General features: G+C 63.6%; 205 protein-coding genes, 2 tRNA genes and 2 pseudogenes. 86 read left to right on the top strand and 123 right to left on the bottom strand.

The genetic code is table 11. From position 1 onward, the window contains the following. Positions 1-209: 209 nt before the first annotated feature. The 9 genes from NE591_RS01815 to NE591_RS01775 form a co-directional block, all read right to left on the bottom strand. Positions 210-569 (bottom strand): Fic family protein, encoded by a 360-nt coding sequence (locus NE591_RS01815; RefSeq protein WP_231699578.1) that lies wholly within the window; start codon positions 567-569, stop codon positions 210-212. 29 nt (positions 570-598) lie between these two features. Continuing rightward, positions 599-880: a hypothetical protein gene (locus NE591_RS01810; RefSeq protein WP_231699577.1), complete on the bottom strand. Its 282-nt coding sequence runs from the start codon at positions 878-880 to the stop codon at positions 599-601. Positions 881-1,758: 878 nt separating this feature from the next. Further along, positions 1,759-2,439: a DUF3800 domain-containing protein gene (locus NE591_RS01805; RefSeq protein ID WP_114549297.1), complete on the bottom strand. Its 681-nt coding sequence runs from the start codon at positions 2,437-2,439 to the stop codon at positions 1,759-1,761. 154 nt (positions 2,440-2,593) lie between these two features. After that, complete coding sequence (locus tag NE591_RS01800) at positions 2,594-2,983, bottom strand: hypothetical protein (RefSeq protein WP_147270670.1); 390 nt, start codon at positions 2,981-2,983, stop codon at positions 2,594-2,596. A 961-nt stretch (positions 2,984-3,944) separates the two neighbouring features. Continuing rightward, the gene (locus tag NE591_RS01795; RefSeq protein ID WP_114539525.1) at positions 3,945-4,220 is read right to left on the bottom strand and encodes a helix-turn-helix transcriptional regulator; all 276 of its coding nucleotides are present in this window, start codon (positions 4,218-4,220) and stop codon (positions 3,945-3,947) included. A gap of 97 nt (positions 4,221-4,317) precedes the next feature. Beyond that, entirely contained in the window at positions 4,318-4,680 is a 363-nt protein-coding gene (locus NE591_RS01790) for a thioredoxin family protein (RefSeq protein WP_197745987.1), read from the bottom strand. 51 nt (positions 4,681-4,731) lie between these two features. Beyond that, a complete protein-coding gene (locus NE591_RS01785; protein ID WP_157012438.1) occupies positions 4,732-5,676 on the bottom strand; it encodes a permease in 945 nt (314 codons plus the stop codon). A gap of 157 nt (positions 5,677-5,833) precedes the next feature. Further along, positions 5,834-6,838, bottom strand: coding sequence for a permease (locus NE591_RS01780; RefSeq protein ID WP_114539416.1), 1,005 nt, complete (start codon positions 6,836-6,838; stop codon positions 5,834-5,836). A 756-nt stretch (positions 6,839-7,594) separates the two neighbouring features. Then, positions 7,595-8,653 (bottom strand): helix-turn-helix domain-containing protein, encoded by a 1,059-nt coding sequence (locus NE591_RS01775; RefSeq protein ID WP_227070731.1) that lies wholly within the window; start codon positions 8,651-8,653, stop codon positions 7,595-7,597. Positions 8,654-8,849: 196 nt separating this feature from the next. Here NE591_RS01775 and NE591_RS01770 point away from each other — a divergent pair, with 196 nt between their 5' ends. The 30 genes from NE591_RS01770 (at position 8,850) to NE591_RS01625 (ending at position 40,630) form a co-directional block, all read left to right on the top strand. After that, complete coding sequence (locus tag NE591_RS01770) at positions 8,850-9,527, top strand: energy-coupling factor transporter transmembrane component T (protein ID WP_371130557.1); 678 nt, start codon at positions 8,850-8,852, stop codon at positions 9,525-9,527. After that, the gene (locus tag NE591_RS16180; RefSeq protein ID WP_227070729.1) at positions 9,524-10,939 is read left to right on the top strand and encodes an ABC transporter ATP-binding protein; all 1,416 of its coding nucleotides are present in this window, start codon (positions 9,524-9,526) and stop codon (positions 10,937-10,939) included. Before NE591_RS01770 ends, NE591_RS16180 begins: the two co-directional genes overlap by 4 nt. Positions 10,940-10,989: 50 nt before the next feature. Continuing rightward, the gene (locus NE591_RS01760; RefSeq protein ID WP_015760586.1) at positions 10,990-11,604 is read left to right on the top strand and encodes an MptD family putative ECF transporter S component; all 615 of its coding nucleotides are present in this window, start codon (positions 10,990-10,992) and stop codon (positions 11,602-11,604) included. A 38-nt stretch (positions 11,605-11,642) separates the two neighbouring features. Beyond that, positions 11,643-15,329 carry an ABC transporter ATP-binding protein gene (locus NE591_RS01755; RefSeq protein WP_227070728.1) on the top strand — a complete coding sequence of 1,229 codons (3,687 nt, stop codon included), beginning with the start codon at positions 11,643-11,645 and terminating at the stop codon, positions 15,327-15,329. A gap of 4 nt (positions 15,330-15,333) precedes the next feature. Beyond that, positions 15,334-15,717 carry a metal-dependent transcriptional regulator gene (locus NE591_RS01750; RefSeq protein ID WP_256156254.1) on the top strand — a complete coding sequence of 128 codons (384 nt, stop codon included), beginning with the start codon at positions 15,334-15,336 and terminating at the stop codon, positions 15,715-15,717. A gap of 184 nt (positions 15,718-15,901) precedes the next feature. Next, the gene (locus tag NE591_RS01745; RefSeq protein ID WP_227070726.1) at positions 15,902-16,132 is read left to right on the top strand and encodes a helix-turn-helix domain-containing protein; all 231 of its coding nucleotides are present in this window, start codon (positions 15,902-15,904) and stop codon (positions 16,130-16,132) included. 220 nt (positions 16,133-16,352) lie between these two features. Beyond that, complete coding sequence (locus tag NE591_RS01740) at positions 16,353-16,991, top strand: TetR/AcrR family transcriptional regulator (RefSeq protein ID WP_256156253.1); 639 nt, start codon at positions 16,353-16,355, stop codon at positions 16,989-16,991. A 163-nt stretch (positions 16,992-17,154) separates the two neighbouring features. Continuing rightward, complete coding sequence (locus NE591_RS01735) at positions 17,155-18,858, top strand: ABC transporter ATP-binding protein (RefSeq protein ID WP_227070724.1); 1,704 nt, start codon at positions 17,155-17,157, stop codon at positions 18,856-18,858. Continuing rightward, entirely contained in the window at positions 18,845-20,605 is a 1,761-nt protein-coding gene (locus NE591_RS01730; RefSeq protein ID WP_227070723.1) for an ABC transporter ATP-binding protein, read from the top strand. The genes NE591_RS01735 and NE591_RS01730 overlap by 14 nt, the downstream gene beginning before the upstream one ends. Before the next feature lie 24 nt (positions 20,606-20,629). After that, positions 20,630-21,211: an MptD family putative ECF transporter S component gene (locus NE591_RS01725; protein ID WP_013978977.1), complete on the top strand. Its 582-nt coding sequence runs from the start codon at positions 20,630-20,632 to the stop codon at positions 21,209-21,211. After that, the gene (locus NE591_RS01720; RefSeq protein ID WP_227070722.1) at positions 21,211-21,906 is read left to right on the top strand and encodes an energy-coupling factor transporter transmembrane protein EcfT; all 696 of its coding nucleotides are present in this window, start codon (positions 21,211-21,213) and stop codon (positions 21,904-21,906) included. The genes NE591_RS01725 and NE591_RS01720 overlap by 1 nt, the downstream gene beginning before the upstream one ends. Further along, complete coding sequence (locus NE591_RS01715; protein WP_227070721.1) at positions 21,897-23,345, top strand: ABC transporter ATP-binding protein; 1,449 nt, start codon at positions 21,897-21,899, stop codon at positions 23,343-23,345. The genes NE591_RS01720 and NE591_RS01715 overlap by 10 nt, the downstream gene beginning before the upstream one ends. Before the next feature lie 266 nt (positions 23,346-23,611). After that, positions 23,612-24,028 carry a metal-dependent transcriptional regulator gene (locus NE591_RS01710; RefSeq protein WP_227070720.1) on the top strand — a complete coding sequence of 139 codons (417 nt, stop codon included), beginning with the start codon at positions 23,612-23,614 and terminating at the stop codon, positions 24,026-24,028. A 446-nt stretch (positions 24,029-24,474) separates the two neighbouring features. Further along, complete coding sequence (locus NE591_RS01705; RefSeq protein ID WP_015760594.1) at positions 24,475-24,699, top strand: helix-turn-helix domain-containing protein; 225 nt, start codon at positions 24,475-24,477, stop codon at positions 24,697-24,699. A gap of 63 nt (positions 24,700-24,762) precedes the next feature. After that, positions 24,763-24,996, top strand: a complete 234-nt coding sequence (locus NE591_RS01700) for a helix-turn-helix domain-containing protein (protein ID WP_015760595.1) — start codon at positions 24,763-24,765, stop codon at positions 24,994-24,996. Between the two features lie 20 nt (positions 24,997-25,016). Then, a complete protein-coding gene (locus tag NE591_RS01695) occupies positions 25,017-25,478 on the top strand; it encodes a transcriptional regulator (RefSeq protein ID WP_227070719.1) in 462 nt (153 codons plus the stop codon). Between the two features lie 8 nt (positions 25,479-25,486). Next, a complete protein-coding gene (locus NE591_RS01690) occupies positions 25,487-26,230 on the top strand; it encodes an ATP-binding protein (protein WP_013978970.1) in 744 nt (247 codons plus the stop codon). Between the two features lie 133 nt (positions 26,231-26,363). Next, complete coding sequence (locus NE591_RS01685) at positions 26,364-26,882, top strand: peptide ABC transporter substrate-binding protein (protein ID WP_256156252.1); 519 nt, start codon at positions 26,364-26,366, stop codon at positions 26,880-26,882. 88 nt (positions 26,883-26,970) lie between these two features. Then, a complete protein-coding gene (locus NE591_RS01680) occupies positions 26,971-27,525 on the top strand; it encodes a hypothetical protein (protein ID WP_195443619.1) in 555 nt (184 codons plus the stop codon). Next, a complete protein-coding gene (locus NE591_RS01675; RefSeq protein WP_256156251.1) occupies positions 27,522-29,354 on the top strand; it encodes a VirD4-like conjugal transfer protein, CD1115 family in 1,833 nt (610 codons plus the stop codon). Before NE591_RS01680 ends, NE591_RS01675 begins: the two co-directional genes overlap by 4 nt. A gap of 192 nt (positions 29,355-29,546) precedes the next feature. Then, on the top strand, positions 29,547-29,762 hold the full coding sequence (locus tag NE591_RS01670) for a hypothetical protein (RefSeq protein ID WP_013978966.1): 216 nt from the start codon (positions 29,547-29,549) through the stop codon (positions 29,760-29,762). Positions 29,763-29,775: 13 nt separating this feature from the next. Beyond that, positions 29,776-30,183: a PrgI family protein gene (locus NE591_RS01665; protein WP_139912160.1), complete on the top strand. Its 408-nt coding sequence runs from the start codon at positions 29,776-29,778 to the stop codon at positions 30,181-30,183. Then, entirely contained in the window at positions 30,167-32,683 is a 2,517-nt protein-coding gene (locus NE591_RS01660; protein ID WP_227070794.1) for a VirB4-like conjugal transfer ATPase, CD1110 family, read from the top strand. Before NE591_RS01665 ends, NE591_RS01660 begins: the two co-directional genes overlap by 17 nt. Next, entirely contained in the window at positions 32,676-34,268 is a 1,593-nt protein-coding gene (locus tag NE591_RS01655) for an NlpC/P60 family protein (protein WP_256156250.1), read from the top strand. Before NE591_RS01660 ends, NE591_RS01655 begins: the two co-directional genes overlap by 8 nt. Before the next feature lie 15 nt (positions 34,269-34,283). Next, the gene (locus tag NE591_RS01650; RefSeq protein WP_227070804.1) at positions 34,284-34,991 is read left to right on the top strand and encodes a hypothetical protein; all 708 of its coding nucleotides are present in this window, start codon (positions 34,284-34,286) and stop codon (positions 34,989-34,991) included. Between the two features lie 14 nt (positions 34,992-35,005). Continuing rightward, the gene (locus NE591_RS01645) at positions 35,006-35,992 is read left to right on the top strand and encodes a conjugal transfer protein TrbL (RefSeq protein WP_227070803.1); all 987 of its coding nucleotides are present in this window, start codon (positions 35,006-35,008) and stop codon (positions 35,990-35,992) included. A gap of 128 nt (positions 35,993-36,120) precedes the next feature. Continuing rightward, positions 36,121-36,597 carry a DNA gyrase gene (locus NE591_RS01640; protein WP_227070802.1) on the top strand — a complete coding sequence of 159 codons (477 nt, stop codon included), beginning with the start codon at positions 36,121-36,123 and terminating at the stop codon, positions 36,595-36,597. A 16-nt stretch (positions 36,598-36,613) separates the two neighbouring features. Then, positions 36,614-39,691 carry a VaFE repeat-containing surface-anchored protein gene (locus NE591_RS01635; RefSeq protein ID WP_256156249.1) on the top strand — a complete coding sequence of 1,026 codons (3,078 nt, stop codon included), beginning with the start codon at positions 36,614-36,616 and terminating at the stop codon, positions 39,689-39,691. Between the two features lie 70 nt (positions 39,692-39,761). Beyond that, on the top strand, positions 39,762-40,499 hold the full coding sequence (locus NE591_RS01630) for a class B sortase (RefSeq protein WP_227070382.1): 738 nt from the start codon (positions 39,762-39,764) through the stop codon (positions 40,497-40,499). Next, entirely contained in the window at positions 40,499-40,630 is a 132-nt protein-coding gene (locus NE591_RS01625) for a DNA-binding protein (RefSeq protein WP_227070383.1), read from the top strand. Before NE591_RS01630 ends, NE591_RS01625 begins: the two co-directional genes overlap by 1 nt. Before the next feature lie 132 nt (positions 40,631-40,762). Here the strand turns inward: NE591_RS01625 and NE591_RS01620 are convergent, their stop codons facing one another. From NE591_RS01620 to NE591_RS01575, 10 genes are all read right to left on the bottom strand, one after another. Next, entirely contained in the window at positions 40,763-41,728 is a 966-nt protein-coding gene (locus NE591_RS01620) for an Abi family protein (RefSeq protein WP_256156248.1), read from the bottom strand. Between the two features lie 190 nt (positions 41,729-41,918). Beyond that, the gene (locus tag NE591_RS01615) at positions 41,919-42,491 is read right to left on the bottom strand and encodes a hypothetical protein (RefSeq protein WP_227070385.1); all 573 of its coding nucleotides are present in this window, start codon (positions 42,489-42,491) and stop codon (positions 41,919-41,921) included. Next, positions 42,488-43,738 carry a relaxase/mobilization nuclease domain-containing protein gene (locus NE591_RS01610; protein WP_227070386.1) on the bottom strand — a complete coding sequence of 417 codons (1,251 nt, stop codon included), beginning with the start codon at positions 43,736-43,738 and terminating at the stop codon, positions 42,488-42,490. The genes NE591_RS01615 and NE591_RS01610 overlap by 4 nt, the downstream gene beginning before the upstream one ends. Position 43,739: 1 nt before the next feature. Next, positions 43,740-44,159, bottom strand: a complete 420-nt coding sequence (locus tag NE591_RS01605) for a DNA-binding protein (RefSeq protein ID WP_227070387.1) — start codon at positions 44,157-44,159, stop codon at positions 43,740-43,742. A gap of 243 nt (positions 44,160-44,402) precedes the next feature. Next, entirely contained in the window at positions 44,403-45,335 is a 933-nt protein-coding gene (locus tag NE591_RS01600) for a ParB N-terminal domain-containing protein (protein WP_227070388.1), read from the bottom strand. Then, on the bottom strand, positions 45,328-46,089 hold the full coding sequence (locus NE591_RS01595; RefSeq protein ID WP_015760616.1) for a ParA family protein: 762 nt from the start codon (positions 46,087-46,089) through the stop codon (positions 45,328-45,330). The genes NE591_RS01600 and NE591_RS01595 overlap by 8 nt, the downstream gene beginning before the upstream one ends. A 172-nt stretch (positions 46,090-46,261) precedes the next feature. Further along, a complete protein-coding gene (locus NE591_RS01590; RefSeq protein ID WP_227070389.1) occupies positions 46,262-46,633 on the bottom strand; it encodes a YraN family protein in 372 nt (123 codons plus the stop codon). Positions 46,634-46,998: 365 nt separating this feature from the next. Next, positions 46,999-47,385, bottom strand: coding sequence for a mobilization protein (locus tag NE591_RS01585; RefSeq protein ID WP_227070390.1), 387 nt, complete (start codon positions 47,383-47,385; stop codon positions 46,999-47,001). Then, positions 47,385-48,458, bottom strand: a complete 1,074-nt coding sequence (locus tag NE591_RS01580; protein ID WP_013978947.1) for a site-specific integrase — start codon at positions 48,456-48,458, stop codon at positions 47,385-47,387. The genes NE591_RS01585 and NE591_RS01580 overlap by 1 nt, the downstream gene beginning before the upstream one ends. Further along, positions 48,458-48,670: a hypothetical protein gene (locus NE591_RS01575; protein WP_013978946.1), complete on the bottom strand. Its 213-nt coding sequence runs from the start codon at positions 48,668-48,670 to the stop codon at positions 48,458-48,460. Before NE591_RS01575 ends, NE591_RS01580 begins: the two co-directional genes overlap by 1 nt. A gap of 139 nt (positions 48,671-48,809) precedes the next feature. Between NE591_RS01575 and NE591_RS01570 the strand changes: the two genes are divergently transcribed. After that, positions 48,810-49,229 carry a helix-turn-helix domain-containing protein gene (locus NE591_RS01570; RefSeq protein WP_227070391.1) on the top strand — a complete coding sequence of 140 codons (420 nt, stop codon included), beginning with the start codon at positions 48,810-48,812 and terminating at the stop codon, positions 49,227-49,229. Continuing rightward, positions 49,223-50,473, top strand: a complete 1,251-nt coding sequence (locus NE591_RS01565) for an RNA-binding domain-containing protein (protein WP_227070392.1) — start codon at positions 49,223-49,225, stop codon at positions 50,471-50,473. Before NE591_RS01570 ends, NE591_RS01565 begins: the two co-directional genes overlap by 7 nt. A gap of 480 nt (positions 50,474-50,953) precedes the next feature. On the opposite strand, the gene guaA is transcribed toward NE591_RS01565, so the two are convergent. From guaA to NE591_RS01550, 3 genes are all read right to left on the bottom strand, one after another. Next, complete coding sequence (gene guaA / locus NE591_RS01560; RefSeq protein WP_114549293.1) at positions 50,954-52,558, bottom strand: glutamine-hydrolyzing GMP synthase; 1,605 nt, start codon at positions 52,556-52,558, stop codon at positions 50,954-50,956. A gap of 202 nt (positions 52,559-52,760) precedes the next feature. Further along, positions 52,761-53,636: a tyrosine-protein phosphatase gene (locus tag NE591_RS01555; RefSeq protein WP_114549292.1), complete on the bottom strand. Its 876-nt coding sequence runs from the start codon at positions 53,634-53,636 to the stop codon at positions 52,761-52,763. Positions 53,637-53,810: 174 nt separating this feature from the next. Beyond that, entirely contained in the window at positions 53,811-54,188 is a 378-nt protein-coding gene (locus NE591_RS01550; protein ID WP_117284334.1) for a sulfurtransferase, read from the bottom strand. A gap of 429 nt (positions 54,189-54,617) precedes the next feature. On the opposite strand from NE591_RS01550, the gene NE591_RS01545 reads away from it, so the two are divergent. The 5 genes from NE591_RS01545 to NE591_RS01525 all read left to right on the top strand — a co-directional run bounded on the left by NE591_RS01545 (position 54,618) and on the right by NE591_RS01525 (position 59,687). After that, the gene (locus NE591_RS01545; RefSeq protein ID WP_114549312.1) at positions 54,618-54,902 is read left to right on the top strand and encodes a helix-turn-helix transcriptional regulator; all 285 of its coding nucleotides are present in this window, start codon (positions 54,618-54,620) and stop codon (positions 54,900-54,902) included. 70 nt (positions 54,903-54,972) lie between these two features. Then, a complete protein-coding gene (locus NE591_RS01540; RefSeq protein WP_114539425.1) occupies positions 54,973-55,200 on the top strand; it encodes a cation transporter in 228 nt (75 codons plus the stop codon). Positions 55,201-55,208: 8 nt separating this feature from the next. Then, positions 55,209-57,236, top strand: coding sequence for a heavy metal translocating P-type ATPase (locus NE591_RS01535; RefSeq protein ID WP_173114206.1), 2,028 nt, complete (start codon positions 55,209-55,211; stop codon positions 57,234-57,236). A gap of 201 nt (positions 57,237-57,437) precedes the next feature. Then, the gene (locus tag NE591_RS01530) at positions 57,438-58,688 is read left to right on the top strand and encodes a hypothetical protein (RefSeq protein WP_256156247.1); all 1,251 of its coding nucleotides are present in this window, start codon (positions 57,438-57,440) and stop codon (positions 58,686-58,688) included. A gap of 81 nt (positions 58,689-58,769) precedes the next feature. Continuing rightward, positions 58,770-59,687, top strand: coding sequence for a patatin family protein (locus tag NE591_RS01525; protein WP_227070397.1), 918 nt, complete (start codon positions 58,770-58,772; stop codon positions 59,685-59,687). Between the two features lie 225 nt (positions 59,688-59,912). Here the strand turns inward: NE591_RS01525 and rplL are convergent, their stop codons facing one another. The 21 genes from rplL to NE591_RS01420 all read right to left on the bottom strand — a co-directional run bounded on the left by rplL (position 59,913) and on the right by NE591_RS01420 (position 83,505). After that, on the bottom strand, positions 59,913-60,290 hold the full coding sequence (gene rplL, locus NE591_RS01520; protein ID WP_022740627.1) for a 50S ribosomal protein L7/L12: 378 nt from the start codon (positions 60,288-60,290) through the stop codon (positions 59,913-59,915). Positions 60,291-60,381: 91 nt separating this feature from the next. Then, positions 60,382-60,903, bottom strand: coding sequence for a 50S ribosomal protein L10 (gene rplJ / locus NE591_RS01515; protein WP_114539434.1), 522 nt, complete (start codon positions 60,901-60,903; stop codon positions 60,382-60,384). Positions 60,904-61,324: 421 nt separating this feature from the next. Beyond that, positions 61,325-62,743, bottom strand: a complete 1,419-nt coding sequence (locus NE591_RS16175) for a helix-turn-helix transcriptional regulator (RefSeq protein ID WP_173114216.1) — start codon at positions 62,741-62,743, stop codon at positions 61,325-61,327. Positions 62,744-63,094: 351 nt separating this feature from the next. After that, positions 63,095-64,723: an FAD-binding protein gene (locus NE591_RS01505; protein ID WP_041714671.1), complete on the bottom strand. Its 1,629-nt coding sequence runs from the start codon at positions 64,721-64,723 to the stop codon at positions 63,095-63,097. A 290-nt stretch (positions 64,724-65,013) separates the two neighbouring features. Further along, the gene (locus NE591_RS01500) at positions 65,014-67,176 is read right to left on the bottom strand and encodes a Tat pathway signal sequence (RefSeq protein ID WP_256156246.1); all 2,163 of its coding nucleotides are present in this window, start codon (positions 67,174-67,176) and stop codon (positions 65,014-65,016) included. Positions 67,177-67,353: 177 nt separating this feature from the next. Continuing rightward, positions 67,354-67,761, bottom strand: a complete 408-nt coding sequence (locus NE591_RS01495) for a type II toxin-antitoxin system VapC family toxin (protein ID WP_256156245.1) — start codon at positions 67,759-67,761, stop codon at positions 67,354-67,356. 9 nt (positions 67,762-67,770) lie between these two features. Then, positions 67,771-68,004 (bottom strand): antitoxin, encoded by a 234-nt coding sequence (locus NE591_RS01490; protein WP_256156244.1) that lies wholly within the window; start codon positions 68,002-68,004, stop codon positions 67,771-67,773. 141 nt (positions 68,005-68,145) lie between these two features. Then, positions 68,146-69,462, bottom strand: a complete 1,317-nt coding sequence (gene hisS, locus NE591_RS01485; protein WP_256156243.1) for a histidine--tRNA ligase — start codon at positions 69,460-69,462, stop codon at positions 68,146-68,148. A 168-nt stretch (positions 69,463-69,630) separates the two neighbouring features. Next, positions 69,631-70,740, bottom strand: coding sequence for a 3-isopropylmalate dehydrogenase (gene leuB, locus NE591_RS01480; RefSeq protein ID WP_256156242.1), 1,110 nt, complete (start codon positions 70,738-70,740; stop codon positions 69,631-69,633). A 1-nt stretch (position 70,741) separates the two neighbouring features. Beyond that, positions 70,742-71,242 (bottom strand): 3-isopropylmalate dehydratase small subunit, encoded by a 501-nt coding sequence (locus NE591_RS01475; protein ID WP_114549277.1) that lies wholly within the window; start codon positions 71,240-71,242, stop codon positions 70,742-70,744. Positions 71,243-71,253: 11 nt separating this feature from the next. Then, positions 71,254-72,540, bottom strand: a complete 1,287-nt coding sequence (leuC, locus tag NE591_RS01470; RefSeq protein ID WP_256156241.1) for a 3-isopropylmalate dehydratase large subunit — start codon at positions 72,538-72,540, stop codon at positions 71,254-71,256. A gap of 403 nt (positions 72,541-72,943) precedes the next feature. Continuing rightward, positions 72,944-73,846, bottom strand: a complete 903-nt coding sequence (locus NE591_RS01465; protein ID WP_022740638.1) for a peptidoglycan-binding protein — start codon at positions 73,844-73,846, stop codon at positions 72,944-72,946. A 1-nt stretch (position 73,847) separates the two neighbouring features. Further along, on the bottom strand, positions 73,848-74,903 hold the full coding sequence (locus tag NE591_RS01460; protein WP_256156240.1) for a polyprenyl synthetase family protein: 1,056 nt from the start codon (positions 74,901-74,903) through the stop codon (positions 73,848-73,850). A 161-nt stretch (positions 74,904-75,064) separates the two neighbouring features. Continuing rightward, positions 75,065-75,370, bottom strand: coding sequence for a type II toxin-antitoxin system RelE/ParE family toxin (locus NE591_RS01455; protein WP_114549275.1), 306 nt, complete (start codon positions 75,368-75,370; stop codon positions 75,065-75,067). After that, positions 75,360-75,626: a type II toxin-antitoxin system Phd/YefM family antitoxin gene (locus NE591_RS01450; protein WP_147270668.1), complete on the bottom strand. Its 267-nt coding sequence runs from the start codon at positions 75,624-75,626 to the stop codon at positions 75,360-75,362. Before NE591_RS01450 ends, NE591_RS01455 begins: the two co-directional genes overlap by 11 nt. Positions 75,627-75,956: 330 nt before the next feature. Next, positions 75,957-76,676, bottom strand: a complete 720-nt coding sequence (locus NE591_RS01445) for a ferric reductase-like transmembrane domain-containing protein (protein ID WP_256156239.1) — start codon at positions 76,674-76,676, stop codon at positions 75,957-75,959. Between the two features lie 20 nt (positions 76,677-76,696). Continuing rightward, positions 76,697-77,431 carry a molecular chaperone TorD family protein gene (locus tag NE591_RS01440; protein ID WP_256156238.1) on the bottom strand — a complete coding sequence of 245 codons (735 nt, stop codon included), beginning with the start codon at positions 77,429-77,431 and terminating at the stop codon, positions 76,697-76,699. Between the two features lie 68 nt (positions 77,432-77,499). Continuing rightward, positions 77,500-78,162: a 4Fe-4S dicluster domain-containing protein gene (locus NE591_RS01435; protein ID WP_256156237.1), complete on the bottom strand. Its 663-nt coding sequence runs from the start codon at positions 78,160-78,162 to the stop codon at positions 77,500-77,502. Positions 78,163-78,176: 14 nt separating this feature from the next. Continuing rightward, positions 78,177-80,657: a molybdopterin-dependent oxidoreductase gene (locus NE591_RS01430; protein WP_256156236.1), complete on the bottom strand. Its 2,481-nt coding sequence runs from the start codon at positions 80,655-80,657 to the stop codon at positions 78,177-78,179. A 314-nt stretch (positions 80,658-80,971) separates the two neighbouring features. Then, positions 80,972-81,682, bottom strand: a complete 711-nt coding sequence (locus NE591_RS01425; protein ID WP_256156235.1) for a response regulator transcription factor — start codon at positions 81,680-81,682, stop codon at positions 80,972-80,974. A gap of 107 nt (positions 81,683-81,789) precedes the next feature. Then, complete coding sequence (locus tag NE591_RS01420) at positions 81,790-83,505, bottom strand: DUF3365 domain-containing protein (protein WP_256156234.1); 1,716 nt, start codon at positions 83,503-83,505, stop codon at positions 81,790-81,792. Positions 83,506-83,740: 235 nt separating this feature from the next. On the opposite strand from NE591_RS01420, the gene NE591_RS01415 reads away from it, so the two are divergent. Next, positions 83,741-84,412, top strand: coding sequence for a sortase (locus tag NE591_RS01415; protein WP_256156233.1), 672 nt, complete (start codon positions 83,741-83,743; stop codon positions 84,410-84,412). An 87-nt stretch (positions 84,413-84,499) separates the two neighbouring features. Further along, positions 84,500-84,582: transfer RNA gene (locus NE591_RS01410), tRNA-Leu, on the top strand. Here NE591_RS01410 and NE591_RS01405 read toward each other — a convergent pair. The 7 genes from NE591_RS01405 to NE591_RS01375 all read right to left on the bottom strand — a co-directional run bounded on the left by NE591_RS01405 (position 84,583) and on the right by NE591_RS01375 (position 90,547). Next, positions 84,583-85,533: a Ppx/GppA family phosphatase gene (locus NE591_RS01405; RefSeq protein WP_173114237.1), complete on the bottom strand. Its 951-nt coding sequence runs from the start codon at positions 85,531-85,533 to the stop codon at positions 84,583-84,585. 25 nt (positions 85,534-85,558) lie between these two features. Then, positions 85,559-86,497 (bottom strand): septum formation initiator family protein, encoded by a 939-nt coding sequence (locus NE591_RS16170; protein ID WP_173114240.1) that lies wholly within the window; start codon positions 86,495-86,497, stop codon positions 85,559-85,561. Positions 86,498-86,596: 99 nt separating this feature from the next. Next, entirely contained in the window at positions 86,597-86,977 is a 381-nt protein-coding gene (locus tag NE591_RS01395; protein WP_256156232.1) for a metal-dependent transcriptional regulator, read from the bottom strand. Positions 86,978-87,086: 109 nt separating this feature from the next. After that, positions 87,087-87,389 carry a hypothetical protein gene (locus NE591_RS01390; RefSeq protein ID WP_117284312.1) on the bottom strand — a complete coding sequence of 101 codons (303 nt, stop codon included), beginning with the start codon at positions 87,387-87,389 and terminating at the stop codon, positions 87,087-87,089. Positions 87,390-87,405: 16 nt separating this feature from the next. Then, positions 87,406-89,742, bottom strand: coding sequence for a ferrous iron transporter B (locus NE591_RS01385; protein ID WP_173114246.1), 2,337 nt, complete (start codon positions 89,740-89,742; stop codon positions 87,406-87,408). A 146-nt stretch (positions 89,743-89,888) separates the two neighbouring features. Then, entirely contained in the window at positions 89,889-90,119 is a 231-nt protein-coding gene (locus NE591_RS01380) for a ferrous iron transport protein A (protein ID WP_161127584.1), read from the bottom strand. Positions 90,120-90,265: 146 nt separating this feature from the next. Next, complete coding sequence (locus tag NE591_RS01375) at positions 90,266-90,547, bottom strand: FeoA family protein (protein WP_225885503.1); 282 nt, start codon at positions 90,545-90,547, stop codon at positions 90,266-90,268. A 197-nt stretch (positions 90,548-90,744) separates the two neighbouring features. On the opposite strand from NE591_RS01375, the gene thrC reads away from it, so the two are divergent. Together thrC and NE591_RS01365 are read left to right on the top strand one after the other, a co-directional pair. After that, positions 90,745-92,319 carry a threonine synthase gene (gene thrC, locus NE591_RS01370; protein WP_161127583.1) on the top strand — a complete coding sequence of 525 codons (1,575 nt, stop codon included), beginning with the start codon at positions 90,745-90,747 and terminating at the stop codon, positions 92,317-92,319. A 28-nt stretch (positions 92,320-92,347) separates the two neighbouring features. Next, positions 92,348-92,692: a winged helix-turn-helix domain-containing protein gene (locus NE591_RS01365; RefSeq protein WP_161127582.1), complete on the top strand. Its 345-nt coding sequence runs from the start codon at positions 92,348-92,350 to the stop codon at positions 92,690-92,692. Here NE591_RS01365 and NE591_RS01360 read toward each other — a convergent pair. The 17 genes from NE591_RS01360 to NE591_RS01280 all read right to left on the bottom strand — a co-directional run bounded on the left by NE591_RS01360 (position 92,689) and on the right by NE591_RS01280 (position 106,579). Continuing rightward, positions 92,689-92,982 (bottom strand): hypothetical protein, encoded by a 294-nt coding sequence (locus NE591_RS01360; RefSeq protein WP_022740659.1) that lies wholly within the window; start codon positions 92,980-92,982, stop codon positions 92,689-92,691. The two genes, NE591_RS01365 and NE591_RS01360, sit on opposite strands and share 4 nt — an antisense overlap. Next, positions 92,979-93,455 (bottom strand): DUF192 domain-containing protein, encoded by a 477-nt coding sequence (locus NE591_RS01355; RefSeq protein ID WP_084280629.1) that lies wholly within the window; start codon positions 93,453-93,455, stop codon positions 92,979-92,981. The genes NE591_RS01360 and NE591_RS01355 overlap by 4 nt, the downstream gene beginning before the upstream one ends. Continuing rightward, a complete protein-coding gene (locus NE591_RS01350; protein ID WP_256156231.1) occupies positions 93,452-93,796 on the bottom strand; it encodes a hypothetical protein in 345 nt (114 codons plus the stop codon). The genes NE591_RS01355 and NE591_RS01350 overlap by 4 nt, the downstream gene beginning before the upstream one ends. A 101-nt stretch (positions 93,797-93,897) precedes the next feature. Then, positions 93,898-94,338: a hypothetical protein gene (locus NE591_RS01345; RefSeq protein ID WP_022740661.1), complete on the bottom strand. Its 441-nt coding sequence runs from the start codon at positions 94,336-94,338 to the stop codon at positions 93,898-93,900. Positions 94,339-94,341: 3 nt separating this feature from the next. Then, positions 94,342-96,444, bottom strand: a complete 2,103-nt coding sequence (locus NE591_RS01340; protein WP_114539463.1) for a molybdenum cofactor biosynthesis enzyme — start codon at positions 96,442-96,444, stop codon at positions 94,342-94,344. Further along, a complete protein-coding gene (locus NE591_RS01335; RefSeq protein ID WP_232325605.1) occupies positions 96,434-96,949 on the bottom strand; it encodes a TadE/TadG family type IV pilus assembly protein in 516 nt (171 codons plus the stop codon). Before NE591_RS01335 ends, NE591_RS01340 begins: the two co-directional genes overlap by 11 nt. Positions 96,950-96,963: 14 nt before the next feature. Continuing rightward, entirely contained in the window at positions 96,964-97,128 is a 165-nt protein-coding gene (locus NE591_RS01330) for a hypothetical protein (protein WP_241520668.1), read from the bottom strand. A 23-nt stretch (positions 97,129-97,151) separates the two neighbouring features. Continuing rightward, entirely contained in the window at positions 97,152-97,394 is a 243-nt protein-coding gene (locus tag NE591_RS01325; protein WP_222705434.1) for a class III signal peptide-containing protein, read from the bottom strand. Between the two features lie 30 nt (positions 97,395-97,424). Beyond that, the gene (locus NE591_RS01320) at positions 97,425-98,375 is read right to left on the bottom strand and encodes a type II secretion system F family protein (protein WP_232325621.1); all 951 of its coding nucleotides are present in this window, start codon (positions 98,373-98,375) and stop codon (positions 97,425-97,427) included. Continuing rightward, positions 98,375-99,361, bottom strand: a complete 987-nt coding sequence (locus NE591_RS01315) for a type II secretion system F family protein (RefSeq protein ID WP_114539465.1) — start codon at positions 99,359-99,361, stop codon at positions 98,375-98,377. The genes NE591_RS01320 and NE591_RS01315 overlap by 1 nt, the downstream gene beginning before the upstream one ends. Then, complete coding sequence (locus NE591_RS01310) at positions 99,325-100,656, bottom strand: CpaF family protein (RefSeq protein WP_114539466.1); 1,332 nt, start codon at positions 100,654-100,656, stop codon at positions 99,325-99,327. The genes NE591_RS01315 and NE591_RS01310 overlap by 37 nt, the downstream gene beginning before the upstream one ends. 12 nt (positions 100,657-100,668) lie before the next feature. Beyond that, positions 100,669-101,985: a P-loop NTPase gene (locus NE591_RS01305; RefSeq protein ID WP_114539467.1), complete on the bottom strand. Its 1,317-nt coding sequence runs from the start codon at positions 101,983-101,985 to the stop codon at positions 100,669-100,671. Continuing rightward, on the bottom strand, positions 101,982-102,797 hold the full coding sequence (gene cpaB / locus NE591_RS01300) for a Flp pilus assembly protein CpaB (protein WP_114539468.1): 816 nt from the start codon (positions 102,795-102,797) through the stop codon (positions 101,982-101,984). The genes NE591_RS01305 and cpaB overlap by 4 nt, the downstream gene beginning before the upstream one ends. Positions 102,798-102,995: 198 nt before the next feature. Then, positions 102,996-103,070 (bottom strand) — tRNA-Val (locus tag NE591_RS01295). Between the two features lie 163 nt (positions 103,071-103,233). Next, positions 103,234-104,454, bottom strand: a complete 1,221-nt coding sequence (locus NE591_RS01290) for an ABC transporter permease (protein WP_114539469.1) — start codon at positions 104,452-104,454, stop codon at positions 103,234-103,236. After that, positions 104,441-105,628, bottom strand: coding sequence for an ABC transporter permease (locus NE591_RS01285; protein ID WP_114539470.1), 1,188 nt, complete (start codon positions 105,626-105,628; stop codon positions 104,441-104,443). Before NE591_RS01285 ends, NE591_RS01290 begins: the two co-directional genes overlap by 14 nt. 9 nt (positions 105,629-105,637) lie before the next feature. Then, on the bottom strand, positions 105,638-106,579 hold the full coding sequence (locus NE591_RS01280; protein WP_114548869.1) for an ABC transporter ATP-binding protein: 942 nt from the start codon (positions 106,577-106,579) through the stop codon (positions 105,638-105,640). A 238-nt stretch (positions 106,580-106,817) separates the two neighbouring features. On the opposite strand from NE591_RS01280, the gene NE591_RS01275 reads away from it, so the two are divergent. From NE591_RS01275 to NE591_RS01255, 5 genes are all read left to right on the top strand, one after another. Further along, positions 106,818-107,975: a sensor histidine kinase gene (locus tag NE591_RS01275; protein WP_114548846.1), complete on the top strand. Its 1,158-nt coding sequence runs from the start codon at positions 106,818-106,820 to the stop codon at positions 107,973-107,975. Continuing rightward, entirely contained in the window at positions 107,972-108,661 is a 690-nt protein-coding gene (locus tag NE591_RS01270) for a response regulator transcription factor (RefSeq protein WP_256156230.1), read from the top strand. Before NE591_RS01275 ends, NE591_RS01270 begins: the two co-directional genes overlap by 4 nt. 78 nt (positions 108,662-108,739) lie before the next feature. Then, entirely contained in the window at positions 108,740-109,147 is a 408-nt protein-coding gene (locus NE591_RS01265) for a helix-turn-helix domain-containing protein (protein WP_114548848.1), read from the top strand. Then, a complete protein-coding gene (locus NE591_RS01260) occupies positions 109,144-109,647 on the top strand; it encodes a DMT family transporter (RefSeq protein WP_157012423.1) in 504 nt (167 codons plus the stop codon). The genes NE591_RS01265 and NE591_RS01260 overlap by 4 nt, the downstream gene beginning before the upstream one ends. A 95-nt stretch (positions 109,648-109,742) precedes the next feature. Then, positions 109,743-110,438 (top strand): pentapeptide repeat-containing protein, encoded by a 696-nt coding sequence (locus NE591_RS01255; RefSeq protein ID WP_181815537.1) that lies wholly within the window; start codon positions 109,743-109,745, stop codon positions 110,436-110,438. A 1-nt stretch (position 110,439) separates the two neighbouring features. On the opposite strand, the gene NE591_RS01250 is transcribed toward NE591_RS01255, so the two are convergent. Further along, positions 110,440-111,423: a DMT family transporter gene (locus NE591_RS01250; RefSeq protein ID WP_114548851.1), complete on the bottom strand. Its 984-nt coding sequence runs from the start codon at positions 111,421-111,423 to the stop codon at positions 110,440-110,442. A gap of 243 nt (positions 111,424-111,666) precedes the next feature. Here NE591_RS01250 and NE591_RS01245 point away from each other — a divergent pair, with 243 nt between their 5' ends. Beyond that, on the top strand, positions 111,667-112,554 hold the full coding sequence (locus NE591_RS01245; protein WP_114548852.1) for a LysR family transcriptional regulator: 888 nt from the start codon (positions 111,667-111,669) through the stop codon (positions 112,552-112,554). Between the two features lie 87 nt (positions 112,555-112,641). Here NE591_RS01245 and NE591_RS01240 read toward each other — a convergent pair whose 3' ends face one another. Together NE591_RS01240 and NE591_RS16165 are read right to left on the bottom strand one after the other, a co-directional pair. Then, complete coding sequence (locus tag NE591_RS01240) at positions 112,642-114,114, bottom strand: FAD-dependent oxidoreductase (RefSeq protein ID WP_256156229.1); 1,473 nt, start codon at positions 114,112-114,114, stop codon at positions 112,642-112,644. A 63-nt stretch (positions 114,115-114,177) separates the two neighbouring features. Next, a pseudogene (locus NE591_RS16165) lies at positions 114,178-114,306 on the bottom strand (twin-arginine translocation signal domain-containing protein); the annotation flags it as partial. A gap of 178 nt (positions 114,307-114,484) precedes the next feature. Between NE591_RS16165 and NE591_RS01235 the strand changes: the two are divergent. Next, positions 114,485-115,969, top strand: a complete 1,485-nt coding sequence (locus tag NE591_RS01235; protein ID WP_181815538.1) for a LuxR C-terminal-related transcriptional regulator — start codon at positions 114,485-114,487, stop codon at positions 115,967-115,969. A 541-nt stretch (positions 115,970-116,510) separates the two neighbouring features. Here the strand turns inward: NE591_RS01235 and NE591_RS01230 are convergent. Genes NE591_RS01230 through NE591_RS01220 form a run of 3 tightly spaced genes read right to left on the bottom strand, consistent with a single transcriptional unit; the run spans position 116,511 to position 121,195 of the window. After that, a complete protein-coding gene (locus tag NE591_RS01230) occupies positions 116,511-117,383 on the bottom strand; it encodes a DmsC/YnfH family molybdoenzyme membrane anchor subunit (RefSeq protein ID WP_114539481.1) in 873 nt (290 codons plus the stop codon). Further along, positions 117,383-118,045, bottom strand: a complete 663-nt coding sequence (locus NE591_RS01225) for a 4Fe-4S dicluster domain-containing protein (RefSeq protein ID WP_022740684.1) — start codon at positions 118,043-118,045, stop codon at positions 117,383-117,385. The genes NE591_RS01230 and NE591_RS01225 overlap by 1 nt, the downstream gene beginning before the upstream one ends. A gap of 3 nt (positions 118,046-118,048) precedes the next feature. Beyond that, on the bottom strand, positions 118,049-121,195 hold the full coding sequence (locus NE591_RS01220; RefSeq protein WP_173114335.1) for a molybdopterin-dependent oxidoreductase: 3,147 nt from the start codon (positions 121,193-121,195) through the stop codon (positions 118,049-118,051). Positions 121,196-121,480: 285 nt separating this feature from the next. On the opposite strand from NE591_RS01220, the gene NE591_RS16160 reads away from it, so the two are divergent. The 10 genes from NE591_RS16160 to NE591_RS01170 all read left to right on the top strand — a co-directional run bounded on the left by NE591_RS16160 (position 121,481) and on the right by NE591_RS01170 (position 135,241). Further along, positions 121,481-122,998, top strand: a complete 1,518-nt coding sequence (locus NE591_RS16160; protein ID WP_173114338.1) for a LuxR family transcriptional regulator — start codon at positions 121,481-121,483, stop codon at positions 122,996-122,998. Positions 122,999-123,052: 54 nt separating this feature from the next. Continuing rightward, complete coding sequence (locus tag NE591_RS01210; protein ID WP_173114341.1) at positions 123,053-124,594, top strand: helix-turn-helix transcriptional regulator; 1,542 nt, start codon at positions 123,053-123,055, stop codon at positions 124,592-124,594. A 136-nt stretch (positions 124,595-124,730) separates the two neighbouring features. After that, a complete protein-coding gene (locus tag NE591_RS01205; RefSeq protein WP_173114344.1) occupies positions 124,731-127,007 on the top strand; it encodes an FAD-dependent oxidoreductase in 2,277 nt (758 codons plus the stop codon). 435 nt (positions 127,008-127,442) lie between these two features. Then, on the top strand, positions 127,443-128,315 hold the full coding sequence (locus tag NE591_RS01200) for a hypothetical protein (RefSeq protein ID WP_114539485.1): 873 nt from the start codon (positions 127,443-127,445) through the stop codon (positions 128,313-128,315). A 78-nt stretch (positions 128,316-128,393) separates the two neighbouring features. Beyond that, positions 128,394-129,134, top strand: a complete 741-nt coding sequence (locus NE591_RS01195) for a molecular chaperone (RefSeq protein ID WP_114539486.1) — start codon at positions 128,394-128,396, stop codon at positions 129,132-129,134. Between the two features lie 84 nt (positions 129,135-129,218). Next, on the top strand, positions 129,219-129,872 hold the full coding sequence (locus NE591_RS01190; protein WP_114539487.1) for a 4Fe-4S dicluster domain-containing protein: 654 nt from the start codon (positions 129,219-129,221) through the stop codon (positions 129,870-129,872). A 14-nt stretch (positions 129,873-129,886) separates the two neighbouring features. Next, positions 129,887-130,909 carry a 4Fe-4S binding protein gene (locus NE591_RS01185; protein ID WP_114539488.1) on the top strand — a complete coding sequence of 341 codons (1,023 nt, stop codon included), beginning with the start codon at positions 129,887-129,889 and terminating at the stop codon, positions 130,907-130,909. A 262-nt stretch (positions 130,910-131,171) separates the two neighbouring features. Next, positions 131,172-133,100 (top strand): UvrD-helicase domain-containing protein, encoded by a 1,929-nt coding sequence (locus tag NE591_RS01180; RefSeq protein WP_114539489.1) that lies wholly within the window; start codon positions 131,172-131,174, stop codon positions 133,098-133,100. 402 nt (positions 133,101-133,502) lie between these two features. Beyond that, positions 133,503-134,480, top strand: a complete 978-nt coding sequence (locus NE591_RS01175; RefSeq protein WP_114539490.1) for a helix-turn-helix domain-containing protein — start codon at positions 133,503-133,505, stop codon at positions 134,478-134,480. Next, positions 134,468-135,241: a hypothetical protein gene (locus tag NE591_RS01170; protein WP_114539491.1), complete on the top strand. Its 774-nt coding sequence runs from the start codon at positions 134,468-134,470 to the stop codon at positions 135,239-135,241. Before NE591_RS01175 ends, NE591_RS01170 begins: the two co-directional genes overlap by 13 nt. 154 nt (positions 135,242-135,395) lie before the next feature. Here NE591_RS01170 and NE591_RS01165 read toward each other — a convergent pair whose 3' ends face one another. From NE591_RS01165 to NE591_RS01155, 3 genes are all read right to left on the bottom strand, one after another. Then, positions 135,396-136,307, bottom strand: a complete 912-nt coding sequence (locus NE591_RS01165; RefSeq protein WP_114539492.1) for a hypothetical protein — start codon at positions 136,305-136,307, stop codon at positions 135,396-135,398. A gap of 87 nt (positions 136,308-136,394) precedes the next feature. Further along, the gene (locus NE591_RS01160; protein ID WP_114539493.1) at positions 136,395-137,081 is read right to left on the bottom strand and encodes a 4Fe-4S dicluster domain-containing protein; all 687 of its coding nucleotides are present in this window, start codon (positions 137,079-137,081) and stop codon (positions 136,395-136,397) included. After that, positions 137,081-140,059 carry a molybdopterin-dependent oxidoreductase gene (locus NE591_RS01155; RefSeq protein WP_114539494.1) on the bottom strand — a complete coding sequence of 993 codons (2,979 nt, stop codon included), beginning with the start codon at positions 140,057-140,059 and terminating at the stop codon, positions 137,081-137,083. The genes NE591_RS01160 and NE591_RS01155 overlap by 1 nt, the downstream gene beginning before the upstream one ends. A gap of 243 nt (positions 140,060-140,302) precedes the next feature. Between NE591_RS01155 and NE591_RS01150 the strand changes: the two genes are divergently transcribed. Beyond that, the gene (locus tag NE591_RS01150; RefSeq protein WP_227070428.1) at positions 140,303-141,790 is read left to right on the top strand and encodes a LuxR C-terminal-related transcriptional regulator; all 1,488 of its coding nucleotides are present in this window, start codon (positions 140,303-140,305) and stop codon (positions 141,788-141,790) included. 57 nt (positions 141,791-141,847) lie between these two features. Here the strand turns inward: NE591_RS01150 and NE591_RS01145 are convergent, their stop codons facing one another. Together NE591_RS01145 and NE591_RS01140 are read right to left on the bottom strand one after the other, a co-directional pair. Next, a complete protein-coding gene (locus NE591_RS01145) occupies positions 141,848-143,128 on the bottom strand; it encodes a 4Fe-4S binding protein (protein ID WP_114539496.1) in 1,281 nt (426 codons plus the stop codon). A 190-nt stretch (positions 143,129-143,318) separates the two neighbouring features. Then, positions 143,319-144,263: an ATP-binding cassette domain-containing protein gene (locus NE591_RS01140; RefSeq protein ID WP_227070429.1), complete on the bottom strand. Its 945-nt coding sequence runs from the start codon at positions 144,261-144,263 to the stop codon at positions 143,319-143,321. A 492-nt stretch (positions 144,264-144,755) separates the two neighbouring features. On the opposite strand from NE591_RS01140, the gene NE591_RS01135 reads away from it, so the two are divergent. The 5 genes from NE591_RS01135 to NE591_RS01115 all read left to right on the top strand — a co-directional run bounded on the left by NE591_RS01135 (position 144,756) and on the right by NE591_RS01115 (position 148,921). Then, on the top strand, positions 144,756-145,130 hold the full coding sequence (locus NE591_RS01135; protein ID WP_114539498.1) for a GntR family transcriptional regulator: 375 nt from the start codon (positions 144,756-144,758) through the stop codon (positions 145,128-145,130). A 13-nt stretch (positions 145,131-145,143) separates the two neighbouring features. Further along, positions 145,144-146,028 carry an ABC transporter ATP-binding protein gene (locus NE591_RS01130; RefSeq protein WP_114548857.1) on the top strand — a complete coding sequence of 295 codons (885 nt, stop codon included), beginning with the start codon at positions 145,144-145,146 and terminating at the stop codon, positions 146,026-146,028. Next, positions 146,025-146,726 (top strand): ABC-2 transporter permease, encoded by a 702-nt coding sequence (locus NE591_RS01125; protein ID WP_227070431.1) that lies wholly within the window; start codon positions 146,025-146,027, stop codon positions 146,724-146,726. The genes NE591_RS01130 and NE591_RS01125 overlap by 4 nt, the downstream gene beginning before the upstream one ends. 267 nt (positions 146,727-146,993) lie before the next feature. Then, the gene (locus tag NE591_RS01120) at positions 146,994-147,482 is read left to right on the top strand and encodes a MarR family winged helix-turn-helix transcriptional regulator (protein WP_227070432.1); all 489 of its coding nucleotides are present in this window, start codon (positions 146,994-146,996) and stop codon (positions 147,480-147,482) included. A 53-nt stretch (positions 147,483-147,535) separates the two neighbouring features. Next, positions 147,536-148,921 (top strand): MATE family efflux transporter, encoded by a 1,386-nt coding sequence (locus tag NE591_RS01115; RefSeq protein WP_227070433.1) that lies wholly within the window; start codon positions 147,536-147,538, stop codon positions 148,919-148,921. A gap of 131 nt (positions 148,922-149,052) precedes the next feature. Here the strand turns inward: NE591_RS01115 and NE591_RS01110 are convergent, their stop codons facing one another. From NE591_RS01110 to NE591_RS01080, 7 genes are all read right to left on the bottom strand, one after another. Continuing rightward, positions 149,053-152,112, bottom strand: a complete 3,060-nt coding sequence (locus NE591_RS01110; RefSeq protein WP_227070434.1) for an ABC transporter permease — start codon at positions 152,110-152,112, stop codon at positions 149,053-149,055. After that, positions 152,109-152,792, bottom strand: a complete 684-nt coding sequence (locus tag NE591_RS01105; protein ID WP_022740744.1) for an ABC transporter ATP-binding protein — start codon at positions 152,790-152,792, stop codon at positions 152,109-152,111. The genes NE591_RS01110 and NE591_RS01105 overlap by 4 nt, the downstream gene beginning before the upstream one ends. A gap of 173 nt (positions 152,793-152,965) precedes the next feature. Further along, complete coding sequence (locus tag NE591_RS01100) at positions 152,966-154,150, bottom strand: HAMP domain-containing sensor histidine kinase (protein ID WP_227070435.1); 1,185 nt, start codon at positions 154,148-154,150, stop codon at positions 152,966-152,968. A gap of 99 nt (positions 154,151-154,249) precedes the next feature. After that, a complete protein-coding gene (locus tag NE591_RS01095; protein WP_256156228.1) occupies positions 154,250-154,921 on the bottom strand; it encodes a response regulator transcription factor in 672 nt (223 codons plus the stop codon). A 434-nt stretch (positions 154,922-155,355) separates the two neighbouring features. After that, a complete protein-coding gene (locus NE591_RS01090; protein ID WP_256156227.1) occupies positions 155,356-156,744 on the bottom strand; it encodes a phosphopantothenate--cysteine ligase family flavoprotein in 1,389 nt (462 codons plus the stop codon). A gap of 283 nt (positions 156,745-157,027) precedes the next feature. After that, complete coding sequence (locus tag NE591_RS01085) at positions 157,028-157,945, bottom strand: 3-phosphoglycerate dehydrogenase (RefSeq protein ID WP_114539506.1); 918 nt, start codon at positions 157,943-157,945, stop codon at positions 157,028-157,030. 206 nt (positions 157,946-158,151) lie between these two features. Next, entirely contained in the window at positions 158,152-158,790 is a 639-nt protein-coding gene (locus NE591_RS01080; RefSeq protein ID WP_157012414.1) for a TetR/AcrR family transcriptional regulator, read from the bottom strand. 353 nt (positions 158,791-159,143) lie between these two features. On the opposite strand from NE591_RS01080, the gene NE591_RS01075 reads away from it, so the two are divergent. Further along, on the top strand, positions 159,144-159,584 hold the full coding sequence (locus NE591_RS01075; protein WP_161127552.1) for a plasmid pRiA4b ORF-3 family protein: 441 nt from the start codon (positions 159,144-159,146) through the stop codon (positions 159,582-159,584). On the opposite strand, the gene NE591_RS01070 is transcribed toward NE591_RS01075, so the two are convergent. Together NE591_RS01070 and NE591_RS01065 are read right to left on the bottom strand one after the other, a co-directional pair. Beyond that, entirely contained in the window at positions 159,573-160,418 is an 846-nt protein-coding gene (locus tag NE591_RS01070) for a hypothetical protein (RefSeq protein WP_256156226.1), read from the bottom strand. The two genes, NE591_RS01075 and NE591_RS01070, sit on opposite strands and share 12 nt — an antisense overlap. 10 nt (positions 160,419-160,428) lie before the next feature. Continuing rightward, positions 160,429-161,124 carry a vancomycin high temperature exclusion protein gene (locus tag NE591_RS01065; protein WP_223899881.1) on the bottom strand — a complete coding sequence of 232 codons (696 nt, stop codon included), beginning with the start codon at positions 161,122-161,124 and terminating at the stop codon, positions 160,429-160,431. A gap of 173 nt (positions 161,125-161,297) precedes the next feature. Between NE591_RS01065 and NE591_RS01060 the strand changes: the two genes are divergently transcribed. After that, entirely contained in the window at positions 161,298-164,048 is a 2,751-nt protein-coding gene (locus NE591_RS01060; protein ID WP_256156225.1) for a PAS domain-containing sensor histidine kinase, read from the top strand. A 224-nt stretch (positions 164,049-164,272) separates the two neighbouring features. Here NE591_RS01060 and leuS read toward each other — a convergent pair whose 3' ends face one another. Together leuS and NE591_RS01050 are read right to left on the bottom strand one after the other, a co-directional pair. Next, positions 164,273-166,846 (bottom strand): leucine--tRNA ligase, encoded by a 2,574-nt coding sequence (gene leuS / locus NE591_RS01055; protein WP_223899879.1) that lies wholly within the window; start codon positions 166,844-166,846, stop codon positions 164,273-164,275. A gap of 152 nt (positions 166,847-166,998) precedes the next feature. Further along, positions 166,999-167,232 carry a hypothetical protein gene (locus NE591_RS01050; protein WP_256156224.1) on the bottom strand — a complete coding sequence of 78 codons (234 nt, stop codon included), beginning with the start codon at positions 167,230-167,232 and terminating at the stop codon, positions 166,999-167,001. 83 nt (positions 167,233-167,315) lie between these two features. Between NE591_RS01050 and yihA the strand changes: the two genes are divergently transcribed. After that, the gene (gene yihA / locus NE591_RS01045; protein WP_022740782.1) at positions 167,316-167,900 is read left to right on the top strand and encodes a ribosome biogenesis GTP-binding protein YihA/YsxC; all 585 of its coding nucleotides are present in this window, start codon (positions 167,316-167,318) and stop codon (positions 167,898-167,900) included. Positions 167,901-168,099: 199 nt separating this feature from the next. Here the strand turns inward: yihA and NE591_RS01040 are convergent, their stop codons facing one another. Then, a complete protein-coding gene (locus NE591_RS01040) occupies positions 168,100-169,089 on the bottom strand; it encodes a TDT family transporter (protein WP_117284265.1) in 990 nt (329 codons plus the stop codon). A 210-nt stretch (positions 169,090-169,299) separates the two neighbouring features. Here NE591_RS01040 and NE591_RS01035 point away from each other — a divergent pair, with 210 nt between their 5' ends. Beyond that, positions 169,300-170,181: a LysR substrate-binding domain-containing protein gene (locus tag NE591_RS01035; RefSeq protein WP_117284264.1), complete on the top strand. Its 882-nt coding sequence runs from the start codon at positions 169,300-169,302 to the stop codon at positions 170,179-170,181. 300 nt (positions 170,182-170,481) lie between these two features. Here NE591_RS01035 and NE591_RS01030 read toward each other — a convergent pair whose 3' ends face one another. Both NE591_RS01030 and NE591_RS01025 read right to left on the bottom strand, forming a co-directional pair. Continuing rightward, positions 170,482-171,999, bottom strand: a complete 1,518-nt coding sequence (locus tag NE591_RS01030; protein WP_022740792.1) for an IMP dehydrogenase — start codon at positions 171,997-171,999, stop codon at positions 170,482-170,484. A gap of 192 nt (positions 172,000-172,191) precedes the next feature. After that, positions 172,192-173,652 carry a response regulator transcription factor gene (locus tag NE591_RS01025; RefSeq protein WP_223899877.1) on the bottom strand — a complete coding sequence of 487 codons (1,461 nt, stop codon included), beginning with the start codon at positions 173,650-173,652 and terminating at the stop codon, positions 172,192-172,194. Between the two features lie 215 nt (positions 173,653-173,867). Here NE591_RS01025 and NE591_RS01020 point away from each other — a divergent pair, with 215 nt between their 5' ends. After that, a complete protein-coding gene (locus NE591_RS01020; protein WP_237974452.1) occupies positions 173,868-175,595 on the top strand; it encodes an FAD-binding protein in 1,728 nt (575 codons plus the stop codon). A gap of 152 nt (positions 175,596-175,747) precedes the next feature. On the opposite strand, the gene NE591_RS01015 is transcribed toward NE591_RS01020, so the two are convergent. From NE591_RS01015 to NE591_RS00995, 5 genes are all read right to left on the bottom strand, one after another. Next, complete coding sequence (locus NE591_RS01015) at positions 175,748-177,481, bottom strand: ABC transporter ATP-binding protein (protein ID WP_256156223.1); 1,734 nt, start codon at positions 177,479-177,481, stop codon at positions 175,748-175,750. Then, a complete protein-coding gene (locus NE591_RS01010; RefSeq protein ID WP_223899874.1) occupies positions 177,471-179,300 on the bottom strand; it encodes an ABC transporter ATP-binding protein in 1,830 nt (609 codons plus the stop codon). The genes NE591_RS01015 and NE591_RS01010 overlap by 11 nt, the downstream gene beginning before the upstream one ends. Positions 179,301-179,309: 9 nt before the next feature. Next, positions 179,310-179,939, bottom strand: a complete 630-nt coding sequence (locus NE591_RS01005; protein WP_223899873.1) for an MptD family putative ECF transporter S component — start codon at positions 179,937-179,939, stop codon at positions 179,310-179,312. Between the two features lie 76 nt (positions 179,940-180,015). After that, on the bottom strand, positions 180,016-181,533 hold the full coding sequence (locus NE591_RS01000) for an ABC transporter ATP-binding protein (RefSeq protein WP_256156222.1): 1,518 nt from the start codon (positions 181,531-181,533) through the stop codon (positions 180,016-180,018). Next, complete coding sequence (locus NE591_RS00995) at positions 181,530-182,363, bottom strand: energy-coupling factor transporter transmembrane component T (RefSeq protein WP_223899871.1); 834 nt, start codon at positions 182,361-182,363, stop codon at positions 181,530-181,532. Before NE591_RS00995 ends, NE591_RS01000 begins: the two co-directional genes overlap by 4 nt. 180 nt (positions 182,364-182,543) lie before the next feature. Here NE591_RS00995 and NE591_RS00990 point away from each other — a divergent pair, with 180 nt between their 5' ends. Then, on the top strand, positions 182,544-183,518 hold the full coding sequence (locus NE591_RS00990; protein ID WP_223899870.1) for an AraC family transcriptional regulator: 975 nt from the start codon (positions 182,544-182,546) through the stop codon (positions 183,516-183,518). A 459-nt stretch (positions 183,519-183,977) separates the two neighbouring features. Here NE591_RS00990 and NE591_RS00985 read toward each other — a convergent pair whose 3' ends face one another. Both NE591_RS00985 and ngr read right to left on the bottom strand, forming a co-directional pair. Beyond that, entirely contained in the window at positions 183,978-184,787 is an 810-nt protein-coding gene (locus NE591_RS00985) for an alpha/beta fold hydrolase (protein WP_256156221.1), read from the bottom strand. 286 nt (positions 184,788-185,073) lie between these two features. Next, positions 185,074-185,682, bottom strand: a complete 609-nt coding sequence (gene ngr / locus NE591_RS00980) for a nigerythrin (RefSeq protein ID WP_114539518.1) — start codon at positions 185,680-185,682, stop codon at positions 185,074-185,076. Between the two features lie 165 nt (positions 185,683-185,847). Here ngr and NE591_RS00975 point away from each other — a divergent pair, with 165 nt between their 5' ends. Beyond that, entirely contained in the window at positions 185,848-187,278 is a 1,431-nt protein-coding gene (locus NE591_RS00975; protein WP_256156220.1) for an aminopeptidase, read from the top strand. Between the two features lie 257 nt (positions 187,279-187,535). Here NE591_RS00975 and arcC read toward each other — a convergent pair whose 3' ends face one another. The 4 genes from arcC to NE591_RS00955 form a co-directional block, all read right to left on the bottom strand. Beyond that, on the bottom strand, positions 187,536-188,492 hold the full coding sequence (gene arcC, locus NE591_RS00970; RefSeq protein ID WP_256156219.1) for a carbamate kinase: 957 nt from the start codon (positions 188,490-188,492) through the stop codon (positions 187,536-187,538). A gap of 264 nt (positions 188,493-188,756) precedes the next feature. Beyond that, positions 188,757-189,149: an arginine deiminase family protein gene (locus NE591_RS00965; RefSeq protein ID WP_173114433.1), complete on the bottom strand. Its 393-nt coding sequence runs from the start codon at positions 189,147-189,149 to the stop codon at positions 188,757-188,759. A 2-nt stretch (positions 189,150-189,151) separates the two neighbouring features. Beyond that, the gene (locus NE591_RS00960; RefSeq protein ID WP_173114437.1) at positions 189,152-189,388 is read right to left on the bottom strand and encodes an arginine deiminase family protein; all 237 of its coding nucleotides are present in this window, start codon (positions 189,386-189,388) and stop codon (positions 189,152-189,154) included. Beyond that, the gene (locus NE591_RS00955; RefSeq protein ID WP_256156218.1) at positions 189,348-189,770 is read right to left on the bottom strand and encodes an arginine deiminase family protein; all 423 of its coding nucleotides are present in this window, start codon (positions 189,768-189,770) and stop codon (positions 189,348-189,350) included. Before NE591_RS00955 ends, NE591_RS00960 begins: the two co-directional genes overlap by 41 nt. Positions 189,771-189,931: 161 nt before the next feature. Between NE591_RS00955 and NE591_RS00950 the strand changes: the two genes are divergently transcribed. Further along, positions 189,932-190,213, top strand: a complete 282-nt coding sequence (locus NE591_RS00950; protein ID WP_117284257.1) for a hypothetical protein — start codon at positions 189,932-189,934, stop codon at positions 190,211-190,213. A gap of 180 nt (positions 190,214-190,393) precedes the next feature. Here NE591_RS00950 and NE591_RS00945 read toward each other — a convergent pair whose 3' ends face one another. The 4 genes from NE591_RS00945 to ptcA form a co-directional block, all read right to left on the bottom strand. Continuing rightward, the gene (locus NE591_RS00945) at positions 190,394-192,064 is read right to left on the bottom strand and encodes a C45 family autoproteolytic acyltransferase/hydolase (protein ID WP_117284256.1); all 1,671 of its coding nucleotides are present in this window, start codon (positions 192,062-192,064) and stop codon (positions 190,394-190,396) included. Between the two features lie 125 nt (positions 192,065-192,189). Next, positions 192,190-193,395 carry an agmatine deiminase family protein gene (locus tag NE591_RS00940; RefSeq protein WP_114540327.1) on the bottom strand — a complete coding sequence of 402 codons (1,206 nt, stop codon included), beginning with the start codon at positions 193,393-193,395 and terminating at the stop codon, positions 192,190-192,192. 42 nt (positions 193,396-193,437) lie between these two features. Further along, positions 193,438-194,955 carry an APC family permease gene (locus NE591_RS00935; protein ID WP_117284254.1) on the bottom strand — a complete coding sequence of 506 codons (1,518 nt, stop codon included), beginning with the start codon at positions 194,953-194,955 and terminating at the stop codon, positions 193,438-193,440. 63 nt (positions 194,956-195,018) lie between these two features. Further along, positions 195,019-196,089, bottom strand: coding sequence for a putrescine carbamoyltransferase (ptcA, locus tag NE591_RS00930; RefSeq protein ID WP_114540329.1), 1,071 nt, complete (start codon positions 196,087-196,089; stop codon positions 195,019-195,021). A 412-nt stretch (positions 196,090-196,501) separates the two neighbouring features. Here ptcA and NE591_RS00925 point away from each other — a divergent pair, with 412 nt between their 5' ends. Beyond that, positions 196,502-197,470 (top strand): helix-turn-helix transcriptional regulator, encoded by a 969-nt coding sequence (locus tag NE591_RS00925; protein WP_256156217.1) that lies wholly within the window; start codon positions 196,502-196,504, stop codon positions 197,468-197,470. Between the two features lie 88 nt (positions 197,471-197,558). On the opposite strand, the gene NE591_RS16155 is transcribed toward NE591_RS00925, so the two are convergent. Further along, the gene (locus NE591_RS16155; RefSeq protein WP_114540331.1) at positions 197,559-198,470 is read right to left on the bottom strand and encodes a LuxR C-terminal-related transcriptional regulator; all 912 of its coding nucleotides are present in this window, start codon (positions 198,468-198,470) and stop codon (positions 197,559-197,561) included. Between the two features lie 241 nt (positions 198,471-198,711). On the opposite strand from NE591_RS16155, the gene NE591_RS00915 reads away from it, so the two are divergent. Next, positions 198,712-200,517, top strand: coding sequence for an amidohydrolase (locus tag NE591_RS00915; protein ID WP_114540332.1), 1,806 nt, complete (start codon positions 198,712-198,714; stop codon positions 200,515-200,517). A gap of 205 nt (positions 200,518-200,722) precedes the next feature. Beyond that, the gene (locus NE591_RS00910) at positions 200,723-201,922 is read left to right on the top strand and encodes an ATP-binding protein (RefSeq protein WP_256156216.1); all 1,200 of its coding nucleotides are present in this window, start codon (positions 200,723-200,725) and stop codon (positions 201,920-201,922) included. A 164-nt stretch (positions 201,923-202,086) separates the two neighbouring features. On the opposite strand, the pseudogene NE591_RS00905 reads toward NE591_RS00910, so the two are convergent. From NE591_RS00905 to NE591_RS00890, 4 genes and pseudogenes are all read right to left on the bottom strand, one after another. Beyond that, positions 202,087-202,359: pseudogene (locus NE591_RS00905) on the bottom strand (carbamate kinase); the annotation flags it as partial. A gap of 167 nt (positions 202,360-202,526) precedes the next feature. Beyond that, entirely contained in the window at positions 202,527-203,366 is an 840-nt protein-coding gene (locus tag NE591_RS00900) for a hypothetical protein (protein WP_256156215.1), read from the bottom strand. A gap of 897 nt (positions 203,367-204,263) precedes the next feature. Next, positions 204,264-204,554 carry a YerC/YecD family TrpR-related protein gene (locus tag NE591_RS00895; protein WP_114540336.1) on the bottom strand — a complete coding sequence of 97 codons (291 nt, stop codon included), beginning with the start codon at positions 204,552-204,554 and terminating at the stop codon, positions 204,264-204,266. After that, complete coding sequence (locus tag NE591_RS00890; protein WP_256156214.1) at positions 204,554-205,486, bottom strand: branched-chain amino acid transaminase; 933 nt, start codon at positions 205,484-205,486, stop codon at positions 204,554-204,556. Before NE591_RS00890 ends, NE591_RS00895 begins: the two co-directional genes overlap by 1 nt. A 300-nt stretch (positions 205,487-205,786) precedes the next feature. Between NE591_RS00890 and NE591_RS00885 the strand changes: the two genes are divergently transcribed. Beyond that, positions 205,787-207,112 (top strand): ATP-binding protein, encoded by a 1,326-nt coding sequence (locus NE591_RS00885; protein WP_173114464.1) that lies wholly within the window; start codon positions 205,787-205,789, stop codon positions 207,110-207,112. Between the two features lie 103 nt (positions 207,113-207,215). Here NE591_RS00885 and NE591_RS00880 read toward each other — a convergent pair whose 3' ends face one another. Continuing rightward, on the bottom strand, positions 207,216-207,428 hold the full coding sequence (locus NE591_RS00880; protein ID WP_173114467.1) for a hypothetical protein: 213 nt from the start codon (positions 207,426-207,428) through the stop codon (positions 207,216-207,218). 45 nt (positions 207,429-207,473) lie between these two features. Next, on the bottom strand, positions 207,474-208,253 hold the full coding sequence (locus NE591_RS15890; RefSeq protein ID WP_302011448.1) for an ATP-binding protein: 780 nt from the start codon (positions 208,251-208,253) through the stop codon (positions 207,474-207,476). Positions 208,254-208,408: 155 nt separating this feature from the next. On the opposite strand from NE591_RS15890, the gene NE591_RS00865 reads away from it, so the two are divergent. Together NE591_RS00865 and NE591_RS00860 are read left to right on the top strand one after the other, a co-directional pair. After that, the gene (locus NE591_RS00865; RefSeq protein ID WP_173114473.1) at positions 208,409-209,041 is read left to right on the top strand and encodes a DUF3990 domain-containing protein; all 633 of its coding nucleotides are present in this window, start codon (positions 208,409-208,411) and stop codon (positions 209,039-209,041) included. Further along, entirely contained in the window at positions 209,034-209,456 is a 423-nt protein-coding gene (locus NE591_RS00860; RefSeq protein ID WP_114540358.1) for a hypothetical protein, read from the top strand. Before NE591_RS00865 ends, NE591_RS00860 begins: the two co-directional genes overlap by 8 nt. Before the next feature lie 52 nt (positions 209,457-209,508). Here NE591_RS00860 and NE591_RS00855 read toward each other — a convergent pair whose 3' ends face one another. From NE591_RS00855 to NE591_RS00820, 8 genes are all read right to left on the bottom strand, one after another. Beyond that, positions 209,509-210,738, bottom strand: a complete 1,230-nt coding sequence (locus NE591_RS00855) for an MFS transporter (protein WP_256156213.1) — start codon at positions 210,736-210,738, stop codon at positions 209,509-209,511. Between the two features lie 16 nt (positions 210,739-210,754). Beyond that, the gene (locus NE591_RS00850; RefSeq protein WP_173114479.1) at positions 210,755-212,101 is read right to left on the bottom strand and encodes a uracil-xanthine permease family protein; all 1,347 of its coding nucleotides are present in this window, start codon (positions 212,099-212,101) and stop codon (positions 210,755-210,757) included. A gap of 96 nt (positions 212,102-212,197) precedes the next feature. Beyond that, on the bottom strand, positions 212,198-213,529 hold the full coding sequence (locus NE591_RS00845) for a uracil-xanthine permease family protein (protein WP_173114482.1): 1,332 nt from the start codon (positions 213,527-213,529) through the stop codon (positions 212,198-212,200). Positions 213,530-213,657: 128 nt separating this feature from the next. Beyond that, positions 213,658-214,581 (bottom strand): molecular chaperone TorD family protein, encoded by a 924-nt coding sequence (locus tag NE591_RS00840; protein ID WP_173114484.1) that lies wholly within the window; start codon positions 214,579-214,581, stop codon positions 213,658-213,660. Positions 214,582-214,644: 63 nt separating this feature from the next. Continuing rightward, entirely contained in the window at positions 214,645-215,505 is an 861-nt protein-coding gene (locus tag NE591_RS00835; RefSeq protein WP_173114487.1) for a DmsC/YnfH family molybdoenzyme membrane anchor subunit, read from the bottom strand. Next, positions 215,506-216,096 carry a 4Fe-4S dicluster domain-containing protein gene (locus tag NE591_RS00830; protein WP_173114490.1) on the bottom strand — a complete coding sequence of 197 codons (591 nt, stop codon included), beginning with the start codon at positions 216,094-216,096 and terminating at the stop codon, positions 215,506-215,508. After that, a complete protein-coding gene (locus NE591_RS00825) occupies positions 216,089-218,947 on the bottom strand; it encodes a molybdopterin-dependent oxidoreductase (RefSeq protein WP_173114493.1) in 2,859 nt (952 codons plus the stop codon). The genes NE591_RS00830 and NE591_RS00825 overlap by 8 nt, the downstream gene beginning before the upstream one ends. Next, positions 218,947-219,627 carry a hypothetical protein gene (locus tag NE591_RS00820; protein ID WP_173114496.1) on the bottom strand — a complete coding sequence of 227 codons (681 nt, stop codon included), beginning with the start codon at positions 219,625-219,627 and terminating at the stop codon, positions 218,947-218,949. Before NE591_RS00820 ends, NE591_RS00825 begins: the two co-directional genes overlap by 1 nt. Before the next feature lie 234 nt (positions 219,628-219,861). Between NE591_RS00820 and NE591_RS00815 the strand changes: the two genes are divergently transcribed. Then, positions 219,862-221,301: a helix-turn-helix transcriptional regulator gene (locus NE591_RS00815; RefSeq protein WP_173114499.1), complete on the top strand. Its 1,440-nt coding sequence runs from the start codon at positions 219,862-219,864 to the stop codon at positions 221,299-221,301. Between the two features lie 12 nt (positions 221,302-221,313). Here NE591_RS00815 and NE591_RS16150 read toward each other — a convergent pair whose 3' ends face one another. Beyond that, complete coding sequence (locus tag NE591_RS16150; protein ID WP_256156212.1) at positions 221,314-222,837, bottom strand: helix-turn-helix transcriptional regulator; 1,524 nt, start codon at positions 222,835-222,837, stop codon at positions 221,314-221,316. 259 nt (positions 222,838-223,096) lie between these two features. Here NE591_RS16150 and NE591_RS00805 point away from each other — a divergent pair, with 259 nt between their 5' ends. The 7 genes from NE591_RS00805 (at position 223,097) to NE591_RS00775 (ending at position 230,655) form a co-directional block, all read left to right on the top strand. Beyond that, positions 223,097-223,762, top strand: a complete 666-nt coding sequence (locus NE591_RS00805; protein ID WP_173114505.1) for a 4Fe-4S dicluster domain-containing protein — start codon at positions 223,097-223,099, stop codon at positions 223,760-223,762. Next, positions 223,755-224,747: a 4Fe-4S binding protein gene (locus tag NE591_RS00800; RefSeq protein WP_173114508.1), complete on the top strand. Its 993-nt coding sequence runs from the start codon at positions 223,755-223,757 to the stop codon at positions 224,745-224,747. The genes NE591_RS00805 and NE591_RS00800 overlap by 8 nt, the downstream gene beginning before the upstream one ends. Beyond that, positions 224,734-225,471 carry a hypothetical protein gene (locus NE591_RS00795; RefSeq protein ID WP_256156211.1) on the top strand — a complete coding sequence of 246 codons (738 nt, stop codon included), beginning with the start codon at positions 224,734-224,736 and terminating at the stop codon, positions 225,469-225,471. Before NE591_RS00800 ends, NE591_RS00795 begins: the two co-directional genes overlap by 14 nt. Positions 225,472-225,511: 40 nt before the next feature. Then, positions 225,512-228,400 (top strand): molybdopterin-dependent oxidoreductase, encoded by a 2,889-nt coding sequence (locus NE591_RS00790; RefSeq protein WP_256156210.1) that lies wholly within the window; start codon positions 225,512-225,514, stop codon positions 228,398-228,400. Next, a complete protein-coding gene (locus NE591_RS00785; protein ID WP_256156209.1) occupies positions 228,401-228,988 on the top strand; it encodes a 4Fe-4S dicluster domain-containing protein in 588 nt (195 codons plus the stop codon). A 2-nt stretch (positions 228,989-228,990) separates the two neighbouring features. Next, positions 228,991-229,860 carry a DmsC/YnfH family molybdoenzyme membrane anchor subunit gene (locus tag NE591_RS00780; protein ID WP_256156208.1) on the top strand — a complete coding sequence of 290 codons (870 nt, stop codon included), beginning with the start codon at positions 228,991-228,993 and terminating at the stop codon, positions 229,858-229,860. Positions 229,861-229,974: 114 nt separating this feature from the next. Then, the gene (locus tag NE591_RS00775) at positions 229,975-230,655 is read left to right on the top strand and encodes a molecular chaperone (protein ID WP_256156207.1); all 681 of its coding nucleotides are present in this window, start codon (positions 229,975-229,977) and stop codon (positions 230,653-230,655) included. Positions 230,656-230,686: the final 31 nt, after the last annotated feature.

The raw sequence follows: 230,686 nt of genomic DNA, 5'->3' as shown, positions 1-230,686 counted from the left end.
TCACTTCCTCGACGTGGATGTTCGGATGCCGCACGCCCAAGAGAAAACCCTATCCCGCAGGCTGTCTAAACATCCTCTACAATGAATTATAGGCGCTCACAAACCATCTTATTCGGTTCTGCAAGCCACCGAATAACCCAGTCCGGGCTGCGAGAAAGTCAAGGTGCAGCCCTGAGTCAAGGATGAACACCTACGGCCCTCGGGCACCATCATAGCTCGGCGAATCTCTCCATACGCTCGGTCTCCGCCTCGGACAGGCGGCGCAGCATGGCGGCCAGACCATCGTAGTCGCTGCGCGCCAGCAAGTCCATGTAGGCAGCGCGCTCTTCCACGAGAATCACTACTGGGGCGAGGCCGGCGCGCATGAGACCGCGATTTACGAGGATGCGACCTGTCCGACCGTTGCCATCTTCGAAGGGATGAACTCTCTCGAAGCGGACATGGAAGCGAGCCTCGCGCAGGAAGGGGTCCCCTCCCTCGTCGTGGTTGTACTCGTACACGAGCTGCATCATGAGCTGGTTCACTTGATTGGCGGCCGGCGGCAGGTGCTCCGCCCCGCGGATGATCACCTGGCCGTGACGATAGTCGTCGATGCCGCTTATGTTGCGGTTGAATCCCGCGCTATAGCCTTGACAAGCCGCTCCGAAAGAGGGTCGTCCATGTTTTCCGATGCCGTGGCCAGGGCGTACTTGTGGTTGATCGCCTCGTACAGCTCGCGAGCCGTGGCCGTCACCTTCATGGTGTTGTCGTTCCAGAGGATGGCATAGGTCTCGGCAAAGGACAGCGTGCTGCCCTCGATGGCGTTCGAGTGGTATGTGCTGCGTGTCACGTAGTCTTCGAAATAAGCCTGGTGATCGCGCGTGAATTGCAGGGCATCCACGGGGCGCTCCTCATAATGAAGCGGGTGCCCTCGTTACGGAGAGCACCCGCTAGGGTGATCAAGCGTCAAAGGAAAGAGGAGAACCCCTACTCCCACTCAATCGTAGTTTTTGCCGTCAGGCGTACAATACGTATCAAATCATGTTATGTCGTCCAACCTGCATCATGACGTCCACCTAGTTAAGCAAATCAACAGTATCGTTTTGTACTCACCTTAAATCCCGTTTTACACACCTCGGAAAGGGAATAAATACGGCGTTACAATAAAGCACCTGTGAACAGGTGCTTTCTCTTATTTCGAAAATGCTGAGTACAAAAATGCCGAGATCCCGATCGTTTACTCCGCGAATTTATTACCAGGAATAACTCAGGAATAAATTCAGCATAGGAGTGTAAAGGCCTGAACAGGCAGAACGTGAAACGCTGAGTACAAAGTGAGTTCCAAGTGAGTACAGGGTCTTTATGAGCCGGTTCGCAGAGCAAAATCGCCCCAAACCGCTTGGCAGCATGCATCGGCTGCCCATTTGCCGCCCAGATCCAGCATGCGGCGAAGAAGGGGCCCGCCAACTTACCTCTGCTCAACCGATAAAGGCTCGACCTCGTTGATGGGGACATGCTTGTGAAGCGTGCCGTCATCGGCTCTCACATCGCAGCTGGGGCAAATACCGAAACAAACGCCGCCACCCCTAGGGTCGACGACGAATACGGTACCGGAGATGAGGTTTCCGTCGAATTCGAATCGAACCCTGTCGCCCGCTTCTGGCAGGACCCTGGGTGACTCCATGGTAATTCTCCTATCTCAAGTACTCGTTTGCGAAGACGCGCGCTCCGGGTGGAGCTGCGGCGGTAATGCCACGAGAGGCTCGGTTCCCCCGTGAGCTAGCTCTTGGGAAACTCCAGTCCCTTCAGCGTCTTCAGGAACACTTTGCTGAGCCTTCGCCTGCTCTCGAAGAAGATGAGCTCGGACTTGCTCATGCCCGCGCCATTTTCAGATTTCTCCCTCATGAGCTCCAGCGTGCAGACCATGTCCGCCGCCTGGCTCAGCCTGTATTCGGAGGGAGCTATCTTGCGGACATCCACATTCGTCAGATACGCGCAAAGCACGGTGTTGATGAGGTCCGTGACAAGAGCCTGACCGTTGTCGTAGTACACGATGACCGACTCGAATCCCTGGAAGAAAGCGAGGTTGTCCCTCAGGAAAGAGCCCAGCTCGTTTGCGAGCCGCCCCCTCAGCGCGAACCGGTCGGCGCATTCCCTCTTCCTGACGGAAAACGTCTTGTAGCTGATAGGGCTAAGCCTCATGAACGAGAACATCTTGAAGAAGACCTTGCGGCGCTTTTCGAGATCGACGTCCTTCCATTCGTCCTCTTTGCGGACTATGGGACCGGAGTGGACTGCTTCTTCAGGATGCGCATCCAGAAGATCGAGCTCGTAGCAAAGCTTTTGTTCCTGCTGTTCGATGCTCGATGCTTGGTCATGGAGTATCATCGTGATCAGATAGAACTCGGAGTTCGACCCTACGTCTCCAGATTCGTCGATGAATATCCCAAGGTCAGACAAGGTATTGCTCCTAGATATAGAAATGGCGGGGAATATCCCCGCCGCAGGGTGGACCAAGATCTATTCGACCAGTCCGTTGCTGAATATTATAAGGCCTGCGAGCTCCTGCGACAACAGGCAATTCCGCCCTACACGAAATCGTGACCTCTCGTGGCTATACGCAGGCGTAGACCATGTCCCAGGTGATGGTCTTTCGAATCGCCCCGCATGCTCGGCGATAATCTCCGGCACCAACAGCAGCCTCATATGCAATCTTCACGGTAAGCTCGTCTATACCGACAGCCTCGGCGATCCAGAGGAGCGAGGCAGCGTTCATCAGGCTGTTGCAGCATCGTCTCGCGCTGGAGTTCGGAGTCTGCCTGCTGTACGAACCGCTTCCCTTGGTCTCGTTCGCGCGAAACCATTCGACCATGTGCTCGCGCTCGGTCCTTCCCGTCTTGGTGGACGAGTCGTGAACCTCGCTTATGTACCTGTCTGAATATGGGTAGTGATCCTCTTTGGTTCTGAGAATGTCCGAGAATCTCCTGCATCTGATGTCGGCCAAGCTGTTTCCCTCGTTTATGGTTCCTTCACATGTAATTATAACGGCAGGCACGGAGAGCCACTTTTGCACACCCTATGGCCTATCGCCTCTTTCCGAAGATCGCATCTATGATGCCGTAGACGATCGAAGACCCGAGCCATAGAGGAACAATCAGTATCGAGGCGACGAACAGACCGTAGAGTAGCGGGTGCAAGACAGCTCCTCCAACCAATCCGGCTATTGCCAACCCGATGACAAGTATCGCTATTATCCAGCCCATCAAAAGACCCTCCTGAACCACTGTGACAAATTGTCACAGTGGCCCTGAGCAGGCGACACTTCGAGAAAACTAGAACAGGCAGGCATCTATGGCCTCCTTGCCGCGAAGCTAGTGAAGCCAAATAGTGCCTCTGACCTGGTAATACTCACTCCCACTCGATAGTTTTAGGGGCGGATAATTGTTCGAGCAGAGTCATTTCGTATCACCTCATCATAGGATGTCCGACTAGTGTCGAGCATTCCTAGTACCAATTTGAACTCACTTATTTCGCAATCTCTAGTCTTAGCATGAGGGAGTAAATAAGAAAACTAGAAAACACTTTGTCTGACCAGCCGAAACTCTCTGCACATGTTTATGTTGAGTTCAACTACCCATTATACAGGACTCACATTTATACCCAGGAATAACGCAGGAATAAAAACAGACTATGGGTGTAAAGTCCTGAACTGCGCAAACGAAAAACCATGAGTTCAAAGTGAGTTCACGATGAGTTCAGTGTCTCCGAAGGCCAAATCACTGTAAAACATCACATCCAAGCCATTAGCCGCCATGCGAGAGCCATTGTTCTGCGGAGACTAGACTGACTTAGGTCAAGGCAGAGATAGCAGAGCATAAGAAAGGCCGAGGGATGCCCTCGGCCATTCAGCAGAAGAAAAGCCTCCAGCAGCTTCCATGAACTAGACTAGTCGCGAATTAGAGTGCCTATTCCGTTCGAAAACGCTGTAGGCACTCAACGCCCTTGTTGATTGCGTTCTCGCTGATCGAGTAGTGCATCCAGCGCCCTTGCTTCCTAGCGCTGATCAGACCGGCATCCTTCAATATCTTCATGTGATGAGACAAGGTGGGCTGGGTGATGTCGAGCTCGTCGAGAATACGACAGGCGCAGAGATCCTCTCCTTGGGATACAAGTTTTAGGATACGCAAGCGATTCTCGTCTCCGAGAGCCTTGAATAGCAGCGCTGTCTTCTCTGTCTCCATGATTCCAAACCTTAGAAATTGATGCTTATCTATATATTCAATCAGGATGTTACGGCTGTCAAGCGCAGAACGCACCCCGTCAGATAGCGGCTTCCGCCTACAGGAGCTCCTCGATCTCCGATTGCGCGAGCACCTTGCCCTGCGAGACGACCTTGCCGTTCACGAGAAGCGCAGGCGTAGCCATGATGCCCGCCTCGGCTATCGCTACCGGGTCGGTGACGTACTCCACGCTCACCGCGCCGCCCGCCTTCGATGCGGCGGCCTGCGCGTTATCGTTGAGCTGGTGGCAGCGCTTGCATCCCGGCCCCAGCACGGTCAGCACGACTGCATCCGCCCCAGATGAATCGCACTCGCATGCCGCAGGTGCCTCCTCGCCCTCGGGTACCTCCACGATCTCCATGTCGCAGCAGCAGCTATCTTTCTTGTCCTCTTTGCCGAACACCTTTCCGAACAGTCCCATCTTCCTATCCTTTCTCTAATGGGCCTTCATTGCTATATGCTTCTCATGCCGCTAGGGCATGACGAGTGTGAACGCGAAGCCTGTGCCTATGGCCACCAGCAGGATGCACAGCACGAACGTCACCACCATGGGCTTCTTGAATATGCTGTTCAAAAGCGACACCTCGGGGATGGAACAGCCCGCGCCGCCCAGGATGAGCGCGATGACGACGCCCGCTGACACGCCCTTCTCCATGAGGATCCCCGCGATGGGGATCATCGTCTCCACGCGGATGTACATGGGGATGCCGATCACGGCGGCAAGCGGGATGGCCCAGAGGTTGTCCGCCCCGGCAAGCCCTTCCAGAAGCTCGGTGGGAACAAATCCGTAGATGAAGGCTCCGATGCCCGCGCCGAGGAGCAGCCACCCGACGACCCCCTTGAACAGCCCTATGGCGTCCTTGAAGGCGTACTTGCATGCCTGAGCCTGCTTCTGCCAGAACGTCCCCTTCAGGTTCTCCCAGGTGACCTCGTCGCCTCCACAGCACCCGCCCTTGACGACGACGTTCTTGATGTAGCGGGAGAACCCGAGAGCGTCGAGCAGAAGCCCCACGCACACCGCGAACGTGAAGGTGATGACGGTGTAAACCAGCGTGGGAACGGGCCCGAAGAACACGAGCAAAAGCGCGATGATGGCCGGGTTGAGGATGGGCGATGTCATCAAAAACGATATGGCTCCCGAGAACGGAGCGCCGCTCTTGAAGAGCCCCACCAGCACGGGGATGGTGGAGCATGAGCAGAACGGCGTCACCGCCCCGAGCGCCGCGCCGAGCACGGCGTTGGTGACCTTGTGGGGACGAGAGAGGATGCGCTTGATGCGGTCCTTCGACACCCACACTTGCAACAGGGCCACGAAGAAGCTTATGGCGATGAAGAGCAGGAAGAGCTCCCCGAACAGGTAGGCGAACGTGCCCAGAACGTTGAGCAGGTTCTCCACGGTGAATAAGTTGTCGAACATCTATGCCTCCTTGGGTTCGCATGCCGATGGGAAGGGGTATGGCCCAAAGCCCATCGGCCGCAATCAATCGAATCAGCTATACGGTCGTCAATTGAAACCCGGGAGGCCTACACCGACCTGCATCTATGTCTTCTCTTGCACCTGCACATAAGAGCTCCTAAACGAACAATGGCTGCAGCCAGTTGAACACGTACCCGCTTATGATCATGCCGATAAGGCAGATGCCGACGAACGTGGCGAGCAGCTTCGGCTTCACCACGCGCGAGAGCATGGTGAGCGAGGGGATCGAGAGCACGGTGACGCTCATCATGAACGCGAGGATGGTGCCGAGTCCCACGCCCTTGCCGAAGAGCGCCTCGGCGATCGGGATGGTGCCGAAGATGTCGGCGTAGATGGGAGCGCCGATGAGCGTCGCGAGCACGACGGCAAACGGGTTGCCGTCGCCCAAGACCGCCTCGACGATGTCCTGCGGGATCCAGTTGTGGATGAGCGCGCCGATGGCGACGCCCAGGAGGATGAAGGGGAACACCTTCTTGAAAGTCTCCGCCGTCTGCCCGAGTGCGTAGGTCGCGCGCTCCTGCTTCGTCATCGTCTCGGCTTGCACGGCGTCCACCGCCTCGCCGCGCACGAAGTCGGCCACCTGGTCATCCATGTGGAGGTGCTGAATGACGGTACCCCCCGCCACTGCGATCACGAGTCCCACCACCGTGTAGATGAGGGCCACGTGCGGGCCGAAGATGCTCATGATGAGGATGATGGAGGCGATGTCCACCATGGGAGACGAGATGAGGAAGGAGAACGTCACCCCGAGCGGGAGCCCCGCGCGCGTGAACGCGATGAACAGCGGGATAGAAGAGCAGGCGCAGAACGGCGTCACCGTGCCAAGCAAAGCACCTACGATGTTGCCGCCGATGCCCTTGAACCGCCCCAGGATGCGCTTGCTGCGCTCGGGCGGGAAGTAGCTCTGAATGTAGCTGATGATGAAGATCATCACGCAGAGCAGAATGACTATCTTGACGGTGTCGTAGATGAGGAAATGTATCGTGCCTCCCCATTGGGAGTTGACGTCCAAACCGAATGCGCCCACGAGCATGGTCACAAGATCCGAAAGCCACTGCATCTTGAGCACCTGATCCATAAGGTACGAGCCGACCACTTCCATTATAAATCCTTTACATCGATAACCGTCTATGTAATACGCTTAGTATATTCATACATTGAAATGTGTCAATGTATAGTCTATGAATCGCTGGATTCTTAAAACAATTCAAAGTTATAAAGCTAAGGAATCTGAAATCTAAGCGCATATTTGAAACATTGTCTCTAGGCACAGCACTCCAGAAGCCGCCAATATACAGTATTGGAACCGGGAAAAGAAAGACCCGTCAAGGCTTTGACGGGTCATTTTCAATCAAATCGAAAGTGAGAGGATAATCGAGTGGCTTGCAAAATCCTTGTGGAGAATTACACAGTTTTACAAAGAATTAGAAAGTAATGGTGAAGCAAAATAGCGCCTCTGAACTGGTAAAACTCACTCCCACTCGATAAAACAATAGTGTTTCATTTTTACGATTTTGTCCTCGTTTTATCCGTGGTTTCTTCTCGTTGTCAGCTGTATTCGGTTAGCCTCTCTCAGAGAAAACTCATCCCAAACTCAGCTCTTTTCATTTTACCATTTCGTGAGTTTTACGCCTGAGTTTCGACGAAGGATGGATTTGGTGCGCGGCCTGCGAAAACCCGCTATCCCCGTTCGATTGAATCCTTCTCTTTCGAATGAAATCTCCACCGAGAACGCGACTACGACAAGAGTTCTTGATGCCCTTCATTTCGGGTCGGCTTGCCAAGCATCATTCTGATTGAAACTCAAGGGGAGCGAGTTCGCTGTTCAGAAGGATTTCGCTGTCATTTCAGGGCAAACTCACGACGTCTCCGAAGATAGGTAAAAATGAGATTCCGCCTCGCTGACGCAGGAGCGCCCGCTTGCGAGAACACCCAGTAATTTCGATTCCGGGTCGTCGTCGAAAGCGACCTTCGCGATCGATCTCCACTTGCGTGGGGACATGCCAACCGATTTCGCGAAGAGGGTGGAGAAACTTGTTGCTCGTGCATACCCGCAACGATGCGCTACCTCGTCTATGCTCATATCATGGTCGGTGAGCAGTCTTTTCGCCAGCTCGATTCTTTCCGAGGAGACGAACTCGGTCACTGTCAATCCCGTCACCTGCTTGAATGTCTTCTTGAATTTGGTTGACCCCATGTTCGCGGCCTCGAGCAGGTCCTTCTGCCTGATCGCACCGCCTAGGTTGTTCTCGATGTACGATACGGCTCTCGCGATCGAAAGGCGGTCCTGCTCGGCCACTCCCTCGCACAGGCTCTCTCCCATCCTGAGCAGCCTTGCCATCACCAAGTTCGCGATTCCGGAATACAGGAGGCCCGCTTCCGGCCCCGAGATCTCCCTTGGAGTTATCTCGCCGAGCATCTCTGCTATTTCCGGATCCCAGGAAGCCTGGTTCCTCAGACCCTTCAGGCTGGTCGCTAGCGGTTTTAGTGCCTTGTCGATTCTTTCCCCGAAGACGCTTTGACAGTATTCGTCGTAGTACTCGATCTCCGTGTAAGAGAATCTCGCTCCTTTTGGAAGCAGGATCGAGCTTGTCTTGGGCTTTGCTTCCAGAAAGGCGGAAACACTTGATTGCGGCATGAGGCCATGTCTTTCGCGGCGGACGGCGAAATAACCGCCAGAATCGAAACAGAAGGGCAGGGGTTCTTTCAAAGTGAAATCGCAGCAGACGACGGAGAAGGACCGCCGCGCCTCCCACGCCCAGTACCACCCCTCGCATCTGCGCCCGTCACCTTCGAAGAGGGACCCCTCTCCGTTCCACTCATCTGCCAAGACGAGGCCGATTGACTCAAGCGAGGCCTCAAAGGTCTCCGTCGCGGCTTGCGCAGCGTGGGAGAACATCGTTTCCCTGTCGTACATCTTCCGATCCTTTTATTCGCGTTCGGACGCAATTCTTGCGCGCTCGGACTTTTCCTTCCAGGTGCAATCTGATTCAGATTAACCAAGGCTAACATTTCTTTGTCAATTATAGCGACAAAAGAAAGGCTCTCTGGTTTTGCGAAGAAGAACACGGAAAACGCTCGCGGAGGACATCGATGTCAGAACGAAGGTGGCCATGCTCGTCGTGCTCATAGCGACCGGGGCTATCGTGAAGGATTACGTTCTGGGCTCGGTTCTCTTTGCCGTCGTCGTCCTCCTCTCCTTCGCAATCGGGCGCGGAAGGATGGCGGCGTCTTTCTCTTTCGCCTACCTCTTTCTCATGGGCATCTTCTGGGTCACGACGATGCTTCCGCCGAACGCCGCCGGAGCCCTCGGCTCGTTCGCCCTGGCCTGCCGCACCTGCATGCCCATCTGCTTGTTCGCGGCGGTCTTCGCGACCACTACCAAGATTGGCGACCTCACGGCCGCCCTCTACGCGATGAGGCTGCCGAAGGCGGTTGTCGTTCCGCTGGTGATAGCGGTGCGGTTCTTTCCGACGCTCAAGGAGGAGTCTTCTGCCGTAGCGGACGCGATGAGGGTGAGGGGGCTCGCCCTTTCGCTTAAGAATCTCGTTTCGAAGCCGGCGCTGATGTTCGAATCCGTGGTCGTGCCCGTGATGCTGCGCTGCGCCAAGATCGCAGACGAGCTCGCTGCTGCGGCGGTTGCGCGCGGCATCGACCGGCCTGGAAGGAAGACCTCCTACAACGCGCCCCGGTTCGGATGGGTCGATTTCCTGCCTCTCTCGATCCTTGCCGCCTGCTGCTTGCTTCTTGTGGTTGCTAAGGCCAATCAGGGGATCGGAGGGTTACTGTGACGAAAAACGCTGTCGAGCTCAGAAGCGTCTCCTTCACCTATGCGGGGTTCGATGCCCCGGCGGTCGACGACGTGAGCTTTGCCGTCGCGCCGGGCGAATGCATCGTTCTTTGCGGGGAATCTGGCTGCGGAAAGACCACCGCGACCCGGATCGTCAACGGGCTGGCGGGTGGGTTCTATGAGGGCAGTCGGACGGGAAAGATCCTCATAGCGGGCAGGGATGTCGACGACCTGGAGGATTGGGAGCTCTCGTCTTTGACGGGCAGCGTTTTCCAGAACCCTCGCACTCAGTTCTTCAACCTCGACACGACCGGCGAGATTGCGTTTGGCATGGAGAACCTCGGCGTTCCCAGGGAGGAGATGCACAGGCGAGTGCGCGACGTCGTGCGCGAGCTCGGCATAGAGTGCCTGATGGGCAGAGGCATCTTCGAGCTCTCCGGGGGCCAGATGCAATCGGTGGCCTTCGCGAGCGCATGGGCCTGCAAGCCGAGCGTCTATGTCCTCGACGAGCCTTCGAGCAATCTGGACCCTCCCTCCATGGAGAAGCTCGCCTCCTTCATCTCGAAAGCCAAGTCGAGCGGGTCTGCCGTGATCATCGCCGAGCACAGGCTCTCCTACCTCGCGAGCGTCGCCGACCGGTACTTGCTCTTCGAAGGCGGTTCCGTCGCCGCCGAATGGGACGCGCAGCGATTCCTGGGGCTGCCCGACTCCGAGCGAGAGTCTTGCGGGCTCAGATCCTCCGAGCCGCCGAAGCTCGCCGACCTGATGCAGCGCCTTTCCCGTCCCGTCTCCGCCTTTCCCGCCGTCGAGGCGAGGGGAATCTATGCGGGGTACGAGAAGGGTGTGCCGGTCCTCGAGGGGATTACCGTCTCGTTCGACCCCGGGAGGGTCGTCGGCGTGGTCGGGCGAAACGGGGCAGGCAAGTCAACCCTGCTCAAGTGCCTGGCGGGGATCAAAAAAGAAGAGCTCGGGCATGTCCGGTTCCAAGGCTCGGTGGTCCCTCCCAAGAGAAGACCCAATCATGCGTTTCTGGTCATGCAAGACCCCGACTACCAGCTCTTTCGCCCGAGCGTGCGCGACGAGTTGGCATCCGCGGCCCCGTCTCCTTCCGACGTCGACGAACTTCGTCTCGAAGCGGTCCTGGAGGAGTTTGGCCTGGGAGATGTCGCCGACCGCCATCCCGCATCGCTCTCGGGAGGGCAGAAGCAGCGGTGCGTCTGCGCCATCGCGTCGAAATCGGGAGCGCAGGCGCTTCTCCTCGACGAGCCCACGAGCGGCCTGGACTTCCGGAACATGGAGCGCCTCGCGCTCATCTTGCGCGAAGAGGCGTCTCGCGGGAAGACGGTGGCGGTCGTCAGCCACGACACGGAGTTCCTGTCTAAGGCCTGCGACCAGATCGTGCTCATCGAGTGAGCCGGCCTGCAAAGACTGAGAAGGATTCCTATGAAAGAAAGGATTTGGAAATGACAGCAAAAGCAAAACAGAAGGAAAGCGGCAGCCTCAGCTCCAGGGACCTCATAGCCCTCGGCGTCTTCTCTCTGCTGTTCATGGTGGTGAGCATGCTCGTCGTGGGAATCACCTCCATGAGCGTCGTGGCGTACTGCGGCTGCTGCGCCATCGCGGCGATACCCGCCGGGATCGTCTGGGTCTACATGCATGCGCGCGTGCCGCGCGCAGGAACCTCGCTGATCATGGCCCTCGTCTTCGCCGTGGTCATCTTCGTCATCGGGTCGGGATGGCCCGTGGCGCTCGGCCTCGCCGTCGGCGGCGCCGTCTCCGAGCTGGCGCGGAAAGCGCTCGGGTACGGGAGGTTCGCAGGCGTCGCCGTGGGGTACGCGCTTTTCGAGACCTGCTGGGCGGCGGGCCTTTTCGTTCCCATGTTCGCCTCCCAGGACTACTACCGCGAGCTGATGGGGTCCAACAGCATCGACCCGGCCTACATGGAAGCCCTTCTGTCCACGGTGACTCCCGAGACGTTCGCGATCATCGCGGTCGTGACCTTCGCGGGCGGCATCATCGGCTCGCTGGTCGGACGGGCGGTGTTCAAGAAGCACCTCGAGCGCGCGGGAATCGCCTAGCGCCCTTTTTCAAAGCAACATGAGAGAAGAGGTATTCAATGAGCAAGGAAAGCAAAGGAAGGAAGCCGGGGGCCCTTTCCCGCTGCCTGCGGTTCGCGGGGAGAAGAAAGCCCCTCGTGTTCGCCTCCATGGCGCTGGCGGTCCTATCCGCGGCGGCGTCCTTCGTCCCATACGTGGCGATCTACTTCATGATTAGGGATGCGGTCGGGGTCTATCCGAACCTGGCCGCCGTCGACGTTTCGGCGATGACGGGCTACGCGGGCTTGGCGGTGGCAGGCATAGTCGTTGACGTGGGGTGCTATCTTGCCGCGCTGCTGTGCTCTCACGCCGCGGCGTTCGACGCGCAGTACCGCACGAAGCTCGATATCGCCGCCCATCTCGGGAGGATCCCTCTTGGGCACATAGCGCGGCTCGGCACGGGTAGGATCTCGAAGGTCATGGACGAGAGCGTCGGCGGGATCGAGCAGTTCATCGGCCATTCCATCCCGGACCTGGCGGCCACCGCCGCCGCGCCCGTCGTTTTGGCGGCGCTGCTTTTCGTCTTCGACTGGCGCTTCGGCGTCGCCACGCTGGCGGCGGTCGCCGTCGCATGCGTCGTGCAGTTCTCCGGCTATGCCGACAAGCGCGTCATGGCGAGCATGGGGCGCTACCAGGAAGTCAAGGAGCAGATGGGCAACGCCTCCGTGGAGTACGTCCGCGGAATGCGCGTCGTGAAGGCTTTCGGCCAGACGGCGCGCTCGTTCAAGCGCCTCTCCGACGCGATAAAGGACTACACCGGCCTCTCCCTCGACGTCACGCTCTTCTTCAGGAACTCCATGCCGGGCTTCACGGCGGTCCTCAACAACGCGTACCTGTTCGTTCTGCCCGTCGGCATACTCCTCGCCCCGGGCGCGCAGGACTGGCCGACGTTCGTGCTCTCGCTCGTCTTCTACCTCCTGTTCGTGCATTCGATATCGAGCGTGTTCACGAAGATCCTCTACGTGAGCGAGGACGGGATGCTCGCCCAGGCAAACATCGACCGTATCGACTCCGTGCTCGGCATCGAAGAGCTCTCTTGTCCCGAGACGCCGAAAGCCCCGAAGGACGCCTCGGTGTCCCTTCGGGACGTGACTTTCTCCTACGAAGACGACGCGGAGCCGGCGTTGCGCAACGTCTCGCTGGAAATCCCCGCCGGCACGGTGTGCGCGGTCGTCGGGCCGAGCGGCTCGGGCAAATCGACCCTCGCGAACCTCGTCGCCCGCTTCTGGGACGTCGATTCGGGCCAGGTTCTCGTCGGCGGCGTCGACGTCCGCGAGATGGGCCAGGATGAGCTGATGGGCAGCCTCAGCCTGGTGTTCCAGGATTCCCACCTCTTTCGCGAGAGCGTCGCGGAGAACATCAGGCGCGGCAGGCCGGGGGCGACCGACGACGAGGTGGTCGAGGCCGCGAAGGCCGCCCAGGCGGACGCGTTCATCAGCAGCCTTCCCCATGGCTACGCCACGGTAATAGGCTCCGAAGGCGTGCACCTGTCCGGCGGCGAACAGCAGCGGATAGCCATCGCGCGCTCGATCATTTCGGACGCGCCCATCGTGGTGCTGGACGAGGCGACCGCGTTCTCCGATCCCGAGAACGAGCATTTGATCCAGAAGGCGTTCGAGAGGCTCATGGCCGGCAAGACCGTGATCATGGTCGCCCACAGGCTCTCCACGGTCGTCGGTGCCGACAAGATAGTCGTGCTCGACGGCGGGCGCAAAGTCGAGGAAGGCACCCATCAAGAGCTCCTCGCCGCATCGGGGACGTACGCGAAGATGTGGAAGCAGTACACGGAAGCGGTCGAATGGGGCATCGAAGCGGCCCCGCGCGACGACACCCGATCCTCCGAAGCGACCGCCCCGCATGCAACGCAGGGCGTCTCCGCCGAGGAGTGCGACCCTGCGGAGAAACCCGGCAAGCCGTCGAGCGGCAGGGCGCCTTGGCTTCAGAGGACGTTCAACCTTTCCGACGAGGGCTACGTCGGCCTCAAGCGCTCGGCCATTGCTTGCACCTTGAGCGATCTGGCGCTCATGATCCCCTTCGTCTGCACGGTCGCCGCGTTCGCGGCTCTCGTGGGGACCCTTGCGGGCGAGCCGTTCGACGCCGCCGTGCTCTGGTCAATCTTCGCCGTGGGGCTTGCGGGGATGGCGGTGGTCTTCGTCGCTTCGAGAAACGACTACAAGAAAACCTACGTGGCCGCGTACACCGAGTCCGAAGGCACCCGCCTGCGCCTCGCCGACCACCTGAGGAAGCTGCCCATGAGCTTCTTCAACCGCCGGGACACGACCGACGTGGCCGACCGCATCATGGGGGACGTGACGGCGCAGGAGTCCATGCTCTCGTCGACGCTCCCGCAGCTCATCGCCGGAATCGTGTCGACCGTGGTCATCTGCACGATGCTGGCATTCTTCGACTGGCGGCTCGCCTGCTGCGTTATGGTCACGCTTCCGCTTTCGGCAGGGGTCATCGCCTTGAGCCGCCGTCATCAGTCGCGCCTTTTCGAAAGGCAGAATCGAGTCCGCCTGGATGCGCTGGCGTGCGTGCAGGACTACCTCGAGGGCATCAAGGACATGAGGGCCTGCAGGGCGGTGGGCAAGGACTCCGCCGCCATGGAGCAGGCGATGCTCGAGCTCAAGAGGGTGACGATGCGGGTCGAGCTCGCCGTCGACGTCTCCGTCTCCCTCGCGAGCGCCATCCTCCGCTCGGGAGTCGGTTTGACCGCCTGCGTCGGGGCGGTGCTTCTCGCCTCCGGCGGCGTGGACTTCATGGTTCTGCTCATGTTCTTGCTCATCGTCTCCCGCGTCTACGGGCCCATCCTCGCCCTCGTCTCGCAGCTGCCCAACCTTCTCAACCTCTCGACGAAGACCGCCCGCATCAAGGCGGTCATGGACGAGCCCGAAGCGAGGGGGTCCGCCTCGGCGGATGTGCCCGGCCACGACCTGTCCTTCCAGGGCGTCCGGTTCGGGTACGGCGACGAAGAGGTGCTCCACGGCGTAAGCTTCGTCGCGCGCGAGGGGGAAGTCACCGCGCTCGTCGGGCCGAGCGGCTCGGGCAAGTCGACCTGCGCCCAGCTGGCGGCCAAATTCTGGGAGCCCGACAGCGGCAGGGTCCTCTGCTCTGGAAAGGACATCGCCGAGTTCTCCGAGGAATCGTGGCTCGCGCACGTCTCCATAGTCTTCCAGGACGTGGTCCTTTTCGACGACACGGTTGCGAACAATATTCGCATCGGCCGCGAAGGCGCCTCCGACGAAGAGGTGGCCGAGGCTGCAAGGGCGGCGCACTGCCTGGAGTTCATCGAGAGGCTTCCCCAGGGGTTCGACACGGTGCTGGGCGAGAACGGCGCCTCCCTCTCGGGCGGGGAGCGCCAGCGCCTCTCCATTGCGAGGGCTCTCCTGAAAGACGCGCCCGTGGTGCTCCTCGACGAGGCGACCGCCTCGCTCGACCCCGAGAACGAGACGCTTATCCAGAGAGCGGTCGGAACCCTGTGCGCAGGCAAAACGGTAATCGTCATCGCCCATCGACTGAGGACCGTCGCCAATGCGGACAAGATCGTCGTCCTAGACAGCGGGCGCGTGGCGGAGGAGGGGAACCACAAGACGCTGCTCGCCGAAGACGGGCTGTACGCGAGGCTGTGGAGGCTCCAGCAGGAAAGCTCGTCGTGGACCGTTCCCGCCGACAGGGGCGATGCCGCCGATGTCCCGACGGGCAGATGAGCGGATGGGCGGGCGAGAATCCTCCGAGGACTACCTCGAGGCCATCCTCGTGATCCGCCGCCTGCGCGGGTCGTGCCGCAACGTGGACATCGCCGAGCGCATGGGCGTCGCCAAGCCGAGCGTCACCAAGGCGCTCGGCAACCTGGCGCGCAGGGGCCTCGCCGAGGTGGTCGGCCGCGACGTGCGGCTGACCGAGGAGGGCGGGCGCCTCGCCGAGGCCACCCTCGACAAGCACCGCTTCTTCGAGCGGCTGCTCGTCGAGTCAGGCGTGGACGCCGAGACCGCCTCGGCGGAGGCCTGCCGCATGGAGCACTGCCTGTCAGAGGACTCCTACAGATGTTTCGCGGCCTATCTCGGGAGCCGACGAGACGAGGGCGATGGCGGGTAAACGGAGGGCGGCTTGCAGGCCAGACTGGGCGACTGGCTCAGTTTCGGATACCGCCCACTAGGCAACTCCTCGCTGAGCGAGGGGACGATATCGAGCGGCGGCGATGGCAACGAGCATCGCGCCATCGCCGCCAAGCCCCGCGACGCCGAGGTGCAGCGTCTGCCGCTCCGGAAGGAGCAGACGCATGGCAGTCGAATCAGCAGGATGCCCGTACGTCAAGATCCCCGTGCCGATACAGGACACGTACTCGGTGGCGGAGATAGCGATACTCTTACGTGTGAGCAGGAACGCGGTCTACGAATGGAGCCTTCTCGAGGACGACCCCCTGCCACTGAGGAGGATGATAGGCAGAAAGAGGGGGCGCTTCGCGTTCAGGGACGAGCTCCTCGAGTGGAGCAAACGGCACGCGACGTGATTGTAGTCAGACAGAACCTTTCAGGACGCCCCGCTTCGATTCGAGTAGAGATAGTTCCCGCCCAAATTAACTAGGCGGTTCATCGAGGCTCCTCCGTCTATCAAGCCAAGGCCGCTTCTACTGAGATATCATGAGCATAAGAGTTGACAGTGACTAACTTTGGTGGCAGAATTCCCAACACGAAAGATAGCTAAGTTATTTTTGGAGGGAGGTGACTGCAGTGAGCAACGGCAACTACCAGGAGACGCACGAGCGCATCCTGGAGAGCGGCCTTGCGGCGTTTCTGGAAGAGGGGTTCGAGAAGGCGAACCTGCGCAGGATCTGCAAGGCTGCCGGCGTGACCACCGGGGCGTTCTACAAGCACTTCAAGGACAAGGAGGCGCTCTTCTCGGAGCTGGTCGAGCCGCTGGCGAGCATGATTCGCAAAGCTTACGCCCAAGGCGAGGAGCGAGGTTTCGCCGGGTACGACGAAAGAAAGCCCGTGACCCCGGAGCAGGTGCGCGCCGCGCTCGAGGCCAAAGCGGCGGGGACGCTCGCGACCACGGCGATGCTGTACTCCCATCGCGACATCTACGAGCTCCTTGTGTTCCGCTCCTACGGCACTCCTTACGAGCATTTCCTGGATTGGCTCGTCGACGAGGAGGACAGAACGACCCTTCGTGCTCTTGAGCTAATCCACGGCGCAGAGAAGGCTCGAGCCGTTATCTCGAAGGAGTCTCTCCACATCGTCAATCACGCGTTCTACAGCGCTCTTTCCGAGAATATCATCCACGCGAAGAGCGTCGAGGAGCTCAACGCGACGACCGAGGTCATTTCAACGTTCTTCAATGCGGGCTGGGAGAAATATCGCACGCTTTGACGGCTCTTTCTTTTTTTGCCGTCAAAGATAACTAAGTCATTATTAACCGAGACTATAACTTGAGGTGGTGCCCATGGCAGAGACAAGCGAGCAAGACCGGCAACGGGACGAAGCGGGGCGAGAGGCTATCAGGCGCCTGTCTGGTCCCGTCAAGGGACGTGTCATGCTGGCACAGGTGTTTACGGTACTCTCGGCGCTTTTGTCCTTTGCCCCGTATTTGGCTTTGGTATGGCTGGGAGACCTATTCCTAGTGGGAGAAGGCCCGCTCGCGCAGGCCGATGCGTCCAAGGTATACGAAATTGCCCTCCTCCTCGTCATGGCGTTCCTCTCGCAGCTATTCTTTCGCGCTCTCGCGCTCATCATCACGCATTTTGCCGATATGAAGCTGCGCTACGTCATCCGCAAGGGTATCGTTGAGCGGTTGAGCCACGCGCCTCTTGCTTGGTTTAGCGCTACGGAATCCGGCAAGGTCAGAAGCGCTGTGCAGGATGACACGAAGACGGTCCACACCGTCATCGCGCACGGGCCGGTCGACCGTCTCAACGGCGTTTTGCAGCCGATGGTCCTTCTGGCTTTCATGCTCTGGGTCAATTGGCGTCTGGCGTTGATCGGCGTTGCCACAATCCCCCTCTATTTCCTGCTGCAGGCGCTCTCCATGAAGGATATGGGCCCGAAAACCGCCGAGATGAACGGGCATCTTGCACAAGTGTCCTCGACGATGGTCGAGCTCGTGTCCGGCATCAAGGTGGTCAAAGCGTTCGGGAAAACAGGAGAGGCGCATCGTAATTACGCGGACGCCGCATCGGCATTCTCCCAGTCGTACTGGGACTGGTGCGCCCCGCTCATCGGGCTTTGCTCGATTGCCGGCGAGCTCATCTCCTCTCCCTTGCTTCTGCTGATCAACCTCTGCGGCGGCGCAATCGTCATGGGGGCGGGGCTGGCCAGCCTCCCCCAAGTTCTCGCGTGCTCGCTGATAGCCATCGTTTTGCCGACCGCCATCAGCGCTGTCGCCAACAGCACATGGTCGTACCAGATGGCCGGCGCCGCCGCCGTCAGGCTGTGCGAGATCCTGGACACGCCGTCGATTCCCGAGTCGGGAGCCCCAATGAAGCCCGACGGGGTCGTCGTTGAGGTGAACGACGTATCATACTCCTACGGCGATAACCAGGCCTTGCGCGGCGTCAGCCTTGTCCTTAATCCCGGTACCACGACGGCGCTCATCGGCCCGTCAGGCTCGGGAAAATCGACGCTCGCCACGCTCATCGCGCGCTTCGACGACCCGGAAAGCGGCTCCGTCCGTCTCGGCGGCGTTGATTTGCGGGATATCTCCTCCCGTGACCTCTATAGCGCGGTTTCGTTCGTGCTCCAGGACCCCATGCTGATCAACGCCTCCATCGGGAGGAACATTTCTTTAGCGAAGCCGGAGGCTTCTCTGGAAGAGATTCGGGAGGCTGCCCGCACAGCGCAGATCGACGATTTCATCATGTCGCTGCCCAAGGGGTACGACAGCGTTTTGGGAACTGACTGCTCGCTCTCAGGCGGCGAGAGCCAGCGCGTGAGCATAGCGCGCGCCCTTTTGGCCGACACGCCGGTTCTCATCATGGATGAGGCCACCGCTTTTGCCGACCCGGATTCGGAGCTCGAGATCCAGAAAGCGCTAAGTTCCTTGGTCGAAGGCCGAACGGTTCTGGCCATCGCCCACCGGCTCAACGCAATCCTAGGCGCCGATCAAATTGCCGTGTTGGAAGAAGGCAGGATCGTAGCCCTTGGAACGCATGCGGAGATTCAAGTCAACGAGCATTACCGGGCGCTTCTCAAGCAGGGAGGCCTCTGCGGCAGTGAGGAAGAGGGCGATGCAGATGAGTAATTCCAAACGCTTCTTACCGAGGCTTCGTCGTTATATGGACGAGAGCGATAGGCGCCAGCACCGTCTGGGAACTCTGCTCTACGCCCTTTCCGGCGTGATGTGCGGCATCGGTCTCGCCATCATGATGCCGGCGGCCATGGCCCTCCAGTCCGGCGGCCCCCAATGGGGCCTGACGTTTTGGGGCTGGGCGGTCGCGCTTGCAGCTGTGGCGGTCGTCGGCTCGACAGCCTCGTTCTTCGGTACCAAGCTCAGCTATGCGGCAGGGTTGGGCTTCATGCGCAATATGCAGGTGGTCATCGGGAACAAGGTGTCGCGTTTGCCGCTCGGCTGGTTCAAGGCGGATAGCGCCGGAAGGCTTTCGCGCATGGTTACGCAGGAGATGATCTCGACCGGACAGGCCGCTGCTCTTTATGTTGGCCAGCTTATAAAAAACGCTGCCGCCGCAATCGTGTTCTGTGCTGCCGTGTGGCTTTGGAGCTGGCAAATTGGAATCATGCTGACGCTTTCCATCCCGATCCTTTTCCTTCTTCTGCGCGCTTCGCAGGCATGTGTCGGAAAAGGGAACGGGCTGGAGGATTCCGCCGAGCGAGACATCGCCGCAAGGATAGTAGAGTTCGCGCGATGCCAGGGAGCGCTGCGCGCTTGCCGTGCGGGCGCCGACTATGCGGAGCTTGAGGGCAGTTTCGCAGAAGGTAGAAGGCGGTCGGTCCGCGGCCTGTGGTGGAGCGCCCTCGGCGAAATCCTTTCCGGGGCGAGCGTGCAGGCGCTCGTTGTGAGCATGATCATCGCGGTGAGCTGCTTGGGTGCAAGCGGAAGCATCGGAGCACTTGAGACGGTGGTCATGATCGGCGTCGCATTAAGGTTCACCACCCTCCTCAACGAGGTCGCCTCAGCCCTATTCGGGATGGAGGACCGTCGGGCAATGCTCGACGGCATGGACGAGGTCGTCGAAGCGGCCGAGCTGCCGGTTGTGGGCGAGTCGAGGGCTTGTCCGACCGACGCAAGCGTCCGAATGGGAGGGGTTCGCTTCTCTTACATGAAGGAAAAGCCGATCCTTCGTGGAGTCGATCTCGACGTTCCGGAAGGCAGCATGGTCGCCATCGTGGGCCCGTCTGGCTGCGGCAAGACGACCTTGCTCAAGCTGATCGCGCGTTTTTACGACGTCGACGACGGAGCGGTCAGGATCGGCGGTGTAGACGTCCGCGATATGACGACAGAGGATCTTTTCGCTCGGGTGTCTTTCGTTTTCCAGGACGTCTATCTCTTTAACGACACGCTGCGAAACAACGTGCTTATGGCGAACCCGGATGCTTCGGAGGAGCAGCTTCGCGCGGTCGCCGACCTTGCCGGGATGACGGAGGTCGTCGAGCGCCTTTCCGAGGGCTGGGAGACGCTGTGCGGCGAAGGAGGTCGCTCGCTTTCCGGCGGCGAGCGGCAGCGCGTTTCCATCGCTCGAGCGCTTCTCAAACAGGCTCCCATCGTGCTTCTGGACGAGGCGACGTCGGCTCTCGATGCGGAAAACGAGAAGAACGTCGTCCGCTCAATAGAGACGCTCAAACGGTGCTCCACGCTCATCGTGGTCGCGCACAAGCTCGAAACCGTGCGCATGGCGGACAAGATCGTGGTCATGGACCGCTCGGGCAAGGTTGCGGAGACAGGGACGCACGACGAGCTGATCGCCCTCGAAGGAGAATACAAAGACTTCTGGGACAAGCGCAACGCGAGCTCCCAGTGGCAATTGGCATAGCAAACCGAGCAAAAGGAGGATCACATGAAACTGAAGGACATCGCGACAATAGCGGTACTGGGAGTGATCGGATTCGCCCTCGGGATGGGCGTCGGCATGATAACCGGCATGTTCGGCGCGCTTTCCATGTACGTCTCGGCGGGATTCGCGGCCTTCTTCGTCGGTCCCGTTTACACCATCATGGCGCGCAAGGTGCAAAAAAGAGGGACGGCTTTCTGCTTCTGGTTGATCTACGGCGTGCTCTACGCGATCATGGGCTTCGCCGTCGCGACGCCCCTGTGCCTGATCGCGGGCATCGTCGCAGAGATCATCGCCGGCGACTACGGAAACAAGAAGAGGGTGTGGCTGTCGTTTTCGGCATCGATGTTCATCTACTCGATGCACATGATAGTGTTCGTGCTCGTTCTGGGATCCGATGGGCTGGCGACTTTCGTCGAGAGCATCTCGCTTGAACAGGCGCAGCAGATGGTGGCGATGTACACGGTCGACATGATGGTCATCTGCGTGCTGATCAATATTGTGACCGAGCTTCTGGCCGGGCGTTTCGGAATGTTCATCAACGACAAGTTCTTCGAAAAGGGCGCAAAGGAAAGCAGGCTGGGTTGATGGGGCGAACGGATCTGCTCGACGGCGGGCGCGAGGGGCATCTGCACCCGCTGACGCTCTTCGCGCTGACGCTTCTGGCGCTCATCCAAGCGTTTCTCGCCAATCAGCTGGTATATGCCCTCGTGCTGGCGCTGTCGTTTCTCGTCCTTTTGGACGTCTCGCCGGCATCCTTCTTGAGGCAGCTTGTGCTCTTTGCGGTGGCGTGCGGGGTCGTGCAGCTGATCCTGCATGTCGACATCGGCTATGTCACGAGCATCTTCCTGGGCGTGGCGGTTTTGGTGGTGAGGGTCTTCCCCGTCGTCAACATCGGTTGCGCCCTCATGATGACGAGCTCCTCGAAGCTTCTGGCGAGCATGCGCAAGCTGCACGTTCCGAACAGAGCCGCAGTCGGCGCAGTCATAGGGTTGCGCTTCCTCGACGAGATGGGCGATCGCGTGAAGGAGATAAAGCGCGGGATGCGGGTTCGCGGGCTGCGCCCGAGCCCGCTTCGTCCTGTGCGCGCCTTCGAGCTCTACTTCGTTCCCCTTGTGTACAAGTGCCTGCACGTGAGCGAGACGCTCGTCTCCTCCGTGATTTCGAAAGGAATCGAAGCGGATTGCGAAAAGACGAGCTACCGAAGTCTCTCCTTCGGTCTGCTTGACGGAGCCGCCTTGGGCGCCGGAGTCGTTCTTTTGGGGGTCGCGGTATGGGTGTGATTGACGTCGACATTCGGTCTTTCTCATACAAGGGAGAAGATTTCGCGGCATTGAAGAACGTGCGGTTTTCGGTGGAGCGCGGCGAGCTCGTCGTACTCACTGGCAACTCCGGGTGCGGGAAGACCACTCTCATGCGCGCCATGAACGGCTTGATTCCCGATCAGTACGAAGGCGAGCTCGATGGGAGAATCGAGCTTCTCGGGAAAAGCCTGGGAGAGTTTTCCTCCGGCGAGCTTGCCCGTGCGATCGGCAACGTGTTCCAGAACCCGACCGACCAGTTCTTCACCCGCAAGGCGGCCGACGAGGTGGCCCTCGTCGGCGAGAATCTGGGCATGCCTCGCGAGGAGCTGGTCGAAAGGGTCGAGTCGGCTTTCGAGAGCATGAAAATCGCGCATCTGGCGGGCAAGGACCTCGTCGGCCTCTCGGGAGGAGAGAAGCAGCGCGTCGCCATAGCCTCGACGCTCGTCTACGACACCCAGGTGATTTTCTTCGACGAGCCGTCCGCCAGCCTCGACCACGGAGGGATAGAGGACTTTCGCCGAATCCTCGCCGATTTGAAGGCCCTCGGCAAGACCGTCGTCATCGCCGAGCACAGGCTTTACTTTCTGGCGGATCTCTACGACAGGCTCTACGTCATGGCGGGCGGCCAAATCATCGATTCGTTCGCAGCGGGTCGGCTTCGCGCGGAGGATTGCGCGCGCTATGGACTTCGCGCGCTCGATCTACACGGCCTGAACCCGGAAAACCATCGCCAGCTCGGGGCAGAGGCTGCCTCAATGAAAGGTGTGTCGGTCTCCGCAGGCGGGAAGGACCTGATCGGGCCTTTGACGCTCTCTTTGCGAGAAGGCGAGGTTATGGGCGTCCTTGGGGCGAACGGAGTCGGAAAGAGCACGCTCGCCCGAGCGATGTGCGGCCTTGCCGGCGGGCGGCAAGCCTTCTCGTGGGGGGTTGGACCGCGGCAGAGGCTTCGCCGCTCGTACTACATGATGCAAGACGTCGATTACCAGCTGTTTTTCGATACGGTGGAAAACGAGATCCTGACCGACTGGAAAGACATCGATAACGACCGCCTTGACGAGGCAGCGCGCATCGTCAAGGCCATCGACCTATGGGACAAGAGGACCGAGCATCCGCAAAACCTATCAGGAGGCCAGAAGCAGCGTTTGGCGCTGGCTTGCGCCTTTCTGAGCAGCAAGGAGATTGTCGTTCTGGATGAGCCGACATCGGGCCTCGACTTCATGCACATGGCGAGGATTGCCGAACTCATCGAGGAGCTTGCCAAAGGCCGTCCCGTGGCTGTCATCACCCATGACCTTGAGTTTTTGTTCAAGGTCTGTACTTCGGCTCTGATGGTGGGGCGAGACGGCTGCGAGAAGGTCGACCTGCGGGCGCCCGGATCCAGCAAAAGCGTCCTTAGGTTCATGGGGTGCGTTCGTTAGTTGCCTTCACTCGACGTAGCGGAAGCCGATTCCACGTCCCTTCCCGGATGGCAGAAGAGGCGTGCCGCATGGAGCAGTGCATCTACGGATTCTTTCGAGAACCCCTCCTCCTGCCTGGAGCGGATCGAGGATTCTCTTCGATGAGGGATCGGCATCGCCAATCGGCCGGCCCCATCGTCTTCGCCGATGCGGGGTCGGCTCGTGCGGCGGACTGTTCGCGAAGCCGTGTCGCCTGCAGGGACTAGGCGAACGAGAGGATGATTTGAATGAGGGATGAAGCCGATGCGAGCCGCGGCTCACGGAGCAGGGCGACAACCAAGTCGTCCGAAGACTACCTCGAGGCCATCCTCGTGATCCGCCGCCTGCGCGGGTCGTGCCGCAACGTGGACATCGCCGAGCGGCTGGGCGTCTCGAAGGCGAGCGTGACCAAGGCGCTCGGCAACCTGACGCGCAGGGGCCTCGCCGAGGTGGTCGGCCGCGACGTGCGGCTGACCGAGGAGGGCGGGCGCCTCGCCGAGGCCACCCTCGCCAAGCACCGCTTCTTCGAGCGTCTGCTCGCCAACGCCGGGGTGAATGCGGAAGTTGCCTCCAAAGAGGCATGCCGCATGGAGCACTGCATCTCCACGGATTCTTTCGAGAAGCTCTCCTCCCACCTAGGGCGGATTCAGGATTCCCTTCGATAAGGGATCAGCATCACCAAGCGACCGGCCTCATCGCCTTTGACAATGCTGTGCCGGCTCATATTCCAAAATAGCCACGATTCGTCTGGCGAGTTCCCCTACCAGCAAAGCGGCCCTCCGAATTGGACGGGGCCGCTTTGCTATGCCGTTCTCTTCTTCCTTGTCAGGTCCCCACCTCATCATCTCGATTATCTGCGGCCAAGGCCTTCAAGTTGCAGGACGCATCCCGAAAATCAAGGCACATAAAGCAAAACTACTACCTGGGTGGCGCTTGCGGCGGATTGCGCAGATTTCGTCAACGAATGACATGCAGGGACTTAGCGGGACAAGCCCGCTTTTCCCGTTTTGACCCCATTCGACTCCGGCTCGAACATGACCGAAAGGACTTTATTGGAGCTATCGGTGCTCGAAACGCTTTAAGAGCGCCTTGTGGAGACGAAAGGAAACCCATGGACGTATCGGAAGACGGCATCAGAGGCCTTCGGCGATTCGGAGGATCGAGCCAATCGCTGTCCGACCTCGTTGATGCGGAGGAAGTGTCCCGGCATCTCGGAATAACGCCCAGAAGGGTGCTGTCGATGGCCCGCAAGGGCTCGATTCCCTGCGTGAGGCTCAGCGCGAAGACCATTCGCTTCGATATCGAAGCTGTCGACCGGGCCCTTGGAAGGCGGTAGGCATGCTGACGGCGCTCTTGCGCGCGCTGCCGCGTTCCGCCGCCTTCGGAAGGAGCACTCGATATGATTTCTGATAGAAAAACATCTGGCGTCTTCGTCAAGACGCCCGTCCTTGTCCAGGACACGTATTCGGTCGAGGAGATTGCAATTCTGTTCCGCGTAAGCCGAAACAGCGTCTACGAGTGGCACAAGCGCGAGGACGACCCCCTGCCTTTGAGGCGCATGAACGGCAAGAAGCGCGGGTTCTTCGCCTATCGCGACGAGCTCCTCGAGTGGAGCAAGCGCAATGCGGTCTAGGGACGCGGGGAACGACCGACATGGCGGAGCGTAGCGACGAGGCTTTCATCATCGTAAGGGAGTTCATGACGAGGGGGCTCGGCCTCACAGGCCTCCCCCTCCTTGTGTACGCCCGGATCTACGGCTTCTGCGAAAGCGGATCCCCCTACTTCGAGAGCAAGGCGCATCTGGGCAAGATTCTCGGAGTCGACACGCGAAGCGTTGTCCGAGCGGTGAGGAAGCTCGAGGAGGCGGGCCTTGTGTTCGAGGTAGGCCGCCAAGAGCTTTCCAAAGGGAGGGAGACGAAGGTCTACCGCATAGACTTCGAGGCGGCCCGAAGGGCGAAGGGGGCAATCGAGGGGGCCGGCCAGTCGACGCATGGCGAAATGCCATCGGATGACCGCAGGCCGTGCCCGTGCCGCCTTCTGCATGACCAGACGCCATGCCGACCCCTGACGCCTTGCCAGCTAATAACAAAGACGGAAAACAAAGATTACAGATAGGACGTGCCATGGGCGAATCGAAGCCGACGCATTCGGAGGCTTGCTGCGAATACTGCGGGCGCCCCCTCGCTCCATGCGTGGTCGAGTTCGGCGCCAGGCGGATCGTCGCGGGGTTCCGCGAATGCGACTGCGAGGGCGCACGCGGGCAAAGGGCGCGAGCCGAGAGGATGGAAGCCGCGAAGAGGGAAGCGCGCCTGGCCGAGCGCCGCAAGCGCGCGGGGATCCCGAAGCGGTTCCTCGGCGCGACCGTCCAGCACCAGGACCTCATCGACTACCTCGAGTCGTTCGAGGGCAGCGCAGGGCGAGGCCTCTACATATACGGCTCGGTCGGAAGGGGGAAAAGCTATTCAGCCGCAGCCTTGGCGAACGCCTTCGTGGACGCCGGCTACCGCACGGTGTTCACAACGGCATCGGCGATGCTCGAGAGGATCAAGGCGAGCTTCTCGGGGAACGGGGAGACCGATTCGGTCATTTCCAGATACGCTGCATGCGACGTCCTCGTCCTCGACGACCTCGGCAAAGAGGATGCCAAGGAGTGGTCCTCGAACATGATGTTCCTTGTGATAAACGCCCGATACGAAAACATGAGGCCGACCATCTTCACCTCGAACTACTCGCCCCAGGCGCTATCGAAAAGGCTTGGAAGGAAGGGAGAGACGGAGACCGCCGAGGCTATCGCGAGCCGGCTCTCGGAGACCACCATCCCCATCCACCTCACGGGGCCGGATATGAGGATTGCGTCAAGGATGTGACCGACGGGACTTGCCGGGACGACGGCGCCTTCTCCCGCCGACGCCATCGGCGAGTCTGTGAGTAAATCGCGACAAGAATCGAGGGCAGTCGGCGTGCGGATGGCAGCCGACTCCGGAAGGCGATGGAGGAACGATGACGGACAGGTTGAAGGAAGCCGACGAGAGAACCAAGCGGGAGCTCGCCGACAAATGCCAGGAGAACGGCTGGCTCAGGCGGGGCGGATACCCCTGGCAAGACGACCCCTACCTCGAGGAATACCCCTACGAGTTCGCGAAGGCCGGCAGCGTGGAAGAGCTGCGCGGCTTCTTCGCGCACGGAAACTGGGCGCTGCGCCAGGGGATCGTGTACGAGGATCTCGCCTTCGTGCAGCAGGTCGACGGCGGCGACGAGTGGTGGACGCTGAAGCGCACCGACTCCGGCTGGCTCGCCTTCGAGAGTTGGTCCTTCGGCCGCATCGCGCAGGAGCCCGAGAGGTTCTCACATGCGATCGAGTGCATGCATCGCGCAACTCCAGAGCAGTGCAAGCGTCTCGACTACATGAGCGCTATTCCGAGCATCGAGGACGCGGCAAGACGCGCACGGGATTCCATCCCGCAATTGAATAAGACTGCGAACCCGCATTCGCGAAATGCGCGGGCGGAGGTTCGCTGATGCATCTGAGAAGGCGGGTTCATCCCGCCTTCTCTGTTTTGGGAAGGCGACTGGGACAGTTTGTCCCACTGGAAAGAAAGGAAAACCAATGACGAACGACTTCGGCGACGACTCCGGCGAGAAGCTCGTCGACTGGATGATCCGCATCGGCCAGGATGCCGGAGAGGCGGCGATGGTGGCGGGCGGCGAGCGATTGGCTTCGGCATTCAAGCGAGCCCGCGGCGATTGCGAAAACATATCCGGAGGGGAGATCGAGTCCTCTCCGGGTGTCGCGGAATGGGCGAAGCTCGACATGTCGGAGTTCGCGGCCCTGCCCGAATACGAGACCATCCGCCAGATCATCGACGAGAAGCTGTCCCGCGAGGGCATCCGCCACGAGTTCGCGCCCATGCCCGAAGGCGAGCACCTCGTCTTCATGGTCGAGGACGCGCCTGCGGTGAACGATGCCTTCAAGGACCTCGAAAAGGCCACTCGGGCCTCTGCCCCGCGTGCGGAAAAAGAGCTCTCGAAGATGCGCGAGCGCGCCAAGGACGAGCCTATAGCCGAGAAGGCCGCGCATGCCAGGGAGGCGTCCTCTCGTCTCGAGGCGGCCAAGGGCAAGGCACGCGATATCTCGCGCGGCGTCGAGACGAGGGCGAAATGAGGCCGCTTGCGCAGGCGCTCGTGGCGGGTGCCGCAAGCGCCGCCTGCTTCTGCGCCGGAGACGCGCTCGCGGCTGCGGCCGCCGCGTCGGGGTTCCCCGCATGCGACGCCCCAGTCCTGCTGTCGGCGATTCCCGAAACGGGGCTCGCGGCGGAGCCCATGGCGCTTGCCGTGGGCCTCATGGCCGCATGCATACCCTGGGCGGTCTGGGCGCGCAGCCTCGTGCGCGCGGGCACGTACCGCCAGGGCGAGGAGCACGGGTCCGCCCGCTGGGGGACCCTCAAGGAGGGGCGCGCGTTCATGGATTCGAAGGATCCCTCGAACAACATCCTGCTCTCGAGGGACTTCGCGCTCGCGCTCAAGCCGCGGCGCTTCGACCTCAAGCACGACCGCAACCGAAACGTGTGCGTGCTGGGCGGGCCCGGCTCCGGCAAGACGCGCTACTACGTCAAGCCCAACCTCATGCAGGCAAACGCCGACTTCCTCGTGACCGACCCCAAGGGGACTCTTCTCGGCGAGGTCGGCTGGATGCTCGAGGACGCCGGCTACGACATACGGACCTTCGACACGACCGACTTCTCCCGTTCGATGCACTACAACCCGCTTTCATACGTGAAGGACCAGGCCGACATCCTCGTCTTCGTGGAGTGCCTGATCAAGAACACCACGCCCGACGACCGCAAGGGGTCGGACCCCTTCTGGGAGAACTCCGAGCGCCTGCTCTACACGGCGCTGGTGGCCTACCTCGTCTACCACGCGCGACCCGAGGAGCGAAACCTCAACTCCCTCATGCTGCTACTGAGCCTCGCGGAGGCGCGCGAGGAGGACGAGTCCTACATGAGCCCGCTCGACCTCATATTCGAGGAGCTCGAGACGGGCATGCGCTTCATGGAGCGCGGGCGCGGGCGCGAGGCGCGGGAAGAGCGCCCCTTCGACGACGGGGGCGACTGGGGCTGGGTCCGCATCGCCGAGCCCCGCGACCCGGAGGAGGACTTCGCGCTGTCGAACTACCGCGCCTTCAAGGTGGCGGCCGGGAAGACCCTGAAGTCGATCATCATTAGCTGCAACGTGCGCTTGAAGCCCCTTTCGGTCGATGCGGTCTCCGATCTCGTCGCATACGACGAGATGGCGCTCGACTCTCTCGGCTCGGGAGAGGGCAGCCACGCCATCTTCGCGAGCATGTCGGACTCGGACTCGACTTTCGACTTCCTCTTCGCGCTGCTCATGTGGCAGGCCACGAGCGTGCTCTACAAGACGGCGCTCGATCGCTTCGGAGGGGCGCTCAAGCGCCCCGTGCACTTCCTGCTCGACGAGTTCGGCAACCTCGGCACGGTTCCCGACTTCGAGCGCGCCATCGCCACGGCGCGCTCCCGCAACGTGAGCTTCAGCATCATCCTGCAGTCGGCGAGCCAGCTCGAGCGCTCATACAAAAAGGAGGGGGCGAAGACCATCCTGGACTGCTGCGACACCGTGGTGTTTTTGGGCGGCAAGTCGACCGAGACCAACGAGATGGTCTCCAAGATGATCGGCAAGCAGACCGTGAAGGTGCTCACGGAAAGCGATTCGAGGGGAGCGAACCGTTCCACGACCCAGAACTACAACGTGATCGAACGCGACCTCATGACGCCCGACGAGGTGGGCAGGCTCCCGCGCGACGAGTCGATAGTGCTCATCAGCGGGACCTACCCCCTGAAGGGCGCGAAGTACCGCATCGAGGAGCACCCCTCCTATCCCGAGGTCGACCCCGGGCACGCGGGCGCGAGGCACGAGGCGCGCTTCGACTTCCTGGAATATCGGAAGAGGAAAGGCGGTGATGGCCCCATGAGATGAGAGACGGGACGGCGGGATCCGACGCTCCCTGGATAAGCGCGGCGAGGCCAGCTTCCACACAGGCCAGCCGCGCGCCGTCCCGGATGCAAAGGGGCGCGCGATGCGCTCCAAGACCAATTGTACCAACCGGGGCGGCCGCCTCAAACCCACCGGGCGCGGTCGTCCCACAGCAAGAAACGCAAAGGAGCCAAGATGCTCTCAAACATCATCGGACTCGTCTCCGGCTGCGTCACGTTCCTCGGCGGCTTCCTGGTCGTCTGGGGCGCGGTCTCTCTCGGACTCGCCATCCGGGAGCAGCAGGGCGGAGCCCAGATCGCAAGCGCGATCTCGACCATCGCGGGCGGGGCGATCATCATCGCCGCCGCCATCTACTTCGGGCAGCTCGACACGTCGTGGCTCCCCGCTTAGGAAGGGCCTGGCAATGCTGTCAGTCAGGGTCCAGAAGGACATCGGTGAATACACCGAAAAAATCGTCGGCAAGCTCTCGGCCCGCACGCTCGCGTGCCTCGTCGGGGGCCTCGCCTCCGCCGTCGGCGTCGCAGCCATCTGCCGACTCGTGTTCGGGATAGAGGTGCGCGATGCGGCGCTGCCCGTCATGTGCGCGTCCATGCCGTTTTGGCTCGCGGGGTTCTGGAGGCCCCATCACTTGAAATTCGAGAAGTTCGTCCCGCTCTGGCTCGACTTCCGGCTCGAGGACCAGAGGATACTCTACCGCTCCACCCCCGCGCTCGAGGGCGCGCAGGCATCGCCTGCGCCGGGACGCCCGACGCGCAAGGCAAAACGCAAGGCGAAGAGGAAGGGGGCGGAACTGCATGCTCCGGCTTGGTAAGAACAGAGAAAAGGCGAAGAGCACGAAGCGGAATGCCGTTCGGCCCAAGGGCGGCCCGCCCGTGCGCGGCGCGCATATCCGAACCGCAGGGCTCGAGAAAGAGGAGAAGAAGGTCGAGCAGGCGGCACGCCGCAAGAGGCGCGCACGCGCCGAGGCAAAAGACGTCCTCTCCGCGATCGGCTACGACGCCTTGTACGCCGACGGGACCGCCCAAGTCGAGGAGGGGCTGTTCAGCCAGACCATCGAGTTCGGCGACATCAGCTACCAGTCGGCGCGCGAGGAGAACCAGCAGTCGGTGTTCGCGGCGATGAGCGAGCTCTACGACTACTTCGGCGCGGAAACCTCCGTGCAGCTCACCATCACCAACACGCCCATCCCGGAGCGCGAGATCGGGCGCAAGCGTTTCTTCGAGAAGAGCGACCCGCGCATCGACGGATACGTCGAGGAGTACAACCGCATCCTCAACGACAAGATGCGCGAGGGGGTTTCGAATCTCGTGCGCCACCGCTACCTCACCTTCCTCGTGGGGGCGGACGACATCGACGCAGCTGCGCCCAGGCTCGCGCGCGCACGGGGCGACGTGCAGCAGACGCTCACGCGCATCCGCTGCGAGGCGCGCATGCTCGACGGGGCCGAGCGTCTCGAGCTCATCCAGTCGCAGCTGCGCCCGGGCATTGAGCCGGCGTTCTCGTGGGACAAACTGTCCCACGAAAGCGGCCTGCGCACCAAGGATCTCATCGCGCCGTCCGTCCTTGACTTCAAGCCGGAGGGGCGCGCTGACTGCTACCGCGCAGACGGAACCTGGTGCCGCGTGATGGTGTTCCGTGCGTTCGGCAGCGACCTGGAAGACGACTGCATCGCGAACATCGTCGACCTTCCCATGCCCTTGAACGTCACGCTGCACGTCCACCCCATGGGCAAGGCGGCAGCCGTTGCCTACGTGAAGAAGCGCATCGCCTGGATGGACAAGGAGGTCATCGACGAGCAGATGAGCGCGGTGAAGAAGGGCTACGACTTCTCCATCCTGCCGCCCGAGCTCTCCCATTCGAAAGAGGAGGCGGAGGAGCTCCTCGACCAGCTCCAGAACAAGAACCAGCGCCTGTTCACCTACACGGGGCTGGTGTTCACCTACGCGGATGCGGCCGATTCCCTCGACCACCAGACCCGCCAGATCATGGCGGCGGCACGCCAGCGCTCCATCGAGGTGGAGCCGCTCGCGTACCGCCAGCGACAGGGCATGAACTCGATCCTGCCGCTGGGCCTGAACCACGTGGAGGTGTCGCGCTACATGACGACCGCGCAGATCGCCATACAGATGCCCTTCGCCTCCCAGGAGCTCAACCAGGAAGGCGGCGGATACTACGGCCAGTCCAAGCAGTCGGGCAACCTCGTAATCTGCAACCGCAAGAAGCTCGCGAGCCCCATGGGGTTCGTCTGCGGCAAGCCGGGCTCCGGCAAGAGCTTCAGCGTCAAGCGCGAGATCATGAACACGATACTCGCGTATCCCGACGACGAGGTGATCGTCTTCGACCCGGCCGGGGAATACGCGCCGGTGGTGGAGCCCGCGGGCGGGACCTGCATACGCTTCTCTCCGGACACCGACACGTTCATGAACCCCTTCGACCTCTCCGACGTCGCCGATAAGGCCAACCAGGCGCAGCTCGCCTTTAAGATCGACGCGATACTGGCGCTCTCGAGCGCGACCATGGCGGAGGGGCGAGAGGGGCTTCCCGAGGCGGACAAGTCGATCATCAGCCGCTGTGTGGAGCTTTCCTACATGCGCTGCGAGGACAAGGGGCGGCTGCCCGTGCTCGGCGACTTCTACGAGCTGCTGCTCGAGCAGGAGGAGCCCGAGGCGCGCGACATCGCGCTCCGATACGAGCGCTACGTGAAGGGCGCGCTGTCGTTCTTTAACCACCAGAGCAACGTGGGCTTCGAGAACCGCATCACCAACGTCGACTTCAAGGACCTCTCGCAGAACATGAGGGTGTTCGGCATGCTCACCGCCCTCGAGGCGGTTCGAAACCGCATGTACGCGAACTTCGAGCGCGGCGTGACCACCTGGCTCTACATCGACGAGGTGCAGAGCCTCTTCGGGCATCCCGCGATCATCAGCTACTTCTCCAAGTTCTGGGCGGAGGGGCGCAAGTTCAACCTCATCTGCACGGGCATCACCCAGAACTCGACCTACATGCTCGAGCACGAGGACGCTCGCAACATGGTCCTCAACTCCGACTTCGTGCTCCTGCACAAGCAGAGCCACCTGGATCGCAAGAGCTGGGTGGACCTGCTGGCGCTCTCGGCGCAGGAGGAGGGCTACATCGACGACTCCATCAAAGCCGGCGAGGGCCTCCTGGTGGCAGGTGGCGTGCGCGTGCCGCTCAAGGACGACTTCCCGAAAGGCGCGCTCTACGACCTTTTCAACACCAAGCCCGAGGAGATAGCCCAGATAAAGCGCGCCCAGGCATTCGCGCGGGCCCGGGAGGGCGGCGATGCCTGAGAGCGTCGCGAAATACTCGGATGGCTCGATGCGCTCCGAGGCGACGGGGCGTGCCGAGCCCCGTGCGCTCGGCTCGGGCGAGCGGCCAGACGCCCTGTCGGCGGGAATCGTCAAAGGCGCCCGCGAGCGCGCCTCCGACGTCCTTGCGCCCGAAGGAGAAGCTCGAGGGCGGCGCGCGGCGGGCTCTTCCAAACCCTCCTCTGCCAGTGCGGGGAAGGCGAAGGCGGGATCAGGCCTCGCCGCCCAGGCCGGGGGAAACCTAAAGCGCGCGATCGCCGACGCCGCCGCATCCGAGGCCGACGACACCGAGGAGCTCTCCGGCGTTGGGCGCGCGAGTGAAACCGTTCGAGCGGCCCGTTCCGTGATCGCCCGGCGCGTAGCCTCGAAGAAGGCCTCCGCCGCCTCCGGGAAGAAGAAGCCCCCGAAGGGCGCCGGCAAGCATGCCAAGGCGGGGGCCTTCGGGCGCGTTGGCACCGCGAGGGCGCAGCGCGCAGCTGCCGCCCAGGCGGCCGCGGCATCCGCCAAGGCCTCAGCATCCGCCAAGGCTGCGGCATCCGTCGGCGGAAAAAGCGCGATCGTCGGCGCGGTGTCGTCCGCCGCCGTCCCCGTCGCGGGCGTGCTCGCGGCGATCTTGGCGTTCCTGCTCGCCGTGCTCGCGGTCTCCCAGATCGTGAGCGCCCTCTTCGGCTTCTGGGAAAACGAGGCCTCCAAGGCGTCCCTCGAGGGGCTGCCGCCCTACATCACCTACGAGATGGTCGAGGAGGCGCTCGCATGCCAGGAGGAGTACGGGCATCCCGCGGGGTGCACGATCGCGCAGATCATCGTCGAGTCGGGGCAGGGCGACCACCTCTCGGGGCTCGCCACGCAGGATCACAACCTCTTCGGCATGAAGTGGGCGAGTTCGTACGCGCTGTGCGAGGAGGTCGCGGGGAAGAGCTCGTGGAGGACCGGCGAGGAGTACGGCGGAGAGCAGGTCACCGTCACGGCGGACTTCATAAGCTTCGTCGGCGACGCGGAGTGCATCCGCTTCCGCAGCCGCGTCTTCCTGCAGGCCGATCGCTACGCGGGAAACGCGCTCATACGCGAGGCGATGGAGAGCCACGACTCGGACAAGATGGCCGAGGGGCTCAAGGACGCGGGATGGGCGACGAGCTCGAGCTACGTCGAGAGCCTGAAATCCGTCATGGAGACCTACGGCCTCTACCGCTTCGACGGCATGAGCCTGGAGGATTTCAGGTCCGGGGCGCTCTCGGCGGATGCGATCGTATCCGCCGCCTACAGCCAGCTCGGGGTCCCCTACGTGTGGGGCGGGACGACGCCGGGCGTCGGCCTGGACTGCAGCGGCCTCACCCAGTACTGCTACCGCCAGGCGGGGATCTCGATCCCGCGAAACACCGAGGCTCAGTACGCCCAGGGCAAGAAGATCGCGCTCTCGGAGGCGCAGCCTGGCGACATCCTCTACCGCACGGGGCACGTCGGCATCTACATAGGGGGCGACCGCTACATCCACGCGCCCCATCGGGGCGAGGTCGTGAAGATCGCGAGCGGGATCTCGAGCTTCACCTGCGCCCTGTCGTATCGATAGGCAAGGAGCAAGAAGATGGACAAGAAGACGAAGCTGATGGCAGTATGCGCTGCGGGCGCCGCGGCGATCCTGATAGGGGCAGGGCTCGCGCGTTGCGCGATAGAGCCGAGCGAACCCGAGGCCGTCGTTCCCGTAGAGGAGCGAAGCCAGAAGACAGAGAAGGCAGACGAGTCGCTCGCGGGCTATGCGGGCACCACCTGGGAAAGCGAGGACGGCGCTTGCACGCTCGCGCTTTCAGACTCGACGATCGTCGAGTCTGGAGAGGCCGGGGTGCAGGTGATGTACTACGAGGTGCTCTCAGAGGAGTCCGGCGACGCCGGCGTCTCGGCGCAGATATCCTTCACGCGCTCGGCGGGCGAGGCCGCCTCCCAGACGCTGCTCTCCATAAGCGATGCGGGAGGCCGAAAGAGCATCTCCTGTGACGCGTTCTCGCTGTCGAAGAGCTACCTCATCGCCGAAGGCTCCGATGCCGGGCTCGAGCTTGCCGCGCACCCCTCAGAGCTAAACGACCTCCTCGATGCCGAGGACCCCGAGATCGCCTCCGCCATCGCGCAGAGGGCGTCGATCGCATCCCCGACGGCGACGCTCGCCACCTGGGACGGCGAGGTCTACATCGACTGCAACGAGGACGTCCTCACGACGTCCTTCCACCTGAACGACGCGGCTTCGACTATCGTGCAGCTCTCCCTCGACCGCGGATCCGGGGAGCTGAGCGCGCTATGAGGCGGGTGGCGGCGATGATCTCAGGCAGGCGCTTCCGCATCGCGTTCGCCTCCACCTTGCTCTTCGCGACGCTCATGCTCGTCCCGGCGTCTCCCGCCTACGCGAGCATCGCCGACGACGTGAACGCATGGCTCGCCGGGCTTCTGCGGGATGCGTGCAACTGGATGTTCACCAACCAGGTGGCGGTGCTCTCGAGCATCGGCTACGAGGGCATCATCGGCGCGGATTTCTCGCAGATGCTCACGACCGCAGGAGATGTCTCCATGTACGACATCGCGCGAGGGGTCTGGGACGCCGCGGTGCTTCCCATCGGATGCGGGGTGCTCGGGCTGGTGTTCACGGTGAAGCTCATCCAGATAAGCCAGCGCATGGACGGCAACGCCTCCTTCCCCGGCGTGAAGGAGGTCGTCTTCCTGCTGGTCTTCTTCGCGGTGTTCCTGTTCCTCATACAGAACAGCTTCGAGCTCATGGAGGCGATCTACTCGGTGGTGGGGCTCGCCATCGACCGCACGATGGCGCTTTTCGGCGCGGGCGGCGCGATGGATCTCTCTGCCGTGAGCGTGGTGACCGAAGACGACGACGTTCCGGCCCTCATCGCGCTGCTCCTGGTATCCGTCATCAGCTGGGTCGTGGTGCTCGGGGCCTACATCGTGGCGCTCGTCGTGTGCTGGGCGCGCGCCATCCAGCTCTACGTCATGGCGGCGTTCGGCCCGATCCCGCTCTCGCTCATGGCGCTCGACGACACGCGCCAGATAGGCGTCGGCTACCTGAAGAACTTCACCGCGGTGTGCCTGGCGGGGCTCATCATCCTGATCCTGCTCATCGCCTTCCCGCTCATCCTGGGCGGGCTCACCGGGGCGAGCACCTCGACGGGAACCCCCATCGACGGCATCGCGACCGGACTCACCTACGCGCTCCAGTACCTGGCGATGTGCGTGCTTTTGATCCTGTCGCTCGTCAAGAGCGGCGCTTGGGCGCGCGACATCGTATCCGGGGTTTGATCTTGTCGGAAGGATCTCTGAAAGGGGGTGGTCGCCTTGGACGGCTGAGGGGCTTTCGACGGTACGGATAGGCAGGCGGGCTTCCACATCGACAACCGCCTGCGAGGATGCAAAGAAAGGGGCATGGAATGCCTGAGAAGAAGAACACCTACCTCACGCTCCACAAGAACTTCGTGCGGACCGACATCGAGTACACCGACCGGGAGACCGGAGAGGTACGCACCTTCAACTCCGTGACGCTGCCGAAGGGCACGGTAGTCGACGGGGTTGACGTAAGCTACTACCAGTTCAGCCCGATGTTCGTAAACGAATCCCGCTACCGCGGCGAGAACTACCGAGACATCCCGCTTCTGACGGATAGCGAGGTGTGGCTCAAGAAGAGCGTGCTCGACGAGGACGGCCAGCCGGTGCTCGACGAGCGAGGAAAGCCCGCCAAGAACATCGTGCGCGTCATGCCGGCGCAGATCAAGGAGGCGCTCGACCGCAACCGCAGCGAGTACCTGCAGAGCCTCTCCGAGAAGGCGCGCGGCGCGCGAGAAGGCTCCGAGCGCCTGGGAAACGGCGCTGAGCGCGCCGCCCAGAGCCGCGAGAGCATCGCGATGTAGGGGGAGGTCGCGAGAAATGAAAGAGAAAACGGTGGAGAGGATAACCTCCTCGAAGATCGTGCGCGTGGCCATGGTGATGGCGCTCGCGCTGTCCGTCGCCATCGTCCCCGCGCCCGCGTACGCCGCCGGAAACGTGAGCGTCTCGATCGGTCGCGACATCCCCTATGCGGGATACAACACCACGGACATGAGCGCGGACGGGCAGGTCGCCTACTGCATCGAGCCCATGCGCGGAACGCCGGCGGCAGGATCGTATGCCACGAGCCCGGCAGAGGACCTGGCCGCCGCCATGTGGTTCTCCTTCGGCGCCCCCGGATTCGACGAGTCCATGTGGCCCGACTCCTGGTACGACGGCAGCGGCATGGACAACGACAAATACCAGGTCGCGAGCCACATCCTGCTCTCCTACGCGAACCTCGGATCCGCAGCGCAGGCGACCTACGGCACGAACGCCGATTTCGCTTCCTGGGCGGAGCGCGAGGTGATCGGGGGCACTTGGAACAAGATCTGCTCGCGCGCAGACGAGGTCTCGACCGGGTTCTCCGCCTTCAGGATCGACACGGGCCCCGGCTCCCAGGAGCTTGCGAGCTTCTCCTGGCATCGCGGCGGCGTGAAGATCGCCAAGGTCGATGCGCAAGCCGGCGCAGGCGAGCAGGGCGACGCCTCGCTCGAAGGCGCCGAGTTCGCCATCGTCAACGCATCGGGGATGAGCTCCTACGTGGACGGCCGCAGCTACGCCGACGGCGAGACGGTCATGACCATCTCCACCTCCTGGGACGGATCGGCCTACACGGCGCAGACCGCAGCCGATGCGCTGCCGTGCGGCACCTACCGCATCGTGGAGGCGAACGCTCCGGAAGGCTACCTTCCCTGGGAAGGCGAGCTCGAGTTTGCCATCGAGAGCGACGGGCAGATCGTCGACCTTTCCGGCGACCCCGTGCAAGACGACGCGATACGCGGCGGCGTGCAGGTGACGAAGGCCGACGCGGAGCTCGGAGAGTCCGAGGCGGTAGGCGGAAACGGGCATGCGGCAGACGGCGTTGGCACGACGCTCTCCGGCATCGAGTTCACCATAACGAACGCCTCCGAAAACAAGGTCCTCGTAGGCGATGCCTGGTACGAGCCGGGCGAGGCCGTCGCCGCCATCGAGACCGAGTGGGACGAGGAAATCGGCTCCTACATCGCCAAGACCGCCCCCGACGCGCTGCCCTACGGCACCTACACCATCCAGGAGACCGCGACCAACGACTCCTACCTGCTCACCGACGGCGAGCCCAGGGCCTTCGAGATCCGAACCGACGGCCTCGTCGTGACGGCGGATGCCGAAGGCGGCGAGCTCGCCTTCTACAACCAGGTCGTCCGCAACGACCTCAAGCTCTCCAAGAAGGCCGCCGACACCAACGCGAGCCTGCAAGTTCCCTTCGCCATCACCAACGTGGCGACCGGCGAGACCCACGTGCTGGTGACCGACCGCAACGGCCAGGCATCGACCGAGGCGAGCTGGAACAAGCACACGCTCAACACCAACGGCAACGACCACCTGCTCGAGGCGGAGGCCATCACCTCCGAAATGATGGACCCGTCGGCCGGCATCTGGTTCGGGCTGGGCGAGGACGGCTCCACGGCTCCTGCCAACGACGCGCTCGCCGCGCTGCCTTTCGGCCAGTACATGCTCGAGGAGCTTCCCTGCGAGGCGAACGAGGGCTACGAGCTCGTGACCAAGACCTTCTGGATCGAGCGCGACTCCGGCGTGGCGGAGGCCGTCTGGATGACGCTCGACGACCAGGAAGGGCCGAAGATCGGAACGCAGGCGGCGGACGCGGCCGACGGCGACCAGATCGCCCAGGCGGACGAGCAGGTGACGATCGTCGATACCGTCTACTACGAGAACCTCGAGTTCGGCGGCACGTACACCCTCACAGGAACCCTCATGGTCAAGTCAACCGGCGAGCCCCTGCTCGACGCGGAGGGCAACACCGTGACCGCCACCAAGGAGTTCGCGGCCGACAACACGAACGGCTCGGTCAACATCGAGTTCACCTTCGACGCGAGCTTGCTCGCGGGCGAGGATGTCGTGGCTTTCGAGAGCCTGGTCAAGGACGGCATCGAGGTGGCAGTTCATGCCGACATCGAGGACGAGGGGCAGACGCTGCACTTTGTCGACATCGGCACCACGGCGACCGACGCCGCGGACGGCGACAAGCTCGTGACGGGCTCCGAGGTGGTAATCGCAGACGAGGTTGCCTTCGAGGGACTGACCCCGGGCGAGGCCTACACGCTCGAGGCGACGCTCATGGACGCCGAGACGGGCGAGCCGCTGCGAAGCGGCGAGGGGCTTCTCGCCGCCGATGTGACCTCGACCGTCGGGTTCGCACCTGAGGCCGCCGAAGGCACCCAGGTAGTCGAGCTCTCCTTCGACTCGACCAACCTCGGCGGGCACCGACTGGTGGTGTTCGAGAAGCTGCTCGATGCCGAAGGAACCGTCCTCGCGGTGCACGAGGACATCGAGGATGAAGGGCAGTCCGTCACGGTCGTCGAGATCGGGACCGCACTCGTCGACGCAGCCGATGGCGACCACGTGATCGAGAGCGGGACGGTCGCCGTCGTGGATACCGTCGAGTACAGGGGGCTCATCGCAGGCGAGACCTACACCGCCCACGGCACCATCATGGACAAGAAGACAGGTCTTCCCCTCGAGGACGCCGATGGCAACCCCGTGACCTCCACCGCCGAGTTCGCTGCGGAAGGCTCGGAGGGAACCGTCGAGGTCGCCTTCGAGTTCGATGCGTCCAAGCTCGAGGAAGGCGCTGCCCTCGTGGCGTTCGAGGAGATGCTCGACGTGAACGGAAACGTCATCGCAGTGCACCAGGACATCGACGACGAGGGCCAGACGGTCGTCGTGGACAATCCCGAGACCCCGGAGGTTCCCGGTTCTCCCTATGACAAGACGGGCGGCGACCTGCTTCCCGTATGGGCGGTGATCGGCGTTCTGATCGTCGGCGGCGCCGCTGCGGGCGCTTACGCGCTTCACGGTCGCATCCGTCATAACGCAGCAGATAGCGTCGGAGACGCAGACGGGGTTTCCGGGGAATAGCCGAGTTTCCGGTTGATCGAAGAGGGCGGGGCGGTGATGAGCCTCCCCGCCCGATTTTCTGGAGGTTCGCATGAGCACGAATATCAAACGGCGATTCGCGGTCCTTGTGGCCTTGACGGCGATTGTGGGGGCTGCGGCGCTGGGGTTGTGGCTTTTCGGCATTCACGACAGGGCGGCCGATGTAGACCCCTCTCCTATCTCGGGGGACGTCGCCGAACACGGGGAGGATGACGGTTTTCACGCAGTCGATTGGGAATACTGGCTGTCCGTGAACCCCGATATCGTGGCCTGGGTGAGCGTCCCCGGAACCAACGTCGACTATCCGGTGGTGCAGGCGAGCGCCGACGATCCGACCTTCTACCTCGACCACGACGTCTACCGCGGCTGGAACCCCTACGGATGCCCCTACCTCGACGCCGGCTGCGCGGAGCGGGGGATCGACAGCCCGCTCGCGCTAATGTTCGCCCACCACATGAACGACGGCAGCATGTTCTCGGCATTCGCAGGCTACTCCGACAGGGGGTTCGCAGAGGCCCACTACGAGATCCTCCTGCAGACGCCCGAGGGGGACATTCGCCTGAACGTCATCGCGGCGGACGTCGTGGACTCCAATGCCGAGCACAAGCGCTTGGAGTTCGCCGACGATGAGGAGCTCGACTCCTGGCTAGAGGAGCTTCTGGCCGAAGCGGACGTCGTGCTCGACGCCGACGTCGAGACGGATAGCGTCAAGGCGTTCTGCACCTGCAGCTACGGCAGGTGGAACGGGCACGAGAGGACGATAGTGTATGCGCGGGAGGAGGTGGAGTGATGCAGTCGACCATATGCTTCTTCATCGGAATGGCGATGATGGCGTGTGCGATCGTGGGGCACGTCTGCATTCGGGTGGGCGCCATGAGCGAGCATGAGGAGATGCTCGCCGAGGGCAAGCGGGAACCCTAGGCTGCTTTCGGCAAAAAAATAGGGCAGAAACGCTTTCGCGATCCCGCCCCGCAAACCCGAAGGTTTCTGTCTGGCTATAATTATCGTGATTGCGGCCCGTTTGTCAAATCGAGCATATAGGATTTACCAGTATCACCATTGGCTCAGCCATGCCTGGAAGACCTTTGACAGAAAGTCGTATGCCGAGATGATAGTCGTGTTCCCCCTGTACCAATCCGAGTTCTCCTCTGCACGTTGCCTAAATGCCAGGAATCCGTCGTATGCTCTCGCCTGCCTTTCTCGGGCGACGAAACGGTTGCAGGCATAGGCGAGCACCGTCGTCTGGAGCACTCGCGGATTGCGCATCTTGGATCGTCTCAGGCGCTTCGAGACACCTGCGTCGCCGAGCGCTTTCGCGACCGATGCGGGGTATCTCGTCGGCGTGGCCGAGGAGATACCCAAGCCGTTGATGATGGCGCTCGAATGGGCAGCGGCGTTCCTGAGCGAATTCGCTCGCCTGAGAAGGTAATGGTCGTCTCTCATTTCCGTATCGCCCCATCGATTTGCGCAGAAGAGGTAGAAGCTGGCAAACGCGCCGAACGACGACAGCTCCAGGAACACCCATGCCGGCATCTCGTCTAGCGGATAGCGCTCGACGAGCGGTCCGAGGTAGGCGTCGTTCTCCAAGCGCGAGATCTCGCCTTCGCGCCTGTTGCGCTCGGTGTGGTTGAGGTGCGTGAGGTAGTCGGCGAGGACGGAGTAGCCGTCCTCGTTGCGATTGTCGGTTATTTTCTCGACGAGTTTTGTCTTGGCGGCGTTCTCCACGTCGAGTGTGAGCGGCAGCAGGAACCTGCGCAGTTCCTGGTCTATCCCCGCGAGGTCGACCAGTTGCCCGAAGTCGAGGCCGGCGTACTCGCCGTCATGCGCTCCGCCGATGCGCTTTGGGAAGAGCACGCGGTACGCCGCAAGGCGGAAGTAGTGGTCCTGCTCGGAGAGGATGTGAGCGGCCTCTCCCTCGTCGCACAGCTCGAAGGTCACGCCCTTGGACTTCAGGTGCTCTATCTGCTCCTCGACGGTGAGCTTGGGCTTTCTTTTATTATCATCTGCGATTTCGTTCATAGCTTCGATCTTTCGTGCTTGGATAGGGATCGGTCTCAAGGGACGGAATGCGCGCCGTTTCTCAATTATCCTTCTTTTCGCATGCAATTGCGCGTGAAACGGCGATCGGAAGGTGCGCCTTGCCTACATGAACCGGAACACCGCCTTGAACATCCAGCGGACGAACGCCCCGATTCCTCTGAACACCGCTTTAATCATTTCCGTATCCTTCCATCCAATCGTCTTCCATGTTGCCTGCTGGCACCTCCTGTGCCGCTTCGGCCTCGATCGCCCTTTCGAGTGTAAGCGGAGTGATGCCGACCGCCTCGGCCATGAGCGCCTGGCTTGCCGCCAGCCTCTCGTCGGTGTTCGCCAGGTAGCCGCTCAGCCTCACGATGCGGCTGGCGAGCGACCCTCCGGGCCCGACGAAGAGGGCGCAAGCGCGATCTATCCTGGCGACGTCCACGAGCTCGCCGAAGAGCCTCGCGAGCACCGTCGAGCCGTCCAGGGTGACGCTCTCGATTCCGGCGGCCTCTCTCGGGGTGGCGAGCTGGAACCTCCAGCCCTTCTCGCGTCTTGCCTCGGGGGTCTCTCCGCCCTCTGTCCGGTAGGCCTCGTTCGCGGCGTAGCAGTGCGCCGTGAGCCAGAGGCCCTTCTTCTCGACGTCTGCGTAGTCGAGCGTGAGATCGGCGAGCATGCTCTTGCCCGAGAACGGCTGAGCCTCGGTGAAACGGTCGGTGTCGAACGCCTCGATGCGCCCGCGGTAGGCGACCTCCACCCTCATCGGAGCTCCCTCCTTTCTCGCCGCCGTTCCTGCTGCGCCTGCGTCTCGCGGCTGCGCGGTTTCGCGCCGCCGCGCCTGACGGGCGCTTCCTCGCCCTGCGGCTGCCTTTGCCGCCTCGTCTGCGCGGTTTCGGGCAGGAGCCTGTTCGCCGCCGCGTATGCGCGCACCTCGCGCAGCGCTTCCGCCCGTTCGGCGGAATCGCCGTCGGCGCGGCCTTCGAGCCTTTCGATCCTCCTGTCGAGGTCTGCCAGGCTGTGCGCGTTCGCGGACATGCACGCCTCTATCGCGCCGGCGAGACGTTCCAGCTCCGACAGGTCGTTCAGCTCGATGGCGCTTTCGGCTTCGGAGAGTATCCGTTGGGATGCCGCCGGGGCTGGGTGCCAGGCGGCGATCCTGTCGAAGCGCCGCCTGAGCGCCTCCTGGCCGAAGGAGAGCCCCAGCTTCTCGCCTCCGATGCGCCAGGTGGGGTGGTCGTAAAGCGAGTAGATCCAGTCGCGTCTCCAGGAGCGCTCCGAGTTCTGCGCGACTTCGACCTCGAGTGTTTTGAGCACCGCCATGAACTCGCCCTCGTTGCGGGCGAGCGCCTTTGCCACCGTGACCCGGTTGCGGATGTCGGCCACCCAGGAGTATCCTCCCTCTTTCTGGATCTCCCGCTCGGCGCGCCGCATGTATACGCTCTGCAGCGTCGCGGGCGTCGCCTTGCGCGCCGGCCCCTTGTCGGCCTCCCTCACGGTGTCGTCGCGCATGAAGCGCAAGCCCTGTTCCTCGGCGAGTTCCTGCAGGCTGCGGTTGAGCTCGAGCGGGTCCGGGGTCTGAAGGCGGCGCTCGGTGGCGAGGTTGGTGTTGTTGACGACGATGTGGGCGTGGGGGATCTTGCGCTCGTTGTCGTCGTGCAGGACGATCGCCGCCTCGAAGTCGGCGAAGTGCCTGAGCGCCCAGGCGCTCGCGAGCTCCGCCACCTGGTCTGCGGTCAAGCCGTCTTGAGGATCGGGCGACATGACGAAATGCTTGAAGGTCCTCGCCGGCTTGCCCCGATACGGGGTGTCGTTGCCGCAGGCGCGTCTCGTCGCGTCCATCGACTCCGCCCAGTCGAACCCGGCCGGGGCGGCCGAGACGTCCTCGAAGGCGCGCTCCTCCTGCCATGCGAAGTTCATGACCATGATCCCGAGGGCGCGCCCTCCCTTCTCGAGGTAGCGCTTTATGCCGGCGCATCCCGTGTGGCCGGCTATGGGCTTCAGCAGCGGCATGCTAGTCTCCGCCCACTATGGCGCGGCCTTCGAGCGAGGCGAGCTCGCCCGCCATCTTGCAGCGCCCCTCGTCGACCTGCGCGAGCAGAAGCGCGCACTCGTCGAGCTTGCCGGACACCCACTCCAGGTCGCCCCTTCCGTGGTCGAGCGCGAACTTGATGGAGTTGAGGGCGTGCACGCCCTGGTTGTAGTGGTGCCCCCACCTGACGAGCTCGCGGGAGAGCCTGCGCATCGAGAGCCCGTCGAGCAGCACGCCTCCTCGCTTCGCGTTCTCGGCATCGTCCGCGACCATGCGGGCGACGTAGCGCAGGTACTCGGAGCGGGTGAGCCCCTCCTCGTCGGCGCGCTCGCAGACCGCGCGGAAGTCCGCGTCGCTCACGCGGGCGGTCAGCACGTTGTCGTATCTCAAGACCTTCGTCATCTTCTCGATCCTTCGCATCCTCCGCCGCCCCGATGCGGTGGAGGCTCGGGCGGCGCTCTTTCCAGGGGCGCGGGGCATCCCCCGCATGGCGCGAGCCGGAGCGCCTGCGCGCCGTTTCGCGAGCCCGGCGGCGTCGCCTCCGCCTCGGGCCTTGGGCCCCGGGCCGCCTTCTATCTCGTATACACGAGATAGGCTACTTGCTGGAAACGGCGCAGGCGCCCCGCAGGGGCTCCTGCGCGGGTTCTACCTGCCTCCGAGGAGCCCTTCCGCCGTCTCGGCGATCTCTCCGAGCGCCTGCCTGTCCAGCTCGCTCGGCGGGTTTTCTTCCGCCTTCGACTCGTAGCGCCTGAGCGCGCGAAGGGCGCTTGCGAGCGCCGCCGCGGGCTTGGGCGCGGGACCCTTCGCGTCTTCTTCGGCGGCGGGCTCGGCGGTCGACTTCTTGAGGAACTCGGTCGTCTCCTTCTTGCCCAAGGGCTGCGCCCGCCATGTCGCATGGAGCCGGTCCTGCGCATCGGAATCCAGATCGGCGAGGATCCCCACGGCGTCCGCCGAGAGCGCGTCCGCGAGCGCGGCCTCGCGCCACTGGGGCGTGAGCCTCTCCTCGATCTTGCGCGCGAGAGACTCCTGGCGCTGGATGGTCTTGCCCGATACCTTGCGTCCGGTCTGCTCGGATATGATCGCCGCCTTGATGTCCTCCGTGCGCACGCCGGAAAGCTCGGGGTTCTCGGCGCGCATGCGTTCGACCTCCACGCCCAGCGCACGGCTCGCCGCCGCGCGCTCGGTCACGGTGAGGCTGCGCACGAAGTAGTTGGCGGCGTGCAGCAGCATGACCGACTGCTCGTCGGTGATGCCCCGGATGACGCGGCAGGGGATCTGGGCGTATTTCTCGTCTTCTTTCGCGAGGAGTGCGTAGGCCGCCTTTCGGCGGTGCCCGCTCACCATCTGCCAGCCGCCGTCGTCGAGCTTGCGCACGAGCGGCAGGTCGGTGAGCCCCTCCTCCTCGATGCTCTTCGCGAGCTGCGCGATGCCGGCCTCGTCCATCGAGTAGGCGGCGTTGGCGGGGTGGTCGGCTATCTCTTCGATGGGGATCCTCTCGACGGGGTAGTCGTTGCGGATCGATGCGCTCCTGTCAAGCAGCCCGGAGATGGTGAACCCCGATGTCGTGGGTTTAGCCATGGAGCACCTCCTCGGCGAGCGCCTCGTAGTCCTTGGCGGGCCGGCTGTTCGGCTTGAAGGCCGCGACGGGCTGCCACTGCCAGCTTCCCTCGCAGACCTTCGAACTCGCGTGGATGACGGTGGCGAACTGGTTGTCGGGGAAGTACGCGTCGAGCACGTCGGCCCCGGTGGCCTCCGCGTTGGTCATGAGCCCGGGCACGCACGTGCGCAGGATGCGCCATGCTGGTGTGGGCACGCGCAGCGCGTCGGAGATGGACTCGATGGCGCTGACCGTGAGGGCGGTGCCGCGCATGACGGTGGAGTCGAGCTTCACCGGCACGATCACCATGCCGTCGCCCGCAGCGGCCAGGTAGGCGTTGAAGGCGAGACGCTTCATCGTGGGGCTGCAGTCGACGATGCAGACGTCGTAGTCGCCCGCGCAGTCGTCGAGCGCGAAACGAAGACGCTGCTCGCGCAGGAGCAGCTCGTTCTGGTCGACGAGTTCTATGGTCGAGGGCACGACGGAGAGCCCGTCGGCCTCGGTTTCGAAGGCCACGTCGCCGACGGGCGCGTTCCCGTAGAGGAGCTCGACGGCTCCTCGACGCTCGGCCGCGGCGCGGTCGTAGAGCCCGAAGAAGTCCGTGGCGGACGCCTGCGGATCCAGGTCTATCAGGAGCGTCCTCAGGCCCCGCCTGGCGTAGATGGTGGCGAGGTTGACCGCAGTGGTGGTCTTTCCGACCCCGCCCTTGTAGTTCGATATCGCGAGCGTCCTCATGCTTCCTCCGTCCTCTCTGCGATCGTCGATGGCGTTTACCCCGAGTATACAGAACGGAAACGTTCTGTTAATACCGACCGTTCGCCATGGGGTGGCGGTTCGCCATGGGGCGAGCCGCCTGCAAACGGCCCCCTCCGTCCAGAGGGGGCCTGCCCAGGCGGGCCCGGAGGTCCTAGGCCTCGCCGAAGGCGTTGATGTGGTGCCTGAGCAGCGCACGGTCCTCGCCGACGACGATCATGCTGATCTTGTCGAACCTCACGCCGACCGATTCGGCGAAGTCGTTCTCGGCGAGCCAGGAGACCGCGAGCAGCTCCATCGTCTCGCGATCGTTCCTCCCGTCGCCGAAGCCGGCGCCGGAGTTCGGGCGCGCGGAGACGTCGACGAACACGAGGTCGTCGGACTCGGGATCGCGTGCAACCAGGTCGATGGTTCCTCTCGTCTCGGGCGACTTCCACCCGGTCGCGAGCGTCTCGTAGCCGCGGACCTCGAGGAAGCGGGCTGCCGCCTTGACCGCCCTGTCCTGGAGAGTGGGATTGGTGTTCATGGTGACCTCCGTTCAGTTGGGGCGGAGCCCCTTGCCCCGCCTTGTGGCATCGGGGCCGCACCGCCTGCCGCGCCCTGCAAGGGAGGAAGCGAAGGCGCGTTCCTCGCCCCATCGGGCCGTTGGTTTTCCGAAGCCCGGAGGGCGCTTTGTTTTGCCGCTTTCGCCTTTTCTCTCGGGCGGCAAAAGAAATCGGAAAAGCATCGCAACCCTTGCGGGGCGCATCGGGCGGCTGTGCGAGCCTTTGATGCCCAAGGAGGAGGCAAGGCGATCCGATCGAACGGAGCCCGCCGTGCCACGAATGCCCCCAGGAGGCTGTCTGAGGGTCGACTGCTCGGGGGAAGCCCTTGCCGGACCGCCCGGCGGAGCTAGCCCCTCGCCATCCTGAGGACCGCCGCGTCCTGCTGCGCCACGTCGTCCCCGACCGCCCCGAGCTCGTCGGCGCCGAGGTCGATGAACACGCGCGTCAGCACCTGTATGAGCTCGATGAGGCGCTCGTCGATGCCGTCGGCGCTCCTGAGCCTCCTGAGCTCGACGTAGACGGATCTCATCTGGTCGCGCAGCATCCTGTAGACCCTCACGTTCGGGCTGACGTTTATGTCGCGGCACTCGAGCCTGGAGGTTATGTAGTCCTGCTTGGTCATGCCGCTCGCCGCCACGAGGGCGTTTATCACCTCGTCCTCCTCCGGCGAGACCCGGAACGCTATTGTCTTGCTGCGCCGGCGCCCTTTGTAGTCGACGGTCGGCCTGGACATCAGGGCCTCCTTCTCTGGTCGAGCGCCGCTGCCATGTCCGACTGCTTGCTGGGGAAGAGGTGGGCGTAGCGAAGCGTCATCTCGTAGGTCTCGTGCCCCAGCCGGTCCGCTATGGCGATCGCGCTGAACCCCATCTCTATGAGGAGCGAGACATGGCTGTGGCGAAGGTCGTGGATCCGGATGGGTTCGAGCCCGCATGCGGCGCAGCCGCGCTTCATCTCGTGGTGCAGGTAGCTTTTGGTGAAGCAGAAGATGCGGCAGGCGCGCCGCTCCTCCGGGATGGATCCGAGGAAATCGGCGAGTTCGTCCGCAAGGAACTCCGGCATGACCACATCTCTCTTCGATTTGGGCGTCTTGGGCGAGGTGATGACGTCCCTCCTCCGGATCCGCTGGTAGCTCTTGGTGACGTGGATGAGGCACTTTCCAAGGTCGATGTCGTTCGGTTCGAGGGCGAGGAGCTCGCCGACCCTCAAGCCGCACCAGTACAGGATCTCGAACGCGTAGAAGCTGGCTGGCTTGTCCATCACCTCCTCGCTGAACGCGAGGTACTGCTCCTTCGTCCAGAACTTCATCTCCGACCCCTGCCGCTCGCCGATCTTGATGGTCGGGGCGGCGGGACTCTTTCCCAGGCCGTAGTACTTGACGGCGTGGTTGAAGATGGCGCTCAGCTGGTTGTTTATGGTTCTCAGGTAGGTGCCGCTGTACGGTTTTCCCTCGTCGTCGTACGAGCCCACCATCTTGTTCTGCCAGTCCACCACGTCTTTGGGGGAGATGTCGCACATCCTCTTGGGTCCGAAGAATGGCACTATCTTCGTGCGGATGATGTGCTCTTTGGTGAGCCAGGTGTTGAGCTTGAGCCTTGGTCTCACGTCTTCGGAGTACCTCTTCACGAATGCCTCGAAGGGCATCGACATGGACCCGTCGGCGCAGGCCAGGAACTCCGTCTCCCATGCCAGCGCCTCTCCTTTGGTCGCGAACCCTCGCTTCACCTTGTGCTTGCGGTTGCCGTCGATGTCGCTGTAATAGCACTGGACGTACCAGGCGCCAGTCTTCCCGTTCATGTAGGCGGGCATCAGCGGGCCTCTTGTCTGGGAACGCCGTCGGCGCAGTGGAAGCGCTCGTAGAAATACTTTCGGCTCACCTTCCCTTTGATGGTGGTGTAGCCTCTCTGCTCCATCTCGGAGTTCAGCATCCTGATAATGCGGTAGGCGTAGGGCCTGCTGATGCTGAGGGCGTGCATGACCTCCTCGACGCCCATGATCACCGGCTTAGAATTCTGCTCCATATCTTCCTCCTTCGTTCGATGAACAGAACAGGAACGTTCTGTAATTCGTGACACTAACAGAACGAAAATGTTCGGTCAAGACAAATTGAGAACGTTTTTGTTCTCTAGTATCATGGGGGAAACGATCAGAGGAGGAGAGATGACGACGGGAAGCCGCATACGGGCATTGCGCGAGTCGCGGGGGATGACGCAACGGCAGCTCGCTGAGAGGGCCGGCTGCACCGACGCGGCCATCAGGAACTACGAGGCGGGCAGGAGGGCGCTGAAGGGCTCCGCCCTGGATGCGATTGCAGGCGCCCTCGGGGTCGCCCCCGAGGCCCTCATGCCCGTCCAGGCTGAATCCGCCAGGGACGCCCTCGAGCTCCTCTTCAGGATCGAGGAGGAGTTCGGGCTCAGGCCCGTCGGTGGAGGCAGGCTCGCCGTCGCGCCCGGCGCGGAGAAGGCGCCTAAGCTCGCCGCCGCCATCAAGGCCTGGGAATCCCAGGTGGATGCGCTCGACCGCGGCGAGATAACCCCCGAGGAATACGAGTCCTGGAAGATGGGGATTGGCGGATGCTAGGCGATTCGAGGAGGATTTCAAGGGCTCGCCTTATCAGCGGCCTTCGGCCGAAAATCCGTGAAGAAGCCCTTAACCTTATCGCGCTGAAACGCGAAGGGGCCTACTGGGACTTCAAGAAGGAGTGGCATAAAGACAATTCTGAGCTAATCCACGACATGCTCTGTCTTGCCAACAATCTCGAGAGCGACGTGTCGTACCTCTTCATCGGCATAGACGAGGAAGAGGATTACTCGGTGTGCGATGTCGAGAATAACGACCATGCCGAACGAAAGACGAACCAGATGATTGTCGATATGCTCTCGAAGACAAAATGGGACAACGGTCAGCCCCCCTTCGCGGTCGTGGAGCCAATGGAGCTTGACGGGGGAACGATAGACATCCTGTGTATCGTGAGCAGGCGGGAGGATATGCCTTATTCCCTCTCGAAGGGGTCGGGGAAAGTGCGCGCGCATATGGTCCACACGCGACGTATTGACTCCAACACGCCCATAGACGAAGGGGCGTCGTGGAGTGAGGTGGAAGACATCTGGCGCCATCATTTTTCACTCGATGAATCTCCTCTCGCGAGGGTGAAGGGGATGCTCGAAGACAAGGAACATTGGAGGTTTCTCTCCGAGGTGATCGGCACGGAGGACAAGTACTATCTATACGCCCCGGAGTTTACCGTCTGCCATGATTCGGACGACGAACGGGACGGCTACGAGTACTACATGCTGAACCAGACAGACCCTGGTCCGAGCTGGTATACGATCGAGATCCGGTATTTCCAGACTCGCATATTCGACACCCTCGGCATCGCCCTCGACGGCGGCAGGTATTTCGCGCCCGTTCCGTCGCGTTCCTTTGTGCGCTGGGATCGGCGCAGCCTGGATTTCGATCACATGTATTGCTACTACACGAAGGACTCTTTGGATTGGAGCCTGAACGAGTTCTTCTTCGATGAGGCCTACGACGATGCCAGGATAGCGCGTAAGCGGTTCCTCGAAACCGTCGTCATCTTCCAAGACGAGGAAGAACGCAAGGACTTCGAAACGTTCCTTCGTGAACGGCGCTTCGAGTTTGACTCGGAGATGTCGGCAACTCCCGACCCGTACGGCGCAGAGCGACTTCCCGAGGACTATCCCCAGGAGGCGAAAGACCAAGCCACTCGCGAGCTGAAAGCGATTCCCATCCTCAAGTGCATGCTCGAAGAGTTCAGAGGCGACCCCGAAGGGCTGCGCTTGCCCACTTCCAGGGATTGGTAGTTTGGCCCGCAAGCCCTTCGCTGCCACTCGGGAGGAGTAGTAGCGAAATCTGTCCGTCTTCGTGAGTTTGCGAGAATGACACTTCCAGGCTCTCCACCAGGGACGTCCGTCATTCTTGAGTTTCGTTTTTCCGGGTGAGTTTCGTTTGAGTTTCGCCGATTTTCGGCGGCACCCGCAAACCCCTTGGTATCACTCCCTTTTTCTGGCTTGCAGGTTGTTCGGTTCGCGTTGGTTCCTTTCGGCTCCGTTCGCGCCGTTTCGGGCTCGTTCGACCCATGCCCGTTTGCCATGGGGTGACAACCGACCATGCGTCTATCTGCGGAAACGAGAAGGCTCCTCGATTCTTTCGAGGAGCCTTGCGAGTTTCTATCTGATTTCGGAATCATGCGGTTTGCAGGTGCGGACGTTCTGAAATGTCGTCATCGGTCGCCATCGGAACCGCTAGAAACCGTATGAAAAACACGAACAAATGTTCTATTGCTATTCCCACTCGATCGTTGCGGGCGGTTTGCTGGTGATATCATACACCACTCGGTTCACGCCGGGGACTTCGGCTACGATGCGGCCGGAGATGCGGGCTAGGACGTCATAGGGCAGGCGGGCCCAGTCGGCGGTCATGGCATCCGAGCTTTCTACGGCGCGCAGGATCACCGGGCGCGCGTAGGTGCGCTCGTCGCCCATGACGCCAACGGACTTGATGTCTGGCAGCACGGCGAAGTACTGCCAGACACTGTGCTCGCTGTTGCGCTCGCCTGTCTCGGCGAACAGGCGCTCGTTGTAGGTGTCCAGCTCCTCGCGGACGATGGCGTCGGCGTTCTTCAGGATGCTCAGCTTCTCGGCGTCCACGTCGCCGATGATGCGGATGGCCAGGCCCGGCCCCGGGAAGGGCTGGCGGTGCACGATGTAGTCGGGCAGCCCCAGCGCCGTGCCCAGCGCGCGTACCTCGTCCTTGAAGAAATGATCCAAGGGCTCAATCAGGTCGAAATGCACGCCCTCGGGGAACGGAATCAAATTATGGTGCGACTTGATGGTGCTTGCCTTCCCGCCGGTCTTGCGCGCGCCGCTCTCGATGATGTCGGGGTAGATGGTGCCCTGGGCCAGGTACTTCACCGGACGCCCGTCCTGGGCCAGATCCTCCGCCACGGCGAAGAACTCCTTCCAGAACTGCGTGCCGATGATGCGACGCTTCTGCTCCGGGTCGGTCACGCCTCGCAGAAGCTCAAGATAGCGCTCCTCGGCGTGCACGTGGATGAAGTCCACGTCGAACTGCTTCGTGAACACCTCTTCCACTTCCTCGGGCTCGCCCTTGCGCAGAAAGCCGTGGTTCACGAACACGCAGGTCAACTGTTTGCCAATGGCGCGGGCGCACAGCGCCGCCACCACGGACGAGTCCACGCCGCCCGAAAGGCCTAAAATGACGCGGTCGTCCCCCACCTCGGCGCGGATGGCCTCGATGGAGTCGTCGATGATGGAGTCCATCGTCCAATCGGGCTCAAGCTCGCACACGCCGAACAGGAAGTTCCGCAGCATGGTCTGGCCGAACTCGGTGTGGCGCACCTCGGGGTGGAACTGCGTGGCGAACAGGCGCCGCTCGGGGTATTCCATGGACGCCACCGGGCACACCTCGGTGCGCGACGTGATGGAGAAGCCCTCGGGCACGCGGCTCACAGCATCGCGGTGGCTCATCCACACGGTCTGTTCGCCGGGGGTGCCGTCGAACAGCGCCGACTCGCCCGCCCGCGTGATGACCGCTGGGCCGTACTCGCCCTTCTCGGTGTGGCCCACTTCCCCGCCGAGCGCCACGGCCATGGCCTGCTGCCCGTAGCAGAAGCCGAGCACGGGAATACCCAGGGCGAGAATCTCCGGGTCGATGGAAGGGGCGTCCTCCGCGTACACCGACGCCGGGCCGCCGGACAGGATGATGGCCGCCGGCGCGATGGCGCGCACCTCCTCGGCCGTGATGTCGCAGGGCACGATTTCGGAATACACGTGCAAATCGCGCACGCGACGGGCGATGAGCTGCCCGTACTGGGCGCCGAAATCGACGACGATGACTTTCTGTTCCGGGGTAGCGGACTCGGCCACAATGCCTCCTTGGGTCGCGAAATGTTCGAGGGCGATTTTACACCTCCCCGCGCGCTGAGGTATTTCTACGAGGTGAAATGTCGAGAAAGTGCGGAATGGATGGAGGATAGGGAGATTAGGGCAGACCAAGGTCTGCCCTTACGGGCGGACGGGCGAGATTGCTCAAGGCCGCACGAGCAGACGCAGCGCGAGGGAGGGCGGGCTACCGGAGATACTTCGCGCGGAGAGCTTGGCGTTTTTCGGGGCCAAAATCCAGGGCCTCGGCGAGGTAGGCATCGAAAGAGCCGTAGTTGGCGTTCACCGCCGCCATGGCGCAATCGTAGTAGTCGTTGTAGGCGTAGAACAGCGAGTCGATGTCCGCGTCGAGCCCCTTCATGAGACCCAGCTTCTTGCTGATGGCGTCGACGATCCCCTCGGCGCGGTTGCGCACGAACAAGTTCGTGGCCAGGTAATCGGCGCGCACGTAGGCCTCGGGCACCCCGAGCGCCCGCTCCACGATAACCGCGCCCAGGCCAGCCCGGTCCTTGCCCTCGGAGCAGTGCCACAGGTACGCTCCACCGTCGCCTTCCAAAAGCACCTCGAGAAACGACGTGTAGGCAACCCGCCCCGCGTCGTCCAGCAAAATCTGGGGGTACATGCCCCGCACCAGCTCGTGAGGACTGGCGTTGTAGCTGGCGAAGGTCTTCAAGTCCTGGGCCACGCCCGCACCGTGAGTGATGCCGATGGTCTCGCCGGACAGCGCCGGGAAGTCGTAGAACACCACGCCTTCCATAAGCTCGCGGGGGTCGGGCTCCTTGTCGCGCTCGAGCTGGGTGCGGAAATCGATGACGCCGGCCAGGTCGTAGTCGCCCACAAGCCGCGCCAGGTCCTGCTCGCTCGCCTTGTGAAGGCACCCGCTGCGGATGAGTTTCGCCGGCGCGATGCGGCGTCCATCGGCCGCCGGCATGCCGCCCAAATCGCGCGTGTTGTGCAGCCCCTCGAAGGGGATGTGCCCGAATTCGGGGAACCCGGGAATGGGCTCGGGCATATCCAACGGCGAGGACTCTTCCTCGTCGACGCGCTTCTCTTCCGTGGTCATGGCCGCCTCCTGTCTCGGCGAGCGCGGGATGCGCCCGCATCGATATCTCCCGCTTATGGTAGAGCAGCGAAGGGCCGCCCGCTACAAGCAGACGGCCCTTGTCATCGTTTCGTCGCGACGAACGCGCCGACATCGGCAGCGTCGAACGCTCGGCCGCAGGTCTTCGTGCTCTCCCTAGGACGCCTTCGCGAAGGCGACCGACGAGGCCTCCACAGGACGCGCCGAATCGCGCATCCAATCGTTCATACTGCCGGCGTACAGATACAGCTTGCTGTAACCCGCCGACGCCAGGTAATCGCAGGCGATCTTGGCGTGCACGCCCATCTGGCAGTACACGATGACCGCGTCCTCGGGGAAAATGCCGTTGTCCTGGAACATCTCGGCCAGCTCCTCGGCCGGATCGTCCGAAGCGGCGGCCACATCGAGCCGAATATTGATAGCCGAGGGAATATGGGCCGTGTCATAGCGCAGCGGCGGTCGCACGTCCACGATGGGCATGCGTCCTATCTCGCGCTTCACGAAGTCGGCATCGACGATTTGGTAAGCCTTCATTGCAACACCTTTCAAAACTCGCATCGAGCACGATGGGACGGCCATCCGCGCCTTCTTCCCCGCCTCGTATCAATGATTGGGAGATAGCCGGATCGTGCACGAGACAAAGGCATGCGACACTGCGTCCTATCGCGTTTTCTGCCTTCAATGGTAGCTTTGACACGCCTTCCGATGGCGACGGAGCCGTTACGCTTCCCCTTCCGTTGCTCTTCCAAACGGGATCTTTTATTCCTCCCCTTGACAGGTCGATGGCGGTGTTTATACTTATGAACAGTTGCTCATATGTTTAATAGTTTGCAAGGAGTCAAGATGGGCGAACCGACAGCCATAGAGAAAGAAGCCGGCAAAATCGTGGAGGGCGCCTGCGCATCGCTGGAGGCTTGCCCCTGCGGCTGCAATCGCGAGGCCACGGCCAATCTGTTCGCGGAGATGCCCGACGAGGAGCTGCTGTTCGATGTGGCTGACCTGTTCAAGGCCTTCTCCGACACCACCCGCATCAAGATCCTGTTCGCGCTCATGGGCGGCGGTCTATCGGTCACGGAAATCACCGAGACCGTCGGCTGCACCCAAAGCGCCGTGAGCCACCAGCTGCGCACGTTGAAGCAGGCGCGCCTCGTGAAGGCCACCCGCGACGGCAAAAACGTCATCTACGCCCTGTCCGATGACCACGTCTACACCATGCTCGCCCAGGGCATGACCCACGTGTGCGAGTAACCCTGTCCCCCTTGCGATTCACCGAACCGCCCGCCACTATCGAGTGGGAACAACATTGAAAGGAACCATCATGCGCAAGTCATTCAAACTGGAGAACCTCGATTGCGCCAACTGCGCCGCGAAGATGGAGGCCGGCATCAATGAGCTGCCCGGCGTGAACAAAGCATCCATCAGCTTCATGACGAGCAAGCTGATGATCGACGCGGACGCCGCCGACGAGGAGGCCCTAGCCGCCATTGTCGACGCCGCCCAGGCCGTCTGCACCAGCTACGAGAAAGACTGCCGCATCGTCCGTTAGGATTCCCCATGAACCCGAAGCAGAAGAAACTCCTCACGCGCATCATCGTCGCGCTCGTGCTGTTCGTCATCATCGAGGTGGCGGCCCAGACCGGCATCCTGCGCGCCGCCTTCGGCACCCCCGGCGACGTGTACGCCGAGTTCGCGTTGTTCCTCATCCCCTACCTCATCGCCGGCTACGACGTCATCGCCGGCGCCCTGCGCGGACTCGTTCACGGACACGCGCTGGACGAGGACTTCCTCATGACCGTGGCCACCTTCGGCGCGTTTGCGCTGGTGCTGTTCCCCGACACCGAGCCGCACATGGCCGAAGGCGCGGCCGTGATGCTGTTCTTCCAGGTGGGCGAGCTATTCCAAAGCTACGCCGTGGACAAGTCGCGCCAGTCCATCGCGGACATGATGGATATCGCGCCCGAGTACGCGAACGTCATGGAGGAGGGCAAGCTGAAGCAGGTGGATCCCTTCGAGCTCGCCCCCGATGACGAGTTCATCGTCATGCCCGGCGAGCGCATCCCGCTTGACGGCACGGTGCTGACCGGCGAAAGCCAAATTGACACGGCGGCGCTCACCGGCGAGTCGGTGCCCCGCACGGCGCGCCCAGGCGACGAGGTCATCTCCGGCTGCGTGAACCTGACGGCCAAACTCGTCGTACGCGCCACCAAGCCCTTCGAGGACTCCACGGTAAGCCGCATCTTGGAATTGGTGGAAAACGCCGCCGAGAAGAAGGCACGCACCGAGAACTTCATCACCCGCTTCGCCCGCGTGTACACCCCCATCGTCGTGGGCGTGGCCGCTGTACTCGCCATCGCGCCCCCGCTGTTGTTCGGCGGTCAGTGGTCCGACTGGATCCTGCGCGGACTCACCTTCCTCGTGGTGTCGTGCCCCTGTGCGCTCGTGATTTCGGTACCGCTGTCGTTCTTCGGCGGCATCGGCGGGGCGTCGCGCCTTGGCATTTTGGTGAAAGGGTCGAACTACCTGGAAGCTTTAGGATCTACCGAAACCGTCGTGTTCGACAAGACCGGCACCTTGACCGACGGCACCTTCTCCGTGACCGAGCTCATCGGCGCCCCTGGCGTAAGCGAGACCGAGCTTATCGACATCGCCGCCGCAGCCGAGACCTTTTCCACCCATCCCATCGCGCAATCGGTGCGCGCCTATCGCGACTCCCTGACGACCGACGCGCGACCGGACAGCGACAACGACGCGAATCTGGCGCAACCGGACAGCGACTCCACCACGACTGGCGCGCGGCCCGGAAGCAGCTCCACCACAACCGCCGAACGGGTGCGCGACGTCCGCGAGATCAGCGGCCAGGGCGTGGAAGCGGTCGTGGACGGACGAAACGTGCTCGTGGGCAACGGCAAGCTCATGGCGGCCCATGACATCGCCTTCACGGCCACCGACGTGCCGGGCACCGTGCTCTACGTGGCCGCCGACGGCACCTACCTGGGCGCCATCGTCATCGCCGACACCGTGAAGCCCGACGCCGCCCGCGCCATCGCCGATTTGCGCGCGGCCGGCGTGAAGAAGACCGTCATGCTCACGGGCGACCGCACACCCGTGGCCCGGGCCGTCGCCGCCGAACTCGGCATCGACGAGGTGCACGCCGAGCTGCTTCCCCAAGACAAGGTGGCCGAGGTGGAGGCGCTTCTCGCCCAAACCGAGCGCGACACCAATGGCAAGGGCAAGCTCGCCTTCGTGGGCGATGGCATCAACGACGCACCCGTGCTCACCCGCGCCGACATCGGCATCGCCATGGGCGCCATGGGTTCGGACGCCGCCATCGAGGCCGCCGACATCGTGCTCATGAACGACGACCCCGACGACATCGCCCGCGCCATTCACCTGGCGCGGCGCACCATGGGCATCGTCTGGCAGAACATCGTGTTTGCCCTGGGCGTCAAGTTTGCCGTGCTGGTGCTGGCCGCCTTCGGCATCGCCAACATGTGGATGGCCGTCTTCGCCGACGTGGGCGTGGCCGTCATCGCCATCTTGAACGCCATGCGCGCCATGAACGTGAAGCGCTACCTCGACTAAAGGCGAGCGGTCAAATCAACTTTAAACTGCATTTCGGCAACCGCCCGTTCACAGGCTGGCTCATAGCCCCCGATTTTCCCAGTCGGGGGCTATGCTCTTTCCAGCACATCAGTTGCACCACGCGCCGTCGCCTTCCAACGTCAACGGCGCGGCGACACTGCTGCGCGCACTTTGTGTTCCCGACCACTTTGGAGGTTCGTCATGAAAGACGAGAAGGAGACCTTGCGGAAGACCGCCGATAGCATTCACGTGATGGAAAAGTTCGATCCGGCCATCCTCGCTGATGTGACCGCGCCCGTCGTGTCGCTCTATATTCCCGTGCACCACACCGAGCGCGAGGAGCGCCGCGATATCTGGGATCGCGACATGTTCAAGGATCTGATGAAGGATGCCGAGCGCACGCTCGCCGAAACCTACGACAAAGATGCCTATAAGGGCATCGTCGAGAAGGCCGACTACCTGCTCGAGCATCCGGACATGCCGCTTTGGCTGCATGCCGGCGAGGGTCTGGGCTTCCTCATGAACAACGACGACATCTACGTGTACAACCTGTTCTTCGCCCCCGAGCCCATGGTGGCCGCCGGCGACACCTACTTCGTCAAGCCCCTGCTGCGCAACTTCCAGTACGGCACCGAGTACTACGTGCTGGAGCTGGGCAACGACCGCTTCAGCTGGGTGAAGGGCGACCGCACCCACGTGGAGCGCCAGCAGCTGCCGCAGGAAGTGCACGACTTCTTCAGCGAGCTGTTCGCCAACAGCGACGACACCGCCGCCGACATGAAGAAGGGCGAGCTGGGCGCGCTGGACTACATCACCCTGGAAGGCCACATGGGCCAGTACCATGACCGCCAGTCCCGCAACGAGGTGAAGAAGGACGACGCCCTGCCGTGGTTCCGCTACGTGAACCAGGCCGTGAACGACTACCTCGTGCGCGATGACGCCACCCCCATCATCCTGTGCTGCGACGAGGAGTACGAGCACGCCTTCCGCAAGCTCTCCACGCTGCGCCACCTCCTGCCCGTCGGCATCAAGAAGGATCCCGCCGGTCTTGACGGCAAGGCGCTTCTGGAAGAGTCGCTGACCGTGATGGACGGCATCCGCGATGCGAACATCAAGGAAACCGCCGAGAAGTTCGGCGCCGATGCGGCCCACGGCAAGGCCTCGGACGACTTCGACGCCATCGGCATGGCACTGGCCGAGCGCCGCGTGGGAGCGCTGTTCCTCGTGAAGGGCAAAATCCTCCCCGGCGGCTTCGACATCAACACCGGCACCGTCACCTTCGATGGGAACCCCAACCCGGTCGACGACGGCTACATCGACCCGGCCGCGCCCGACATCACCGACGCCTTCGCCCAGGCGGCACTGGCCCAAGACGCCCACATCTACATCGTCGAGCAGGATCAGATGCCCACCGACCAACCCGTCGCCGCCCTCTTCCGCTACGCGGAGTAACTCGCCCGACATCGCGACGAATAGCTATACTGAAAGGGAGCTCTTATGGGCTCCCTTTTTTCGCGCCTCGAAGGAGTCCTCATGACCGACCCCGCCAAATATGCCGGCCTCGCCATCAACCAGCCCGATGTGGCGCTCATCTTCGAGGGCGGCGGCATGCGCAACAGCTACACTGCCGGCATGGTGGTGGAGCTGCTCGCGCGCAACCTGAACTTCGGGCGCGTCTACGGCATCTCGGCCGGATCCAGCCATACGGTGAACTACCTGGTGCGCGACGCCACCCGTGCCCGTGCCTCCTTCGTCGATCTGGTGAAGTACCCGCGCTTCGGCGGCTGGGGCAGCTTCTTGCGGGGCACCGGCTACTTCAACAGCCCTTACCTTTACGAGGAGCTGATCGAGAACGCGGCCGCCGGCGACCCCATGGCCTTCGACTGGGACACCTTCGCCGCCAACCCGGCCGAGATGCATATCGAGGCCATGGATTGGAACACCGGCGAGACCGTCGCCTGGACCCGCGCCGATGTGAAAGACGCCCACGACCTGGGACTGAAAGTGCGCGCGTCGTCCACCATGCCCATCTTCATGCCGCCTACCACCATCGATGGGCGCACCTATATGGACGGCGGCATGGGAGATAGCTGGGGCATCCTGCTGAATGCCGCCCGCGCCGACGGCTACGAGCGCTTCTGCATCATCCGCACCCAGCCGCGCGGTTATCGCAAGCGCCCCATGAGCCGCGCCGCCCAAGCGCTCTTCCGCGCCGCCTTCCGCGCGCATCCCATCGTGGCCGAGCGCACCATCGCGCGCTGGCAGCCCTACAACGAGCTCTGCGACGAGATAGAGCACCTGGAAGAGGCGGCCGCCGCCTGGGTCTTCTACCCCGACACCATGGACGTCACCAACAAGACCACCGACTACGACGCCCTCGTCCGCTCCTACGAGACCGGCCTCGTCCAAGCCCAGCGCGACATCGCCTCCCTCCTGGAGTGGCTGGGCTAAACAATGCCTTTCCAAAAAAAGAAACCCCCGCTAAGTGCGGGGGTTTTCCTTCGACGCCCATCGCTGGTAATGTCAGCGAGGTTCCGACAGGCGCCTGGAATTGCCCCGCCTTGGGGCCAAGTTGGCTTAGGCCAACGCCGAGCCCCAAACAAGGGGCAAGGCCAGGTGCCTGTCGGAACCGCAGCGTCGAGTCGTTCGACGTTGCGTTAGCAACGGCGAAACAATTTACTTCAGGGTCACAGCGGCGCCGGCCTCTTCCAGCTTGCCCTTGATCTCCTCGGCCTTCTCCTTGTTCACGCCCTCGGCGACAGCCTTCGGAGCGCCCTCGACGACCTCCTTGGCCTCCTTCAGGCCCAGGCCGGTGATCTCGCGGACAACCTTGATGACGGCGATCTTGTTGTCGCCGAAGCCCTCGAGCACGACGTCGAAGTCGGACTTCTCCTCGGCGGCAGCGCCACCCTCAGCCGGAGCGGCGGCGGCCACGGCCACCGGAGCGGCGGCGGACACGCCAAAGGTCTCCTCGATGTCCTTCACGAGCTCGGAAGCCTCGAGCAGGGACATCTCCTTCAAAGCCTCAATGATCTCTTCACGAGTAACAGCCATGTTAGTTTCCTTTCAAAGGGGGCCGGCACCTCTTCGCGCCGACCGTTATTTCTTCTTGCGTTACGCGACCCGTCTCAGGCCGCCCGAGCTGTTAGGCAGCTTCCTTCTGCTCGGCCACGGCCTTGACGACCTGGGCCAAACCGCGCGGCACACCGTTGATGGTGGTAGCCAGACCGCGAGCGACGCCGGAGATGGCACCGGCGATCTGAGCCATGAGCTGCTCGCGAGAGGGCAGAGAAGCGATGGCCTCCACCTCTGCGGCCGACACGGCAGCGCCTTCCATCAGGCCGCCCTTGATCTCAAGGTTCTCGTTGGCCTTAGCGAAGGTCTTCAGGGCCTTAGCCGATGCGGCCACGTCGTTGCCGGAGAACACGAACGCGCTGGGGCCGGCGAGCATATCGTCGAGCGTCGGCAGTTCGGCCTCAGCGAGCGCCAGGTGAACCAGCGTGTTCTTGTAGACCTTCATCACCGAGCCGGTCTCGCGAATGTCGCGGCGCAGCTGCTGCATCTCCTTCACGGTAAGGCCGCGGTAATCCACGACCCACATGGCGGAAACGCCGTCGAGATCCTCCTTGATGCTGGCGAGCATCTCCTTGTTCTGAGCGTTGGGCATGTTGTACGTACACCTCCTTCTCAAAGCTTTCCGGGTTCCGCACCTGTGCTGGGTGGGCCGCAAGCCTTAAGATGAGAAAAGCGGCCCCCGCCCATAAGACGGAGGCCGCAGAAATTCACGGTTGCGAATCTTCGACCACCTCGGCGGGCCGCTTTCGCGATTAAACCGAGCCGTTGCGCCAGGTGTCGCCCCTTCCGGAACGCCCCGCAGGCGGTTGCAGACTCGGTACCTGCTGTCTTAAGTAGCGGAACATATCTGTTCGTTGCACTGCCCACCTTTGGGCAGCTCGTCTATTCTAGAGCGAATCCCGCCCGTGTCAACGGGTTTTTCTCCCCTCTCCAAAAAACCCGCGCGAGCGGCAGCCTGCGCAGCCCGGCCAGCGGCAGCCTGCGCAACCCAATCAGCAGCAACCTGCAGTTGCTTACGAACGAAGGCCCAGCAGCTCGAACAGCTCCTTGCGGGAGTTGATGCCCATCTTCTCGTAAATGTGGCGCGTGTGGGCCTTGAACGTACCCTCGGCGATAAACAGCTCCTGCTGAATGACGCGGCCGGTCTTCCCCTCGGCCAGAAGCGTCAGCACCTCCTGCTCGCGAGGGCTTAGACGATAGGTGCGCGAGAACTCCTCCACGCGCTCGGCGGCGCGCTCCTCCTCGGCCGTGCGCTGCACGAGGCCGCCCTCCTCCAGGATGGACACGCCCCACTTGCTAGCCAGCTCCTTCTCGGAGAACAGCAGCACCGTGGCCGCCAAAATGAGTACCGACACGATGACCGTCACCGCCAGAGCCTCGGTGGACGCCGGCAGCCCGAGCATGCCCAGCGCATCGGTGGCGCCGCCACCAGCCAGCTGCAGCAACTGCTCGGCGTTCTTGATGGCCATGAACGCCACGATAGCCACACCCAAGCGCTTGGCGATGTCGAACAGCAGGAACATCACGAGGGAGGACATGAGCGAGTAGCTGATGGCGATGAGGTAGCTGGACGCCGCCGTGCCGAACAGACTCTCGGCCGGCACCAGCAGAAAGCCGCACACCATGAGCACCACGGGAGATCGGTACAGAAGCCCGATATTGAACCGCTTCGACGCGAAATAGGCCGTGGCGAACAGCACCGCCATGAGAATGAACGTCGAGGCCGACGAGTGCCTCCCCGCGCCCGCCACCAGCTGGTTCGCCCGCATGCCGTAGGCGAAGGCGTACAGGCCGTACAGCACGAACAGCTTCCACGGGTAGGAGAACTTCGGCACGCCCCGCTTGGGACGATCGGCCGCAGGCACATGCTCGTAGGCGCCCTGCAGGCACAGCGTCGCCAGCAAAGGCAAAAGCACGAGCATGGCCTGGGCCTGAAGGCCGACAAGCCCCTCGCAGAAGAACGTGATGACCGAGCCTAGAAGCATCGCGCCCGACAGGAACAGGAAGATGCGCAACAGACTGAAGGTGGCCAGCACTTCCGCGGCCAGCAGCAGGAAGAGACCATAGCCCACGCCCGCCGCCAGCGATCCCGCGACCATGAGCCCCAAGGACGCCCCCGGGATCCAGGCAGTCGCCACGCACAGCAGCGATGCAGCCGCCATACAGCCGGAGGAGACCGCCTTCACCACGCGATTCTCGTTCAGGGGCACCAGACGCCGGAACAGCAGCACCACGAGAATGCTGACGGCAATGAAAGCGATGTCGAACGTGAGGTGAGAATCGAAGTCGCTCGACGGCGCGCCCAGCACGCCCGCGCCCGACGTTCCCGTGAACGTCAGCGTCGCCCACGCCCGAGCGCACCCGTAAGCGCAGACGTAGCGCCGCCCGCCCCTCAAGAGCGCCCGACGATCTTCCGCATTCTCGCTCTTCACACTCAGCCCCTTTGCAACCCTCGTGTCAATCTCGCCCGTCTATTATGGCAGAAATTTCGAGTTGTTAGACATATCCTCTGTCTACGCCTGAACCTAACTGCGCTTTTTGTCTTTCAAAAGGCGGAAAGTCTTTTCCGAGCTCCTCTTTCGACGAAATCAGGCCATCCTCAGGGAACCGAATGTCTAACAACTCGAAATTATTCCCAGAAAACATGCCCCACATTTTCCAGAAGTCCCAATCCGTGGCAAGTCCCGCTTTTTCCACGTCCCCAATTCGGCGGAAACGGCAAAGCCGACGCCCGGTGAGGGGCGTCGGCTCAGAGGGAGGGCACGAAAGGGTCGCTTGCGAACCTACAGGCCGGCGACGTAGCGGCCCGTGGCGAAGCCGGTGGTGATGGCGCGGCCCACCGACAGGCCCTCGATGTCCATCGGGTAGTTGCTGTTGCCGAAGAAGGGACCGGAGGCGTTGCCGACGGCGAACAGGCCCTCGATCGGCTTCATGTCGACGTCCAGGCACTGGAAGTTGCCGTCGCACCACAGGCCGTCCACCAAAGCGTCGATGTTGTTCGCGCCGCGCGGCACCGCGTAGCAGGGGGCCTCGATCGGCACCATGTACTCGTCGCGCTTGCCGAAGTCCTCGTCGCCGTTGCCGGCAGCCACCAGCTCGTTGTAGCGGTTGATGGACTCGACGATGGCCTCCACGGTGTAGTCGTGGGCCCAACCCTCTTCGTCGGCATAGGCGATCATGCCCTCGGCCAGCTCCTCCAGCGTGTCGCCCTTGATCCAAGCCTCGGGATCGACGTTGCGGTAGGCGTTGTGGATGGAGATGTCGGAGAAGTCCTTCCAGGCATCGTAGTGCTCCTCCCAGTTCGTGGGCACGATGGAGAAGAACTTGGCGGCCGTGGACTCAGCGAAATCGACTTCGGCCAGGTACTTGTTGGTGAACTCGTTCAGGTAGCCCATGCGGCAGCAGCCCTCGTCCATGAAGCGCTTGCCATGACGGTCGAGGAACAAATACGGCATCTCGAAGCGCACCTTCGGGCCCTCGCCGTGCACCATCTTGGTGTGCGAGGCCGGGCACATCTGGGCGCCGGCCCACATGGCGGCCTTCAGGCCCGTTCCGTTGCGGAAATCGACGGCCTGATGCAGGCCCTTCGCGTCGGGGGTGTAGTAGTACAGCATCTCGGAATCGCCCACATAGTCGCCGGCGGCCATGATGACGCCCTTGTTAGCGCGCAGCAGCACGTGAGTGCCGTCCTTGGTCTCGCCGATGGCACCCGCCACGCGGCCGTCCTCCACGAGCAGCTGCACGCAGGGGGTCTCGAAGAAGATCTCGGCGCCCTCGGCCTGCACGGCGTCGCCGATGACGAGCGCGCCCTTCTGATGGCCCTCGTCATGGAAGTAGGTGTTGGCGTGGAAGAACACCTCATGACCGTTGCAGTTCACCGTGTAGTCGTAGGGCTTCGACTCGCTGCCGCCCTTGGCCGCGGCCTCGGCCCACCAGGCCAGCGCCTCCTGGGAGTTGCGGGCCCAGGTCTCTACCTGGCCCAGGTTGGCGCGGTAGTCGCTCTTGTAGTTGATGAAGGACAGCACCGCCTTGATGCCGGCCTCGTTCGTCTTCGTCAAATCGATGGAAGCGCCCATGTTGCCGGCGGTCTGCACGATGGAGAGGCTCTGCAGCGCGCCCACCGTGGCGCCCGCCTCCAGGGCGGCGTGCATGGCGGAAAGCCCCGACTCGCCCGCACCGACGACCACGACATCGTAGGTGTGCTCCTCGTCGAACTCGGTGATTTCGGCCGGCTTCTGCAAAAAGCTCGGGCCCACGTAGGTAGATCCGTCCTCGGCAGCGGCGGCGCCCGTGCTCGCCATCTTCTGCTGGGGAGCGCAGCCCGCAAGCGCGCCGGCGCCGGCAGCGGTGATGGCGGCCAGGCCACCGAACTTGAACAGGTCGCGGCGAGAAACATTCATTCCGTTGGTCATGATGGGTCCCTTTCCCTCACTCGTGACGCCGAGCTTCTCTGAAAGCTCGGTTGCAGCGTCCGTGCTGCGTTGGTTTGCGGAGAAGCTTTTCGCTTCGCCGCCGCAGCTCCCTCGCTGCACCACGCACTATGGACGCCTTGGCAAATCCACGCATCGACCAAGCGGGAAAAAGAAGTTTAAAGCTTTAAACCCTCCTATAAACCTTCATGTTGAACTGGGAAAACAAGAAGCGAGCGAGATTGCTCTCGCTCGCTTTAAACCTTAAGAATTACGTTGACTCCGAAGCGCCCCTAGGCCACTTTCTCGGTGTCCTCGCCAGAGGCAACGTCGGCAGGCGTCTGGGCGGCCCCGTTTTGCTGCACCACGTCGTCCTCGGGCTCGCCGGAGGCGTTCTCATCTCCAGCCGGCGCGCCGCTGTCTGCGGCGTCCTCGGTCGCCGGCGCCTTGCCGCCCTCGCCCAGGATCTCGTAGGCCGGGCTCACGTTGGAGCCGGCGGCTTCCACGTACGTGAAGTTGATCTCGTCGCCCACCTTGTAGCCGACGATGTCCAACAGCCCCGGCAGCGCGAAATCGAAGATGGAGCCGTCCTCCCCTTCCACGGTCAGGTAGAAGTGGGTGTTGCCCTCGATGACCGCCTGATTCATGGAGCGGATGGTGCCCTTCACCGTCACTACGTCGGTCGCGCCGTCTCCACTCTCAGCCACGACACCGTTGGTGGCGAGCAGCGCCTCGTAGGCCTTCTGGGTGTCGGCCACCGTATCGCCCACGGCCACGTTCTGGTAGCGCTGGATGTCGATCATGGCGAACTTCTTCACCAGGCCCGCGCCGTCCTTCAGGGCCATGAAGTAGGTCGGCTGGTTCGACACGTTGATGAGCAGCGGGAACGTGGAGGTGTAGCGCAAGTTCTGCACCTGGCCCTCGGCGGACTGCATGGCCGAGTCCTCCGTGGCGCCCGAGACGCTGTAGAAGTGCGACTCCTGGGTGCGCTGGTTCACCAGCACGAAGCCGATGATGGAGTTGTCGGCCGTGGCCGAGGTGACGCCGGTGTACACCCACACGTCGTCGTCCTTGGCGATGTAGTTGTAGCCCAGCGTGCCGTCGGTGCCGGGCGTCGTGCGCACCACGCCCTCCTGGCCGAGGAACGAGTTCAGCCAGCCGTTGTTGTAGGCGCCCCACCAGTTGTACTGCTGGATGAGCAGCTCAGCGGGGAACACGCGGTCGACCCACTCGGGGCAATCGGCCACAGCGAGATCCTGGGTCTCGCCGGTGGTGGCGTCGCACAGCACCACACGGCTTATGGTCTCGCCACCGAAGAGGCCAATGGTGAAGTCCTTCACGGGACAGATCCACCAGGGGTGGCCGTCCTCGTCAATTTCGAAGGACTTCTCGCCGAACATGTAGAAGGGGTAGGACAGCTGCACGTGGCGGTCGATGTTGCGCACGAGCGGCTCGGACTGCGAGTAATAGATGGGGCTGTCTTCCAGACGCACGATCTCGGCGTCCTGGGTGGTCATGTTCACGAGCGCGTAGGCCGGGATGCCGCCCTCGCGGTTGGTGAACCACTTGAACAGGTCGGCGTAGCCCAAGGGGCTCACGCGCACCGGCGTGCCCTGGTAGTTGATCTGCGAGTACAGGTTCGACACCTCGAACTGGCTGACGTACTCGGGGATGGAGCCCATCTCGCGGTTGCCCAGCAAAATGGCGGAATCGCGGTCGATGACGGGAATCTCCGAATAGTTCACTTCCTTGATGTCCTGGGCAAACTCCAGCGTGTCGGTCTTCAGCACGTTGGAGTACTTCTCGGCGTTGCCCGGGAAGATCGCCATGGACATAAGGGCGCCGATGGCCACGAGCGCCACCACCGCCACGGGCACGAAGGACAGAATGCGGAAGGTCTTCGCCTTGCCCTCGTTCTTCGTCACTTCCTTGGTGCCCGTCTTGTACTGCTTGGAGCGCATCCAGAAAACGAGGAACAGCGGCAGCAGGATAACAATGAAGACGAAGCCCCAGAAGTCCGTGGAGTGAATGTTGATGGCCGGATGGAACCACCAGTAGGCACCGGCGATGACGAGCAGCGCCAGCACGATGATGAGCGCCAGCCACTTCTTCGATGGCAGGTGGAAGTCGTTGGCGAGGAACTCGAAATCGACCGTAGGGCCACCATGGCCGCCATCGCCGCCGTCACCGGAGCCGGAGCCGCCATGGCCGCGACCGCCGCCGTTGCCCGCACCCCCGAACCCGCCGAAGCCTCCGAAGGGAAAGCCGCCGAAGCCGCCCACACCGCCGCGCGAGCCCGACGCTCCCGCGCCGGCGCCCGAGCCGGAACCGGAGCCCGGCGTCTGCGGCCCGGACGACGCCGAATCCGACGCACCGGTGCCCGAGCCCACGCCATCGGTGTTCATACCCGACTGGCGCAACGCCTCAAGCAGCGAATCCAAACCAGATTGTGCCACGTAACTCATCCTCTCTTATCGGCCGCAGCGCACCGCGCGGCGACCTCGCATCTCCCGGAGCCCCTTTGGCCCCGCAAAAGGTTTCGTGACACTATACAGGAAGGCCCCGCGCCAACACCCAACCCGTCAAATACCCGAAAGAAAACCACGGGCCTGAAGATTTTCTTCACTGCGACCTTAAAAGTCCACCTCTGCCCACGACTCCAGAAGCAGTCCCTCGACGCGTCGGAACTCCCTCGTGTTGTTCGAAACGAGCGTCGCGCCATGGGCAAGGGCCGTCGCGGCAATCAGCAGATCGTTCGGCCCGATCATGCAACCGCGCCGCTTCAAGTCGGCCCGGACTCGCGCGTAGCAGGCGGCGCACCGGGGATCGAAGGGAATGATGTGCAGCGGCGACAAGAGGCTCTCTACAAAGTAGCGGCCCTCTTCGGGATTGTTACTGTTCTCGGCCCCGTACAGCAGCTCGGCCTCGACGATAGCCGGCACGCCGAACAGATCCGGCGAGCTTTTCCGCATGATCTCCTGGGCCCGCGGCAGATGCCCCCGCATGATCTCGATGCACACATCGGAGTCGAAGAAATACATGACGGCCCCTTACGCGAACAGAACGATCTCGTCGAGGTCTCTCTCTTCCTCGGGGACGACGAACGTCGGATCCTTCAGACAGCCGTAGACGTTATCCCAGTAGCCCGACGGCCAGCCGCGCCCTTCCCCACTCTCGCGAATGAGCCCCGTCACGTACCTCGACATCGACTGATGCGCCCGAGACGACTTCTCGCGCAGCATTTCCATGGTCGGCTCATCCAGATACAAAGACAACTGCGGCATAGCGCACCTCCTTTATACTTGCAATCCAAGTATACTTGCAGCTATACTTGCTGTCAAACCCGAAGAAACGGGAAAAGCTGTCGACGCATCGCCGCATCGACAGCTCCCTCTTTGACGCCAGAAAGCAGAGCGAGAAAGTTCCTACAAAATCGCGCGACCTAGCTCGCCGACGACTTCTTCCAGGCGCACCTTGGCCTCGGTGTGGGTGGCCATGTCGCGCAGGGTCACAACGCCCTCGGCCAGCTCGTCGGGGCCGAGGACGGCCACGCGGGCCGCACCCAGCTTGTCGGCCAGCTTGAACTGGCTCTTCAGCGAGCGCTTCTGGTGGTCCATCTCGGTCGTGAAGCCGGCGTCGCGACATTCCTGTACGAGCGCGAAGGCCCGGGCGCGCACGGAATCATCGACGCAGGCCACGAACAGGTCGCACTTCTGGGCACGCGGAAATTCCACGCCGGCCGCCTCCAGGGCCAGCACGCAGCGTTCGAAGCCGAGCGCAAAGCCCAAGCCCGGCGTGGGACGGCCGCCCACCTCCTCGGCCAGCTTGTCGTAGCGCCCACCGCCGCCGATGGCGTTCTGGGCTCCCATGCCGTTATCGACCTGTACCTCGAATACCGTGCGGGTGTAGTAATCCAGGCCGCGCACGAGCTTGTAGTCCTCCTCGTAAACAACCCCGGCGCCATCGAGCAGAGCCTTCACCGCATCGTAGTGCTCGCGGCACTCGTCGCACAAGTGGTCGGTGATCTTCGGCGCGTCGGCCATAATGGCCGCGCACTGGGGATTCTTGCAGTCGAACGCCCTCAGCGGATTCACCTCGGCGCGCGTCATGCAGGTGTCGCACAGCTCGTCGGCGTGCTCGTCCATGTAGGCGCGCACGAGCTCGCGGTAGGCCGGACGGCACTGCTCGCAGCCCATGGAGTTCAACAGAAGGCGCATGGAATCGCGCGGGATGCCCACCTTCTCGTAGAAGCGCATGAGCATGATGATGGCCTCGGCATCGATCGTAGGCTCCTCGGCGCCCAGGCACTCCACACCCACCTGATTGAACTGGCGCTGACGCCCCTTCTGCGGGCGCTCGGCGCGGAACATCGAGCCTGCGTACATGAGCTTCGCCGGGGCCGCGCCCTGCGGCACCAGATCGTGCTGCACTACGGCGCGCACCACACCGGCCGTGCCCTCGGGGCGCAAGGACAGGCGGCTCTTCGCCTTCGGGGCCTTCCCCTCTTCCACCCAGCGACGCAGATTCTCACCGGAAATGGCCGTGAACATCTCCTTGGACACCACATCGGTCGCTTCGCCGATGCCGCGGACGAAGAGCTCGGTCTGCTCCATGATGGGCGTCTCGATGGGCAGGTACCCGTAGGCGCCGAACACCTCGGCCGCCGTCTGCTTGAACTGATTCCAGAACAGCGCCTCGTCAGGCAGAAGATCGCGAGTCCCCTCGGGAGCGTTAATGGCCATGGTGATATCCTTTTTCGTCGACGGGGCTTTGCGGCCCTGGTAAGTGAAACTTCGGGTATTGTAACGCAGAAAGGACGACCCCGCAGGCCGCCCTTTCCCAATGGTTTTGCAAGTTTAATCCCAGCGGCGATGGCGGCGAGCCGACAGGCCGACGAAACGGGCGAGGCGCTACAGATGCTCGACCACCAAGTCGCCCATCTTCGCGGTGCCCACAACCTTGTCGACCGGGGTCTCGGCGTCCTTGATGTCGCCGGTGCGCCAACCGGCGTCCAGCACCTCGGTGACGGCGCGGCGGATGTCGTCGGCGGCCTCGCCCATGCCGAAGCTGTAGCGCAGCATCATCTCCACGGAAAGGATCTGTGCCAGCGGGTTGGCGATACCGCGCCCGGCGATGTCCGGCGCGCTGCCGTGGCTCGGCTCGTACAGGGCCACGCCGTCGCCCAAAGAAGCGCTGGCGAGCATGCCCAGCGAGCCCGTGATCTGGGCGGCCTCGTCAGAGAGAATGTCGCCGAACATGTTCTCGGTCACCACCACGTCGAAATCGGCGGGACGGTTGATGAGCTGCATGGCCGTGTTGTCCACCAGCAGGTCCTCCAGCTCCACATCGGCGTAGTCCGCGTCGTGGATGCGGTGCACGATCTCGCGCCACAGGCGGCTCGTCTCCAGCACGTTGGCCTTGTCCACACTCGTCACCTTGCCGCGGCGCTTGCGGGCGATTTCGAAGGCCTGGCGGGCGATGCGCTCGATCTCGTACTCGGAGTACTCCAGCGTGTCGTAGGCGCGCTGGCCCGGCGCTCCGTTCACGCCGGCGGCCGGCTCGTCGTAGAAGCGCTCGCGGCGACCGAAGTACAAACCACCGGTGAGCTCGCGGACGATCATCATGTCCACGCCGTCGACGATCTCCGGGCGCAGCGTGGAGGCGTCGGCCAGAGCGTTGAAGATCTGCACGGGGCGCAGGTTGGTGTACAGGCCCAGCTCCTTACGGATGCCCAAGAGCCCCTGCTCCGGACGCGGGGCGGCAGGATCGGTGGTGTCCCACTTAGGGCCGCCCACGGCAGCCAGCAGCACCGCGTCGGAAGCACGGGCCGCATCCAGCGTCGCCGTCGGCAAGGGCTCGCCTGTCGCATCGATGGCCGCACCGCCGATGAGCGCGTCGATGTACTCGAAGGCGGTGTCGTACTTCGCACCCACGGCGTCCAGCACCTTCACGCCCTCGGCAATGATCTCCGGCCCGATGCCGTCGCCGGCAAGCAGGCAAATCTTGTAGGTAGTCGTCATGCTACGCGTCCTTTCCGAGCTTCTTCTGCCAGCGAGGCACGAGGCCTCCCGCGTTGATGATCTCCATGAGGAACGGCGGGAAGGGCTGGGCCGTGAAGGTCTCGCCCGTGGTCTCGTCGGTGATGGTGCCCGCGTCGGCGTCCACGCTCACAACATCGCCGTTGCTGATGGCATTCACGGCCTCGGGGCATTCCATGATGGCCAGCCCCGTGTTGATGGCGTTGCGGTAGAAGATGCGCGCAAAGCTCTTGGCGATGACCACGTCCACCCCGGCCGCCTTGATGGCGATGGGGGCGTGCTCGCGCGACGAGCCGCAACCGAAGTTCTCATCGGCCACGATGATGTCGCCGGGCTGCACGTTGTTCACGAATTCCGTGTCCAGATCCTCCAGGCAATGCTTCGCCAGCTCCGCCGGATCGGAAGTGTTCAAATAGCGGGCGGGAATGATGACGTCGGTGTCGATGTCGCGCCCGTAGCGGTGCACGGTTCCCTTGAATTTCATGGGGCTTCCTCCTACTCCGCCGCGTCCGCGACGACTTCCAAATCTTCCGGAAGGCCGATGTGGCCGAGCACGGCCGAAGCGGCGGCCACGGCCGGCGAGGAGAGGTACACCTCGCTGGTGGGATCGCCCATACGGCCGACGAAGTTGCGGTTGGTGGTGGCGATGGCGCGCTCTCCGGCAGCGAGGATGCCCATGTAGCCGCCCAGGCACGGCCCGCAGGTGGGGGTGGACACGGCGCAGTGGGCGTCGATGAAGATGTCCATGAGCCCCTCGGCGATGCACTGCTGGTACACCTTCTGGGTGGCGGGGATGACGATGCAGCGCACGTCCGGATGCACCGTGCGGCCCGCGAGAACCGCTGCGGCCTGGCGCATGTCGGCGAGGCGCCCGTTGGTGCAGCTGCCGATGACGGCCTGGTCGATCTTTACGTCGCGAGCCTCGGCCACCGGGCGCGTGTTGCTCGGCAGGTGCGGGAAGGCCACCGTCGGCACGATGTCAGCGGCGTCGATTTCGACGACCTGGGCGAACTGCGCGTCGTCGTCGGAGTAGTAGGCGGTATAGGGCCGCTCGGCGCGCTCGTCCAGATAGGTGCGGGTGATGTCGTCCACGGGGATGAGGCCCGCCTTGCCGCCGGCCTCGATGGCCATGTTCGAAATGGAGAGGCGCTCGTCCATCGGCATACTTTCGATGGCGCTGCCCGTGAACTCCATGGCCTTGTACAGGGCGCCGTCCACGCCGATCATGCCGATGATGTGCAGGATGACGTCCTTGCCGGTGACGCCGGGGGCCAGCTCGCCGTTGATGACGAACTTGATGGTCTCGGGCACCTTGAACCAGGCCTTGCCCGTGGCCATGCCCACGCCGGCATCGGTGGAACCCACCCCCGTGGAGAACGCGCCCAGCGCGCCGTAGGTGCAGGTGTGGCTGTCGGCGCCGATGATGAGGTCGCCCGCGCCCACGACGCCCTGCTCCGGCAGAAGCGCGTGCTCCACGCCCATGCAGCCCACCTCATAGTAGTGGGTGATGCCCTGCTCGCGCACGAAATCGCGCACGATCTTGGCCTGCTCGGCGGACTTGATGTCCTTGTTGGGGGTGTAGTGGTCGGGCACGAGGGCGATCTTAGTCGGATCGAACACCTTGTCGGTGATCTCGCGAACGGTCTTGATGGCGATGGGGGCCGTGATGTCGTTGGCGAGCACCAGATCCAGATCGCATTCGATCAACTGGCCCGGTTCCACCTCATCCAGCCCCGCATGGGCGGCGAGAATCTTCTCCGCCATGGTCATGGGACGAGTCAAGGGATGCTCCTTTGCGCGCGGTAAACATTACTCTCAAACTCGGCTATTGTAGCACCGCGCGCTTTTCCGCTTTGTTTCCTCGCACGCGAACACGGTAATTTCCACGCAAAAGCGCTCGTCGCCTTTTCCGGGTCTTTCAAACCCCTCTTTTCGGGATTTCGCCCGCGAATGCCACTTCGACCCCGAAATGGCCGATCCCGATCCCCCCCCCTTCTGCCATTTCTGCCCTCAACTGGCATTTTTCTGCCACTTGAGGCCCGGAATGACGCACCTCCATCCCGCAGGTCGACCATTTCGGGGTCGAACTGGCATTTAGTCCGGATAATCCGAAAATGCCGCATCTCCAATAGCGATAGTTCCGACAAGCGCAATCGATAGGCTCCCGCAGGAAGTCACCTGTCGTCTACTCCTGCAAGGCGGAGCAGAGGGCGTCGAGCAGCGTGATGGCGTAGTGCTGGGCGGAGCGCTCCGGGCCGGCCTCTAGCCACATGGTGCCGGGGAGCAGCACCGACACGCGGGGCCAGCTCGCGTCTCGGGCCACATCGACGGCCGAGGCCAAACGCAGCCCTAGCGTATCCTCTTCCGCATAGGACACCAGCGGCACCCCGGCCTCGGCGTCCGTCGCGCTCAGCAGCACGTGCACGAGCATCATAGACGCGTCCGGCGGTACCGAGAGCGCGTCGGCGCTGATGATCTTGGAGGCGGGATTGGTGGCCTGAGCCACGTTCGACATGCGCGAGGCCACGGCCCGAGAGAACTCATCGGTGCCGAACAGGCACACGGCGTTGCGCTCGAGCACATCGGCCGCACGGGCGAAGCCCAAATGGCGCACCGGGCTGTGAGTAGCTTCCTTGCCGACCCAGGAGTGGGCCAGGTTGCGCAGCGCCGCATAGGTGTAGGCACCGGCGATGCCATCGGAGGGCAAACCCAAGTTCAGCTGGAAGCGACGGAGCGCCTCTTCGGTGTGAGCACCGAAGATGGCGTCGCGGGTGCCGTAGAAGAACCCGAGCGCGCCCAGCGCCTGTTGCAGCTCAAGCACGTCGTGCCCGTGGAAGTAGGGCATGCGCAGATACAGCGTGCGGTCGCCCAGGTTGTAGGTGGCGTCCACCAAGGCCGCCCACACCTTCTCGGTCACCTCTTCGCTCGGCGGGAGCGCCGAGGCAGCGAGGAACTCGGCCAAAGCGGCGGCGGTAGCGTCATCGAAAATGCCGGTGATGGCGTCCTCGGGAAGATGCCCGATGCGGGCCAGGCGCGTCTGCACGTCCTCGACGGCGGCGCCGGTGTCGTTTCTCTTGATAGGTTCCATGTTACTTCAACCTGTTCACGAACCAGTCGGCCATGGATACGAGCAAGTCGCGGTACTGCGAAGGGGGCAACGCCCCGGCCAACCGCGCCTTGGCATTCAGCGTCAGATCCTCGGCAAAGGTGCGGGCGTAATCGATGGACCCCGTCTCCTCCATGATGGCCACGGCCTCGGCGAGCACCTCCGGGTCGCGCTCCTTCGACGACAGGATCTCGACGAGACGCTCGCGCGCCTCGGGCGCCGCGTTCTGCAGGGCGTGCACCACAACCAGCGTGCGCTTGCCCTCGGTGATATCGCTGCGGAAGTCCTTCTTCTTGGCCTCGTCGGTGCCCACGAGGTTCAGCAAATCGTCCTGGATTTGGAAGGCGAGGCCCGTGTCCAACCCGTAGCTGCGCAGGGCCTCCACGATCTCGTCGTCGGCGCCGCCCACGATGGCGCCCACGGCCAGCGGCACCGCGCCGGAGTAATGGGCCGTCTTGTGGATGGCCATGGTGAGATAGTCCTCGGGCGTGATGTCGTAGCGGCCGTCGCGGGCCCAGCCCAGATCGAGCGCCTGACCCTCCACCGTGCGGCAGGTCATGGCGATGAGCTCCTTGATAACGCGCACCTTCACGGCGTCCTCGAGCAGCGGGTCGTTCACCACCGGACCGTTTACCACGGAAAGCGCCAAGTCGCCCATATTGATGGCCAGCCCCAGCCCCTCGGTGAGGTGCAGGCAGGGCTCGCCGCGGCGCAGCTCGGCCTCGTCGGCGATGTCATCGTGGATGAGGGCCGCTGAATGGAAATGTTCGATGGCGGCGGCGGCAGTGGCGGCGCGATTGGGGTCGCCTCCCACGGCCAGGCAGGCCGCGAAGCAGATGAGCGGGCGGTGGCGCTTGCCCGCGTTCTCGCTGTAATGATAGAGAGGATCGTACAGGTAGCGATCCATATCCCCATGGGCCCCATGGGGAATATAACTGTTGATCAGCTCCCCGACCGGATCGGCGTAGGCTTTCAAATAGTCTTCGAACGTGGTGGGCGTCTCTTCGACGCCTGCGAGGATTTCTGAGATGTTCTTCATAGCGCTTTCTTGCCAGAGGACGGTCGTTTCAGCATCGCATCATGATACCACGGGCGAACGGACGCGTCCCGCGCGATCGGCCCATCGACAAGATTGTAAGATTTGGCGGCGAAAAGCACCCCACAAGCCGCCCCCTGCAGTATTCCTGCAATTGCAACCTGCTACAGAAGGCGGGCATAATCCCGCGACTTGTGGACGATGCGGCAAACGACTATCTGGCCATCTGCCACCTTGTATAGCGCAATATAGTTGTTCATCGGGGCGCATCGGTAGCCGCGCTCAGCCAGCTCGGGCACCCGGGAAAGGCCATACAGCTCGGGATTCTCCGCCACGAGGTTCACTTGTTTGTCGAATTCCTCCATGAAGTTCCGCGCAGCCTGCTCACTCCGCAACATGCTGACAAGATACCCGACAATGTCGCGGTACTCCTGCTGGGCCTCTGCCAATATGACCTTCCTATAGGCCATACTCTTCCCTCACTCCGGCGACAAAATCGTCGTAATCGCAGTAAGCCCCCGCTTCCAGCTCCTGTTCGGATCGCATAGCTCGGGAGAGCAGCCGCGCTCGCGCCATCTCGTCCCGCATAGCACGGTACTGCTCGTCGCTGAGGCAGTGGAAAATCTCGCAGCCGTTCTTCGTCACCGTCACATCGCGCTCGCGCTCGACAAGCTCAGCGAATTCGGCCGTATTCTTCATACTTCTCACCGGAACGCATACCGACATAAAGACTCCCTTCATAGCGTGGCCTAATTGTACCACATCCATAAAGGGACTCGTCGTAGGCGTTGCCAGGCCGCCTCTTGCGCAACCCATGCCCCTTCGCTCCTCTCAAGACGCGTCTTTGTACCCTCCGAGAAGAGCCTAACAGAACCGAACCGCGACGGCGACGCGGGGAAGCCGCGGCCTTGCCCCTCCCCAAACCGCGACGAAGTCCCGGTGCGGCAAGTCTCGGCGACGCGCGACGGAATCCTGGGCCGCAGCCAGCAACAGGGGCGGGGCCCGACAGCATCAGCCGAGCCCCACCCCCAAGAAAGTCTTTCCCAATTGAAGCAGCTAGGCTGCGCAGTCCTCGGGCTCAAGCTCGGGAACCCGCGTGGCAGCCGCCGCGTCGGCACGCCGGTCGACGAGCGCCCGGCGGACGCGCAGCGCGGCGTAGGCGCCAAAGATCACCGTGTACACGACCACACTTGCCACAGCGGCCTCGCCGCCCTGGCTCGCCGCCGGCGCCAGCATCAGCATGAGGTGCACGTACACCAAGCCGAAGAACACATAGGCCCACCGCTGCAGGCGCTTCCAGCTATCGGTGCGCATGCGGCGCTTTACGAAGGCGAAAGAGGTCACGCCCAGCACCAGCAGAAGCACGAGCAGCGCGAGCGCTACCACCAGGGCGCTCACCACATTCACCCCCAGCGTGCCGCCGAGTCGCGGAGCGTAGGAGCCCAAATACACCGCCATATGCCCGCAAGCCAAAATGCATGCGATAATGGACAACTCGCTGCGCACCGGCTTAAGCCACTGATGCACCTTCGATCCCTTGGCGAACACACCGATGTACATGACCACCACAAACAGCGCCAGCGACAGCACACACTTGCCCATGAGCAGCGTAAGCGGCCCCATTACAACACGGGGGAGCAGCCCCTCGACGCCAATGACGTAGGCCACGTCAGCCGCCACAGCCAGTACGTAAAACGCCACCGGCCACTTATGCAGCGGCGTGCGCAGAGCCAGGCAAGCCACCACCGTCACCGCCAAAACCATAAGGAATGTCATTGCTTGCTCCTCACCCTCGCCTATGCCGCACGCTCAGCAAGCGTTTCCAGCAGAAAACGCCCGTATGCCGCCAGCGCGCCATAGAAGCGCTCGGCCGCCGGGTCCACCTTGCCCGCCTGCGCGAGGCGTTCGACCTCTTCAGCCGTGCGCGTCAGGAAATCCGGCAGCCACAAAGCCGCGTGGTCTCGAACGAAATCAGCAACCCGACCCCGCCAAAGCGCCACGGCCTCTTCATCTTCCGCCTCTAAAGAAGCCGCCTCGCTGCCAAGGAGAAACGAGAGGAACGCCCATTCGTTCCACGCGCTGTCGCACGGCTCGGTCTCGGCGTCCTTCGGCAGAACGCCGCTCTCACGCATGGTTTTCTCGACACGCAGGGTCAGCGCCGTGCGGAACAGCGCCGGCGCTCCGGGCAACCCCTCGCGCACGTGCACGAACGCGCTCTCATAGGGAAAAATGGCCACTCCGCTTCCCTGGCGCGCGTACAGCAGCGACCATGCGCGGCGCAACGCGGCGCCGAGCCCCTCGGCATCTTCGTCGGCAGCGCACACGAAGCCTTCGCAAAGCGCCTCAATGTCACCAGCGCGCCCATCATCACGCGCTGCCGCCACGTCTTTCGCGCAGCTGACCGCGTCGTCATGCACCGATCCGTTCACCACTGCCGCCGCCACATCGTTGTCAGGAAAGCGCGTCAGCGCGCTCATCAATTCGCAACCGTCGGCCAAGCCGACAACTTTCCTCATATCCTCTGCGCTCACGAAGCCTCCTTACAAAGAGGCGGGCGCCGTACTTTCCGACGCCCGCCCTGCCGTTTCCAGATACGTGCTTACTTCAAGTAGTAGACACTCGGGTTCGTGCCCGCCGACTCCAGCATGAGGTGATAGTCGCGGCCCTCGATGGCCTTCGACACCGCAGATTCCGGATCGTCCAAATCGCCCCAGTAGCGGGCGCGGGCCGGGCACAGCTGCATGCAGGCCGGCACATCTCCGCGATCGACAAGATTCTTGCAGAACGTGCACTTCTCCACCGTCCCGGCCTTGTGGGGCGGGGCGTCGAACTCGCCGACCTCAACCTCGAGGTAATACTCGGGATTGTCGCTGATAAGGGTGCGGACGCCCTCGTAGGGGCACGCCTTGATGCAGGACTCGCATCCGATGCACAGATCCGTATCAACGAACACGATGCCGTCCTCGCGCTGCTGGGTTGCGCCGGTGGGGCACGCGCTCAGGCAGGCCGGATCAGCACAGTGCTGGCACTGCATGGGAAGGAAGTTCAGCGTGCAATTGGGGAAGGTGCCGCCGGCATTGTCGTTGGCAAGGGCGCCGCGGGACACGGCGGTACCGATGGTGTCGAAATCGTCATCGGTCTTGGTGTACACGACGTTGTACGTCAGCTCCTTCGGCAGATTGTTCGCTATCTTGCACGCCGCAGCGCACGCCTGGCATCCGATGCAGCGACGAAGGTCGATCGCCATTCCGTATCGAGTCATCTATCTCAGCCTCCCTAGAGCTTCTCGATGGCCACAGCGCAGTCGAAGTAGGACTGGTTTCTGCAGGCCTGGTTGTATTCGTTGAAGGTCGTACGAGCAAGGTCGCCGTCAATGTGCTCGCGCGTCAGGAAGCTGCGCGGGCAGTGAACCGCCTTGCGTTGCTCACCGGGATTGAGGACGGCCAGCATGGTAACCGATCCGCGGTCGTTGTAGAGACGGACGGTATCTCCCTCTTCGATACCCAGCTCGACGGCATCTTCCGGATTGATACGGCACACCGGTGCGGCCTCGAACTCCTTCAGATAATCGACGTCGTACCACTGAGTGTGGGCGCGGGTGCGCATATGCTCGCAGCAGATGGTGAAGGGGTACTTCTCGCGGATGGGGTTGGAAAGATCGGCCTCGCGCGCCGGCTCCCAGAAGACCGACAGCTTTTCCTTCTCCAAATCCAACTCCTGGCCCATCATGTAGTCGGGCTTGGGATCCTCGCGGTAGAACATGGCGCGTCCCGTAGGCGTTCCGAAAACAGCGCCCTCGAAGGCGATGGTGGGATCGTTGTCGCAACGCAAGTAATTCTTCTCGCGGATCTTGTCGATAGTGATCCCCTTCTCCTTCCCATAGGGAGTGGAGAGAAGGACATTCAAGTACTCGTCGGCCGTGAACTGGAAGAAGTCACCGTATCCCATAGCCTCGGCGATGAGCTTGTAAATCTCGAAGTCCGGCTTGCTCTCGTACAGGGGCTCGACGGCCTTCTCGTTCCACAGCAGATAGGGGTTGCAGTAGTAGCGGACGCGCAAATCCTCAGTCTCGAACCAGTGGCAAGCAGGCAGCAGGATGTCAGCGTACAGCGCCGTGTCGTTCATGGTCATGTCCTGGATGACAATGAACTCGATCGCGTTCATGAGCTCGAGGGTCTTGTTCTGATCCGTCTGATTCGAGACGACGTTGGTGCAGGAAGCGTAGAAGGACTTGATGGGGAAATCCTCGCCAAGCTTCTTGCCCGTGTGCACAATGTTGTTGCAGAAGTCGGTCCAGTTAAGAATGGCGCCGACTCCCTGAGGCACTTCACCCGAGGCGCTCGGCATCGTGATGCATGCCTGCACATTGCCCTCGCCGAAGTTCGGCTCGCCGGTGAACAGACCCGATCCCGAACGACCCATCTGGCCAGACACGAGCAGAAGCGAGTTGATGCACTTCGAGCTGTACATGCCGTTGTTGTAGTGGTTCAGACCGAACTTCATGTCCGTCTGAACATCGCCTTCCTGCGTGTAGAGGTGCGCGAGGTGCTGGATGTCCTCGACGCTCACGCCGGTCACCTCGGAGGTGTGCTCCAGCGTCCACGGCTCAACCGCTTCCCGCACCAGCTCCATCTCCGTGCGCACCGCGATGCCCTGGATGGGGGCAACCCCGCCGAGCGCAGGCTTGACGGCCTGTGCCAGGGGCACAGCGCTGGAAGTCTCCTCGTCCCACACCACGTAGGGGTCGACGGGAACTTCCTCGCCCTGAGCGTTGGTCGCAGTCTCGGTCGGCTCCACGCCCAAGTCGCTCATGCGCAGGAATTTACCGTCCTCCTTGATCAGCAGGGGAGCCTCGGTGTGATCGCGCAGGAAGTCGGTCGCTTCCCAGCCCTGCTCGAAGATCTCGTGGATAGCGCCGAGCGCCAGGGCGCCGTCGGTAGCCGGATGCACCGGGATGAACCAGTCGGCCTTCGAGGGCATGACGCGATAGGCGATATCGATCACCACAAGCTCGGTGCCCGCATCGCGCGCCTCCAGGAAGAAGTGTGCGAGCTGCTTCTGGGACACCGCCGTGTCGCCGCCCCAAATTACATGGTGCTTGGCGTTAATAGCGTCCGAGCTGCGATTGCCATAGGGGCCGGCTCCAAACACGTAGGCCCAGGACATCGGCGTAGCAATATCGCGGTCCGGCAGGACACGGCTCGCGCCCATGACGTTCAGCAGGCGAGCCATAATGGAGCCCTCCGGGGCGCCGCCGCCGAGAGTACCGGTGTTGCCGCTGCCCAGGAACATGGCAATGGACTTCGGGCCGAACTCCTCGGTGTAGCCCTTCCACTTCTCGGCGATCTCGGCAATCGCCTCATCCCAGCTAATGCGCTCGAACTCGCCGCTACCGCGCTCGCCTACACGACGCATGGGGTACTGCAGTCGCTCGGCGCTGTACACGCGGGCGGGTTGGACAAGGCCCTTCGGGCAGATGCGGTCGAACTCGGGGCCGTCATCGAAGTGACCCGCAGTCGTGCGCACCACGCGACCGTCGCGCACATGGACGTTCAGGTAGCAGCCCTGACCGCACTGGGCACGGCACGCGCCCGAGTAGATCTTCGTCTCCGGAACCTCTACCGTCTCCTCGCCCGTTTCCGCCAGCGTCTCCTTGGCGGGGGCGCAGCCGACGAGCGCGCCGGTGGCCGTCAGCGCGGCCGCTCCCTTGATGAAATTTCTGCGCGAGAAACTCATGCCCGTTGTCTGTTCGGTCATGTCCTGACTCCTCTCTCTCCCTCGCATGTTGACGAGGACGTTCGCCAGGGAGGGGGTGGCTCGCGTCCTCGCCCGCGTGAAAAGTCTCCTCTTTGGACTTTTCGATACTGCCATTATGCCGAGGTGCGCCGATTAATAGCGATACGCTATGCCTAAGCTTTAGGTTAAATTGACCTTAACAGGAGATTAAGTGGCCAATCGACAAGCATTCCGAACAGGGCGTTTTAGGATTTGGCGATGTTTCGTTTTAGGATTTGGCGCTCGGCGCGACCCGGAGTGGCCCGCATGATCCGCACGATCGCCACAGCCTGCGCCTACCCCAAGGTGTCGGCCATTTTGTAACCGACGCGCTGCACCGTCAGCAGGTATTTGGGCTCGCTGGGGTTCTCCTCTATCATCTCGCGTATCTTGCGCACGAACACGGTGATGGAGTTCGAGTGCGCGTCCACCTCCCCCTCACCCCAGATGTACTCCTGAATCTGACCGCGCGTGAACACCTTACCCGGGTGCGTCGCCAAAAAGGCCACGATCTCGAACTCCTTGGTGGTCAAATTCGCAGGAACACCGTGCACGAGCACCTGGTACTCGTCGAAACGCACCTCCAAGTCGCCGATAGTCACCGATCCGTCGCGGGTCGTGCAGCGAGCGAAATCAATCGTATCTTTGTGACGGCGGATGTGGGCCTCAATACGCAAAATAAGCTCGGTGGCGTCGAAGGGCTTCGTCACGTAGTCGTCACCCCCGGCCCTAAACCCAATGGACTTGTCCACAATGTCGTTTTTCGCCGACAGGAAGATAATGGGAATGCGCCGCCCCTCGGCGCGGATACGCGTGCACAAATCGAACCCGTTCATACCCGGCAGCATAACGTCTAAAAGCAGCAAGTCCGGTTTCTCGGCGGCAAGCATTTCCATCCCCGACTCGGCATCGGTGGCCCCGCAATACTCGTAGCCGTTCTTCGTGAGCAGCTTCTCGATGGCCATATGCAGGCTCTCCTCGTCATCGATGAGCATGACCTTGTACACAGCCGCCTCCTCGTCTCTCGCGTTCCGCGGCCTTCGAGGCGCCACGCACCCCGCGACCGCCAATCCTAGACCCGCGTTTCCTGCGGACGCAGGTGGCTCCGAGCCGCCTACTCGTCCTCGTCCAACTCTACCACGGCCTTGACGGGAATGCGCACGGTAAACGCACTTCCACACCCCAGTTCGCTTTCCACCCCCACGGTGTAGCCCTGGGCCGCGGCGTACTCGCGAACGAGCGCCAGACCCAGCCCGCTGCCGCCGTAAATGCGCGTGGTAGAGCTATCCACCTGGAAGAACCGGTCGAAAATGCGCTCCTGATTCTCCTTGGCGATGCCGATGCCGTTATCGGACACCGTCACCAGCACATCTCCGGTTTCCTCCTCGCGCATCGCGGAAAGGGACACCGTGCCCCCAGCCGGCGTGAACTTCACTGCATTGCTGCCCAAGTTCTCCAGAATGCGCATCATCTTCTCGTAATCGCCGGAAACGAGCGGGACATCCGGAGCCACCGTCGTCGCCAGCGTTACCCGCGCCCCCACAGCCAGAGGGCCGATGGTGCTCTGCGCCGACGCCACGATGTCGCCCAGATCCATCAGCTCCATAGACACCGCCATCGCCCCCGCGTCCGACCGGGCGATATCCAGCATGTCGTTGATCATCCCCAAAAGCACCGAGCTCGACTTGCGCACCTCTTCCCAGCTGCGACGCTCCTCCTCGTCGGCCCCGCCCGACTCCAACGCAATTTGGGCGAGCGTGATGATGGAGGTGAGCGGCGTGCGCAGCTCATGGTTCACCATAGAGAGCAAATCGCTCTTCACCTGGGATTCCTTCGCCAGTTTCTCACTTAAGGCCTCCAGGTTATCGCGCTGGGCAGCCAACTCCTCGTTGGCTCGGCGCAAGTCCTGGGTACGCGCCTCCACCTGCTCCTCGAGCTCCTCGTAGGTAACGCTCAGCTCGCGGGACATGACATTGAAGCGATCGATGAGACTCGCCACCTCGCGCGCCGTGCCCGCGTCGTCCATGGATTGCCGAAGACGTCCTTCGCCCACTTCCCCGAACGCCCTCTTCATAGCCTCAAGCGGCCGCAGCACGAACACGGTCATGAGCCCGAACACCACGATGCCGATAAAGGTGGCCAGAAGCAGGAAGAAGCCCACGTCGCGGACAACGTTTTCCCGCAGGGCCTGGTACTGCTGCTCCAGCGGAATGACGATGCTGATGGCGCCGCCGATAGAATCCAGCGTCCAGCCCTCCTTGGGAAACCCGGTGATGTCGATTTCCCCGGCCGGTTCTCCATGGCACTCCAGGCAGCTCTCGTTTACCCTGAGCGCCTGCACATAGCGGAACTGCGCGGCGCCGTTGTCGGCCGAGGTTTGGGCGCGGTCGACCTCGGCCGGGTCGTCGCTCACAATGCGGAAGAACTCCTGAGTGTCCTTTTGCTCGTTGAACAGGGCCAGCGCCTCGGTTTCGAAGGCATCGGGCTTGTCCTGAGCCCGGCGCGGCTCGAAGTTCGTGTAGCGGATGGAGTAGTTGTTGCCCGCCGAGAAGATGGCGCCGACGCTCTTGCCGACGATGGCGCAGTGCAGCCCCTTGAACTCGTAGACGCCCGTCGTTGTGTTGTTGATGGTGTGCTGGGAGTTGTCCATGAACTCCCACACGGCGTCCATCTCGCGCGCGAAGGTGCGCGCCTCCTCGGCGAGCGAGTCCTCCATGTTCTGGGTTTGCATGCGGATGTCGAAGAGCGTGAACACCGCGGTGGCCACCACGAACACGAAGGTGAGCACGAGCAGCGATACCACTCGCAAGCTGATATTGCGTATCCTCATGGCCACCCCCTCGCACCGACAAGATTCTCCAAGTTCCCATGGTAACCCGACGCCCATGCACCGCAGCCTAAGTTTTGCCTAAGCTTTCGATTAACAGGATATTAAGGGATGAGGGGTGGAAATCTTGACGGGAAGTCGATAAAGTGAGGGCGAAAGCTTCGGCGCGCTCCTTGTTCCCTGTCGGCGGCGCGCATCTGGGCTGCACCGAGAAAGCATCGTGGAAAGGAAGAGCCTCGTGAGCCTTCGCCCCCTCCTCGCATCGCGAAAGGCAGCCAGGGCCTTTGCCCTGGTTCTCACGGTGTGCCTGGGGCTGTCCATCATGCTGGGAGCCGCCGCGCCCGAAAGCGATGCCGACGAGGTGCCGCCCTTCCGCTTCACGGGGCGCATGGGCCAGGGCGTGTGCGACACCTTGTGGGTGTGGACCCACCACCTTGATGAGGCCCGCCAGGATGTGCTCACCGAGCAATCCCTGCAAGCGGCGCGCCGGGCCGAGCCCGCACCTTCGGCCGACGACGACAGAACGCCCAATGCCGCAAGCAGCCTCATCTGCTTCCTCGGCGAGGAAGTGCCCTATCGCCAGGGCGAGCCAGCCGACATCACCGCGCCCGACGGCTACGCCAGCACCTGGGTGGGCACCGGGTGCGTCTCCGACAACGCGAACACCTACTTTATCGGCCACAACCCCGGCGTCTTCGAGCGCGTCATGGATTTGGAAATCGGCGACAAGATCACCGTGTTCGACGACGACGGCGCCTCGCGTACCTACTACGTCTTCGACACGCTCTTTCTGCCCAACGGGTCGAACTACTTCGTCTACGAGGGCCGCATCGCGCCGACCGGCGAGACCATCACCCTGCAGACCTGCACCGGAGACAACCAGCGGGTGCGCTGCGTCATGGCCCGCTAGGGGCGACGGGCGCGAACGTCGCGCGAAGCGCTCTCTTGTCGTGGTATCATGCGTACATTCGCCGTTATCGGACGGCACACGATACGCGGGGGCGTGGCGGAATTGGCATACGCAGCGGACTTAAAATCCGCCTCTTCGGATTGTGGGTTCGAGTCCCACCGCCCCTACCATCAATCTTCCCGGGCGGCCTCGAAGATCATGCCGTGGAGGATGTCCGATTCGCTGGCCGTGTAGGCGTCGGCGCCGGCCAGAGCCAGCACCTCTTCCAAAATGACGAATCCGGCCACGATGACGCCGGCGCGCTTCGGGTCGAGGCCCACCGTGGCCTTGCGCTCTTCCAGCGGCTCGGCGGCCAGACGTTCCTCGATGGCCGCAAGCTCTCCAGCAGCGACAACGGCCTTGTGCACGCGGGAGGAATCGTAGACCTCCATGGCCTCGCGGATGCTCACGACGCTCGTGGCCGTGCCGGCCACGGCCACCACGCGGTCGATGGCGAACCCGGCGGTGGCCAAGCCTTCGAAATACGGCGCCATGGTCTCGCGAATCCACTGACGGGCCGCATCCATCTGGTCTGGCGTCGGCGGATCGTCGCGGAAGAACCGCTCCGTCACGCGACGGCACCCGATGTTGAAGGAATGGGAAGCAACGGGATCCTCGCCGAAGCGGCCGGCCACCACCTCCGTCGAACCGCCGCCGATATCGACGACGAGCAGGTTCTCGCCGGGGAAATCGCTGGAAGCGCCCAAGAACGTGAGCTGCGCCTCCCGGGAGCCGGGGATCACCGCCAACGTGACGCCGCGCTCTGCCAAGCGGGCCGCGAACTCGGGGCCGTTGGCCGCATCGCGGGAGGCTGAGGTGGCCATGGCGATGAGCCGTCGCACGGGATGCTCGGGGGTATCGTAACGTGCGAGCACCTCCAAGTAGCGATCCACGCAGGCGAGCACCCGCTCGATAGCCGCCTCGGACAGGCGCCCCGTAGCGTCCACGCCCACGCCTAGATCGGTGATGGCGTACTCCTTGTCCACGTCGATGATGCGTCCGTCCTCCACGTCCGCCACAAGAAGACGGCAGGTCACCGTCCCGATATCCAAGGCCCCATAGCGCCCATCAGCGTACGTCATATCGTGCTCCTGTCGATGTTCAACCTTATTCCACGCCGAAGAGGGGATCGAGGAGATCCGAGTACCAGGTGTCGGGGGCGGTGATGTCCTCGGAAACGATGTTGCCGCGGAACTCGGAGGCCTCGTCCTTTTCGTCCAGCCCGCTCACGGACACGGCGTGCTCGCCCTCGTGCACCCAGCCGAGCTGCGTGCGGGCCGCGTCCTCGATGCCGGCCTCGGTGGAAAGGGCATCCACCGACGCCTCGATGGCGGCGTTGCGCTCCGTGACGGCCTCGTACTCGGCGGCGAGGCGGTCTCGCTCGCGGATGTCCTGGTAGAGCTGCTGGGCCGGCCCGTAGAGGAAAGCCGCCCCCAGCCCCAGGCACAGAACCGTGGCGCAGGTGACGATGAAAGGCGCCCGAGTAAAGAAAGGAGCTTTTGCCTCGGGCATCTTGACACGTCCGGAGACGCCCGATTCCTTCTGCTGCATCCGAGACGAACGGCGGTGCGACGAGCCCATCTCGCCTTTGTACACGGCGGCGCGCGGACCGGCTTGGGAGGCGTCCGAGGGCTTGCCGGCCTCGTACTGGCGATAGTAGGCGCGACCCGCCCGCTCTTTCGCGCGCTGGCGGCGCTTCTTGCCGAACCGGGAGGTCAGGCGGCCCAAGGGCCCCAAGGGGGCTTCCAGCTCCTCGTCGTCGACATCTGCGGCGCGCGCGGCCCCGCGCGATTCCAAAGAGCCCGGCCCGCGGTGGGCGTCGCTCATGGAAAGGGGCGCGTAGCGAGAACCGGATGCCGGCGCGGCGAACGACCGGGCCGAAGAGCGCCCGGCGCTTGCGGCTCGACCGGTCACGCGCACCTCGAAATCCGGGTCATCGGCGAAGCGGCCGGCATGGGCGCGCACAGGCGGCGTCTGGCGCGCACGACGATCCGACGCAACGCGTCGCGCTGTGTCGAAGGAAACGATATTCGCCTGTCGTGGCACGGGAGTTCGCTCGTCCTTTCGCTGCCGGGGTTCGTTTCTGGTGCGGGTAGTCAGTCGAAAGCGGGTAGATTATCGGTCAGGCGCCGAGGCGCCCCTTGCTCACAAGTCGAGGCTACGGACGAACGCGCCCCATTTCTCGAAGGAGGCATCGCTGATGGCGTGTTCCATCTGGCAGGCCTCGACTTCCGCCACCTCGGGCTCGACCCCCAAGGCCTTGGTCAGAAAGTCGAAGAGCATGCGATGGCGGTCGAGCACCGACCGACCGTAGGCGTAGCCCGCCTCGGTCAGCGTGATGTCGCCGTAGTGCGGTTGCACGACCAGCTCCTGCTCCTTCAGAGCGGAGATGGCCTTGTTCACCGACGCTTTGGAAACGCCCAGCTTGTTGGCCACATCCACCGAGCGCACGGGCGCGTCGGTCGTGCCGCCCAGCATGACGATGGCCTCGAGGTAATCCTCGTGAGACATGGACGTTTTCACCACAGCAATCTCCTTATCGAACAAGTCAGATCATCATAGCACGGCGCGCGAAGAAAAAAGAGGCTCGGAGCCGAAACTTCCGAGCCTCTTTCACATTGTCTTCGCCAAACGGTTACGGACGGCGCGGGGCCTGATCCCCCACGGCCTTGGCGGCGGCTTGGGCCATAGCCTCGGCTGCCTGGCAGCACGGCGGCATCTCGTCACCGGCACCCGTGCCGTTGATGCGGCTTGAAACGGTCGGTCGAACGGCCGAAGCGCAGTGGGAGCAGCCGGCGCAGCCCCCTTCTCCATCGCCGCAGTGGTCGCCGCAGTCGCACAGGCCGCGGCGCGTCATGCGCCGGATGGCGAGCACCGCCAGGGCCAGGATGACCAAAAGGATGACGACAGTGGGGAAATTGAGGCTGAGCTCTTGCATAATGGCTCCTTGCAACTTAGGCGTTCTTTCTCGCCGCTTCCAGCCTGCCCGCGCCCTTGGGCTTGGCGGCCGGGCGGAACAGCAGGTACAGCATGCCCGCGGCCACCACGACAGCCAAAGCCGTGAACGGGCCGAAGGCGATCTCGCCGGCGATAAGGCCGCCGAACTGGTAGATCATGAGGCCCACGCACCAGGCGAAGGCGCACATGTAGCCGATGGCGGCCCAGGTCCACTTCGCCGACATCATCTGGCGACGGATAGTGCCGATGGCCGCGAAGCACGGCGCACACAAAAGATTGAAGGCGCAGAAGGCCATGATGGCCGCCGAGCTGCCGCCGAGCATGGCGGCAAACGAGGCCCACAGCGACGGGTCGGTCTCGCCGATTTCCTCGCCGAGGCTCGTGATGACGCCCACGGTGGCCACGACATTCTCCTTGGCCACAAGGCCCGTGATGGAGGTGACGGTAGATTCCCAGTTGCCGAAGCCGAGCGGCGCGAAGATCCAGGCGAGCAGGTTGCCGAGGCCGGCCATGAGGCTGTACTGGATATAGTCGTCAACCTCGGGGTCGAGCAGGCCGAAGGAGCCCTCGTAGAAGCCGAAGTTCAGCAGGAACCAGATGACCATGGAGGACAGGAAAATGATGGTACCGGCTTTCACCACGTAGCTGCGCACGCGCTCCCACATGGAAAGCAGCACGTTCTTCACCGTGGGCAGGTGGTACTGGGGAAGCTCCATGATGAAGGGGGCGACCTCGCCGGAGAAGGCGCGGAACTTTTTCAGGATGATGCAGGACAGGATGATGGCGAACAGCCCCAGGAAGTAGAAGACGGGCGCGACCCACCAGGTTGCCTCGTAGTCGCCGCCGGCCAGGGCGCCGAAGACGAGCGCGATGATGGGCAGCTTGGCGCCGCAGGGGATCATGGTCGTCGTCATGATGGTCATGCGGCGGTCCTTCTCGTTCTCGATGGTCTTGGTGGCCATGACTGCGGGCACACCGCAGCCGGAGGCAATGAGCATTGGGATGAAGGATTTGCCGGACAGACCGAAGCGGCGGAACACGCGGTCCATGATGAAGGCGACGCGGGCCATGTATCCGCAGCCCTCCAAGAAGCCGAGCAGGATGAACAGCACGATCAGCTGCGGGATGAAGCCGATGACGGCGCCCACGCCGGCGATGATGCCGTCCAGCACGAGCGACTGCACCCAGGGAGCGGCGCCGATGGATTCAAGCCAGCCGCCCACCACGACGGGCACGCCCACGTGGTAGAAGCCGTAGTCGGCCGGATCGGGCTCCTCCAACTCGCCGGCTTCGAAGGCAGCCACGCCCTCGTCGGTCTCGAGGATGCCCTCGAACTCCTCGACGGCGGCCTCGTACTGTTCGGTGCCGGTGTAGAGCCAGCCATCGCCGAACAGGCCGTCGTTGGCCCAGTCGGTCACGATGGTGCCCACGGTGGACACCGAGATGTAGTACACGAGGAACATGATGACGATGAAGATCGGGATGCCCAGGATGCGGTTGGTGACCACGCGGTCGATCTTCTGGGTGGTGGTCATGGTCTTCGGGGACTTCCTCACGCAGGCGTCACAAACCTCCGTGATATTGTCGTAACGCTCGTTGGTGATGATGGACTCGGCGTCGTCGTCCTCCGCATCTTCCAGACGCTCGCGGATGGCGGCGATCTTCGAGAGCGCGGCGGCCGGCAGGTTCAGCGCGTCGATGGTGAGCTGCTCGCCTTCCAGGAGTTTGATGGCGTACCAGCGAGCATGGCGGCCCTTGATGGCCGCGCCGGCCACGTCGATGACCTGGGCTAAGGCCTCTTCCACCTCGTTGGTGAAGCGCAGGGTGGTCGCAGGGGCGGCGCCCTTCTTGCCCGCCTCGATGGCGGCCTTCACGACCTCCTCCATGCCGCGGCCCTTGAGCGCCGAGGTCGGCACCACCGGGCAGCCCAAGCGCTTGGCAAGGGCATCGACGTCGATCTTATCGCCGTTTTTCTCCACGAGATCCATCATGTTGAGGGCCACGACGGTGGGGATGCCCAGATCGATGATCTGGGTGGTGAGGTAGAGGTTGCGCTCGAGGTTCGTCGCGTCCACCAGGTTGATGACCGCGTCCGGTTTGCCGCTCATGAGGTAATCGCGGGTGACGATCTCCTCGGGGGTGTAGGGCGAGAGCGAGTACACGCCGGGCAGGTCGGTGACGACCACCCCCTTATCGGCGCGGTAGCGGCCCTCTTTTTTCTCAACGGTCACGCCGGGCCAGTTTCCCACGTACTGGTTCGCGCCGGTCAGATCGTTGAACATGGTCGTCTTGCCGCAATTGGGGTTGCCGGCAAGGGCAATGTTGATAGCCATGATCAGCCTTTCCTTCTCCAAAAAACCGTTGTTCGCCGGGCCCTTCTCGCGCCTCCCAATGCGCGCCACGGCGAAGACAGAAGTTAGATAAAACTAACTAGAGGGGAGAAAAAATGCGCCCTCGGGCGCAGGGGGGGTGCGGTTCCCTAGGATACGAGCACGTTTTGCGCCTCGTTCTTGCGAAGCGACAACTCGAACCCGCGGACAGTCACCTCGATGGGATCTCCCAAAGGCGCCACCTTGCGCACGTAGATGTCAGTGCCCTTGGTGATGCCCATATCCATGATGCGGCGCTTGATGGCGCCCTCGCCCACCAGGCGGCGCACCGTCGCCGATTGCCCCACGGGCACATCGCGCAGGGTCTTATCCTCAGCCATGTTCTTCCTTTCTGTCCTCTCGGCGATTCCGGTTGATTGGGTCGGCACGACAACGCAGGCGCCCCGCGGCGTCCGTCATTGCGATCGCGCGACGACGCGAATGCCTCTTGACGCCCATCTTTGCGGGCGCGAACGGGCGTGCCTTCTTATGAAACGATGATCTTCGCGGCCACCGATTTATCGAGCGCCACACTCGCGCCCTTGATCTCCACGATGAAGTTTCCTGCCTGCTCGGAAACGACGGACACCTTCGCTCCCTCGACAAACCCGAGGTTCTCGAGATGATGGTGCACATCGCCCTTTCCCCGCACGCGGACAACTTGAGCGGCATCGCCGCGACGCAGGAACGTCAGCGGCATCGGCTGGCACGACGCGCCCGCGCTGCTGGCCCGGCAGACGGCGCTCTCCATAACCATCGCATTGCTCATGATGACTCCAATCAATGTTAGCTGCATGCAACATTGTATTGTAGCCAAAAGTTAGACTATGTAAACCCTAAAAGTTTGCTTTTTCATACTTTGTCACGTGAGCGCGAAACTCGCACAGTCCGCCTGAAACGCCCCTCCAAAGAGCGGGCGACGTGGTATCCTTTATCCCATCTGACCTCTTTGAAGAAGGATGATTCATGGCGCAACGCATCGATCGGGCCGCCTCGTTCGGCCAGAACCTGTACGTGGACACGCGTGGAGCAGCCGGCGAGCCGGTGCCTTTCACCCAAGCCGTCATCAACGGCCTGGCCCAAGGCGGCGGTCTCTACGTTCCCGAAGAGCTGCCGACGCTGAGCCTTGACGAGATCTGCGCTCTGGCGCGTCTCCCCTACGCCCAGCGGGCGGCCGCCATCTACAAGGCGTTCAACGTCGACCTGCCCGACGAGGCCATCGACGAGCTCATGGGCCGCGCCTATGGCGACAATTTCGACGATGAGGCCATCTGCCCTATTACCTCACTGGACGAGAGCACCCACATCCTGGAGCTGTGGCACGGGCCGACGAGTGCCTTCAAGGACATGGCCCTGCAGTGCCTGCCCCACTTCTTCTCGGCCAGCGCCGAGAAGCTGCGCGAGGAGGGAACGCTCGATCACGAGTTCATGATCCTCGTGGCCACCTCCGGCGACACCGGCAAGGCCGCCCTGGAGGGTTTCAAGGGCGTAGACGGCGTTTCCATCGGGGTGCTGTTCCCCGATGGCGGCGTGAGCGACATCCAGCGCAAGCAGATGGTCACCACCACCGGAGACAACGTGCAGGTGTGGGCCGTGCGCGGCAATTTCGACGACTGCCAGACCGGCGTCAAGCACGCCTTTGCCGACGAGAAGTTCGCCGAGAAGTTGCTGGACGAGTACCGCATCGCCCTTTCCAGCGCCAACTCCATCAACTGGGGGCGGCTGCTGCCTCAGGTGGTCTATTACATCTCCAGCTATGCCGAACTCGTGGCGGCGGGCAAGATCGAAGCCGGATGCCCCATCGACGTGTGCGTTCCCACGGGCAACTTCGGCAACATCCTGGCCGCTTGGTACGCCAAGCAAATCGGGGTGCCCATCGAGCGTCTGCTGTGCGCCAGCAACGACAACCGCGTGCTCACCGACTTCATCAACACCGGCACCTACGACATCTCCGACCGCGAGTTCATTCTTACCTCCTCTCCCTCGATGGACATTCTCGTCTCCTCCAACCTCGAGCGCCAGCTCTTCGAGCTCACGGGCCGCAATGGCGAGGCTATTCGCCAGTGGATGGCCGATCTGGCCGACGCCCGTTGCTTCCGCGTAGACGCCGAGACGTTCCGCCGCGTGCGGGAGAACTTCAGCGCCGATTCCGTGGACAACGCCACCTGTCTCGCCACCATCCGCGAAGTGCTCGACGCCCACGACTACCTGCTGGATCCCCACACCGCTGTGGCCTACGCCGCCGCTCAGAACCTGCGCGGCGAGAACCCCGTCCTCATCGCCTCCACGGCCCACTGGGCAAAATTCGGCAACAACGTCTACCGGGCGATTCACGGCATCGAGCCTTCTGGCGAGTTGCCCGCGGACGTGGCCGCGCTCACCGGTTGCGAGCTGAACAAGCTCATCGCCGAGGAAACGGACAAGCATCACATCCCCGCCGGACTTGCCAACCTGGATACAATGCAATTACGATTCACCGAAGTTATCGACAACGACGTCGAGGCCATCGAGGACGCCGCCGAGGCGTTCCTCACCCGCTAGGCCTCCCGGGAACGGAAGCGATGCCATCATGGGCCAGTTGAAGAACCTCTCCACCACCGTCCGCCTCACCGTGGCGAACCTCTCTTCCGAGAACAAGTCCGCCTTCGGACCGGGCATCGCCAAGCTCTGCCTGGGCGTGCGCGAGATGGGCTCCCTCAACGCGGCCGCCAAGGGCATGCGCATGGCCTACAGCAAGGCCTGGCGCATCATCAAAGACACTGAGGAGACACTCGACGTGCAGCTCCTCCTGCGCGACGGGGCTCACGGCTCCACGCTCACCGAGGACGGAAATCGCCTCCTCGATGCCTACCTGGCCATCGAGGAGCACCTCTCAGCCGAGGCCGATCGTCTCTTCAAGGAGATGACCCGCTAGACGGGCTCGATCTCTATGGTAAGCGAACTCCCCCGGGGCTGAAGCCCCTCGGAGCGCACGCGCAGACGCCAGCCAGGAACGCTCATCTCCTGGGCGGTGGGGGCGGCAGAACCGCCTTCGCCGCCTCTGCTGGCAGCGCACTCCCCTTCCCCTCCATCTACGGGCCAGGGCACTGCCTTCGCAGAGCGGGCCGCCTCGAGAGCCGGATCGCTGCCGAAACGGTACAGGCACCCGAAGCACGTATCCATGTCATCGAACAGGGTGCTCTCGCAAACTGGGCAGATTTTCATCGATGTCTCCTTCTCTTGGTTTCGTTCTTAACCGCTCCTCTGCCGCCCGACGTTTCCGGAGCGGCCTGAGTTCTTGCGAGAGCGGGCGCCCTCGGCTTTCTGCGTCGCGGAGCATCGGGGAGCAGGCACACATCGCCTCGGACGAACCAGGGCCCCGGCCGGGCAAAGCGCTCCACTACCGCCCAGGCTCGACCGCAACGCAGGCGCGCCCCCGGCAGCACGAGACGATGAACCGCTATCACCCGGCCCCTCCTGTCGAGAAAGGCAACGTCCAGAGGATGCCGCATCGTCAGCGTGTGCACATCGCGACAGCGCGGGAACACCATGACCGTAGAATCCGGCCTGCGTCCCGCCAATCCGCGCAACCGCAGAAGCGGGCTTGAAGCTACCACCCATCGGCCCTCGAACGGGGCCCGATCGCCATCCCTTACCGTGCAAAGGCGCGCAAACGCCGTTTTTGCGTCTCCCCTCATCCCATCGGCGCATTTACCTGAAGGACCACGCATAGCACGTCGCCCACCCATGTGCAGCTGAGTGCGAGCCATGAGCACCGCCCTCCTTCCTTGACTCCCGTCCATACTCCTTCTTGGCCGCTGGCTACCAGTGCCCACCCGCGTCCCTCCAGCTCGCCAACGAGGCGATCGGGCAGGCCGTCCCCCTCCTCAACGAAGGAGACCACCGACCAGTCGTCGTTGGCCCGCAGCTCCTCGCGACCGTCCACATCAACCACTTCCTCGGCGAACCAGTTGGGGGCCTCCCACGCCGCGCGCAGACCGACGTCGGGCTCAAGCTCCCCTGGCGCCCCGGGCAGCATGGCCTCCCCCATCGGTTGCCCCAAAGCCAGAGCGAGCAGGGGGGCCAGGACAAGCGCGAGGGCACACCCGAATCGACGGCGCCATGTCTTCCCGGCACCCATCAGAGCAGCACCCCCGGCCGATAGGCGTCCACCGTCAGATCGACTTCGTGGACGAGCCTCGGAAGCGAGACACCGAACACCTCGTCTTTAAGCCCCAGCCCGAAAAGCGTAGGGGCAAAGGAGAGACGTCCGCAATAGCGCTGATAGGAGCCTGCCCGCCCCTGAACCGTTACCTCGATTGCCAGGTTGGAAGTACCCAAAGCCCCCTCCAGCTCGCTTTCCACAAGAGCGGCCACCTCGGCCGGCCCCTGGCCCGCATCGGGCGACGGAGCATAGGCGCAGATGGCTTGACGGGCCAGCTGGTCAAAAGCCGCGCATGCCTCGAAAAACGACAGCGCGTTCACGACGATGACGGCGAGCACAATGGCCACGGGAAGGACGACAGCCAGCTCGACGGTAGCCTGACCCGCATCCCCGCGCTCCTTTCGCAGAACGTCCATAGCTCACTCCCATCTCTCGAGATACGTCGGAGCGCCGACGATGTTGCGCAGGGCTGCGAAAGCGCCATCGACAAGTCCGGTCGCTCCTTCGGCCAAGGTGGCGGGGAGGGTCACCGTCAACGGAACCGAGACCCCTGTCAGAGGAATCTCGACAACCGCAAGGGTGATCTCCAGGGAGGCCAAGCGCTGATAGGCCTCGTCGCTCACCCGCTCCGCTAGCAAACCGAGGGCATCGCTGGAGGCCTCGGGGCGCGCCAATGCCTGCTCGCGCAGAGAGAGGTACCGGGCTGACCAGTCGCCGCCGCCAGCGCGCGCCACGGCTTCCGTACCGGCAAGAACTGGCTTGAGGGGAGCCGTGTCGGCCGGCTCGAGGCCCACCGCCTCGAGCCCTTCGCGAAGGCCATTGGCGGCCCACTCTCCCAATCCCGTCGAGCCGGCGAGCGGTATGCCCGAAAGCACGGCCTCCACCCCGTTTTTCAACCCTTCGGTGCCGCTGCTATAGGCCTCCAGGACGCCGGCCCATCCGTCCAGCACCAAACCGCCGACGCCGGAGAGAGCAGAGCCCGACCCCGACAGATCGTCGAGCAAGTCGCCTATCACCGACGCCTCCTCGCCCTCGTCCCGGATGAGCGTCGCCGCCGACACCGCGGCCCGAGTGCCCAGCGTGCCCGAGGGCGCAAAAGCGCTCTCGAAGGCGGTCGGCTCCGACGTTCCCGTCGAGACGACGAAGGCGATGCACCCCGCCGCTCCGGGAGGATCCGCTTTAATGCGGAAGGCGCCCGCATCACCGAGCGCGGCCAGAACCTCGTTCAAAAGGCCCTCCGCCTTGCCCTTCGCCGCGCGACTCAACGGCTCAGCATCCGCTCTCGCCTTCTGGTAGTCGGCAGCAGCCTGGGCGACGGCGTCGTAGTGGTACTCGAACCCGTTGTCAATGGAGGTGGAGGCCGAGGCCACCGATCCTAAGGCGCTCGCTGTGAACTTGCAGGCAGGGCAGGTTTCGAAGGAACCGGACTCCCACTCCTCGGCCGACCCGTAATAGTCCACGAGCCCCGCCTCCGGGCAGCCGTCCCAGGCATGCATCACCGGCAGCTCTCCATCGACGGCCACCGGATAGACGGGCTCGGTATACAGCCGCGTGGCCCGCATCTGCTCGATGTTCCGCGGAAAGCGGGGGAACGACGCTGAGAAGCTGTCGGCCGTCTCGTGGACGAAGGCCTCGCGCAGCTCGCTTATGGCATAGGCGTAGAATCGCTTGCGCAGGGCGCTGCGGGCCTGCTCCTCGGCAGAGTCCGAGCCAGGACGCTCGCTCAGCAGCCTCTCGCGGTAATAGACTCGCGCCCGTTCGAGAGGCACGGAGAACGACCAACTGTCCACCGAGGCGAACAGAGGGTTATCGGCACCGCTCAGCCCTGCGAGGCGCCCCGCGCGCTCGTACATGCAATAGGACGGATTGTCGCCGCAGTCGCGGGCGAAACCCCGAGCCCGGGCTTCCTCGGCGGCACGCGCCGCCTCCTCGGCCCGGGACGCCGCCTCGGCAAGCTCGCCCTTGCCCGCTTCCACGGCCTCCTCCATGGACTCCTCGACCGCGCTCGCCCCTGACGCAATAGACGATCCCTCGCCGGGCAGCAGCAGGGCCATGGCCGCATAGCCGCTCCCCTCACCATTGGCCGCCGCCACCGCCGCACCGTTGGCCGCCGCGAGAAACGGCAGCGCCCGCTGCAGCGCCTCCAGCCCCTCGCAGGCCTTCTGGGAGAACGCGTCGCGCGCCTTGATCACTTTCTGACCGGCCGAAACGAGCTGGCTGCCCAACTCCGCCGCCGGCGGGACGCACAGGGCGACGACGCCGGCCCCGTACGCAATGTCACCCAGAAGCGTGAGTGACAGCACGGCGGCATCGGCCACGCGCACGGCCACCATGAACTCGGCCACGGGGTTTAAGGCCGCGCATGCGGCGGCATCGGCCACCTCCTGCACCTCGGCACCAGCGGCGTGGATGCGGTACACCTGAGCCGCTGAGAACAGCAGCGACAGAGTGACGAGCAGCGCCACGGCCATGCCGGCCGTCGTCGAGCCCTCCTCGTCGCGGAATATCGACTTATCCTTCATGGCGCCATTCACCTGCCTTTCCATTGACGCTCGCGCCATTCAATGATTCCTGAGCCCACGAGGCGCGCGTCGGCGCCGTCGCCGTCACCTCCACCACCAAGTTGCCCCGCTCGTTCACCATCCCGAGCAGCGTCGCCCCTCCATCCAGCAGGGGAAGCGGCCTCACCTCCGTCCGCACGGTCACCCGCGCGACATCCGCCGCACCGCCGCCCTCGCAACGCACCTCCCATGTGCAGCCGGAGTCATGCACATGGAAGACGTCGAGGGGCGGGATCGCCCCCAAGCGGCGGCGCACGTACTCCTCGCAGGTCGCCGCATCGCCGTCGCTCGTCGCCAGAAGCCGGCAGCCCTCGGCCGCCGCACCGGCCATGACCATGCGGTCGTACAGCACGATGCCCGGCTGTACGAGCAGAAGAACGAGCAAGAAAACCACCGGCAGGGCCACGGCGGCCTCCACCGTCGACTGGCCGCGCGCATCGCGGGCCCTCGCACCCATCCGCCCCATTGCCTCGCACCTCCTTAAAACACGAGCACATCGGCGATCCACGTGGCCGCCCCAGCGAGATGATGCGACGCCGAGGCGAGCCCGTGATCGACGAAAAGCCCTTGGGACAAGGCCCGCCAGAGCGCCGCCCCGGCAACAATCACGCATAGGAAAGCCACCGTGACGATGGCGTACTCCACCGTGCCCTGACCGCACTCGTTCCCTAAAGGCTGTTTATTCCCGAGGCGATGGCGTCCCAGAGCTCTTGCAGCTTTGGCCGGAACAGGGTGATGGCGATGATGGCAATGACCACGAGCACCCCGACGAGAATGGCGTACTCGGTCGTCCCCTGGCCGCGCGTGTCCACCAAGCGCGAGCGCACCGCGGCGCACCACGCGCGTGTGCGCCGATCGACCGCCTCCCGCGCACCCGCTACTTTTCCCACAACGGATTCGAGCCTCTTCATGTCGCACTTCCTTTCTCGTTCGTTTCATCTTCAAAAGCCCCCCGCCAATTCCAGGAGCACCGGCCCCAGCACGAGCATGAGCATGGCGGGCAGGATGAGCACGCCGGTGGGAACCATCATCTTCACCGGCGCCTTCGCCACCGCCTCCTGGCGACGCGCCTTGTATCCGCTGCGAGCCTCCCGCGCCGCGTCCTCCAAGTTGTCGGCCATAGTCGCGCCGAAGCGCAGGGAGCGCACAATGTTCTCGATCACCCGGGCGAGCAGCGGGGAGGCGTAGGAGTCGGCCACCTCGCGCAGCGCCTCCGGCCGCGATGCCAGGCCGCAGGCCCATTGGCGCTGGGCGCTTCGGAACGCATCGGCCAACTGCGTGCGGAAATACCCGGTGTACAAATCGAGGCTGCGGTCGAAGGACATTCCGCTGCGCATGCCGAGCGCCACCACGTCGAGCATCTCGGACAAGTCGCATTCCATGGCCTCGGCTCGCCGGCAACTTCGCCGCTTCACCGCCCAGGGCAACGCCCTCCACCCGGCGGCGGCGCCGATGACAGCGAGCAGAACCGCCAGCTCGGTCGTCGCCGTCAGCCCCACTGCACCGCCGAGAACCGCGCCGCCGAGCATCAGGCGCACTCGCGCCTCCCCATAGCCCGCAGGCGACAGCGCGCCGCCAAGACCGGCTGCGGCCAAGCGACGGTCAGGCAAGGGCCGCTCCCGTAGAGACGACGGCGACAGGAAGCGGAACAGCGGACTTCGGGCCCGCTGGGACAGCTCCACCGCATAGGCGACTATCCGCGCATCCACTCCTTCTTCCCCGACCGCTGCGGCACGGCCGGCCTGGAGCGCGGACGACCCTTCCACCACCGCCGCGCGATGACGGATGCGACGCCGCCATGCCCCGACGATGCGCGAGGCCATACCTCCGAGCAGCGCCGCCGAGCCGACCGCAACGACCGCCGCCGCTCCCTGCGCCCAACTTACATCCATCACGACCGCCTCCCGCCCGCGTCCAGCATCCGATGCACCAAGACGACGCCGGCCACCTGCATGACCAGAGCCGCCGCCAGAAGAGCCATACCCGCCATGCTCTCGAAGAACGGCGAGAGGAAACCGGGGCTCATAAGCGAGAACAGGGCGATAAGCACGAACGGCATCGCCGTGACGATGCGCGCCGACAGCTGGGCCTGGGCCGTCTGCACCTTGAGAGAGCGAGCGAGGTCGATCTCGCTTTCCACCGACTCCCGGGCCGCATCGAGCACCGCCGCAAGACTGCCGCCGCTCTGATGCTGCACGTCCAGGGCAACGGCCACGAAAGCGAGTTCCGGCACATCGGTCCGCTGACGAAACAGCGCCAGTGCCTCCGAGGCCGTGCCCCCCGTCTGAAGCACCAGGGCCGCCGAGAGGAACAACTCGCCCAAAGGACCCTTCATCTCCGAGCCCGTCTGTTCCAGCGTCTGCATGAGGGAGAGCCCCGCCCGAAAGCACACGCCCAACGAGCGCAGCGCATCGGGAATCTCGTCTCTCAAGGCGGCCTCGCGCCGTTCTGCATCGCTCTTCACCGCAGCGCAGAGCGCCACCAGGGCGCACCCCGCCACCGCCGCCCCGAATACCGGCGATGCGGCCACCACCCAGCAGGCGACAAGCAAGGCAAGGCAAACGCCCAGAACCAGCGAGAGCAAGGCGTCGGACGTCGAGGCATAGCCCCGCTGCTCCAAGGCCATCCGCGCCCACAGGACATAGCGCCGCACCGGCTCGCGGCGCAGGAGCGCCTCGGCGACCGGCCGCAAGCCCGACACCCCGTGGCGCAAGCGCCAAGCAAGCCCGGGGTGGGCGGCTCCCCGACCACCTTCGGCCGCAAGGGCCCAGGTACGGCGAAGGCGCTCGTGCCGGATCGTCGCAAGCCGCGCGACCAGATACCCCGCCGCCCCCGACGAGACTACGCCGACTGCCGCAAGTCCAACGACCGCATCCATGTCTTCACCTCCCGTCTGTCCGCCAGGCCCATGGGAGCCAGCCGGTCGACCCACTGCGGATAGTCCAGCCAAAAGCCCGCTTCCTGGCCCACTTCCCACCGGTACAGCGTGCGAACGACGCAGCGGCGGCGCCCGTGGTCGAAGGACACCTCGGCGATCTCGGAGATGCAGCGGGCGCCCCCAGGACGGCGCGCCGTCTGCACGATCAGATCTAAAGCGTTGCCGATCTGCGCCTCGATGGCATCGGGAGGCAGCTCCACGGCGAACCGCACCATGGTCACCAGGCGCTCCACCGCCTCGCGCGGGGCGTTGGCATGCAGCGTCGTCAGCGATCCGTCGTGGCCCGTGTTCATGGCCTGCAGCATGTCGATGGCCTCGTCGGAGCGGCATTCGCCCACGATGATGCGATCGGGCCTCATGCGCAGGGCGTTCACCACCAACTCCCGTATGGTCACCTCGCCGGTGCCTTCGGCGTTGGGCGCCCGGGCTTCCAAGCGCACCACGTGGGGGTGCTCGTCGAACTTCAATTCGGCGGCATCCTCGATGGTGATGACGCGCTCCTCGTGGGAGATATGGCAGGAAAGGGCGTTCAAGAGCGTCGTCTTGCCGCTGCCCGTGCCACCGGAAACCGCAATGGAACGGCGCGACCCCACAGCCCAAATGAGAAACTGCTCTACCGTCTCGTCGAACGAACCTCTCGCTTTCAGCTCGGCCAGCGTCATGACGCGCCGCGTGAAGGCGCGAATGGTGAGCAGCGGCCCATTGAGGGAGAGCGGCGGCAGCACCGCGTTGACGCGATGGCCCTGGGGCAAGCGGGCGCTGGCCATGGGCGACGATTCGTCGACCCGCCGGCCCAAAGGGCCTAAAATGCGATCGATGAGCGCCCGCACCTGCTCGTCGCTCTCGAAGCTCACGCTCGCTCGGGACAGGCGGCCGTCGCGCTCTATGTACACGCTGTCCGTTCCGTTGACCATGATCTCAGTCACCGTCTCGTCGGCAATCAGATCCTCCAGCGGCCCGAGCCCGAACACCGTGCTGATCAGGCCCTCCACCAAGTCGCGGAACACCGCGGGCGCAAGCGCCTTCCACGGATCTCGCGTCGAGAGCCTCCGGCAGGCGGCCCGGATCTCGTTGCGCGCCCGCTCCGGGCTGTCGACGGCGATGAGCGCGACCCTATCCAGGGGAACCAGCTCGCCCACGGCCATCCGCAAGGACTCGAGCCCCGTTGCCACGCGCTCATCGTCTTGCTGATCGCGGGCGTCTTCCGCCACGCGAACCCATTCCAGAAGAGACATTTCCTCACCTCCTTACGATGCGCCCTTGGCCAAGGCGGCCTCGCGACGGCTCGCGCGACCCTTGCGTTTGCGCTGTTTGCCCCGCAACCCCGCGTCTGCCTTGGGCGCCAAGCCGATGCGGGCGAGAGGAGCCTGCACCCCCGCACTTGCAGGACGAGAAGCCAAGGGCAGCAGCTCGTCGAGAACACCCTCGATGCTTATGCACAAAGGGCTCGAAGCCTCTACCAGGCTCTGCGCCATGCCCGCGCCGAGCAGCTCCTCCACTTCGCGACCGCCGTCGGCCAGCTCCGCTACATGGGCCCCATCCAACGCACTGGACACGTCGATGGACGTGAAGGGCGCATGACGCGTGCAGCGGTTCACGGCGAGCAGAAACGATCCCGTTGCAATGCCGCAGCGCAGGCACAAATCGAGGGCATGGCGGCAGGCACGTACCGAGGAGGCGCGCTGGTCGACGAGGAACAGGGAGGCGGCAGCCCGTTCCAGCAGAAGGAGATGCACGTCGTCCCAGCCGCCTCCCGTGTTCGCGATCACGAAATCGAAGGAGGCGACGAGGACGTCGACGACCGATCCCATGGAGGCCGCTACGACCTCCGAGCGCTCCAGGGCGCGCGGAGCGCTGACGAGCACCAGCGGCGCCCCACTCAGCTCATCGGGCACTGCTCCCGTTCTCGCAACTTCTTCAACCGGCACCGACGGAGCGTCTCCCATCAGGGCCGCGAGATCCCCAAACTGCAGATCAGCGTCGAGCAGCGCCGTGCGCAGGCCGCGCCGAGCCCCGAGAAGGGCCGCAAGGGTCGCCACCGTGCTCTTACCCGCACCACCGCTCCCGCTCACCACCGTCAGCAGAAAGCCCGCGCGATTCTCTTCCTGCGTTTTTGCCGTCGTGAGAGCTTGTCGGACGCCTTCGGAGTCGGGTAGCGCCAGCGCGACGGATTCCCCATCGCCCCTGTCGCCATCGATGTTGCGCGCAGCTTCTTTCAGCAAATACTCCCCCAGCTCCGCGGGGGACACGATGCCGTCCAGCTCGGCGGCCTGAGCCCGGGAGGCCACCGATCCCGTGCGATCCGCCGTCACAAGATAGACGGCCGTCTGCGGGCTGTCGCGCTTGCAAGCCGCCGCGAGATTGATGGGCTCCGCCCCTTCACAGCACGACACCCACACGAAATCGAAATGCTCCTCGTTGACGCACCGCCGAGCTGAGACCGCCTCGGCGCACACTTCCACAGCCAGCTCCTCCAGCACCGAAGAAAGCGAGGTTGTGCCGTCTTCCGCCATCGGCAGACTCTCGCCGTGGCCGCAGAGCAAGTAACGCTTGCGCTTCGTCATAGGTTCGCTCCTTCCCCCATCGCCCCATTCTCAGGCGCCGCTGGTTGCCCAGAAGCGGGAGGCGTCTCGGCAGCGGGGCCCTCCAAAGGCGCCTCCGCCGAAGCCGACGGCTCTGCCGCCTCCTGCCCCTGGGGCGCCGAATCGCGAACCCCCTCTCCCGTCGAACCGTCCGATGGCGTGCTGCCACCCAAAGCCGGCAGCGCGAAATAAAGTTCCAAGTTCTGCGCCGCCGCCACAACCTCCTGCACCCGCTCGGGCTCGACGGCCAGCGTGACCCACTCCGCCGTCGCCCCCGATTCGGACGCAGCGCTCGTGGCCAGAATCAGAGCGCCGCCCACCAGCTTGGTCGTGGACACGGGGCCCGTGGCGTACACGTCCACTTCCATACCCGGCTCCACCGAACCGCCCACGGCCTGCACGGGCCGCGCCGGCACGCTGATGGCGGCCATGCCCGCCGGCACCGCCAGTTCGGAGTCGGACATCTCGGTGCGCCGGGAGCAGAGGACTTCTCCCTTGATGACGTTCGAACCCAGACGTTTACCGATGATTTGGGAGGAATCAGTCACGGCAGTGTCGGGCAGAAGATCGGCCACCCACATCTTCGTGACGACGGCCGAGGCGTCCACCACCTCGCCCGCCGCCAAGTCGCGCTTGGCCACGCACACTTCCACCTGATCGCCCCCATAGCGCTCAAGCGCCTCGGCTCGGGCCGCGTCCACCTCCCCGCGCACGCTGGCCAAGTAGAGGGCCACGCACAACGCGCAGCACAGCCCGCAGGCCAGAGCACCCCATTTCGTCTTGTTGATTGCCATCGCTTCTCCTGACTTTCGGAAACGATGACATCATGCAAGATCACGACCGTAAAAATGACGCGGGAATGTCCCGTTTCGTTCCTCGCGCCGACCGTCATGGAGTCGCATCCTCGACCGCACTGGCGTCCCAAGGGCGAAGGGAAATGCCAGGGTAAACAAGAAAGCCCCAGGCAACCTGGGGCTTTCTGCTTCAATTCATGGTGGTCGCGGAGGGATTTGAACCCCCGACCTTGTGCTTGTAAGGCACCTGCGCTCCCGCTGCGCCACGCGACCGAACATATTACGCGCCTAAATGCGCGAGTCCGTATTGTGCCACAAGTTCCCCGCCGGAGCAAATGGAAAGCAGGGCGCCGAGACGATAGCGCATCCCACGTACCTCGCGGCACAGCGCCCACGGCGCAGCGTGCGGCGCGATCCCGGCACGGCGCCCACGGCGCTACCTCGGCACAGCGGCCGCGGCATTGCCGCCGGCGTCGTCGCTGGTCGCGCGCATCCGGCCCGCCACGAGCGCCGTAACGAAGATGGCCGCCGCGAACAGCAAGAGCACGTCGACCGCAAGCGCGACGCCTTCCGCCGCCGACCCCGTCGCATCGCCCACCGCCGCGCGCAGGCCCTCGCCGAGCCAGTACACCGGCGTGAAGGTGGCCACGACGCGCACCGCCTCGGGCATAAGATCCAGGCTGATCCACGTACCGCCTAGAAACGTCAGCACCATGCCGGTGATGTTGCCCACGGTGTTCGACACACTCTCGCCGCAGCCCAGCTGCCCCAGCAGAAACGCGATGGCCAGCGGGATGAGCACGAACACGAGCTCCACCGCCAGCACGCAGGCAAGATCGGCCGGTGCGAGGGTGAATGCGGAATAGCCGAATGCGACAAGGCCGATGCCCATGATAACGGCCCACACGAGAAGCGCCACGACGAGCCCCGCCGCCGCCTTCTGCAGCCCCAGACCCAAGCCCGAGGTGGAGGAGACGGCAACGCGCCGCCGCACGTCGGTGCGGTTGAAGGCCCCCATGAGAATGCCCACCGACACCACCACGGCCACCGTGAGCGGGTAGGCGCTCCACATAAGATAGAATACGAAGGCCTCGCTCCCCACCGCCACGCCCGGGACGGAAACCTCCTCGATGCGCGGCTCCTTCTGCGCGGAGGCCTCGGCCTGGGCCACCAGCACCTCCGGCGAGGAGTCCGGCTCGAGCACCGCCGCGGCCCGCACCAGCCCCAGATACTGGTTCACCTGGGTATCAACCAGCGTGGCCGCCATCGATTGGAAGCTGAACACCGTCTCAAGGCGCGGGCCGTCGCCGCCGTCGCGGGCCGCCGCCAGATAGCCCTCCTCGAACCCGGCGGGCACGATGAGCAGATAGTCCACCAAGCCCGTGGCCACGGCATCCTGGCAGGCCCGCGCCTCATCGGCCACCTCGACCGACGTTCCCCGCTCTTCGAGAAACGCCGCCACCGAGCGCGATAAGTCGCTTTGATCCCGATCGATCACCGCGAAGGGCACCTCGGCCGACTCGTAGCCCGCACTTGTCGCCGGCGGGTACACGCCGCTGGTGATAAACAGGCCCATGAGGCTCAAAAAGCCCACGTACACCAGCAGATAGATGGGATGCTTCGCCACCACTTCCAAGGCATATCTACAGGCTTGCATAGCGCTGCCTCCTCACGAACAGGGCCCCTACGGCGAACAGCGCGGCCGAGAACAGGCCGATGAGCGCCACGTTCCCCGCGAACACCTCCAGCCCGTCGTAGTAGTACAGGCTGTAGAACATGTCGCAGATGGCCTTCGCCGGGTTCAGCGAGGCCAGCACGGGGAATTCCCGCGAGACCATGTCGGCCAGCTCCATGCAGGGCTCGCCGTAGAGCCCCGTGAACAGCGAGAGCAGGCACACCACCCCGGTGAGAATGCCCGTCTTCGATCCCACATCCAACTTGGGGAGTGACCCGAGCGCCGTGCCCAGGGCGCAGGCGAGCAGCGATGCGGCGCCCAGTCCCGCCACGCACAGGCCCTCGCGGCCGGCGAAGTCGACCCCCACGACAAGACGCGTGTACAGAAACGCGATGAGCAGGCAGCAGAACGACAGCAGCCAGCAGGCCAGAAGCGTCGCCAGAAGCGTGCGCGTGCGCCCGATGGCCCCCAACGCCCGCCGCGCGCCCAACGGCGAGAGGTTCGGCTGGGTCCAGCAGACGGCCACCACGGCGATCTGGGCGCCGAACAGGGCCGCCATGGCGAACAGCGCGTAGTAGAAGCGCACCGACTCCTTGGGCGCGGCGTGGGTGAGCGAGACCTCCTCAGTCGCATCGACGCTCGAGAACAGCGCCTCCAGACGGCCCGGATCGGCGAAGGCCCCGGGGTTCTCGCGGGCGATGGATGTCATCAGGTCGGCGTCGCGCACGTAGGTGCCCACCACCGATTCCAGGATGCTGCGATCGATAGCATCCATATCTGTCGTCTGGCCGATCTGCAGCCCCGGCGCCAGGGACAGCACCGGCTCGCCGTCCTCGTCGACGGAGAACACCCCCATCACCTCGCCGTCGACGAGGGCCGATGCGGCCGCCTCCCCATCGGCGAAGCGGCACACGTCCAGCAACTGATCGTCGCCCCTTTCCCCCAGCGCCTCCGCCACCGCCGAAAACGGCGACGTGTCCCACGCCTCATCGGCCACCACGCCGGTGGGCACGGGGTCGAACTCCATGGCGCCGTCCAAGTTCGCGAACATGAACATGAAGATGGTCGCCATGAGGATGGGGAAGGCCAAAGACCAGATGAACAGGCTCTTCTCGCGAACGAGCGCCCGCAACGTGCTTGCGAACAACGTGCCCATAGCCCGCTCCTAATCCCTCAGCTCTTTACCGGTGATCTCGAGGAACACATCGTTTAAGGTGGGCGGCTCGGCATAGACGCGGCCCACGGCGCACCCCGCGTCCGCAAGCACGCCCAGCACGTCGCCCACGTTGTGGCCGCCCTGCTCGCACTGCACGACCAGCTCCGGCTCGGTGTAGGTCACGCGCCGCACATGGGGCAGCGAGGCCAGGCGCCCGCGCACGGCATCACCAAGCGCCGCCACCTCCACGATGATGCGCTCGCCGGCCCCCACTAGGGCCTTCAGCTCGACATTGGTGCCCACGGCCACCGACCGGCCGCGATCCATGATCATGATGCGCGAGCAGATCTCCTCCACCTCTTCCATATAGTGGCTCGTGTACACCACGGTGCAGCCCTGCGCGTTCATGCGGCGGATGCCCTCCAGAATGGCGTTGCGGCTCTGCGGATCCACCGCCACCGTCGGCTCGTCGAAGAAGGCGAGCCGGGGCCTGTGGGCGATGCCGCAGGCGATGTTGAGCCGCCGCAGAAGGCCGCCGGAGAGCTTGCGCGGGCGGAACTTCACGTAGTCCTCGAGGCCCACGAACGCGATGGCCTCGTCCACGAGCCGCGCCCGCTCGCGCCGATCGTCCACGTACAGGGCACAGAAGAAGTCGATGTTCTCCCGCACCGTGAGCTCTTCGAACAGCGCCACGTTCTGCGGCACCACGCCGATCTTGCGCTTCAGGTCGTAGCGCGTGGGCGTCATGGGCTCGCCGAACAGGCAGATGTCGCCCTTGTCGAAGGTGAGCAGCTGCAATATGCAATTGATGGCCGTCGTCTTGCCCGAACCGTTCGGGCCCAAAAGCCCGAAGATCTCGCCGGGCTCGATGCGCAAATCGAAGTGGTCGAGCGCCACCACGTCTCCGTAGCGCTTCACCAAGTTGCGCACCTCGACGATGGGCGCCGACATAGCGCCGGCCCGTGCGCTATCGTCTCTCGCGCAGTCGCCCTGCGCGCCATCCTGCGTGCCATCGATCCTCAGCGCGCCGGTCCGCGCGCTGCCGTTCGTAAGCTCGCCGTCCATGAGCGCTCCTTCCCCTATCGGTCATGGCCCCATTATTCCAAGAACCGCCGCGCCGCAGAAGTGCCAAATGTCACGAATGTCGACGTGCCCCTTGCTTCGCGAACGTGCGCCTTATAATGGCCCCATGGACAGAATTGTTGACGAGATCGTTCTCTTCGGGCTGGGGCTTCCCCTCCTTCTGCTCGCTCCCGCTGCCCCCGCAGCCGTAGCGGCGCCGCTTCTCACCCTCATCGCCACGGGCGCGCTCGAACTGCTCGATCGCGGCGAAGGCGGTGCGCAGCGCCAGGCCCCTGCCAGCGCCGCAAGCCCCGTCCGCGCCGCGCGCTTCATCCGCGTCGCACGTCCCGTCATCGCCGCCGCCTACCTCATCGCCGCACTTGCCGCGCCGGCCCTCGCCGCCTTCGTGCCGCTTCTGGCCTACGCCGCCGTGGCGCAGAACCTCGGCCCCCTGCGCTTTCTATGGCCCGCGGCCCTCCTGGGCGCCGCAGTGTCCGGAAGCGGCGCGCTGGCGGCAGCCGCCCTTCTGCTGGGAGCGCTCGCCTGCCTGGCCGCCCGGCGCACGACCAAAGTTCAAACCGAGCGCGCCTCGCTCCGCCAATGGCGCGACGCCGTGCAGGAAGACCGCCTCGCCCTGGCCGAGCGCACTCGCGACCTCGCCGAGCGGCAAGATTTGGAAGTGAGCTGCGCGGTGCTGGCCGAGCGAGCCCGCATCGCGCGGGAGATCCACGACAACGTCGGCCACCTGCTCACCCGCTCGGTGCTGCAAATGGAGGCGCTCGCCGTCACGCACGAGGACGATCCGGCGCTCGCCAAAGAGCTGGCGGCGGTCGGCGCCACCCTCCACGAGGCCCTCGGCACCGTGCGGGCCAGCGTGCACGACCTGCACGACGAGGCCTTCGATCCACAGACCACCTTGGCCGAGCTGATCGGGGAATTCCCGGGAATTGCCGGCACGCTCGCCTTCGAGGCCGAAAGCCTTCCGCGCCCTGTCGCCCTTGCCGTCGTGGCTATCGTGCGCGAGGCGCTCGCGAACGCCCGCACGCACGGGCGCGCCACGAGCGTCGCCGTCTCCCTCCTCGAGTTCCCCGGCTTCTATCAGCTCGCCATCGAGGACAACGGGCGCGCGGCGAACCTGGTTGGCGAGGGCGGCCTCGGTCTCGCCTCGATGGAAGAGCGCGCGACGGCCTTGGGCGGCACCTTCTCGTTCGAACCGTTGCCCCCACCGCGCACCGGCTCCCGCGTCTTCGCCACCTTCCCCAAAACCCAGGAGGTTCGCCCATGAGCGCCCCATCTCCCCTCTCCGTCGTCATCGTGGACGACGACGAGTTCGTGGCCCAATCGCTGCGCACGATACTGGAGGCGCGCGGTAGCGTGCGCGTGGCGGGCCTCGGCACGAAGGGGGCCGAGGCGGCGGCGCTTTTCAACGAGCACCACCCCGACATCATGCTCCTCGACATCCGCATGCCCGATCTGTCGGGTCTGGCCGCCGGCGAGGCCATCCTCGCCGCCCACCCGAAGGCGCGCATCGTTTTCCTCACCACCTTCGCCGACGACGACTACATCGTGCGCGCGCTGGCGATCGGGGCCCGCGGCTACCTCATCAAGCAGGAAGCTCGTGGTCTGGCCGAAGCGCTGCATTCCGTCATGGAAGGCCAAATTGTCCTGGGATCCGATGTCACCGACCGCGTGAGTGCGCTCATCGGGCAACGGCCAGCGAACGGCGCCGGAGCCGCCTTCGACGACTCTCTGTCGCACCCCGATAACAGCCAGGCCGCCCCCTCCTTCGCCGAGGGGCTCACACAGCGCGAGCGCGATATCGCCGAGCTCATCGCCGAGGGGCTCGACAACCGCGAGATCGCGCAGGCGCTGTACCTGTCCGAGGGCACCGTGCGCAACCACATCTCGGCCATCCTGCAGAAGTGCGGCCTGAGAAACCGTACCCAGATCGCCATCGCCTGGTGGCGGTAGGTCGCAGCGTCATCCGCTCCCCACCGCCCGCGACGTTCCCCGGCGCCCTCATCGTCCGCAAGACCGCATGGTGCGCCGCTGCAATTTCATGCAAGAAATCTACGGGCAAATGGCTATCATCTCTCCCTGTTATGGAAATGCCCCGCGCCCCACATACCCAACAGCCCCGCTCATCCCGACATCACGAGACCGTGCGCTGCGGCCGGCCTGGACAAGTACCGCGCCCTGCGGTCGTTCACCGCCGCTTTCGGCCTCACGCCCATGCGCTACCTTGCCTCGCTGCGGGTGGAAGCGGCCCGCGAGGCGCTCGCCGCCGGGGCCAGCTGCGCCGACGCCGCCTGGGCGGCAGGCTTCTCCGACCAGGCTCATCTGACCCGCGCCTTCAAGGAGCGTCTCGGCATGACGCCCGGCTTCTACCAGCGCGCCATCGCCGGAGCCGATCCTGCGGACGCGCTTGCTTCGTCGCCAGAGCAGGTGCGCCCATGAAAGCGCACGCGCTCGCCCTGTTCACCATCCTCGTTTGGAGCACCACCTTCGTCGCCGCCCTCGTGTGGTCGGTCTACTCCACCCTCGTCGATCGCATCGCCGACGCGGGCTACGAAACGCTGGCCGCCACCAAGCGCATCTTCGCGTGGGGCCTTTTGTTCATGATGCCGGCCGTTCCCTTTGCAGGGGCCTTCCCCGCACTGGGCCTGGTCGACCCCCTCGTCGTTGCGAACCTGCTCTTCTTGGGGCTCGGCGCCTCAGCTGCCTGCTTCGCCACCTGGAACTTCGCCGTGAAGCATCTCGGCGCCGTCGTCACGAGCACCTACATCTACCTGGTACCGGCGCTCACGGGCGCCGCCTCAGCCCTCGTGCTCGGCGAGCCGATGACGCCTCCCATCGTCGGCGGCGTCGCCCTCACCATCGCCGGCCTCATGCTTTCGAACCGCAAAGGCTCTCGCCGAGGGCAACGCCGCGGCCACGCCTCGCCCTCCTCTTCGTAGACGTAGTACAATGGCCGGAGCGTCAAGGGATCGCTGCTCGCACCAGCAGCATGGCCCTCACGCACCACCATCGCCATGTCGAAGAAAGGACCCCCGTGGCCGCTATTCCCGATCCCGTCCAAACCGCCTACGAGGCGGCCGCCGCCCAGCGCACCCTGTCGCTGCCGACCATTCCGGAAGAGCTGCGCGCCCTGGAGGCCGACGATCTGCGCGGCGGGGCAGAGGAACCGCTGGAGGCCATCGACGCGAGCGGCCTCATCATCGCCGACGAGAATTTCTCGGAGCTGCAGGCGGCCCACGCCCGGTTCGCGAATTGCTTCCTCTCCTGCTGCGACTTTTCCGGCTCGCTGTTTACCGATACGGTATTCGAGGGATGCGACTTCGCCAACAGCTACTTCGATAGCGCCGGATTCACCCGCTGCACCTTCAAGAACTGCAAGCTCACAGGCGCGTCGTTTATGGAAGCGAACCTGGAGCACGTGGCCCTTGAAGACTGCACGCTGGACTTCGGCGCCTTCAACCGTTGCCGTTTCTGGGCCGTATCGGCCACGCGCTGCGATTTCTCCGGTGCCGACATGGCCGAGATGGAGCTGCACTACGTGACGCTGGACGACGACCGCTTCATCGGCACGAGCTTCTTCCGCACGCCCCTGCTCGGGCTCGATTTCTCCACCTGTCAGCTGGAGGGCGTGGCGCTCTCCGACACCATGGCGGAAATCTACGGCACGAAGATGAACGTCTATCAGGCCGCAGCCTTAGCCCGCCGCCTCGGCGTCATCGTGGCGGAGTAGCCTAAGCCGCCATCCTGTCGTCGCGGCGCTTCGACACGAGCAATCTCGGGCGCGGCACGGCTCGACGGGAAACGACGACGGGAGCAGCCGGAGCTGCGGGAGCGCCCGTGCGTCCGTCGGCCCAGGTGGCGGCCACCACCGTGCCCACGATGACCGCGGCACCCAGAAGCCCCATCGCCGAAAGCGTCTCCCCCAGGAACAGGTAGGCGAACAGGGCCGTGAACACCGGCTCGCCCGTCAGCAGCAGCGACACCGTCGTGGAAGAGAGGCGGTCGAGCGCCAAGCTCTGCAGGAAGAACGCCAGGCAGGTGGAGAACAGCGCCAAGAACACGATGATGCCCCAGGCCACCGGCCGCACGGCGGCCACGTCCAGCATCGGCTCCCATGCCAGAGCGCACCCCAGGCACAGCGCGAAGGCCACGGCGATCTGCGTGCCGGCCACGGTCACAGCGTCAAGCTCGGCCAGCGCCTGCTTGCCGAACACGAGCGCGCCGGCCAGCGCCACCGACGACCCTAAAGCCAGAAGCTCGCCCGGCCCCACGGCGAGACTGCCGCCCTGGCTGCACAGAAGGTACAGGCCGCCGGCTACTCCCACCTGAAAGGGAATGATGGCGCGCGGGTAGCGGGAGCGCTCCACCACCGTCGAGAGCAGAGGCGCGAACACCACCGGCAGCGCCACGAGGAATCCCACGTTGGTGGCGGTGGTAAGGTCGAGCGCCACGTTGCAGCACAGATACGAAATGCCCATGCACAGCGCCTGGGGCAGCCACAACCGCACCTTCACGTTGCGAAGCCGCGCGACGATGCGGCGCCCGAAGAAGAGGGCGAACACCGCCGTGGCCAAGCCGAAGCGAGCGGCCAGGCACCACAGAGGCGTGATGGAGTCGTAGGCGAACTTCGTCACAGCGCTGCCCGATCCGAAAATGACCACTTCAATGAGCACGAAGACCACGAACGGCCAACGCGCCTGCTTCCAATGACTCATGGCTCCTCCTCTCAGCTTCGTCGCGGCCCGCATCCGGCACATGGCGGCGCGCAACCTCCTTCAAAGCGCAAAAATCCAAGCCCCACCTGGGGCGTTCTTTCTCTGAATTTGGAACGATGGCTATACTAAGCTCCGGGCAGAAAAAAGTAAAACGAGACTTCTTGTAAAACATTTTAAGAAAGTCTTATAATTGTGCAGACGCACAACACAGAGCAGGCTTATCCGCACCCCAGGAGGCGCCTTATGGCCAACCAGAAATACGACGCGTTCCTCACAGTGGCGCGCCTCGGCAGCTTCAAGGCCGCCGCCGAGGAACTGGGCTACACTCAGGCCGGCATCAGCTACCTGGTGAACGCCTTGGAAAAGGAGCTGGGACTGACGCTCTTTTTGCGCGAATACGGCGGCGTGCATCTTACTACCGAGGGCCGCGAAGTGCTCGGTCTTGTGCAGGCGATCAACGCCGACGAGCACGCCCTGGCCGCCCGCGTGCGCGAGCTCGCCGATCGGGAGGGCGGCCTTGTGCGCGTGGGAGCCTTCACGAGCGTCGCTATCGAGTGGTTTCCCTCCATAGCGCGGGCCTTCCTCGACCAGTATCCGAAAATCGACCTGAAGCTTCTGTGCATCGACGACGAGGAGGAGCTCGTGAACGCCGTGTGGGAGGGCCGCGCCGACTGCGCCTTCTCCATCGCGCCCGAGCGGCGCAACCTGGAGGCGGTGCCGCTGCATACCGACCCGCTCCTCGTGGTGCTGCCGCCGGACCATCCCCTCGCGGGCGCCCCCTTCTTCCCCACCGAAGCCTTAGCCCGCGAGCCCTACGTGCAGCTGCAGGGTAACGCGCGCCCCTCCGAGATGGAGGCGCTGTTCGAGGCCAACGGCGTCACCCCCAACGTGCGCTTCACGGTGGACTCCGACTACGCCGTCATGTCCATGGTCAGCGCCGGCCTGGGCTTCTCCGTGCTGCCGAGCCTCATTCTGTCGCGCCCTCTGTTCCCGCTCGCCGTCCTGCCTGCCGAGCGCGAGTGCTCCCGCAGCATCTCGCTCGCCGTGCGCTCGCGCGACACCGCCTCGGCCGCCACCCGCGCCTTCGCCGAAGTCACCCGAGAATGGGTCGCCGAGCGCTACGGGACGTAAACCGACAACACTTCAACTTATACATCAACAATCGAAGGGGGCCGCCGCAGCGACCCCCTTCGCAAGGGGAGGCAACAAATTGCAGATTTAGGCCCAGGCCTCTTCGCCCGCAACTTTCCTACCCGCTATACGCCCAAAGGTATAGCAACTGGCCACAGACGCACCACTGCCGCAATAGCCAGTTCCGAGAATATCGCTCGCGTTACGGCCCGCAGAATACAACCCAGAAATGGGGGAATCGTCCATCGCTGAAAGCACTTGCGCATCAGTGTTGATCTTGAGACCGCCATAAGTAAAGAGACCATTAAGCGTCGTGGCAGCTACCGCATAGAAAGGTGGCTGAGAAATTGGTCTCGTATACGCTGGCCTTTTCATCCACAGGGGGTCTTCTCCCTTTTGAGCATACTCATTATAATATGCAATGGTATTCTCGAGAGTTCCTGCCGGCATTTGGAGAGCCTCGGCCAAAGCACCGATGGTTTCGGCCTGAGCCACGATAACATCGGCGCCCACCTCGGAAATCTCTTCCATTTGATCATAAGTTTGCTGATCGAAAACCATGTAGCACGTCTCATAATCACGGAAATAGTAAGGATTACGAGCAACTTGCGCATAGTAAGAGCCCGCGTAATGGTCTTCGGCGATAAACCGTACGCCGCGCTTATTCACAAGCGCGCTAAAGAGGAGAGGACCGCCAACTACGCTATCGCGCGCTATCCAAGCACCGTGGGAAAGCTGGCCGTAAGCAAAGTTCATATGACGCGTGTCGGCGCCAGCCCCTTGACCCATGCGGATGCCATCACCGGTATCCCCCTCAGTGCCTATGATGAAGCTTCCGGCAGCATACGGGACATACTGATCAACCATGGCGTCATTGCAAGCGAATCCACCCGTACAAAGAACGACGCCCTTGTTGGCCTTAATGTTGTAGGGTTTTCCATCCTTCTTAGCCTGCACTCCGACCACACGACCTGTTTCAGGATGCAGGATAAGACGTTCGGCAGGTGTCTTATAGAGAATCTCGGGCGACAAATCTTCCACAGCCTTCTGAAGGGGGGCAAAGAAGCCCGAGCCGTTTTTTGCCCCGGTGAGCGTACCTTCCAAATTATCGGTCAAGCCTTCGACCCAGTGACTGTGGGGCACCGCCTCGCAGTACCCGACGTAATCCAGATTGAACTCATCGCCCGTGCATGATAATCCAGCGTCGTAATTCTCCTCCTCGGGCCAGGGAGGGTTGTATCCCGGCTTAAATACGACGCCAAGCGTGTCCACAAGCCAATGGTACAAATCCAAAGACTCGTCAGCCATAACACGACAATGGTCTTCGCTCACGCCAGGTCCCGTTGCCGCAACAAGATATTGATAGTAGTTATCCGTTGTCTCGTTGAACCCAGCCGCTACTTGAGTGGGAGTTCCCCCGCCCATGTAAATTAGACCTCCGCAGATGTTGGTAGATCCACCAGCTTTACCTTGCTTCTCCAAGATAGTTACCGTAGCGCCTGCATTTAGCGCCTCCCAAGCCGCCGCTGCGCCCGCGCCGCCAAAACCAGCAATTACCACATCCGACTCCGCGTCCCACGTCTCCGGAAGCCCAACAGGACTCAAAGGCGCGGCATCGCTTCCAGACTGCTGGGGACTGCAGCCACCGAGCACCCCTCCAACGAGCGCTGCTCCGCCGACCGCGACGCCTCCTTTCAGGAAAGAGCGGCGACTAACGAGTCCGCCCTCCTTGCCATTGTGACAAATCGCCATAGCATCTCCCTTCCTTAGCTGTACCTTAGCTGTATCGCGCCGGCGTCATGCCGACGCTGGCAAAATAATATGAAGAGAGCCATGCGCCGTGATCATATCGAACTCTCTGTTTATCCCAAAACGCCCCCGAGAAAAACGTATGGGTGTAGGGAGAAAGCAAGAAAGATATAATGGCAGAATGAGCATGACAGCAGACAATACTACCCGTCCTCGGAAAAAGGGGCCCATCGCTATAGAGGGCGCTCGGATCGTGGGATTTGCGCTCCTCTTGGCATGGTTCAGCGCAAGCGGTTTTTTGGTCTCCTCCGCCACTGCAAACAGTGCGGACTTTCTTACCTTGGTAGCTTTCACCGCGCTGCTATTCATCGCAGCTTTCGTCGGTCGATCTCGCGACATCAGGCGACAGGCGACAATACTCTGTCCAGTTTTCAGCGCAGTAGCTGCAGTTGGAACTATTGTTCCTTCCTTCACTGCCGACAGCCCCATCATTAGTATAATCTGCTCCTTGCTCACCGCGCCCGGTCTTGCTTTTCTTGTTCTCGGTTGGGGTTCTCTCTTTAGCAAGCGAAGTATGCCTACGGTCATTCTGGAAACCATTGCAGCACAACTCCTCATGTCAGCCATTCATCTGACAGGATGCCTTCAGCCGCCGCATCTCGAAGCCGTTCTGCGCGGGATCTACCTTATCGGATCGGCTTTCATGTTCGCGATCGCAGCGAAAGCCACTCAACCAACCAAACTCTCCCATCTCCTGAGCGGACAGCACGACCACAGTCAATCGGCAACAAAATGGCAGCCGTTTGTTCGGTTCATTATCGCCATCAACCTTTGGGGCGCCGCAATCAATCTGCTCTACAACATTTATCGCTATTGCGCACCTCTCGACTTTGAAGATCTATCGGCCCCAGCCGCCTTAATCGAGATAGCATTGTTAGGACTTCTTCTCGTTGTAGCTAGTAGGCAAAGGGTGAAGGACACCCAGCTCTACACAATCATATTCGCCACCGTACTGCTCGCCTTTCTTTTGGTTCCAATTCTTGGCATACAAAATACGGCACCGTTCTATGCCCTGTTTCTTGGCTTCGCGGCATTGTCGGTACTCACCTGGACTCTTTCTGCTCAGATCTGCCAGGCCTATCAGCTCAGCTCAAATATGGTGTATGGTTGCGCAATAGGCTCGTTCCTCGGATTGCAAATTGTTATAGCCCGCGCCATTGCTCGAGATGCGTTCAGCGGAATCACCTCGTCCCCCATAGAGCTCAACACCCTCTGCCTGATCGGGGCATTCGCCTCCTTCGCTGCCTACCAACTCGTATTCAACCACCGCTCGGCCATATGGTCAGAGCCAAGTGAGACCATGCAGGAAGCCGCAACAGATCATTCAGCTGAAGGGGATGCTTGCGCAAACGCCGAAGCCGTAGCGGACCCGTTCGAACGGTGGGATGACTTTGCGGCCCTCTATCACCTTACGCCTCGCGAAAGCGAGGTGCTTCTCCTCTTCGCGCGAGGTAGGAGCTATGAGCGCATCCAAGAGACGCTTGTCATTGCACGAGGAACGGTCAACTACCATATGTCCAATGCTTATAGAAAAATCGGTATCTCGAGCCGGCAAGATCTGCTCGACCGCCTCGACGAAGCCGCCTGCTCGAACGAGAGAAAATGAAGCCATTACTTCACCGGTCTCTATGCAATATTGACCCTCAAGAGATCGCGCCCCCGACACCCAGCTTCGCCCATCTCCACCAACAACGTCCGGAGCATGCGGATCGGTGGCGTCTTTTGCTCGCGCCGCGGGCAATCAGCTCGTGAAACAGCCGCTACAGGATCGCCGTTAAGAGAGGGACCCGGCTCTAGGCCCTCGTCAGTTATAACTCCCTGCTCTCATGCGATAGCAAGGAGTTCCGCAAAACAGGAAAACGCAGAAAGCCCCCGGTGGGGGCGATTCGCGTTTGCAAGGGGTTTGGGGATGCGAACCGCGCCCATCGGGGGCTTTCGATATCGGGGCGAAGTAGGAGACCTGCGACCGCTCTTCCGTAGGGGCCGACCTTGGTCGGCCCTCCTCGACAAAGACAATCTTTCTCAGTCGGGAGGGGCGACCGAGGTCGCCCCCTACGGGGGAGGACCAGCATAAGTTTCCCAGTCGGGAGGGGCGACCGAGGTCGCCCCCTACGGGTGCCGACCGGGAGACCGGCCTCCCCCGTGCTCTAGAAGAACGGGTAGATGGACACGCCGGTCATGTAGAACACCGCGCGCAGGGCAAGCGCGCTCACGAGCACGCAGGCCGCGCCCACGGCGCCCCACACCTTCCAGTCGCCCTTGGCGCGCCCGGCCAGCGCGGAGCCCAAGCCGGCAACAGCGGCCACGATGGCCACGACCGCCCAGGCCAGCGATGCGCCGGAGAAGGGCGCCGTCGAGCCGTCGGGGGTGATGTCCATGGTCGGGCTCGTCGGGTCGAACCAGAACTCCACCGCCGTGTAGGAGCCGGCCGTGGCCTGCATGGCGATGAGGTAGGCCACCACGAGCACCACGTTCACGGCCTGACCGATGAGGTTCGCCTTCGCGTCGAGGTCGGACGACTCGTCGCGCACGGCGCAGATGAGCGCCATGGTGGCCGGGCCGAAGCCGCAGGCCGCACCGAGCAGTGAGGCGATCTGCAGAAGCGAGTTCCAGGCGGGCAGCGAGGCCATCATGTAGGAGTGGCCCATGACGATGACGAGAATCGCCGCCACGACGATGCCCACGATGGACAGCCACGTCGGCACCTTGGCCTCATCGCCGCCCCGGCGCAGGTACACGAAGTACACCACCATCACCACGGCGAGCACCACGATGGCGATGAGCTCCTGGGTGATGCCGCTGGTCATGTGGCCGAAGCCGTTGAAGATGCGCTCCCAGTGCTCCAGGTGGAAGAACACGGCGATACCGCCGACGACCAGAAGCACGGCCGAGGTGATGAGCGCCGGCATCTGGGCGCGGGCGCCCTTTCCGCGAAGCGCCCAGACGCACTGAGCCGCGAACAGGCCGGCCGCCCAGGCCAAGAGCGTGGTGAACAAGATAAGGGGCCATTGCAGTTCCATTATTCCCCACCCTTCCAGTCGCGGTCGCGCAGGATGTAGGCGAAGTGCGGCCCGTTGCCCACATCGGGCAGGTGGTGCACGTCGGCCTCGGTGTACTCCTTGGCCATATCGCCCAGCTTCACGCGGTTGCCGGTGTACAAATTGTCATAGGAGCGATCGACGTCGTAGCCGATCTCCGGCGCCTCGAAGGAATCGATACCCTCGTCCAAATCGCCGAAGAAGCGGGCGCGGCCACCGCACTGGATAACGCACTGGGGCAGACCGCCCTGGGCGGTGATCTGCTCGCAGAGCGTGCACTTCTCCACGACGCGCTCCTCCTCATTCAAGTAGCGCACGCCGTAGGGGCAGGCCATGGCGCAGAACTGGCAGCCGATGCACTTCGACTTGTCGATCTGCACGGTGCCGTCCTCCAGCTTATGGGAGGCGCCCGTCGGGCACACCTTCACGCACTCGGGGTTCTCGCAGTGCTGGCACTGCACGGGCAGGTAGTACATCTCCACGTCGTGGGCGCTCGTGGCACCGGCCTTAAGACTCGGGCCGATGCGGAGCACCTTGTTCCAGTACGAGCCGATCGGCACGTTGTTCACGGCCTTGCACGCGACCATGCACGCCAGACAGCCCACGCAGCGGTTCAGGTCGGTGACGATTGCTTTGTTCGCCATGGCTTAGGCCTCCTCTCGGATATCGTAGTTGGGCAGCCATTCCTTCAGGCGCGGGTCGGAGGCATCGCAGATGATCTGGGTGCCGTCCTCCGGCGCGCAGGGGATGACCTTGCCGTCGGGGCAGTTCTCGGGCGTGGCCTTGTAAATCTTCACCGGCACGCCGCGCATGTGGTGCGAGCTGATGAACTTGTCCTGGCCCTCCGGATCCCAAATGCACTCGATGTTGGAGAGCAGGCAGCCGTGGGTCGGCGCCGGCAACTCCGGGAACCACCAGGCATGCTCGGCGTTGGCCCAGCCGGGGGCGATGCCGTGGTACAGATCGACGCACTGGCGCACCTTGCCCCACGCGGTCTCGATCCAAGCCCAGTCGCCCTGCTTGAGGCCGAGCTTCTCGGCGTCGGCGGGGTTCAGCTCCAGACGCGGCGCCGGCCACAGCTCGCGGCACCAGGGCAGCTGGCGATGCTCACTATGGAAGTACACCGGAATGCGACGACCGGTGGTGAGGATGATCGGGTACTCCTCAAGATCGATCTGACCACCCTGGGCAGAGGACGCGGGCGGCTCGTAGTTCGGCATGATCTCTTTCATCACATCGAACTTGCCCGGCTCGAACTGGTTGGCCATATCGAGGCAGAACGTCTCGAACTCCATGGACCAGAAGCTCACCAGGCCCGTCGGCGTGGGGCAGCCGAAGTTGTTCACTGGCTGGCCGGTCTCGGGATCGGTCGACCAGGGAGCAGCCGTGCAGGCGTCCTTGCCCATGCGCATCCAACCGGTCTCGAAGCGGCGGTAGGTTCCCCAGCGGTTAGGCTCGATCACCTTGGCGTTGATCCAGCCGTTCTCCTGGAAGTCGTCGCGGAAGTCCTCCCAATGCTCCCACTTGCAGCCCGGGTAACGGTCGCCGAAACCGGACACCTCGTTGTGGGCCTGGAACCAATCCTCCAGACGGTCGTCGTGATGGTAGGCACCGGGCGCGTCGCCGGCAATATTGGTCCACGTGCCGTTGGGGTTGCCCTGCTTCTCGATGGCCTCGAAGATGAGGCGGTTGATGTCGTAGTCGAACTTCGTGTCGGCCGGCGGCTCGATGCAGCGCTGCGTGAGCCCGATGCCGCCCGAAGCGCCCTGGGACACGCGGATGTTGTTGATCTCGGTCCAGTGCTGGCACGGCAGGATGATGTCGGCCATCTCGGTGCCGGGGTGATGGAACATGTTGATGTCCACCCAGAAGTCCAGCTTCGAGAGCGCCTCCCAGGCAAGCGTCGCGTTCGACATGTTCATGAACGAACCGGACTCGTTGATGCCGCCCTTCAGCGGGTACTCGCCCTCGCCCAGGCACGCCTTCCAAATGCAGGTGGCGTCGGCCCACTCGTTGTAGTACGGCAGAATGGGGAACTTCTCGGCGCCGATCATGTTGCCCAGCACCTCGCGGCGATCCGGGATGTTCATTGGATCGACCTGCTTGTCGGCCAGATACATCGGCGGGCACATGGGCTCGCCGGTGAGCGCCTCCATGCCCTTCAGCGTCCACTTCACCTCCTGGGGCATGTTGGTGCCGGGAGCGGCCGTGGCCTGCTCGTCGACCGGCGTGCGGGAAAGGCCGCGGTTGCCGGCCGGGCCGTCGAAGTTGCCCGAGGAGTAGATGAGGTTGAGCACCGCGCGAACCGTCTGCGCGCAGTTGCCGATCTGGTCGGGCGCCAGGTTCAGATGAATGCCGCCGTTGCCGTAAGTCTGGCCCTCGGGACGCGTGGCCCACACCGTGCAGGACTCCTCGATGAGCTGCGGGTCGAGACCAGTGATCTCGCTGGCCCACTCCGGCGTGCAATCGGCCACCGACTTGGCGAGGTAGCTCCACACCGGGCGCGCGATGTGCTTCGTGCCGTCGGCCAGCGTCACCTCGTGCTCGCCTTCCAGATCGAAGTCGATGCCGGCCTCCTCCAACTCCCAGTAGGAAATCGGCGGCAGATAGCCTTCCTGCGAGGTGCCCGCGTACACCACTTCCATCTGGTCGCGGGTGGGGGCCACGTGGTTGCAGCCCTGCCACTGGGTGGTATCGGTATCCCAGTACACCAGGCCGCCCTTACCGTCGTTGGCCTTCTTGTTCCAGGCCATGAACTTGTGGGGGCTGCCGCCCTCTACCAGATCCATCTCCTTCAGAAGACGCGTCTTCAGCTTCGTGCCGATAAGATCCTGCAAGGCCGGAACCTGAATCGGCGAGGAGAGATCGAGGTAGCGGCCGCCCGTGGGCTCCATGTCCTCCACCACGAGCAAGGACGCATCGGTCCAGCGCTTCACGAACTCCCAGTCGATGAGGTCCTTCTCAATGAGAATGTGCTGCCAGGCCAGCGCCAGCGCGCCGTCGGTGCCCGGCTCCAGGTTCAACCAGTAATCGGCCTCCTTGCCCGAGCCGGACAGGCGCGGGTCGATGCAGATGTGCGTCTCGGCGGCGCTCATGCGGTCCACCAGGTTGCGGCAGCTGTCGTCGTAGTTCGAGTTCTCCGGCGCGGTGCCCCACTGCACGTACACGCGCGGCCCGTCGCGCAGCGCCATCCACGGGGCGCCGTCGACCGAGCTGATCCAGCCCATGAGGCGACGCGGGCCTTTGCAAATCTCGGACGCCACATGGGCGTTGGGGGTGTCGAACAGCCACTTGTAGAACGCGTAGGGGCCGTAAACCCACTGACGGGATGTGCCGCACATGTTGAAGATGGACTGACCGCCGTACTGATCCATGATCTCCTGGAACTTCGAGCCGATGGTTTCCATGGCCTCATCCCAGGTGATGCGCTGCCAGCCCGGCTCCTCGCCCTTGGGGTTGGTGCGCTTCATGGGATGGTAGATGCGGTCGGGGTGGTAGGCCGCCTGCAGCGACGACTGCGACTTGCCGCAGCAGTTGCCCGACGACTGGAACGACGACTGGTCGCCCTCCACCTTGACGGCGCGCCCGTTCTCCACCGTGACCCACACGCCGCACTCCATCTTGCCGCAGCCGCGGCAGCACGTGCGCACGCGCTTGATCTCGCTGCCGCGGCTGGGCGCCTCGGCGTCCTCGGCGAGTGCGGCGCCCGGCACCGCGCATCCGATGACCGCCGTGGCAGCCGTGGCCGCGGACAGCTTGGCGAAGGTACGGCGGCTCAAGTTGAGCTTACCCATCTCTCCTCCTTTTTCTCTCATCCTTTCGGGCGCCCCGGACGGGTCGCCCACGTTGTCATCATGGCAAAATCAGGCCCCCGCCGCATCATATGTTTGCCATGATTTTTGAGTTTTCCCAGATGAAAGCTTTGTTAGTCCCCTGAAAAGGTCGGGGGCAAGCACGGGGTTTCGCCGTATAATTTTTGCCAAGGAAAAGGGGAGTTTTCCTTCAGGAATTCCAGGGAAAGGGCTCTCGGCGCGCACATGCGGCGACCGCCCTGCCATTCTTTCTATCGAGGGGGTCGCGTGAGTTTTCGTTCCATCTCAGAGAACCTGAACGCCTACCGCGAAGAAGCCGGCAGCCATCCGGTGGCCCTCGATCGCGTGCTCGGCTTTACCTTTATTCGCGCGTGGGTATACCTCATGTTCGTGGGCGCGGCCGCCAGTTCCATGACATGGAGCGGCGAGCAGATCCCGCCTTTGTTCTACGTCGTCTCCACGGCCAGCCTCTGCGCCGTGCTCTTCGGGAGCGCGCTAGCCGGCGAGCGCTTCGTGCGGTTCATGACCCATCCGGCCGCGCGCTTCGCGGCACCCGCGCTCACCACCGGTGGAACCCTGCTTCTCGCCTCGTCGGCGGCGGGCACCGGAGCGGCCCTCTCCTTCGGCATCCTGGGCGCCATCACAACTGGCATCGGCTCGGGGCTGATCGATCTGGGCTACGGCGAGTTGTACCGCAACGAGCCGCCCGCCCGCGCCACGTTCGAGGTGCCCCTGGCCTTCTTTCTGGCCGCCGTGGCGTTTTCCCTCGTCATCATGCTGCCGTCAGTTGTCGGCTGCCTCGTCTGCTCGCTTCTTCCCGCCATTTCCGGCTGGATCCTGTTCGTCGAGCAGCATGCCTGGTCGCGCAAGCACCAGGCCAGCGTCCTGCCCATCGATTTCGACCTGAAGTCCTTCGCCTGGCGCATCGGCGTGTGCGCGTGTTTGGTGGGCGTGGCCGACGGCATGGTGCGGGCGGCGTTCCTCTCGTCGAACAACCTGAGCATCCACGTGTTTTTGCAGTGGCCCCTGGCCGGCGCCGGGCTGCTCACCATGGTCATCGTGTACGGCGCCGCCCTGCTCTCCTCCGAGCAGAGCACGCGCACCATCTACAAAGCGGCCATCTGCGTCATGGCCTTCTTCTTCATGCTCCTGCCCGTATTCACCAGCGCGCAAGACGTGGAAAGCGTGCTGGCCCTGGCAGGCTACGGCACCTTCAACGTGCTCATCTGGATGCTTCTGGCGGAGATCTCGTCGAACTACCGACTCTCTTCCACCGAGGTGTTCGGCATCGGGTGGGGCATGGTCACGCTCGGCGTGCTGCTCGGCTCCATTGCCGGCAACATCGTGGATCAGTTCGCTCCCTTCACGCCTCAATTCTTAAGCCTCATCGCGCTCATCGCCACCATGGCGGTGCTGCTGTCGTTCCTGTTCGTGTTCCGCGAAAGCGACCTCATCGCGCTGACCGAGGAGCCGGAAAGCGAGGCCGAGAACGCCGAAGATCGCGCGCTCGGCAGCTCCAGCGACGCACCTCCCACAGCTAGCGACAGCCCCCGCCCGCGCTTCCAGGACCGTTGCCTGGAAGTGGCCGCCGCCTTCGAGCTGTCGCCCAAGGAGACCGAGGTGATGATCCTCTTCGCCAAGGGCCGCTCGGCCGCCCGCATTCAAGAGGAGCTGTTCATCTCGAAGGGGACCGTGAGCACCCATTTGCGCCACATCTACCAGAAGATGGACGTCCATTCCAAACAGGAAATGCTCGACGTCATCGAAGGCGTCACGAGGGAGTAGGGCCTTCCCCTTTTCTATGCCTTCAGTATAATAGCGGGCGGAAAGGAGAGGACTATGAGTCTACGAGGGCGCACTGCGCTCATTATCGCGGGTGCGGGAATGAATCTGAGCACCTACGGTATCGGCGTGTGGGGCGACAGCGTGCTGCTCTCGAGCGGTTCCTTCGTGGGACCGGCCCTCGCCGCGCTGTCGGACACCTATCTGCTCTTCTCGGCCCTGGGCCTGTTCGGCGCCCTTATCGCCCGGGTGATTATTGCCGTCGCGTCGGGAGCGAGCAACCATCGCTACCTCGCCTGCGGGCTTGGACCCATGGCGATGGCAGCCGCACTATTCATATCCGGTGTTTGGAACACCTCAGGGCTTCTGGTGGCCCTAGCGGCTTTCTGCGTCGGCTGGAGCTTCGCCTGCCAGAGCCTGTTCTGGGTGACATCAATTTCTTTCGAGCCCAAGCAGATGCGCACGATCTTCCCTTTGGAACTAGCCTGCGCAGCCGCGTTCAACGGACTGTTCGTCATCGGCTTCATGGACAACCAGGGGCTGTTCCTCGGGTTGTGCATCGCCCTTTCCGCCGCCGCCAGCGTAGCCCTGGTGCGCCTTGATCAAAAATGTGAGCAGCCGAAAATGGTGCCCGTAGCAGGATTCTTCGAGAGCCGCTATGTGCCTGCTTTTCGCACCTTTGCTGAGGTGCTGTTCTGCGTGGTGGCCCTTCAGACCATAGCCCCCACTCTGAACTACATGGGGTTTTTGGGAGATCTTTCCCCGATCGAACAGCAGCTGGTCGTAGCAGGAGCCAAGCTCGCCGCCGCCGTGGCCCTCGTAGCCATCCTGCGCTTCTCGAAGGCGCCGCTGCTCTCCGTCCAGGTGTTCAAGGTGGTCACGCCCGTGCTCATCCTGTTACTGTTCGCCGTGCCCTTTGCGCCGGCGCCCTACCTGCTCGGACTGTTGGCAGCGGGTTCTTGCTTGCATTTCGTTGTAATGAACTCGCTGTTCTGCATTGACGCCATCGCTATCGCGCAACGGCACCGTCTTGTGTTCGAGGCGTTCTACGGCGCCGGCTACCTCTTACTCATGGGCTTTTGCTCGGTGCTGGAGAAAGTCATGCCCCAGCTTCTGGCCGCCGGCTCCTCCGCCGAGCTGCTGCTGGTGTTCGGGGTGTTCTTCTCCGTGTACGTGCTCAGCATGGTGCTTGTGTTGGTGCGCAGACGCCGCCGTGATGAGGATGGCGGCGCACTGCCGTCCGACCGTTTTGTACCAGATGCAGACACGCGGAGAGATGCTTCAGCGACGCTCTCGGAAGCAGAGCCTTCCTCGGGCATCGCCACCACCGAAGATGCTCCCGCCCCTCTACCTATTGCCGAACGCGTAGGCATCGTACAACGGAAATTCGGTCTGTCCGACAGGGAGGCCGAAATCGTGCTGCTCATAACACGAGGACGCAACGTGCCAGCCATTGCCGAGGAACTCGTTATATCCCAAAATACCGTGCGCACCCACATAAAGCGCATCTATAGAGCTTGCGGCGCCCACGCTCGCCAAGAGCTTATCGAGCTCTGCGAGACTGCGGAGACCGAAGAGAACTCCCTCTCCCAGGATTAGACTGGATCAGATCGTATCACCAGGTAAATCACCCATTCATCCCGTGAATCACCCATTTTGAGACACCTATCGATCCTCTTTTTGCCCTATCGTCTTCCCGTCGCAAAAAGCGATGGAAGACGAAAAGGAGGGTCTTATGTCGAAGATTACCGAAGGCGGCCTGTCGCGCCGCCAGTTCCTGACCGGCTCGGCGCTCACCGCCGGAGCCGTAGCCTCGCTCGGCTTGGCCGGATGTGCCCCAAAAGCGCCGACGGAGGCACCCGCGACCAGCGAGAGCGATCTAGCAGCCACCGGCGCCGACGGCACTACCGTACGCGCCCATGCAGCCCAGTTGAATCCTCAGTCTGATCCGAAACCGGTATCGAACACCACCTGCCCCTCACTGTTTACCGAGTGGAAGATGGGCTCGCTCACCTTGCCCAACCGCGTGGTGAAATCGGCTGCCGGCTATATCGGCGTCACCTCGCAGGGCATCACTGGCGACTTGCACATGCAGCACTACGGGAAGTTGGCCGCCGGCGGCGCGTCAGTGGTCTACTGCGACGACTTCGCCGAGCTGTACGATCACTTCCGCGCTATTCCCGACGTGGGCAAGTTCACCGACTGGACCGACGAGGATCTGACGGCCTTCGCCAACAACATCAAGGAAAACGGCGCGAAGGCAGGCTACCAGCTAGCCACGATGGGCCTCGTGTTCAGCGGCTTCGAGCCCGATCCGACGGCCATCTTCCAATCCTCCGACTGCATGGATATGACCGCCGAGGAGATCAGCAACCTCATTGCCGACACCATTAAGGCGGCAGCCACCCTGAAGCGCTGCGGCTTCGACTGCGTAGAGATCAACGCAGCCGGCGAGAATATCGGCCAGACGTTCATGTCCCGCAATCGCAACAAGCGCGAGGACGATTACGGCCCCCAGACCTTCGAAAGCCGCACGCGCTTCGTCTGCGAGATCGTGCGCGGCATCAAAGCCGAGTGCGGCGAGGACTTCCCCGTGCAAGTGCTCATCAACGGTGTCGAGGAGAACGACAAGGCCATCGGCGACAACGCCTTTTTCACTACCGTTGAAGAGAACAAAGAGATGTGCAAGCTCATCGAAGCCGCCGGTGCCGACTCGCTGCATATCCGCATCGGGCCCTGCGGCCAGCACGTGGCCGAGTTCGCCGGCGACTTGTACTTCTGCGGTACCGGCATCGAGGGAACGACCGGCTATGGTACCCAGTTCGATTTCACGCGCCATTGGCAGGGTATGCTAAAGGCCGATCAGTCGGGCCTCGGCATCATGGTGCCCGTGGCCGCTGAGATTAAGAAAGCCGTGAGCATTCCCGTGGGCGCTGTCACCTACATGGATCCAGCTCGCGATCCCGAGTTCTTCGAGAGCCTCATCGCCTCCGGCGAGCTAGACTTCATCCTGATGAACCGACCGCTGTCGGTGGACTACGATTACCTGCACAAGCTGGAAGAGGGCCGCATCGATGAGATCCGCCCCTGCACCCGGTGCATGCACTGCCATTGGGATGCAGCCGATGACGGCAACCTCACTTTCAGCTGCCGCACCAACGCCGCCCACCCCTTCCGCTTCGTGACCGGCCAGCTCACCGGCAGCTACGATCCCGAGCCAGCCGCCACGGCGAAGAACGTGGTAGTCGTGGGCGCCGGCCCTGCTGGCCTCGAGGCAGCGCGCGTAGCCGCCGAGCGCGGACACTCCGTGACCCTCTACGAGAAGAAGGGCTCCGTGGGTGGCCTTCTGGAATTCGCCAATAACGTGAAGGGCCCCCATGAGAACCTGTCGGTGCTGCGCAGCTACTTCGAGCGCCAAATGGAAGTACTCGGCGTAAACGTGATGCTGAATACCGAGGCCACTGCCGACATCATCGCCGAGGCCTCCCCCGATATCGTAATCGCGGCCACCGGTGGCGTGCGCGACACCTTGGGGCTGTCCGACACGGCCGGCACCAAGGTGGTGGGCATCGACGACTTCATGATGGCCGACATTGCCGAGGAGGTCGTCATCGTTGGCTCGAACGTGCAGGCCATCGACGCCGCCATGTACCTGCTCGCCCAGGGAAAGCACGTGCAAGTGGTCACGCCAAACGCGGCAAGCGCCATCGGAGCAGGTCACTCGTTCTGGGTGAAAACCTTCACCCAACCCAACATGAAGGCCTTGGGCGTACGCTTCTGGCCCGAGGCGACTGTGACCGCCGTGAACGACGGCTCCGTCACTGTGAAAACGGCCACGGGCATCGAGCAGGAAATTGCCTGCGGCACCGTAGTCGAAGCCCTGGACTGCCTGCCGAACGACAGCCTCAGCACGGGACTCTCCTGCGAGGTGGTCACCGTCGGCGACGCGGCGCGCCCCTTCAACATCGGCGAAGCCATCTGCTCCGGCAACGCCGCCGCCCGCGCGATCTAGATTCGACCCAAAAGCTCGGCCGCCTAGACGTCGCACTCAATCTCAGTCCTCCCCTTCAATCGGGGCAGCTCCCCCTCCGAGCTGCCCCGATTTTTATCGCCACCTGTAGCCCGGAGCCACTTTTTGGCACCGCCGCGCGGACTTCCCGACATTTTCCCGGGTCGGGCTGCGGATACTCTGGCAAAAAGCCGTGTCGGGCTGCGGATTCGGAGCAAAAACCCGCAGCCCGACACGGCTTTTTGCCAGGCAGACTGATGACGCAGGGGAATTTCCCCCTTGACGGATTCGATGGGCCTCGGCTACTATGCGCTGTGGGGATACCGCCCGAATTCTCGGACGGACAATGTTTGCAAAAGTCGAACCTCGGGGGCGAGGTTCATCTCTCGCTGCGTGCGAGAGGGAAGACTGCAAGCATTTGTTCAAAGGGCGGATGACATGAAAGACACTTCCTCGTTCCTCGATCTCGCATTAGACGATTCCATGGGTTTCGACCCCCTCGGCGCCTTCGACGACGATGTCGAAGAAGATGCTGAGGAGGTAACCGGGGGCTATCTGGGCACCCCCCACACCGACGTCCCGGCGCCCGTCGTGGATACGCGCCCGGCCCCCGAGCGCATCGCCGACCTGTTCAGCGCTATGGCGCCGCGCCGTCGCACGCTGCTCGGCATGATCACGTTCTGCGCCGCGCCGCAGACCACCGACGCCCTGGATGCCGAGGTGGATCGCCTGCAGACAGACAACTTCTCCGTGTACTCCCCCGCTTCGCTCGCGAACTTGCTCGAGCGCGCCGGGGCCCTCGCCCGCGTGACCGCCGACGGCGAGCCATACCCCGAGGGCGACCCGGAGCCGGTGCTCGTGGAAGTCGACGGCGTGTCCTACTACGAGGCCGGCGAGGCGCCGGAGGTCTGCTGGCTTGCCACTGAGGACGGCGCGGCGTACGCCGAGGCCGACAAGCCCCTCGACCGCCTGACCAACCTGCTTGCCGAGGACGCGAAGTACGCCACGATCTACGAGCGCATTCTCGGCCTTACCGCCCAGGATGCCGGCGCTTCGATGCCGACCATCAACGAGGCCGTGGACAACGACGAGCTGCTGAAGAGCCCCCGTCTGTACGCGCCCCACTTCATCGACAAGCTGGAGAAATGCGATGCCGTGGAATGGCGCGACAAGAGCTGGCGCATTACCGAAGTCGGCCGCGCGGGACAGCGCATCGTGGCCGACCTCGTAGCGGCCCAGGCCGCGCCCGAGCCCGAGGCGCAGGCCGATAAGGGTGCCGAGACCGGCGAGACCACCGCGGACGCCCAGTAGCGCGGCGCCTTCCACCGCTTCCCTTCCGGTAACCAGAGGGCGGTCGAGTACGCCCCTTCGAGAACAGAGGAGATTCCCATGACCGAAACCGACACCATAGCCACTGCCGCCGCAGCAACCCCCGCGACCGAGGAGGCCACCGACCTGGCCGCCCTGGCCGAGCTCACCGCCCAGCGCTCCGCGGTGTACCGCCTGCTCGCCCGCCTCTACCGCGTGGAAGTGGACGAGGAGTTCCTGGCCGAGTTGAAGACCATGCGCTTCCCGGCCGCCACGGGCAACACCGCCGTGGACACCGGCTACCGCACCATCGCCACCTACCTGTCCGGGGCCGACGCCCACGCCATTACCGACCTGGCCGTCGATTACGTGCGGGCCTTCATCGGCCACGGCATCGACGCCTATTCCGCCGCCTACCCCTTCGAGTCGGTGTACACCAGCCCCAAGCGCCTCATGATGCAGGAGGCCCGCGATGAGGTGCTGGCCGTGTACCGCAGCGAGGGCCTCGACAAGCTGCCCACCTGGAAGGAGGCCGAGGACCACATCGCCTTGGAGCTGGAGTTCATGGCGGCCCTCGGCGACCGCATCGTGGCGGCGGCCGAGGCCGACGACGAGGCCGAGGTGGAGCGCCTGCTGGCCACCCAGCGCAACTTCCTGGCCGATCACCTGTCCAGCTGGGTGCCGCTCATGACCGCCGATCTGCGACGCTTCGCGCAGTGCGGCCTCTACCAGGGCCTCGCGAGTCTCACCGACGGCTTTCTGCAGGTGGAAGAGGAGTTCTTCGACGAGATTTTCGAGGATGGGGACGAGGACGGCGAATAAGCCCCATCACGGGGAAGGGCCCTGGGTCCTTCCCGCCAACTGCGTACTGCAACCCAAGGGCGAATGAGAGAGGAAGAGAAGACCATGGCTGAGAACGACGAGAAGGCCGCCGAGGCCGCCCCGAAGAAGGACGGGCGGCCGGTCATCACGCGCCGGGCGCTCTGCGTGGGGCTCGGCGGCACGGCGGCGCTGGTAGGGCTGGGGGCTGTGCGCTACGCCGGCAGCGCTCCGCTGGTGCGCCCGCCCGGAGGCCAGGACGAGGACGCCCTCGTGTCGGCGTGCATCCGCTGCGAGAAGTGCTACGAGGTGTGCCCCCGCGGCGTCATCGCCCCGGCGCACTTGGAGGACGGTCTGCTGAACATGCGCACCCCCGTCATGGATTTCAGCGCGAACTGGTGCGACTGGTGCACTGAGGAGAACGGCGGCGAGCCCTTGTGCGTGGCGTCGTGCCCCACCGAGGCGCTGAAACCGGGAAGCACCCCCGAGACCGGCGTGCTGGGCCTGGCCGAGCTGAACCAGGACCTGTGTCTGGCCTACCGCCTCATCGGCTGCCGCTTCTGCTACGACGCCTGCGAGTACGAGGCCATGGCGCTGGACGAGAACAACCGCCCCTACGTGCTGAACGACGCGTGCAACGGCTGCGGCGCCTGCGAGAGCGTGTGCGTCTCGTTGCAGAACGGCTCCATTTCCGCCGGGGCCACCGAGCGCGCCATCGTCGTCCGTCCCCTCGAAGCCTAAAGGAGGCCAGCGCTGTGAATACCAAGCGACTCCGCACTATCATTCCCCTCGCGGTCATCGCCGTGGTGGCCGTGGGATTCGCCACCCACGTGGGCGTGGGCACCCTGTCGGCCATCGGCTGGCAGGACATCTCGCTGCTCTGCCCCCTGGGGGCGCTTATGACCATGATCGCCACCAAGACCATGATTCCCCGGGCGGTCATTTCGGTGGTCATCGCCATCGCCCTCATCCTGCTGTTCGCCCGGGCCTTCTGCGGTTGGGTGTGCCCCGTGCCCGTGGTGTCGAAGATCCGCGGCATCTTCTCGAAGAAGACCTCAAACACCGACATGACCGGCACCGGCGTGCTGCCCGCCAGCGAGAACCCGCTGGTGAAGGCCGCCGTGGCCGACGGCGCCGGGGCGGGGACCGAAGCCGCGGCCGAGCCCGCGCCGCTTTCCGCCGACGAGCAGGCGGCCTTGAAGGGTTGCGGCTCGAAGGCCGGTTGCTCCTCCTGCGCCGAGAAGCGGGCCGCGCTGGACTCGCGCCACGTCATCCTCGGCGGCTCGCTGCTGTCGGCGGCCGTGTTCGGGTTCCCCGTGTTCTGCCTCATCTGCCCCATCGGCCTCACCTTCGCCACCATCGTGCTGGTCATGCGCCTGTTCGCCTTCGGCGACGTGGCCTGGGGCGTTATCCTCGTGCCGGCGCTGCTTTTGGCCGAGGTGGTGTTCTTCCGCAAGTGGTGCAGCACCTTCTGCCCCATCAGCGCCCTCATGAGCCTCATCGGCAAGGCGAACCGTACTTTCGTGCCACAGGTGAACGACGCGAAGTGCCGCGAGACCGTGGAGGGCGCCTCCTGCGAGGTGTGCGCCGCCGTGTGCCCCCAGGGCATCAACGTGCGCCATCCCGAGGCCGGTATGAGCTTCAGCGAGTGCACCAAGTGCCGCGCCTGCGTGGAGGCCTGCCCCACCCAGGCCATCAAGATGCCCTTCCTGCCCCAGAAGGTGCAGGGCGCATCCACCGTGGTCGTGGAGGACGAGGACGCGGTGACGGCTTCGTAGAACCCGCGCGGATCGGGCGTTGCGACCGGGAACGCGCCCGGGCCGCAGGGCCCAGGGCCGCCCGGGCAAGGGAGGCGGAAGGCGCCGCCCCCCTTGCCCCGAGCCGTAGGGAAAGGGCTCTGCCCTTGCCGCCGACAAAGGCAACCCACGGGAAAGACCGTTTCAGCGGTCTTTCCCCGGCAGGGAGTATTCGGTACTCTTTGCCGGGGAAAGACACGACGGGCGCGGGGGCTTCTCCGCGCCGACGGAAGAGAGGAAGGCTATGGCTATCGAACTGACCCCGACCCCCGAAGCCGTGCTGGTGGAGGGCGCCGTCGGTTGCGGGAAGACCACGCGCCTGGTGGAACGGGCGGCGGCGCTGCTGGAAGGCGGCGCGGCCCCGAGCGATCTGCTGGTGTTGGCGGCCACGCCCGATGCGGCCCGCATGCTGGCGGCGCGTCTGGAGGCGGCCTGCGGCGCGGCCGTGGAAGCGACCTGCGTGCGCGAAGTGGCCCTGGGGCTGCTTGCCACCGAGGGAGGCCGCGCGTTCAGCGACCGGGCCGGGCGCCTCGTCACCCCGGTGGAGATGGGTTTCATCATGGAGGACATGAAGACCTGCGGCCTGAAGAACCGCCGCCTCAAGGAGATGCTGAAGTTCTTCTACCGCAGCTGGACCGAGCTGGTGGAGGACGCCGACGGCAACGCCGACTGGCTGCTGGCCGGCGAGGAGGCCGACGTGCACGGGCTGCTGAAGGGCATCCTCGATTTCACCGGCGGCATTCTGGAACCGGAGCTGTCCGCCCTGGCCGTGCGCTACCTGCTGGCCGACGGCGAGGCGCTGGCCGGCGCCCAGCGGGCCCACGTGCTCGTGGACGACTACCAGATGCTCTCCCGCGCCTCCCAACATGTGGCGAACCTGCTGGCCCGCGACTCCATCGCCGTGGCCGCCGATCCCGCGGCCGTGGTGGAGGTCTTCGATTCCTACCCCTATGGTGAGGGCGTGGGCGAGTTCACCCAGGCCAACGCCGATTGCGAGCGCATCGTGCTGACCGAGAGCCATGCCTGCGGGGCCGCCGCCCACGCGGCGAGCCGCCTGCGCGAGGACGCGGCCCCCGGTGCCCCGGAGATCACCGGGGTCGGCGACGCCCCGGCGACGGACTCCTTCACTGCCCGGGAGAGCGCCGACCCCGCCGCCGAGGTGGCCGCCGTGGCCGAGGCCGTGGAAGCGGCCCTGGGTGCGGGCTGCGCCCCCGAGGACGTGTACGTGCTCACCTTCCATCCCGCCTGGATGCGCCAGGTCCTGCGGGCCCTGGCCGCGCGGGACATTGCCGCCGCCGCGCCCGTGGAGGGACGGCTTTCCGTGGGCGACTACCGCGACCTTGACCGCTGCGCCCCGGCGCGGCTGCTGGCGGCCCTGGACCTGGCAGCCGACCCCGCCAACGCTCTGGCCTGGCGCTCCTGGTGCGGCTTCGGCGACTATCTGGCCAACAGCGCCGCCTTCGCCGATATGCGGGCCGGGGCCGCCGCCGAGGGCGCGGGCCTCGTGGCGCTGCTGGAGGAGGCGTCGGCCGCCGCGCCCGCCGAGGGCTTCCCGAACACGGGCATCGGCCGCATCGTGGACGCCTACCGCGCCGGGCGCGAGCTCGTCGCCTCGGTGCAGGGCCTGGAAGGTGACGGGCTGCTGGACGCCCTCGCGGCCGGCCTCGGCCTGGAAGGCGACGGGGCGGCGCGGGCGCGGGCCCTCGTCGGTGCCCTCACGGCCCCGGCCCCCGGCGAGGAGGGCGGCACCGATGCCGCGACCCTGAGCCGCCGGGCGCGGCGGGCCCTGGGCGGCGCGGCCTTCGGCGACACCGCGGGCCGGGTGCTCGTGGGCGCCCCCGAGCACCTCGTCGGCCGCTCGCCGGCCGTGCTCGTGCTGGCCGGCTTCGTGAACGGCTTCTTCCCCAGCCGCGACTACTTCGACGCCACGGTCATGACCCCGGACAAGCAGAAGCTCGCCCGGGCCACCGACATCCGCCGCCTCTACGCCGCCGCGGGCAAGCCCACCGAGCGCCTCGTCGCCAGCTGGTTCACCTCCATCGACCTGGTGGGGGCCGAACAGCTCAAGCTGGAGATCGGCCGCGTGCGCCTGCGCCGCGGCGAGCGCATCGCCACCACGAGCCCGAGCATCTACTTGAAGGAGATCGAGCCCACCGAAGACCAATCCGCGTAAGCGACGCGGCCGCCCCGCCTTCCCCCTCCCGCTGCGTCTTTCCCACGCGGCCTGGGGCGGCCGCCCTCGCCGTCACACGTCGGTCCCGGCACTCATTCGCCCGCCGGGACCGGCACCCGCACCATCCGGGACGCCCCCGCCGCGAAGTGAGACACCCTACCGGATAACGCGTCTCACTTCGCCGGATGCGGAGCCCACTTTTCCAAAGCCAGTGGGACACCTTACCCGGTAGGGTGTCCCATCCGCCAGAAAGCCCCCGCTGGGAGAGATTCGCGTTGCAAGGGATTTGGGGAACGCGAGCCTCTCCCACCGGGGGCTTTTGCGTGGTGCCGCGCTTGCGCTCCCATCTTCTCTCATATAAACTGATACTCAAAATTTTTAATTGCTACAAAAGGGTATCATATGGAAGAAAGTGATCTCATCAATCAGTTGAGAGACATCGTCGGAAACGAGGCCATCGCCCCTGACGTGGATTTTGACCATGCCGCCCTGCGCGACAAGCTACCTCTCGCCACGTGCGCGCTTTTCTCGTTCGATTCGGTTCTGCTCTTCGGAAATCGCACGCTGTTCGTCCGCCCTACCGCTTCCATCAAACCTGAGATCCTCCTCTCTCAGAGCGAGCTTATATCGTCGGCACTTCAGGCACCTGTGGTGTGCCATCTCGACACCATAACTCCCTACCTGAGAAAACGCCTCATTGCAGCTCGTGCGCCGTTCCTAACGCAGGCGGGAGAGTTCTACCTTCCCGGACTGCTTCGCACGATACCATCGCCCGCGACAAAGCCGCGCCCCCTCGACACTGAGCTGACCGCCATGGGGAAAACCGCGTTCCTGCACTTTCTCTACTACGGGGGAACCCCCTCGACCATCAAGGACGTGTGCGCTCGCACCGGCCTATCGCGAGGGGGAGCCCAGCGGGCCTGCGAGGAACTTCTCCGCCACGGGCTGCTGCAGCGAAGGACAGGAGGCCCCACCAACCGCACCGCCTACTACACCGTCGCCGACCCTGCCGCATACTTTGAAAAAGGCTGGCGGCTCTTTGGCCGAACTGTCAAGAAGACACTGTCTTTGCCCCGCGACGCCGTTCCAGAGGATGCGTTCCGAAGCGGCCTTTCCGCCCTCGCCGCTCGCACTCTTCTCATGGCACCGCAGACGTCTGTTTTTGCGATAGGCCCCAAACAAGCCGCGAATCTCACGCCCTTAGCCGTCGAAGAGGGCGATCCAGCAGTTATAATCCAAGTCCTTGCCTTTGATCCAGCTCCCTTCGCCCAAGACGAAGCCGTTGACCCCTTCACCATGCTGAAGACCATCGACCGCCGCGACGAACGCATTGACATGGCGGTAGACGAAATCAAGGAGGCCGAAGGATGGCCCATCTAGAAGACGCCATTCCCGGCTTGGCAGAGTTCACGCGCTGGTTCGCCGAAGATGCGACGCGCTACGTTGTTATCGGCGGTGTGGCGCGGGAGATGATCTACCGCGAAGCGGGGCTCTGGGAAGAATCGGGCACCAAGGACTTCGATATGGTGCTCATCGCGGAGGCGCTCGATGCCCCATTCGTCGCGAAATTCATCCAGTTCGTTCGGGAAGCCCACTACACCCACGTCACCAAGAGCGGGGATGCGCAGATGTTCCGCTTCTGCCGTCCGGCGAGTTCAGCTTACCCCCATCAGATAGAACTGCTCAGTCGCCGACCCGACTACCTGGAAGGCATCGAGGCCCGTATCGGAAAGGTTCCCGTAGAAAACGCCGCCTACAGTCTGTCCGCCATTTTGCTGGATGAGGCCTACTACGGGCTTCTCGCCTCGAAGGAGGCCGTCACGCACCGCTACGGCTTCCCCACCCTTTCCCACGAGTATTTGCCCCTCTTCAAAATGAAGGCGTATCTCAATCTTCGAGAAGCCCGAGCCAACGGAGAGCCCGTACGTTCGGGGGAAATCGGAAAGCACCGACGCGATATCTTCCGCCTGTGCTCGCTTTTGCCACCGACAATTCGTGTGGAGTTACCAGGGGCATTGCGAACGGATGTGAAGGAGTTCGTGGAGATCGTCGAATGTCCCCCGCATTTCATGAAGGACATCGGCCTGGCTGCCTATGCCCCAGAAGAAGTGAAGGAAATTATCATCCGCACATATCTGTAGGTGTCATCTCAATCTTCATCGGCTATTCCATGCATCCGTAAGAGGCAGAAAGCCCCCGGTGGGGGCGGTTCGCGTTTGCAAGGGGTTTGGGGATGCGAACCCGCCCTCATCGGGGGCTTTCGTTGTCTCAGGATGGCCCTGAGAAAAATCGAGCCTAGTACAGCATGAACACGCTGGCGCCCAGCTCGTAGAAGACGACGCGCATGCAGATGGCGCCGATGACGGCGGCGATCACGGCCACGGCCATCCACAGCTCGGCCCGGGAGGCCACGGCGGTGCCGTCGGCGGCCGGGGTGGCACCGGAGCGCTTCTCCAGCAGGGCCGCGATGAGGGGCACCACGGCGCCCACCAGGATGACGCCGATCCACATGAGCGGCGCCAGCTCACCGGTGAACACATTGCCCACGGCCGTCACGTCCACCAAAGGCGCGGTGGGCATGGTGGGGTCGGAATAGTAGCCCACCGTAGTGAACGAGCCCTCCAAAAACTGGAGCGTCACGGCATAGACGATGGTGGTCACCGCGTTCACGGCCGCGCCGATCAGGGCCACCGTGGCCGCCAGCCGCACCGGCTCCTTCACGATGGCGCACACGAGGGCCACCGTGGCCGGCCCCAGCACACAGGCGTTGCCGAGCACGTAGAAGATCCACAGCACCGAGTCCCACGCGGGACGGGCGCTCATCATGTAGGAGTGGGCCATCACCACCACGAGCACGGCCGCCAGCGCGATGGAGAGCACAGCCAGCCACGCCGGCACCTTCCCCTCGTCGCGGCGCAGGTACACCAGGTACACGATGGCCGCCACGGCCAGCACCACGATGGCGATGAGCTCCTGGGTGATGCCGCTGGTCAAATGTCCGAAGCCGTTGAAGATGCGTTCGAAGTGCTCCAGATGGAAGAACACCGCGATGCCGCCGGCCGCCAGCAGCACGGCCGCGGTGATCCAGCAGGACAGCTGGGCCTTGGGGGCCTCACCGCGCAGGGCCAGCACTGCCTGGGTGCCGAACACGCCGGCCGACCAGGCCACCAGGGTAGTGAACAGAATCAAAGGCCATTGCAGTTCCATAATCAAAATCCTCTCTCCTAGGTTCCCCCGGAAAATCGGCAGAAGAGCAGGGCGCCCTGGGAGGCAAGACGCCCTGCCGAAGCGATGCTACTCGCCGCCCTGCCAGGTCTCGCGGCGCAGGATGTACACGAAGCTGGGCTTGTTGCCCACGTCGGGCAGATGGTGGATCTCGGCATCGGTGTAGGGCTTCACCGGGTATTCCGGGCCCTCGCCGGTGCACTCGCCCAGGGTCACCCGAGCCGCCGCGCAGCCATCGTAGGACTTGTCGCCGCTTTTCACCGGCGCCCCCGGGGCCACGAAGCTCTCGAGCCCCTGCTCCAAATCGCCGAAGAACCGCGCCCGGCCGCCGCACTGGGCCACGCACTGGGGCAGCTCGTCCTGGGCGATCTTCTGCTCGCACAGGGTGCACTTCTCCACCACACGTTCGGTCTCGTTCAGGTAGCGCACACCGTAGGGGCAGCTCATGGCGCAGAACTGGCAGCCGATGCACTTCTCCTTGTCCACCTGCACCGTGCCGTCGGCCAGCTTATGGGAGGCGCCCGTGGGGCACACCTTCACGCATTCCGGATCTTCGCAGTGCTGGCACTGCATGGTGAGGAAGTACGTGTACACGTCGGGCCACTGGCCGCCTTCCTGGCGCGGGTTCGGGCCGATGCGCAGCACCTTGTTCCAGTAGGAGCCCACCGGCACGTCGTTGGTTACCTTGCACGAGATGGAACAGGCCAAACAGCCCACGCACTTGTTCACATCCGTGAGAATCGCGTACTGGGTCATTATGCCTCACCCCTTTCGGAAGCGTAGTCGGGCAGCCACTCCTTCAGGCGCGGGTCGTCGCAGGTATGGATGATCTCCGTGCCGTCGTCGCCGCAGGGCACGGGGTTGCCGAAGGGCGAGTTCTCGGGCGTGGCCTTGTACACCTTCACGCCGTAGGCGCGCAAGTTGGACGAGCCGCAGATGCGGTCCTGGGCATGGCGGTCGATGAGGCAGTTCACGCCGGACAGCATGAAGCCATGGTCGGGCTGCTTCAGCTCCGGGTACCACCACTGGTGCTCGGCGTTCACCACGCCGGGCTCGATGCCGTAGTACAGGTCCACCACTTCGCGGATCTTGTGCTGGTCGGTCTCGATCCACACCCAGTCGCCCTGGGTCACGCCGATGCGCTCGGCGTCCACCGGGTTCATCTCCAGGCGCGGCACGGGCCACAGCTCGCGGCACCAGGGCAGCTGCCGGTGCTCGGAATGGAAGTAGGTGCCCTGGCGGCGTCCCGTGGTCATGAGGAAGGAGTTCTCGTCGGCGAACAGGTCGGGGTCGGCCACCGGCCCGTGAGGCGCCTCCACGAACAGGGGAAACATCTCCTTGTCGGAGAACTGCTCGGTGTCGGAGTAGGGCAAATTCGGGCGCACGCCGTCATTGCCGGCGCCGTTCACAAGCCACGACTCCAAAAGCAGCGACCAGATCTCCTGCTTGTGGGTGGTGGTGTTCCAGCCCTGGTGCTGGGCCTCGGGGGGCAGCGGCGGGAAGTCGCCGTTCACGGCGTTGGTGCCCACCTGGTAGCGACGGTAGGTGCCCCAGGCCTCGGGCTTCTCGACCTTGGAATCGAACCAGCCGTTCTTCTGGAACTCCGCTTTGTAATCGTCCCAATCGGGAATGCGGAAGCCGGCCAGGCCCACCTCGTTGCAGTGCTTCACGGCCTCGTCGCCGGTGAACCACTTCGCGCCGTGCTTGGCCTCGTCGAAGTAGGGCACGCCGGCGGCCTGGTACAGGCCCACGACGATCTCCAAGTCGTTTTTGGCCTCGCCGGGCGGGTCGATGGCCTTCACCGTGGCGCCGAAGGCGCCGGAAGAGCCCTGGGACTTGCGGATGCAGTCCAGCTCCATCCAGTGGGCGGCGGGCATGGCGATGTCGGCGATCATGTCCACGCAGGGGGTGTGCCACAGATCGATGGAGCACCAGAAATCGAGCTTCTTCAGCTGCTCGGCGGCGTTGATGGAGTTCGACTGGTTCATGAAGTCGCCGGTCTGGCCGATGCCGCAGGTGACGTTGTAGGGGGTGCCGGTCTCGATGGCGTCGTAGATGCTCGTGGCGTCGGCCCAACCGGGGCCGCGATCCGACCCGATCATGGGAAACTCGATGGAGCCCAGGATCTTGCTGGAATCGTAGGGCGGGATTTCCGGGGAATCGGGATTGCACATGCCCAGGTCGAAGAAGGGCCAGCCGGGGGTGGAGCCGCGCATGCCGCCGGGAATATCCATGTTGCCGGTAATGCCGCACACGAGGTCGCAGGCGCGCTGGTTCTGCACGGAGTTGCAGGCATGCTCGGGGGCCAGCATGTACTGGATGCCGCCGTTGCCGTAGCCCGTGGAGGGGTCCACGCGCGTGGCATAGGTGATGGCCGCTTCCTTCAGCACCTCCGGGTCAACGCCGGTGATCTCGCTGGCCTTCTCCGGGGTGTAGTCGGCGAGGAAGTCGATGTAGTGCTCCCACACCGTGCGCACGTGCACCTTGGTGCCGTCCTTGAGCGTCACCTCGCGGCCGCCCTCTTCCGTGTGCAGCGCCGGCCAGAGACCGTCAGGGAAGGGCACGTAGTCCAGCACGAAGCCCTGGGTCTGACCCGTGGCGTCCAGGCCGGGCTGATTCGCCTCGCGACCTTCCGTGGCCGGCTTCCAGTCCTCCCCTTCCCAGCCGGGGTTGGCAGCCGTGGCGTCGTACCAGGACAGCTCGCCGTTCTTCTCGTTGATGACCATGAAGCGGCCGTCGGAGCCGCCCTCTTTCAGGTCGGATTCCTTCAGAATGCGCGTGACGATGTTCGCCGACTGCTGGGCGGAGCTCGTGGGCGTGGGCTTGAAGCTCTCCTCCTGCACCACCAGCATGGGAGCGTTCATCCACTTGCGCACGTACAGATCGTCGTACAGCTCGTTCTCGATGATGACCTGGGCCCAGCAGTTGGCCACGGCGCCGTCGGTGCCGGGTCGCAGGTTCACCCAGATGTCCGCCTCCTTGCCGAGGTTCGTCTGGCGCGGGTCCACGATGATGTGCTTGTCGGCGCGGGTGGCCACGTCCACCGTGGTACGGCAGCTGTCGTCGTAGTTGGAGAGCTCGGAAGCGCCGCCCCACTGCACGAACACGCGCGGGCGGCCCACCACTTCCATCCAGCTGTAGGCGTTGGAGGCGTCGATGGCCGTGGCGTAGAAGCGCGGCCCCTTGCAAATCTCGTTGGCCTGAATGCCGTTGGGGCTGCCGAACAGCTGCTTGAAGGCGCCGTAGGGGGCCATGGACCAAATACGCGACGTGCCGCCCATAAAGATGCAGGTTTCCTTGCCGTACTTGTCCTGGTTGGCATGGATGGCGTCCACCGTGGTCTTGTAGGCCTCGTCCCAGCTGATGCGCTGCCACTGGGGGTCTTCGCCCTTCGGGGTGGTGCGCTTCAGCGGATAGCGGAGCCGGTCGGGGTGGTAGGCCGCCTGCAGTGACGCCTGGCCCTTGGCGCAGTGGTTGCCCGCCGACTGGAAGGCGCTCTCGTCGCCCTCGCTCTTGATGACGCGACCGTCCTGCACCGTCACCCACACACCGCATTCCATCTTGCCGCAGCCGCGGCAGGCGGAACGGATGCGCTTGACCTCGTTGCCCTTCTCGGGGCCGGCGTCGGTCTCGGCGAGGGCCGTGCCGGTCGCGCCGGCGCCCAGGCCCGCGGCCGCCGCCGTGGCCGCCGCCACTTTCGCGAAGGTGCGGCGCGTCATGGTCAATGAAGCCATGGTTCTCCTCCTCTCGAATGAGTCTGACCCTTCATCAGACACTGCACGACCCTACCGCGCCCGCCCCGGCCGCACCATCGGGCTGGGAGCGCGTTTTTGGCGAAAATGCAACAAATGAGAAAAACATGCTGGTAGCACGATAGGTTTGACCTGGGATTTCTTCGCTTCCTTATTGACAGCGGGTCATTTTCTCCGCAGACGCGCCGGAGCGTTTACAATAGATGGGAGGTTAGGGGGAAATCCATGGGAACGCGTTTCACTGCTTCGTCGCCCGTCATCATCGCGCTTCTGGGATGCGCACTCGCGCTCAATGGCACCTGGGTCATGGGGGCGTTCCAAAGCGTGGGCATCTTCGCCTTCGCGGATCACGGCGAGTCTGTCTTAGACGCGGTGTACCTGGTTTCCATCACGGTGCTTTCCCTCACGCTGTTGCTCGTCGGCTACTTCGAGCACGGCGCAGGACGCCTGCTCGCCCGCAGGGGCACTTTCTGGGTCTCGGCGGCGTGCACCGTGCTCGCGACGTTGGCCATGCCCCTCGGCGGTCTTCCATCCCCGGAGGGCTCGCTCTTCGTTGCCGGCACCGGGGTGCTGTCGGGGGTGGCCTCGGCGCTTTTCCTCATGTACTTCGGCATGGCGCTCTCCCGCGTATCGCTGCGCGAGGCCACAGCGGCCGTCGCCATCGGGCAGATCGCCTCGCCGCTTCTGTTCAGCTTCTCGCTCGTGCTCTCGCCTCCGCCGGCCTTGGCCTTCACCGCCCTGTTGCCCGTCGGCGCGGCTGTTGCCCTGTGGGCTGCCATCCGCCGTATCCGCGAGGCGGCGCAGACCAGCGTCATCGAGCTGGCCGACCAGCACCCCCTCACCGACGCCGACGAGCATCGCCAGGTCTCGCGCCTCGTCTTCCGCATCGTGCTCTGCGTGGCCCTCGTTGGCTTCGCCCACGAGCTCATGCGCACCCTCTACATACAAATGGACATCGCGAGCGCCGGAGGGGCTGCCTACGCCCTCGTGCAGGCGCTGGCTGGGGCGGCGGTGGTCATCGGCGCTATCCTCATCGCCCTGGCCATGATGAGCGTGAAGACCCTCTCCATGCCGCGGCTGTGCTACGGCGGCATCACGCTGTTTCTCATGGTGGGCGTCTTGCTGGGGCCGGCGCCGCTTCTTTGGGCGTCCCTGACGAGCATCGTCCCCTATGCCGTGAACCAGGCGGCCAACTCGTGCTTCGGCCTGTTCATGTGGATCATGACCGCTGCCCTCTGCCAGCGTTTCTCCGCCACTCGGGTGCGTACCTTCGCGCTCATCCGCGCCGGCTGGGCCCTAGGTCCCCTGGCGGGGCTTCTGCTCGGCCGCTTCGCCCTACTGGTGGGCGGCCTTACGCCTGCGACCGTATACGCCTGCATGCTCGTGGCGGTGCTGGCGGTGTTCGTGGCCATGGGGGCCGTGTTCAACGAGCGCGTACTCATGGAGACCATGGACATCCTGCCCCTGGAGCGCCGCGAACGCTTCCAGGACAAGTGCCGCCTCATCATCGAGCGCTACGGCCTGTCGGAACGCGAGGGCGAGATCATGATCATGTTCGCGAAGGGCCGCAACCTCGCCTACATCCAAGACGAGTTGTTCATCTCAAAGAGCACCGTGAGCACCCACCGCCAGCACATCTACAAGAAGCTCGGCATCCACTCCCAGCAAGAACTGCTGGATTTGGTGCAGGCCGCTAACCCTTACGGGGAGTAGGAGCCGCAGTGGCCGCCAGCCGAATTCCCCGGCCAGTCGGGACGACGCAAACCGCCTCTACCGCTCGTACACGTTCGGCACGTTCAGCAGGGCGCTCATGGCGTTCACGATGGACTTGGGGTCGTTCACCTTGCGGGCGCGGGGCTTCATGGGGATGCGCTCGGAGCGGCCGCGCTTGGTGACGTCGGCGGCGAACACGTCGGTGGACAGGGTCAGCGCGCCCGTGGGGCAGATGTCCTCGCAGCAGCGGCACTGCACGCAGCGGCCCGTGTAGTGGTCGATGCCGAAGGGCTTGCCGGTCTCCGCGGCCGTAGCGGCGTCGCCGAACTTGTGGATGGCCTCCGTGGGGCAGAACGTGGCGCACATCTGGCAGGACGTGCACTTCTCGGGATCGATGATGACGTGGCCGAACAGCCGCGTGTCGATCATGACGTCGTCCGGCTCGCCCATGTTGCTGAGGGCCAACAGCAGCCGGCCGCGACGCTCGGGCAGGAAGTGGGGCAGCGTGCCGTCCTCGCCCACTTTCGCGAACTTCGGCTCTTCCTCTTCCTCGGCGCCCAGCTTCTCGCGCACCACGTGCTCGGCGGTGATGGCTGCGGCGGCCCGGGCCTCGTCGCGCATCGACGAGAAGAAGCCGCGGCGCCCCGTGTCGAAATCGGCCGGCGCGGTAAGGCGCACGGAACGGGGCAGCTTGGTGGTAAGCTTCACCGTGACGTCGCTGCCCCAGGTCTCCAGCAGCAGGGCGGCCGTGTCGCGCACGAGCCGGGCCGTGCGGTCGACAGCGGCGTCCACCTCGGCGGCCTCGTCGGCGGCTTCCGTGGCCAGCGAATCGGCGGCCGCGGGGTCGGCATCGGCCGCGGCGGCCCCTTCTCCGTCGGTTGCGGCCCGCGGCCCCGCCACGAGGACCACGGAGCTCGCGCCCCCGGCGGCCAGCACGGCGATGAGGCTCTCGTCCACCCGGGCGAGGCTCTTCACCGCCACCACTTTCGCCGGGTCGTACTTGCCCTCGGCGGCCGCCTGCATGGCCTCGTCCATGACCACGGCCACCCCGTCGTTGGCCTGCATGGCCGCCACAGCCGCCTTCAGCAAGCCCTTGTCGTCGGGCTTCTTCGATTCCAGCGCCGCCGTCGGGCACACGGTAGCGCAGGTGCCGCAACCGATGCAGCGTTCGGGGGCCACGGCCAAGTCGTTGCCTTCCACGAGAATGGCACCCGTCGGACACGCCTCGGCGCAGCGACGGCAGGAAGCGTTGCGATTGCGCACCACCACGCACCGGCTCGGCTGCACCGCCAGCGACTGGCTCTCAAGCTTCTCGAAAAGTCCCAGAATGTTGTCCATGGATATCCTCTCCCACTAACCGCTGCATGGCGCAACAAAATACGGCCGGCTTTGCACAGCCGATCCGCCTGGCGCCTCGATATCCATGTTAAAGATCAAAGAGGGCCGAATCGTTGCGGTCATGGTGGTTCCTTCCACAAATCATCGTCCCCAAACCCACTGCTCAGTATGGCGAAAACGCCCCGCTCTGTCAACGAAAAAGAAGGGGGAGAAATCCTACCGCCAGCACCCGCCCGCGACTACGCGAATCGAGGGAGGCCAATCGAGAAAGCGCGTCACGGCACTGCTCGGCGGTGGGCTCCGGCGGGATGACGAGCACCCGCACGGTCGGGTCGATCCGCCGTGCCACCTCACTCACCAACGTGGTCTTCCCGGCACCGTTGGGGCCGGTCAGGGCGATGTGATCGGCGTTCCCGACAGAAAACGGGGGCACGAGAAGCCGACGTTCCCCAAGGGCCAGCGTCAGCTCCGGCTGCCGGTGGAGAACCTTGCGCGCGCTCGGCTCGGCGCGCATCCATAAGTCACCGTCGTAGCGCTTCTCCACCTTAACCGACGCCAGCGTCTCCTCAGCGCGAGACAGGCGGCCCTCCATACGGGAGCTCAGCTTGCCGGCCACGCCGTCCTTTCCCGTGTAGACGGCCAGCTTGACGCGCGCCTTCCCGCTATGGTCCTTCGGGTCGAGGTTGCGGCAGCTGCGCATGCCGGCCGCCCGCGAGGCCTCCTCCCGACGGCGCTGGGCCTCCCCCGCGAGGCGCTTTCTCTCGCGCTTCGCCTGATCGCGCCGGCGGACGGCCGTTTCCCGCTCGAGCTGCTCCTGCCCGCGCCCCTGGCTGTAGCCGCCGGGCCGCGCCGTCACCTGACCGGCCGCCATGAACAAGCACTGGGAGCACAGCGCATCCAGCAGGGCGCGGTCATGGGAGATCAGCAGGCCCACGCCCTTGAAGCGCGCAAGAGCCGCCGTGACGGCCTCGCGGGTGGGGACATCGACGTGATTGGTGGGCTCGTCCATAACAAGCAGATCGGGACGCTGCCAGAGCGCGCAAGCTACCTGCAGCCGCTTTTGCTGGCCACAGGACAAGGTGTCGTGGCGCCACGGCCAGTCGTCTTCCACGTCTAAATCACGGCGAAGGGCCACGGCGTCGCGGTCGTAGGCAGCGCACTTTCCATCTCCCGACAGATCCGAGCCGACCCCGAGCCTGCAATTCCCTCATTCAGACAAGAAAGCTCGCGCACGAAGACAAGATTTTCGAGTTGTTAGGCATGCGCCTGCAAAACACCGTCAGGATTCATCATGCCGTAAAATCACTTCGTCGTAAAACACCAGTTCGCAATTATTCTAACCAAACACTAAACTTCCTGTCGCGCTCTGCATCTCTCTTCTCGTGTCTAACAACTCAAAAATCTGTACCGCAACCGACGGAAATCTTTTCCGGCGGCCTTGACGGCTGTGTATAGGTGTGTATATACTGTGCATGTAGGGTATATACACTATTCACGCCCTTGCCGCGCCCGGGACGCTGGGGCGGCAAGGGCCGAAACTAGGACGGCACATCGCCGCACCTTGGGCGCTCGTCGCGAAGACGAGCGCTGCCGGAGCTCGCGATACGCCGTCTGCGAAAGAGGCACCTTGGACATCATCATTTCAAACGGAAGCAGCGAGCCCATCTACGAGCAGATCACGCGTCAGATCAAGGCGGCCATCATGGCCGGAGAGCTGGCCGAGGGCGATCCCCTTCCTTCCATCCGCGCCCTGGCGAACGATTTGCGCATCAGCGTCATCACCACCAAGCGGGCCTACGCGGAACTGGAAGAAGCCGGCTTCATCGACACCGTGCAGGGCAAGGGTTCCTTCGTCGCCGGAGGCAACCTGGAGCTTCTGCGCGAGGAGCGGCTGCGCCAGGTGGAGGGACACCTCGCCCGCGCCGTGGCCGAAGCGGAAAACGCCGGCATAGAAGCCGCCGATCTGCACGCCATGCTGGATGTGCTGCTGGAAGAAAACTGAACGAGGAGCGGACATGACTTACCTCATGGAAATAGACAACCTGGGCAAGCGCTACGATGACTTCGAGCTTTCCGGCGTGAGCCTGGCCGTGGAACCGGGCTGCGTCGTCGGCTTCATCGGATCGAACGGCGCTGGCAAGACCACCACCATCAAGGCGGCCTTGGGGATCATCGCCGCCGACGAGGGTGCCGTGCGCCTGTTCGGCCAGCCCATCGCCTGCGGCAGCCCCGAGCTGGACACCATCAAATCGCGCATCGGCGTCGTGCTGGACACCTGCGCCTTCCCCGACACCTGCCGCGTGGGCGATGTGGGCGCTATCGGGCGGGCAGCCTACCGCGAATGGGACGCCGTCCAGTTCGCCGCGCTGTGCGACCGCTTCAACCTGGCCCCGAAAAAGAAGGTGGGCGAGCTCTCGCGCGGCATGGGCATGAAGCTGACGCTGGCCTTCGCGCTCTCGCACAACCCGGAGCTGCTCGTGCTTGACGAGGCCACCGCCGGGCTCGACCCCATCGCCCGCGACGAGGTGCTCGACCTGCTGCGCGACTTCATGGCCGAGGGCGACCGCGGCATCCTCATGTCCACCCATATCACCTCCGACTTAGAAAAGATCGCCGACGAGGTCGTCTGCGTCGATGCCGGCCGCATCGTGTTTACGGCCCCCAAGGATGCCATTACCGACGAGGCCGGCGTGGCCCGCTGCCGCGCCGCTGATGTGACCGCCATTCTTGACGTCGGCTTTTTCGCCCCTGGGGAGGCCCGCATCCTGCGCCACGACTACGGCTACGACGTGCTCGCCCCCGACCGCTTCGCCTTCGCCCGCGCCTTCCCCGATATCCCCGTGGACAAGGCCACCATTGAAGATTACATGACCCTCACTTTGAAGGGAGAATCACGATGAAAGCCATGATTGTTTCCGACTTCGCCGTCCTGCGGAGCGTTCTTTTGCAGCTGCTCGGCATCTGCCTCGTCATCGCCCTATTCATGGGATACGTCATGGGCGCGGTGGACACTGCGGCCGCTATTGCCGCCATGGTTCCCTTCACGGGTCTGTTCAGCCTCGCCGCCTACGACGAGCAGAACAACTGGGAGCGCTTCCGTCTCACCTTGCCCCTCACTCGCCGCCAAGTGGTGTTCGGACGCTACGCCTCCATCGCCCTTCTCACGGTGGGATCCCTAGCCTTGGCTCTCGTGCTGGGCCTGGGAATTGCGGCCCTGGCGGGGCTCCTGCCGGCGGAGTGGCTGCCCGAGAGCCTCTCGCCGTCTGAAAACACTCCTGAAATGATCGTAGGATCCACAGTAGGCGGCGTGTCCGTCGTCGCCATCGCCATGGCAGTGGCGATGCCCGTCATCACGCGCTTCGGAATGACGAAGGCCGCCCGCATCGTTCCTATTATCGTGGTTCTCATCGTCGCCTTCGCTGTCGCCTTCTTCGGCAACGGCGTCCAGCTCACCGGCGTCCTCGCCGACCTCGTGCAGTGGCTCGACACCGGCAACAACTACCTCTTCCTCGCCGCCGCCCTGGTAGCCGTTGTCGCCCTCATCTACGTGGCCAGCGCCTTCGTCGCCGCCAAGCTCTACGAGAAGCGCGAGTTCTAGCTTCAGAAGCCCAAGGCGCCTCCTGTGCGCAAAAAAGTGCGATTGTGCGAGTCCTAGCCCCCTTTTTCGAGGCGTCGTGCAGAGAAAAGTGCGATCGTGCGAGCTTGAAACTCGCACGATCGCACTTTTTTGCGCACTAACTCGGCAATCGCCGTCGAGAGGCCTTGGAAACCTTGTGAAGGCCTTGCTTTGGTCTGATTTCGGACTATACTAGCAAACTCGTTAGTCCGAAATCAGACCAATCGCATTTTGAGGTACAGAAAGCCCATGAACGCCGACAAGATCGCACTCAACGAAAACACCGCGCTCGACGAGAAAAGCCAAATCGCGGAGACAATCCGCGCCATCGATGATTTCTACCGCCAAGCTGACGAGTTGTATCGCCAAACCGCGTGGCGCATGGGACTCCCTGATTGCGCCTTCGATATCGTGTACGCGCTCGTCAACGAAGATGGGCTCACACAGAAGCAGTTGTGCGAGCTCGGATTCTCTTCGAAGCAAACGGTGCACTCGTCTATCAAGCGCATGGTCGACAAAGGCGTAGTCGAGCTGCGAGGAGACACGCCCCGCACTCAACGCGTTTATCTGACTGGTTACGGGAGAAAGCAGTACGAAGCCCACATTCAAGCCGTACTGGCCGCCGAGCATGAAGCCGTCGCAATCTTCACCGATGAAGAGCAGCGCCAACTTACCAGCGCCATGAAGCGCTACATCAACGCGCTGAACGAAAACCTCTCGGCTCTCACCTTCCACTAGAGACGCCCGCTTTCCTTGCTTGTTCTGCCCTCTTTTCTCCGAAAGGTTTCCCCATGTCAGTCGATATGTCCAAACATTTCTCCACCAGCGCCCTCATTCGGTTCACGCTGCCCACCATCGCCATGATGATCTTTACCTCGTGCTACACCATCGTGGACGGGTTCTTCGTGTCGAACTACGCGGGCAAAACAGCGCTCGCCGCCGTGAACCTGATCGTCCCCGCCGTGATGATCCTCGCCTCCGTGGGCATGATGATCGGCACCGGGGGCAGCGCCCTTGTGGCCAAGACCTTGGGCGAGGGCGATCGGCCCCGGGCGCGGCGCCATTTCTCGCTGCTCGTCATCTTCGCCTTCGCCGTGGGCTCGGTGCTTTCCCTTGGCGGCTGGTTCTTCATGGAGCCCACGGCTACCATGCTCGGCGCCACGCCGGGAAGCCAGATGCACCATGACGCCGCGCTTTACGGCCGCATGATGATGATCTCGCTGCCGTTCTTCATCTTGCAGTATGCCTTCCAGAGTTTCTTCGTCACGGCGGGCAAGCCCAAGTACGGCTTTCTGGTCATCGTGGCGGCCGGCGTGGCGAACATCCTTTTGGACTTCCTGTTCGTCGGCGTGTTCGGCTGGGGGCTTCCCGGTGCGGCGCTCGCCACGAACATCGGTGAACTCATCGGCGGCGGCATTCCGCTCGTCTACTTCGCCCGCAAGCGCTCGACGCACCTGTACTTCGTGCGGCCGCATCTGCGCTGGCCCGTCATCGGGAAGGCCTGCGCCAACGGCTCGTCGGAAATGGTCACCAACATCGCCATGAGCCTCGTGGGCATCCTATACAACTGGCAGCTTCTGCGCTTCATCGGCGAGGACGGCGTGGCGGCCTACGGCGTCATCATGTACACCGTGATGATCTTCTCGGCCGTGTTCATGGGCTACTCCGTGGGCACTTCCCCGCTCATGAGCTTCCAGTACGGCGCCCAGAACCATACTGAAATGCGCTCGCTTCTGTGGAAGAGCCTCGGGATCATCGGCGTGGCGAGCATCGTCATGTTCCTGCTCGGCCAGTGGCTCGCCGCCCCGCTTTCGGCCATCTTCGTGAGCTACGACGCGGCTCTGCTGGAACTCACCGTGAGCGCTTACAAGCTGTACGCCCTGTGCTTTCTGTTCATGGGATTCGCCATGTACGCCTCGGCGTTCTTCACGGCGCTCAACAACGGACTCGTCTCGGCGCTCATCTCGTTTCTGCGCACGCTCGTGTTCCAAGTGGCGGCCGTCATCGTGCTGCCGATGCTGTTCGGCATCGATGGCATCTGGCTCTCGGTCACGGTGGGCGACGGGCTCACATGCCTGGTGGCCGCCACGTTCATGATCGCCCTTTCGGGCCGTTACGGCTACCGCAAAGGCGGCCTGAGCCCGAAGGCGAAAGCGAAGGCAGAAAACGGGGGCTAGGCCACGTTTTCTGCATCGTAGTCAACTTATCTACATCATTTCGGCACCCCTTGATGCAGAAACCAAGTTTACTCGGGCGGGTGGGGGACGCAGCGCACCCTCACCCGCCTTGCTTGATGTCGCAGCACCTCCTACACAGCGTCGGCGCGCAGGGCCTCTACCACGTTGTCGGCGCGGCAGCGGTGCATGCCGTAGGCCACCGACGCACCCACGGCGACCACGGTCATGGCGGCGGCCAGGGCCACGTAGTTCCAGGGCAGAGTGAAGGGCAGCCCCGTCATAGAGCCGGAGATCACCTGCCACAAAAGGAAGGACACGAGCAGCGACAGCAGCACGCCGGGCACGAGGCCGCGGATGCACCAGGCGACGCATTCCTCGGCCACCATGGCACGGAACTGCCGGTTCGAAAGGCCCACCGACTTCATAACGGCGAACTCGCGGCGGCGCAGGATAAGGCTGTTGGTCACCGTGTTGAACACGTTGGCCATGGCGATGAGCGCCAGAATAACGGCGAACAGCAGGCAGAACACGTTCACCACCGTGGCGATCATCTGGTTGGAATCGCGCTGCTCGATGTAGTCGTTAAAGGAGTAGAACGCCAGCCCGTAGGGACTCTTGTCATGGAAGTACGCGCTGCCGGCCGTCGCCAGCTCCTCGGCGAGCGCGCCGTGGTCTCCATCGGCAGAGTCGAAATAGCTATAGAAGATGGGGGACGTGCTGCCGAAACCCTGGTAAGCCGCCATGGACTCGGGCACGATGAGCTGCAGGCCCTCCCCACGGGCACTGGCGATGGCAGGCGCCTCCTCGGCCAGGGCGACAACCTCGACGGAGACCGTCTGCGCCTCCGCCTCCTCCAGAGGGAACCATTCGACCCCGTCGTCATCGCCTTCAAGGTAGGGCTGGAAGGCGAAGGCCTCAGCATTGCCCTCTCCGGATGTTGCGCCGACGCCGATGCCCGCCGCCGGCTCGCCGTGATAGGTCACCGCCGTAAGGGCCTCCAAAGTGCCCGGCTCTCGCAGCACGTTGAGCAACTGGTAGACGCTGCCATTGTTGCCGTAGCCCTGGGCCAGGGCGATGGCCCGCAGGTGAGCCGGATCGCGAAAGTCGGCGGGGTCAAGCCCCAAGCTCTTCGCGTAGTCGTCGAAGGCGGCATCGTCCAAGTAGGCGACGGAGCCGACCGCGCCGATGCTGCCGTCGGCCATCGTGCCGCCCGTGCCGTTGCTCGTATCGGCAAGGGCGTCGCCCGCCATGGCCTCGGGAAGAATGGCGTAAATGTCCGCCGTCATCTTCCAGCCCACCGGCTGGGCGCCGGCCACTTGGGAGAGATCGGCGAAGGCATCGGCGAACACCTGGGCCTGCGCTGCGAACAGCTCGTTGTTCGCAGCCGCGACGGCTTCGGGCGTCGTCGAGGCAGCGGGCTGGGCAGCGCCCTCGGCAGCCGCAGGACCGCTGGCTGCAGCATCGCTTTCGCCAGCCGCCGCGCCTCCGTCATCAGCTTGCGCGTTCCCGCCGGCCGTCCCTTCGTCCTGGGACGCCTTCGCATCCAGCTGGGCCCAGACGCCCACTTGGCCGGCCGGCTCGCCGCCGCCGGTCACCACGTTGGTCAGGGTGCCGAGGAACACGTTCAGTGAGCCGGCGGTCATGAGCAGCACGATGGCCAGCGCCAGCGACACCGAGGCCGCCCGGCCCTTCCCCGTGCCGCGCTTGCGGTTGATGCGCGCCAGCATGCCGCCGACGCCGAGCACGCGCCCGGCCGCCCCGCGGGCCTTCCAAAGCCGTGACGCCTCGGTGCACCTCGCGGCCCGCGCCGCCCCGCGCCGGGAAACGCGGCTGCCGCTGGCGGCCCGCAGCGAGTCGATGATGTTCGTGCGGCTCGCCCGCTTCGCCGGAATCCACACGGACACGAGCACGGTGACGAACGTGAGCACCGAGGCCGCAAGCAGCACCCAGCCGCTCACGGCCACGCGGAAGGGCACTTCCACCGACCCGGCCAGCTGGGAGATGGCCGGCCCAAGCGCCGCGAAAGTGGCAGCGCACCCGGCAAGACCGATGAGAAGCCCACAGGGGATGCCGATGACGGCCACGATGGCCCCTTCCAGCACCACGGCCCGGCGCAGCTGCCGGCGCGAGGCGCCCACCGAGGACAGAAGCCCAAACTGCTTGATGCGCTCGGCCACCGAGATGTTGAAGGCGTTGAAGATGAGCGAAACGCACGCCACGACGATGACCGCCGCCAGCACCACGACCAGGCCGTAGAACGTCGCCCAAATGGAGGAGTCGCTGGAAACGCCCATGTAGCGCAGCATGGCCGTGTGGAGCACCACATGCTCGTCGGGGAACAGCGCCTCTGCGGCTTCTTCCACCTGCTGGGTGTTGGCCACGTCGTTCAACGTGAAGAACACGTCGGTAAAGGCGTCGGGCGCGGCGCCCCCAGCGGTCACGCCCACCATGCCTGCCGCCGTGGAAAGGGCGTAGCCCGGACGATCGTAAAAGCCCACCACGGTATAGGTGCTCTCCTCGGTGTTCGTGATATCCTCGTTGAAGATGCCGCCGTCGATGTCCGCCTCCAGCACGCCCATGGAGGAGTTGAGCGGTGTGCCGTCGGTGATCTCGCTCTCGTGGGCCTCCCCCTGCACGCCCCACGAGGCGGTCATGGTGCCCGCGGACATGGATCCCTCCTCGCCCGGGGCGAGTCGGGCCACCCGCTGGCCCACGTCGAAGGTGACCGTATCGCCGAGGTTCACCCCGCCGTAGTCGTTCCACGTGGAGAAGAGCATGATCTCGTGGTCGTTCTCGGGCAGGCGTCCCTCGCTGGGCGTAATGCCGCAGATGTCGCCCACGTCGCCTTCGATGGAGCGAATGGCCAGATAAGTTCCCTGGGTATTCTGCTGGTCGGCAGTCAACGCGGCGAAGCCGACATCGCGCAGGATCGCCGTGCCAGCCACCTGCGGGTCGGCTTGGGCGTCGGCGACCTTCTCGTCAAGCGCCGAGCTGCCATCGGCTTCCACGCAGGCCATCCAGGTGCCGGCCAGGTGCGCCTCGGAACGATAGAGGTAGTCGTTCAGCGACACATAGGTGGTGAGCACCGCCGTGAGCAGGGCCGCGGCCAGGGCCACGCCGGCGATGGTCACGAGCGTGCGCACTTTGTTGGCACGCAGGCTCTTTACGGTGAAGTTCGTCGTGGCGTTCATCGGCGGATCCTCTCGTCGCGCACGATGCGGCCGTCCTCCACGGCGATGATGCGGTCGGCGGCCAGCGCGATCTCCTCATCGTGGGTGATGACGATCATGGTCTGGCCGAACTCGCGGTTGGAATCGCGCAGAAGCTGCATGATCTCGCAGCTGTTGCGGGTGTCCAGGTTGCCCGTGGGCTCGTCGGCGAGCACTACCGCCGGCGCGTTCATGAGGGCGCGCCCGATGGCCACGCGCTGCTGCTGGCCGCCGGAGAGCTGGCTGGGCAGATGCCCCTCGCGGCCGGCGAGTCCCAACCTTTGCACGAGGCCTTGCAGGCGGCCCGCGTTCACCGTGCGGCCGTCCAAGGCCACGGGCAACGTCATGTTCTCCACCACGTTCAGCACCGGCACCAGGTTGTAGAACTGGTACACCAGCCCCACCTCGCGGCGACGGAACACCGCCAGCTCCTCGTCGGAGCGCGCGTACACGTCGGCGCCGTTCAGCAGCACATGGCCCGAGGTGGGCCGATCCACGCCGCCGATGAGGTGCAGCAGGGTGGACTTGCCCGAGCCCGACGAACCCACGATAGCCACGAACTCGCCCTCTTCCACGCTGAAGGACACGTCATCCAGGGCGCGGGTGGCCGCCTCGCCCTCTCCGTAGATCTTCGTCAAGTGGCTGACCGTCAAAATGTCCATGCCAGATGCCTTTCTTCTCCTGGTTTCCCAATCTACGGAACAAGTATGGCGGCCACCCATTGCCGCCCCCTAACGCGCCCATTACGGTAATGTAATTAAAAGACTTAATGCTCGAAATCTGGAACACTAACGGGCCTAATGTCCCAAATTTCGAGCATTAACAGACGCGCCGCCTACACCACGAGTTTCGGGAAGGCGATTTCGAAACGGGCGCCGCCGGCGGGGTTGTTGGAGGCACGCAGGGTGCCGCCCTGGGCGGAGACGAGGGCCTGGGCCAACGAGAGCCCGATGCCGAACCCGGCGGGCTGACGAGCGTCGTTGCCGTTGTCGTCGGCCCAGGGGCGACCAAGGTCGCCCCCTACGGGATCAACCTGCATCCTGTCGGTCGGATCGGTATTTTCCAAACGGGACGGTTTTGATCGAATCCCCTCAGCCGGATCGAAGCCTTCTGTAGGGGGCGACTTCAGTCGCCCCTCGGGCGCAAGCTCGGGAGATGCCGGGACGAGACCTCTTCCTCGGTAGAAGCGCTCGAAGATGTGGGGCAGATCCTCCGGGGCGATGCCGGGGCCGGTGTCGGAAACGGCAATAGTGGTGGCCAGGGCGTCCTCGCTCACGGCCACGGTCACCGTGCCACCGGGAGGGGTGTGCTCCATGCAGTTCTTCGCGATGTTCTCCACGGCCTCGGCAGTCCACGGCGCATCGCCCTGGAAGGTGGCGGTCTCGTCCAATTCCAGCACGAGATTCACGTCGCGCAGATCCATGGCGGTGGCCAGAGGCGCCACCGCCCGGCGCGCTACCTCGGCGCCCCGCACCTCGCGCTGCTCCACGTGCATGGCGCCGGCATCCACCTTCGCGATCTTCAGCAGCGTGGTCACGAGCCACGAGACGCGCTCGATCATCGATTCCAGCTCGCGCACGGCGCGTTTGCGCTCGCGGGCATCGTCGGCGCGCTCCACCACGGGCAGCATGAGGGTGATGGCCGTGAGCGGCGTGCGAATCTGGTGGGACACGTCGGCCAGAGAATCGGCCAGCGCGTTGCGCTCGCGGGACAGCTGGTCGCGGGTGCGCGAAAGGCGCGACACCATCTTCGACAGCTCGTTGGCGAGCACCGCCACGTCGCCCTCACGGCAGTTCGAGAAGCCCACCGTGTGGCCCGAATGCAGCACCTCGTCGATCTCCTCGGCGAGCCGGCGAATCTGGCGGTGGCGGTACAGCGACACGACGAGGAACACCGCCAGCAGCACCGCGCCCGTGCCGGCGACCCACGGCTTCGCCTCGCTCGGCGCCGCCCACGCGAGCACGGCCATGAGCGCCACCATGACCGCGCACTGGCGCAACAGCGTCGATGCGGAGCCCACGCTACTCGCCCCCTCGTGCCGCGGCGGCGCACTCCATCAGCCACACGACGCACTCCATCGACCGCACGGCCTCAGACCACCGAACTCGCGCCATCGCCCCTACTCCCCCACCTTGTAGCCAAGACCGCGCACGGTGACGATGAGTTCAGGCTCGGCCGGGTCGGTCTCCACCTTCTCGCGCAGGCGTTTCACATACACGTTCAGCGCGTTGTCCGACACGTACTCCCCGGCGCTGTCCCAAATAGCGTCGCGCAGGTTCTCACGGGTGACGAGCTTGCCCGCATGCTGCAAAAAATACAGCAGCAGCCGGTACTCCAGCGCCGAGAGAAACACCTCGCGGCCGTCCTTGGTCACGGCCGCCGAGGCTACGTCGAGCCTCACGTCGCCGACGGTGAGCACGTTGGAGGCCGGGGCCGTGCGCCGCAGCGCTCCGCGGATGCGCGAGATGAGCTCCCGGGCGCGGAAGGGCTTGGCGATGTAGTCGACGGCCCCCATATCGAGCCCCGCCACCGTGGAGTACTCGTCGTCGGAGGCGGTGAGGAAGATGACGGGCATCTCGGGCGCCGTCTCCCGCGCGGCCGCGCACACAGCGAACCCGTTGCCCTGGGCCAGCGTCACATCAAGCAGCGCAATGTCGAAGTCGTCAGCCGCCAGCGCCGCACACGCTCCGTCCTGGGTCGCGCATGACCGCACGGCAAAGCCCTCCCCTTCCAAAAGGTCGGTCAGCGCCAGCACGATGGCATGATCGTCCTCAACCAGCAGAACCCGCATGATGCCCCTTTCCACGCGCACGTCGCCGCAGTCAGCACCTGAGCCACTGCGCCCGATGCCCTTTCTCGTTCGCCACCATGATAGCGTCCTATTATGGGAAACCGCGCCCGAACGGCAAGAAAGCAAGTCTCCTTACGAATTCGTAATCAGCTGCAATGGAGACCTCAGCACCTGTGCTATCGAAGCCTACGCCATCTCATCAGAACGCTCGCTATTCCCCTCTTCAGAAAAGGCACACCCGATAAGGATGCCATTTTTTCGAGTTGTTAGAGTTGTCAGCATTAAAAGCAAGACCATTCCGCCCCTGGCTGCTCTCGGTTTTTGCCCCATCACGCAAAACCCCAGGTCGTCAAAAGCCTAAACCGGCAGCGCACGACCGCTGCTTCGCGCAAAACTCTAACAACTCAAAATTTTCGTCCAAAACGGCGCTGCCTCTATTCCAGATGCGCAGCTACCACTTCCACGAGGCGCTCGGCTACGGCGCGTTTGCTCATGAGGGGCAGAAGCACGTCGTCGCCTTCCGTGACGAGCCACACCTCGTTGTTGTCGGTGCCGAAGGCGAGGCCGTCGCCCACCTGGTTGGCCACGATCATGTCGGCGTTCTTCTTCTGGAGCTTGGCGTGGGCGTTCATGAGCACGTCGTTGGTCTCGGCGGCGAAGCCCACCACGTACTGGTCGGGGCGCTTGCCCGCGGCCAAAGTAGCCAAGATGTCGGGGTTCTCCGTGAGAGGCACATTGGCAAGCGCCGCATCGTCACGGCCCTTCTTCAGCTTGCGATCGGCCGGATTCGCCGGACGCAGATCGGCCACAGCGGCGGCGAAAATGGCGGCATCGGCGGCCGGGAACACGGATGCGGCAGCGGCCAGCATATCGCGGGCCGTCTTCACGGGCACCACTTCCACGCCGGTGGGCGCGGCAAGGGCCACCGGCCCCGACACGAGCACCACCCGCGCGCCGGCGGCCGCGGCGGCCTCGGCGATGGCGTAACCCATCTTGCCCGAGGAATAGTTGGAGATGTAGCGCACCGAATCGATGGGCTCCACCGTGGGGCCCGCCGTCACGAGCACCGTGCGGCCAGCAAGCGCGCCCGCGGGCATGGTGGCCGCGCCGTCGGCCACGGCGCCGGGCTGCGGGGCGTCGGTAGGAATGGGAGCAGAAGCGGATTCGGCGCAGCGCTCGGGATGACGCGAAGAGGCAGCGCTGATCTGCTCCATCACGGCTGCGAACGGCACTTCGCCGTGCTGCTCGCAGGCCTCGCTCAGAGCGTCCAGCCCCACGCGCTCGGCCAGAAGTCCCAGCGTCTCGCGCACGATGACAGCGGGATCGGCCAAACGACCGCGACCCACATCGCCGCAGGCCAGATAGCCCGCGCCCCCTTCGATGAAGCGCACGCCCCGGCGGCGCAGCGTGGCCATGTTCTCCTGGGTGGCCGCCGCCTCGTACATATGCACGTTGGCCGCCGGCGCGATGGCCAGCGTCGCCGTGGTCGCCAGGGCCGTCGTGGAAAGCAAGTCGTCGGCAATGCCGCAGGCCACCTTCGCCATTACGTTGGCCGTGCACGGCGCGATAAGGAACACGTCGCATTCCTGAGCGAGCGAAATATGGTGAATGGGATCGGACGGATCGTCGAACAGATCCACCGCCACTTTCTCGTGAGTGAGCGCCCGGAAGGTCACGGGATCGACGAAGTGCGTGCCGTGCTCGGTCATGACCACCTTCACCCGCACGCCCGCCTTCTGCAGCCCGCGCACGATTTCCCCGGCCTTGTAGGCCGCAATGCACCCGGTCACTCCCACCAATACGCAAGGCCGCTCCGCACTCATCGCCCTCTCCTTCCAAGAAGTTTTCCGCCTATTATAGGCGAACCAACTGGCTAATTCGAATCGCATCAGCCAGCGAAGGAGAACGCCCTCTCGGCGATCTCTTATCGCCCTACGGAGAATGCGGCCGTTAAGAAGCAGATTCTACTTCAGCAGCAACGATGTCGGGATGGTACCGACCCATGTGCGTCATCTTCTCTGCTTCTTTTGCCGCATTCGCAGCAGGATCAAGCGATAAGCGGGCGACGAGAGGGCGTTCTCCTTCGCCACCCGCATTACCGAGTTGCTACATATTCACGCAGTGGATCTTCTCGCCACGCTCGAGGTAGGCCATGACTTCCTCCACGGCCATCTTGGCGCAGTTGTCCTCGGCCTCGGCGGTGGAGGCGCCCAGATGCGGGATGACGATGGCGCGCTCCATCTTCACGACGGCCGGGTTGGCGAAGTCGGTCACATACGCGGCCACCTTGCCGGACTCAAGCGCCTCGGCCATGGCGACGTCGTCGACCAGCACATCGCGGGAGAAGTTCAGGAACACGACGCCGTCCTTCATCTGAGCGATGGCGTCGGCGTTGATCATGCCCTTGGTGGCGGGCAGCGCCGGCACGTGGATGGTGATGAAGTCGCTCTCCTTGAGCACCTTCGGCAGGTCGGCGAACTCCACCGTCGGGGAAATCTGCTCGTGCACGGTGATCTCGTCCATGGCCGGATCGTAGCCGACGACCTTCATGCCCAGCGCCTCGGCGGACTGCGCCACCAGCTTGCCGATGGCCCCCAGACCAATGACGCCCAGCGTCTTGCCAAGAATCTCGCCGCCGGCGAACTGCTTCTTGGCCTTCTCGGCGGCCTTGCCCACGTTCTCGTCGTCGGCGTTGTCGCGCACCCACGCCACGCCGCCGATGATGTCGCGGCTCGCCAGCAGCATGCCGGCCAGCACGAGCTCCTTCACGGCGTTGGCGTTGGCGCCCGGCGTGTTGAAGACGGCGATGCCGGCCTCGGCGAACTTGTCCAGGGGGATGTTGTTCACGCCAGCGCCGGCGCGGGCCACGGCCTTCAGGTTCGCGGGCACTTCCATCTCGTGCATGTCGGCGGAGCGCACGAGGATGGCGTCGGCCTCGTCGATGTTCTCGGTGACCTCATAGTTGTCGGTGAGCAGGGCCAGGCCCTCAGGAGAGATGTTGTTCAGGCAGTAGATCTTGTACACGAAAAGCTCCTTTCAGTAGGCATCCCCAGCATACCGCGAACTTTAGCGCGCTAAAGCAACAGTTGCGCTGACGGAGAAAAAGCGGTTTCGTGCGGCGGCGCACGCGGGTGGTGGCGCATGCGTGCGGCGGCGCGCAAGGGCGGCGGCGCATGCGGGTGGCGGCGCGAGGGTCGGCGGCGCGCAAGGGCGGCAGAAGCCCCGGCCCCCTACGCGTTGGCGTGGTGCACGTAGTCGCAAATGCGCGCGGTAAGCGAGCGCTCCGCCGCCGCAAACGCCTCGGCGCAGTCGCAGCCTTCCTCGACGCGCTGTTCGGCCTCGCGGATGTAGTGCAGCGTCGTCGTGAGCACCATGCCCACCACGGCCACCGCCTCGAACGCCGCATCGATATCGCCGCGAATGCTGCCCTCGCGCTGCCCGCGCTCGATCTGCCCGCGCAGCACCGCCAGCAGGCGCTCCTCCAAAGCGCGCATCGGCTCGGACCATTCGCGCCCGCGCCGCCACAACTCCGACACGAGGATGCGCCCGAATCCGGCGTTGCGGAAAATAGTCGCGGCGAAAGAATCCATCATGGCCGTAAGGGCTTCCACGGCCGAAGGGGCCTTACCGGCGATAGCCACAAAGTCGTCGACGATCTCGCCAATGCCCTCCACGAGGATGCAGGTGGCGATATCGGCCTTGCTGGAGAAGTGGTAGTAGGCCACGCCCTTCGAAACGCCCGCCACCTCCACGATGCGCTCCACCGTCGTGTCTGCGTAGCCGCGTTCGGAAATGACCTCGATCGCCGCATCCAGCAATTGGCGCCGGGTGGCGTCCGCCTTGCTCGTTCTCCCCTTCTGCTGGGCCATGCCCCACCTTCCCGCCCGCGCAACCGACAATGCCGCGTGCAAAACGCCTCGACCGGCTCCGCGCCGTCGGGCAACCACTCATTTTGGTCATCGCAGCGCAGCTGCGGCCATTAATCTCTCATCAACGAGGAGAGACGCTGCTGCGATGATAATACCGGGCTCCCGCAAGACCGGGCGCCCCGGCGAAAGACTCACCAAATCCCTTGAATTCCTGACTTATTTACTTAGTGTAAATAGACACCTTATCCCTGCTTGAAGCTACTTTTTCGGCCAATTTCAACCATTTGATTTCCCTTAGGGAAAACTCCTGTTACAATGCCCCCGTCATGAGGAGGACGAGAAAGGCTCGAGTCGTGACCGCCAAGATCATCGAATTTCCCGGCCAATGGTGGCGTGCGCCCGAAGCGACCCCGTGCGAGGGGGTCTTTTCGAATGCTGCGCTCACCCTCGTTATCGGGCCGGCGGACGACTCCTCCCCGCAGTGCAGCGCCTTCATGAGCGCCGACGAGACCCTTGCCGACCTGCATCGGCTCATCATCCAGCACTTCGGGTGGGACGACGCCCACAACTACTTCTTCAGCCAGGGCTGCGACCGCTACGAGGATCCGTTGCTGTTCGCCACCCAAGATCGCGTCTCGGCCCGCTGCCGCCGCATCTACTGCGCCGCCGACGTGCCGCTGAGCCGCGTGTTCAGCCGTCCAGAGGCGCCGCTCTACTATACCTACGCGCTGCCGAATGGCCGCGAACTGAAAATCGTCCTCGACGACACCGTCGCCTTGAAGCTATTCGGCTGAACCGCCCCGCAGCGCCTCGTCGCGCAGCGGCTCCGACGTTCCCGTGCGCTTAAACGCGTGCTTGCCGGCCAGCAGCGGCGGAGCCTTCCGCACCCAAATGGAACCGAGGCGCAAGCCCAGCAGGCGGGCGCGCGACCGAATGGCCTCGGAGTACGCCTCCACGATCGGCTTTGTCTGCGCCACGTCATCCACGTAAAGAAGCAGCCGATAGCGCTTCTCCCCCTGTCGCTTGCCATCCCGAACTGCCGTCTCGCCGCTTAGTCCCGCGGCGAACATCTCCCGCACCGAGGCACCGCGAACCTTCTCGAGAAGAGCCCAGGCCAGCTCGGTGTCCTCGAAGACGAGAAACACGGCCCGCTTCACGATATCCAAGGCCCGCGCCTCGTCCTGGTACTTGAGCCCGTCACGGTTGCCGGGAACGCGGGCGCTCTCCCCTTCCTCCCACAATTCCGGAAACAGCCGCCGCTGGCGCATATCCCATTTCGCAGGGAAGAAGCGCAGCTCGTTGACGGCGAAGCCCTCTTGCTCCAGATTCATGAGCAGTACCGACTGCCAGGCGTCCACCTCGGTGCGCGCCATGGCGTCGTCCAGATACATGCCGAAGACCCACCAGTCCTTATGGCGGTCGGGCCCTTTGCGGGGGCGCTCGTCCTTGGCGATGTAGATGCCGTTGGTGTGCATGAGGACGAACCGCCCCACATCCGGGCGCAAACGCCACGTGCGCTCCACGGCGGCGCGGAAGCGATCCTTGTTCCGCGAGCGCTTGAGAGCTGCGGCGGCTTCAGGACCCCAACCGGCAATGGTTCGATCCAGTTCGGTGCCTAGCGTCTGCACAAGCGCCCCCTCACGTCAGATCTCCGGAATCGTTCAGCGATACCGCCTCGCCGGCCGTGTCCACGGGCAGGCGCAAAAGCGCCGCGTAGAAGTCCTTCGTGCGGGCGAGCACCTCGCGGATGCTGTAGGCCCGCTGGTTATCGTAGGCCCCCTTGTCGCAGGGCACGCCCCACGCCTGCATGCCCAGACAATCGGCAGCGAACATGGCGCGATACAGATGGTAGGCCTGGGTGGCCACGATGATGCGGTCCGCCCCGAACACGTGCCGCGCCCGCCACATCGACTCGTAGGTGGTGTTGCCCGCATGGTCTACGTACACGTCCTCGCTCGGCACGCCCAATTCAACGCAGTACGCCTTCATGGCGTCGGACTCGTTGTAATGGGAGGTGCGGTTGTCGCCGCTGACGATGATGGCCCGGGCCGCACCGCTCTTGTACAAGTCGCAGGCCACTTCCAGCCGATCGGCCAAAATATCGCTCGGCGTGCCGTCGGCGTACACGCTGGCCCCCAGCACCACCACGGCATCGGCGGCATCGCCGGCCAGCGCCGTCGCCGCGCCTTCCACGGTAACCACCCGATCGCGCGTCGTGACCACGGTGACCACGTTGGCCACGCCCACGATGAGCACCGCCAGCGCGCAGACGGCCAGCAGCACGCAAGCGCACCAGCGCCACCAGGGCACGGGTCGGGCGTTGTCGCGGGCCACAGGCCACCTCCTTCGTAGCATCGGAAAAGCGGGGTACACTATAGCAAAAATTCAAACTTGTCCAGTGGTGCGGGAAGTCATCCCTGATAAAGTTGGTATACTACACAAGTTGAGAAACCGTTTCCTCGTTGTTACGGCAACGACACGTTGAGCAACTCCAAAGGACGCGCGCCATGTACCATTGCCCGGTGACTTTCTATCTCGTGGGCCTGCCCGACGAGATCGCACGCATTATCGAAGATGCGCAGCCGCAGCCAAGCTTTACGCACCATTTCACGCGCAGCGATGAGCCCGAAGAGGCGCTCACCGCCCAGGCCAGCGCCATTTTCGCCGATGCCACGGGCCACGATGCCACCGCCTGGGCCCGCGTCTTCGCCGCTCACCGGCAGGCCACCACAACGGTCACCCTCATCGTCTCCCACGACCAAGCGCCCGCCGTCGAGCCCTACTTCAACGACATCGCCGACCTGTGGATCGCGCCCTTGAGCGCCGCCGAGGCATCCTGGCGCTTCAACCATTGGCAGCGCGCCTGCAAGCGCTACGCCGACTCCTGGGAGACGAGCCAGTATTTGGAAGCCACCATCAACTCTATTCCGTCGCTTGTATGGTACAAGTCCAAGGACGGCATCCACCACAAGGTCAACGACGCCTTCTGCGCCACGGTGAACAAGACCAAAGAACAGGTGCAGGGCCGCGGGCACGCCTACATCTGGGACGTGGAAGCCGACGATCCCGCCTGCATTGAATCGGAGCGCCGGGTCATGGCCGCCAAGTCCACCATTGTCTCGGAGGAGACCGTGCAGACCAGCGATGGCACGCGCCTGCTCACCACGTACAAGTCGCCCCTCTACAACATCGACGGCTCGGTCATGGGCACCGTCGGCGTGGGCATCGACGTCACCCAGGAACGCGCCTACGAGGACGAGATCGTCGAGAAGAACCACACCATGGAAACCATCTTCACCACCATGGATTGCGGCGTCATCACCCATTCGCTCGACGGCACGCGCCTGCTCGGCATCAACCAGGCGGCCCTGGACATTTTGGGCTACGATTCGGCGGAAGACCTCATGGCCGCCGGCTTCGACATGGTGGCCCCCTCGGTCGTCGACGAGGACGCCGGGAAGATGCGCGAATCAATCGCTACCCTGAAGAACGTCGGCGACTCGGTGAGCACCGAGTACCGCGTGCGCCACGACAACGGCGACATCGTGCACGTCATGGGCAACGTGAAGCTCATCGAAAGCGATGGCGAGCTGCTCTTGCAGCGTTACCTGCTCGATTACACGGACAAGAAAAAGGAAGAAGTGCGCAAGGAGCGCCGCCAGCGCGATCTCATCCAGGCGCTTTCCGAGGACTACCTGCTCGTATGCTCCTTCAGCCTGGACACCAAAGCGGGCGAGGCCCTGCGCGTCAGCGGCGACAGGCTTCGCAAGTTGGACGAGCTGTTCGCCGGCGAGCTCAATCTCGACAGTTGCCTCGGCGGATACATCAATGAAGCTGTCGTGGAAGAGGACCAGGCCATGCTGCGCGACGCGCTTTCGGCGGAAAGCCTCATCACGCGCCTGACCGACGAGAGCCGTATCCATGTGAACTATCGCATCAACCACGGCGACGTTACGGAGTACTGCCAGGCCACCGTCGTGCGCGGCGGCGATTGGCCCCAAGCCCACAACATGGTGCTGGGCCTGCGCAGCGTCGACGTGCAAACTCGCGAGGAGATGAAGAAGAAGGCCCTGCTGGAAGAGGCACTGACCCAGGCCAACAAGGCCAACGCCGCCAAGAGCGCCTTCCTCTCGAACATGTCCCACGACATCCGCACGCCCATGAACGCCATCGTGGGCTTCACCACTCTGGCTGCCAGCCGCCTCGATCAGCCGGAGAAAGTGGAGGAGTACCTGAACAAGATCAAGTCCTCCAGCACGCATCTCTTGAGCCTCATCAACGACATTCTGGACATGAGCCACATCGAAAGCGGCAAGGTCTCACTGGATGAGCAGCCCTACAACCTCGTCGATCTTCTGGACGATCTCTACAGCATCATTCGGGCCGAGACGAGCGCGCGGCAACTGTACTTCTCCATCAATACCGAGAGCGTCCGCCACACCGAGGTGCGCTGCGACAAGCTGCGCATCAACCAGATTCTCTTGAACTTGCTGGGCAACGCCCTGAAGTTCACGAATCCCGGCGGATTCATCAAGGTGACGCTGGACGAGCTGCCCGGCGCGCCAGTCGGCTACGGGCGCTACCGCTTCACCGTGTCGGACACGGGTATTGGCATGAGCCCCGAATTCGTCGAGCACATCTTCGACCCCTTCGAGCGCGAGCGCACCTCCACCATCAGCGGCATCCAGGGCACCGGGCTCGGCATGTCCATCACGAAGAACCTCGTGGACATGATGCACGGCACTATTTCCGTGAAGAGCACCCAGGGCAAGGGCACCTCGTTCACCGTTGAGCTGACCTTGCAGCTGGCGTGCGAGGGCGCGACCGCAGCGGCCCAAGAGGCCAAGACCCAGCACGTCGACCCGAGCCACCGGCTGCGCCACAGCCGCATCCTGCTCGTGGACGACAACGACCTCAACCGCGAGATCGCCATCACCCTTCTAGAGGACGAGGGCTTCACCGTGGAATACGCCGTGAACGGCTGCGAGGCGGTGGAGAAGATCATGGACGCACCGTCGGGGCACTACCAGCTGGTGCTCATGGACGTGCAGATGCCGGTCATGAACGGCTATGAGGCCACCAAGGCCATCCGTCGCCTGAACGATCCGACCCGCGCACAAGTGCCCATCCTCGCCATGACCGCGGACGCCTTTGAGGAGGATCGCCAGAAGGCCCTGCGCAGCGGCATGAACGGCCACCTCACCAAGCCCGTCGAAATCGACAAGCTCTTCAAAGCTTTGGACGAACTGCTCAGCTAGCATCGCTCGCTGCGGGAGGGCGGACCCGCCCGCAGACCTCTGGGCGCCCTGCGGAGAACGCCGTTAGTTAAAGAAATAGCCCCACGTCAGCAGCAAGCGTGCTGGGATGAGGCTATCTTTTGTGCGTTCCTTCCGCTATTTCCTTTAACGGCGTTCGCAGCAGGATAAAGCGCCCAGCGGGCTGCGAGCGGGTTCGCTCTCCCGCAGCCCACGAGGAGTTGCAGCTACACCGCGACGATGTTCACCAGACGCCCGGGGACGTAGACTTCCTTCTTCACCGTCTTGCCCTCAAGGGCGGCGGCCACGGCCTCGCGGGCGGCGGCGAGCACCTCGGGCTCCGGAGCGTCGGCGGCCACGGTCACGCGGCCCTTGATCTTGCCGCAGATTTGCACGGCCAGCTCCACCTCGTCGGCGCGGGCCTGATCGGGATCGTATGCCGGCCACGGCTGGTCGTAGACGAAGCCCTCGCGGCCCAGCGCCTCGCGCCACAGCTCGTCGGCCAGATGGGGCGTGAACGGCGCCACGAGCTTCACCAGTACCTCGGCCACTTCCGCGTCGAGCGCGCGATGGTCTTCGCAGGCGGCGCGATCCTCGGGGCTGAACGCACGCAGGTACTCGCCGGCGGCGTTCGACAGCTCCATGATGGCGGCGATGGCGGTGTTGAAGTTGTTGCGCTCGATGTCGGCCGACACCTTCTCCACCACGCGATGGCGCTCACGAATGAGCTTCTTCGCCGCGGCCACGGCCGCCTCGTCAGCCGGCTTCTGCGCGAACAGCGTCTCGTCGCCGGCCTTGCCGCACAAGTCGTGCACCTGGCGCCACAGACGGTTCAGGAACTTGTACATGCCCGGCAGGCCGTCCTCGTTCCACAGCTTCTCCTTCTCGGGCGGCCCCAAGAACAAGATGTAGGCGCGCACGGCGTCGGCGCCGTATTCGGCGATCATCTCCTCCGGCGAGACCACGTTGCCCTTCGACTTGCTCATCACATCGCCGTGGGCGTCGAGCACCATGCCCTGGCACAACAGGTTCGTGAAGGGCTCGTCGAAGTCGAGCAGGCCGCAGTCGCGCAGCACCTTGGTAAAGAAGCGGCTGTAGAGCAGGTGCAGGATGGCGTGCTCGATGCCGCCGATGTACTGATCGACCGGCATCCAGGCGTTAGTCTTTTCCGGATTGAAGGGCGCGTGCACGTTGTGCGGGTCGGTGTAGCGCATGTAGTACCAGCTGGAGCACGTGAAGGTGTCCATGGTGTCGGTCTCGCGCTTGGCCGGGCCGCCGCAAACCGGGCAGGTGGTGTTCACGAACCCGGCATGGGTGGCCAGCGTCTCGCCGGCGGCCAGATCGATGTCCTCGGGCAGGCGCACGGGAAGATCTTCCTCGGGCACAGGCACCACGCCGCACTTCTCGCAGTGGATAGCGGGGATGGGGTTGCCCCAGTAGCGCTGGCGGCTGATAAGCCAGTCGCGCAGGCGAAACTCCACGGTGCGCTTGCCGCGACCCATCTCTTCCAGCGCGGCCACGATGGCTGCTTCGCCCTCGGAGTGCTTACCGCCGGTCATGCCCGTGTAGGGACCGGATTGCACGAGAACGCCCTCGGCGGCGTAGGCCTCCGGCCAGTCCACCGTGGTCACCACGCGGCCCTGCTCGTCCTTGAGCTGCGGGTACAGCGGGTCGTCCTCGGGCAGAATGATGGGGATGATGGGCAGATCGTACTTGCGGGCGAACTCGAAATCTCGCTGGTCGCCGCAGGGCACGGCCATGACGGCGCCGGTGCCGTAGTCGGCCACGATGTAGTCGCCCACCCACACGGGCACCTTCTCGCCATTGATGGGGTTCACCACGTAGCGACCGGTGAACGCGCCGTGCTTCTCATGGTCGCCCTGAGCGCGCTGGACGGCGGTCACCTTCTTGGCTGCCTCAACCAGCTCCATGACCGGCGCCTCGTATTCGGTGCCTTCCACGAGGCCGCGGAGCAGCTTGCTTTCCGGCGCCAGCAAGAAGAAGCTGCAGCCGAACAGCGTGTCGGCGCGGGTGGTGAACACGGTGATGATGTCGTCTTCCGTGGGCTCGGCCGGCGCGTTGCCGTCGCGGTCGCACAGGATGAAGTCCACGTTGGCGCCCTCGGAGCGGCCGATCCAGTTGGCCTGCTGCTGCTTCACGCGCTCGGGCCAGCCTTCCAGCTGATCCAGGTCGTCCAGCAGCTCCTGGGCGTAGTCGGTGATCTTGTAGTACCACTGGGTGAGGTCGCGCTTCTCCACCTCGGAGTCGCATCGCCAGCAGCGACCCTCGATGACCTGCTCGTTGGCGAGCACGGTGCCGCAGCTCGGACACCAGTTCACCGGCGAGTTGCGACGCTCCACGAGACCGCGCTCCCAGAACTTCAGGAAGATCCACTGGCCCCAGCGGTAGTACTCCGGATCGCACGCCACCACTTTGCGATCCCAGTCGTAGGAAAAGCCCATGCGGGAGAAGCTCTTCTTCTGGGTCTCGATGTTCTCGTAGGTCCAGATGGCCGGATGGCTGTGATGCTTGATGGCGGCGTTCTCCGCGGGCAGGCCGAAGGCGTCCCAGCCCATGGGATGCAGCACGTCGAAGCCCTGCATCTTGGAGTAGCGGGCCACCACGTCGCCATAGGTGTAGTTGCTCGCATGCCCCATGTGCATGTCGCCGGAGGGATACGGGAACATCTCCAGGACATACTTCTTGGGCGCATCGGAATTCTCCGGCACCGTGTACAGCCCGGCCTCTTCCCAGGCCAACTGCAAACGGGGCTCGATCTCATGGGGGTTGTAGGCTTTCATGGCACTCCCTCGAAAACGTGGCTTTCGACCGCGCGCATTCCCCGCGGCCGCGAGTTGATTTCCCCATTATAGCCATGATGCGCTCTTGGAAAAGGGGCGCCAGCGCTCGACCGCGCCCCTCACGGGACAGACGGCGGCTATACGTTCCGCCCCTAGCGCACCCGGCGCAGAGAAGCGCCGCAGTTCCAGCAGGTCTCCCGGGAACCGTCGTTGTCGGCAGCGCACACGGCACAGGTGCGACGCCCCAGCGGCACCTCCTCGGTCACGTCCCCGGGCAGCGGCACGTCGGCCTCCTCATCGGCCAAGCGCGCCATGGCGGCGCGAATGCCCTGCACGCCCGTGATGTGCGCCACTTCCAGCGCATCTTTCCTATGATTTGCCGTCATTTCCGCGCCCCTTCGCCCTTCGACCGTCCAATTCAAGTACCATGATAGCGAAATACCGCGATCCCCTCCGCGAAGGAGCACCCATGAACTTCCACAACGCATCGTTTAAAGCCGCTTACGGCACCTCGGAGCAGCTGCCAGCATCCACAGGTCCCGAGGTTTCCTTTGCGGGACGCTCGAACGTGGGTAAGTCGTCGTTGCTCAACAAGCTCATGTACCGCAAGGGCCTGGCGAAGGTGTCGTCCACGCCGGGCAAGACGGCCACCATCAACTTCTACGATGTGGACGGCCACGATCTCGTGGATCTGCCTGGCTACGGGTACGCGAAAGTGTCGAAAGCAGAAAAGGGCCGGTGGAGTGAGCTCATCGAGGGCTACTACAATCAAGATCGTGACTTCGCACTCGTGGTGTCGCTCATCGACATCCGCCACGAGCCCTCGGCGCTCGACCGCAACATGGTTCAGTTTCTCATGGACGCCGAGCTGCCCTTCGCCATCGCGCTGACCAAAGCGGATAAGCTGTCGAAGCAGCAGCAGATGAAGCAGCGCGCCGCCATCAAGAAGGCGCTCAAGCTGCCGGGTGGCGTGCCCATGGTGGTGACGTCGTCGGAGAAGGGCGACGGCATCGACGAGCTGCGCGCCCTCATCAACCGCGCCATCGAGAGATAAGGGCCGCAAGCCCCGAGACGCGTCGCAAGCTCCGAGGCGTACCGCAAGCTGAAAGCTCATCCCCCATGGAGCACAATATGGCGGGATTTCCCTCCAAAAAGGAGAGCGCCCCAGTGGAGGACCGGGGCGCTGAGGAGAGGAGGGGCCGTCGTTGGCCAGAGCAGAACGTCGGGCCGGCGAGGCGATAGATGTTCAAGCGTTATTCGGTGACCTCGACAGTGAGAGCCGCAGGAACCTCGGGACGCGTCTTCGGGGCCTTGGCCGCCTTCGGCGTACCGAAGAAGAACTTCATGAAGTGCACGAAGACGTAGGCGACCATCACGGCGGCGAACAGCGTCTCCACGGCGATGAGGGCCTCGATCACCGGGAGCGCCGGAATGGAGTAGCCGGCAGCGTAGAGAGCCTGCACGCCCTTGCCGAGCGCCATCGCGGAGATGACGAAGGGGAAGGTCATGGCTGCGTAGCTCGGATAGAACTGCAGGGCGAGGAACTTCGGCACCCGGGTGACGACGCCGATGAGCATCAGCTGGCCGAGGCCCATGAGCACGGCCACGAACACCAGGTTCGGATCAGGCATAACCGACAGATATCCCACCAGCGACAGACCCATAGGAGCAGCATAGATGCAGAACAGCGGGCGAGCGCCTTCGGGGATCTCATGCTTGATGTAGCGCATCGTCACCACGGCGAGCAGCACGAGGTAGCAGGCAAAGCCGAACCAGAAAATGCCCTGGCCGAAGGCTTCGGCGCCGAAGACGGGAGACGTTACAGCCGCCACGATGATGCCCACGTAGCAAATGAAGTACGTAGGAAAGACCTCGGTGAGCTTGAAGCGGCGGATATAGTACAGGGTAAACCACGTCATCAGCACGAAATGCCCCGCCACCGCCGAGCACCACAGCCCGAAAGCCGGCACGATAGCCACGGGAGCCAAGTATCCGGCCAGCTGCATCAGCGTCATGAAGAACGTGGCAGAAACACTTGCGAAAACGGAGTTCTTCATGTCCTCGCGAAGCATGGAGGGGAACATGATCAGCTTGGCGACGAGCATAGCCACCAAGAAGAGAGACAACGCCCCGCAAGCAATGTGGGCGATCTCGGCATAGGGTTGAAGCAAGTTGCCCAAAGCGGCCAGGCCCAAGGCCACGCCCGCTGTGGGGATGGGTACTTTCTTGATAATGTCGCGCATAGAGCACCTTTCGTCGGGGCCTTTGGAGCCGGAAATGTCTCGACCACGAATCGCCGGATATAACGCAACGATCCGCAGGAGTAGGATGGCTTTATTATGCGCGGTTTCTTACCAAAAGAAAACTTATATATAATTATGTAGCCATTAGAGAAGTTTATTGATATGCTACCCGAGCCCCCAGGAACCACCGCACCCATCGAAGGAGACGCAATGCAGGATTTTCGCGTAAAGACATTCCTCACCGTGTGCCGCACTCTGAACTACACCCGAGCCGCTGAGGAGCTGGCGCTCACCCAGCCGGCCGTCTCCCAGCACATCACGTACCTGGAGCGCGAGTACGGCGCGAAGCTGTTCACCTACCATCGCAAAAAGCTGGAGCTGACACCGGCGGGGCGTGTCCTGCGCGACGGGCTAGCGACCATGGCCCACGACGACGTGCTACTGCACGAGCGCATCGAGGAGGTGGCCCATGGCGCCACGGTCAAGCTGCGCATCGGCATGACGCTGACCGCCGGCGAGTACGTGGTGGCCCGGCCCCTCGCCCGCTGTCTGGGCGCCCGACCCGACATCCAAATCACCGTGCGCTCGGGCGGAACCCAGCACCTGATGGAGCTCCTCGACGCGGGAACCATCGATTGCGCCTTCGTGGAAGGGCTCTTCGACAAGGCCCGCTATGCCTCACGCCCCTTCTCGTCCGAGCGCTTGGTGCCCATTTGCGCAGCCGAGCATCGCTTCCCGCGTACGCCACGCACCCTGGAAGACCTCTTGGGCGAACGACTCATTCTGCGCGAGGAGGGCAGCGGCAGCCGCAACGTGCTTGTCCACGCGCTCGCTCAGCGCAATCTCTCGCCTGCCTCCTTCGCCGATCATTTCGTCGTGGAAAGCCTCGATATCATCAAGATATTCGTCCAGGCCGATCTTGGGATTTCCTTCGTCTACGAGGCCGCCGTGCAGCGGGAGGTGCAAGAGGGCACGCTGCGCGTTATCCCCCTCTCCGATGCGGGCATCTTTCACGACATCAGCTTCATTTACCTGCGCGACAGCATCTACGAGCAGGATATGGAAAACCTCTTCGCCGCTTTGAGCGCCTAGGGGCGCCGGGGCGCGATGCTCGCAGGCCGATCATTCGAAGCCGCGTCAATCTGGCAAGTTTTCTTCGGAATTCGACACTTATCATTTTATCTCAGCAATTGGCATATCGAATAGTGTTGATCTTTTATCGCCTACAAACAAAATCGAGGGACTGCCAATATACCGCAGCCCCTCGATAGGGTCGATTATGTCGAAAACCTCGAAAAGCTCGCCTCGGAAGCTACGGCCTCTTTACGCGACCCTCGGCACCGCCCCCGCCATCCTCGCGACAGCATACAGCGGCGCAAGATCCCGGCCGGTTTAGCGGGTGTTGCTCGCGTAGGGAGCCTTGTCCTTCAGCAGCACGTCGTGGGCGCCGCCCTCTACGATGGAAGTGGCGGACACCAGCGTGAGCTTCGCCTTGTCTTGGAACTCGGGAATGGTGAGCGCACCGCAGTTGCACATGGTGCTCTTCAGCTTCAGCAGGGTGATGGCCATGTTGTCCTTCAGGCTGCCGGCGTAGGGCACGTACGAATCGACGCCCTCTTCGAAGGACAGCGACTTCTTGCCGCCCAAATCGTAGCGGCCCCAGTTGCGGGCGCGGGCACTCCCCTCGCCCCAGTACTCCTTCATGTAGGTGCCGTTCACCATGACCTTGGCCGAAGGGCTCTCGTCGAAGCGGGCGAAGTAGCGGCCCAGCATGACGAAGTCGGCGCCCATGGCCAATGCGAGCGAGATGTGATGATCGTACACGATGCCGCCGTCGGAGCAGATGGGCACGTAGATGCCGGTCTCGCGGAAGTACTCGTCGCGGGCCTTCGCCACTTCAATGGTCGCGGTGGCCTGGCCGCGGCCGATGCCCTTGGTCTCGCGGGTGATGCAGATGGAACCGCCGCCGATGCCGATCTTCACAAAGTCGGCGCCCGCGTCGGCGAGGAAGCGGAAGCCCTCGGCGTCAACCACGTTGCCCGCGCCGATCTTCACGTCGTTGCCGTAGTGCTCGCGCACCCATTCGATGGTCATCTTCTGCCAGTCGGAATAGCCCTCGGAGCTATCGATGCACAGCACGTCGGCGCCGGCCTCGACAAGCGCCGGCACACGCTCGGCGTAGTCGCGGGAGTTGATGCCCGCGCCCACCATGTAGCGCTTGTGGGCGTCCAAAAGCTCGTCGGGATTGGACTTGTGGGAGTCGTAGTCCTTGCGGAACACGAGCGCCACCAGATGGTCGTCCGCATCCACAATGGGCAGCGAGTTCAGCTTGTGATCCCAGATGATGTCGTTGGCGGCCTTCAGAGAGGTGCCATCCGGAGCCACCACGAGCTTCTCGCGCGGCGTCATGAAGTCGGCCACCTTCTCGTCCATGGACATGCGGGAGAGGCGGTAGTCGCGCTCGGTCACGATGCCGAGCAGCTTGCCGTGGGCGCTTCCGTCGTCGGTGACGGGCATGGTGGAGTGGCCGTACTGCTCCTTCAGAGCCACTACCTGCTCGAGCGTCATGTCGGGGGAAAGGTTTGCGTCGGAGGTGACGAAGCCGGCCTTGTAGTCCTTCACGCGGGCCACCATGGCGGCCTCGTCCTCGATGGATTGGTTGCCGTAGATGAACGACAGACCGCCCTCGGTGGCGAGCGCCACGGCCATCTTGTCGTCGGACACGGCGGCCATGATGGCGGAAACCATCGGCACGGAAAGCGAGAGCGGGCACTCCTCCTCGCCCTTGCGGTACTTCACCAGCGGGGTCTTCAGGCTGACGCGCGCCGGAATGCAATCGGCCGGCGTATGGCCCGGAACCAGCAGGTACTCGTTGAATGTGCGGGACGGTTCATCGAAATAGTAGGCCACGGCTGCGCTCCTTCTTCCACTCGGTGCCCTAACGGGGACGGGCGGCCGTCGGTGCCACGACGACCAAGTGTTTCAACCCACGCTCCCCGCAATGAGTAATTGACTCATTATAGGCCGAGACGGGACCTGGTGCCAGACCCGCCGCAGACCCGCCCCATTTTTTCGGCAGCGGTCGAAGGCGCGGCGGCCAGACTACGCCTCATGGGCGCCGGCCGTTTCCTCCACAAGCTGGATGAGTTCCTCGCGGGAGTTGATGCCGAGCTTGCGGTACATGTTGCGCAGATGGGTGCGCACGGTGTGCTCGGAGATGCAGAGAAGGTCGGCCACATAGGCGGGGCGATGGCCGCGGGCGATGTAGGGCAGGATCTCGCGCTCGCGGGCCGACAGATTGCGCTTGTCGGCAAGTGCGGCGCACACCCCATCGTAGTCGAGCGGTTGAGCCGAATCGCGGGAGGCTCTCTCCCTGAGGTCTTCAGCGCCATCCGTTTCTCGGAACATCCGATAGTAGTCTGCAAGCGGGGAGATGAGTATATACACGAAATAGGCCATGGCGCAGACCAGGAGCACCGCCCCCATCGTATCATCTTGGGGAACCAGCTGGGCGAGATTGGAACCTACGAGCACTGCCACACTCGTCATGGCGCACAGAGCCGCCCCCACGACCACCGGGGAGAACTCGCCGGCCCGCGCAACGGCGGCGAGCGACGCCAAGGCCAGAAGCGCCACAGTCGCCATGACGCTGTGAGAAACGAGGAACCCCAAGCTGAAGGACATGGTGCCGACGGGAAAGCTGCTCAGCACGATGAAGATCGCCGCTGCTACCGGCAGTAGCACCCGGTAGATTGTCGCCAGGGAGAAGCCGGGCCAGAACCGGGCTAGCACGACGGCCAGTACCGCCGCCACAATCACCGAGGAGGCTCCGATGTGCTCGTAGCCCATGAACACAAATCCACGGGCGCTCATGACGAAGAGGAACAGGCACAGCCCCAGACAGGGGTTGAAGACCATAGTGCGCATCGAGTCCCACAGATGCTCCACCGGGGCATCCTGTTCCACCGCATTATCCCCAACTACCGACTCTTCCGATTCGACAGAGCTGCGAAGCGAGTCGATCGCAGGCGCTACCGCACCTGCCAGGGCGAAGGCCATGAAAGCGCTGAGCGGCTGGGGCAGAACGTCCATCTCGAAGCCGAGCCCTGCCAAAGCCGCTGCCCCACAGGCGATGCCGAGGCCCACCAACGAGCGCCTCAGGCCGAAGCGCGCCAGCAGGCGACACCAACCCACCACGACAACGGCGAGACCCGCACCGATGGCAGCCCCCATCACTGCCGCGCCGAAAGCGCTGACAGGCACGTCGGCCCCTTGAATCACCGCATACAGGCAGAGGCCCATTCCATAGACCAGGGCTCCGGCCACAGCGAGCGGCTTGGGAACGCGCGCCGTCCCGCGGGCCATGGATCCGAGCCCCAACGCCAAGGACGCCATGAACCCTGCGACGCATAGGCCGTCCACGACGGCGACCTCAAGGACACGGTCAAACGATATTTGCGCGAACAGGCATGAGTCCCACAGCCCCAAGGGGCATGATAGGAAAAAGGACCCGAACGATAGGAACTGAGCCGCGGTGCGGGCGGCCTCGCTTTGACGGATCATGAAGTCCCTCCTCTTCATCGGCGTCGTCCCAGCACCCACACTCTACCCGATTACTCCAAAACGCCAAGGCCTCTACCAGGAAATACCCCGTTTTCGTTAGAGCTTTACCTGATTTCGAGTATGGGCGGCGAGCGTCTGTTCCCCGAAGATGAAAAGCACAAGAGGCGCCCGAACCATCGACACCTCGACCGTCTCACACCCAAGGAGGGAATCACATGGAAAACACCCAGGGCTTCACGCGCCGCAACTTCCTGAAGGGGGCCGGCCTCGGCGCGGCCGGTCTCGCCGCCGTCGGCCTCGCCGGCTGCTCCCCGTCGCAGAGCGCGGGCTCGTCCGCATCCGGCACCGCATCGTCGGGTACCGCTTCCAGCACCGCCGCCACGAGCTGGCGCACGGCCCCCGAGCCCATCGCCGAGGGCGACATCGCCGAGACCGCCGAGTGCGACGTACTCGTCATCGGGCTGAGCTTCTCCGGCTGCTCCGCCTTCCGCGCCGCCGCCGAGAGCGGGGCGAAGGTCATCGCCATGGAGGCCCATCCCGAGGACAACCACCCTTGCATGGGCATGGGGCACTTCGGCCACATCAACTCCGAATTCCTCAAAGAGCGCGGCGTTGACGGCGTGGATCCCATCGAATTTCTGAACAACTGGCAGCTGCGCGCCGCCAACCGCTCTAACGTCTCGCTGGCCCGCAAGTTCACCACCACCTGCGGCGAGGCCTTCGATTGGTACATCGATTGCCTGACCGACGAGGAGCGCGACGCCCTGGAGATCCAGTTCTACCCCACCGATGAGGCCTACACCACCTTCAAGAACGGCCTGGGCACCTACATCGGCACAGCCTCCACGATGCCCGTGCAGGAGAAGATCCTCGCCAACTTGCTGCAGGTGGGCCTTGATGCCGGCGCCCAAATCTACTGGGGCTGCCCGGCGCGCCAGTTTCTCACCGCCGACGACGGCCGCGTCACCGGCGCCGTCGGTCAGAAGGAGGACGGCAGCTACGTGCAGGTGAACGCCGCCAAGGGCGTCATCGTCTGCGCCGGCGACTACTCCGCCAACCCCGAGATGGCCAAGGAGTTGCTCTCCCAGATCACCAACATGATCGGCGAGGATGGCCAGATCGTCACCTCGGGCTATGAGGGCGACGGCCTGAAGCTGTGCTACTGGGCCGGCGGCCAGCTCGACCCCTACCAGTCCTCCATGGGCGGCGACTACTACTACCCCTGCGACAGCCCCGCAGACCCGCTCGGCTCCGCCGCGTCGCTGTGGATCAACGCCGACGGCAAGCGCTACTGCAACGAAGGCTTTGGGTTCATGGAATGGGCGGCCTACGCCGGCGCCCTGCAGCCTGCGGGCAAGATCGCCAACGTCTTCGACAGCAACTACGAGGCGCTGATCAAGGCCCAGCCCGCCTGCCACATGGGCATCGACTACCCCAACGGCGGCATGGACGGCCTGCCCGCCATCCTGGAGGCTGCCGTCGCGGGCGGCCCGGAAGGCTCCGGCCCCGATTCCAACCCCGTCGTGTACGCCGCCAACGACTACGAGACCCTGGGCGGATATTTGGGCTACGAGGGCGAGGCCCTGGACAACTTCGTGGCGTCCATCGAGCGCTACAACGAGCTGTGCGCCACCGGCCTCGACGAGGACTTCGGTAAGGAGAAGTCGCTCATGTTCGCGGTGAACCAGCCGCCCTACTACGCCTATGCCGGCGAGAAGACCTTGGGCGGCATGCTCTGCAACACTTCGGGCGTGGCCATCGACGAGAACGGCCAGGTGCTCGCTCGCGAGACCTTCCGCCCCATCCCGGGCCTGTTCGCCGCTGGCAACACAGCGGGCAGCCGCTTCGGCATTCAGTACACCACGGCCCTGTGCGGCGTATCCATCGCCTTCGCCGTCACCCAGGGCAAGTTCACCGGCGAGTACGTGGCCTCCCTCGCCTAGCCATCCCGCTTACTCCTGCCCGGCGATAACCTCCCTCCCACTTATCGCCGGGCGCCTTCACCCCCAAGGGCCCGCAGCTTCCGCCGCGGGCCCTTGCTGTTAGAGGCAGATATGCCGCAGAGGGTGAACGGAAAAGGCAGATACGCCCTGTCTTACAACTTCCAATCGGCGGCTTGGCCTTGGAGGGAGGCCATGCGGGCGAACAGGCCGCCGGCCGCGAGCAGTTCGGCGGGAGTGCCGTCTTCGGCGACGCGGCCCTCGGCGAGGACCACCACGTGGTCGGCGCCCATGACCGTGCGCATGCGGTGGGCGATGACGAGCACCGTCTTGCCCACGAGCAACCGGGAGAGCGCCTGCTGCACCGCCGACTCGTTCTCCACGTCCAGCGAGGCCGTGGCCTCGTCCAGAAGCACGATGGGGGCGTCTTTCAGAATGGCCCGGGCGATGGAGATGCGTTGGCGCTCGCCGCCGGAGAGCAGAGCGCCGTTCTCGCCGATGGGCGTGGCGTAGCCCTGGGGCATCTTCTGCACGAACTCGTCGCAGTTGGCCGCCCGGGCCGCCGCCAGCACCTCCTCGTCGGTGGCGTCGCGCCGCCCGAGGCGGATGTTCTCCATCACGGTGCCGTTGAACAGCACCACGTCTTGGAACACCTCGGTGTAATCGGTGAGCAGCGTCTCCGGGTCGATGCCGGAGACGTCCACGCCGCCCACGGTGACCGCGCCCTCGCCCACATCCCAGAAGCGCGCCGCCAGCTTGGCCGCCGTGGACTTGCCGGAACCGGACGGCCCCACCAGGGCAGTGACCTCCCCTTCCCGGGCCGTGAAGCTCACGGAGCTGAGCACGGGACCCCCGTCGTCGTAGGCGAAGGTCGCGTCGTCGAACACGATGTCGTGACCCTGGGGGTTGAAGGTAAGCTCCCCCGTCTGCGCCGGCTCGCCCTCGATGGCCTTCATGCGGGCGAGCGACTGGGTCATGTCGATGAGCTCGGCCACCGACTGCAGAATGAGGCCGATGGGGTCGTACAGACGCGTGACCACCAGCATGAAGCAGAAGAACACGAGCAGGCTGCACTGGCCGGCGGCCACGAGCGCCGTGCCGACGAGGATGGTGGTCACGATGCCCAGGCGCAGCAGCGTCTGGGTGCAGACGACCGCCGTGCCCGTCACCAGCTCTGAGGCCAGCTTCGCCCGCTCGAAGGCGTCCACGTCATCGTTCAGGCGGCCCAAGAAGTCGTCGGCGCGGTTCAAGGCGCGCACCTCGCGGTTCGATTCCAAGTACTCCTGGATGTCGTCGGCAAGCGCCAGGGCGGCGGCGTTCTTGCCCCGGGTCTTCGCCGTTTGGGCGCGGCTCGTCGCCAGCAGGATCAGCAGAGCCACGGGCACCGGCCACAGCGACGCGCAGGCGAGCCGCCAGTCGAAGACGAGCAGCATGACGGCGACGATCACCGTGGAGATGCCCGTGCCGAAGGCCTGGGGCATGGTGTGGCTGAACAGGCGCTCCTGGTCGGCGGCGTCCTTCATGATCACCGTGGTGAGATCGGCCAGATCGCGCTTGCCGAAAAACGACAGCGGCAGCACACGCAGCCGCTCGGCCAGGCCGATACGCTTGCGGGCGCTCTCCTGGTACACCACGCTGTAGGTGGCGTGGTACTCCCAATACTGGGTGGCGAACACCGCCGCCAGCACCACCGCGATGAGCGCCAGGTAGGGCCAAAGGGTCGGCAGCGGCACCGCCCCGTCTTCCCAGTGGGCCAGAAACTCGCCGGTCACAAGGTAGAACACCCCGACGGGGAACATGAGCACGAGGTTGGCCAAGGCGCAGACGAGCGCGCCTTTCCGCAGCGAGCGGGCGCCTTCCTCGGTCAGGGCCAGACGATCACGCAGCATGGGCGCTCCCTCCCGCGATCTTCCATTGGGCGGCCTGGCAGTAGTTCTTCCACAGGCGCGCGTAGGTGCCGCCGCGGGCCAGCAGCTCGTCGTGGGTGCCGCGCTCCACGATGGCGCCGTCGTCCACCACGGCGATGAGGTCGGCGTCCACCACCGTGGACAGCCGGTGCGCGATCATGAGCACCGTCTTGCCGGCGGCCAGGCGCCCCAGGGCCTGCTGGATGAGGGCCTCGTTCTCGGGGTCGGCGAAGGCCGTGGCCTCGTCGAGCACCACCACGGGCGCGTCCTTCAAAATGGCGCGGGCGAGCGCGATGCGCTGGCACTCCCCGCCCGACAGGTACACGCCGTCCGCGCCCACGCGGGTGGCAAGCCCCTCGGGGAACTTCGCGATGATGTCGTCGCACTGGGCCGCCCGGGCCGCCGCGGCCACGTCCTCGTCGCTGGCATCGGGGCGCCCCATGCGGATGTTGTCGGCCAAGGTGCCCTTGAACAGGCGATCGTTTTGGAACACGAAGGCCACAGTGTCCATGAGCTCGGCAGCGGGAATGCGCCGCACATCGGCGCCGCCCACCGCGACCACGCCCTCCTGCGGATCCCAAAAGCGCGGCACCAAGCTCGCCAGCGTGCTCTTGCCGCCGCCGGAGGGCCCGACGAGCGCCACCGTGGCGCCAGCCGGCACCGTGAGGCTCACGTCGCGCAGGGCCGGGCGCGCCGAGCCGGGGTAGGCGAAGGTCACGTTCTCAAGCGCCACCTCAGTGCCCGCCGGGTGCGCCGCGGCCCCTTCGGCGACCTCTTCCATGGGCGCCACGGCCAGAATCTCGTTCACCCGGCGCATGGAGTCCTCGGCCATCATGAGCGCCTCGGAGGAGTACATCACCTTGCTCATCACCGTGGTGGTGAAGGCCGAGAAGATGACGTAGAACAAAAAGTCGGTGAGGAAGCGGCCGAAGTCGCCCGCGCCCGCCGCCAGCAAAATGGCCGCCGGCACGAGCACCACGAAGGTGCCGTTGATGGCTGTGAGCTGCACCACCTGGGGCAGGCGGCAGAAGTTCACGTAGTTGGTGGCCATGTCGCGGTAGTCGACGATGGCCGCGTGGAAGGCCCGAAACGAGTGCACCGTCTGCTGGAACACCTTCACCACGGGAATGCCGCGCACGTACTCGGTGGCCGCCGTGGACATGCGGTTTAGGGCCTCCTGGTAGCGTTGCATGAAGTAGCGGCCGCCCTCGGGCACGTCGCGGCCCATCATCCACCACATGGCGAACAGCGACACCGCCACGGGGATGAGGCACACGAGTCCCATGACCCAGTCGAACAGGAACATGGCCACCAGATAGGCCACCGGTGCCGTAATGGAAGCGATGAAGTCGGGCATCTTGTGGGCGATGACGTCCTCGGTCTGCCCGGCGCAGCCGTCGATGATGCGGCGCAGACGGCCCGAGGCGTTCGCGTCGAAATAGCCGAGCGGCACCTTCGCCACATGGGCCAGGCACGCCTTGCGCATGTTGGCGGCCACGCGGAAGGCGGCCGTGTGGGTGAGCATGAGGCCGGCGAAGTAGCACAGCGCCCCTAGCACGGCCGCCCCGAAGGCGAGCCACGCCCACAGCGTGGCGTCGGTGGCCTCCTCGAAATGGGGCGCTACGGCCACGAAGTCGCGCAGCACGAACCACACGAGCACGAGCGGCACCACCGTAAGGATGCCGTTGACCGCCGCCAGCGCCGAGCCCGCGAAGGCGAGCCAGCGCCGCGACCCGGCGAATTGCAGCAGCTGCATCACGGCGTTGCCGCCCTGGGGCCGCTTATCCTGTTCCGTCGCCATCGCTTCCCCTTAGGCCGCGATCTTCGCGAAGTGCTTCTGGAAGATGCGCAGTCCCAGCCAGCTGCCGAGCGCGGCGCACAGCGCCGTCACGCAGCCGCAGATCGGGAAGGCAGGGCTGTACACCCAGTTCACGAGCCCCTGGCCGTACTCGGCCGTCATGCCCATGTCCACCACCATCTGCACATAGGACTCGCCGGCGAACAGGATGAGCGAGATCTGCCCGAACCACCAGCACAGCACGAGCACCGCCCAGCCCACGACCACCGTCCACTTCGCGCGGCGGCCGGCCATCATGACAAGCTCGCAGAGGGCCGCGCCGGCAAGGATGCCCACCGGGCCCGTCCAGGCCATGCCCATGACGAAGCCGAGCAGGGCCATGATGGCGCCGGCGATGAAGGCCGCCCCGCGCTTGGGCACCCGCGCCATGAGGTAGGTCCACACGATGCCGGCCGGGATGGAGCCGATGGCGTGGGTCCACCAGGCCATGTCGGTGCTGAAGCTGCACACCATGGCCACCGCCATCATGACGAAGAAGGTGACCACGCCGAACACGGCCAGAAGCACGATGTCCTTCGCCGTGAGGCGCCCCGAGGCTGCCAGGGGTGCTGCGCTCGTCGTCTTTGCCGTTGTCGTTGCCATAGATTCAATCCTTTCCTTTGGGGATGGGTTACCGTGAGGTTCAGAGAGCCGAAGGGCTCGGAATTTGAGGGGGGGTTCAGAGGCCGAAGCGGGCGCGCACGCGGGCGAGGCCGGCGTCGTCGAGGGGGTAGCGGGCCTGAATGCGGCCGCCTTCCACCTCGGCCGCCTCGTCGCAGACCGCGCAGAGGAACTCGTAGTCGTGGGTGACGAGGACCACGGCGACGCCGTCGGCGGCGGCCCGGCGCAAAACCGCGGCGACGCGCTCCATGTTGGCGCGGTCCAGGCCGCTCGTGGACTCGTCGAGCACGAGCACCCGGGCACCCTGGGCGAGGCCGGCGGCCACGGCCAGGCGCTGGCGCTCGCCGCCGGAAAGGGCCAAGGGATGGCGCTCGGCGCAGGCGGCGAGGCCGAAAGCGGCCAGCATCGCGTCGGCGGCCTCGTCGCTTTCCCGATGCAGCTCGGCGCGGGCGCTGTCGGCGAACAGCTGGTAGCCCGGCTCCTGCATGACCAGATGCACGAGGCCCGGGCGCCGTCGGGCGGCCACGGGCGCCCCGTCCACGGCCACGGTGCCCGCGCGCTCGCGGGTAAGCCCCGCCAGGCAGCGCAAGAGCGTGGTCTTGCCGGCGCCGTTGCGGCCGACGATGCCGAGCACGCGCCCGGGCTCCAGGGAGAGGTCGAGGCCGTCCAGTACCGGCGGCCGGCGGCGGAAGGCCACGGTCAGGCCGGCGGCCTGCAGCCGGGGCGCTTCGGGCGCGGGGGCATCGGCTGAGACCGCGCCGGCCGGGACCGCCGCAGCGGGGCGGCCCTCCCCTTCCATCTCCGCCACCGTCCAGGCCCGCACGCCGGCCGCGGCGCGACGGGCGGCCGGCAGCGCCGCGAAGTCGGCGGCCGTCCAGTCGCCGGCAACGGCGCCATCTTCCATGAGCACCACCCGATCGGCCACGTCCGCCAGCCACCACAGGCGGTGCTCGGACACGACGACGGTCTTGCCCGCCGCTTTCAGCGCCGCCACCACCTCGGCGAGGCGCTTCATGGAGGGCACGTCCAGGGAGGCCGTCGGCTCGTCCAGCACGAACACCGCCGGCTCCATGGCGAAGGCCGAGGCGATGGCCACCGCCTGCTTCTGGCCGCCGGAAAGCTCCTCGATGCCGCGATCGAGCAAATCGGCGATCCCCAAGGCCCGGGCCGCCTTGGACACCCGCGCCACAATCTCGCCGCGGGGAAGGCCCAGGTTCTCGCAGCCGAAGGCGATCTCGGAGGCCACGTCCAGGTTCACGAACTGGCTGCGGGGGTTCTGGAACACCGAACCCACGCGCACGCCCAGCTCGTCGGGAGTCCAGGCGGCCACCTCCGTTCCCTCCACCATCACGCGGCCCTTCACCTCGCCGGCATAGACATGGGGCACCAGGCCGTTGATGAGGCGCGTGAGCGTGGTCTTACCGCAACCGGAGGCGCCGGTGACCACCACGCACTGGCCCCGCGGAATCTCGAGGAAGACCCCGCGCAGCACCGGCCGCTCCGCGCCGGGGTAGGTGTAGGACACATTCTCGAGGACGATGGCGGCCGTTGCGGCCGATGGGGTCGCGGCGCTCACGGGAGCACCTTCCCCGCCACCGCCGCCGCGACCAGCGCCACGGCCGCGACCAGCACCACGACGTCCAGCGCCCCGATGCGCAGCTCGTGGTAGGAGCCGCGTCGGCGCGTCGTTTCCACGCCGCGGGCCATGACGGCGTCCCCCAGCTCGTCGGCCACGATGGACACGCGGTGCAGGTAGGGCACCATGAAGTTCTCCAGCAGCCCGGCCGGATGGCGCAGGATGGCCGCCGGCGTCAGGCGAAGGCCCCGGGTGAGCATGGCCTCGCGCACGGCCCTCGCCTCCCGGGCGATGGTCGGGAAGAAGCGCATGCCCACGCACACCGCCACGGTCATGCGCCCCGAGAGCCCGAAAGACTGCAGAGCGCAGGCCAGCTCGCCCAAATAGGTCGTGGAGATGAGCGCGGCCGCGAACATGGCCGTGGGGAACAGCCGCGCGAGCATGACCAGACACGAGCCCATGGGCATGAAGAAGGGACCGCCCAGGATGCAGGCCAGCGCAATGAGCGATAAGGCGGCGTAGGCGCCAAGCCACGCGCAGGCCAAACGTCCGCGGCGGCACCACAGCATGAGCGCCGCATCGCCGGCCACGGCCGCCAGCTCGATGGCCTTCGCGCCGGATGCGAACACGGCCACGTTGAGCAGCACGAGCACCGCCAGCGCCACCCGCGGGTCCACGCGGCGACGGTCGTGCTCGGCCGCCGCCATCATCAGGCCGCCCGACGCCCCGCGAGTCGAGGCGCCCTCGCGCGCCCGAGATACCGACGCCGGCCGCGGCGCCTTCCTGGGCTCGGGCATGGCGCCCTCGATTCCGTCCATCGTGCCTTCCACCTGTGCGCACCTTTCCGCTTAAGGCGGCGCTCCCGTCCCTTTTCCGTCGCGTCGCCGTTCTCTTCTTGAAAGTTTCAGTCGGTTAATTTACCTTGCGTTAAGGCCTTTGTGTTAAGTAAGGCTAACTTATGGACGAATCGGAAAGAACTCTGGACGGATCGGAAAACGACGGGCACGATTATGGGCGCGAGCGCGTTGGCGAACATAGACAAGGGACTGCACCACCTGTTCCTCTCCCAAATTGAGACGCTGGGGATGGAGCCGGTGGCCCGGCGCAGCGGCATCGTGTCGCAGCTCGCGCCGGAGCGCGGCCGCGGCAGCGCCTGGATGGCGGGCATCGGCCCCGATTGCCTGATGACCGTGCTCGACCTCGAGGTGGAAGGCGCCGTGGACCTCACGAGCTGCGGACCCGGCTACTTCTGCCTGGGCATCATGTCGCCGAGCTGCCTGGAAACCATGCCGCGGCCCGTCAGCGCCCCCGGCCCTGCAGGTCTTGTCATGTACTGCCAGGATGCCGGCTCCTACGCCTACCGGCTGAAGCCGCGCACCCCCTATGTGTCCCGCTCGCTGTGCTTCACGCCGCGCTTCTGGGAACAGCTCGCTTTCGACCGCCGCTCCGACGGCGATGCCCTGCTGGAGCGCTTTGCCACGGCGCCCCAGGTCCTGAACGCGCCCCACGTGGGCGCCATGCTGCAGCGCCTCGACGCCCGAACGGCCGACGCCGCGGCGACCGAGCTGCACCTGACGGCGCTTGCCGCCGAGGCCGTCGCCTGCCTCATGGATACCGCCGAGGCCGAAGGACAGGCCGAAGCCGCTCGGGGCAGCAGCGAAGCGGCCCGTCTGGCCCGCGACGCCCGCGCGCTGCTGGAGCGCCACTTGGATGCGCCGCTCACACTGGAGTCCATCGCCCGCGAACTGTGCGTGAGCCGCTCGCGTCTGGCGGCCACCTACAAGGCCGAGCGCGGGCGCGGCGTGGCCGAGGAGCTGCGGGACCTGCGGATGGAGCGCGCCCGCGAGCTTCTGGCCGGCACGGACCTCCCTTTGTCCGAGGTGGGCCGCGCCGTGGGCTATCCGCGCCCGACTACCTTCGCCACCGCCTTCTCCCGCGAGGTCGGCTGCTCCCCCGCCGCCTGGCGCAAACAGCACCGCCTCTGAGACCGCGCTGCTGCGGGATCCCGTCGTCGGGCCTCTATAAAAGGGAAGGAGCCCCGAGAGGCTCCTTCTTGTCGCATCTGTCGCTGCCAGACCTGCTTGGCCCGCGCTCGGCTGTACTTCGCCGAACCGTGGGCGCCATGCCCACAGGCGAACCCGTTGTAGCGCGGCTTGCTCGCCAGCGTCGCTTCCTCAGCCGACTGCCGCCACACGACATCGCTTTTCGGCTTTACCGCCTGCACAGGATGCGCCTTCTTGCGCTTCTTCGACATTCCTCTCACCTCCTTCACGCTATGGCTTTCTCAGCGGAAGCATTCTAGCAGAACTAAACCAGCCAGAGCCGTCTCTCACACGATCGTTTGGAAGCTGGCAAGGCGAGCGCCGAACATCTGCGCCCGATCATTTGCAAGCTGCGAGGCGGCCGCGAGTGCCTGAAGCCGCCGCAATCCGCTGGGTGCAATCTCAGTTGCCGCCGAGCGCCTCTTCGATGATGGCGTTCACGGCAGCTGGATTATCGGCGTTGGAGTTATGGGCGGCGCCTTCTACCCAGCGGATGGGCAGGCCGGTGCGCTTCGACCACAGCTCGTTGTACTTGCGGACGAACCCCGTGCGGTCGAGCTCGCCAACGATCAACGTGAGCGGAGCGGTCGGCGCGGCGTACTCATCGCTTCTCACCACCTCGGCCAGCATGGCGAACCCATGGGCGGAAAGCCGACAGTACTCCCCCTTCTCGTAGCCGGCCAGGATCGAGCCCATGATGGCGCGGCCCTCGGGAGTTGCGGCATTGCCCTCAGTGCTCGTCTTCTTAAGCGTCCCCCAGGGGTACAGGTAGAACATGCGCGTCACAAAGGGCAGACAGGCCAACTCCCATCGCTTGTAGTAGTCGCGACCGAGCGGCGCGGAGTCCACTGACACGATGCCGCAGGCGCGCCCCGGAAACAGCACGTCGAACACCTGGGCCACATAGCCGCCCATCGACTGACCCACGAGCACAGGCGCACTGGCGCCTTCCGCCTTCATGATCTCCCCCAGCCAACGGGCCAAGTCGGGCAGCGAGAAATCCAGCGGAAACGGCCGCGACTCGCCATGGGCCGGCGCGTCCCACGCTAGGCAGTTGGCACGGCCCTCAAAGTGCTCGATCTGAGGAGCGAACAGACGGCGATCCGCCGTGAGTCCCGGCAGAAACACCACCCACGGCCGCGTCGCATCGGCCGTGTCGCTCACCCAGTAGACGATCTTTCCGCGCCCTGTATCGAAGTCTGCTTTCCGCATGCTCCCTCGCTTCCTTCGCATCGAACGACACCCAGTATCGCATATTGCAGGCGGGAGAGACGCACGGACCTATTCCCCGCAGAAGCGTCCGATCGCAAAAGTTGCCTCCCTATTTTATAGCGCGAGCATGACGCGAGCGCAGCTCACCGAACCATGCCAGATGCTCACGCTGCCCAATTGCAAGAGTCGATCGGACGCGCACGCAAAAAGGCGACCGCCCCGAAAGGCGGTCGCTCCTGTTGCGCAATGCGCTCGCGAATGGGCCCGCGATCCTTTTGCGGACGATTTAGAACTTGCGGAACTTGTCGGCCGGGGTGAAGCAGATGGGGCACTTCTCGAAATCATCGCCCTTGTGGATGTAGCCGCAGATGGGGCACAGGTAGTAGGCCTCGTCGGTGGGAGCGTCGATGTTGTTGTAGGCGTCCATGTACAGCTCGGCATGCACGGCCTCGGCGAGCTTGGCGCGAGTGAACACGAACTCGGCCTTCTTGTTGCCCTCCTCCTGGGCCACCTTGATGAAGCTCGGGTACATGTCGGAGGTCTCGTAGATCTCGCCCAGGGCGCCGGCGATGAGGTTCAGATCGGTGGCGATGCCCTCGGCGTCGGGAGCGGCGGGACGCTCGTATCCCGGCTCGATCTCGGCGATCACGCCGGCCTCCAGGCCGATGTGAATCTGCTCGGCGGCGCTGGTGGCCTCGAACAGGCGGGCGATCTGGTCGAAGCCCTGCTCCTTGGCGGCAGCAGCGCAGGCGGCGTACTTGGCGGACGCGCCGGTTTCGCCGCACACCGCGGCCTTCAGGTTCTCGAGGGTGGTGCCCACCTCGGTGATGGACTCGGGGACGACGTTGAAGTTGCTGGAGTTCTCGGCGGTAGGAATAACGTCACGCAGATTCATGGAATCTTCCTTTCTTAAGTATCGGCGACATCGTCTCAATGTCTGGGCCATTATAGTACGGCCTTCGCGCTCTGCGTCCTAGGAAAACGGGATGTAACAATTTCCGAACTTTTCCCCACAGATTGGTTCATACTGTGTTCGATCGCACAAGAGAAAGGAAGTTTCGTGGAACGCGAAGTAGCTTGGAAGAAGTACGACGAGGCAGCATCGGCCGAGGTTGAGGCGCTGGCTGCTGACTACATCAACTTCATCTCCGACAACAAGACCGAGCGCGAGTGTGCTGCGGCCGCCATTGCCGCGGCCGAGGACGCCGGCTACGACTCGCTGGCCGATTGCATCGCCGCCGGCACGCCCGTGGGGCCGGGCAGCAAGCTGTGGGCCTGCGCCCAGGGGAAGGCAGTCATCCTCGTGCACGTGGGGGCCGCGCCGATCTCCGAGGGCATGAACATCCTGGGGGCGCACATCGACTCGCCGCGGCTGGACATCAAGCAGAACCCGCTGTACGAGGCCAACGACTTCGCGCTTTTGGACACTCACTATTACGGAGGCATCAAGAACTACCAGTGGACGGCGCTGCCCTTGGCGCTGCACGGCGTGGTGGCGACCACCGACGGCGAGGTGATAGAGGTGAACATCGGCGACGACCCGGCCGACCCGGTGTTCTGCGTGACCGACCTGCTGCCGCATTTGGGCTCCCAGCAGATGGACAAGAAGGGCGCAAAGGTCGTGGAAGGCGAGGACTTGGACGTGCTCGTGGGCAACCGCCCGCTCTTGAGCACCGCCGACTCCTCCGACTCCAAGGAAGCCGAGAGCACCGAAACTCCCAAAGATCCGGTGAAGGCCCACGTGCTGGCGCTTCTGGCCGACAAGTACGGCATCAGCGAGGAGGACTTCCTTTCCGCCGAGCTGGAAGTGGTGCCGGCCGGCCGCGCCCGCGACCTCGGATTCGACCGCTCCATGGTCATCGGCTACGGCCAGGATGATCGCGTCTGTGCCTACACCTCGCTCGTGGCACAGCTGGCCTTGGGCGACGACGTGCCCGCCCGCACCGCTGTCTGCGTGCTCGTGGACAAGGAGGAGATCGGCAGCGTGGGCGCCTCGGGCATGGCCTCGATGTTCTTCGAGAACACCATCGCCGAGATCATGGCGCTTGCCGGCGAGAGCAGCCCACTTCGCCTGCGCCGCGCCCTCACCCGCTCGCGCATGCTGTCCTCGGACGTGTCCGCCGGCTTCGACCCGGCCTACGCAAGCGTCTTCGAGGCGAAGAACTCCGCCTACCTGGGGCGCGGCCTCGTGTTCAACAAGTACACCGGCTCCCGTGGCAAGAGCGGATCGAACGACGCCTCGGCCGAGTACGTCGCGCTGGTGCGCCGCATCATGGACGACGCGGGCGTAAGTTTCCAAACCGCGGAGCTGGGACGGGTGGATGCCGGCGGCGGCGGAACCATCGCCTACATCCCCGCGAAATACGGCATGGACGTCATCGACTCCGGCGTGCCCGTGCTTTCGATGCACTCCCCCTGGGAAGTCACCAGCAAAGCCGACATCTACGAAGCCCGCCGCGGCTACGAAGCCTTCCTGCGCGCGGAGGGCTAGCGGGGAAGCCGGATCCCCCGCGACAATCGGCGGCCATTTGCAGAGCGGTTTTTTCGAGTTGTTAGAGTTCGGGACGAGCGCTCGAAAGAATCGGCTGCAGAGGATCGTACAGCGACCTGGGATTTCGCCGTCGCTTTCCCTGGATCAAGCGGCAAGGGGTCCTTTCCTGCCTCCCATAACTCTAACAAGTCGAAATTCTTGCATAAAAAGGGGCGGCTCCTTATCCCGGAGCCGCCCCTTGGCTTGTAGATCGTTGCCTAGTTGGCGGTGATGACCGTGCCCGTCTCGCCGCGCAGGCCGGCGGCCGCGCACTCGAGCGAGGTGATGAGGGCGCGGCCCTCGGGGTAGGCCTCGACGTACTCGATGCAGGCCTCCACCTTCGGGAGCATGGAGCCGGGGGCGAACTGGCCCTCGGCGATGTACTCCTCGGCCTGGGCCACGTCCATCTCGTCGATGGTCTGCTGCTCGGGCGTGTTGAAGTTGATGCACACCTTCTCCACGGCGGTGAGGATCACGAGCATGTCGGCGCCGAGCTCGGCGGCCATGAGGGCGCTGGAGCGGTCCTTGTCGATGACCGCGGGGGTGCCCACGTAGCCGTCCCCGGTCTCGAAGACCGGCACCCCGCCGCCGCCGGTGGACACGACCACGTAGCCGTCCTCCACCAGGTCGCGCACGGCGTCGAACTCAACGATGCGCTTGGGGATCGGGGAGGCGACCACCTGGCGCCAGCCGCGGCCGGCGTCCTCCTTCACGGTGATGCCCATGGCCTCGGCCTTGGCCTTGGCGGTCTCCTCGTCCATGAACGCGCCCACGGGCTTGGTGGGGTTCTGGAACGCCGGGTCGTCCTCGTCGACGACGGTCTGGGTCACGATGCAGGCGGTCGAGCGCATGATGTCGCGGGACTTCAGGTCGTTCAGGATGGCCTGGGACAGCTGGTAGCCGATGTAGCCCTGGGACATGGCGCCGGCCTCGGGGAAGGGCATGTCCGGGGTCTTGTCGTCGTTGGCCGCCGCGTAGGCGAAGGCGTTGTTGATCATGCCGACCTGGGGGCCGTTGCCGTGGGAGACGACGACGTTGGTGCCCTCCTCGATCATGTCCACGATGTGCTTGGCGGTGTTCTGCACGAGCGTAAGCTGCTCCTGCGGGGTGTTGCCCAGGGCGTTGCCGCCCAGGGCGATGACGACGGTCTTGCCGTTGCCCTTTTCGTATGGCATAGAATTCTCCTTACCTGTTGGCCTCATCATGAGAAGTACGCAGGATGGCTCGGCACAAAAGCCATTCTGCGTACTTACTTTATTGAGCGCCACGTAGGCGCAAAAGATAAGATTGGGTTTATTTTTACCGCAACTACCCCTAATCCGCCCTAAACCAGCGGCCCTGGAAGTCATTCTCCAATCGCGGGTTAACCTCACTTGGAGGGAGGCGGTTTCAGTCGCCCTTCTAGTCAAAGCAACCACGCCGGCATCGGCTCAGTAAGATTAGAGGGCCTCTCGGATGATGGGCATCGACATACAGCGGGCGCCTCCACGGCCGCGCGACAGCTCCGCTCCCTCGAAGGTGCGCACTTCGATACCTGCCTTATCGAGCAAATCGAGGGTTATTTTGTTGCGATCGTAGCAGACCACCAATCCTGGAGCCAACGTGAGCACGTTCCCGCCGAGATTCCACATCTCCCAAAAGCCCTGGATCTCATCTCCGTTGCCTACGGGAATAAGCCGTACCGAGGACTCACCAAGCGCATCGGCGAGCACCTTGCTCCAGTCGGAGCCGACGGGCTGCGTCCTGACGCAATCGGAAGCGGGGGTCAGCTTGTACACGTTCACATTGCCGCTCAGGAAGGGGTTGAACAGGAACGCGTCCCGATCGACCATGGTCAACATTCCATCGAGTAGAAATCCTGCGTGGGGTTGTCGCGATACTCGTCTGCGGCGCGATGGATGTATTTCATGAGCAAGGGCTCGCGCTGGCGGTAGGGCTTGCCCATGTGGGACAAAATGACGTCATCGGCGATGTTGATGCTGCTATCGCGCGTGAAATAGCTGTTGGGCAGCGGGTTGACGAGAAAAAGATCATCGAGGTACGTAACAGCCCCCCAGCGAATCCCCTCCATCGAATTCGCTCTTGAGAACACCGGTGTAAACACGCTCCACGAACTCATCGAGAGGAAGCCCATTGTAGTATTCCGCCAACCGATCGCGCAGCCCGATAGAGGGAATCGCAGAACGATCGAGGAACTCCTCGACAAATGCCGATCTCTCGCTCTCGTTTTTCATAGCCTGAGCGAACATATCCTCTTGGTAGAGGATTTCGACGCCATTTTCTCTGAGAATACCCGCGAACGTATCGTGCTCGGCCTGCGCTTTCTCCAGAAGAGGCGTGTCCTCGAAGAGCATCTCCTGCAGATGAAAGGGATGCACTCGCTTAAGCTCATTGCCCGGACGATGAAGCATGACTTTCTTCAAAGGACCGATTTCCGAATTAACCTGGACCATGGTGTCCCCTATCTCAAAAAAACAATTCTCAAGGACGGCAAAATTCACTCTAGACCTTGGGACAGTACCAAGGTCTAGAGTGAATTTCAGCAGATTCTCCTTTTGCAGGACGGCAAGGAGATCGGCCTCTATCTACCGGCAAATAGCTGAGAGAAAAAGATATGTCCGAGAACGCGAGGCAAGACCGCAAGGCCCGTAAAATGAAAATGCCCACCTCATTCGCTATTTTGGGCATCCTGCTTCTTGTCATGGCCATCCTCACGATAGTCGTGGCCGCAGCAGGAGGTGAGGGCGTGCGCGAGGCCCTACCCCTTCCAGAAATCGCGGGTGAGATCTTGGCGGGTGGAGTGGTGGGCGTTTCTCGTGCCGCGATATTCGGCCCGTTAAACGTCCGACACGTCAATATTCCGCGCGCGATCAGTATCCAAGCATTCATTCACTGAAATCTACCACTTAACTCGGCCCTGATCTGCTATCGGAATTTGCGGACGCTCCATAGGAAACGTAGCAAGCGGAGATGATCAGAGGAGAACCTCAGAATCATCTCCGCTTTTTGAAAGACTCTTGTGACTGCAAACTTTAGGAATTATATGAAGTACTGAGGGATCAAGTGCTGCATAGCTTTAGTCAACAATCACGTTTTCGGTAGTATAAGATGCCTGCGCATACCGCTGGGCATTGGTGAACTGCGAAGTTGCAAGGCCATACAAGATCGCAGCCTGCTCCTTATCGCCCTTTGCCCCAGCGCAATCGGCCATGGTCGTATAATTGCATCCCGTGTGCACCGCCTCGGCGGCCTTGTTGTAGCACTCCAACGCGTCGGCATCTTCGGTATCGCTCTTGTACAATTCGGCGCCAGCGTTTCTCACTGCAATACGGGCATCGGTTTCCGCGCTCTTATTGGTGGCCTGCATGCCCTCTCCAAGAGTGAGCTTGTAGTAGTTGGCCGTACCGAACGGGACATCGGAGCGGAATTTCTCATCATGGCCCCTCAAGACGAACATCTCAAGATCGGTCGCGTCGAAAATCGTCCTGAAGATGGTCTTGAACTCCAGATCATCTCCTTCTGGGGAATGGAACTGATAGAAGCCGCCGAAATCCCAATTCTCCTCGCTCCATTTGCCCTCGTCATAGTAGCGAATGCTTCCGAGTGCATCCGCGATGGTGCGCGGGGTAACAGAGCCCTTGTTGTCCAGCAGGATCCTCTCTACCGTGCTAGCCCTGGGCACGCTGTCCGGATACGCCTCGTACGAATCGTTCATCCACGACTCGTCCAGGAAATGATTTGCCGTAATAAGGTAATCCTCCTCGCCATGATCGCCGGCCTTACGGACTACATAGGCAGTGTCTTTTTGCTCTACAACATAAGCATTCCCGTTATTATCAGAAATGTTAATGTTGCCGGTATGGATCCACTCAGTTTCCGTAAGCATTTTGACCGCTTCATCTGCTGTAGCGCACTTTGTAGCTGTATACCAGTAAGCGAACAGGGTATCGAGGAACGTGCCTTCCCTATCAATCACCTCGGCACCCTCGCTCGGTGCCGCGTGGGGCCCTCCGGCATAGGTAATAATGAGGCCTTCAGAGTTCATGAATGCATTGCCCTGCATTCCGCCAGATGCCATAACCGCATAGCCATCATCCGGATAAGAAATCATATCCGAGAACATTGCAGCAGGCGTTGCGCTGATTGCATCAAGATTGGCGCCTCCAAGATGACGGCCGTCCAGGGTCATGTTTCCCCAAGCCGATACGGTCATGCACGTTTTTGAGCGCTCCGGATCATAATGCATCATCAAATCGTAGTTAAGGACAGAGGAACCCATAATTGCAACAATCGCATCTTCCTTTGAGATTCCTGCCCCATCAGCCACCCCTGACAAGAAGTCAAACACAGATGGCTCATCCGCTTCGTAGTGCTTCAGGATCTTACCCATGGCTTCGTTATATGCGGCATCGTCTGCCTCCGTATAAATCATGGCCATTACAGATGCCCAGTTATTCTCTAACTGCACTTTCTGCTGTAATCCGTACTGCCTTCCCATATCAAACCAGGAGCCGTTTACATAGACAACTTCCTGCGTGTTCCCTGCGTTGACGGTTGCATCGAACACCCCATCGAACTCTTCGGCGCCAGAAGCTACCGCTACATCCGTCGATGCATTGTCCGGCGTTCCGCTAGGCGCATTGTCCGATGCTCCGCCCGTCGTGCTCTCTGCGGAACAGCCCGCAAATGCCAGCAGACTTAAACATAAGCTGGCGCAAAACAATACACGAGCTACTTTTCTTCTCATAATCTAGCCCTTTCTTTTCTTCCAAAAGCCCTACATTGCCGGCAACTTGATGGCTGGCGCAAAATGCCCTACTTTGCCGACCCTGGGGCGTCGGAGGACTTTGAAGCCTCATATGGGCGACGCGCTTAGGCCTTAGGCTCCTGTTGGGTGATGCAGTGGATGTTGCCGCCGCCGAAGACCACCTGGTCGGACTGGACGCCCACGCACTTGTAGACGCCCTCGCCCCACACCTCGTCGTAGATCTGCTGCAGCGTGTCCACGGCCAGCGGATCGTTCTCGTCGCCGTACTGGGGCACGATGACGCCGCCGTTGGTCACCAGGTAGTTCATGTAGGAGGCGATGAGCGGCTCGTCAGCCACGCGCGGCTCGGCGTTCTCGTCCATGTCGATGGTGTCGCAGGAGGCCTGGTCCATGTACAGGGGCTTCGCCGGCATGGGCAGCTTGTACACCTTCAGCGCACGGCCCTTCGCGTCGGTGGCGTTGCTCAAGGTCTCGTAGGCCTCATGGCACTGGCGGTAGAAGGGGTAGTCCTCATCGTCGGTCCAGATGCAGACCATCACGCCCGGGGCGATGAAGGTGGCCACGTCGTCGATATGGCCGTTGGTCTCCTCGGGGTCGATGCCCTCCTTGACCCAGATGACCTTCTCCACGCCCAGATAGGCCTTCAGGTGCTCGTCCATGTAGGCGCGCAGCTCCTCGCTCCAGGGCTCGAAGCGCTTGGCGTAGACGGGCCAGATGGTGTCCTCCTCGACCTCCTCGGCGAGCACGGCCGAGGCGGTGCGGCCCGGGGAAAGCAGGCACTGCTCGGTGACCACGAGGGTGCCCTCGCCGTCCACCGTGATGGAGCCGCCCTCCAGGATCATGTCGTCGGGACGATAGCGGCGGCAGTGCGACAGCTCGGCCATCTTGCAGGCGATCTGGTCGTCGGCCTTCCACGGGAAGTACAGGCCGTCGATGAAGCCGCCGTAGGCGTTGAAGTGCCAGTCGCAGGCGCGCTTGTCGCCCTTGCCGTCGATGACGTAGGTGGCGCCGGTGTCGCGGAACCAAGCGTCGTCGGTGGTCATTTCGATGACGGTCACATTCTCGTCGTCCTCGAAAACGGCCTTGCAGTTGGCGTAGTCGTCCTCGTTGGCGCACATAACGACCGGCGTGAACTCGGCGATGGCCCGGGCGATGGCGGCGTACTGCTTCTGGGCCGGCTTGGCGCCGTGGGCCCAGGTGTCGGTGCGGTGAGGCCAGCCTATCCACACGCGATCCTGCGGGGCGAACTCGGCGGGCATGAAGAAGCCGTCGGCGGCGGGGGTGGAGTCGGACTCGTAGATGGTTTTCATGAGGGAATTCCTTTCAAGAGGGGGGGGTACGAGTACAGCAATCTACAAAATCTTCTCGCTCTTGCCGTCGTCGGCGGCAAGAATCTGCTCGACTTGGGCCGGATCAACGGGCTCGAGCGAATCGGGCTCGCCTGCGGCCTCTTCAGCCAAACGCTCGGCGGCCATCGCGGGAGTGAGGCCCTTGAACTCCTCCTTGCGGCCGCGGGCGCTCACAATGCGCACCACCTCGCCCAAAAGGAGGAAGATGATGAAGATGGCGATCATCGGCACCTTGTCCGCCACTTCCTCGGCCGAGAACGGCACGAGCGTGGCCACGACGGCCAGCACCAGCTCGATGACCGGGATGGCCAGAATAACCTTCATGGCTGTGCCCTGGAAGGGGAAGCGGTACACGCGGGGACGGTTCGCATCGACCTTGCGCAGCTTGATGAAGGCCGGGAACATGGGGATGTAGGTGAGCAGTAGGAACACCACGGAGGTGGCGAACAGCGTCCAGAACAGCCCGTCGGAGATGGCCTCGTTGGGAATGAGCTGGATGAGCAGCACGGCGGTGGCCACGATGCCGTTGACGATGGCGGCGCCGGTGGGCATGCCGGTCTTCGGGTTCTCGTGGGCGAAGACCTTCGGCATGTTCTGGTTCTTCGCGGCGTACTGGGCCACGGCGTTCACGCCGAAGGACCAGGAGGCCATGTTCGCGAACAGGGTGATGAGGAATACTACGGCGATGATGATGAAGATGGGGGAGGTCTCGCCCACCATGGTTATTACGGCGTAGAGCATGCCGAAGTCGGGGTCGATCTGGTCGGCCGGGATGGCGGCGCCGATGCCGAAGCCGCAGAACAGGTAGATGGCGCCAATGGCCAGGCCGCCCAGGATGATGGCCTTGGGAATGTCGCGGGCCGGGTTCTGCATGTCCTTGGCGAAGGTGCAGATCACCTCGAAGCCCGTGAAGTTGAAGATGATGATGGACAGGTAGCCGAGCGCAGCGGTGTTGGTCAAGTCGGGCAGGAACGTCTCGGGGGCCATGGATCCGGCGAATCCGTTGGCGCAGGCATACCAGATGCCGAGCACGCCCACGGACACGGCCACGAGCACCTTCAAGACGGCACCGCCGTTCAGAATCCACTCGGAATCGGACACCTTCGAGAAGCTCATGAACACGACGATCCACACAAACGCGATCTCGATGCCTAAGGTCAGCAGCAGATTCGACTCGATATCGGCCCCGAACACCATGCTTAAGATGGGCGGGAACAGCGTGGCCAAGCTGGCGATCCACAACGGGAAGTTGATCCAATAGTACCAGCTGATGCGGGCGCCCCACTTGTCGCCGAGCGCGTCGCGCACCCAGTCGTAGATACCGCCCTCGGAGTCGTAGGCGGTGCCGAGCTCGGCCGCTACCATGCCGTAGGGCAAAAGGAAGGTGATGATAAGGAAGATCCACCAGAAGAACTGCTGGTTGCCGATGGCAGCAGCCGGTGCCGCCGCCTCACACACGAACACCACGCAGATCACCGACAGAATAACGGATACGAAGGAGAATTTCTTCTTACCGCTCATAGGGTAACTCCTTAATGGGAAAGAGCGATCGGGGAAGTTGCGCCTTCCCCGATCGCACATGGTTTACAGACCCTGCTTGCCGAGCTTCGCCATGCACTCGTCGATGGTGGCGCGGTAGTTGGTCGCCTTCTCCGGGTTCGGCTCGCTCTGGGGGCACAGAGTGGCGAGGATGGCGCGGATGGAGTGCTTGCGGTTCTCGGCCTCGTCCCAGCACAGGGAGCGCTCCGGGTCGTCCATCACCTCGTCCACGACCTCCTCGCCGCGGTTGGCCGGCAGGCAGTGCATGAACTTGGAGTCGGGGCCGGCCGCGTTCATCAGGTCCCAGGTCACCTGGTACTTGGGATAGAACACGTCCATGTAGCTGGTGCTGGAGACTTCCTCGTCGTAGAGGCCGTACCACACGTCGGTGTACACGAAGTCGGCGCCCTCGATGCAGGAGATGTCGTCGGAGACGGTAATGGTGCCGCCGGAGATCTTGCAGTTCTCCTCGCCGATGGCCATGAGCTCCTTACCGAACACAGCGCGCTCCTCATCGGTGCCTATGAGCAGGGCGCCGTCGGGGATCTGATGGCCCTTGGGCCCGAACTGCACGAAGTCCATGCCCATCTTCGAGCAGATGAACATGAGCGATACGCAGGTCTGGGTGGCATCGCCGATGAAGGCGAACTTGCAGTCCTCGATCTTCTTGCCCTCGGGCAAATTCTCGATCATGGTCATGAGGTCTCCGAGCTCCTGGGTGGGGTGGTTGTACTCGCTCATGCCGTTGATCACGGGGGCCGCGGAGTACTTCGCCAGGGCCACCACGTCCTTGTGGCGGTCGACGCGGGCCATGAGGATGTCGACGAGGCTTCCCATGACGCGGCCGGAGTCCTCGATGGACTCGTGGCCGCCCAGCTGGATGGAGCCGGGGCCGAAGAACTGCGCGTGGCCGCCCAGGTCGGTCATGGCCGTCTCGAAGGAGATGCGCGTGCGGGTGGACACCTGCTGGAAGATCATGCCCAGCGTCTTGTGCTTCAGCAAGAGCGGGTACTCGCCGCCCTCCTTGATGAGCCCCTTCATGGCGATGGCGAGGTCCACCATGCCGAGCAGCTCCTCCTTGGTGAAGTCGTTGGTGTCGATGTAGTCCTTGACCATAGAAATCCTCCTTTAGGATCTCGTTCGCGACCTCTGCGCAAGATGATCGCGATGCGGTTTCATGCGGAGGACCCTTCATGTCGGCGCTATTCGGGCCGGATTCCCGTTCGCGGCCTTTTCTCGACTCGAGGCCGTCTCCGGAATTGTTGAGCGTCTTCCGCATCTCTCGAGGCTCAGCATGGAACGCGCTAGAAGTTTTGAGAAGAAATAATCAAGATTATTTCCAGATGGTAAAAGCTCACCGTGCGTCTAATCCCAAATAATCCCGCTACTTAGACCTATTGAACTGGCCTCTATGGTAGAAAAGATCCATCGCCTCTTTTGCTGATCTTTCAAGTTGAGGCACGACCTAAACCGCTCTAGACCGTCGCGGCTCATCATCGGGCCCTATGCGTCACCGAGGAGGCTTGCTTTGGAGACAGCGTTCTACCTCTACACCATCGTCGTGATGCTCGTGTGCGTGGCGTCGGGTTCCGTATCGCTCTCGGCCTATTTCGTTTCCCGGCGCCACTCGTTTCTCTACGCTGCAGCCATGCTGCTGTTCTACTTCCTCGACCTCGCGCTTATCTTTCAATACGAGTACCTGGGCCAGAACGTCGAGTATTCCATCAACCAGTTCTATACCATCGACCATCCGCAGCTGAAGATACCGCTCGCCTTGGGCACTCTCGAGCCCATGTGGCTCATACTGTGCGATTTCGTGAACGAGCGCCGCCGCGTTTTGCGCCTCGCCCCAGCCTTGGCCTTCATCGCGGCAAGCGAAATCGTCGTGCTGTGCCTGCCCGTGGACGAGTTTCGCCAATGGCTCTTCTACACGCTGCGACAGGCGTTTCTCCCGTGGTGCTTGGCTTTCGGGGTCTATCGCTACTGCACGGCCCGCAACGAAGTGGAGAAGGCCCGCTTGCGCCGTCAGGAGCCGCTGTTCCTCATCACTTTAGTTCTGTGCCTGTGCATTCTCATCGAGGATATCGTCATGATCCTCGTCTTCGATTCCAGCTTCTTCGCGAACGCCGATATGCTGCCCCTGTATATCAGCGAGCGGAACTTCTCTGAGAGCATCCTGCTTCTGACCCTGTCCTTTTTCACCCTGCGCGTCGCTGCCGACACCCTGCGCCTGCGCTTCAAGGAGCCGCCGAGTGCCGATGCGCCCGACACCCAGGAATACGTGGACGAGCTGCTTCCCGCCTTCTGCGAGCGCTATCACCTGACCGCGCGCGAGCGCGTCATCTTGGAAGAAGTGCTGCAAGGCAAGGACAATCAGAACATCGCCAGTTCGCTGCAATTGGCCCTCGGCACCGTGAAAGCTCACGTGCACAACATCCTGAAGAAAACCGGCACCACTACCCGCCAAGAGCTCGCCCAGCTGTTCTGGAAGGGATAGGGGATAGCTGGCAGACGCGCAACAGCGGCTGGCGCCGTGGGAGGTGCAGGCGTCGGAAGGCCGCAGCCGCCCTTATTCCCGCAGCGCCCTAGAATCGAGCCCTTTTGCGGCGCTCTAGCTCTTCTTTGAGCATTTGCGTAAGTTCGTCCCGGCCGCTCACGCCAAGCTTGGCGTAAACATTCGATATATGGGTTTTCACCGTGTTGACGGAAATGTACTCCTGCTCGGCGATCTCCTTGTTCGATGCACCCTTCTCGAGCAGCGACAGCAGCACCTCTTCACGCTTGGTCAGCCCGTATTCGCGGGCGATCCAGGGCACAAGGGATTCTGCCAGCTGCTCGTTGCGCATCCGCCGATGATGGGCGAGGAAGACGTAGGCGGCCACGGTGAAGCAGAGCGCCATAACCTCGACGGGCACCTTGCGAGGAGAAGCAAAGTCCCCGCTGCTCTCCTGCCCGAAACTCACATACGTTGCCGCTTCTCCCAGGGCATACACGAGCACGAGCAGAAGCGAGAAAACCCATCGCCAGCGGTTCATGCATCGAAATTCCGCCACCAAGCAGCAGATACCGTACCCTATCACCCACAATGCCAGCAGCCTGGTAAAGAGGAACCCGCGCCACGACGCAACCGATTCGACTGATGAAGCGCCGCTCGCCCAGGCCGCCATTATGCAAACCGCCCAAAAAAATCCTTCGACAGGGGAAAAGCTGCGCGAGAGCAAACTGCCCAGCACAAGCCGGTACAAGAGGATTATAGCCATGTTGAATGTGGTGTAGAGCATGGGGTAGGCGTTTCGCGCGTCTTCGAATTGCAACGCGAATTCTGGAACAAACTCGTACATGAACAATAAAACGATATCTATCGTGTACGCGAAGAAGATGAGCGCCGTGAAGATGTATCCCGGTTTGCGCTCGACGTAGTACAGGCTCCCATAGGCGGCGATGGCCAACGCATAGGCGATGCAGCTTGCCACATTGTAGAGAAAGGCGAGGGACACGACTCCTCCTTCATCGGATAGCAAACATTATAGACGGTTTGGCTGCCAAGGCTACCGACTTGCCTGACACTCGATTCAGCTTCTTCGTTATCCCAGTTCAGAAGAGGGGATGACAAAAAATCATCCCCTAAATAATCTAGAAGCCCTCCCTGATTTCCTTAACAAGAGATTTCCCCGCTCTTAAAGTTAGGTCATCGCAGCACCGAGAAGAGAGCGCTGCGACCGAACTAAGGAGGGTTTTATGAGCATGTCCCGTCTCGATCAGCTTCTCAGCCGCCGCCATTTCGTCATTGGATCAAGTGCGCTTGCGGCCGCCACGCTTTCGGGCGGTCTTTGGGGATGCGCATCAGATGAGCCGCTCGGATCAACCGGCCCATCTGATTCCCCCGAAGAGAACGCCGCCGATCTCGTGCTGTACAACGGCCATGTGCAGACGATGGTATCGGAAAGCGAGGTTGCCTCGGCCATAGCCATCGCGGGCAACAAAATCGTCTATGTGGGCGATGATTCAGGCATCGACGCTTTCGTAGGAGACACCACCCAAGTCATCGACCTCGATGGCAAGTTCGTCTCCCCCGGCTTCATTGACGGCCACATCCACGCCCCTGGCAACTGGTTCACCAAACTCTTCCAAATCGATCTAACGGGACTTAGCACCAATGAGGAATACCTCGAGGCAATCCGCTCCTTCGTGGAAGCCCATCCCGACGAAGAAGGCTACATCGGATCGCCCTTCATGCTCAATGCCTACCAGCTTCCCGACGGCTCGAATCCCGGGCCCTCGAAAGAGGATCTAGATGCCATCTGCCCCGATAAGCCCATTCTCATCCATGACGTCTCCTACCACGCCGCTTGGGTCAATTCCAAGGCCTTCGAAATGGCTGGCGTAACCGCCGACACCCCCGACCCAGAAGGCGGCCTGTTCTATCGCAACGAAAAGGGCGAGCCTTCGGGATGCGTCAGCGATGCCGCCAAGGGAATAGTATTCGCCATCATGCCCGACACCATGACCAACGATAATCTGGAAAAGGCCCTGTACAAATTCATGGAGGAAGCAAACTCCTATGGCATAACCGGCATTACAAATATCACCCAAGGCGGTCTTGATATTATCGATATGTACCACAAGGTGGAGCGCGAGGGCAATTTGACCCTGCGCATGCGCGTCGTCCCCACTATGAAAGAAGGTCGCACCTATGACGAAGTGCTTTCCACCATCAAGTCCTACAACGACTCCGCCACAGACATGATTTCTTCGAATACTGTGAAGATTTTCTACGACGGAGTGACCGAAAGAGGCACCGCCGTCTTCCTGGAACCCTACCTGGAATCAACGGGACTCGGTGATCATTGGTGCGGCGAACCCATCTGGTCTCAGGAAGACTTTACCCGTCTTGTACACGACTTTGATGCAGAAGGCGTTCAGGTGCACGTGCACGCCATGGGCGACGGCGCCGTTCACGGCACCCTTGATGCCTTCGAGGAGGCTCGGGCGACCAATGGGGAGCGCGACGCGCGGCACACGATCACCCACGTATGCGCCATTACCGATGAGGATATCCAGCGCATGGCCGATTTGGATGTAGTGGCGAATCTCCAATTCCTGATGATGTACCACGATGATCTCATGGACCTGGAGCGCGCCTATGTCGGCGACGAGCGCGCCATGGCGATGTACCGAACAAAGCACATGGCCGAGGCAGGCATCTGCATCAGCGGCTCCTCAGACGCCCCCGTCATTCCATTTGTCCCGCTCGATGCGATCGAGGCCGGCGTTACCCGTAACTCGCCCTATCCCGAGGAAGAGGACACCGACATGACCCGCTGGCCCGAACAGGGGCTCACAGCCTACCAGCTGCTCGAGGCCTACACCAAGAACGACGCCTACCAGAACTTCATGGACGATATTATCGGCACCGTTGAAGTGGGCAAGTTCGCCGATCTCGTCGTGCTGGACACCAATATCCTGGAAGTGGATCCAAAGGAGATCTCCTCGGCGAAGGTCGTCTACACCATCTCCGACGGCCGCATCGTCTACGAGGGGTAGGACCGAGCTAGAAGACGCCAGCTATACGGAACGGCGCGCAAACCCTTGAACACAGGCCCCGCGGCTCTGCGGTCATTAGTCCCGCAGAGCCGCGGGGCCAGACCTATGCGCCCATGCAGCCCTTGCCGGCACTGCGGCCACACGCAAACACGCTGTATCCCGAAAAGGCGTTTCAGCCTCCTGGACTCACCCTTCCTACCCCAGGATGGATGAGAAGCCCGAAGAGCACCTCGCTTTCCAATTTGCGCCGCTCTATGCCAGCCTCCAGCAAGCCTTCGAGGCCATATTCGAACGCGCTCGTAGCCAGCGAGTCATCTTCGTCATTGACGAATTCCCCTATTTGGCAAAGGCCGACCCGAGCGTCTCTTCAATCCTGCAAGCTCTCATCGATCGCGCCTCTGCAGATTCGAAGCTGCTTCTCTTGCTGTGCGGGTCTTCGTTGTCGTTCATGAAAGAGCAGGTACTTGGAGAGAAGAGCCCTTTGTACGGGCGGAGAACAGCCCAGATAGAGCTTAAGCCCTTTGATTTTTTCACAGCCATGGAGCTCTTCCCCCAACGCAACCCCATCGAGACAGCCGAAATATACGGCATGGTGGGCGGCGTACCCCTTTATCTTATGCAATTTCAGAATGGTGGAACATTACGCGAGCTCACCGAGGCAGCGCTGCTCGACCCGAACTCAATCCTCTACGAGGAACCGAGCATCTTGCTCATGCAAGAGGTGTCGAAGGCATCGCGATACAACGCGGTCATCGACGCCATCGCAAATGGACGAACCCAGAGCGGGGAGATAGCAACCGCAATTGGCTCCACCACAGCGGAAACCTCGTACTACCTCAAAGAGCTTGAGCGCATTGGCCTGGTTACCCGCGAGCAGCCCCTTGGGGGAAAGGGCAAGAGGCCGATCTACAGACTCAGCGACAATCTCTTCCGTTTCTGGTTTCGATTCATCGCACCGCATACTTCCTCGATCCAACGTGGGATGCCAGGACGTGCTTGGCGCTCTATCGAAAAGGCACTTTCCGAATACATGGGACCGGTTTTCGAAGATATCTGCAACCAGTGGCTTTGGCGCCAGATGGCAAGAGACGAGTCGGCCATAGAATTCGATGACCTTGGACGCTGGTGGGGCAATGATCCGCAACGTAAGCAGGAAGCCGAAATTGACATCGTCGGCATAGAGGGCACACACGTGGTGCTCGCCGGAGAATGCAAGTGGCGAAACGAGGACTTTCCCGCCTCGGCCCTGGAGAAGCTTCGCCATCGCACGAACCTTATTGGCAATGCGGACGAGGCGCAGCTTTACGCGTTTTCGAAAACCGGATTCTCGCAAGCATGCCGAGCAGAGGCGAATAGATCGAGGAATGTGCGGCTCGTCTCCTTCAGCGACATGGTCAACGCTTGAACCGAACGGCCCGCTCGACAGGGCCACACGGAGGGGCCATTGTGAGGGCCCGTCGTAGGGGGGCTTCAGCCGCCCTGCAGAAGGAGGACGCCCATCGTAGGGAACAAGAAGGGAGGGCCTAAAGCCCTCCCCTACCAGGAAGCGGACTCCCCGCCTGCGCTTGTGATGTAGCCCTGGGACATGGCGCCGGCCTCGGGGAAGGGCATGTCCGGGGTCTTGTCGTCGTTGGCCGCCGCGTAGGCGAAGGCGTTGTTGATCATGCCGACCTGGGGGCCGTTGCCGTGGGAGACGACGACGTTGGTGCCCTCCTCGATCATGTCCACGATGTGCTTGGCGGTGTTCCGCACGAGCGTAAGCTGCTCCTGCGGGGTGTTGCCCAGGGCGTTGCCGCCCAGGGCGATGACGACGGTCTTGCCGTTGCCCTTTTCGTATGGCATAAGCGTTCTCCTCCTCTTTTGGGAATTCAACCTGATACGCCAAGGACAGCCTGGCACAATGGGCCGTCCTTGGCGCTCACTCTAATGTGACTCGAGAAATTGAAAAGTCCGAACTCGGTTTATTTTCTTTCTGCCCTCTGTCTAATCCAAAGTAAACCACTCAGCTTCTATGCCGCGTCCTCCTCGGGCCACGGGCTGGCGTACACGGCATAGCTCGCGTACTGAGGAGCGCCCACGGCGTAGATGTCGTAGTCGGCCGCCTGACCAGGCTCGGTGTCGACAATCTTGAAGTAACCGCCCTCAATCTTCCCGTCTTGATCAAGCAGCACCACGTCGACGCGCGACTGCGTGGCGCCATCCAGCGACTCGGACGCCGTCACCGTGCCTGTGAACTCCTTGGCGCCGAACTGAGTATCGGTCGCGCCCCCGTCCTGCACAGCGTACACATGAGCCAGCTTCTGGTCCGTGGCCTCCCACGAACCCTCGGGCGTCGTAATGGAGAACTCGACGGTCGCCGGCTTCACCACCTCGGTCGAGTTTGCCGAGGAATCAGCGGTCGATCCCGCCACGTAGGAATAATAGTAAGTGGAATCGGGCAACACACCCGGAGTTTCAATCGTCTCGTCGAAGATGACGTTGCCGCTATCGTCCTTGCCCACGACCTCGATGACTGGATCGATGGCCTCTACGGTTTTGTTGGGGTTCTGCACCTTCACGGCAAAATCGACCATGCCGTTGTCGGCCACGAACCATCCGGAATCGACGATCTGCAGCTCAGCGGGATTTGCGGCCTCCTGCTCGGCCGTGGCCGCATCGGCCTCGGCGTCGGCTTGCTCATCGACGGCGGCCTGCCCCGCAGCCGGGCCCTGGGTCTCTTCAGTCTGCACCACCGCCTGCTCCGATCCGGCCGGTGCCGTCTGACCGCTTTGGGCCGCGCACCCCGCAAGGCTTACCGCGAACAGACCTGAGAGCGCCACCCAGCCCAGATACTTCAGTTTCATTGTCATCACCATTCCCTTGAAGGTCTTGTTACGCAAACCATGCAAGTAAATGATTACCCCGCTCGTGTACTAATTTAGAGCGCAGCGCCCTTTCGTAGCCTCTGCGCCACTGCTTTGTTTCAGCTGAAATTCCCACGTCAACGCTAGGAAATCAAAATGCGGAAGGTCATAGTTCACAGAGCATCAACCGAAGTGACCGCCCCTTGAACGCTTTGCTTCAGCTCCATGGCAATACAAGAGATTTGGCCCGAAAACACGAAAGCCCGCGGGAGGGGGGATCCGCGGGCTTCATGTTGTGGCGACAGCGAGACGAGGAGAAGCTTCGCCACCCAGTAAAACAAGAAGAGAGGAGGTATTACAGGGCTTCGTTCCCTCGGCCCTGCTGACAAAAGTTATAATAGGTTAACTGATTCGTTCGCACAAGGGAGTTAACCTGGGTTTACACTTTCTCCACAACTCTCGCGCACCCAGCCCGCGCCTTCGTCGGTATCACGCAGCCCGGTCGCCCCGCCCCTGTTTGACGGAATCGTGCACGGTTATTTACGCCATGGTAACTGCAAAGCCGAAAGTCTTCCCAAAGATCGTCCCTCCCCTATACTGCAACCAGCGAAACGGAAAAGAGCTGATCAATCTTCTCCTTTCCCCTTTCCTTTCCTTCTTCTCTCTTTTGGAAGCGGGTACCCCTCAACAAGCCTGCTTCCCGAGAACGAGATTTCCCCGACCCGTTCTCGAACCCCTGCAATGAGGCGGCTCCCCCAAGCCGCCTCTTCTTTTTGGCACGCAAAGCCTCTCCCGAATTCATGCGCGTGAGAAAAGGGGTGCCCAGATGACACCCCTTTCGCTATCGTCGCCGAACGGCGCGCGTCGGATCACCCTTACCGAGCGCCCGTCTCCGCACAGCCGCTACGGGCGCGCATCCAGAATTTTGAGCGCTTGCTCGTAGCCGCCGGCGCCGTAGCTGAGGCACTTGGAAACCCGGGCGATAGTCGTGGCCGAGGCGCCCGTTTCCGCCTCGATGGCCGCATAGGACTTCCCCGCCGCCAAAAGACGCGCCACGCCCAGGCGCTGGGACGTCTCGCGAATCTCGCGCACGGTGAACAGGTCTTCCAGAAGCGCGAAAATAGCATCGGGATCGTCGAGGGCGGCCAGAACGCTCAGCAGGTCGTCCACATCGGGGGTGCGAATCTCAGCCATTAGACCTCCGTGAGCCAGTCGGCGTACTCGCCGATGCGACCGTAGGCCAAATCGAAGAACCGATCCTGCAGCGCGCGCGTGATTTCGCCGGGCTTGCCGATGACGCGACCGTCCACGGAACCCACGGGCGTCAGCTCGGCGGCCGAGCCGGTCATGAACACCTCATCGGCGATGTACAGGTCGCTGCGGGTGAGGCTTTCCTCCACAGCAGGGATCTCCAGGTCGTCGGCCAGACACAGCACCGTGTCGCGGGTGATGCCCTCGAGAAGTCCGTCGGAAAGCGGCGGCGTGGAAAGCACGCCGTTGCGCACGATGAACAAGTTCTCGCCCGTGCCCTCGCAGACAAGCCCCGCCTCGTTCAACATGATGGCCTCGGCATAGCCGTGGGCCTTCGCCTCCATCTTCGCGAGGATGGAGTTCATGTAAGAGGCCGTGGCCTTCACCGCCGGCGGAATGGCGTTGTTCGAGCGCTGGCGCCACGAGGAGATGCCCACGGCCACGCCGTTTTCCAGCGCGTCGGCGCCCAGGTAGGCGTCCCAGGGCCACACGGCGATGACGACGTCCACGGGCGCCCCGGTCGGGTCTACCCCCATGACGCCGTAGCCGCGGTATACCAATGGGCGGATATAGCAGGCCGGAAGCCTGTTGGCACGGATGACTTCCAACGTGGCGTCCATCAGCTCGTCGACGCTGTAGGGCAACTCGATCTGGGCAATCTTGCAGCTGCGATGCAGCCGTTCCATATGGTCGCGCAGGCGGAACACGTAGGATTTGTCCTCGTCGGGCACCTTGTAGCAGCGAATGCCCTCGAACACGCCGGAGCCGTAGTGCAGCGAATGCGACAGCACATGGGTCGTCGCCTCCGCCCACGGCACCAGCTCGCCGTTCTTCCAGATGTAATCGACCTCGGTGATGTCGGACAATGGAACCATCCCTTTCTCAGACTAGAAAAGCCCTCGTCGCGTGCGCAACGCGAGCAAGGGCCATTGTACTCCAACACGCTAAAGCGAAAGAGCAGTTCCACGAAGGCGGCAAAACCAGAGTCGTCCCCTCAGGGCCAAAGCGAGTTCGAAGCCGCAGCATGCCACTTTTACGTCGGAATAATTGGCATCCGTGCCACTTTTACGTCGGAATAATTGGTATCCGTGCCACTTTTCAGATGGAATATTGCTCTGAAACATATTATCATGGCATTCGAACCGATGACTGGCGTTGGCAGAAAGGAGCTTGCCGTGGAGCGATTCGCCATAAAAGACCTCATTGCCTGGAAGAACTCCCCTCGCCGACGACCGCTGCTCGTGCAGGGAGCACGACAGGTGGGCAAGACGTGGCTCATCAGGGAGTTCGGGCAGACCCACTTCGCCGCAGTGGCTTACGTGAACTTCCTCGAAGATGAGGCCATGGCGCGTCAGTTCGAAGGCGAGTTAGCTCCGGCGAGGCTGCTCGACGCCGTCACCTTGTACACCGGCGTTAACGCCAAAGACCCGAACACTCTCGTAGTGTTCGACGAGATTCAAGAATGCCCTCGGGCCCTTACCTCCCTCAAATCGTTCGCCGAGCGCAGCCCTGAAACCGCCCTCGTCGCTGCCGGGTCGCTTTTGGGCGTCGCCCTTCACCGGGGCGTCTCCTTCCCTGTCGGGAAAGTCGACCACCTGCTCATCTACCCCTTGTCCTTTGACGAATTTCTCCTCGCAACCGGCAACAATCTCATGCTGGATACCCTGCGACGAGGAGATCTCGCGTTGGCCGATTCCCTTTCGGAGCGTTACATAGAGCAGCTGCGCAATTACTACTTCGTCGGCGGCATGCCAGAAGTGGTTCAAACGTTTTTGGATACGGGCAGCTTCAGCGAAACGCGAAAGCAGCAGAATCGGCTGCTCTTCGACTACGAGCACGACTTTTCCAAATACGCCGACGCTGCCCTCGCCGAGAAAATACGGCTCGTGTGGAACTCGGCTCCCGGACAGCTCGCCCGCGAGAACAAGAAGTTCGTCTACTCAGCTGTGCGCACGGGCGCCCGCGCACGCGGCTACGAAGAGGCCATCCAGTGGCTCGTGGACGCAGGACTGCTTCTGCGCGTCAACCGCATCACGAAGCCGGGACTGCCCCTCTCCGCCTACGAGGATCGAGACGCTTTCAAGATATACCTGCTCGACGTGGGACTCCTCGGCGCGGCAAGCCGTCTCGATGCCTCGGTTCTCGTTGACGGCCATGAGCTGTTTTCCGAGTTCAAGGGGGCCCTCACGGAAAACTACGTGTGCCAGGAGCTCGTTGCCACAGGCAAGGTGGTTCCTTACTACTGGTCGGCCGAGAACTCCTCCGGCGAGGTCGATTTCGTGTACGATTACGGCCGCTCCATCGTGGCCGTCGAGGCGAAGGCCACCACGAACCTGAAGGCGAAGAGCCTTCGCTTGTTCGTGGAGCGTAACCACCTCGGCCGGGGCCTGCGCCTGTCGCTGTCGCCCTTCAAAGAGCAGGACTGGGTAGTGAACCTGCCCCTATACGCAGCAGGGCTGCTGCCCGAGTGGTTCGCACAGATGCGGAAGGGTGCGATCTAGAATCAATCCGCACACCTATACAGGCTCTCGCAATAAGGGGAAGGCGGGCCCCAATCGAGTCCGCCTTCCCAACGTCAGTACTATCACAAAGTGAGAAACTTGCTTAGGCTTGCTGTGCGCTGAGCGATTCCAACGCGTCATCGATCATGGCCTCGGCTCGGGCCAGATAATCCATCGATCCATCGAAATTGTGAGCCGCTGTACGTCCTTGTCCATCAGAGCCCGCAAGCGGATTCGTGGTAAGGTTCTTATTGGCAAACGTAGTGATGAACGATTGCGCGCCCCACTCGATGAAAGAGGGCGCCGGCGATGCCATAAAGAGCGCTTTGCCGTTTTATTGCGAAAGTATTGCGGGGTGCCCTCACGCCTCGAAGGAGTATCCCACGCCCCAGACGGTCTTCAGGTAGGCGGGCTTGGCGGGGTTCTCTTCTATCTTCTCGCGAATTTTCCGCACGTAGACGGCGATGGAGATGGCGCCGTCCAGGTACTCCTCGCCCCATAGCTCCTCGATGAGCTCGTCTTTGCCCATGACGGCGCCGGAATGGCTCGCGCGGAACACGCTGCCGACGCCCACTTCGCTCTGCACGGTGGCGCGGCCGCCGAGCAGTTCGGCCATCTCCTTCACGAGCGCAAGTCCCAAGCCGCTGCCGCCGTAGCGCCGCGAGATGGACGAGTCCGCCTGGCGGAAGCGTTCGAAAATGGTGGCGAGCTCGTCCTCGGGAATGCCAATACCGGTGTCGGCCACCTCGATGAGCAGGCCATCGCGGGCGGCCGTGAGCGCCACGGTCAGGCGCAACGGTCGCCTCCACCGCATTCTCCACGTCGAGCACATCGAGGGGAGAATTTCAACCCGATAGCGGTCGGCCTCGAGGCTCGCCGCGTCCAGGGTGTCCATCTGGCGCCCCTGCCGTCGGAGCGCTCCGTTCACCGCCACGGCCACCGCCACGATGACCGCCGCAAGCGCCCCGAACAGGCTGACGTTGGCCATCGTGCGCTCGCGGGCCTCCGCCTCGTACACCTCCATGGGGATGGAAAGGCTCACCGCGCCGGCCAGATCGCCTAGCGCATAGCCCTCGCGGGGGAAGCCGGTCTCGTCCGGTTCGCCGCCCTCGCTGCCGCGGGCCTTATGCGCCCACGTCATGTTCAGCTTTCAGGATACCGCAAAAACGGGCGGGGAAAATATTGTCCTTTTATTGCGGGAGGGTGCAACGCGGCAGCTGTGGGCAACCCGCCCGCCCTCTGTTCCGCTATACTATCGGTACGAGCTGCACGGTCATTCGTCACAAAGGAGGCCCCATGCTTCTCTATCATGGCTCACGCCACGGTATTGACGGCCCCATTGCGCCTCTTAGCCGGGATCGATGTGATTTCGGACGGGGTTTCTACCTGGGCACCGAACCCCTGCAGCCGCTCACCCTTATCTGCGACTTCCCCGATGCGCGCTTTTACACCGTGGAACTTGATCTCGACGGCCTCGATGTGCGCGAGCTTTCCGCTGACGCAACCTGGGCCCTCGTCGTCGCCTATCATCGCGGCAAGATGGAGCAGGCCCGCGGCACCACCCTCTATGCAGAGACAGCCGCCGCGCTTGAGGGTGCAGATGTTGCCATTGGGCCCATTGCCAACGACCGCATGTTCGTCGTCCTCGACCGCTTCTTCAACGGGGACATCACTGATGTCGCCCTTATAAAAAGTCTTTCCGCGCTGCAGCTGGGCAACCAAGTAGTGGCGCTCACCCAAGCCGCATGCGATGCCGTTCGCATCGTGGATGAACGTAGCCTCAGCGAGGACGAGCGGACCGAGCTGATTGCCACGAGCGAGGCGAACCGGGCCGAGGGAGTGGCTTTGGCTGAGCGCATCTGTCGCGAGCACCGCCGCGAGGGACACTTCTTCGACGAGATACTGGAAGCCGGTGTTCCCCTTGGCTGACCTGCGATTAGACCAACGACAACTGTGCGACATCCAGGGACGTCTCTTCGAACTGGCCCGCGCGCGCGGCTACGATTGCCCCACCTTCATCGAGGCCTTCATGAACAGCGACGTGGCGCGACGTATGGATGGGGTCTTCGACTTCCTGCAGTGGGCCGGGGAGGAATACCTGTTGGAAGAGCTTGACGACGAAGTGGGCGGCCTGCCCCGTGCCGGAGCTTCCTGGGGCCGGGAACCCATGTACTGGACCGGCTACCTGTACCGTTTGTGGCACTATCTCACCGGCGAGACGAGTCGCGCCATCTACGCCACCGCCGATGCCGACACCATGGGCGGCGCCTACCTCGGCATGCACGTGCTCGATCCCGAACTGGCCATCGAGAACCTGAAAGAGCTGGCGGCGCAGCGCCCGTAACGGCTTTGAGAGAGTCCGTCATGCCGGCTTCCGACGAACGCCGACGTTAGCCTTACCCCGCATCAGCATTGTTGCGCCTCCACTTCCACAGCCGTCGACAGGCCCAACGAGCGAGAAGCGAACCCATCGCACAAACGAGGGCCGCGAGCAACCAGGCGCCTTCATAGCCAAGGGCGCTTTGAGCCTCCCCCACCGCACCTTGGATGCCCGACATTGTGCCCACCGAGACAAACGGTCCGATAGAAGCAGCAATTTGGACGGCCATCGTCATTATGGTGACGCCCAGGGAGTGCTGGTTCAGCGCCAGGCACCGCAGCCCTGTAGTCTGGAAATTGGCGCACACCGTGCCGCAGCCGACAAACACCACCAACATCCCCGCCAGCAGTGTGATCTCGCTTGCCATCCAGGCGGCTACGGCCATCAGCACCGATCCAGCAGCCGCCACGGCCAAGCCTCGAGAAAGCAAGGGGGCGGGACCTCGGCGGTCGAGACGGCGACCGCCGGCAAGCGACGCGACAGCATAGGCCACCACGAGCGGGCCCAGGCACAGCCCCGAGAGGGCCGGGCCGAGGTGGGCGCATTCTTCCAGATACAGCGGGCCCATGACGTTAAGGGAAAAGTAAATGCTCATGGTGAGCACCACGAGCAGGGCCGCGGCGACAAAACCGCGGTTGAGCAGCACCCCGCGAAGAGAGACGAAGTTCCCTTGGACGTCGCCGCGTCTCGAGGGCCTGACGGCGACAAGGCCCCACAGACCTATAAGCGCCGAAGCCACCAGGGGAACCACGAACACGCTATGCCAGCCAAAGGCGCCGACGAGGGCACCGGTGGCCACAGGCGCCACGGCGGGGCCCAAGGCGATCATGCCGTTGCCCACGGCGAGATAGGTGCCCAATTTCTCCGATGCCACCGTTTCCAATATGGCGTTCATCATAAGGGGGATGAAAATGCCCGTGCCCACAGCCTGCACGAGCCGCGACGCAAACAGCACCGCAAAGGTAGGGGCCACCAGACCGCCCATCGACCCGAGTGCGTTGCACGCCAGAGCGACGAACAGTAACGTCCGCGGGCCGAGCCGTCGATACAGGGCCGCCATGGCCGCCACAACGAACACCGTGACCACCATGAACCCCGTCACAAGCCACTGCGCCGTCATGGCATCCACGGAAAACTCGCCTATGATGGCAACAAGCGCCATGTTCACCAGGTTCTCGTTAAAGCCGGCGATAAAACCGCCCGCAAAAAATCCTATGAGACGACCCGCGGCATTCCGCGCACTCATGAAAGAACCAACCGCCTCACGCCTGCCCCTTCTCGTTCGATCCGTTCTCGGCCCGCTCGAAATCGCGGGCCAGATCATCATAGCTTTCCCGCGGTACAGGGGGAACCTTTTCGGCCCCCGCATCGGCGGAACGGCCCGGTAGCACGAGGTTCAGCACAATGCCCAGCAGCGCCGCCACGGCCAGCCCCGGCACGGAGTACTCACCGACGGGAATGCTCACGCCCATCGACTGCATGCCGATAGCCGCGATGGCCGGACCGCCGAAAATGATGAGGTTCCGGGAATCGGTCATGTCGACGGCGTGCTCCACAAGCATCTTCAGGGCATTGCAGGCAATCAGCCCGAATATCACGATGGACACCCCGCCGATAACCGGATCGGGAATAGTGCCCACCAGCGCCCCCAGCTTGGGACAGAATCCGCCAACGATGAATGCCGTGGCGGCAGCATACCAGAACACTTGGGTCGAATAGACGCGCGTCACGTTGAGCACGCCGATGTTCTCAGCGAAGGTCGTCGCCGGAGGTGCCCCCAGAAGGCCGGCGACAGTGGTGGCCAGGCCGTCCCCCAAAAGCGAGCGCCACAGAATGGGATTGTAATTCCTGTGGGTCATCTCGCCGATGACAAACAGATGCCCGATATGCTCGATCACCACGATAATCGCGATAGGGCTCACCAGCACAATGGCCGTCACATCGACGACGGGCAACGTGAACTCGGGCAGGCCGATCCAAGCCGCCTCAGCCACAGGGGTGAAGTCCACCATACCGAAAGCACATGAAAGGCCATAGGCCACTGCGGCCCCGACCAACACGGGGATGGTATTCAGCACCCGCTTCCCGAAGCACGTGCACAGCACGACCACGAAGAAGGCCACCCCCGCCACAACGAGCGTCTGCCACAGCGTCTCGCCCTCGGGCACGGTGAGCGCCTCCGAAACCGCCGTGGTAGCCAGGCCGCAGCCAATAACGAAGATGATCTCGGCCATGACCACCGTGGGAATGAGCCGATCGATCCAGCGCGTCCCCGTCTTGCGCACCACCAGAGCGCACACGACGAATACCAGACCGGCCCCCACAATGGCCGAGCCGACCCCGGCCGCCCCCGCCGTAGCGCTCGCAATAACCACTGGCCCCACGAAACTGAAGGAAGGTCCCAGGTAGCTCGGAATTTTCCCCTTCGTTGCCACGAGGTACAACGCCGTTCCGATACCCGAGCACATCACAGATACCGACGGCGAAAATCCCATGAGCATGGGCACGAGCACCGTTGCTCCGAACATTGAGAGGAAATGCTGTAGCCCCAGAGGCAGCGCCTGGTACCAGGGAAGCCTTTCCTCGACATCTACCACTCTCTTGCCCATGATGGACACCCCTTGTCAACGGCGCGGTGCCGAGCGAGCGCACAACTCTCTCGGCACCGCGACCCCTTGCTTGAACGGATGGGAAACCACAGCGCCTTAGGGCTCGACCAGCTCGTCGTAGACCTGGACCTTACCAGCGCCCTCGGCCGCCGTCGTCGCCGTCACCGGCTTCTCGCCCTGAGACTCCTTGGGCAAGACGAGGTTCAGGATCACAGCCAGCACCGCAGCCAGCAGCAGGCCGGGAACATTGAAGGAACCCAGGGGGATGGACACGCCGGTGGTCATCATGCCGATGCCCACGATGAGCGAGGCGGCAGCGATCATGAGATTGCGATTCTCATTGAAATCCACTTTGGCATCCACAAGCAGCGACAGACCGTTGCCGGAGATGAGTCCGAACAGCAGGAACGACACGCCGCCCAGCACGCAGTTGGGAATGGAGTAGAACAGCATGGCCAGCTTCGGGCAAAAACCGCCGATGATCATGGCGAAAGCGGCCGTCCACCAGAAGATACGGGTGGAATAGCACTTCGACAGACCCATAACGCCGATGTTCTCGGCGATGGAGGTCAAAGCCGGGCCGCCCAGGAAGCCGGAAGCCACCGTGCCAAGGCCGTTGCCGAGCAGCGAAGAGGAGAGGTACTTGTTGCAGTCCTCGCCGGAAAGATTGGTCACCGTCATCAGGTGGCCGATATGCTCGACTACGAGCACCAACGCAATGGGAGCGATAACGAGCAGGGCATTCACGCTAAACGTGGGCAGCGTCACTTCGGGAAGGCCGATCCAAGCTGCCTCGTTGATAGCGGTAAAGTCCACCATACCCAGGGGAATGGCCACGATATAACCCACCACGATGCCGATGAGCACGGGCACCATCTTAAGGAAGCCGCGACCCCAGGAAGATGCCACCACGGCCGAGAGGAACGTGATGAATCCGACAATGCAGCCCATCGTGTCGAAGGTCTCCGACGCACCGCCGTCGAACATCACGGAGTTGACCGCCGTGGCCGACAGACCCACGCCGATGACCACGATGATGCAGCCGGTCACTACCGGCGGCAGCACCTTGTCAATCCAGCCGGTGCCGGTAAGCTTCACAATGCCCGCCACCACGCAGAGCGCCACACCGACGGCCACAATACCGCAGAGCGCGCCCGAAATGCCATCGACGGCCGTCACCACGGCCATGGGCGTGATGAAGCTGAACGACACGCCGAAGTAGCTCGGCACCTTGTTGCGCGTGCAAATAAGATAGATGATGGTGCCAAGACCGGTGCAGAACACCGCCAGCGCCGGATTGAGTCCCATGATCATGGCGGGCACAATAGCGCCGCCGCCCACGAAGGCCATCAGGTGCTGCAACGAGTACACAATGGCCTTCCCCATGGGGACCTTATCCCCAATGGCGTAACCTCCGTCTTGTCTCATAACGAAACCTCCTTTTCTTTCCCGCCGTGCTTTCCTGCACGGCGCTTCAACCATTTGACGGACCCGAATGCCAACGATGGCGCCGGCGCGGGTCGATTCACGGACGCCCCGGCAAAGACACCGAGCCCCTAAAGAGACAGCGCCTTCTCGGGGCACACCGCCACGCAGGCACCGCAGGCGGTGCAAGCGTTCTGGGGCTCATGCTTCCTATTCGCCACCGGATCTACCGCTTCGGGACACACAGCCGTGCACCGGTCGCAGGTCATGCCCTTCACGCGCAGGCAACGATGACGATTAAGCTGCGGATAGACGCCCTCTTTGTCGACAGGGACGGCATTGGCCAGTTCCCAGCGGGCAAGATCGAACGAGCGGTCCTTTGCCTTCTCATCTTTCACCAGATCGCGAAGCACCTTGGCATCCAGGGCGAAGAAGGCACCGGCCGCCTCCAGAAGCCCGCGGTAGAACCGCTCGTCCACCAAGCGCGCCGCCAGAGCGGAGAACTCCGGGTACCAATTCAGGATATGGTGCTTGAGGAACGCCTGGGAAAGCAGGAGATTCTCACGCAGGGCCGTCATATCGGACGCGGCGCGCGCCTCAACGGCACGATCGGCCAGCGTCGCCATGAACTCGCACATAAAGGCCAGATGATCCTCGGGAAGATCGATGCCTTCCGCCAGCTTGAGCGCCTGTTTCTTGTAGATGTTGTACACCTTGCCCCGCGCTGTGCCCATGTAATGCTGCGTTGCGTCCACAAAGGCGCTTTCGTAGGGCAAAGCGTAACGGCCGGCTTCATCGCGCATACCCAGAAACGCCGCCGTGAAATCGCGTCCCAAGAAGGCGCGCGTGCCCGTGTGGCGCTTCTCCAGATAACGCTCCATGACGTGCATGCCGTGATCGAACGCAGCGTCCTCGCTCTTCAGGGAGCCGATCCGGGCCGCTGCAAGCGCCTCAATGTCATCCTGGGAGAGCGGCGCCCTGAAAAGACGGCCGAAAAGGCGGTACAACTTCGCACGGTTCGCCTGCACTAGGGAGAACTCGTCGGGGGTCATCATGGTTTCCCCACCTTTCTTTGACAGGGCGGGCGCGATCCTTGCGGACAGGCCCGCCGAAAATAGCTAGCAGTTGAGAATGGCGCTGCGATTTGCTTGGGCGTCCTCGAAAAAGAAGAGGAATCCCGCACCGACGATCCACATGAGCATGCGCAGGCTGAGACCCCCCGCCATGGCGGCAACGAAACCGACGGCCGCCACCGCGACGAAAGCCATCGAAGGCAGAGGAGCGAGCAGGATCGCCGCGCAGGCCAGAGGCACCACCAGGCCGCAGACCACGATGCCGACCCAGAACAGCGTCGGGTTCTTCTTCGCCGTCTGCATCCCCAAATGCCCCAGGTACGCGGCCACCGTCACTGCCGAGAAGACAGCGCAGACGGCCAGCAGCAGCTTCACGGGCAACTCCATAGCCCAGACGCCCCCCGTCGCCACCGACACCACCGCGTAGAGAAACCCGCCGGCCACAAGCGCCGTGCCCGTATAGGCCAAAGGCAGCTTCTTCGTATTCCAGGTGGGCTTTGATGAGATGAGGTAGCCATGGCCCGTTACAAAGGCCAGCACGACGCCGGCCAGCGCGCCAGCCATGCCGAGCACGAGGCGCACCAGCTCGTTGTCGAACCACAGGCACGCAGCGCCATAGGCCACCATGAGCGCCGATACCACACCGAGCATGATCAGCTCCACGGAAATGCCCGAGAAGGACAGCAGATGGGTCACAGCCGCAAAAGCGTGACGCGGCGTGGCCAGATGCATCATGGAGCAGACGGCGCCCACCACAACGAGCACCAACGAGATGCCCGTCGCCCAGAGCGTGACCGTCGTCGACTCGCCGAGAGCGCCGGCCACGCCCGCGAAAGCGAAGCAGCATCCGCCGCACCCCGCGAGCATTGAGAACAGAACGAGGGGCCACTGAATTTTCGGTGCCATTTACACCAGCTCCTTCCAATGAGCCGTCGAAGGCGAGAGGATATAGCGGGTCAGGGGCTCTTCGCCTTCGGGAGCGCCCAGCGTGTGAATGCACGCGTCGTCGTACTTGGCCAGTTCCCGGGAAACAGCCGAATCCGGGTCGTCCAGATCGCCGTAGAACCGGGCGCCGCCGGGGCAATTGTGCACGCAGGCCGGATCGGCCTTGCCATCGGCGGTCAGATGCTGGCACAGCGTGCACTTGCGGGCCACGCCGTCCTCCTCGCTGAAGCTGCGCACACCGTAGGGACAAGCGTACAGGCAGTACTGGCAGCCGATGCACTTCGCCTCGTTCACCAGCACAATGCCCGATTCGCTGTCGCGATAAGAAGCGCCCGTGGGGCACACCTCCACGCAGCGCGCATGGGTGCACTGCTGGCACTGCACGGGCAGGTTGTAACGCTCGATGTTCGGGTAGGTGCCCGTAGGTCCTACCTGCATGACACGGTTGTAGAAGGTGCCCAAGGGCAGGTGATTCTCGAATTTGCAGCTCACGATGCAGCTGTCGCAACCGGTGCACCGGTCGATGTTGATGACAAGGCACTTCCTAGGCATGGCAGGCCCCTTCCTCGGTACGGGACTCGAAGGTGCGGCTGGGCATGAGGGGCTGGAACTGCTCCGGCTCGGTCCACAGGCCCTCGGGAGCCTCGGCTTTCCTCACGTTGACGCGGTAACCGCGCCAGGAAGCGGAGGCGAAGTTGTCGTTGACCACATCATCGCGGGCCATGAGGTTCACGTTGCACTGGCGCCAGCCGCCGCTCATGGTCTTGGTGGAATGGTCGTAGCTTTCGGGGAAGTAGAAACGCTCCATCATCACCACGCCGGGACGCACGCCCTCGGTGAGGTAGGCGCGGCCGCGCGTGGCACCGCGACGGCTCGACAGCTCCACCCAATCGCCGTGGGCCACACCGAGGGCCGCGGCATCGCGGGGGTTGATGCGCATATCGGGGACGGGAATGAGCTCGCGGCTGTAGGGAGCGGTGCGCAGCGTCGTGTGGTGGTAGTGGGCCACGCGCCCCGTCGTGAGGTAGAAGGGGAAATCCGGATCGTCCTGGAGCATGTTCTCACTCTGCTCCTTGTAGGTGCACACGGCATCGTACTCCGGCCACGTGCCGTCGGCGGCCACCTGGGTGTAGGGGAAGTGATAGGGAAAACCGGTGCGGCCGTTCAGCACCGCCATGGTCACATAGGGCTCGCATTTGCGAGACAGCGTGGCGAATCCGGCAGGCAGCCCATCGTCCACGATATCCAAGTGCTGATAGAACTGGTACAGCTCGTCAATAGGCACCGTGAGCGTGTGATCCTCGGAGTGCTTCACGGCCTCGGGCCAGCTTTCCACGCCGAACATCTCGGCCCAAGCCGGATAGATGTCCTCCTTGGTGCGATAGGTACCGTTGAATTGGAAGTCGCGGCAGAGCACCGCATCATCGCCGCCGAGCTTTTCGCACAAGCTGTCGACGATACGCGTCACGCAGATGAACGGATCCTCCGTTTCGCCCATATGCACGATTTGCTTGCGCATGAAAGTCTGGTTGAACTGGGTGGTCGTCTCGGTGGCGTGCTCGAATTCCAACCACTCCTGCATGGGCAGGAACAGGTCGGCGTCCTCAATGGTAGTGGAAGTCATGTGGGGCTGCTGGTGCACGCAGAAGTCGATGTTGGCGTAAGCCTCGTTCCACTGCTCGCCATTGCTCATGACGCAATACTTGTTGCCAGACTGCTCCCAACGCACCGAGATCTTGTAGGGCTCGCCGGTCAGCAACGCCTCGCGCACCGGCGCCAAGGCGTTCAGCTGCCACTGGTGCACGGCCTTGTGCTCCAGCGATCCCAAGCGAGCCAGCTGGTAGTCCACAAAAGCCTGCTGCTTGGCCTTGCCATCGACACCCTTCGCATTCCAGCGCTCCACAGCTGCTTGGGAACGGCGAAGGTTCTCGCCCTCGGTCAGGCCCACCGTCCAACCGATGCCGAAGGTCTCCTGATAGGGACGGTTGCACCAGAAGTGGGTGGGACGCGCGGTGTGGCGCGATTCGGGCTTCTGCTCGGTGAGCACCACGCCCGGCTTGTTCACCTTGCCGCACAGCATGTCCAGGGCCATAGTACCGAAGATGAAGTTCGAGGACAGCTCGCTCATATCGGCGAACTGGCCAGTGCCGATACCCGAGAGCGTGGTGGCGTACAGCTTGATCGCACGCTCGATAGTGTCGGCATCGACCCAGGTGAGCTCAGCGGTTTTCTCCAAGGTGAAGTCCTCGCAGGCCTCCCACTGGATTTGGCCGGCGCTCTTGCACAGACGCCCGTTCACCTCGGCTTCGCAGAATACCACCGGGTCGACCGGAGAGTCCTCCGGGGCGGTGTAGGGGAAGGGCTGCACGCTGTTGGTGCGAGCATCGAAGCACACGTAGGCCGGCGTGTCGTACACGTCGTTGGGGTCGGCCGAGGGGTTCACGTAGTCGGGCCACACCTCTTCGGCCTTCAAAGGCAGGCGCGTGTCAGGATCCACGAGGAAGGGGTAGTTGGTCCAGTACTTGCAGAACTGCTCATCGTAGAGCTTGTTCGCGATAATGTAGTTGAACCAGCCCAAAAGCATGGCGATATCGCCCATGGGACGAATGGGCAACCAGATGTCGGCCTTGGCCGCCTCTTCGGTATAGTAGGGGTCGATAACAATGGTCTTTATGCCGCGCTCTCGCATTTCGGCGTTGGCGCGAGCGGCATAGGCTGCGCCGGAAGCGCTCGTTTGGGCGCCCCACAGCACCACGCACTCCATGGCCGGCTGCCAGGCGTTCCACATCTCGCGGGCGTTGTTGCCCTCGTGGCGGTTGTTGGAGCCACCGCGCATCCACTGGCCCGCGCAGTCGGCGGGCAGATAGCACTGGCAGCCACCGCCGGAAATGCACACCGGAGCGCCAATGGCATCTTGGGTGACGCGCTGGAACACGTTACCGTAGGTGCCGCCACCGCCAGCGCCCACCATGATGGAATAGGGGCCGTACTTCCTCGTAGCCAAGGCCATTTGCTCGCCCACGATATCGTAGGCCTCATCCCACGACACGACTTCCCAGTCGTTGCCGCCGCGGGATCCTACGCGCCTCATGGGATGCAGTACATGGCGCGGACTGTACACCAGATGCTGCTGGTTGAGGGCCTTGGTGCACAGGCAGCCCTGGGTCAGGGTGCCGTCGTAGTCGCCCTCGATCTTCACCACCACGCCGTCTTCGGTGTACACCCACAAAGGACAGCAGTTGTAGCAGCCATGGCAGCAGCTGTGATGGCGCTCGCGCAGCGGGGCCGAGCGGGCAAACTGCTCGTCAGCCTCCACGAGAGAGGCGTCCGAGGCCCAGTCGATGCCCTGCACCTTCTGCGCCATGTGGGCGAGCTTTCCGTAGCTCGACTTCCGTGCCGCCATTACTTGCTCCTTTCGTTTGAGGTCGCGAAGCTCGCTCCGGCCGGGGTGGTACTCCAGGCCTCGTCCCACACCAAGCCGCCGGCCTTCTCCAGGTGCGCCACCAACGCGCTGGGGTACAGAGGCAGCCCGGACTTCCCGTTAAGCGAGGGCAGGGAGAGCTGCTTGCCGAGCAGCGCCTCTATTTCCGCAAAGGTTTTGGGCTCGCTGGCCGCACGCAGAATGGCACGGTAGGCGTCGTTGCGCTCCGGCGTGCGGGCGAACAGCTCTTCCAAGCGCACCTCAGGACGATGGGCTTGGGCAACCTGGACCCCGGCCGACGTCGTCTCCAGAGCGCAGAACTGCACGAGCTCGTCTGCTGCGTCCTCATCCAGAGAGGCCAGACGAGCCGGATCCACGGGGTTGCCATCCCGATCCAAATCGATGCGCGCAAGGCCGCCGGCCTCGACGAGCATGAAGGCGATAGCGGCTTGGCTCTGATCGACATACTTGAATTCCGGATAACTTGCGATTTCGTCCTCCACCTCTGCCAGAAGCCGGCGCTGGCGGCAGAAGTCCAGGACTTTGCCCATAATCTCCGTGAAGGCGCCGCGGCGATGCAACGCCTTCTCGACGCGCGCCACGGCGGCCCCGTCGGGCTGGTCCCCAGGGGCGGCGGTGCTCGGGCAAATCGAGTCTGCCATGATGCGTCTCTCCTTCCTTGTTGAGTTTCCCGCACATAATTGATGGCCCGAGCCTACCAGCGCGGCCAAGGGGGGAACCATCGTTGAAGTGGTTGATTTTGAGCGCAACGGCCCATCCATCAAAACGTTGATTTTTAAGAAATGCCAGTTCAAGGCTTTGTAATTCGAAAGCTAAATTGTTGCGGCCCAAAATAGCGCTTTCTATAATGGGACGAGCGAAGCGAAAGGGGAATCATGTCGGATGAATCGAGATCACTGTTCTTCATGCGAACATTCGGCTTCGCCCTTTTCTGGATATGGCTCTTTTTGGTGGCCGTATCGCCCTCTCCGCTGTTCGGAGCGCTTAAAGGATTGGGGAGCCTCCCCTTCGAGGTATGGGAAGTGGGTGCGCGCCTCTTACTTCTCTCGCTCTCCCTTGCGGCCACCCGCCTACTCACCACCAGCCGAGGACGCTGGGTCTACCCCGTCTGCTGCCTTGTCGGCGGCCCCGTCGCCGCCCTCGCCCTTTCCTCTGCCGCCACCCCAGAGGCCGTGACCTTGGCGGCCTTCATCACGGCCGTCGTCGATGTGGCCATGCTCATTATGTGGCTCTGCTATTTCGGCTATGCGAAAATCGGCGATATCGCCTTCATGCTTGCCTGCTCCTACGCCCTGGGCTCGATACTGTACCTGGCCGTCGTTGCTGCGGGCGAGACGGCGATGCTCGTCGCCGCCATCACAAGTCCTATCTTGTCGGGAGCGCTGTTCGCCTATTTCGTGAAGAACCCTCCGTCCCTCGCTTCCGAAGGGCTGTTTCAAGCCTCCCCCGCCGCAGACCGCCGCCCGAAGCTACCGGCGGCCCTCAGGCGGCTGGCCATCGGTCTTACCCTGTACGCCTTCGTGTTCGCTCTCTTCTCGAGCCGTACCGCCGTCTCCGAATATACGTTCTCCAGCGGACCGCTCGTACAAGCCCTCGCCAGCATCGTGCTTGCCGCTGTCGTCATCGCGGCCATACGCCTCAGCGATGTGAGCATCGGCCTTTACGCGCTCTACCGCAGCGTGCCGTTGGTATTCGGCGGGGGCGCCGCCCTCTTCCTCGTATTGCCCGCCGGACTCTCCCTGTGCGCGGGCTTCTTCATCATGTTCGGCTATCTTCTCTTCGAGGCGCTTTCCTTCAACGATTTCTGCAATGCCACCAAAACCAACGACGGCTCGCTCTTGCGCTCGATGCTCATCGTGCGCATCGCCGGCTCCCTCGGCATTTTCCTCGGCTGGGTGCTGGGCGCTCCTCTCAGCGCCGCGCTGGATCCCGATCAATCGAGCCGTCTGATAATCGCTCTGTGCTTTGTTGTCGTCATCGTTGCCGCGTCGCTCGTCTTCACGGATAAGGCCATGGGGAAGCTCGGCACCATCGCCGGCATGCGAGCCCGTCAGGAGGCCGCCGAGGCGCGTCTCGACAAGACGCGGTTTATTCCGCTGTTCGCCACCGAGCACGACCTCTCGAAACGCGAAGCCGAGGTGCTAGAGTACCTGCTGCAAGGCCGCACCATGCAGTACACTGCCGAGAAACTGTTCATCGCCGAGTCCACCGCCCGCTCCCACGTTCACAAGATATACCAGAAAACCGAGACCCGGGGTCGCATGGAGCTTATCGACCGCTTCGAGCAGTTCTGCTCCGAACATCCGAAAGCTTAACCGGGCGAGGGGCTACGTATCGACACCTTCCATCCAGCATTCGTCGAAGGCATCCATCAGTTCCATGCGGGAGTGTACGCCGCACTTCCGGTAGATGCTGTGCACATGGGCCCGCACCGTGGACTCGGCGATGAACAGCTTCTCTGCGGCGAAGCTCGTCGTGCGCCCCGCGAGCAGATAGGACGCCACCTCGGCTTCGCGCCGGGAAAGCCCCTGCTGCTCGGCGAAGGCGGCGAAGGCCTCCTCGCGGGTGGGACCCTCCAAAGCACCCTCGGATAGGGCCCGATCGTCGGCAACGGCGGCGAAGGAGGTCATATCACGCTCGGTGAACACCAGCGAGACGGAAACCAGAGCCGCGAACAGCCCGAGGGCCACCAAGCTCGACACGCTTTCCGCCGCACCCGCCAAGGAGGCCGCGGCAAACGCCGCCAGCCAGCCCAAGAACATTCCCAGCGTAATGGCCAGCCGGGCCGCCGCCATCACGCGCAGGAGCGACGCGTCGTTGGCCTTCACGATATTGCAGCAGTCGTTGAGGACCAGCAGCTCGAAGAGCACGTAGCCCAAGGCAACGCAGAAACCGCCCACCTCGTCGGGAAGGGGCGAGACGGCCATCAGCAAGAACCCAGCCCCGATAAGCGGGGCAACGGCCCGATAGAGCTTGTAGGGTCGATCGGGCTGACGGTCGAACTTGAAGAAGGCCGCGCAGATAACCCCCAGCACAATCATGGCCGCCGGCTCCACCGTGAAGGCCCCGATCACTCCCTCCCCACTGAACAGGGCGATGCCGCACGAGAGGGAGAAGGAGAACGAGTACAGGGCAAGGGCCACGCCTATGCGCACTTTCTGGCGCACGGGACTCTCCGCGCCGCCCGCTGCCCCATGGCGAGAGGCCGCAACGGCAGCGGCCGGCAGCACGCCCCCGCCCGTCTCTCGAGCACCGTCACCCGAAACCGGCTCCTCGACAAACAGCTCCTCTCCCGTCCGCGCTTTCATAAGACGCTGGGAGAGCACGAAGGCCGTTCCCGATAGCGCGGGGAACAGCACCGAGGCGGCCGCCATGGCGTTGAAGCCCAATGCCGCCGTTAGAAGGAAGAGCACCGAGCCGATAGCATAGGATCCCACGAGCAGAACGAAGGTCTCGCCCACCTTCATGTACCCGAAAAAGCAGAGCCACAGCAGGAACATGCACACTTCGCCGATGGCGGCCGCCACCGCCGAGGCCGAAGCCGCCTCGGCGCCTCCGAGGCCGAGGGCAAGCGGAGCCGCCGCCGCACTTGCCGCAACCCCGAGCACGAGCAGCCCGCGCTGCCCGGCAACGGAGGCCAGCCGCCGCGAAGCGATGAGCACGACCACAAGCACCAGCGCCCGTACCGACAGCTCGACCATCTCGAACGGCGCATTCGCAAAGCAGAGCGGCGCCCCGATAAGCGGAGAGGGGGTCACCCCCGCCAGAAAGAGCCACGCCCAATAGAACCCGAACCCCAAAAAGCGCACGGGAAAGAGGCTCTCCGCCACCTGGCCCGCTGGGCCGCCCACGCGCCCCTCATTTGATGCATCTTTTCCCTCTCCAACCATTATCCCTCTTTTCACCTGCGGAAACACAACCCCTAAGCGTTTTGGTGGAGGCCCGCTTATGGCAATTTACAGCGCTTCGGAGAATGTTCAGCGCAGATGCCAGCCCCTAACCTAGATGCCAACGGGAGGCTCGGCTTTGACGAGTGGATGAGCCTCCCGGAAGTGTAGCAGATTCCCCGCGCCGATAAGGGCGCGGGAAGAGACGAGGAGAGGGGAGAGCGTGAAGACGAGGGAGAAAACGAATTCCGCCGCGAGCCTCCAAGAGGACGGCGGGGCGACACGCCCCCAAAAGCCGGGCCTCAGCCGCCGGTCGCTCATCGGCGGCGCCGCGATGGCCGCAGGGCTTCTGGCCTTCGGGGGCGCCACGGCGGCCTTCGGCGGCGAGACCGATCGCCTGCGACCGCCAGGAGGCCAGGACGCCGACCGGTTCTGGGGCGCGTGCATCCGCTGCGACCGTTGCCGGGCGGCCTGCCCGCTTGCCGCCATCGGCGTGGAGGGGCTCACCCCCGGCATTATCGGGGCGCGGCTGCCGATCATGGATTTTCGCGAGGGCTACTGCGACATGTGCGACGGCGCCTTCCGCTGCATCGCCGCCTGCCCCACCGGGGCGCTTACGGCCTTCGACCCCTACGTGGACAAGATCGGCATGGCCGTGGTAGACGAGGCCGAGTGCCAGCTGTACGGCATCTCGGGCACGTGCAACGCGCCCTGCATCGATGCCTGCGAGTGGGACGCCCTGTCCCTGGACGAGAACGGGCGCCTGGTGGTGGACGAAAAGCGCTGCAACGGCTGCGGCGCCTGCGAGTACGTTTGCCCCACGAGCGCCTATCGCAATTACGACGCCAGCAACAAGCGCGGCATCAATGTGGAGGTGTGGCATGGCTAAGTCGACAACCCCCGAAAAGGGCGCCGAGGTTTCCGCGCAGCCGGAGGAGGGCAGCCGCTCGAAGGTGAGCCGCGTGCGCCGATACGTCCCGGGCATCGTGTTCGCCCTTCTCATCATCGGCCTGGTAGCCGGGATCGGCTCGGGCACCCTGTGCTCGGTGGGCTACGAGTCCATTGCGGCAGTATGCCCCCTCGGCGCGTTGGAATCGCTCTTCGGCGCCGGGGCCTTCGTGGCGCGGGCCGTAATCATCCTGGCCGTGGCCGCCGCGGCAGTGCTGCTCGTGGGCAAGGCCTTCTGCAGCTGGGTGTGCCCCATTCCGCCGCTTGACCGGTTCCTGTCGGGCAAGAAGCGCCGCGAGGCCGACAAGGCGGCGCGCATCGAGGCGGCCCATCACGTGAGCGGGCGCCTGGCCGCGTGCGCCGGTTGTGCGGGCTGCGGCGAGAAGAAACCCGGCGAACCGTCGCTTGCCCCCGCCGATGGCACCGACAAGCGACGGTTCGCGAAGGTGGACGGGCGCCACGTGGTGCTCGGCGGCTCGCTTGTGTCGGCGGCGATCTGCGGATTCCCCGTGTTCTGCCTCATCTGCCCGGTGGGCCTCACCTTCGCCACGGCCATCGCCCTCTACCGCCTCGTCGGGTTCAACGAGCCCACCTTGGACCTCATCGTGTTCCCCCTCATCATCGTAGCCGAGCTCACCCTGCTGCGGAAATGGTGCCACCGCTTCTGCCCCATCAGCGCCCTTATGGGGCTCGTGGCCAACTTCAACAAGGCCACGCGTCCCAAGATCGACCCCGACCTCTGCCTGCGCAAGGACGGCATGCCCTGCACCGTATGCGCCGCTGCCTGCCCCGAGTTCATCGACCCGGCGGGAGATCTGGGCGACCGGGCCCTGGCCGAGTGCACCCGCTGCGGCCAGTGCGCCGCCGCCTGCCCCGCAGACGCCATCCGCTTCACGAAGAAAGGACTGACCCGTGGAAACCGCTAGCACACCCGCGCCCTACGTCGCCGCTGCCGACGGCGACCTCGCGCCCAAGGCCGCCGAGCCCGCATCGACACCCGAAGCCGACGCCAGCGCCGAGGCCACCTTCGAGGAAGCCGTGGCCGCCCTTACCGAGACGGTGAGCCGGGCGCCCCTGCACCGCGAGATCTTCCTCAAGCTGCTCGCCTTCTGCACCACCCAGCGCACGCTCGCCGAAGCCGAGGAGGCGGCTCGGGCCTGCCCCGAGTTCTCCTCGGTGGCCCAAAGCCCCTACCGGCTCATCCGCACCCTCGTGCACGCCGGCGGCCTGTACTGGCTGGAGCTGGACGAGACGGGCCGGCCCCTGACGCCCCAGGCCAAGGCGGGGCTCACTCCCGACGAGATCGAGGACGCCACCTTCGCCTACGCTGTGGTAACCACGCCGGTCGGCGAGCAGATGGCCGAGGACCTCGCGCCCGAGAAGCGGCTGCAACGCCTCTTCGATCTCGTACCCCAGCGGCTTACCACCTACCTGGACCTTATGGACTTCTGCCGCGAGCAGCGCACCTTCAAGGAGATCGAGGCGCTGTTGCGCACCCGACCCGCCGCTGCCTTCGCGAGCACCACCTCAAGCCAACCCCTGCAGCCGAGCTTCTTCGTGGACGCACTGGAACGCTCGGGCGGCCTTGCCTGGAACGATGGATGGAAGATCACAGAGAGGGGAATGAAGGTATTGCAGCAACTTCGCTAGGAACGCCATTTTGACCGTAGAGAGGAAAGAGAGGACCCCCATGACCAAGGGAACCATCAGCCGACGCGGCTTCATGAAGGCCGCAGCGGCCACGGGCGCGGCCCTTACGGCCGCCGGCTCGATCCCGCTGCTCGAAACGACCGATCAGGCCTTCGCCGCCGGATCCGTGGAGCGCGTGATGCACAAGACCGCCTGCCATGGCTGCACCAACTGCTGCCCGGTGCGCGTGTACACCGAGGACGGCCGCGTCGTGAAGATCGAAGGAGACCCGGACGGCCCCCTGAACAAGGGCGGCGTGTGCCTGAAGTGCCTGTCCCAGATTCAGACCGTCTACAGCCCCCGCCACGTGCTGCACCCCATGAAGCGCGTCGGCGAGCGCGGCGAGAACAAGTGGGAGGCCATCAGCTGGGACGAGGCCGTTGACCTGGCCGGCGAGCAGATCGCCACGGCCGTGAAGAAGTACGGCCCCTACGCCTACTGGAGCGCCCGCGGGGGCGGCGGCGCCTACATCGAATGGGAGACCTCGGGCCTCGACTACACCTTCGGCGGCTGCAACTCCCTGGCCTCCGGCGCCTGCCAGTGCGCCATGCCGCGCGACTTCGTCTCCACCACCTCGGTGGGCTTCAACTGCTGCGTTGACATGGACAACGTGGATCGCTGGGTGGGCATCACCGACAACGCCGAGTTGGACGGCACCCGCCGCGACGACACGGAGCGCGTCTTCGTGCTGTGGGGCAGCCAGCCGCACTCCTCCAAGGCGGCCCACGGCGGCCACGGGCTGACCGACGCCCGGTCGAACCTCGGCGTGAAGACCATCGTCGTGGACCCCTACATGACCGCCGAGGCCGCCAAGGCCGACGTGTGGCTTCCCGTGCGCCCCGGCTCCGACTGCGCGCTCATGCTGTCGTGGATTCACCACATCATCGAGAACGACCTGTACGACGAGCAGTTCGTGAAGCACTGGACGAACCTGCCCTTCCTCATCAACCCCGACACGCGCCTGGCCTATCGCGCCGAGGAGGTGTGGCCCGACTACGTGAACCCGGCCGCCGACCCCGCCGGCGTCTACGATACCCCGGCCTACGTGTGCTTCGACGCGAAAACCAACTCCGTCCAGCCCTTCCCCTTCACCGCCCCCGAGAACTGCGCGGTCGACCCCGTTATCTTCGCCACCGCCACCGTGAACGGCAAGGAGGCCAAGACGGCGGGCCAGATTTACAAGGAAGAGGCCGAGCCCTGGACCTTGGAGGCGGCCGGCGAGACCTGCTGGCTCGATCCGGAACGCATCCGCGAGGCCATCGAGCTGTACGCGAACGCCGACTTCGGCGGCTTGTCCAACGGCGTGTTCTCCGACCACCAGGAGAACTCCTCCACCGCGCCTTTGGGGGCGCTCGCCATCGACGCGCTGCTCGGCCACGTGGAGTCCCCCTGCTCCGCCTTCCAGAATCACGGCGCCGCCAGCCGCACCGCCGATCGCCCGACTCAGCGCCTGGGCGTGTTCTCCTCCACCTTCGAGCGCTACGGCCTGGGCTGGACCACCGGTCTCACCAAGGCCGAGAACGACCGCCTGCTGGATGCCATCGTGGCCGACTGGGACGCCAAGGGCCGCGACGGCAAGGAGATGCAGCGCTACTTCTTCCAGTCCCGCTGCGACACCATGGGCGCCAACGAGCACAAGGGCATCCACCAGTGGCAGACCTGCGCGCCGAAGGAGCTGCGGCAGGCCATCACCACCGGCGAGCCCTACCGTCCGCGCGTGATGTACGAGATGTCGGGCAACAAGTACGCCGTTATGGGGCCCTCCCTCGAGTGGAAGAAGGCCTACGACGAGCAGGACTTCGTCATCCAGCAGTACCCCAACATGACCTCGTTCACCGTGCAGACCGTCGACTTGTTCCTGCCCACCACCGAGTGGCTGGAATACGACTCCTACGAGGCGCCGGGCACCCACTTCAACCGCCACTACGCCCGCTGCCAGGTGACGCACCTCGGCGAGACCGTGAACCCCTTCGTATCGCCCTACCAGGTGGCCGCGTCCGCCGTGGAGAAGCTCGGCGCCGAGAACGTGTTCGACCCCGACGCCTACAAGGTACCGTTCTTCGAGAGCCTGGAGGCGGCCCGGGCCGCCTGGGCCGAGCAGATGGGCAAGGGAAGCTGGCAGGAGATGCTCGACGACATCGACCACCGCTTCACCGAGGAGCCCATAGACGACTACATGGCCTACTACCAGTACAAGGAGCCGGTGAGCGACGGGCTGCCCCGCGGGTTCGCCACGATGTCGCGCAAGGTGGACGTGTACTCCGAGGCCATGCTGCGCCTGGCCCGCACCGGCTTCCCCTACATGTATCCCTTCGACCAGCCGGCCTGCGACGACTACGACCCCATCTGCACCTTCAAGGAACCGACGGAAAGCCCCGTCGAGGGCCAGCCGGGCTACGATCCGGAGTACCCGCTCGTCATCACCACGGGACGCTTGCCCCACTTCCATCACGGCACCATGCGCCACGCGCCCTTCATCCGCGAGGTCATGCCCGCCCCCGAGCTGAAGATCAACCCCGAGACGGCGGCGGAATACGGCATCGAGCATCTGGACTGGGTGAAGATTACCTCGCGCCGCGGATCGTCCAACGCGCGGGCCTACCTCACCCAGGGCATTGCCCCCGGTGTGCTCATCACCGAGCGCTTCTGGAACCCCGAGTGCTTCGATGATACCCAGGAGACCATCACCCCCGGCATCGAGGAGTGCGGCTACAACATCATGTCCGCCGACGAGTTCCAAAACCCCTGCTTCGCCACGAACAGCTACCGCGCCTTCACGGTGAAGATCGAGAAGACCGAGCGCCCCGAGCGCATCTGGATCGAGAGCGAGCAGTTCCAACCGTTCATGCCCACGCTTTCGGGCGAACCTGTCACCGAGGAGGTGTTCTAAATGCGCAAGGGCCTGCTGATCAACCTGGATCGCTGCTCCGGCTGCGACAGCTGCATCGTGGCGTGCAAGCTGGAAAACGACCTGCCCCTGGGCCATTTCTACAACAAGGTGATCGCCGTGGGCCCCACGGGCACCTTCCCCAACGTGGAGAAGTACTGGCTGCCCTCCCAGTGCCAGCAGTGCGAGAACCCGGCCTGCGTGCACGTATGCCCCACGGCCGCCAGCTACCGCGACCCCAAAACCGGCATGGTGCTCATCGACAAGGAGAAGTGCATCGGCTGCCAGTACTGCATCTACGCCTGCCCCTACGGCGTGCGCCAGTTCAACGAGGACGCCGGCGTGGTGCAGAAGTGCACGCTGTGCGCCCAGATCACCGCTGACGGCGACGGCGTGCCGGCCTGCGTCCACAACTGCAACTGCGGCGCGCGCTTCTTCGGCGATTACGACGACCCGGAATCCGATGTGAGCCGCGAGCTGGCGAAGTACCCGGAGGAGGCCATCCACACGCTGCCCGATCCCAATGACGCCAAGCCGCTCACGCGCTACATTTTGTCCCCCAAGTTCGCTTCCTGGAAGGAGCTGGTGTAACCATGGCGATTCAATGGCCCCTCGTCCTGTTCTCGCTGCTGGCCGGAGCCGGCGGCGCCATGCTCGCCTTCGCCGGGCTCTCCCAGCTGCTCGGCGGCTCGCGCACGGTGCGCCGCCGCGCCGTCTGGTGCGCACTGGCCCTGTTCGTGATCGGCGGTTTGTGCTCGGTGGCCCACCTGGCCTCTCCGCTGAACGCCATCAGCGCCGTGACGAACCTGCTGTCGTTCTCGGGCATCTCCATCGAGCTGATGCTTTTGGGCGCGAGCTTCATCGCAGGCGCCGCCTACCTGGTGCTCACCCGCGAGGAGGGCCGCGACGGCGCCGTGCGGGTCGTGGCGGTGCTGGCGGTGATCTTCGGCGTGGCCATCGGGTTCTTCTGCGGCCACGGCTACGTGATCGACGCCCAGCCCACCTGGAGCACCGAAACGCTGCCCCTGGCCTACCTGGGCACGTCTTTGGCCCTCGGCGCCTTCGCCTACGCCCTGGTGGCGGCCGCGACCAAGACGCCGGCCGACAAAGCGGCCAGCGCCGAGGAGCTGGGAGGCAAGCTGTGGCCGGCCGTGCTCGTCTGCGCCGTCGTGGACGCCGTGGGCATTCTCGCCTACGGGCTGTTCCTCGGCCTTGACGCGGTCGCGGCCCAAGGGGTCCTGTTCTGGGGCGGGGCCGTGGCGTGCGGCGTCGTCGGCGTGCTAGCCTGCGCCATTGCCGGCATGACCGCGCTGGCCGCGAAGGCGCCCGCCGCCCTGGCCGTGGCCGGCGTGGCCTGCGCCGCCATCGGGGGCGTGGCCCTGCGCATGCTCATGTGGGCCTGCGCCACCGGTTACCTCAACCTGTTCTCCCACGGCATCCCCAGCGTGATGCTGAACCTGTAGCGCTGTTCCCCGGCCGGGGGAAAGCCCCTTCCCGGTACTTTCCCCCGGCCCCTGCGGGACGGTCCGTCAAGCGAATCGTCCCAGCCCGCCCACTCGTCACCTAAGGAGACCGCCATGACCGACCTCGCCTGCGCCATCGACTTTCTCGAAGATCGCGCTTCCCTGTACCGCCTGCTCGCCTCGCTGTACTATCAGCCGCTGTCCGAGGAGCAGATCGATGCCCTGGCCGCCAGCGACCTCGCCAAGTTGGCCAGCGACAGCGAATCGCCCTTCGCGCCGGCCTATCGCGACTTGCACGGAGCGCTGCGCCTGCGGCACACGGGCACCAAAGAGGAGCTAGCCGCCGACTTCACCGGCGCCTTCTACGGCATCCGCACCCGCGAGGGCCGCACGGCCCAGCCCTTCGAATCGCTGTTTCGCACCCAGAGGCCAGGTCAGCTCATGGGCGAGGCTCGCAGCGAGGTATACCGGGAGCTGCGCGCGCACCAACTGCGCGTTCCCGAGGGCGTCGATCTGCCCGAGGACCACCTGTCGTTCATCTGCGCCTACCTCGCCCATCTCTGCGATAAGACGGCCCAAGCGCTGCGCGAAGGCGACAGAACAGGAGCCCGGGAACTCCTGAAGCGCCAACGCGCCTTCTTCGACGCCCACGTAGCCTCCTGGACGTCCGCCTTCCTCGCTCAAGCCGAGACCATGGTGGAAACTCGCTTCTACCGCGGCGTACTCAAACTTACGGGCGCCTTCCTGGACGAGGAGCCGGCCGCCATGGGCGAAACCGAGGAGGCGATCGCCTAGGCAACCGCCTCGGTTCGCCGAATGCCGCCGG

It is taken from the genome of Adlercreutzia sp. DFI.6.23 (assembly GCF_024462535.1).
In the GTDB taxonomy this organism is placed as follows: Bacteria; Actinomycetota; Coriobacteriia; order Coriobacteriales; family Eggerthellaceae; genus Adlercreutzia; species Adlercreutzia rubneri.
Note: the sequence above shows the minus strand (reverse complement) of the source record. Positions and strands in the feature narration are given on the sequence as shown.

Coding starts and splice junctions, on each gene's coding strand:
- NE591_RS01190 (WP_114539487.1), top strand. CDS start 129,219: ATGGCTGAGAACGACGAGAAGGCCGCCGAGGCCGCCCCGAAGAAGGAC.
- NE591_RS00960 (WP_173114437.1), bottom strand. CDS start 189,388: ATGGAGGGGATTCGCTGGGGGGCTGTTACGTACCTCGATGATCTTTTT.
- NE591_RS00790 (WP_256156210.1), top strand. CDS start 225,512: ATGACCAAGGGAACCATCAGCCGACGCGGCTTCATGAAGGCCGCAGCG.
- NE591_RS01060 (WP_256156225.1), top strand. CDS start 161,298: ATGTACCATTGCCCGGTGACTTTCTATCTCGTGGGCCTGCCCGACGAG.
- NE591_RS01620 (WP_256156248.1), bottom strand. CDS start 41,728: ATGAACGAAATCGCAGATGATAATAAAAGAAAGCCCAAGCTCACCGTC.
- NE591_RS01145 (WP_114539496.1), bottom strand. CDS start 143,128: ATGGACAACATTCTGGGACTTTTCGAGAAGCTTGAGAGCCAGTCGCTG.
- NE591_RS00785 (WP_256156209.1), top strand. CDS start 228,401: ATGCGCAAGGGCCTGCTGATCAACCTGGATCGCTGCTCCGGCTGCGAC.
- NE591_RS01115 (WP_227070433.1), top strand. CDS start 147,536: ATGTCAGTCGATATGTCCAAACATTTCTCCACCAGCGCCCTCATTCGG.
- NE591_RS01685 (WP_256156252.1), top strand. CDS start 26,364: ATGACGGACAGGTTGAAGGAAGCCGACGAGAGAACCAAGCGGGAGCTC.
- NE591_RS01220 (WP_173114335.1), bottom strand. CDS start 121,195: ATGGGTAAGCTCAACTTGAGCCGCCGTACCTTCGCCAAGCTGTCCGCG.
- NE591_RS01250 (WP_114548851.1), bottom strand. CDS start 111,423: ATGAGTCATTGGAAGCAGGCGCGTTGGCCGTTCGTGGTCTTCGTGCTC.
- NE591_RS01675 (WP_256156251.1), top strand. CDS start 27,522: ATGAGGCCGCTTGCGCAGGCGCTCGTGGCGGGTGCCGCAAGCGCCGCC.
- NE591_RS01225 (WP_022740684.1), bottom strand. CDS start 118,045: ATGGCGAACAAAGCAATCGTCACCGACCTGAACCGCTGCGTGGGCTGT.
- hisS (WP_256156243.1), bottom strand. CDS start 69,462: ATGGCCATTAACGCTCCCGAGGGGACTCGCGATCTTCTGCCTGACGAG.
- NE591_RS00915 (WP_114540332.1), top strand. CDS start 198,712: ATGAGCATGTCCCGTCTCGATCAGCTTCTCAGCCGCCGCCATTTCGTC.
- leuS (WP_223899879.1), bottom strand. CDS start 166,846: ATGAAAGCCTACAACCCCCATGAGATCGAGCCCCGTTTGCAGTTGGCC.
- NE591_RS01760 (WP_015760586.1), top strand. CDS start 10,990: ATGACAGCAAAAGCAAAACAGAAGGAAAGCGGCAGCCTCAGCTCCAGG.
- NE591_RS01690 (WP_013978970.1), top strand. CDS start 25,487: ATGGGCGAATCGAAGCCGACGCATTCGGAGGCTTGCTGCGAATACTGC.
- NE591_RS00800 (WP_173114508.1), top strand. CDS start 223,755: ATGGCTAAGTCGACAACCCCCGAAAAGGGCGCCGAGGTTTCCGCGCAG.
- NE591_RS00865 (WP_173114473.1), top strand. CDS start 208,409: ATGCTTCTCTATCATGGCTCACGCCACGGTATTGACGGCCCCATTGCG.
- NE591_RS01310 (WP_114539466.1), bottom strand. CDS start 100,656: ATGTCTCTTCTGGAATGGGTTCGCGTGGCGGAAGACGCCCGCGATCAG.
- thrC (WP_161127583.1), top strand. CDS start 90,745: ATGGCGCAACGCATCGATCGGGCCGCCTCGTTCGGCCAGAACCTGTAC.
- NE591_RS01755 (WP_227070728.1), top strand. CDS start 11,643: ATGAGCAAGGAAAGCAAAGGAAGGAAGCCGGGGGCCCTTTCCCGCTGC.
- NE591_RS01680 (WP_195443619.1), top strand. CDS start 26,971: ATGACGAACGACTTCGGCGACGACTCCGGCGAGAAGCTCGTCGACTGG.
- NE591_RS01285 (WP_114539470.1), bottom strand. CDS start 105,628: ATGGGCACGTTGTTCGCAAGCACGTTGCGGGCGCTCGTTCGCGAGAAG.
- NE591_RS00815 (WP_173114499.1), top strand. CDS start 219,862: ATGTCGGATGAATCGAGATCACTGTTCTTCATGCGAACATTCGGCTTC.
- NE591_RS01635 (WP_256156249.1), top strand. CDS start 36,614: ATGAAAGAGAAAACGGTGGAGAGGATAACCTCCTCGAAGATCGTGCGC.
- NE591_RS01555 (WP_114549292.1), bottom strand. CDS start 53,636: ATGACCACGGAAGAGAAGCGCGTCGACGAGGAAGAGTCCTCGCCGTTG.
- NE591_RS00775 (WP_256156207.1), top strand. CDS start 229,975: ATGACCGACCTCGCCTGCGCCATCGACTTTCTCGAAGATCGCGCTTCC.
- NE591_RS01360 (WP_022740659.1), bottom strand. CDS start 92,982: ATGAAAATCTGCCCAGTTTGCGAGAGCACCCTGTTCGATGACATGGAT.
- NE591_RS01725 (WP_013978977.1), top strand. CDS start 20,630: ATGAAACTGAAGGACATCGCGACAATAGCGGTACTGGGAGTGATCGGA.
- NE591_RS01230 (WP_114539481.1), bottom strand. CDS start 117,383: ATGGAACTGCAATGGCCCCTTATCTTGTTCACCACGCTCTTGGCCTGG.
- NE591_RS01010 (WP_223899874.1), bottom strand. CDS start 179,300: ATGGCGACGGAACAGGATAAGCGGCCCCAGGGCGGCAACGCCGTGATG.
- NE591_RS01205 (WP_173114344.1), top strand. CDS start 124,731: ATGTCGAAGATTACCGAAGGCGGCCTGTCGCGCCGCCAGTTCCTGACC.
- NE591_RS01195 (WP_114539486.1), top strand. CDS start 128,394: ATGACCGAAACCGACACCATAGCCACTGCCGCCGCAGCAACCCCCGCG.
- NE591_RS01530 (WP_256156247.1), top strand. CDS start 57,438: ATGAAAGACGAGAAGGAGACCTTGCGGAAGACCGCCGATAGCATTCAC.
- NE591_RS01665 (WP_139912160.1), top strand. CDS start 29,776: ATGCTGTCAGTCAGGGTCCAGAAGGACATCGGTGAATACACCGAAAAA.
- NE591_RS01770 (WP_371130557.1), top strand. CDS start 8,850: ATGCTCGTCGTGCTCATAGCGACCGGGGCTATCGTGAAGGATTACGTT.
- NE591_RS01040 (WP_117284265.1), bottom strand. CDS start 169,089: ATGCGCGACATTATCAAGAAAGTACCCATCCCCACAGCGGGCGTGGCC.
- leuB (WP_256156242.1), bottom strand. CDS start 70,740: ATGACGACTACCTACAAGATTTGCCTGCTTGCCGGCGACGGCATCGGG.
- NE591_RS01575 (WP_013978946.1), bottom strand. CDS start 48,670: ATGGAGCAGAATTCTAAGCCGGTGATCATGGGCGTCGAGGAGGTCATG.
- NE591_RS01735 (WP_227070724.1), top strand. CDS start 17,155: ATGCTGGCACAGGTGTTTACGGTACTCTCGGCGCTTTTGTCCTTTGCC.
- NE591_RS01540 (WP_114539425.1), top strand. CDS start 54,973: ATGCGCAAGTCATTCAAACTGGAGAACCTCGATTGCGCCAACTGCGCC.
- NE591_RS00940 (WP_114540327.1), bottom strand. CDS start 193,395: ATGAAAACCATCTACGAGTCCGACTCCACCCCCGCCGCCGACGGCTTC.
- NE591_RS01335 (WP_232325605.1), bottom strand. CDS start 96,949: ATGGGGCGGATGGGTGCGAGGGCCCGCGATGCGCGCGGCCAGTCGACG.
- NE591_RS01505 (WP_041714671.1), bottom strand. CDS start 64,723: ATGACCAACGGAATGAATGTTTCTCGCCGCGACCTGTTCAAGTTCGGT.
- NE591_RS01320 (WP_232325621.1), bottom strand. CDS start 98,375: ATGGATGTAAGTTGGGCGCAGGGAGCGGCGGCGGTCGTTGCGGTCGGC.
- NE591_RS01090 (WP_256156227.1), bottom strand. CDS start 156,744: ATGAGTGCGGAGCGGCCTTGCGTATTGGTGGGAGTGACCGGGTGCATT.
- NE591_RS01340 (WP_114539463.1), bottom strand. CDS start 96,444: ATGAAGGATAAGTCGATATTCCGCGACGAGGAGGGCTCGACGACGGCC.
- NE591_RS00990 (WP_223899870.1), top strand. CDS start 182,544: ATGGGCGCGAGCGCGTTGGCGAACATAGACAAGGGACTGCACCACCTG.
- NE591_RS01125 (WP_227070431.1), top strand. CDS start 146,025: ATGAAAGCCATGATTGTTTCCGACTTCGCCGTCCTGCGGAGCGTTCTT.
- NE591_RS00820 (WP_173114496.1), bottom strand. CDS start 219,627: ATGGCAGACTCGATTTGCCCGAGCACCGCCGCCCCTGGGGACCAGCCC.
- NE591_RS00900 (WP_256156215.1), bottom strand. CDS start 203,366: ATGACAATGAAACTGAAGTATCTGGGCTGGGTGGCGCTCTCAGGTCTG.
- NE591_RS01150 (WP_227070428.1), top strand. CDS start 140,303: ATGGGAACGCGTTTCACTGCTTCGTCGCCCGTCATCATCGCGCTTCTG.
- NE591_RS01670 (WP_013978966.1), top strand. CDS start 29,547: ATGCTCTCAAACATCATCGGACTCGTCTCCGGCTGCGTCACGTTCCTC.
- NE591_RS01365 (WP_161127582.1), top strand. CDS start 92,348: ATGGGCCAGTTGAAGAACCTCTCCACCACCGTCCGCCTCACCGTGGCG.
- NE591_RS01695 (WP_227070719.1), top strand. CDS start 25,017: ATGGCGGAGCGTAGCGACGAGGCTTTCATCATCGTAAGGGAGTTCATG.
- NE591_RS01750 (WP_256156254.1), top strand. CDS start 15,334: ATGGGCGGGCGAGAATCCTCCGAGGACTACCTCGAGGCCATCCTCGTG.
- yihA (WP_022740782.1), top strand. CDS start 167,316: ATGAACTTCCACAACGCATCGTTTAAAGCCGCTTACGGCACCTCGGAG.
- NE591_RS01235 (WP_181815538.1), top strand. CDS start 114,485: ATGAGCATGACAGCAGACAATACTACCCGTCCTCGGAAAAAGGGGCCC.
- NE591_RS01130 (WP_114548857.1), top strand. CDS start 145,144: ATGACTTACCTCATGGAAATAGACAACCTGGGCAAGCGCTACGATGAC.
- NE591_RS01700 (WP_015760595.1), top strand. CDS start 24,763: ATGATTTCTGATAGAAAAACATCTGGCGTCTTCGTCAAGACGCCCGTC.
- ptcA (WP_114540329.1), bottom strand. CDS start 196,089: ATGGTCAAGGACTACATCGACACCAACGACTTCACCAAGGAGGAGCTG.
- NE591_RS01650 (WP_227070804.1), top strand. CDS start 34,284: ATGGACAAGAAGACGAAGCTGATGGCAGTATGCGCTGCGGGCGCCGCG.
- NE591_RS01165 (WP_114539492.1), bottom strand. CDS start 136,307: ATGGAACTGCAATGGCCTTTGATTCTGTTCACTACCCTGGTGGCCTGG.
- NE591_RS01610 (WP_227070386.1), bottom strand. CDS start 43,738: ATGCCGCTGCTGAAGCCCATAGCCGGCCACACGGGATGCGCCGGCATA.
- NE591_RS01355 (WP_084280629.1), bottom strand. CDS start 93,455: ATGAGGGGAGACGCAAAAACGGCGTTTGCGCGCCTTTGCACGGTAAGG.
- NE591_RS01020 (WP_237974452.1), top strand. CDS start 173,868: ATGGAAAACACCCAGGGCTTCACGCGCCGCAACTTCCTGAAGGGGGCC.
- NE591_RS00880 (WP_173114467.1), bottom strand. CDS start 207,428: ATGGCATCGCCGGCGCCCTCTTTCATCGAGTGGGGCGCGCAATCGTTC.
- NE591_RS01780 (WP_114539416.1), bottom strand. CDS start 6,838: ATGGAAGTGGTCGGCTCGTACCTTATGGATCAGGTGCTCAAGATGCAG.
- NE591_RS00780 (WP_256156208.1), top strand. CDS start 228,991: ATGGCGATTCAATGGCCCCTCGTCCTGTTCTCGCTGCTGGCCGGAGCC.
- NE591_RS01625 (WP_227070383.1), top strand. CDS start 40,499: ATGCAGTCGACCATATGCTTCTTCATCGGAATGGCGATGATGGCGTGT.
- cpaB (WP_114539468.1), bottom strand. CDS start 102,797: ATGGCAATCAACAAGACGAAATGGGGTGCTCTGGCCTGCGGGCTGTGC.
- NE591_RS01380 (WP_161127584.1), bottom strand. CDS start 90,119: ATGGCTGAGGATAAGACCCTGCGCGATGTGCCCGTGGGGCAATCGGCG.
- NE591_RS01350 (WP_256156231.1), bottom strand. CDS start 93,796: ATGCTGCCCGGGGCGCCAGGGGAGCTTGAGCCCGACGTCGGTCTGCGC.
- NE591_RS01015 (WP_256156223.1), bottom strand. CDS start 177,481: ATGCTGCGTGATCGTCTGGCCCTGACCGAGGAAGGCGCCCGCTCGCTG.
- NE591_RS01465 (WP_022740638.1), bottom strand. CDS start 73,846: ATGGAACCTATCAAGAGAAACGACACCGGCGCCGCCGTCGAGGACGTG.
- NE591_RS01290 (WP_114539469.1), bottom strand. CDS start 104,454: ATGCAAGCCTGTAGATATGCCTTGGAAGTGGTGGCGAAGCATCCCATC.
- NE591_RS01385 (WP_173114246.1), bottom strand. CDS start 89,742: ATGGCTATCAACATTGCCCTTGCCGGCAACCCCAATTGCGGCAAGACG.
- NE591_RS01525 (WP_227070397.1), top strand. CDS start 58,770: ATGACCGACCCCGCCAAATATGCCGGCCTCGCCATCAACCAGCCCGAT.
- NE591_RS01655 (WP_256156250.1), top strand. CDS start 32,676: ATGCCTGAGAGCGTCGCGAAATACTCGGATGGCTCGATGCGCTCCGAG.
- NE591_RS01200 (WP_114539485.1), top strand. CDS start 127,443: ATGAAAGACACTTCCTCGTTCCTCGATCTCGCATTAGACGATTCCATG.
- NE591_RS01745 (WP_227070726.1), top strand. CDS start 15,902: ATGGCAGTCGAATCAGCAGGATGCCCGTACGTCAAGATCCCCGTGCCG.
- NE591_RS01615 (WP_227070385.1), bottom strand. CDS start 42,491: ATGAGGGTGGAGGTCGCCTACCGCGGGCGCATCGAGGCGTTCGACACC.
- NE591_RS01050 (WP_256156224.1), bottom strand. CDS start 167,232: ATGACGGCAAATCATAGGAAAGATGCGCTGGAAGTGGCGCACATCACG.
- NE591_RS01405 (WP_173114237.1), bottom strand. CDS start 85,533: ATGACGTACGCTGATGGGCGCTATGGGGCCTTGGATATCGGGACGGTG.
- NE591_RS01545 (WP_114549312.1), top strand. CDS start 54,618: ATGCCCGACGAGGAGCTGCTGTTCGATGTGGCTGACCTGTTCAAGGCC.
- NE591_RS00850 (WP_173114479.1), bottom strand. CDS start 212,101: ATGGGCAAGAGAGTGGTAGATGTCGAGGAAAGGCTTCCCTGGTACCAG.
- NE591_RS01565 (WP_227070392.1), top strand. CDS start 49,223: ATGCTAGGCGATTCGAGGAGGATTTCAAGGGCTCGCCTTATCAGCGGC.
- NE591_RS01445 (WP_256156239.1), bottom strand. CDS start 76,676: ATGACATTCCTTATGGTTTTGGCGGTGACGGTGGTGGCTTGCCTGGCT.
- NE591_RS01155 (WP_114539494.1), bottom strand. CDS start 140,059: ATGGCTTCATTGACCATGACGCGCCGCACCTTCGCGAAAGTGGCGGCG.
- NE591_RS01260 (WP_157012423.1), top strand. CDS start 109,144: ATGAAAGCGCACGCGCTCGCCCTGTTCACCATCCTCGTTTGGAGCACC.
- arcC (WP_256156219.1), bottom strand. CDS start 188,492: ATGCCATACGAAAAGGGCAACGGCAAGACCGTCGTCATCGCCCTGGGC.
- NE591_RS01110 (WP_227070434.1), bottom strand. CDS start 152,112: ATGAACGCCACGACGAACTTCACCGTAAAGAGCCTGCGTGCCAACAAA.
- NE591_RS01550 (WP_117284334.1), bottom strand. CDS start 54,188: ATGAAGGCTTACCAAATCGTCGATGCCGACTTCGTGAAGCGCGAGATA.
- NE591_RS01785 (WP_157012438.1), bottom strand. CDS start 5,676: ATGTTCGACAACTTATTCACCGTGGAGAACCTGCTCAACGTTCTGGGC.
- NE591_RS01490 (WP_256156244.1), bottom strand. CDS start 68,004: ATGCCGCAGTTGTCTTTGTATCTGGATGAGCCGACCATGGAAATGCTG.
- NE591_RS00895 (WP_114540336.1), bottom strand. CDS start 204,554: ATGGCTGAGATTCGCACCCCCGATGTGGACGACCTGCTGAGCGTTCTG.
- NE591_RS01095 (WP_256156228.1), bottom strand. CDS start 154,921: ATGCGGGTTCTGCTGGTTGAGGACGATCATGCCATCGTGCTGGCGCTG.
- NE591_RS01730 (WP_227070723.1), top strand. CDS start 18,845: ATGCAGATGAGTAATTCCAAACGCTTCTTACCGAGGCTTCGTCGTTAT.
- NE591_RS01600 (WP_227070388.1), bottom strand. CDS start 45,335: ATGGCTAAACCCACGACATCGGGGTTCACCATCTCCGGGCTGCTTGAC.
- NE591_RS01475 (WP_114549277.1), bottom strand. CDS start 71,242: ATGAAATTCAAGGGAACCGTGCACCGCTACGGGCGCGACATCGACACC.
- NE591_RS01460 (WP_256156240.1), bottom strand. CDS start 74,903: ATGAAGAACATCTCAGAAATCCTCGCAGGCGTCGAAGAGACGCCCACC.
- NE591_RS01180 (WP_114539489.1), top strand. CDS start 131,172: ATGGCTATCGAACTGACCCCGACCCCCGAAGCCGTGCTGGTGGAGGGC.
- rplL (WP_022740627.1), bottom strand. CDS start 60,290: ATGGCTGTTACTCGTGAAGAGATCATTGAGGCTTTGAAGGAGATGTCC.
- NE591_RS01585 (WP_227070390.1), bottom strand. CDS start 47,385: ATGTCCAGGCCGACCGTCGACTACAAAGGGCGCCGGCGCAGCAAGACA.
- NE591_RS01605 (WP_227070387.1), bottom strand. CDS start 44,159: ATGACGAAGGTCTTGAGATACGACAACGTGCTGACCGCCCGCGTGAGC.
- NE591_RS15890 (WP_302011448.1), bottom strand. CDS start 208,253: ATGACGTGGGCGCATAAGGCCCGCGGCAGCGAGGGCGGCGAACCGGAC.
- NE591_RS01175 (WP_114539490.1), top strand. CDS start 133,503: ATGGAAGAAAGTGATCTCATCAATCAGTTGAGAGACATCGTCGGAAAC.
- NE591_RS01105 (WP_022740744.1), bottom strand. CDS start 152,792: ATGGACATTTTGACGGTCAGCCACTTGACGAAGATCTACGGAGAGGGC.
- NE591_RS01640 (WP_227070802.1), top strand. CDS start 36,121: ATGCCTGAGAAGAAGAACACCTACCTCACGCTCCACAAGAACTTCGTG.
- NE591_RS01305 (WP_114539467.1), bottom strand. CDS start 101,985: ATGACGAAGCGCAAGCGTTACTTGCTCTGCGGCCACGGCGAGAGTCTG.
- NE591_RS01025 (WP_223899877.1), bottom strand. CDS start 173,652: ATGATCCGTCAAAGCGAGGCCGCCCGCACCGCGGCTCAGTTCCTATCG.
- NE591_RS00950 (WP_117284257.1), top strand. CDS start 189,932: ATGTCCGAGAACGCGAGGCAAGACCGCAAGGCCCGTAAAATGAAAATG.
- NE591_RS00845 (WP_173114482.1), bottom strand. CDS start 213,529: ATGAGACAAGACGGAGGTTACGCCATTGGGGATAAGGTCCCCATGGGG.
- NE591_RS01570 (WP_227070391.1), top strand. CDS start 48,810: ATGACGACGGGAAGCCGCATACGGGCATTGCGCGAGTCGCGGGGGATG.
- NE591_RS00935 (WP_117284254.1), bottom strand. CDS start 194,955: ATGAGCGGTAAGAAGAAATTCTCCTTCGTATCCGTTATTCTGTCGGTG.
- NE591_RS01315 (WP_114539465.1), bottom strand. CDS start 99,361: ATGGATGCGGTCGTTGGACTTGCGGCAGTCGGCGTAGTCTCGTCGGGG.
- NE591_RS01795 (WP_114539525.1), bottom strand. CDS start 4,220: ATGGAGACAGAGAAGACAGCGCTGCTATTCAAGGCTCTCGGAGACGAG.
- NE591_RS00955 (WP_256156218.1), bottom strand. CDS start 189,770: ATGGTCCAGGTTAATTCGGAAATCGGTCCTTTGAAGAAAGTCATGCTT.
- NE591_RS01775 (WP_227070731.1), bottom strand. CDS start 8,653: ATGTACGACAGGGAAACGATGTTCTCCCACGCTGCGCAAGCCGCGACG.
- NE591_RS01645 (WP_227070803.1), top strand. CDS start 35,006: ATGATCTCAGGCAGGCGCTTCCGCATCGCGTTCGCCTCCACCTTGCTC.
- NE591_RS01710 (WP_227070720.1), top strand. CDS start 23,612: ATGAGGGATGAAGCCGATGCGAGCCGCGGCTCACGGAGCAGGGCGACA.
- NE591_RS00830 (WP_173114490.1), bottom strand. CDS start 216,096: ATGCCTAGGAAGTGCCTTGTCATCAACATCGACCGGTGCACCGGTTGC.
- NE591_RS01590 (WP_227070389.1), bottom strand. CDS start 46,633: ATGAACACCAATCCCACTCTCCAGGACAGGGCGGTCAAGGCGGCAGCC.
- NE591_RS01790 (WP_197745987.1), bottom strand. CDS start 4,680: ATGGGACTGTTCGGAAAGGTGTTCGGCAAAGAGGACAAGAAAGATAGC.
- NE591_RS01275 (WP_114548846.1), top strand. CDS start 106,818: ATGGACAGAATTGTTGACGAGATCGTTCTCTTCGGGCTGGGGCTTCCC.
- NE591_RS01535 (WP_173114206.1), top strand. CDS start 55,209: ATGAACCCGAAGCAGAAGAAACTCCTCACGCGCATCATCGTCGCGCTC.
- NE591_RS00840 (WP_173114484.1), bottom strand. CDS start 214,581: ATGATGACCCCCGACGAGTTCTCCCTAGTGCAGGCGAACCGTGCGAAG.
- NE591_RS01375 (WP_225885503.1), bottom strand. CDS start 90,547: ATGAGCAATGCGATGGTTATGGAGAGCGCCGTCTGCCGGGCCAGCAGC.
- NE591_RS01035 (WP_117284264.1), top strand. CDS start 169,300: ATGCAGGATTTTCGCGTAAAGACATTCCTCACCGTGTGCCGCACTCTG.
- NE591_RS01630 (WP_227070382.1), top strand. CDS start 39,762: ATGAGCACGAATATCAAACGGCGATTCGCGGTCCTTGTGGCCTTGACG.
- NE591_RS01435 (WP_256156237.1), bottom strand. CDS start 78,162: ATGACTCGATACGGAATGGCGATCGACCTTCGTCGCTGCATCGGATGC.
- NE591_RS01120 (WP_227070432.1), top strand. CDS start 146,994: ATGAACGCCGACAAGATCGCACTCAACGAAAACACCGCGCTCGACGAG.
- NE591_RS01325 (WP_222705434.1), bottom strand. CDS start 97,394: ATGAAGAGGCTCGAATCCGTTGTGGGAAAAGTAGCGGGTGCGCGGGAG.
- NE591_RS01580 (WP_013978947.1), bottom strand. CDS start 48,458: ATGCCCGCCTACATGAACGGGAAGACTGGCGCCTGGTACGTCCAGTGC.
- NE591_RS01660 (WP_227070794.1), top strand. CDS start 30,167: ATGCTCCGGCTTGGTAAGAACAGAGAAAAGGCGAAGAGCACGAAGCGG.
- NE591_RS01595 (WP_015760616.1), bottom strand. CDS start 46,089: ATGAGGACGCTCGCGATATCGAACTACAAGGGCGGGGTCGGAAAGACC.
- NE591_RS01420 (WP_256156234.1), bottom strand. CDS start 83,505: ATGAGGATACGCAATATCAGCTTGCGAGTGGTATCGCTGCTCGTGCTC.
- NE591_RS01210 (WP_173114341.1), top strand. CDS start 123,053: ATGAGTCTACGAGGGCGCACTGCGCTCATTATCGCGGGTGCGGGAATG.
- NE591_RS00835 (WP_173114487.1), bottom strand. CDS start 215,505: ATGGCACCGAAAATTCAGTGGCCCCTCGTTCTGTTCTCAATGCTCGCG.
- NE591_RS01390 (WP_117284312.1), bottom strand. CDS start 87,389: ATGCAAGAGCTCAGCCTCAATTTCCCCACTGTCGTCATCCTTTTGGTC.
- NE591_RS01160 (WP_114539493.1), bottom strand. CDS start 137,081: ATGACCCAGTACGCGATTCTCACGGATGTGAACAAGTGCGTGGGCTGT.
- NE591_RS01005 (WP_223899873.1), bottom strand. CDS start 179,939: ATGGCAACGACAACGGCAAAGACGACGAGCGCAGCACCCCTGGCAGCC.
- NE591_RS00985 (WP_256156221.1), bottom strand. CDS start 184,787: ATGCGGAAAGCAGACTTCGATACAGGGCGCGGAAAGATCGTCTACTGG.
- NE591_RS01345 (WP_022740661.1), bottom strand. CDS start 94,338: ATGGACGTTCTGCGAAAGGAGCGCGGGGATGCGGGTCAGGCTACCGTC.
- NE591_RS00855 (WP_256156213.1), bottom strand. CDS start 210,738: ATGAGTGCGCGGAATGCCGCGGGTCGTCTCATAGGATTTTTTGCGGGC.
- NE591_RS01455 (WP_114549275.1), bottom strand. CDS start 75,370: ATGGCCTATAGGAAGGTCATATTGGCAGAGGCCCAGCAGGAGTACCGC.
- NE591_RS01715 (WP_227070721.1), top strand. CDS start 21,897: ATGGGTGTGATTGACGTCGACATTCGGTCTTTCTCATACAAGGGAGAA.
- NE591_RS01245 (WP_114548852.1), top strand. CDS start 111,667: ATGGCCAACCAGAAATACGACGCGTTCCTCACAGTGGCGCGCCTCGGC.
- NE591_RS01270 (WP_256156230.1), top strand. CDS start 107,972: ATGAGCGCCCCATCTCCCCTCTCCGTCGTCATCGTGGACGACGACGAG.
- rplJ (WP_114539434.1), bottom strand. CDS start 60,903: ATGCCCAACGCTCAGAACAAGGAGATGCTCGCCAGCATCAAGGAGGAT.
- NE591_RS01430 (WP_256156236.1), bottom strand. CDS start 80,657: ATGACCGAACAGACAACGGGCATGAGTTTCTCGCGCAGAAATTTCATC.
- ngr (WP_114539518.1), bottom strand. CDS start 185,682: ATGAATCTGCGTGACGTTATTCCTACCGCCGAGAACTCCAGCAACTTC.
- NE591_RS00890 (WP_256156214.1), bottom strand. CDS start 205,486: ATGGTTCCATTGTCCGACATCACCGAGGTCGATTACATCTGGAAGAAC.
- NE591_RS00945 (WP_117284256.1), bottom strand. CDS start 192,064: ATGAGAAGAAAAGTAGCTCGTGTATTGTTTTGCGCCAGCTTATGTTTA.
- NE591_RS00965 (WP_173114433.1), bottom strand. CDS start 189,149: ATGGTCGATCGGGACGCGTTCCTGTTCAACCCCTTCCTGAGCGGCAAT.
- NE591_RS01495 (WP_256156245.1), bottom strand. CDS start 67,761: ATGTATTTCTTCGACTCCGATGTGTGCATCGAGATCATGCGGGGGCAT.
- NE591_RS00825 (WP_173114493.1), bottom strand. CDS start 218,947: ATGGCGGCACGGAAGTCGAGCTACGGAAAGCTCGCCCACATGGCGCAG.
- NE591_RS01720 (WP_227070722.1), top strand. CDS start 21,211: ATGGGGCGAACGGATCTGCTCGACGGCGGGCGCGAGGGGCATCTGCAC.
- NE591_RS01450 (WP_147270668.1), bottom strand. CDS start 75,626: ATGTCGGTATGCGTTCCGGTGAGAAGTATGAAGAATACGGCCGAATTC.
- NE591_RS01280 (WP_114548869.1), bottom strand. CDS start 106,579: ATGTCGGCGCCCATCGTCGAGGTGCGCAACTTGGTGAAGCGCTACGGA.
- NE591_RS00910 (WP_256156216.1), top strand. CDS start 200,723: ATGGATGAGAAGCCCGAAGAGCACCTCGCTTTCCAATTTGCGCCGCTC.
- NE591_RS01705 (WP_015760594.1), top strand. CDS start 24,475: ATGGACGTATCGGAAGACGGCATCAGAGGCCTTCGGCGATTCGGAGGA.
- NE591_RS01080 (WP_157012414.1), bottom strand. CDS start 158,790: ATGGCCCAGCAGAAGGGGAGAACGAGCAAGGCGGACGCCACCCGGCGC.
- NE591_RS01170 (WP_114539491.1), top strand. CDS start 134,468: ATGGCCCATCTAGAAGACGCCATTCCCGGCTTGGCAGAGTTCACGCGC.